Annotated in this window: 143 protein-coding genes and 19 pseudogenes; 82 read left to right on the top strand and 80 right to left on the bottom strand. The window is 70.0% G+C overall.

The window, feature by feature from the left end; all coding sequences use genetic code 11:
* Together ACWDZ4_RS13300 and ACWDZ4_RS13295 are read left to right on the top strand one after the other, a co-directional pair.
* A pseudogene (locus ACWDZ4_RS13300) lies at nt 1-291 on the top strand (DEAD/DEAH box helicase); the annotation flags it as partial.
* 73 nt (nt 292-364) lie between these two features.
* On the top strand, nt 365-673 hold the full coding sequence (locus ACWDZ4_RS13295; RefSeq protein ID WP_451508503.1) for an SCO5918 family protein: 309 nt from the start codon (nt 365-367) through the stop codon (nt 671-673).
* A gap of 103 nt (nt 674-776) precedes the next feature.
* Here ACWDZ4_RS13295 and ACWDZ4_RS13290 read toward each other — a convergent pair whose 3' ends face one another.
* Entirely contained in the window at nt 777-1,721 is a 945-nt protein-coding gene (locus ACWDZ4_RS13290; RefSeq protein ID WP_451508502.1) for a DUF3048 domain-containing protein, read from the bottom strand.
* Between the two features lie 200 nt (nt 1,722-1,921).
* Here ACWDZ4_RS13290 and ACWDZ4_RS13285 point away from each other — a divergent pair, with 200 nt between their 5' ends.
* Nucleotides 1,922-4,006, top strand: coding sequence for a SpoIIE family protein phosphatase (locus tag ACWDZ4_RS13285; RefSeq protein WP_451508501.1), 2,085 nt, complete (start codon nt 1,922-1,924; stop codon nt 4,004-4,006).
* A gap of 153 nt (nt 4,007-4,159) precedes the next feature.
* Here the strand turns inward: ACWDZ4_RS13285 and ACWDZ4_RS13280 are convergent, their stop codons facing one another.
* The 3 genes and pseudogenes from ACWDZ4_RS13280 to ACWDZ4_RS13270 all read right to left on the bottom strand — a co-directional run.
* On the bottom strand, nt 4,160-5,947 hold the full coding sequence (locus ACWDZ4_RS13280; RefSeq protein ID WP_451508500.1) for a ThuA domain-containing protein: 1,788 nt from the start codon (nt 5,945-5,947) through the stop codon (nt 4,160-4,162).
* 22 nt (nt 5,948-5,969) lie between these two features.
* A complete protein-coding gene (locus tag ACWDZ4_RS13275; RefSeq protein ID WP_451508499.1) occupies nt 5,970-8,852 on the bottom strand; it encodes a PQQ-dependent sugar dehydrogenase in 2,883 nt (960 codons plus the stop codon).
* A gap of 718 nt (nt 8,853-9,570) precedes the next feature.
* Nucleotides 9,571-10,611 (bottom strand): annotated as a pseudogene (locus tag ACWDZ4_RS13270) (sugar-binding domain-containing protein); the annotation flags it as partial.
* Between the two features lie 425 nt (nt 10,612-11,036).
* Here ACWDZ4_RS13270 and ACWDZ4_RS13265 point away from each other — a divergent pair.
* The 6 genes and pseudogenes from ACWDZ4_RS13265 to ACWDZ4_RS13240 all read left to right on the top strand — a co-directional run.
* Entirely contained in the window at nt 11,037-12,125 is a 1,089-nt protein-coding gene (locus tag ACWDZ4_RS13265) for an ABC transporter substrate-binding protein (RefSeq protein ID WP_451508498.1), read from the top strand.
* 96 nt (nt 12,126-12,221) lie between these two features.
* Nucleotides 12,222-13,862, top strand: coding sequence for a sugar ABC transporter ATP-binding protein (locus ACWDZ4_RS13260; protein WP_451508497.1), 1,641 nt, complete (start codon nt 12,222-12,224; stop codon nt 13,860-13,862).
* Nucleotides 13,859-14,833: an ABC transporter permease gene (locus ACWDZ4_RS13255; RefSeq protein ID WP_451508496.1), complete on the top strand. Its 975-nt coding sequence runs from the start codon at nt 13,859-13,861 to the stop codon at nt 14,831-14,833. Before ACWDZ4_RS13260 ends, ACWDZ4_RS13255 begins: the two co-directional genes overlap by 4 nt.
* The gene (locus ACWDZ4_RS13250; protein ID WP_451508495.1) at nt 14,830-15,894 is read left to right on the top strand and encodes an ABC transporter permease; all 1,065 of its coding nucleotides are present in this window, start codon (nt 14,830-14,832) and stop codon (nt 15,892-15,894) included. Before ACWDZ4_RS13255 ends, ACWDZ4_RS13250 begins: the two co-directional genes overlap by 4 nt.
* 80 nt (nt 15,895-15,974) lie before the next feature.
* A complete protein-coding gene (locus tag ACWDZ4_RS13245) occupies nt 15,975-16,997 on the top strand; it encodes a LacI family DNA-binding transcriptional regulator (RefSeq protein ID WP_451508494.1) in 1,023 nt (340 codons plus the stop codon).
* Between the two features lie 195 nt (nt 16,998-17,192).
* Nucleotides 17,193-17,324 (top strand): annotated as a pseudogene (locus ACWDZ4_RS13240) (galactose-1-epimerase); the annotation flags it as partial.
* 464 nt (nt 17,325-17,788) lie between these two features.
* Here the strand turns inward: ACWDZ4_RS13240 and ACWDZ4_RS13235 are convergent.
* Nucleotides 17,789-18,235, bottom strand: a complete 447-nt coding sequence (locus tag ACWDZ4_RS13235) for a subtilase-type protease inhibitor (RefSeq protein WP_451508493.1) — start codon at nt 18,233-18,235, stop codon at nt 17,789-17,791.
* 444 nt (nt 18,236-18,679) lie between these two features.
* Between ACWDZ4_RS13235 and ACWDZ4_RS13230 the strand changes: the two genes are divergently transcribed.
* A complete protein-coding gene (locus ACWDZ4_RS13230) occupies nt 18,680-20,230 on the top strand; it encodes an extracellular catalytic domain type 1 short-chain-length polyhydroxyalkanoate depolymerase (protein ID WP_451508492.1) in 1,551 nt (516 codons plus the stop codon).
* Between the two features lie 15 nt (nt 20,231-20,245).
* Here the strand turns inward: ACWDZ4_RS13230 and ACWDZ4_RS13225 are convergent, their stop codons facing one another.
* From ACWDZ4_RS13225 to ACWDZ4_RS13205, 5 genes are all read right to left on the bottom strand, one after another.
* Nucleotides 20,246-20,494 (bottom strand): hypothetical protein, encoded by a 249-nt coding sequence (locus ACWDZ4_RS13225; RefSeq protein WP_451508491.1) that lies wholly within the window; start codon nt 20,492-20,494, stop codon nt 20,246-20,248.
* A gap of 10 nt (nt 20,495-20,504) precedes the next feature.
* Nucleotides 20,505-21,188 (bottom strand): TNT domain-containing protein, encoded by a 684-nt coding sequence (locus ACWDZ4_RS13220; protein ID WP_451508490.1) that lies wholly within the window; start codon nt 21,186-21,188, stop codon nt 20,505-20,507.
* A gap of 107 nt (nt 21,189-21,295) precedes the next feature.
* Nucleotides 21,296-23,347, bottom strand: coding sequence for a CocE/NonD family hydrolase (locus ACWDZ4_RS13215; RefSeq protein WP_451508489.1), 2,052 nt, complete (start codon nt 23,345-23,347; stop codon nt 21,296-21,298).
* Between the two features lie 38 nt (nt 23,348-23,385).
* On the bottom strand, nt 23,386-24,696 hold the full coding sequence (locus ACWDZ4_RS13210) for an ATP-grasp domain-containing protein (protein WP_451508488.1): 1,311 nt from the start codon (nt 24,694-24,696) through the stop codon (nt 23,386-23,388).
* Between the two features lie 218 nt (nt 24,697-24,914).
* Nucleotides 24,915-25,931, bottom strand: a complete 1,017-nt coding sequence (locus ACWDZ4_RS13205; RefSeq protein WP_451508487.1) for a LacI family DNA-binding transcriptional regulator — start codon at nt 25,929-25,931, stop codon at nt 24,915-24,917.
* Nucleotides 25,932-26,216: 285 nt separating this feature from the next.
* Between ACWDZ4_RS13205 and ACWDZ4_RS13200 the strand changes: the two genes are divergently transcribed.
* The 4 genes from ACWDZ4_RS13200 to ACWDZ4_RS13185 all read left to right on the top strand — a co-directional run bounded on the left by ACWDZ4_RS13200 (nt 26,217) and on the right by ACWDZ4_RS13185 (nt 31,171).
* Nucleotides 26,217-27,527 carry an ABC transporter substrate-binding protein gene (locus ACWDZ4_RS13200; RefSeq protein WP_451508486.1) on the top strand — a complete coding sequence of 437 codons (1,311 nt, stop codon included), beginning with the start codon at nt 26,217-26,219 and terminating at the stop codon, nt 27,525-27,527.
* Nucleotides 27,528-27,626: 99 nt separating this feature from the next.
* Nucleotides 27,627-28,646 carry a carbohydrate ABC transporter permease gene (locus ACWDZ4_RS13195; RefSeq protein ID WP_451508485.1) on the top strand — a complete coding sequence of 340 codons (1,020 nt, stop codon included), beginning with the start codon at nt 27,627-27,629 and terminating at the stop codon, nt 28,644-28,646.
* Nucleotides 28,647-28,660: 14 nt separating this feature from the next.
* On the top strand, nt 28,661-29,587 hold the full coding sequence (locus ACWDZ4_RS13190) for a carbohydrate ABC transporter permease (RefSeq protein ID WP_451508484.1): 927 nt from the start codon (nt 28,661-28,663) through the stop codon (nt 29,585-29,587).
* A gap of 105 nt (nt 29,588-29,692) precedes the next feature.
* Nucleotides 29,693-31,171 (top strand): GH1 family beta-glucosidase, encoded by a 1,479-nt coding sequence (locus ACWDZ4_RS13185; RefSeq protein ID WP_451508483.1) that lies wholly within the window; start codon nt 29,693-29,695, stop codon nt 31,169-31,171.
* 82 nt (nt 31,172-31,253) lie between these two features.
* Here the strand turns inward: ACWDZ4_RS13185 and ACWDZ4_RS13180 are convergent, their stop codons facing one another.
* From ACWDZ4_RS13180 to ACWDZ4_RS13155, 6 genes are all read right to left on the bottom strand, one after another.
* Complete coding sequence (locus tag ACWDZ4_RS13180) at nt 31,254-32,237, bottom strand: aldo/keto reductase (RefSeq protein WP_451508482.1); 984 nt, start codon at nt 32,235-32,237, stop codon at nt 31,254-31,256.
* Between the two features lie 73 nt (nt 32,238-32,310).
* Nucleotides 32,311-33,300 carry a Gfo/Idh/MocA family protein gene (locus ACWDZ4_RS13175; RefSeq protein ID WP_451508481.1) on the bottom strand — a complete coding sequence of 330 codons (990 nt, stop codon included), beginning with the start codon at nt 33,298-33,300 and terminating at the stop codon, nt 32,311-32,313.
* 167 nt (nt 33,301-33,467) lie between these two features.
* A complete protein-coding gene (locus tag ACWDZ4_RS13170; protein ID WP_451508507.1) occupies nt 33,468-35,189 on the bottom strand; it encodes an ATP-binding SpoIIE family protein phosphatase in 1,722 nt (573 codons plus the stop codon).
* A gap of 174 nt (nt 35,190-35,363) precedes the next feature.
* The gene (locus tag ACWDZ4_RS13165) at nt 35,364-35,963 is read right to left on the bottom strand and encodes a class F sortase (RefSeq protein ID WP_451508480.1); all 600 of its coding nucleotides are present in this window, start codon (nt 35,961-35,963) and stop codon (nt 35,364-35,366) included.
* Between the two features lie 57 nt (nt 35,964-36,020).
* Nucleotides 36,021-36,701: a DUF4142 domain-containing protein gene (locus tag ACWDZ4_RS13160; protein WP_451508479.1), complete on the bottom strand. Its 681-nt coding sequence runs from the start codon at nt 36,699-36,701 to the stop codon at nt 36,021-36,023.
* 240 nt (nt 36,702-36,941) lie between these two features.
* Entirely contained in the window at nt 36,942-37,358 is a 417-nt protein-coding gene (locus ACWDZ4_RS13155; RefSeq protein ID WP_451508478.1) for a MerR family transcriptional regulator, read from the bottom strand.
* Nucleotides 37,359-37,423: 65 nt separating this feature from the next.
* On the opposite strand from ACWDZ4_RS13155, the gene ACWDZ4_RS13150 reads away from it, so the two are divergent.
* Both ACWDZ4_RS13150 and ACWDZ4_RS13145 read left to right on the top strand, forming a co-directional pair.
* The gene (locus ACWDZ4_RS13150; RefSeq protein ID WP_451508477.1) at nt 37,424-38,641 is read left to right on the top strand and encodes an MFS transporter; all 1,218 of its coding nucleotides are present in this window, start codon (nt 37,424-37,426) and stop codon (nt 38,639-38,641) included.
* Between the two features lie 503 nt (nt 38,642-39,144).
* Nucleotides 39,145-39,306 (top strand): hypothetical protein, encoded by a 162-nt coding sequence (locus ACWDZ4_RS13145; protein ID WP_344495121.1) that lies wholly within the window; start codon nt 39,145-39,147, stop codon nt 39,304-39,306.
* A 729-nt stretch (nt 39,307-40,035) separates the two neighbouring features.
* On the opposite strand, the gene ACWDZ4_RS13140 is transcribed toward ACWDZ4_RS13145, so the two are convergent.
* Nucleotides 40,036-40,209, bottom strand: coding sequence for a hypothetical protein (locus ACWDZ4_RS13140; protein ID WP_451508476.1), 174 nt, complete (start codon nt 40,207-40,209; stop codon nt 40,036-40,038).
* 166 nt (nt 40,210-40,375) lie between these two features.
* On the opposite strand from ACWDZ4_RS13140, the gene ACWDZ4_RS13135 reads away from it, so the two are divergent.
* The 3 genes from ACWDZ4_RS13135 to ACWDZ4_RS13125 all read left to right on the top strand — a co-directional run bounded on the left by ACWDZ4_RS13135 (nt 40,376) and on the right by ACWDZ4_RS13125 (nt 44,769).
* Nucleotides 40,376-42,226, top strand: coding sequence for a glycoside hydrolase family 15 protein (locus ACWDZ4_RS13135; protein WP_451508475.1), 1,851 nt, complete (start codon nt 40,376-40,378; stop codon nt 42,224-42,226).
* Nucleotides 42,227-42,389: 163 nt separating this feature from the next.
* On the top strand, nt 42,390-42,974 hold the full coding sequence (locus ACWDZ4_RS13130) for a hypothetical protein (protein WP_451508474.1): 585 nt from the start codon (nt 42,390-42,392) through the stop codon (nt 42,972-42,974).
* 547 nt (nt 42,975-43,521) lie between these two features.
* A complete protein-coding gene (locus ACWDZ4_RS13125) occupies nt 43,522-44,769 on the top strand; it encodes a Dyp-type peroxidase (RefSeq protein ID WP_451508473.1) in 1,248 nt (415 codons plus the stop codon).
* A 28-nt stretch (nt 44,770-44,797) separates the two neighbouring features.
* On the opposite strand, the gene ACWDZ4_RS13120 is transcribed toward ACWDZ4_RS13125, so the two are convergent.
* The 3 genes from ACWDZ4_RS13120 to ACWDZ4_RS13110 all read right to left on the bottom strand — a co-directional run bounded on the left by ACWDZ4_RS13120 (nt 44,798) and on the right by ACWDZ4_RS13110 (nt 48,715).
* Nucleotides 44,798-45,973 (bottom strand): type III polyketide synthase, encoded by a 1,176-nt coding sequence (locus ACWDZ4_RS13120; protein WP_451508472.1) that lies wholly within the window; start codon nt 45,971-45,973, stop codon nt 44,798-44,800.
* Nucleotides 45,974-46,338: 365 nt separating this feature from the next.
* On the bottom strand, nt 46,339-48,243 hold the full coding sequence (locus ACWDZ4_RS13115; protein ID WP_451508471.1) for an ABC transporter ATP-binding protein: 1,905 nt from the start codon (nt 48,241-48,243) through the stop codon (nt 46,339-46,341).
* 157 nt (nt 48,244-48,400) lie between these two features.
* On the bottom strand, nt 48,401-48,715 hold the full coding sequence (locus tag ACWDZ4_RS13110) for a hypothetical protein (protein WP_451508470.1): 315 nt from the start codon (nt 48,713-48,715) through the stop codon (nt 48,401-48,403).
* Nucleotides 48,716-49,435: 720 nt separating this feature from the next.
* Here ACWDZ4_RS13110 and ACWDZ4_RS13105 point away from each other — a divergent pair.
* The 3 genes from ACWDZ4_RS13105 (at nt 49,436) to ACWDZ4_RS13095 (ending at nt 51,513) form a co-directional block, all read left to right on the top strand.
* Nucleotides 49,436-49,987, top strand: a complete 552-nt coding sequence (locus tag ACWDZ4_RS13105) for a GNAT family N-acetyltransferase (protein ID WP_451508469.1) — start codon at nt 49,436-49,438, stop codon at nt 49,985-49,987.
* A 274-nt stretch (nt 49,988-50,261) separates the two neighbouring features.
* Nucleotides 50,262-50,513, top strand: coding sequence for a DUF397 domain-containing protein (locus ACWDZ4_RS13100; protein ID WP_451508468.1), 252 nt, complete (start codon nt 50,262-50,264; stop codon nt 50,511-50,513).
* 73 nt (nt 50,514-50,586) lie between these two features.
* A complete protein-coding gene (locus ACWDZ4_RS13095) occupies nt 50,587-51,513 on the top strand; it encodes a helix-turn-helix domain-containing protein (protein WP_451508467.1) in 927 nt (308 codons plus the stop codon).
* Between the two features lie 63 nt (nt 51,514-51,576).
* On the opposite strand, the gene ACWDZ4_RS13090 is transcribed toward ACWDZ4_RS13095, so the two are convergent.
* The 6 genes and pseudogenes from ACWDZ4_RS13090 to ACWDZ4_RS13065 all read right to left on the bottom strand — a co-directional run bounded on the left by ACWDZ4_RS13090 (nt 51,577) and on the right by ACWDZ4_RS13065 (nt 56,121).
* Nucleotides 51,577-52,392 (bottom strand): SAM-dependent methyltransferase, encoded by an 816-nt coding sequence (locus ACWDZ4_RS13090; protein WP_451508466.1) that lies wholly within the window; start codon nt 52,390-52,392, stop codon nt 51,577-51,579.
* 106 nt (nt 52,393-52,498) lie between these two features.
* A complete protein-coding gene (locus tag ACWDZ4_RS13085; protein WP_451508465.1) occupies nt 52,499-52,987 on the bottom strand; it encodes a sigma factor-like helix-turn-helix DNA-binding protein in 489 nt (162 codons plus the stop codon).
* Nucleotides 52,988-53,671: 684 nt separating this feature from the next.
* On the bottom strand, nt 53,672-54,106 hold the full coding sequence (locus ACWDZ4_RS13080) for a protein-tyrosine phosphatase family protein (protein WP_451508464.1): 435 nt from the start codon (nt 54,104-54,106) through the stop codon (nt 53,672-53,674).
* Between the two features lie 69 nt (nt 54,107-54,175).
* Nucleotides 54,176-54,358 (bottom strand): annotated as a pseudogene (locus ACWDZ4_RS13075) (cytosine deaminase); the annotation flags it as partial.
* Between the two features lie 454 nt (nt 54,359-54,812).
* Nucleotides 54,813-55,142 (bottom strand): cupin domain-containing protein, encoded by a 330-nt coding sequence (locus ACWDZ4_RS13070; protein WP_451508463.1) that lies wholly within the window; start codon nt 55,140-55,142, stop codon nt 54,813-54,815.
* A 46-nt stretch (nt 55,143-55,188) separates the two neighbouring features.
* Entirely contained in the window at nt 55,189-56,121 is a 933-nt protein-coding gene (locus tag ACWDZ4_RS13065) for a LysR family transcriptional regulator (protein ID WP_451508462.1), read from the bottom strand.
* Between the two features lie 84 nt (nt 56,122-56,205).
* Here ACWDZ4_RS13065 and ACWDZ4_RS13060 point away from each other — a divergent pair, with 84 nt between their 5' ends.
* The 4 genes from ACWDZ4_RS13060 (at nt 56,206) to ACWDZ4_RS13045 (ending at nt 62,727) form a co-directional block, all read left to right on the top strand.
* Nucleotides 56,206-57,150, top strand: a complete 945-nt coding sequence (locus ACWDZ4_RS13060) for an EamA family transporter (RefSeq protein WP_451508461.1) — start codon at nt 56,206-56,208, stop codon at nt 57,148-57,150.
* Nucleotides 57,151-57,532: 382 nt separating this feature from the next.
* A complete protein-coding gene (locus ACWDZ4_RS13055) occupies nt 57,533-58,090 on the top strand; it encodes a GNAT family N-acetyltransferase (protein ID WP_451508460.1) in 558 nt (185 codons plus the stop codon).
* Between the two features lie 346 nt (nt 58,091-58,436).
* Nucleotides 58,437-60,551 (top strand): cellulase family glycosylhydrolase, encoded by a 2,115-nt coding sequence (locus ACWDZ4_RS13050; protein WP_451508459.1) that lies wholly within the window; start codon nt 58,437-58,439, stop codon nt 60,549-60,551.
* Nucleotides 60,552-60,684: 133 nt separating this feature from the next.
* Entirely contained in the window at nt 60,685-62,727 is a 2,043-nt protein-coding gene (locus ACWDZ4_RS13045; protein WP_451508458.1) for a glycoside hydrolase family 9 protein, read from the top strand.
* A gap of 63 nt (nt 62,728-62,790) precedes the next feature.
* Here the strand turns inward: ACWDZ4_RS13045 and ACWDZ4_RS13040 are convergent, their stop codons facing one another.
* Together ACWDZ4_RS13040 and ACWDZ4_RS13035 are read right to left on the bottom strand one after the other, a co-directional pair.
* Nucleotides 62,791-63,411 carry an L-threonylcarbamoyladenylate synthase gene (locus ACWDZ4_RS13040; RefSeq protein ID WP_451508457.1) on the bottom strand — a complete coding sequence of 207 codons (621 nt, stop codon included), beginning with the start codon at nt 63,409-63,411 and terminating at the stop codon, nt 62,791-62,793.
* Nucleotides 63,412-63,562: 151 nt separating this feature from the next.
* A complete protein-coding gene (locus ACWDZ4_RS13035) occupies nt 63,563-64,021 on the bottom strand; it encodes a DUF6083 domain-containing protein (protein WP_451508456.1) in 459 nt (152 codons plus the stop codon).
* A gap of 646 nt (nt 64,022-64,667) precedes the next feature.
* On the opposite strand from ACWDZ4_RS13035, the gene nadE reads away from it, so the two are divergent.
* From nadE to ACWDZ4_RS13015, 4 genes and pseudogenes are all read left to right on the top strand, one after another.
* Nucleotides 64,668-65,498 (top strand): ammonia-dependent NAD(+) synthetase, encoded by an 831-nt coding sequence (gene nadE / locus ACWDZ4_RS13030; protein WP_451508455.1) that lies wholly within the window; start codon nt 64,668-64,670, stop codon nt 65,496-65,498.
* Nucleotides 65,499-65,576: 78 nt separating this feature from the next.
* Nucleotides 65,577-65,731: pseudogene (locus tag ACWDZ4_RS13025) on the top strand (IS5/IS1182 family transposase); the annotation flags it as partial.
* Nucleotides 65,732-65,881: 150 nt separating this feature from the next.
* Nucleotides 65,882-66,454, top strand: coding sequence for a GNAT family N-acetyltransferase (locus ACWDZ4_RS13020; protein WP_451508454.1), 573 nt, complete (start codon nt 65,882-65,884; stop codon nt 66,452-66,454).
* Between the two features lie 65 nt (nt 66,455-66,519).
* Complete coding sequence (locus ACWDZ4_RS13015) at nt 66,520-66,882, top strand: DUF4180 domain-containing protein (RefSeq protein WP_451508453.1); 363 nt, start codon at nt 66,520-66,522, stop codon at nt 66,880-66,882.
* Nucleotides 66,883-66,900: 18 nt separating this feature from the next.
* Here ACWDZ4_RS13015 and ACWDZ4_RS13010 read toward each other — a convergent pair.
* The 7 genes and pseudogenes from ACWDZ4_RS13010 to ACWDZ4_RS12980 form a co-directional block, all read right to left on the bottom strand.
* Nucleotides 66,901-67,200, bottom strand: a pseudogene (locus tag ACWDZ4_RS13010) (lipase); the annotation flags it as partial.
* 353 nt (nt 67,201-67,553) lie between these two features.
* Nucleotides 67,554-68,471: a S1 family peptidase gene (locus tag ACWDZ4_RS13005; RefSeq protein ID WP_451508452.1), complete on the bottom strand. Its 918-nt coding sequence runs from the start codon at nt 68,469-68,471 to the stop codon at nt 67,554-67,556.
* Nucleotides 68,472-69,145: 674 nt separating this feature from the next.
* A pseudogene (locus ACWDZ4_RS13000) lies at nt 69,146-69,888 on the bottom strand (mycothiol transferase).
* 53 nt (nt 69,889-69,941) lie between these two features.
* Nucleotides 69,942-70,400: a MaoC family dehydratase gene (locus tag ACWDZ4_RS12995; RefSeq protein ID WP_451508451.1), complete on the bottom strand. Its 459-nt coding sequence runs from the start codon at nt 70,398-70,400 to the stop codon at nt 69,942-69,944.
* 34 nt (nt 70,401-70,434) lie between these two features.
* Nucleotides 70,435-71,970: an acyl-CoA synthetase gene (locus tag ACWDZ4_RS12990; RefSeq protein ID WP_451508450.1), complete on the bottom strand. Its 1,536-nt coding sequence runs from the start codon at nt 71,968-71,970 to the stop codon at nt 70,435-70,437.
* 10 nt (nt 71,971-71,980) lie between these two features.
* Nucleotides 71,981-72,892, bottom strand: a complete 912-nt coding sequence (locus ACWDZ4_RS12985) for an amidohydrolase family protein (protein ID WP_451508449.1) — start codon at nt 72,890-72,892, stop codon at nt 71,981-71,983.
* A 1-nt stretch (nt 72,893) separates the two neighbouring features.
* Nucleotides 72,894-73,805 (bottom strand): SDR family oxidoreductase, encoded by a 912-nt coding sequence (locus tag ACWDZ4_RS12980; RefSeq protein ID WP_451508448.1) that lies wholly within the window; start codon nt 73,803-73,805, stop codon nt 72,894-72,896.
* A gap of 272 nt (nt 73,806-74,077) precedes the next feature.
* On the opposite strand from ACWDZ4_RS12980, the gene ACWDZ4_RS12975 reads away from it, so the two are divergent.
* Nucleotides 74,078-74,509: a MarR family winged helix-turn-helix transcriptional regulator gene (locus ACWDZ4_RS12975; protein ID WP_451508447.1), complete on the top strand. Its 432-nt coding sequence runs from the start codon at nt 74,078-74,080 to the stop codon at nt 74,507-74,509.
* Nucleotides 74,510-74,600: 91 nt separating this feature from the next.
* Here the strand turns inward: ACWDZ4_RS12975 and ACWDZ4_RS12970 are convergent, their stop codons facing one another.
* The gene (locus ACWDZ4_RS12970; protein WP_451508446.1) at nt 74,601-75,062 is read right to left on the bottom strand and encodes a DUF3237 domain-containing protein; all 462 of its coding nucleotides are present in this window, start codon (nt 75,060-75,062) and stop codon (nt 74,601-74,603) included.
* Between the two features lie 506 nt (nt 75,063-75,568).
* Here ACWDZ4_RS12970 and ACWDZ4_RS12965 point away from each other — a divergent pair.
* Both ACWDZ4_RS12965 and ACWDZ4_RS12960 read left to right on the top strand, forming a co-directional pair.
* Nucleotides 75,569-77,215, top strand: a complete 1,647-nt coding sequence (locus ACWDZ4_RS12965) for an ABC transporter substrate-binding protein (protein WP_451508445.1) — start codon at nt 75,569-75,571, stop codon at nt 77,213-77,215.
* 79 nt (nt 77,216-77,294) lie between these two features.
* Entirely contained in the window at nt 77,295-78,743 is a 1,449-nt protein-coding gene (locus tag ACWDZ4_RS12960; protein ID WP_451508444.1) for an amidase, read from the top strand.
* Nucleotides 78,744-79,013: 270 nt separating this feature from the next.
* Here ACWDZ4_RS12960 and ACWDZ4_RS12955 read toward each other — a convergent pair whose 3' ends face one another.
* From ACWDZ4_RS12955 to ACWDZ4_RS12935, 5 genes are read right to left on the bottom strand one after another with little or no spacing between them, the layout of a single operon-like run.
* The gene (locus ACWDZ4_RS12955; protein WP_451508443.1) at nt 79,014-79,802 is read right to left on the bottom strand and encodes an ABC transporter ATP-binding protein; all 789 of its coding nucleotides are present in this window, start codon (nt 79,800-79,802) and stop codon (nt 79,014-79,016) included.
* A complete protein-coding gene (locus tag ACWDZ4_RS12950; RefSeq protein ID WP_451508442.1) occupies nt 79,795-80,790 on the bottom strand; it encodes an ABC transporter ATP-binding protein in 996 nt (331 codons plus the stop codon). The genes ACWDZ4_RS12955 and ACWDZ4_RS12950 overlap by 8 nt, the downstream gene beginning before the upstream one ends.
* Nucleotides 80,787-81,656, bottom strand: a complete 870-nt coding sequence (locus tag ACWDZ4_RS12945; protein ID WP_451508441.1) for an ABC transporter permease — start codon at nt 81,654-81,656, stop codon at nt 80,787-80,789. The genes ACWDZ4_RS12950 and ACWDZ4_RS12945 overlap by 4 nt, the downstream gene beginning before the upstream one ends.
* On the bottom strand, nt 81,653-82,603 hold the full coding sequence (locus tag ACWDZ4_RS12940) for an ABC transporter permease (protein ID WP_451508440.1): 951 nt from the start codon (nt 82,601-82,603) through the stop codon (nt 81,653-81,655). Before ACWDZ4_RS12940 ends, ACWDZ4_RS12945 begins: the two co-directional genes overlap by 4 nt.
* Nucleotides 82,600-84,285 (bottom strand): CocE/NonD family hydrolase, encoded by a 1,686-nt coding sequence (locus ACWDZ4_RS12935; RefSeq protein ID WP_451508439.1) that lies wholly within the window; start codon nt 84,283-84,285, stop codon nt 82,600-82,602. The genes ACWDZ4_RS12940 and ACWDZ4_RS12935 overlap by 4 nt, the downstream gene beginning before the upstream one ends.
* 100 nt (nt 84,286-84,385) lie before the next feature.
* Between ACWDZ4_RS12935 and ACWDZ4_RS12930 the strand changes: the two genes are divergently transcribed.
* The gene (locus ACWDZ4_RS12930; RefSeq protein ID WP_451508438.1) at nt 84,386-84,952 is read left to right on the top strand and encodes a TetR/AcrR family transcriptional regulator; all 567 of its coding nucleotides are present in this window, start codon (nt 84,386-84,388) and stop codon (nt 84,950-84,952) included.
* Here ACWDZ4_RS12930 and ACWDZ4_RS12925 read toward each other — a convergent pair.
* On the bottom strand, nt 84,856-85,371 hold the full coding sequence (locus ACWDZ4_RS12925) for a phosphatase domain-containing protein (RefSeq protein WP_451508437.1): 516 nt from the start codon (nt 85,369-85,371) through the stop codon (nt 84,856-84,858). The two genes, ACWDZ4_RS12930 and ACWDZ4_RS12925, sit on opposite strands and share 97 nt — an antisense overlap.
* 305 nt (nt 85,372-85,676) lie before the next feature.
* Nucleotides 85,677-85,865: pseudogene (locus ACWDZ4_RS12920) on the bottom strand (antibiotic acetyltransferase); the annotation flags it as partial.
* A 180-nt stretch (nt 85,866-86,045) separates the two neighbouring features.
* Here ACWDZ4_RS12920 and ACWDZ4_RS12915 point away from each other — a divergent pair.
* The gene (locus ACWDZ4_RS12915; protein ID WP_451508436.1) at nt 86,046-87,497 is read left to right on the top strand and encodes a PP2C family protein-serine/threonine phosphatase; all 1,452 of its coding nucleotides are present in this window, start codon (nt 86,046-86,048) and stop codon (nt 87,495-87,497) included.
* A gap of 6 nt (nt 87,498-87,503) precedes the next feature.
* Entirely contained in the window at nt 87,504-87,878 is a 375-nt protein-coding gene (locus tag ACWDZ4_RS12910) for an STAS domain-containing protein (RefSeq protein ID WP_451508435.1), read from the top strand.
* 788 nt (nt 87,879-88,666) lie between these two features.
* On the opposite strand, the gene ACWDZ4_RS12905 is transcribed toward ACWDZ4_RS12910, so the two are convergent.
* The 3 genes from ACWDZ4_RS12905 to ACWDZ4_RS12895 all read right to left on the bottom strand — a co-directional run bounded on the left by ACWDZ4_RS12905 (nt 88,667) and on the right by ACWDZ4_RS12895 (nt 93,106).
* On the bottom strand, nt 88,667-89,434 hold the full coding sequence (locus tag ACWDZ4_RS12905) for an SDR family NAD(P)-dependent oxidoreductase (RefSeq protein WP_451508434.1): 768 nt from the start codon (nt 89,432-89,434) through the stop codon (nt 88,667-88,669).
* A gap of 111 nt (nt 89,435-89,545) precedes the next feature.
* Complete coding sequence (locus tag ACWDZ4_RS12900) at nt 89,546-91,234, bottom strand: hypothetical protein (protein WP_451508433.1); 1,689 nt, start codon at nt 91,232-91,234, stop codon at nt 89,546-89,548.
* An 18-nt stretch (nt 91,235-91,252) separates the two neighbouring features.
* Nucleotides 91,253-93,106 (bottom strand): flavin-containing monooxygenase, encoded by a 1,854-nt coding sequence (locus ACWDZ4_RS12895; protein ID WP_451508432.1) that lies wholly within the window; start codon nt 93,104-93,106, stop codon nt 91,253-91,255.
* Here ACWDZ4_RS12895 and ACWDZ4_RS12890 point away from each other — a divergent pair.
* On the top strand, nt 93,105-93,341 hold the full coding sequence (locus ACWDZ4_RS12890) for a hypothetical protein (RefSeq protein WP_451508431.1): 237 nt from the start codon (nt 93,105-93,107) through the stop codon (nt 93,339-93,341). The two genes, ACWDZ4_RS12895 and ACWDZ4_RS12890, sit on opposite strands and share 2 nt — an antisense overlap.
* Here ACWDZ4_RS12890 and ACWDZ4_RS12885 read toward each other — a convergent pair.
* Nucleotides 93,331-94,788 (bottom strand): MFS transporter, encoded by a 1,458-nt coding sequence (locus ACWDZ4_RS12885; protein WP_451508430.1) that lies wholly within the window; start codon nt 94,786-94,788, stop codon nt 93,331-93,333. The genes ACWDZ4_RS12890 and ACWDZ4_RS12885 overlap by 11 nt on opposite strands.
* A gap of 167 nt (nt 94,789-94,955) precedes the next feature.
* Here ACWDZ4_RS12885 and ACWDZ4_RS12880 point away from each other — a divergent pair, with 167 nt between their 5' ends.
* Nucleotides 94,956-95,411 (top strand): MarR family winged helix-turn-helix transcriptional regulator, encoded by a 456-nt coding sequence (locus tag ACWDZ4_RS12880; protein WP_451508429.1) that lies wholly within the window; start codon nt 94,956-94,958, stop codon nt 95,409-95,411.
* Between the two features lie 427 nt (nt 95,412-95,838).
* On the opposite strand, the gene ACWDZ4_RS12875 is transcribed toward ACWDZ4_RS12880, so the two are convergent.
* Together ACWDZ4_RS12875 and ACWDZ4_RS12870 are read right to left on the bottom strand one after the other, a co-directional pair.
* Nucleotides 95,839-96,519 (bottom strand): DUF2637 domain-containing protein, encoded by a 681-nt coding sequence (locus tag ACWDZ4_RS12875; RefSeq protein WP_451508428.1) that lies wholly within the window; start codon nt 96,517-96,519, stop codon nt 95,839-95,841.
* 853 nt (nt 96,520-97,372) lie between these two features.
* The gene (locus ACWDZ4_RS12870; RefSeq protein WP_451508427.1) at nt 97,373-98,488 is read right to left on the bottom strand and encodes an AI-2E family transporter; all 1,116 of its coding nucleotides are present in this window, start codon (nt 98,486-98,488) and stop codon (nt 97,373-97,375) included.
* A gap of 96 nt (nt 98,489-98,584) precedes the next feature.
* On the opposite strand from ACWDZ4_RS12870, the gene ACWDZ4_RS12865 reads away from it, so the two are divergent.
* The gene (locus ACWDZ4_RS12865; protein ID WP_451508426.1) at nt 98,585-98,851 is read left to right on the top strand and encodes a hypothetical protein; all 267 of its coding nucleotides are present in this window, start codon (nt 98,585-98,587) and stop codon (nt 98,849-98,851) included.
* Nucleotides 98,852-98,860: 9 nt separating this feature from the next.
* Here the strand turns inward: ACWDZ4_RS12865 and ACWDZ4_RS12860 are convergent, their stop codons facing one another.
* Together ACWDZ4_RS12860 and ACWDZ4_RS12855 are read right to left on the bottom strand one after the other, a co-directional pair.
* On the bottom strand, nt 98,861-101,647 hold the full coding sequence (locus ACWDZ4_RS12860; RefSeq protein WP_451508425.1) for an alpha/beta hydrolase family protein: 2,787 nt from the start codon (nt 101,645-101,647) through the stop codon (nt 98,861-98,863).
* 173 nt (nt 101,648-101,820) lie between these two features.
* The gene (locus ACWDZ4_RS12855) at nt 101,821-102,708 is read right to left on the bottom strand and encodes a glycoside hydrolase family 19 protein (protein WP_451508506.1); all 888 of its coding nucleotides are present in this window, start codon (nt 102,706-102,708) and stop codon (nt 101,821-101,823) included.
* 303 nt (nt 102,709-103,011) lie between these two features.
* Here ACWDZ4_RS12855 and ACWDZ4_RS12850 point away from each other — a divergent pair.
* Nucleotides 103,012-103,310, top strand: a pseudogene (locus ACWDZ4_RS12850) (AraC family transcriptional regulator); the annotation flags it as partial.
* A gap of 59 nt (nt 103,311-103,369) precedes the next feature.
* Here ACWDZ4_RS12850 and ACWDZ4_RS12845 read toward each other — a convergent pair.
* A complete protein-coding gene (locus ACWDZ4_RS12845; protein WP_451508424.1) occupies nt 103,370-103,984 on the bottom strand; it encodes a VanZ family protein in 615 nt (204 codons plus the stop codon).
* 173 nt (nt 103,985-104,157) lie between these two features.
* Here ACWDZ4_RS12845 and ACWDZ4_RS12840 point away from each other — a divergent pair, with 173 nt between their 5' ends.
* Together ACWDZ4_RS12840 and ACWDZ4_RS12835 are read left to right on the top strand one after the other, a co-directional pair.
* Entirely contained in the window at nt 104,158-105,480 is a 1,323-nt protein-coding gene (locus tag ACWDZ4_RS12840) for a sensor histidine kinase (RefSeq protein WP_451508423.1), read from the top strand.
* Nucleotides 105,477-106,130, top strand: coding sequence for a response regulator transcription factor (locus tag ACWDZ4_RS12835; protein ID WP_451508422.1), 654 nt, complete (start codon nt 105,477-105,479; stop codon nt 106,128-106,130). Before ACWDZ4_RS12840 ends, ACWDZ4_RS12835 begins: the two co-directional genes overlap by 4 nt.
* Nucleotides 106,131-106,581: 451 nt before the next feature.
* Here the strand turns inward: ACWDZ4_RS12835 and ACWDZ4_RS12830 are convergent.
* Nucleotides 106,582-106,876 (bottom strand): annotated as a pseudogene (locus tag ACWDZ4_RS12830) (sporulation protein); the annotation flags it as partial.
* A gap of 190 nt (nt 106,877-107,066) precedes the next feature.
* On the opposite strand from ACWDZ4_RS12830, the gene ACWDZ4_RS12825 reads away from it, so the two are divergent.
* The gene (locus ACWDZ4_RS12825) at nt 107,067-107,423 is read left to right on the top strand and encodes a group II intron reverse transcriptase/maturase (RefSeq protein WP_451508421.1); all 357 of its coding nucleotides are present in this window, start codon (nt 107,067-107,069) and stop codon (nt 107,421-107,423) included.
* Nucleotides 107,424-107,668: 245 nt separating this feature from the next.
* On the opposite strand, the pseudogene ACWDZ4_RS12820 reads toward ACWDZ4_RS12825, so the two are convergent.
* Nucleotides 107,669-108,217 (bottom strand): annotated as a pseudogene (locus tag ACWDZ4_RS12820) (IS701 family transposase); the annotation flags it as partial.
* Nucleotides 108,218-108,224: 7 nt separating this feature from the next.
* The gene (locus tag ACWDZ4_RS12815; RefSeq protein WP_451508420.1) at nt 108,225-108,419 is read right to left on the bottom strand and encodes a hypothetical protein; all 195 of its coding nucleotides are present in this window, start codon (nt 108,417-108,419) and stop codon (nt 108,225-108,227) included.
* A 337-nt stretch (nt 108,420-108,756) separates the two neighbouring features.
* Here ACWDZ4_RS12815 and ACWDZ4_RS12810 point away from each other — a divergent pair, with 337 nt between their 5' ends.
* Both ACWDZ4_RS12810 and ACWDZ4_RS12805 read left to right on the top strand, forming a co-directional pair.
* A complete protein-coding gene (locus tag ACWDZ4_RS12810; protein WP_451508419.1) occupies nt 108,757-109,011 on the top strand; it encodes a hypothetical protein in 255 nt (84 codons plus the stop codon).
* Nucleotides 109,008-109,382: a PIN domain-containing protein gene (locus ACWDZ4_RS12805; RefSeq protein WP_451508418.1), complete on the top strand. Its 375-nt coding sequence runs from the start codon at nt 109,008-109,010 to the stop codon at nt 109,380-109,382. Before ACWDZ4_RS12810 ends, ACWDZ4_RS12805 begins: the two co-directional genes overlap by 4 nt.
* A gap of 201 nt (nt 109,383-109,583) precedes the next feature.
* On the opposite strand, the gene ACWDZ4_RS12800 is transcribed toward ACWDZ4_RS12805, so the two are convergent.
* Nucleotides 109,584-110,162, bottom strand: coding sequence for a TetR/AcrR family transcriptional regulator (locus ACWDZ4_RS12800; protein WP_451508417.1), 579 nt, complete (start codon nt 110,160-110,162; stop codon nt 109,584-109,586).
* 240 nt (nt 110,163-110,402) lie between these two features.
* On the opposite strand from ACWDZ4_RS12800, the gene ACWDZ4_RS12795 reads away from it, so the two are divergent.
* The 6 genes from ACWDZ4_RS12795 to ACWDZ4_RS12770 all read left to right on the top strand — a co-directional run bounded on the left by ACWDZ4_RS12795 (nt 110,403) and on the right by ACWDZ4_RS12770 (nt 115,430).
* Entirely contained in the window at nt 110,403-111,218 is an 816-nt protein-coding gene (locus ACWDZ4_RS12795; protein WP_451508505.1) for an oxidoreductase, read from the top strand.
* Nucleotides 111,219-111,272: 54 nt separating this feature from the next.
* On the top strand, nt 111,273-112,193 hold the full coding sequence (locus ACWDZ4_RS12790; RefSeq protein WP_451508416.1) for an alpha/beta fold hydrolase: 921 nt from the start codon (nt 111,273-111,275) through the stop codon (nt 112,191-112,193).
* A 132-nt stretch (nt 112,194-112,325) separates the two neighbouring features.
* On the top strand, nt 112,326-112,727 hold the full coding sequence (locus ACWDZ4_RS12785) for a PaaI family thioesterase (RefSeq protein WP_451508415.1): 402 nt from the start codon (nt 112,326-112,328) through the stop codon (nt 112,725-112,727).
* 103 nt (nt 112,728-112,830) lie between these two features.
* A complete protein-coding gene (locus ACWDZ4_RS12780; RefSeq protein ID WP_451508414.1) occupies nt 112,831-113,529 on the top strand; it encodes an SDR family oxidoreductase in 699 nt (232 codons plus the stop codon).
* Between the two features lie 208 nt (nt 113,530-113,737).
* Entirely contained in the window at nt 113,738-114,520 is a 783-nt protein-coding gene (locus ACWDZ4_RS12775) for an MBL fold metallo-hydrolase (RefSeq protein ID WP_451508413.1), read from the top strand.
* 76 nt (nt 114,521-114,596) lie between these two features.
* Complete coding sequence (locus tag ACWDZ4_RS12770) at nt 114,597-115,430, top strand: enoyl-CoA hydratase/isomerase family protein (RefSeq protein WP_451508412.1); 834 nt, start codon at nt 114,597-114,599, stop codon at nt 115,428-115,430.
* 759 nt (nt 115,431-116,189) lie between these two features.
* Here ACWDZ4_RS12770 and ACWDZ4_RS12765 read toward each other — a convergent pair.
* The 3 genes from ACWDZ4_RS12765 to ACWDZ4_RS12755 form a co-directional block, all read right to left on the bottom strand.
* Entirely contained in the window at nt 116,190-116,840 is a 651-nt protein-coding gene (locus ACWDZ4_RS12765; RefSeq protein WP_451508411.1) for a CoA transferase subunit B, read from the bottom strand.
* Entirely contained in the window at nt 116,837-117,595 is a 759-nt protein-coding gene (locus tag ACWDZ4_RS12760; protein WP_451508410.1) for a CoA transferase subunit A, read from the bottom strand. The genes ACWDZ4_RS12765 and ACWDZ4_RS12760 overlap by 4 nt, the downstream gene beginning before the upstream one ends.
* A gap of 187 nt (nt 117,596-117,782) precedes the next feature.
* Nucleotides 117,783-118,376 (bottom strand): esterase/lipase family protein, encoded by a 594-nt coding sequence (locus tag ACWDZ4_RS12755; RefSeq protein ID WP_451508409.1) that lies wholly within the window; start codon nt 118,374-118,376, stop codon nt 117,783-117,785.
* Nucleotides 118,377-119,066: 690 nt separating this feature from the next.
* Here ACWDZ4_RS12755 and ACWDZ4_RS12750 point away from each other — a divergent pair.
* The 4 genes from ACWDZ4_RS12750 to ACWDZ4_RS12735 all read left to right on the top strand — a co-directional run bounded on the left by ACWDZ4_RS12750 (nt 119,067) and on the right by ACWDZ4_RS12735 (nt 125,382).
* Nucleotides 119,067-119,975, top strand: a complete 909-nt coding sequence (locus ACWDZ4_RS12750; protein WP_451508408.1) for a 3-hydroxyacyl-CoA dehydrogenase family protein — start codon at nt 119,067-119,069, stop codon at nt 119,973-119,975.
* A 147-nt stretch (nt 119,976-120,122) separates the two neighbouring features.
* Nucleotides 120,123-122,000 carry a helix-turn-helix domain-containing protein gene (locus ACWDZ4_RS12745; protein ID WP_451508407.1) on the top strand — a complete coding sequence of 626 codons (1,878 nt, stop codon included), beginning with the start codon at nt 120,123-120,125 and terminating at the stop codon, nt 121,998-122,000.
* Between the two features lie 136 nt (nt 122,001-122,136).
* Nucleotides 122,137-123,795 carry a tannase/feruloyl esterase family alpha/beta hydrolase gene (locus ACWDZ4_RS12740; RefSeq protein ID WP_451508406.1) on the top strand — a complete coding sequence of 553 codons (1,659 nt, stop codon included), beginning with the start codon at nt 122,137-122,139 and terminating at the stop codon, nt 123,793-123,795.
* Between the two features lie 207 nt (nt 123,796-124,002).
* Nucleotides 124,003-125,382 (top strand): MFS transporter, encoded by a 1,380-nt coding sequence (locus ACWDZ4_RS12735; RefSeq protein WP_451508405.1) that lies wholly within the window; start codon nt 124,003-124,005, stop codon nt 125,380-125,382.
* Between the two features lie 606 nt (nt 125,383-125,988).
* Here the strand turns inward: ACWDZ4_RS12735 and ACWDZ4_RS12730 are convergent.
* From ACWDZ4_RS12730 to ACWDZ4_RS12710, 5 genes are all read right to left on the bottom strand, one after another.
* A complete protein-coding gene (locus tag ACWDZ4_RS12730; RefSeq protein WP_451508404.1) occupies nt 125,989-126,714 on the bottom strand; it encodes an RraA family protein in 726 nt (241 codons plus the stop codon).
* Nucleotides 126,711-127,268, bottom strand: a complete 558-nt coding sequence (locus tag ACWDZ4_RS12725) for a prephenate dehydratase domain-containing protein (RefSeq protein ID WP_451508403.1) — start codon at nt 127,266-127,268, stop codon at nt 126,711-126,713. The genes ACWDZ4_RS12730 and ACWDZ4_RS12725 overlap by 4 nt, the downstream gene beginning before the upstream one ends.
* Nucleotides 127,269-127,341: 73 nt before the next feature.
* Nucleotides 127,342-127,674: a cupin domain-containing protein gene (locus ACWDZ4_RS12720; protein WP_451508402.1), complete on the bottom strand. Its 333-nt coding sequence runs from the start codon at nt 127,672-127,674 to the stop codon at nt 127,342-127,344.
* Nucleotides 127,675-127,916: 242 nt separating this feature from the next.
* Complete coding sequence (locus tag ACWDZ4_RS12715; protein WP_451508401.1) at nt 127,917-129,578, bottom strand: FAD-binding dehydrogenase; 1,662 nt, start codon at nt 129,576-129,578, stop codon at nt 127,917-127,919.
* A complete protein-coding gene (locus ACWDZ4_RS12710) occupies nt 129,575-130,480 on the bottom strand; it encodes an alpha/beta fold hydrolase (RefSeq protein ID WP_451508400.1) in 906 nt (301 codons plus the stop codon). The genes ACWDZ4_RS12715 and ACWDZ4_RS12710 overlap by 4 nt, the downstream gene beginning before the upstream one ends.
* Before the next feature lie 758 nt (nt 130,481-131,238).
* Between ACWDZ4_RS12710 and ACWDZ4_RS12705 the strand changes: the two genes are divergently transcribed.
* The 4 genes from ACWDZ4_RS12705 (at nt 131,239) to ACWDZ4_RS12690 (ending at nt 138,620) form a co-directional block, all read left to right on the top strand.
* Entirely contained in the window at nt 131,239-132,978 is a 1,740-nt protein-coding gene (locus tag ACWDZ4_RS12705; protein ID WP_451508399.1) for a PHA/PHB synthase family protein, read from the top strand.
* 105 nt (nt 132,979-133,083) lie between these two features.
* Nucleotides 133,084-134,187 carry a Leu/Phe/Val dehydrogenase gene (locus tag ACWDZ4_RS12700; RefSeq protein ID WP_451508398.1) on the top strand — a complete coding sequence of 368 codons (1,104 nt, stop codon included), beginning with the start codon at nt 133,084-133,086 and terminating at the stop codon, nt 134,185-134,187.
* 127 nt (nt 134,188-134,314) lie between these two features.
* The gene (locus ACWDZ4_RS12695; RefSeq protein ID WP_451508397.1) at nt 134,315-136,021 is read left to right on the top strand and encodes a long-chain-fatty-acid--CoA ligase; all 1,707 of its coding nucleotides are present in this window, start codon (nt 134,315-134,317) and stop codon (nt 136,019-136,021) included.
* A 1,225-nt stretch (nt 136,022-137,246) separates the two neighbouring features.
* The gene (locus tag ACWDZ4_RS12690) at nt 137,247-138,620 is read left to right on the top strand and encodes a transcriptional regulator (protein ID WP_451508396.1); all 1,374 of its coding nucleotides are present in this window, start codon (nt 137,247-137,249) and stop codon (nt 138,618-138,620) included.
* Between the two features lie 187 nt (nt 138,621-138,807).
* Here ACWDZ4_RS12690 and ACWDZ4_RS12685 read toward each other — a convergent pair whose 3' ends face one another.
* Nucleotides 138,808-140,550 carry an alpha-keto acid decarboxylase family protein gene (locus ACWDZ4_RS12685; RefSeq protein ID WP_451508395.1) on the bottom strand — a complete coding sequence of 581 codons (1,743 nt, stop codon included), beginning with the start codon at nt 140,548-140,550 and terminating at the stop codon, nt 138,808-138,810.
* Nucleotides 140,551-141,161: 611 nt separating this feature from the next.
* On the opposite strand from ACWDZ4_RS12685, the gene ACWDZ4_RS12680 reads away from it, so the two are divergent.
* Nucleotides 141,162-141,512, top strand: coding sequence for a transposase (locus ACWDZ4_RS12680; protein ID WP_451508394.1), 351 nt, complete (start codon nt 141,162-141,164; stop codon nt 141,510-141,512).
* 55 nt (nt 141,513-141,567) lie between these two features.
* Here ACWDZ4_RS12680 and ACWDZ4_RS12675 read toward each other — a convergent pair whose 3' ends face one another.
* Entirely contained in the window at nt 141,568-143,283 is a 1,716-nt protein-coding gene (locus ACWDZ4_RS12675; protein ID WP_451508504.1) for a long-chain-fatty-acid--CoA ligase, read from the bottom strand.
* 985 nt (nt 143,284-144,268) lie between these two features.
* On the opposite strand from ACWDZ4_RS12675, the gene ACWDZ4_RS12670 reads away from it, so the two are divergent.
* From ACWDZ4_RS12670 to ACWDZ4_RS12660, 3 genes are all read left to right on the top strand, one after another.
* Complete coding sequence (locus ACWDZ4_RS12670) at nt 144,269-144,922, top strand: hypothetical protein (protein WP_451508393.1); 654 nt, start codon at nt 144,269-144,271, stop codon at nt 144,920-144,922.
* Between the two features lie 449 nt (nt 144,923-145,371).
* Nucleotides 145,372-147,108 carry a flavin monoamine oxidase family protein gene (locus tag ACWDZ4_RS12665; RefSeq protein WP_451508392.1) on the top strand — a complete coding sequence of 579 codons (1,737 nt, stop codon included), beginning with the start codon at nt 145,372-145,374 and terminating at the stop codon, nt 147,106-147,108.
* Nucleotides 147,109-147,250: 142 nt separating this feature from the next.
* Complete coding sequence (locus ACWDZ4_RS12660; RefSeq protein WP_451508391.1) at nt 147,251-148,435, top strand: amidohydrolase family protein; 1,185 nt, start codon at nt 147,251-147,253, stop codon at nt 148,433-148,435.
* A 73-nt stretch (nt 148,436-148,508) separates the two neighbouring features.
* Here ACWDZ4_RS12660 and ACWDZ4_RS12655 read toward each other — a convergent pair whose 3' ends face one another.
* From ACWDZ4_RS12655 to ACWDZ4_RS12640, 4 genes and pseudogenes are all read right to left on the bottom strand, one after another.
* Complete coding sequence (locus tag ACWDZ4_RS12655) at nt 148,509-148,901, bottom strand: hypothetical protein (protein WP_451508390.1); 393 nt, start codon at nt 148,899-148,901, stop codon at nt 148,509-148,511.
* A gap of 676 nt (nt 148,902-149,577) precedes the next feature.
* Nucleotides 149,578-149,748, bottom strand: a complete 171-nt coding sequence (locus ACWDZ4_RS12650; RefSeq protein WP_451508389.1) for a hypothetical protein — start codon at nt 149,746-149,748, stop codon at nt 149,578-149,580.
* A 500-nt stretch (nt 149,749-150,248) separates the two neighbouring features.
* Nucleotides 150,249-150,365 (bottom strand): annotated as a pseudogene (locus tag ACWDZ4_RS12645) (integrase core domain-containing protein); the annotation flags it as partial.
* 498 nt (nt 150,366-150,863) lie between these two features.
* Nucleotides 150,864-151,259 (bottom strand): hypothetical protein, encoded by a 396-nt coding sequence (locus ACWDZ4_RS12640; protein ID WP_451508388.1) that lies wholly within the window; start codon nt 151,257-151,259, stop codon nt 150,864-150,866.
* 487 nt (nt 151,260-151,746) lie between these two features.
* Here ACWDZ4_RS12640 and ACWDZ4_RS12635 point away from each other — a divergent pair, with 487 nt between their 5' ends.
* Complete coding sequence (locus ACWDZ4_RS12635) at nt 151,747-152,841, top strand: carboxylate-amine ligase (RefSeq protein ID WP_451508387.1); 1,095 nt, start codon at nt 151,747-151,749, stop codon at nt 152,839-152,841.
* Between the two features lie 281 nt (nt 152,842-153,122).
* Here ACWDZ4_RS12635 and ACWDZ4_RS12630 read toward each other — a convergent pair.
* Both ACWDZ4_RS12630 and ACWDZ4_RS12625 read right to left on the bottom strand, forming a co-directional pair.
* Nucleotides 153,123-153,664 (bottom strand): annotated as a pseudogene (locus tag ACWDZ4_RS12630) (transposase); the annotation flags it as partial.
* 53 nt (nt 153,665-153,717) lie between these two features.
* Entirely contained in the window at nt 153,718-154,275 is a 558-nt protein-coding gene (locus tag ACWDZ4_RS12625) for an NADPH-dependent F420 reductase (RefSeq protein WP_451508386.1), read from the bottom strand.
* A 245-nt stretch (nt 154,276-154,520) separates the two neighbouring features.
* Here ACWDZ4_RS12625 and ACWDZ4_RS12620 point away from each other — a divergent pair, with 245 nt between their 5' ends.
* Both ACWDZ4_RS12620 and ACWDZ4_RS12615 read left to right on the top strand, forming a co-directional pair.
* Nucleotides 154,521-155,168, top strand: a complete 648-nt coding sequence (locus ACWDZ4_RS12620; RefSeq protein ID WP_451508385.1) for a TetR family transcriptional regulator — start codon at nt 154,521-154,523, stop codon at nt 155,166-155,168.
* A gap of 169 nt (nt 155,169-155,337) precedes the next feature.
* Nucleotides 155,338-155,493, top strand: a pseudogene (locus tag ACWDZ4_RS12615) (helix-turn-helix domain-containing protein); the annotation flags it as partial.
* 352 nt (nt 155,494-155,845) lie between these two features.
* Here ACWDZ4_RS12615 and ACWDZ4_RS12610 read toward each other — a convergent pair.
* From ACWDZ4_RS12610 to ACWDZ4_RS12600, 3 genes and pseudogenes are all read right to left on the bottom strand, one after another.
* Entirely contained in the window at nt 155,846-156,292 is a 447-nt protein-coding gene (locus ACWDZ4_RS12610) for a hypothetical protein (RefSeq protein WP_451508384.1), read from the bottom strand.
* A 664-nt stretch (nt 156,293-156,956) separates the two neighbouring features.
* Nucleotides 156,957-157,517 (bottom strand): annotated as a pseudogene (locus ACWDZ4_RS12605) (transposase); the annotation flags it as partial.
* Nucleotides 157,518-157,963: 446 nt separating this feature from the next.
* Complete coding sequence (locus ACWDZ4_RS12600) at nt 157,964-159,364, bottom strand: MFS transporter (protein WP_451508383.1); 1,401 nt, start codon at nt 159,362-159,364, stop codon at nt 157,964-157,966.
* Nucleotides 159,365-159,466: 102 nt separating this feature from the next.
* On the opposite strand from ACWDZ4_RS12600, the gene ACWDZ4_RS12595 reads away from it, so the two are divergent.
* From ACWDZ4_RS12595 to ACWDZ4_RS12585, 3 genes are all read left to right on the top strand, one after another.
* Complete coding sequence (locus ACWDZ4_RS12595) at nt 159,467-160,033, top strand: helix-turn-helix domain-containing protein (protein WP_451508382.1); 567 nt, start codon at nt 159,467-159,469, stop codon at nt 160,031-160,033.
* 1,543 nt (nt 160,034-161,576) lie between these two features.
* Nucleotides 161,577-161,993, top strand: a complete 417-nt coding sequence (locus tag ACWDZ4_RS12590; protein ID WP_451508381.1) for a DUF6003 family protein — start codon at nt 161,577-161,579, stop codon at nt 161,991-161,993.
* A 345-nt stretch (nt 161,994-162,338) separates the two neighbouring features.
* The gene (locus ACWDZ4_RS12585; RefSeq protein WP_451508380.1) at nt 162,339-163,325 is read left to right on the top strand and encodes a YihY/virulence factor BrkB family protein; all 987 of its coding nucleotides are present in this window, start codon (nt 162,339-162,341) and stop codon (nt 163,323-163,325) included.
* 231 nt (nt 163,326-163,556) lie between these two features.
* Here ACWDZ4_RS12585 and ACWDZ4_RS12580 read toward each other — a convergent pair whose 3' ends face one another.
* On the bottom strand, nt 163,557-165,359 hold the full coding sequence (locus tag ACWDZ4_RS12580) for a hypothetical protein (protein ID WP_451508379.1): 1,803 nt from the start codon (nt 165,357-165,359) through the stop codon (nt 163,557-163,559).
* A gap of 180 nt (nt 165,360-165,539) precedes the next feature.
* Between ACWDZ4_RS12580 and ACWDZ4_RS12575 the strand changes: the two are divergent.
* Nucleotides 165,540-165,829, top strand: a pseudogene (locus ACWDZ4_RS12575) (Scr1 family TA system antitoxin-like transcriptional regulator); the annotation flags it as partial.
* 323 nt (nt 165,830-166,152) lie between these two features.
* Nucleotides 166,153-166,389 (top strand): annotated as a pseudogene (locus tag ACWDZ4_RS12570) (restriction endonuclease); the annotation flags it as partial.
* A gap of 10 nt (nt 166,390-166,399) precedes the next feature.
* On the opposite strand, the gene ACWDZ4_RS12565 reads toward ACWDZ4_RS12570, so the two are convergent.
* Nucleotides 166,400-166,882, bottom strand: a complete 483-nt coding sequence (locus tag ACWDZ4_RS12565; protein WP_451508378.1) for a VanZ family protein — start codon at nt 166,880-166,882, stop codon at nt 166,400-166,402.
* Between the two features lie 720 nt (nt 166,883-167,602).
* Here ACWDZ4_RS12565 and ACWDZ4_RS12560 point away from each other — a divergent pair.
* On the top strand, nt 167,603-167,857 hold the full coding sequence (locus tag ACWDZ4_RS12560) for a hypothetical protein (protein WP_451508377.1): 255 nt from the start codon (nt 167,603-167,605) through the stop codon (nt 167,855-167,857).
* A gap of 17 nt (nt 167,858-167,874) precedes the next feature.
* Here the strand turns inward: ACWDZ4_RS12560 and ACWDZ4_RS12555 are convergent, their stop codons facing one another.
* Nucleotides 167,875-168,219 carry a hypothetical protein gene (locus tag ACWDZ4_RS12555; RefSeq protein WP_451508508.1) on the bottom strand — a complete coding sequence of 115 codons (345 nt, stop codon included), beginning with the start codon at nt 168,217-168,219 and terminating at the stop codon, nt 167,875-167,877.
* A gap of 172 nt (nt 168,220-168,391) precedes the next feature.
* Nucleotides 168,392-168,700: pseudogene (locus ACWDZ4_RS12550) on the bottom strand (DDE-type integrase/transposase/recombinase); the annotation flags it as partial.
* Between the two features lie 229 nt (nt 168,701-168,929).
* Between ACWDZ4_RS12550 and ACWDZ4_RS12545 the strand changes: the two are divergent.
* From ACWDZ4_RS12545 to ACWDZ4_RS12500, 10 genes are all read left to right on the top strand, one after another.
* Complete coding sequence (locus tag ACWDZ4_RS12545; protein WP_451508376.1) at nt 168,930-169,544, top strand: tryptophan 2,3-dioxygenase family protein; 615 nt, start codon at nt 168,930-168,932, stop codon at nt 169,542-169,544.
* Nucleotides 169,537-170,004 carry a cupin domain-containing protein gene (locus ACWDZ4_RS12540; protein WP_451508375.1) on the top strand — a complete coding sequence of 156 codons (468 nt, stop codon included), beginning with the start codon at nt 169,537-169,539 and terminating at the stop codon, nt 170,002-170,004. The genes ACWDZ4_RS12545 and ACWDZ4_RS12540 overlap by 8 nt, the downstream gene beginning before the upstream one ends.
* A 693-nt stretch (nt 170,005-170,697) precedes the next feature.
* Nucleotides 170,698-172,551, top strand: a complete 1,854-nt coding sequence (locus tag ACWDZ4_RS12535) for a glycoside hydrolase family 15 protein (protein WP_451508374.1) — start codon at nt 170,698-170,700, stop codon at nt 172,549-172,551.
* 54 nt (nt 172,552-172,605) lie between these two features.
* Nucleotides 172,606-174,324, top strand: a complete 1,719-nt coding sequence (locus ACWDZ4_RS12530; protein ID WP_451508373.1) for a pyranose oxidase — start codon at nt 172,606-172,608, stop codon at nt 174,322-174,324.
* A 36-nt stretch (nt 174,325-174,360) separates the two neighbouring features.
* Nucleotides 174,361-175,302 carry a myo-inosose-2 dehydratase gene (gene iolE, locus ACWDZ4_RS12525; RefSeq protein WP_451508372.1) on the top strand — a complete coding sequence of 314 codons (942 nt, stop codon included), beginning with the start codon at nt 174,361-174,363 and terminating at the stop codon, nt 175,300-175,302.
* A gap of 29 nt (nt 175,303-175,331) precedes the next feature.
* Nucleotides 175,332-176,588, top strand: a complete 1,257-nt coding sequence (locus tag ACWDZ4_RS12520) for an FG-GAP repeat domain-containing protein (protein WP_451508371.1) — start codon at nt 175,332-175,334, stop codon at nt 176,586-176,588.
* Between the two features lie 272 nt (nt 176,589-176,860).
* Complete coding sequence (locus ACWDZ4_RS12515) at nt 176,861-179,047, top strand: ABC transporter substrate-binding protein (protein WP_451508370.1); 2,187 nt, start codon at nt 176,861-176,863, stop codon at nt 179,045-179,047.
* Between the two features lie 21 nt (nt 179,048-179,068).
* On the top strand, nt 179,069-180,406 hold the full coding sequence (locus ACWDZ4_RS12510; RefSeq protein WP_451508369.1) for a hypothetical protein: 1,338 nt from the start codon (nt 179,069-179,071) through the stop codon (nt 180,404-180,406).
* Between the two features lie 178 nt (nt 180,407-180,584).
* Nucleotides 180,585-182,069, top strand: coding sequence for a molybdopterin-dependent oxidoreductase (locus ACWDZ4_RS12505; protein ID WP_451508368.1), 1,485 nt, complete (start codon nt 180,585-180,587; stop codon nt 182,067-182,069).
* A gap of 233 nt (nt 182,070-182,302) precedes the next feature.
* Nucleotides 182,303-182,527 (top strand): hypothetical protein, encoded by a 225-nt coding sequence (locus tag ACWDZ4_RS12500; RefSeq protein WP_451508367.1) that lies wholly within the window; start codon nt 182,303-182,305, stop codon nt 182,525-182,527.
* Between the two features lie 763 nt (nt 182,528-183,290).
* On the opposite strand, the pseudogene ACWDZ4_RS12495 reads toward ACWDZ4_RS12500, so the two are convergent.
* A pseudogene (locus ACWDZ4_RS12495) lies at nt 183,291-183,369 on the bottom strand (adenylosuccinate synthetase); the annotation flags it as partial.

Below are 183,369 nucleotides of genomic sequence, written 5' to 3'. Positions count from 1 at the left end.
CGCGAGATGACCCGCCTGATGCAGGCCGCGGGCATCACCCCGCACACCGCCCAGGTCCGCTCCGGCGACGCCGAGCTGACCCGGATCACCGGCGCCCGGACCCCTTCCGGTGTTCCCGTCACGATTGTCGCCCCCGTGGTGGAGCGCCCGAAGCGCGGCGAGTCGTCGTCCCGGGGCCGACGCGGCCGCCCCGCCCGGACCGCCCACCGCTCCGTCGGACCGGTGGGAGCGCCCCAGTCGCGTACCGGCGCAACGCCGCAGCGTCAGGCACCGCTTTCCCGCGCCGCATGAGTCTCGTCCCGTCGTTCGTCCCGTCCGTGAGGACGGCCGTCCTTCCGGCTCTTCCGAACCTTGCTGAGGCACTATGCGCTGCGTCATCGCCCGTTTCCCCTTCGACCTGTTCAAGAGCGACGTACAGGAGTCGATGAAGGGCATCAAGCCCGAACCCGTCACGGGCGAGTCCGTGATCATCGGCCGTCGTCACTACCCGGTCAAGCAGGTGGGGGAAGTGATCACCAGGCAGGACCGCCGTGACTTCAGCGCCAGTGAAGTGACCAGGGCGCTCACCCGCCTCGGCTTCACCTGCCGCGCCGTTCCCGCACTGGTCCCGCCCCGTGCCCTCACCCCGCTCGAGACCGCGACGGCACTGCTCGGAGCGCCGGAACGCGTGTGAGACCGGACAACGACGAGGGCCCCGACCGGGGAGAAACCGGTCGGGGCCCTCGCCCGTCCCCGTCGGACGCCTGGCCGCGCGGAGCGCCCGGCTACGGTACGGGTCACCGTGCCGCGTACACGATCCACGTCTGACCGGAGGCGAACGTCATCCGCTTGCCGTCCGGGGTCGTGAACGAGGTCCGGGATTCAGCGGTGTCCCGTCTCCATTCGGTGTCGTACGCCTTTCCGTCGCGCAGGACGACGGCTGAACCGGAGCCCACGGTCTCGGTGTACGGAGAGGTGTTCCCCCACCGGTCCTTGAAGACCGACGGACGCACGGTCACCTGCTGCACGACGACCGTGGCCGCGGCGAGCCGCTGCCCGTCGGCCGTCCGGGAAGGGGTGCCGTCCATCTCCACCAGCCACTTCTGCCGGTCCGCGGACCAGATGAAGGCAGAGCGCGCCGACGGATAGCGGACCGTGCGCTCGTCGGCGGGTTTCCCGCCGGGCGGCGGCGGGCCGAAGCGGAGCCCGATGTCCTCGGCGGCGTTCGTGCCGGAGGGGGCGTGCGGTATGTTCCCGGGCCTCAGGTAGAGATTGTGCGGCGCGGCCCGGTCGTCGCTGCGGAAGTACGCGCCCGGTGCCTCCGAGGGAGACAGCGCTTTCAGCGGCGCCGCCTCGATGAGCGGATTGAGCCTGCTCTGCGCGCCGGAGTAGGCGAGCGTCGGCCGGTCGAACTGCCGCAGCAGCTCCAGATCCGTCTCGCGCGCGCTGCGTACCGGCCCGATGACGGACGGCACGGCGGACGAATAGACGGCGAGGATGCGGCTGAGACCGGCCTCCACCTGTTCGACGTAGACGATGTCCGCCTTGTCCAGCCCGGTCGGCGGCCGGGCCGCCGCGACGTTGTCGATCTTCACCGCGAGGACGCGGGCGTCGGACGGGACCCGGCCGTCCGGTGGGGGAGAGGTGCCCGCCCCTCCGGAGCCGCCACACGCCGCCACGACGAGCAGCGCCAGTGTGGCGAGTGACGCTGCGACTGATCTCTTCCCTCTGGCTGCCCGCATGGCTGCCGCCCTTCGGAGTCGGACCGTAGGAGGCACACCGCCGCCCCTCGACCACAGCGGCGGCGGCTCCCACATCCATCATCACGCCGTCGCGGGGTTCCCGGTTCTCGGCAGGCCGTACGTGTCCGGGCCGAGGATGCGGGCTCAGCCTGGGTAGAGAGACGATGGGAGATACCGGCGGCGGGCGGAAGGAGCCCCGGATGCGTGCAACCGACTCCGTCTCTGCCAGCCCTGATCAGCCGGGGGGCGCGCGGCCAGCGTCGGGAGGACTGCTGGACCTGCTGAGCGTCGCTGCCGTGGTGCTGGACGCCGACGGGCGGATCGTGCTGTGGAGCCCCCAGGCGGAGGAGCTGTTCGGTTACCCCGCGGACGAGGCACTCGGCCGGTTCGCGGGCCGGCTGCTGGTCCAGGAACAGCACCTGGAGCTGGTGGGCCGGCTGTTCGCCCAGGTCATGGCAGGCAAAGGAGGGACGAGCTGGGCGGGGGTCTTCCCCATGCGCCACAGGGACGGCAGCACCCGGCTGGTGGAGTTCCGCAACATGCGGCTGGAGGACGACCGCAAGGACCTCTACGCCCTGGGCCTGGCCACCGACCAGGCGACTTTGCGCAAGGTGGAGCGGGACCTCGCGCTGTCCACCCGGCTGGTGGCCCAGTCCCCGATCGGACTGGCGGTGGTGGACACCGATCTGCGGTACGTCACCGTCAATCCGGCACTCGAACGCATCAACGGCCTGTCCGCCGCCGAGCACGTCGGCCGGAACGTGCACGAGGCGCTGCCGTTCCTGGACACCGAGTCCATCGAGTCCTCGATGCGCCAGGTCCTCGCCACCGGCGTCCCGATCCTCGACCAGGAGTCCGTCGGGCACACCCCGGCCGACCCGGACCACGAGAACACGTGGTCGGTGTCCTTCTACCGGCTGGAGGCGTCCAACGGGAAGGTGCTCGGGGTGGCCGCCTCCGTCGTCGACGTCACCGACCGGCGGCGCGCCACCATCGAGGCCGCGCAGGCCCGCCAGCGCCTCGCCGTCGTCGCCGACGCCTCCATCCGTATCGGCACCACCCTCGACCTCGACGAGACCGCCCGCGAACTCGCCGACGTGTCGGTGCCGCAGCTGGCCGACGTGGCGGCCGTGGACGTACTCGACAGTGTCCTCAACGGCCGCTCGGCCGCGACGGCACGGACCGGGCCCGCGGTGTTCCGTGCTCTCGCCGTGGCCAGCGCGTACCCCAGCGAGGCGGTGCGCGCGGCCGACCCGCCCGGTGAGGTGGCCAGGTACGAGGCCGACCGGCTGGTCACCCAGTGTGTGAACACCGGCCACCCCGTCCGCGTGTCCCACGTGGACCGCGACGACCTGCGGTGCATCGCCCGCAGCACCGAAGCCGCCGCGCTGCTGGACTCCGCGGGACTGCACTCCTACCTGGCCGTGCCGCTCATCGCGCGCGGCAAGGTCCTCGGCGCCCTCGACCTCAAGCGCACCCGCAACCCGGAACCGTTCAGCGCCGACGACGAGATCCTGGCCGGCGAGCTCGCCGCACGGGCGGCCGTGTGCATCGACAACGCCCGCTGGTACCGGCAGGCGCGCAACACCGCCCTCACCCTCCAGCGCAGCCTTCTTCCCCAGCGGCCACCGGACCAGCCCGGCCTGGAGGTCGCCAGCCGCTACCAGCCCGCCCAGGCGGCCGACGAGGTCGGCGGCGACTGGTTCGACGTCATCCCCCTGACGGACGACAAGAGCGCCCTCGTCGTCGGCGACGTCATGGGCAGCGGCGTCAGCGCGGCCGCCACGATGGGCCAGCTCCGCACCGCCACCCGCACCCTGGCCGAACTCGGCCTCGACCCCGCCCAGGTGCTGCACCACCTCGACCGCATCACCGACCGCATGGGGCAGACCATCACCACCTGCACCTACGCCGTCTACGATCCCCACCGGGCCGAGTGCCACATCTCCAACGCCGGACACCTGCCGCCCGTCCTGGTACGCCCCGGCCGGCCCCCCGAACTGCTCGACCTGCCCACCGGCGCCCCGCTCGGCGTCGGCGAAGTCACCTTTCACACCACCACGCTCGCCCTGCGCCCCGGCGACCGGCTGGTCCTCTACACCGACGGCCTGGTCGAGACGCGCGACCAGGCCATCGACGAACGGCTGGACGCCCTCCTCACCCACCTCACCGAACCTCCGCGGTCCCTGGAGGAGACCTGCGACCTGCTCCTGCACGCGCTGCGCCACCCCGGAGACCACGACGACGTGGCGCTGCTCATCGCCCGCGCGACGGAGCTGACGTGAGGCGCGCGCACCGGGGACTGTCACGCGTCACCGGAGGCCGGCGCCGGCGCCGGGCATGAGTGTCCGGGGCCGGCACCCGGCGGGTTCCGGTTCCCCGCAGGGACCGGAACCCGCCGGCCCGAGGCCGTCGCCCCAGGCGCTGTTGCCGACCCGTCAGGGAAGGGTCCACTTCTGGTTGGGGCCGGTGTGGCAGCTCCACAGGTGGACGCGGGTGCCGTCGTTCCAGGTGGCCCCCTCGGCGTCGAGACACTTGCCCGACTGCGGGTTGCGGACGGTTCTGTCCGGCTGCGGCGTCCACTGCTGGGCGCCGCTGCCGTTGCAGGTCCACAGCTGGATCTTCGTACCGTCGGCGGTTCCTCCGCCGCTGATGTCCAGGCACTTGCCCAGCGCGCGCAAGGTGCCGTCGCCGGGCACCGTCCACTTCTGGGCGCTGTTGCCGTTGCAGGTCCACAGCCGGATCTGGGTGCCGTCACCGGTCGCGCCGCCGGCGACGTCCAGGCACTTGCCGTTGACGCCCTTGACCTCACCCGCGAGGGGCCCCGGCTGTGTGCCGCCGGATGTCTTCACCCGGACGTTGCGGAAGGACACCTGGTCGCCGTCGCCGTGGTTCTGGATCCCGATGTGCCCCTGTTGCAGGCTGCGGACGGGGTCGGTGTTGGTGAAGTCGTTGATCTTGCGGCCGTTGAGGAAGATCTCCAGCCGTTCGCCGGTGACACGGAGCTCGTACGTGTTCCATTCGCCGGGCGGGTTGAGCGCGGCGTCGCGGGCGGCGATGTCGGCGGACTTGAAGCCGTACACCGCTCCCGTCGTCCGGTCGGCGCTGTCCGTGGCGTCGATCTGGATCTCGTACCCGTTGTTGACCGCCGACCAGGGGTCGTCGGATGCCGGGAACCCCAGGAGGATCCCGGAGTTGTCGTCGCCGTCCATCCGCCAGTCGAGCTTGAGGGAGTAGTCGCCGGTGTACTCCTTGGCGGAGTACCACAGCATCCCGAGCCCGCCCTGCGAGGTGAGCGTGGAGTCGGCCAGCGTGAAGGAACCGGGTCCGGCCTGCTTCCAGCCGGTCGTGCCCGACCCGTTGAACAACGACGTGTACCCCGTCTCCGGACGGCAGTCCGCCTCCGTCATGCCCGCCGCCCAGCGGATCCCGCCGAGCAGGTGCCTGCGGAACGCCGGTTCGGTGTACGACTCGTCGGTGTGACCGCCACCGGTGTAGAAGGCGCGGCCGCCCTCGTAGCCCTTGCACCAGGAGATCGGGTGGTCGCCGGACATGTTGCCGCCCGAGTAGCTGGACTCGTCGAGCGAGGCCAGCACGTGGGCGGTCGTCCGCGGGTTGGTGCGGTAGTTGTACCACTCGTCGAAGCGCTGCCAGGTGGTGCCGAGATGGGCGGTGGCGTCGTGCGCCCGGTCCTCCACCTTGACGGTCGCCGTCTGGTTGTGCGGGTGGGAGTGGAACAGGGCCCCGGCGAGACCGGCGTAGAACGGCCAGTCGTACTCCGTGTCGGCGGCCGCGTGGATGCCGGTGTAACCGCCGCCGCCCTTGATGTACTGCTCGAACGCCGTCTGCTGGGTGCCGTTGAGCACGTCGCCGGTGGTGGACAGGAAGACGACGGCCTTGTACTGCGCGAGGTTGCCGGTGGTGAAGGCCTGGGCGTCCTCCGTCGCGTCCACGGTGAAGTTGTTCGCGCCGCCCAGCTCGCGCAGCGCGGAGAGACCGGCGGCGATGGACGAGTGGCGGAAGCCCGCCGTCTTGGAGAACACGAGGACCTTGTACGCCGGATCGGCTGCGCTCGCGGCCGTGTTCACGGCCGCGGTCACGTCCCGGACAGCGGCGCGGGCGGGTTCGTCCGGCGCCTGGGCGCTCGCGGCCACAGCGGGTGCGGCGGTCGCGCAGAGCAGCGCTCCGGCGATCCAGCAGCCGGCCTTGGTGAGAGTGTTGCGCATATCGGTTGTGCCTCCTCTCCTGCTACGGCAGGGTCCATTTCTGGTTGGGGCCGGTGTGGCAGGTCCACAGGTGGGTGCGGGTGCCGTCGTTCCAGGTGCCGCCTTCGGCGTCGAGGCACTTGCCCGCCTGCGGGTTGCGCAGGGTGCTGTCGCTCTGGGGCGCCCACTGCTGGGCGCCGCTGCCGTTGCAGGTCCACAGCTGGATCTTCGTACCGTCGGCGGTTCCTCCGCCGCTGATGTCCAGGCACTTGCCCAGCGCCCGCAGCGTCCCGTCGCCGGGCACCGTCCACGTCTGGGCGCCGCTGCCGTTGCAGGTCCACACCTGGACCTGTGTGCCGTCGGCGGACGCCCCGTCCGCGACGTCCAGGCACTTGCTGTTCACGCCCTTCACCTCACCCGTCCGCGAGCCGCTGCCGCTGCCCGAGGTGGTGAAGCGGAAGTCGTCCACGTCGAAGAGCGAGCCGCTGCCGCCCTTGAAGACGAGGTGCAGTGTGGTCGTACCGGCGGGCCGGTTCGACAGCGCGGTGCTGACCTCCTGGTACGTCTCCCAGCCACCGGTCACGGGAACCGTCGCCGTGCCCAGGAGGGTCCCGGTGGGAGAGCCGGCCCGTACCTCGATCGTGCCGCCGCCGCCTGCGGAGGCGACCCGGGCGGTGAACCGGGTGGCGTCGTCGAGGGCGTACGGCTTGAAGGAGATCCAGTCGCCGTTCTCGATGTGCCCCACCGTCCTGCCGCCGTGGGCGGGCGTGTGGCTGACGACCTGGACGCCCGAGGAGGCGCCGTAGTGCTCGCCCTGGCGGTGGCTGGGCTGGCTGATGTGCTGGGCGTGGGTGGTCAGGGCGGGCTGGCCGTTCGCTCCCTTGTCGGTGTACTCCGCGTCCCAGACGCCGAAGATGTTCGCGTTCGGGTCGTGCTCGCCGTCCGCGATGGTCTGCACCGTGCCGGAGCAGCCGGTCGCGGAGGTCTGCGGGTGGCCGTGGCTGTCGTGCCCGACGATGAAGGTGATCTTCACCTTGGAGCAGTCGATGGTGCCGTCCTCCGGATCGGTGACGGTCACCCGGTACGGGACCGCCGCGCCCGGGTCGATGATCCGGCCGTCGACCGGCAGTTCCAGCTTGACGGTCGGCGCGGTGTTGCCGACGGTCACCTGCACCGAGGCGGTGGCGCTCTTGCCGGTGGTGTCGGAGACGGTGAGCGTGGCGGTGTACTGGCCGTTGGCCGTGTACGTGTGCGAGGGGTTCGCGGCGGTCGACGTTCCCCCGTCGCCGAACTTCCACGCGTAGCTCAGCGCGTCCCCGTCCGGGTCGGAGGTGCCGGCCGAGGAGAACGCCACGGCGAGCGGTGCCTTCCCCGAGGTGCGGTCGGCCTTGGCCTGGGCGATCGGGGAGCGGCCGTCGGTGAGGTGCTCGATGCGGTACAGCGCCGAGTTCGCGTCCCCGCTGAAGTAACCGGTGCCGTAGTCCAGGACGTACAGCGCGCCGTCGGGGCCGAAGGCCATGTCCATCACCTGGGTGCCGCTCCAGGGGAAGGCGTTGATGGACTGGACGGTTCCGTCGGTGCCCTGGGCGATCCGCTTGATCCACTTGCGGCCGAACTCCCCGGCGAAGAAGTTCCCGTCGTAGCTCTGCGGGAACTTGACGGCCGAGGTGGAGGAGGCGTCGTAGCGGTAGACCGGCCCGCCCATGGGGGACTCGGAGCCGCTGCCGAACTCGGGTACCGAGCCGCCGTCGTACGGTATCCAGGCGGGCTGGGCCGGGGGCAGGTCGGTGAGGCCGGTGTTGCGGGGGGAGTTGTTCTTCGGGGCGGCGCAGTCGAACTTCGCACCGGAGGCGCCGGTGGCGAAGTTGTAGTCGGTGTACGCGTCGTTCTTGCCGGTGCAGTACGGCCAGCCGAAGTTTCCGGCCTTGGTGATGCGGTTGAACTCGACCTGGCCGGCGGGGCCGCGGGTGGCGCTCGCCGTTCCCGCGTCGGGCCCGTAGTCGCCGAGGTAGACGGTCCCGGTGGCCTTGTCGACGCTCATCCGGAACGGGTTGCGAAAGCCCATGGCGTAGATCTCGGGACGGGTCCTCGCGGTGCCGGGCGCGAAGAGGTTGCCCGAGGGGGTGGAGTACGAGCCGTCCGCGTTCACCTTGATGCGCAGCACCTTGCCGCGCAGGTCGTTGGTGTTGCCCGAGGAGCGCTGGGCGTCGTACGCCGGGTTGCGGGACGCGCGTTCGTCGATGGGGGTGTACCCGTCGGACGCGAAGGGGTTCGAGTCGTCCCCGGTGGTGAGGTACAGGTTGCCCTGCGCGTCGAAGTCGATGTCACCGCCCACGTGGCAGCAGATTCCGCGCGAGGCCGGTACGTCGAGGATCTTCTTCTCGCTCGCGAGGTCCAGGGTCCCGTCGGCGGTCAGGGAGAAGCGGGAGAGCCGGTTCACGCCGTCGAAGGGGGCGAAGTCGGCGGCCGTGCCGTCACCCGGGGCGTCGCCGCCCGGGGTGCTGAGCTTCGGGGCGTAGTACAGGTAGATGAGGCGGTTGGAGGCGAATCCGGGGTCCACGCCGATGCCTTGGAGCCCTTCCTCGTCATGGCTGTAGACGTCCAGCTTTCCCGCGACCTTCGTCGTGCCCGCCGCGTCCGTGAGGCGCAGCGTGCCGTCGCGTGAGGTGTGCAGTACCGAGCGGTTGGGGAGGACCGCCATGGTCATCGGCTCGCCGGTCTCCGCGACGCCCTTGGCGAGAGTGACCTGCTGGAACTCCTCGGCTGCGGCTGGGTCTGCGGCTGGGGCCTCGGCTGCCGAGGTCTCCCGGTCCGCGTCACGGGGAGCGGCCGCGGCGGACCCGGCGGGTGCCAGGAAGCCCGCGGTGAGCAACGCGGTGAGCAGTAGCGCGGGGATCTGACGGGGTCTGAAGGGTCTTTTGCGCACAGAAGTCTCCCAACAGGGTGGGGGTTTCCGACGGACCGGGAAGTAAGTCCCGCCGGGGGAGCCAGGCGCGCGCCGTCGCGCCGGAAGGTCACCGGGCACGTATGCATGTCCGGTTCATTTCAAGGAAGTTAGCGGGCTTGGTCCCGCCGCGTAACCCCTTTCGCATCCGCATTCCCAACTTCTTCCGCGGTCAGGACAAAGCGACGGGACGCCCGTCCTTCCATCGTTGGAATTGTGGTTGCGCACCCGTTGTGATGCGTTTGAGGCTGTGGCTCGATGTCCGGCTGTGCGCCGTACCTCACTGGTGCGAGCAGTCCTGCGTCTCCCGGCGCGCAGTGGGACGATGACGCGCACCACGACAGGGCGGTCACGCGCGTACGGGGACTTCCGGTCCGAGCGGGCCCGCGCGCATCGTCCGGAAGCGCACCGTCGAGGGCCTGGTCATGGGTGACGCCTGAGTCCGGCGGCATGCGGCCCCGGCCCATGTCCAGGCCCCGACGGTCAAGCCGGATACGGGTCAGGGGAGGGGACCCAGGGCGCCTCCACGGCCCACGTGGTGTCCTCCGTGAAGGTGGCCGGGTTGTCCCGAGCGCGGCCCCGCCAGGGGTGGCCAGGCACACCTCCGGTCGATGTGGCGCAGGTGGCTTCCGGGAAAGCCGGTGCTGGACAGCCGTACTCCGCCCGTACCCGGCACCGCACACCAGGTGGCGCCGTTCTTGAGGACCGGACGCAGGATGCTGCCGGCCTTGGCCGCGGCGATCGACCGCATCCCCGTGCAGCTGCCGGCGGAGTCCACGACCGCGGAACCGCCGAGCAGTCCGGCGCGTACGTCGTACAGCGGCGGGTCGCCGGGACTCCACAGGCGCGGGTTCGGTACGGGGACCGGCAGTTCGGCGCCGGCCGCTCCCGTCGCCGTACCGACGCCACTGCCTCCGCTGGAGACCGTGACCCGGGCACTGCGGCCGGCTGAGACGGCGGCGTGGACCTTCGCCCGCAGGGTCCTGCTGCCCAGATGCGGCGTCATGTCCAGGCGGGTGGTGTGCGAGGCGGCGACCGGCTCCAGCCGGACGGTCTGCCGGATGCCGGAGGCGGGGGTGTGGAAGATGCCGCCGCCGGGGTGGGGCTCCACGTCGTTGACGCGCTGCTTGCCGACGGCCTGGCCGCCGGTCCGGCTCGGACCGTAGGCGGAGACCACGACGGTGTTCGTGCCGCCGTTGAACTGCGGGGTGATGTCGTACGCGAACGCGTCGTAACCGCCCGCGTGGGCGCCGGCCTGCGTGCCGTTGCCCCAGACGGTGGTCTGCCAGTCGGAGGCACCGAAGTTGAGCGCGACGCGGCGGCCGTTCCAGCCCGGCGGAACCGTGAACGCGTGCTTGTACCAGGGCTTGTCGTTCTCCGCGATCCTGCGCTGAATGCCGGAGAGCGCGGACTGCGCGACGAACGGGACCCGGATCCGGTCGGGGAAGGCGGAGGGCTGTCCGGCATCGCGGCCGGTCACCGCGGAGTTCCGGATGCCGTTGAGGTGGGCCCGGTCGGGGCGGGTGAGCCGGGGGCGCGGGTACTCGGGCAGCGGACTGTCCACGGGTACCCGGTCGGTCCAGGGCGTGGGCATGGGGGCGGGTTTCGAAGGCCGGGGCGCGGCGGCGGCGGGCGCCGTGACCACCCCCACCAGCGTGGTCACCACGACAGCTGGCGGTGCGCTCGCCAGGGTCGGGCGTCTCCACCACGGCCGGCGGCCGGGCAGGCGCGCACGGGGCATCGGTGCGTCTCTTCTGTGCGATGGGAGACGTGCGGGGAACAACTGCCCTGCACCGTGGGGAAGTTGAAGTCCGGCGGTATGGCAGCACGCCGCCCACCGACCGTCCAGGGGGTGCGCGGCGCCTGGTGCCGACCGGGCGGTGAGGGGTCGGCCGGCCCGGCGCCGCGCGGCGGCGCGACACATTTTGGAAACGCACCGACAACTCTCTTGCCGCCCGCGCCGAGCCGCCTATATAACGTTGTAAATCGAGCCGTCGACAGGCCGCGCAGGCCCTCACGACCGCAGTCTGCGCAGCTCGAAGCGGGGTCGTGAGGAATGCAAGGAATGCACCGGCATCAGTCGTGAACGCGGCCGATGCGTCGCCCAGCCATGCCCCGACCGCACGCCGACCGGAGTGCCGTCATCCCGCCAAGGAGCGCCCGCGCATGATCACCCAGCGCCGATCCCGCCGTCACCTCGCCGTCGCCTGCCTGCTCGCCGTCACCGCCATGCCGGCCGCCTCCGGCTGCTCCAAGTCGGAGACCCCGGCCACCGCGGGCGGTGGCAGCGGCCAGGGCGCCCAGGAGGCCAGGACCCCCGAGGGGTCCTCCGGCCCCGGCTGCTCACTGAAGACGTACGGCGGACCCGAGCTGGACCTGGAGAACGCGGTGGTCGGCTTCTCCCAGTCGGAGAAGGAAGCCAATCCGTTCCGTATCGCCGAGACCCAGTCCATCAAGGACGAGGCCGCCAAGGTCGGCGTCAGGAAACTGCTCACGACCAACGCGCAGTCGCAGCTCTCCAAGCAGATCAGCGACATCCAGGACATGCTGTCCCAGGGCGCCCAGTTCCTCATCGTCGCCCCGCTGAACTCCGACGGCCTGGAGCCCGCGCTCAAGGCGGCCGCGGCGAAGAAGGTCCCCGTCCTCACCATCGACCGCAAGGTCGACTCCACCCCGTGCAAGGACTACGTGGCCTTCCTCGGCTCCGACTTCGTGGAGCAGGGCAAGCGCGCCGCCGACGCGATGATCAAGGCGACCGGCGGCAAGGGCAAGGTCGCCATCCTGCTCGGCTCGTCGGGCAACAACGTCACCACCGACCGCACGAAGGGCTTCGTCGACCGGGTCGAGGCCGAGGCCCCCGGCCTGGAGATAGTGGCCCAGCAGACCGGTGAGTTCGCCCGCGACAAGGGCCAGCAGGTCATGGAGCAGCTCATCCAGTCCAAGCCCGACATCACCGCCGTCTACGCCGAGAACGACGAGATGGGCCTCGGCGCCGTCACCGCGCTGAAGGCGGCCGGCAAGAAGCCCGGCAAGGACGTCAAGATCGTCTCTGTCGACGGCACCCGCAACGCCGTCCAGGCCCTGGCCGACGGCGAGTACAACGCCGTCATCGAGTCGAACCCGCGCTTCGGCCCGCTGGCCTTCGACACCGCCGAGAAGTTCTACGCCGGCGAGGAGATCCCGGAGAACGTCATCATCACCGACCGCGCGTACGACGAGACCAACGCCAAGGCATCGCTCGGCGGAGCCTACTGAGCGCACTGACTCCTGCGGCCCGCCGCCGTGGCGCTCCCACCCGCCACGGCGGTCTCCGGGCCCGCCCCCCGGACCAGTCGGAAGGCCGTCAGACCCATGGCACCACCCGAAGCAGTACCCGTACCCCACCAGCCACCGGAGGCCGCCGCCCCGCCCGCCGCTGCCGCCGTCCTCGAAGCCCGCGCGGTGAGCAAGCGGTTCCCGGGCGTCGTCGCCCTCGACGACGTCACCTTCTCCCTGCGCGCGGGGGAGACCCACGCGCTGGTGGGTGAGAACGGCGCCGGAAAATCCACCCTCATCAAGGTGCTGACCGGCGTGTACCGGCCCGACGGGGGCGAGCTGCGGATGACCGGCCGGCCCGTGCGGTTCGCCCGGCCGTCCGAGGCCAGGCAGGCCGGCATCTCCACCATCCACCAGGAGGTGAACCTCGTCCCGCTGATGAGCGTGGCGCGCAACATCTTCCTGGGCCGTGAACCCAGGAACCGCGTCGGCCTCGTCGACTTCGCCCGGATGCACCGGGAGACGGCGGAGCTGCTCGACGGCTTCGGCGTACGCGTCGATCCCCGAAGGCCCCTGCACACCCTGGGCATCGGCACCCAGCAGATGGTCGCCCTGGCCCGCGCCGTCTCGGTCGACGCGCAGGTCGTCATCATGGACGAGCCCACCTCCTCACTCGAACCGCGTGAGGTGGAGACCCTCTTCCGGGTCATCGGGAACCTGCGGGGCCGGGGCGTCGCCGTCCTCTACGTCAGCCACCGCATGGACGAGCTCTACCGGATCTGCGACCGCGTCACCGTGCTCCGCGACGGCCGGCACATCCACACCGGCGACCTCGCGGACCTCGACCGGATGCAGCTCGTCTCCATGATGCTCGGCCGCGACCTGGCGGAGGCCGGCCGGACCGGCCTGACCGGCTTCGCCGCCGGGGGGCACGAGGCGTCCCGCACCCCCGTGCTCACCGCCACCGGCCTCTCCAGCCGCCACCGGCTCCACGACGTGTCCCTGTCGTTGTACGGCGGTGAAGTGCTCGGTCTCGGCGGCCTCCTCGGCTCCGGCCGCAGCGAGACGGCGAAGGCACTGGCCGGGGCGTCGCGCCTGGACTCGGGAGAGATCGCCGTCGGCGGCCGTACGCTGCGCCGCCTCACCTCGGCGGGCGCCGTCCGTGCGGGCATCAGCCTGCTGCCCGAGGACCGCAAGGCCGAAGGCATCGTCCCCGGTCTGTCCGTGCGCGAGAACATCGTGCTGGCCGCCATGCCCCGCCTCTCCCGCGCCGGCGTGGTCTCCCGCACCCGGCAGGACCGCGTCGTCGACATCTTCATGAAGCGGCTGCGGATCAAGGCGTCGAGCCCCGAACAGAAGGTCGGCGAACTCTCCGGCGGCAACCAGCAGAAGGTCCTGCTGGCCCGCTGGCTCTGCCTGGAACCCAAGGTCCTCCTGCTGGACGAGCCGACCCGCGGCATCGACGTCGGCGCCAAGGCCGAGGTCCGGAGCCTGATCGACGACCTCGCCCGCGAGGGCCTGGCCGTCCTGCTCGTCTCCTCCGACATCGAGGAACTCGTCGAGGGCGCCGACCGGATCGTCGTCCTGCGCGGCGGCACCGTCGCGGGCGAACTGGCGGGCGAGGACGTCGGCGAGAGCCGGCTCCTCGAAGTGCTCGCCGACCACTCACCGGTGCCCGGTGGGAAGGCCGCCCAGGCCCCGGACCCCGGCCCGGCCGCTCAGGAGGACCCGCGATGACCGCCCAGGCCGCCCTCTCCCCGCCCGCACGCCCCCTGGCGCGGCTGCGCGACCCCGCCTGGTACCAGGGGTACGGCGTGTACGTGGCCGTAGCCGTGCTGCTGCTCTTCAACGCGCTGTTCACCGAGCACTTCATGACCGCCGGCCACCTGCGCACCCAGCTCGTGCAGGTCGCCCCCGTCGTCATCGTGGCGCTGGGCATGGCCCTGGTCATCGGCACCGAGGGCATCGACCTGTCGGTCGGCTCGACCATGGCGCTCGCCGCCGCGTTCCTGCCGCTCTACCTCGGGTACGGGCTCGTCCCGGCGCTCGTCGTGTCCCTCCTCGCCGGCGCGGCCGTCGGAGCCGTCAACGGCACCCTGGTCTCGCTGGTCGGGCTGCAACCCATCGTCGCCACCCTCGCGCTGTTCGTCGGCGGCCGGGGGCTCGCCCTGGTGATGGCCGACGGACAGCTCAAGCAGATCGTCAACCCCGACCTGCTCGCCCTGGGAACCGGCGCCCTCCTCGGCGTGCCCCTGGTCGTCCTCATCGCCGGGGTGCTCGCCGCCGCCGTCGCCTTCCTGGTCCGGCGCACCACCTTCGGACGCCAGGTCGTCGCCATCGGAGGCAACCGCCCCGCCGCCGCGCTCGCCGGGCTGCCCGTCAGGCGCGTACTGATCGGCGTGTACGTGCTCTGCGGAGTACTGGCCGCACTGGCCGGCATCCTCGCCACGGCCCGGCTCACCGCGAGCGACCCCTCCTCGCTCGGCACCCTCATGGAACTCTCCGCCATCACCGCGGTCGTCGTGGGCGGCACCCCGCTCGGCGGCGGCTCCGTCCGGGTGCTGGGCACGGTCGCCGGGGCCCTGCTGATGCAGCTGCTGCGCGCCACCCTCGTCAAGCACGACCTGCCCGACTCCACCGCACAGATCGCCCAGGCGGCCATCATCATCGCCGCCGTCTACATCGCCCGGGAGCGTCGGTCCCGATGAACGAAACCACCCCCGCACCCGGCTCTCCGGTGCGCACGCCGGTGAAGGCGCCCGCCCCGGCCGGCGCCCCGGGCCCGGCGCGCGCCGCCGAACCGGCCGCCAGGCAGCGCGTCGCGCAGCTCGTGCAGCTCGTGCAGCGCCAGGGCGTTCTCGCGGTGCTGCTGACCGTCGTGCTCATCGCCTCGTTCGTCTACCCGACGTTCGCCACCCTGGACAACGCCCGCGGCATGACCGTGCAGGCGTCGTTCCTCGCCGTGGTCGCCCTCGGCATGACCCTGGTCATCATCACGGGCGGCATCGACCTGTCGGTCGGCTCCGTGTTCGCGCTCGGCGGCGTCCTCGCCGCCTGGGCGTCCCCGTGGGGCTTCTTCCCCGCGCTGCTGGTGCCCCTGGGGGTGTGCGGCGCGTTCGGCCTGCTCAACGGGTTGCTCGTCGCCCGCGCCGGGATGGCGCCCTTCATCGTCACCCTCGCCACCCTGCTGGCCGCGCGCGGCATCCTCCTCGCCTTCACCGACGAGGGAGCGACGACGTACCTGGTCCCGAAGGACTCCGCCTTCGCCGAGCTCGGGCAGGGCGGCGTCTGGGGCTTCGGCCATCCCGTCCTGATCGCCCTGGCGCTGTTCGGGGCCGGGGGACTGCTCCTGCAGCGCACCTCGTTCGGGCAGACGCTCTTCGCCGTCGGCGGCAGCGGCGACGCGGCCACCCTGATGGGGCTGCCGGTCGTCCGTACGAAAATCCTCGTCTACACGCTGAGCGGGCTGCTGGCCGGACTGGCCGGTGCGCTCAGCGCCGCCAGGCTGTCCTCCGGCGTCACCATCGTCGGCGTGGGCATGGAGCTGGACGCCATCTCCGCCGTCGTCATCGGGGGCACCCTCCTCGTCGGCGGCGCCGGATCGGTCAGCGGCACCCTCTGGGGTGTCCTGCTGCTGGCTGTCATCCAGAACCTGATCAACCAGATCGGCTCGCTGAACTCCTCGTACCAGTCGGTGGTCAGCGGAGGCTTCCTTATCGTTGTCGTCGTGGCGCAGCGCTACCTGGCACGCAGCCGCAGAACCACCTGAATCATCCGACCACCTGAACCACCTGAACCACCTGAAGCGCCGGAGCCGGTACGCCCGGCCAGGCCGAGTCAAGGAGAACCGTGGGCGTCAGCCTCAAGGACGTTGCGCAACGGGCGGGCGTGTCCATCAAGACCGTGTCGAACGTGGTCAACAACTACCAGCACGTCACCCCCAAAATGCGGGCCAAGGTGCAGCAGGCCATCGACGAACTCGGCTACCGTCCCAACCTCACCGCACGCCACCTGCGCAAGGGCCGCACCGGCATCATCGCCCTCGCCGTCCCCGAGTTCGGCAACCCGTACTTCGCGGAACTGGCCGGCGCGGTCGTCGACGCGGCCGCCCGGCACGACTACACCGTCCTCGTCGACCACACCGCCGGACTGCGGGAGAAGGAACTCCTGGTCAGCCAGGGCTTCCGGTCCCATGTGATCGACGGCCTGATCCTCAGCCCCATCCACCTGGAGACCGAGGACCTGATGGCGCGTGAGGAGACCGCGCCGCTGGTCCTGCTGGGCGAGCGCGAGTACGAAGCCCCGTACGACCACATCGCGATCGACAACGTGGCGGCGGCCAGGACCGCCGTACGGCACCTCCTCGACCAGGGGCACCGCCGCATCGCCTTCCTCGGCTCGCGCACCGGCCGCGAACGCCAGCCGGCCCACCTGCGGCTGCGCGGCTGGCGCGAGGAGCTCGCCGTCGCGGGTATCACGCCCGACGAGGCACTCGTGGTGGTCACCGACGGCTACGGCCGCGAGGACGGGGCCGCGGCCATGGCGGCCCTCCTCGACCGCGAGGAACGCCCCGACGCGGTTTTCGCGTACAACGACCTGATCGCCGTCGGGGCGATGCGCACGCTCACCGAGCGCGGGCTGAGCATCCCGGCCGACGTCGCCGTCGTCGGCTTCGACGACATCGAGGAGGGCCGGTACGGAACCACCACGCTCACCACGATCTCGCCGGACAAGGAGGCCATCGCCCGGCTCGCCGTCGACAGTCTCGTGGAACGGCTCTCGGGAAAACCGGTGCCCGCACCACGGCGGGCCCGCCCCGGCTACCGCCTCGTCGTCCGCGAATCGACCGCGCCCCGGCGGACCGGAACGTGAGGGGTGGCCGAGAAGCCCGCCCCGGCCGTCCACCCGCTCACTCGTCCGTTCGTTCGCCCGCTCGTCACAAGGATCTCCGATGCCCCGCCCCACCGCGCACCGCGCACCGTTCGGCACCGCCCCCGGGAACCCGGACACCACGGTCGGCATCCGGTCCCTCGACCCGGTCACAGGAGTACGGGCCGAGGTGCCCCTGCCCCGGAGACCCAGCACCTCCCCGCTGCGCCCCACCGTCCCGGCCACCCCACCACCGTGCTGCGTCCCGGCGAGACGGCGCACAGCCGCACCGAACTCCGCTTCCCCCACCTCGCCCCGCCGCGACCCTGACCCGGAGGGACCGAGGGGCCGAGGGGCCGAGGGGCCGAAGGGGCCCGGGCGACGCCGGACGGCGACAAGGCGACTGTGTTCGCAGTTCGTACAACGGCCCCGTGGAGACGGCGGTGGGGCGCCCCACCGCATCCGTCCATGACGGGCAGGGTGCCGACTCCGTGGTGGCGACGCCGACGCCCCGCGGCCTGACCTGCCCGGAGCCGGACCGCGCCGGTCAGTGGCGCACATCACGCCGGAACCCGGGAGCGGAGCGGAACACCCACCTGTGGTTGGCCGTTCAACCACATGTGGGTACGGAGGGGACAGTGTCCCCGGGCCTCACCTCCGGCCCGTGGGGAAGATCGTCCGGCTGAAGCCCCATGGAGCCACGCGCCGAGAGGCGACCGCCCTCCGCGCCCGCACCCTTGCCGCCCCGGCTGGTTTCCCCCGACCAGCCGGGGCTTTTCCGTGCGCGGGGTCGGTCAGAAGGCGAACAGCGCGTTCTCCGTCAGGCCGCCCTTCATCTCGCATGCGTTGCCGAAGGTGGCCGACCAGAAGACCGGCTTGCCCTGCCACACGCCCTGGGCGGTGATGACGACCGGGTCCCATTCACGCGTGCAGATCCGCTGCGGCGACGTGTCGACCAGCCCGGAGAACTCGCCGTGCACGGCGCGCAGTTCCTCACAGGCGGTCTCGGGGGACGGGTGGGTGCCGCCGGGGCGGGGGGCGCAGCTCAGCGTCACGGCTCGTCCGACGGTCGCCGTGGAGGCTTCCTCCCCCGAACCCATGGTGAGCACGAGGGCGGACGGTGCGTAGAGACCGGTCGCCTCGGCCGGCTGTGCGTGCGCCGTGCCCGTGGTGACGGCGCCGGTGAGCGTCAGGACGGCCGCCGCGCCGACGGCGCCGAGCGTGTTCCGGATGTGACGCATGGGTGTTTCTCCTCTGGTTTCGGTTCAGTTACGGGGTTGTTGCGCTGTGGAGTGTTGCTGATGCGCACGGTGAACGCACACCGATCGCCCCATTCCGGCCGTGGGTGACCGGAGGGCGGTGACCGAATGGTCGTTCGGGCAGCTCGGCGGCGGTGCGCATGTCATATGAGGAGGTGTCCATCATGTGGACAAGCGTCGGTGGTACAACGGAAAACGACCCTCTGAGCTGGGCTTATGCTCAGGTGGTTCATTCTTCGGTCAGGCCGCTTCGACTGAAAAGCATCGCTGCCGGGGCCACTTCGCGACGGACGGTGCGGCGGACGGCAACGTGTCCGGACCACATCGCGCACGACGGGTGAAGGTGGCGCCGCCCCCTCCCGCGCGGCGTACGGCCGGCCCTACATTCCCTCTCCGGACGGGGGCCTTTTGAAGGAGCGAGCCGCCATGGATGTACACCCCTCTCGTGCGAAGAAGAGACTCCCCGCCGTCGCGGTCCTGCTGGCGCTGCTGGCCACGCTGCTCGGCACCGGCTGGACGGCTTTCGCGCCCGCCGCCCGGGCCGCGTCGCTCACCGAGGTCACCGGCTTCGGGACGAACCCCGGCAACCTGCGCATGTTCCGGTACGTTCCGGACGGCCTGCCGACCGGACGCCCCCTCGTCGTGGCCCTGCACGGCTGCACCCAGTCGGCCGCCGCGTTCGACACGGAGACCGGCTGGACGACCTGGGCCGACCGCTGGGGCTTCGCGCTCCTGCTGCCCCAGCAGCAGTCCGGCAACAACCTCAACTCCTGCTTCAACTGGTTCGAGTCCGCGGACATCGGACGCGGCTCGGGCGAGGCGCTGTCGGTCAAGCAGATGACCGACCGGATGAAGTCGGACCTGGGCAGTGACCCCTCCCGCGTCCACGCCACCGGCCTGTCCGCGGGCGCGGCCATGACCAACGTCATGCTGGCCGCGTACCCCGACGTCTTCGCCTCCGGAGCCCCCGTGGCCGGCCTGCCGTACGCCTGCGCGACCTCCGTCGCGGCCGCCTACGGCTGCATGAGCCCCGGAACCGACCTCTCGCCCGCCGCCTGGGGCGACAAGGTCCGTGCCGCGTACCCCGGTTACGCGGGCCCCTGGCCGGCCGTCTCCGTCTGGCAGGGGACGCGCGACACGACGGTCGTACCCGCCAACATGACGGAGACCGTCGAGCAGTGGACCCATGTCCACGGCGCGGACACCACGCCCGACACCTCGGACACCGTGGCCGGCCACCCGCACGCCGTGTACCGCGACAGCGCGGGGCGGCCGGTCGTGGAGACCTACTCGATCACCGGCATGGGCCACGGCCAGCCCGTCGACCCCGGGACCGGCGCGGAGCAGTGCGGCGTCGCGGGCGCCTACATCCTCGACGTCAACCTGTGCGCCGCGTACCGCATCGGACAGTTCTGGGGCCTCGACGGCAGCGGAACCCCGCCGCCTCCCGGAGGCGGCACGAAAACGGCGGTGCTGCCGAGCCGGGCCGCCGACGACGGATACGTGAAGGCGTCGGCCACCGGCGCCGGACCGGCGGCCGGGACCCTGGAAGGCACCTACGGCGTGGCCGTGGGCCGGGGCGCGGACGGGCTGCACAACCGCGCGCTGCTCTCGTTCGACACCTCGTCCGTACCGGACGGGGCGTCCGTGAAGCGCGCCTTCCTGACCGTGGCGTACGGCAGCGGCGGCGGTGATCCCTGGGCGTCCGGAAACCGTATGGTCCTCGACGTCAGGTCCGGCTGCTTCGGCGCGGGCTGCGCGACGGCCGCCGACGACTGGAGCGCCGCCGCGTCGGCGTCCGAGGTGGCGGAAATCGGCCGGTTCACCTCCGGCACGCAGACCTCGGCCGACTTCACGACGGTCAACGACACGGGGACGACCCAGGTGCGCCTGCGCCTGGCGTCCGCGCCCGCCACCACGGCGTACGTGTTCCTGAAGTCCGGGGCGTCCGCCACGCTGACGGTGCAATGGGAGTGACCGGAACCGGGAGGGTTACGAGAATCGGGTGAGCAGGCGCAGCAGCTGCGCGCAGGCCTCGGCCTCGCTCCCGTGGAGGCTGACGGGCTCGTGGACACCACGCTCGTACGCACCGGTCTCCCACGCCCCGCCGCCGCCCTGGACCTTCCTCAGATACAGGAAGTCGGGGGGCGTGGGGACCGGTTCGTGGACGCCTTCGATGCGGAAGCAGTCGTCGGGCACTCCCGCCGCGCTCAGCGCGGCCCGCAGTTCGTGGCGATCCATGAGGACGAGGCTACGCGCCGGCCGGCTCGAGGTAGCCGTGCTCCAGCAGCCACTTCACGTTCAGCCGCTGTCCCTCGCCCGGATCCAGGAACACCTGGTCGAGCTTGATCTGCTGTCCGCCGCCCGGCTGCTCGAACCACGGCGCGATGCTGCCCTGCCACACCCAGAAGGGCTTGGCGACTTCGTAGACGCGGTAGTCGCACGGCACCGACGGTTCACGGGTGTTCAGGTTCTGCGGGGGCAGCGCGCGCTTGGCGTACGGGTCGCCGGCGGGCGCCAGGTAGGAGCCGTACTCCGAACCGAAACGGTCCAGGCGCTGGCCGTCGCGGAGTCTCGTCGGCTCCTTGTCCACCTCGCCGTTGACCTCCCCGAACCCGTCGTTGGGCGGATACTTCCAGCCACCCGAGTCGGCGGGACCCTGCCAGTACTCCTTCAGGAAGTCCTCCGACGACAGCTTCCCGGTCCGCTGGTAGCCCTTCAGCAGCGGACCCACCGGCTTCTCGTGCTTGCGCGGAAGCCACTCGGGCCCGAGCCGTGCGTCGCCCCGGAACGAGCCGGTGCACGGCTCGTTCCGGGGCGCGCCGGCGGCCGGCCGGTCCTCGTGCTGCTGCTGCGGCGCGGCGCTCGCGGCGGGTGCGAGCACCGTCGCGGCGGTGATGCCGAGCGCGGCGAGTACGGTGCGAATGCGGTTCACTCAGGGTCCCCTCGGATGTACGGTCCACCATGCGTCGCGGCGCAGCGTAGTGGATCCACTACTCTCCGCGCTGCGTGTCGCCGCAGATCGTCCCGAGGGGGGCCTGTTTACAGACAGTCCCGTGGCAGCGTCTCGTTCCAGGTGCGGGAGAAGACCCGCCGCTCCCCTTCGTACCCGTCGAGAGTCGCGTCGACGAAGAACTCCGTCTCGCTGCACCGCAGTGCGGTGCGGGTCTCCACGCGTACGTCCCAGTCGTCCCGCCGGAACCGCATGGTCCAGGCCGATTCCCCGCCGACGGAGGTGAAGTCGTCGGCCGTGGCGGTGTAGCGCTCGTACGCGCGACAACCGACGTCGAGCCCGATCCCGTCGATGCGCACGGTGCCCCGGTCCTTCACGATCTCCAGCGCGGAGTCGTACCCGATCAGGTCGCGCTTGACCTCCCAGCGCTGCTCGGGAGGCGACAGCCGGGTGGTGGTGAGGGGCGGGGCGCCCTCGGGCTCGCCGAAGGGGCGCTGCGGCAGTTCGTCCGGCTCGTCGGCCGGACGCACCGGCAGCGTCAGGGTGCTGGACCGCTCGTGGACGCTCAGCAGGACGGGCCTGGGCGGCGGCCAGGCCAGCGGCCAGTACGACGTGGACAGGGAGAGCCGGATGCGGTGGCCGGGCGGGAAGACCTGGGCCACGCCGTTGAGCTGGACGGTGGCGCGGTAGCGCCGGCCGGGCTCCAGCGGTTCGGGCTCGCCCGTGCCGTCGCGGTGGGTCAGGTTGAGCACGCCGTACGTGACGCGGGTGGCACGGCCGTCGGGTGCGACGTCGGAGAGACGGGCGGCGACGGTGGCCACCGGTTCGCTGACGGAGAGGTCGAGTTCGACGGTCGGGGAGCCGAGGATCTCGACCGGCTCGTCCAGCGGCTCCGTGTCGAAGACCAGCGAGCCGCCGTCCTCCTCGCGCTGGTCGTACGGCAGGTCCGGCGGGGCGTTGTACGAAGCCCACTTGCCCGCGAACTGCCCCACGGACAGCGGTGACTGCACGGTCATCGGGTCCTCGCCGCCGTCCTCGCCGCCGTCCTTCGCCGGTACCGCCTCCCCCGGCCTGACGATGCGGTGACGCAGCAGCGGATGGGTGACCGGCCCGATGTGCGGCGAGGGCCAGTCCGGCTCGCCGACCCACCGGCCGGGCCGCTCCTCGTACGACGTCGAGGGCGGCACGCTGTCCTGCATCCACGCCTGGAGCATGGGACCGTCCATGACGCCGTTGTCGACGCCCTTGAGCCAGTGGTCCCACCAGCGCACGACCTCTTGGAGGTAGCCGATGGCCGGGCCGGGCTCGCCCAGGTGCGGGAACTTGTGGGACCACGGTCCGATCAGACCCTTGCGCGGTACGTCCAGATTCCCCAGCAGCCGCGTCACCGCGTTGGAGTAGCCGTCGGCCCACCCGCTGGACGCGAGGACGGGGCAGCGTACGGCCGCGTAGTCCTCGCACACCGAGGCGTGCCGCCAGTAGTCGTCGCGGCGCTGGTGGCGCAGCCACTCCAGGACCCACGGGCGGGTGTGCTCCATCCGCTCGTGCCACATGTCACGCCAGCGGTCGCCGACCACCGCGGGGTCCGGCGGGCAGGTTGCGTACGCGAACATCGTCCCCGCCTCGGCGAGGTTGTCCGACAGCATCGCGCCGCCCATGTAGTGCATGTCGTCGGCGTACCGGTCGTCCGTGAAGGACGCGATGACGACGGCGCGCAGGCTCGGTGGCTGCCGGGCCGCGGTCTGGAGGGCGGCGAAAGCACCCCACGAGATGCCCATCATGCCGGTGGCGCCGTCGCACCAGGGCTGTTCGGCCAGCCAGGCGAGGACCTCCTCGGCGTCGGCCTGCTCCTGCTCCAGGTACTCGTCGGCCAGCACCCCCTCGGAGTCGCCGGTGCCCCGCAGGTCCACGCGCACGCAGGCGTAGCCGTGGCCCGCGATGTACGGGTGGTTGACCGAGTCGCGGACCGCGGTCAGGTCGCGTTTGCGGTAGGGGATGTACTCCAGTACCGCGGGCACCGGCTCCTCGTCCGAGGAGACCGGACGCCAGACGTGCGCCGACAGGCGGGTGCCGTCGGACAGGGGGACGAGGACGTGTTCTTCTTCCTTCGTCGCGTACGGCAGGTTGCTCACGAAACGCATACGGCGGGGCGCTCCTTTCCCTCGGGTCCCTCGGGTGCTCAGACGTTCTTCTGGTCGCGGCCGCCCGGTGCGGTCTCGTCGAAGGCCAGGCCCAGGGCCGCCACGCAGCGGTCGTACTTCTCCCGCAGTTCCTCTTCGCTGTTCCCACCCGTGAAGATGTGGGCCAGTTCGTAGCTGTAGCTGTCCTGGTGCGGAGTCTCCGACAGGCGCTGCCCCTCCTCGGGCACCACGTCGACCCGCACGCCCGGGATCTCGCTCTCGATCCGCTCGAGGTCCTCGGGGGTGGGCACCTGGCGGGCCGCGCCGTCGGCGAACCACCGGTAGTACCACTTGGCGGCCACCTTGTACGGGCCGGCCCGGTGCGGAAGGGACGGGTCCTTGCCCAGGGCGAGACTGAGCATGCAGTGGTGGTTCGGGGCGCCGTCGACGTACTCGAACAGCTCCGCGTGCGACTGCGAGTGCCGGGGGTTGATCTCCAGCAGGTTGATCGCGTCGGTCCGCGGGTCGTAGAAGAACTCGATGCTGAAGGTCGCCGAGTCCATGCCGATCTGCCGCATCACCCGCTCGGACACGTCGTGCAGCCGGCGCACCACCGGCTCGGGCAGGGCCGAGGGGTACTGGTGACGCAGGAAGCTGGAGGAGTCCGGGTAGTTGATGGAGTCAAGGACGCCGTAGACGGTGACCTCGCCGTCGTGGACGTACCCCTCCACCGCTACCTGGATCCCGGAGAGGGCCTCCTCGGCCAGGCAGACCTGGCCGCCGACACCGGCCATCTCCTCGGGCAGGTCGAGCCGGTCGAGGATGTACTCGAAGGGCCGGCCCACCCGGGCGACGCCCTTGCGGATCGCCTCGACCGCTTCGAGGAACTCCTCCTGGTCCTTGACGCCGAAGGCGAGTTCCGACGAGTACGACAGGGCGGGCTTGAGCCACATGGGGAAGCGCACGCCCTCGGGCGGACGCGGATCGTCCGTCTCCAGGTCCACCCGGCCGAAACGCGGATGCTCGTCGACGACCTTCTGCTGTTCCAGCCGGCTCCAGTACTTGTGCTCGCACTTGACGACGGACTCCAGGCTGGTGCTGCGCGTGCCGTAGCGCTCGGCGAGCATCGGCACGAGCGTACTCACGGGGAAGTCCCAGTAGCCGACGATCGCGTCGATGCTGCCGTCGAAGGCGTCGAGCACCTTCTGCGCCTTCTCGAACAGCTCCGCCACCGACACCTCGCCGTGCTGGAGCTCCTCGATGGTGAGCAGAGGGTGGAACTCGTACTGCTGTGCGTCGGGCACGGCACGCAGGGTCGGCAGATTGGCCTCGTCCAGGCCGATCACGAATATGTTCTTGCGTGCGCTCACTTGCTCTCCTTGGCCGGCTCGTTCCGCTTCGCGCCCGGTGCGCAGCGTTCCCTCACGGGGCGCTGGTGGCGCGAGCGTCCTGGTCGCCTTCCTCCTCAGATCCGTCTCACACCTCTGATCAACGGGTATGCCCGAGGGTGGGGGAGCGGGTGCGCAGCGTTACGTCTTTCGGTGCCGGCCGCCGCTCCGGGGAACGGCCCCGTCGCGGGCCGGCCTTCTCACGAGGAGTCGCGGACGATGAGTTCCGTGGGGAGCAGGATGTGCTGCCGAGGTGCTTCGGGGTCGGCGATCTCCTGGAGCAGGATGCGGGCGATCATCGTGCCGATCTCCTCTATGGGCTGGCGCACGCTCGTCAGGGGAGGGTCCGTGTGGCGGGCGAAGAACGAGTCGTCGAAGCCGATCACGGCCACGTCGTGCGGAACACGCCGTCCCTGCCTGCGCAGTTCCATCATCGCGCCGGCGGCCATGACGTCGGAGGCCACGAAGACGGCATCCAGGTCAGGCGCCACTTCAAGAAGTGAACGCATTGCCTGTTCGCCTCCGGCCTCGGTGAAGTCGGCCGAGGCGACCAGCCGTCGGCCGGCGTCACAGCCTGCTTCGTCCAGCGCGTCCCGCCATCCCTGCAGCCGGGTACGGCCCACGTCCATGTCCAGCGGCCCGGCGATCGTGGCGATCGTCTTCCGGCCGCGCCCCAGCAGGTGCCGGACCGCGGCCGTCGCACCGCCGAGGTTGTCGCAGTGCACGTGGCTGAGGGACTCGGTGGGGGAGCGCCGGCCGGCGAGGACGGTCGGCAGGCCCATGTCCTCCAGCAGGCCGGGCAGCGGATCCTGCTCGTGCACCGACACCAGCAGCACGCCGTCCACGCGCCGTTCGGCGACCGAGTCGGTCAGCCGGTCCCGCTCGCCCTTGTCCCGTACGAGCATGAGCTGGAGCTGGGTCCTGGTGTCGGCCAGGCCGGTACTGACGCCGCGGATGACGGCCGAGAAGTAGGGCTCCGACCCCAGGCGGCTCTCGGACTCCGGGATCACGAGCGCGATGGAGTTGGTCCTGCTGGTGACGAGGCCGCGGGCAACGGAGTTCGGAACGTAGTTGAGTTCGTCGATCGCGGCCAGGACGGCGGCCCGCGCCTCTTCGCTGACGAGCGTCGAACCGTTGATGACGCGTGAGACGGTCGTACGTCCCACGCCGGCTCTCGCGGCCACGGTTTTGATGGTCGGGCGTCGCCTTCCCCCCATGGCTTCCTCCTTGTGGAACGGCGTCCGAGCGCCGTTCACCAGCGCATTGTGCCAGACGGTAACCGAGCTTCGCGGGCCCGAGCGGATTGTCTGCGTCATCGGTGTGCAACGAAGTGGATTCAAGTTCTTGACAGACCCGACGCCCGCCGGTCAGTCTTCGTGCACCTTGGTGGGCACGTTCCCACCAACAAGTGGGATCGTACCCACTCCAACATCGAAGCCGCAGAGCGGACCGGCCGGGGGGCTTGAACTCCGGGGCGTCGGTGCCGCCACTGGGAGGGCTAAATGAGCAGGGCTCGCAGGCTGTTGCGTACAAAGGTTGTGTCGGCCGTTTCGACTGTGGCCGCACTCGGCATGGTCGTCGGATGCAGCGGCAGTGACAGCGGTGGCACCGGCGGCGGTGTCAAGGACGGCAAGGTCACCATCACCATGGGGCTGTTCGGCGTCATGGGGATCAAGGAGACCGATCTCCTCGATCGCTACATGAAGGAGAACCCCAACGTCACGGTCAAGGCCGAGGTCGCGGGTGACGAGCAGACGTACTACACCGCGCTGCAGACCCGCCTCGCCGCCGGCAGTGGCCTGAAGGACATCCAGGGCATAGAGATCGCCCGCGCCAAGGAACTCGTCGACACCCAGGCCGACAAGTTCACCGACATGTCCAAGGTCGAGGGCGTGGACCACTTCCTGCCGTGGAAGCTCAGCCAGGTCACCACGCCGGACAAGAAGGTCATCGGCCTGGGCACGGACATCGGCCCGATGGCGGTCTGCTACCGCAAGGACCTGTTCGAGCAGGCCGGCCTGCCGACCGACCGCGAGGAGGTCGCCAAGCTGTGGGAAGGCGACTGGGCCAAGTACGTCGATGTCGGCAAGCAGTTCAAGGCGGGCAACAAGAACAAGAAGGTGTCCTTCATGGACGCCTCCTCCGGCCTGTTCAACGCCAGCATCTACGGCAACAGCGAGCAGTTCTACAACAAGGACGGCGACCTGGTCTACCAGGACAGCCCCGTCGTCAAGGAAGCCTGGGACCTGGCCGTCGAGGCCGGTCAGGCGGGCCTGAGCGCCAAGCTGCCGCAGTTCCAGAAGGGCTGGGACCCCGGTCTGTCCAACAGCAGCTTCGCCTCCACCGTGTGCCCGGCGTGGATGCTCGCCCACATCAGCGAGAAGGCCGGCCCCGCGAACAAGGGCAAGTGGGACATCGCCAAGGCTCCGAAGGGCGCCAACTGGGGCGGCACCTTCCTCGGCGTCATGGAGAACAGCCCGGTGAAGGAGGAGGCCAAGAAGCTGGTCGCCTGGCTCACCGCGCCCGAGCAGCAGGCGTACATCTTCGAGAAGCTCGGCAACTTCCCCTCCTCCGAGGAGGCGCTGAGCAAGCCCGAAGTCACCGGTGCCAAGCACGAGTACTTCAGTGACGCGCCCACCGGCCAGATCTTCGGCGCCGCCGCGCAGGACATCCCCGACGAGCAGGTCCTCGGCCGTAAGGACGGCGCGATCAAGGACATCTTCTCGCAGGGCCTCCAGCTCGTCGACAAGGGCACCGAGCCCGGCAAGGCGTGGGACACCACCGACGAGCGCATCAAGAAGGCCGTCGGCTGACCTCCTGTCCTGATGTCCCCGGCGACCGCGGATGTGCCGCACCGGCCGTCCCGGCCGCCGGGGACCGCTTCTGCCCACCCTCAAGGAAGGAGGCCTCCGGTGGCCACCCCCACCTCCGCCCCCCACGCCGAAGGAGCCCGGCCGGCTCCGGCCGGTGGTACGAAGAAGAACAAGGCCAGCGGTGAAGGGGGTCGTCCTCGGCAGGGCCGGCGCAACCTCCTGCACCGCCTGGATCTGAAGGGCGCCCCGTACAGCTTCGTGGCGCCGTTCTTCCTCATCTTCGCGGCGTTCAGCCTCTACCCCCTGCTCTACACGTTCTGGATCTCGCTCCACAAGGTGGAGCTCGCCACCCTGGACGTCATGGAGTGGAAGGGGTTCGGCAACTACACCGAGCTGGTCCGGGACGACCAGTTCTGGAACGCCTTCGCCAACACCTTCACCATCGGCGTCATCTCCACGGTGCCGCAGCTCATGATGGCGCTGGGCCTGGCGCACCTGCTCAACTACAAGCTGCGCGGCTCGACCTTCTTCCGGGTCGCCGCACTCGCGCCGTACGCCACCTCGGTGGGCGCGGCGGCGCTCGTGTTCACCATGCTGTTCGAGCGCGACTTCGGCATGATCAACTGGTTCATCGAGCTGTTCGGCTTCGACGGCATCGACTGGGAGGACTCCAAGTGGCCCGCCCAGTTCGCCATCTCGACGATCGTCATCTGGCGCTGGACCGGCTACAACGCGCTGCTGTACCTGGCCGCCATGCAGGCCATCCCGCGCGACCGCTACGAGGCCGCGGCGATCGACGGCGCCTCGCGCTGGCAGCAGTTCCGCCAGGTCACCATCCCCGGCATCCGCTCCACCATCGTCTTCACGATCGTGCTGTCGACCATCGGAGCCACCCAGATCTTCGGTGAGCCGCTGATCTTCGGCCAGGGACCCAACGGCATCAGCGGCGGCACCGACAACCAGTACCAGACGATGGGCCTGCTGCTGTACGAGGCCGGCTGGAAGAACTACCAGATGGGGCGGGCCGCCACCGTCGCGTGGGCGATGTTCCTCATCGTCATCCTCATCTTCCTGCTGCAGCGTCTCTTCCAGCGCCTCACGTCGTCCCGCTCATCCTGACCAGGAGCCAGCCCATGACCACCGACAGCCTCCAGGCCCGGCCGGACGGGCTCGCCCCGCGTGCGACCACCACGGCACCCGGCGGCCGCAGCCGCCGCCGGATGCTGCGCACCGGGGCCGGGCGCCAGCACCACGCCGGTCCCCTGGCGTACATCCTGCTCGGGATCGCCGCGCTCACCTCGCTGTTCCCGCTGTACTTCACGATGGTGGCGGCCTCGACGGACAACACCCGTGTCGCGCAGACCCCGCCGCCGTTCCTCCCCGGCCCGAACCTCTTCTCCAACCTGGCCAAGGCGTGGGACGACGCCGCGATGGGCAAGGCGCTGGTCAACAGCCTGATCGTGGCCGGCTCCATCGCGACCGCCACGGTGCTGTTCGCCACCCTGGCCGGGTTCGCCTTCGCCAAACTGCGCTTCAAGGGCCGCAACCTCCTGCTGATGCTCGTCATCAGCACGATGATGGTCCCCCCGCAGCTCAGCGTGGTGCCGCTGTTCATGATGATGAGCGACCTGGGCTGGGGCCAGAAACTGCCCTCGGTCATCTTCCCCACCCTGATCAGCGCGGTCGGCGTGTTCTTCATGCGGCAGTACCTCATGGAGGCGCTGCCCGACGAACTGGTCGAGGCCGGCCGGGTGGACGGCGCCCACTCGCTGCGCATCTTCTGGAGCATCGTGCTGCCGGTCGCCCGCCCGGCGATGTCCGTCCTCTTCATGATCACGTTCGTGCACGCGTGGAACGACTTCTTCTGGCCGTTCGTCGCGCTCAACATGGAGAACCCGACGGTGCCCGTCGCGCTGACCCAGCTCAGCGCCGGATACGTCAAGGACCAGTCGGTCATCATGGCGGGCGCGCTCCTCGGCACACTGCCACTGCTGGCGATGTTCATCGTCTTCGGCCGCCAGATCGTCGGCGGCATCATGCAGGGCGCGGTCAAGGGCTGAGCAAGCGGCCCCCGCACCTCCCTCCTCCTCGTTCTCCTCCGTACGACGTCTCACGTCCGTACGACATCGCACGCACTCGAACATCCTCTTCCCGGAAGGACCCACGTGGCCACCGCGATCCGACACAACGAGCCCGCTCCCCAGGCCTCCGACACCCGCACCTTCCCCCCGGGATTCCTCTGGGGCACGGCGACCGCCGCCTACCAGATCGAAGGAGCGGCGACGGAGGACGGGCGCACCCCGTCCATCTGGGACACCTACTCCCGCACCCCGGGCAAGGTCCGCAACGGCGACACCGGGGACATCGCCACCGACCACTACCACCGGTGGCAGGAGGACGTCGCCATCATGGCCGACCTCGGTGTGGGCGCCTACCGCTTCTCCCTGGCCTGGCCCCGCATCCAGCCCACCGGCCGCGGCCCCGCCGTGCAGAAGGGGCTGGACTTCTACCGCAGGCTGACCGACGAACTGCTGGAGAAGGGCATCAAGCCCGTCGCCACCCTCTACCACTGGGACCTGCCGCAGGAACTGGAGAACATGGGCGGCTGGCCGGAGCGCGCCACCGCCGAACGCTTCGCCGAGTACGCCGCCCTGGCCGCCGACGCCCTGGGCGACCGGGTACGGACCTGGACGACCCTCAACGAGCCCTGGTGCAGCGCCTTCCTCGGCTACGCCTCCGGCGTCCACGCACCGGGCCGCACCGAACCCGTCGCCGCCCTGCGCGCCGCCCACCACCTCAACCTGGCCCACGGCAAGGCCGTGCAGGCACTGCGCGCCGCCCTGCCCGGCGACGCGCGGATCTCCACCACCCTCAACGTCCACCACGTGCGGCCGCTCACCGAGAGCGCGCAGGACGTGGACGCGGCCCGCCGTATCGACGCGCTGGCCAACCGGATCTTCACCGGCCCCGTGCTCGGCGGCGAGTACCCGGCCGACCTGCTGAGCGACACGGCCCACCTCACCGACTGGTCCTTCGTGCAGGACGGCGACACGGGCGAGATCCACCAGCCGCTCGACTTCCTGGGCGTCAACTACTACACGCCCACTCTGGTCTCCGCCGCCGACGGCACGGCCGGCCACGGCTCCGACGGCCACGGCAACAGCGCGCACAGTCCGTGGCCGGGCGCCGACAACGTGAACTTCCACCTGCCCCCGGGCTCCACCACGGCGATGGGCTGGGCCGTGGACCCCAGCGGCATGTACGACCTCCTGCTCCGGCTCAAGGAGGACTTCCCGGACCTGCCCCTCATGATCACGGAGAACGGCGCGGCGTTCGACGACTACGTCAACCCGCAGGGCGAGGTGATCGACCCCGACCGGGTCGCCTACCTGCACGGCCACCTCACCGCGGTGCACCGGGCGATCCAGGCGGGCGTGGACGTCCGCGGCTACTTCCTGTGGTCCCTGCTCGACAACTTCGAGTGGGGCTACGGATACAGCAAGCGCTTCGGCGCCGTCTACGTCGACTACCCGACCGGTCGGCGCACCCCGAAGGCGAGTGCCCGCTGGTACGCCGACGTGGCGCGCACCGGCACGCTGCCGGCGACGGACGCGCTGACGCTGCCGCGGCCACCGGCCGAGTAGCCTGCCCGTACCGACCACTTGACGACGGGGCCCGGCGCGCACAGCGCGCCGGGCCCCGTCGTGTCCGGTGGACGCGGGGCGCCTACCAGCGGTGGTGCACCTGCGCGCGGATGCGCTCGTCGTACAGCTTCCGTACGGAGCCGAGAGTGGCCTCCGGCAGCGCCGGCAGCGCCGCGGCCGCCGCGTTCGCGCGGGACTGCTCGGCCGAACGCGCGCCCGGGATCACACTGCTCACACCGGGCTGCTGGATGATCCACCGCAGGGCCGTCTGCGCGGGCGTCGCCCCGTGCGGGGCGAGAGCGGCGAATGCGGCGGCGGCCCCGACACCGGCCTTGAAGTCGACGCCGGAGAACGTCTCGCCCTGGTCGAACGCCTCACCGTGCCGGTTGTAGGTCCGGTGGTCGTCACCGGCGAAGACGGTCTCCTCGGTGTACTTCCCCGACAGCAGGCCCGAGGCGAGGGGCACCCTGGCGATGATGCCCACGCCGGCCTCGGCGGCGGCCGGAAGTACCTCTTCGAGCGGCTTGAGGCGGAACGGGTTGAGGATGATCTGCACGCTCGCCGTACCCGGGTGCGTGATCGCGGCGAGGGCCTCGGCGCACGTCTCGACGCTCACGCCGTAGGCGGCGACCCGCTGCTCGGCCACCAGGGTGTCCAGCGCGTCGAAGACCGCGCCGGAGGAGTGGACCGAGGACGGGGGACAGTGCAGCTGCACCAGGTCCAGGGTGTCCACGCCGAGGTTCTCGCGCGACCGGTCGGTCCAGGCGCGGAAGTTGTCCAGCACGTAGTTCTCGGGCAGCTGTTCGGCGCGGCGGCCCATCTTGGTGGCGACGAACACACCGGCGTCCGGCCGCTCCCGCAGGTAGCGCCCGATCAGCTGCTCGCTGCGCCCGTCCCCGTACACATCGGCCGTGTCGAAGAACGTCACTCCCTCCTCGACCGCCGCGTCCAGGACGCCGAGGGCGTCCTCTTCCCGTACGGCGCCCCAGTCGGCGCCGAGCTGCCACGTACCGAGCCCGACGACGGAGACGTTCCGGCCGGTCCTGCCCAAAAGTCGCTGTTCCATGGAGTGCATCCTAAATTCGGCCTGGTGGGGGGAGATTCGGGTGGCTCGCTCGCTGACTCACTCGCTCACTCGCTCACTCGCCGGGATAGCGCAGACCGACGAGTTCGCGGACCCTGTCCAGGGTGCCCATGACCTCGAGGGTGCCCCGCAGCGGGACCAGGTCCGACTGGGTCCGCTTCTCCCGCAGGCAGCGCATCACTTCCCGCGCCTGGTGGCCGTAACCGTTACCGCTCTGCGGCTCTGCGACGAGCGTCTGCGGGTCGTGTCCGTCGCGCCGCAGGACCAGGGACCGCGGGTTGTAGAAGTCGGCGGGTATCTCGATCCGTCCCCCGGTGCCGTGGATGACGGCGCTGCGCGCGCTCTCGGACGTCAGCGAGCAGGACAGGACGGCCATGGCCCCGCTCTCGTAGCCCAGGACCATCGCCGTGCTCTCGTCCACCCCGTGGTCGGTGAGGTCCGCCCAGGCCGCCACCTGGTCGGGCGGGCCCAGCAGGAGGTGGGCGAACGACACGGGGTACGTGCCGAGATCGAGGAGGGCGCCGCCGCCGGCGGCGGGGTCGCGCAGCCGGTGTCCGGGGACGTGCGGGACGCGCGCGCCGAAGTCCGCGTGCACGGAGCGGACTTCACCGATGAGGCCGTCGTCGACCATGCGGCGTACGCGCCGCACCAGGGGGTTGAGGGAGGTCCACATGGCTTCCATGAGGAAGAGGGAGCGACGCTCCGCCAGCGCGGCCATCGACGCGGCCTGCGCCCGGTTCAGGGCGAACGGCTTCTCGCACAGCACCGCCTTGCCGCCGTCGAGGCAGGCGGTGGTGGCCGCGAGGTGATGGGCGTGCGGTGTGGCGACGTAGACGACGTCGACCTCCGGATCCGCCGCGAGATCGTGCCAACTGCCGTACGAGCGGCGGATGGAGAACCGGTCGGCGAAGAGCCGGGCGGAGCGCTCGGAGCGGGAACTGACGGCGACCACCTCCGCCTCCGGGATCAGGGCCAGGTCTTCGGTGAAGGCGGCGGCCATGGGGCCGGTGGCCAGGATGCCCCAGCGGACCGGACGATCGGACATGTGCTGTCTCCTGTTGCGCGGGTGCGGCGAGGCCCGGGCGCTTGCGCTCCCCGGCCGAATGGGAACGTTCCCATCGGACGCCCGAAGACTCACCCACGGCTTCACCCGCTGTCAAGGACGGAGATCTCGCGCGGGCCCGGCGGCACGGAAACCGGTGCCGCCCGCGTTCACGGGGAGGTTTCCGACGGCGCAGGGATGTCGTACTCGGCCCAGACGATCTTTCCGGCGGGTGTGCGGACGGCGCCCCACCGCCGGCACAGCGTGTTGATGAGCTGCAGCCCCCGGCCGCCTTCGTCGCTGAGGCTCGCGTGCTGGATCTGCGGCAGGTCGGGCCCGGTGTCGGACACCTCCACGGTGAGCCGGTCGTGCCGCATCAGGCGCAGCTCGCCGGGCCCGCCGCCGTAGCGCAGCGCGTTGCCGACCAGCTCGCTGACGACGAGTTCCATGACGTCGCTGTGCTCGGACAGCCGCCACCGCTCGAGTTGCTCCCTGACCAGCCTGCGGGCGGTCGCGGCCGACTCCTCACCCTGTGCCAGGGTCCAGACCGACAGGTCCGCTTCGGGCCGGGGCGGACGGCTCGTGGCGACCACCAGCACCGCCTCGTCGAACCGGACTTCGTGCCCCGCCGTCCTCGTGACCAGACCGCACGATTCCAGCTCCGACGCGGCCAGGCCCGACACCGCCCGCCGCAACCCCTCCAGCTGCGCGTCCACGTCCTCGGTGCGCGTCTTGACCAGACCGTCCGTGTACAGCACGAGCCGGCTGCCGGCCGGCGCGGGCAGCCGTACGCAATCGTAGGGAATGACCCCGGTGCCCAACGGCGCGCCCACCGGTATGCCGACGTACGACGCCTCGCCGTCGGCGGTCACCAGGAGCGGTGGTGGATGTCCGGCACTGGCGAGGGTGTAGGAGGCGGTGGCGGGGTCGAAGACGGCGCACAGGCACGTCGCGACCTGGTCGTCCTCCAGGTCGCGGGCGGCCATGTCCACGCGGGCCAGGACCCGTTCGGGCGCGGTGTCCAGGGCCATGAGGGTCCGGGCGACCGTCCGCAGCCGTCCCATGGTGGCCGCCGCCGGCAGACCGTGCCCCATGACGTCCCCGACGACCAGAGCGCTGCGTCCGCCCGGCAGGGCCATGACGTCGTACCAGTCGCCGCCCACGCCGCTGACGTCGGCCGTCGGCGTGTAGCAGGCGGACACGCGCAGCCCGGGCGTCGTCGGCGTGGCCCGTGGCAGCAGGCTGCGCTGGAGGGCGACGACGTGCTCGCGCTCCCGGCCGTACAGGCGGGCGTTGTCGACGAACACGGCTGCGCGGTGGGCGAGTTGCATGGCGAGAGCCACATCCGCGCGGGTGAAGGGCGGCCGGGTGCCCAGCCGCATGAAGTCGGCGACGCCGAGGAGCACGCCCCGGGCGATGAGGGGCACCGCCATGTAGCTGTGCACGCCGGTCTCGCGCATCCTGGCGGCGCCGGACGCGGTGACCGCCACCCGCTCGTAGTCGTCCGGTCCCATCCGGGCGATCAGCACGGGTTCCCGCGCGACCAGGCAGTGCACCGACGCGACCGAGTGCGGGTGGTACGAGATCCCACCGACCGGGTCCGGCTCCAGACGCCGGGCCAGACCGTCGACCGCCGCGACGGCGAGGGCCCGGGTGACGGGCGCGTCGGGCCCGGACATGCGTTCGCCCTCCTGGCCGAGCAGCACGGACTCCAGCAGGTCCACCGCCGCGCCGTCGGCGAGCCGGGGAACGGTGAACTCGGCCAGTTCACGGGCCGTCCGGTCCAGGTCCAGAGTCGTGCCGATCCGGGTACTCGCCTCACTGAGCCACAGCAGCCGGCTGCGGGCCGGGAAGCGGTCGGTCAGGGAGCGCAGCGCGCGGTGCAGACGCAGTGCCGCCGAAGCCTTGACCTGCTCGGGGACGCCCTGGGGGAGGTGGCTTTCCGGCAACGCTGCACCTCCGGCAGGGAGAGGGCACTTCTGTCACTCTGTCACGTCCAGTGTCGCGCGAAACCGGCGGTCGCGCGTCCCGTTCGCGGCCTCGCGCCCCGCGGCCGCACGGGGGCGTCAACGGCGCTGCGGCGAGGTGGACGGGGAGGGCGAGGTGGGCGAGGTGGGTGGGGAGGCGGGCGTACCGTACAGGACCAGGTTGTCCTCGTACCGGCCGGTGGCGCGGTCGTAACGCCCGGCGCACGTGACCAGTGCCAGCCGGGGGGCGCCGCCGGAGTCGAACAGATCACCCGGCAGGGCTTCCTGCCGGTAGCTGCGGCGGGCCGTGATCCGGTAGGTGTGGGCGCGGCCGTCGGCGGCGGTCAGTACGACGCGGGCGCCCAGCTCCCACTCGTGCAGCGCCGCGAACACCCCCGGCCCGCTCTCGCGGGTGTCGAGGTGACCGGCGACCAGGACGGTTCCGCGGGAGGCGCCGGGAGCGGCGCCCAGCGCCCACCATCCGCCGGTGCCGGGCTCTTCGGGCAGGACCAGCGCTCCGTCGGCCGCCGCGGCGACCGGCACGAGCGCGGCCTCGAACCGCCCCGGGCCGTGAAGGCCCCGGGGCGGGGACGCCACCGCGCCGTCGCCCGCCGCCGCCGGACCCCGAACCGACGGCAGCGTGCCCGCGTCCCGGAGCTGCGACTGCGGGCCGCCGACCAGTACCCACCCGGCTGCCATCGCACCCAGACCGCACACGGACAGCGCGACGGCGGCGCAGCGGCGTCCCACCACGGCCTAGCGGCGCCCGGGGGAGCGGCGCCGGTCGCGTACGAGCCAGACGGCCCCGCCCGCGGCGAGCAGCCCACCGCCGGCCAGACTGGCGACGCCCGCCACGGCGAGCGAGTCGTTGCCGACGGCCAGGTGCCCGCCGCTGCCGGCCCGGACCATGCCGACGTCCTTGCCCGCGTGGCAGACGCCTCCGCGCACCATCTCCAGGTGCATCGCCACCACGGGCCGCGCACTGCGGGCAGCGGCCTTGACCTCGGCGTTCTGTCCCACGGACAGTTCCTTGTCGATGAGCGCCAGGGTTGCCGTGTGCGCGGCCTCCTGGACCTTCAGCCAGGCCGCGTCGTAGGCGGGCGTACCGGCCTTGGCCCGCACGGCGGCCAGTTGCTTCTCCTGCTCCGGGGCCGGGGACCCGGGCAACGTCACGTTCAGCTTGGCCGCCAGTGCCTTCACGTCCGCGTCCAGTTTGGTGTGGTCACTTATCAGCACCGCCCCGACCTTCTTCACACACCCGGTGGTGGCGTTCTTCCGGGCGTCCTGCCCTGCGGCGATCTCCGCAAGATTGCCCTGATGGGCCGCCTTCACGAACATGGAGTCGTCGGCGCTCACCGGTGCGGCGTACGCCGACGTCATCGACATGCCGGAGAGGACCATCGCGGCCGCGGCGACAGACACGAGTCGTCTGTGCATGGAAACTGCTCCCTTCTCTCCGGTGGGACAGCGAGCGATCCCGCCACCGCACCGGTTCCCGGAACGGGCGCGCGATACGGCGCCCAGCAGTCATCCCTCCCGTGGACACGCCGTAATACCCGCTTTGTTGCCGGATTTCACACGAACAGCCGACAGGGCGGTTCGCTGAACGGCCCCGGGAGCGCCGCAGGCGAAAACCGCACGTCCTCGTCCCGCTGGTCCAGACCCCTCCAGACCGCTTCAGACCGCGGCGTGCGCGATCTCCTGGCGTCCGGACGCGCGGGCGGCGTCCGGACGGTTGTTGTCGCGCACCGCCTCGAGGTAATCGGCCATGGCGTCCCTGTTGCGGGTCAGGCACTCGATGCGTTCGGTGAGGCGGTCGCGTTCGAGTTCCAGCGTGGCGAGCATCTCCGGTGTCGCGTCGGGGAAGTGGATGGTCCGGGGCTTGTCGAGGCACGGGAGGATCTGTTTGATGATCCGGGTCGGCAGTCCGGCGTCGAGCAGCCCTCTGATCTGCATGACCCGGTCCACGAAGCGTTCGTCGTACTCGCGGTAGCCGTTGGGGGAGCGGTCGGCGGCGATCAGCACCTGCTCCTCGTAGTAACGCAGCAACCGCCGGGGGGTGCCGGTGCGCTCCGACAGCTCTCCGATACGCATGTGATCCACCTCACGAATCGTCGCGTTGACCCTCACATCGATGTGAGGGTCGGAGCATACTCGGCATGCGGAACCACACGACAGAACTCACCCGCCCCGACACCGGAGCCACCCACCCGAAACTCCCGTTGCCGGCGCTGCTGGCACTGGCCACCGCCGTCTTCATCACCAGCCTGACCGAGACCCTGCCCGCAGGTCTGCTGCCCGCGATGAGCGCCGACCTGGGCGTCAGCGAGTCGGCCACGGGGCAGACGGTGACGATCTACGCCGTCGGCACCGCGCTCACGGCGATCCCTCTGACCGCCGCCACGGCGCGGTGGCGGCGCAAGCGGCTGCTGCTGACGGCGATGGCGGGATTCGCCGCCGCCAACACGGTCACCGCGGTCTCGACCGACTACTCCCTGACCATGGCGGCCCGGTTCGTCGCCGGGGTCGCCGCGGGCCTGGCCTGGGCGCTGCTGGCCGGGTACGCCCGCCGCATGGCGCCCGTACACCTGCAAGGCAGAGCGATCGCGATCGCCATGGCCGGCATTCCGGTCGCCCTGGCGCTGGGGGTGCCCGCGGGAACCTTCCTCGGCAAGGCACTCGGCTGGCAGGTGGCGTTCCTGGTCATGACCGCGCTCACGGTCGCCCTGCTCGCATGGATCACCGCTACGGTTCCTGACTATCCCGGGCAGCGGCAGGGCGGCCGGACCCCGATTCTGCGGACCCTGCGCATCCCCGGGGTGGCACCGGTCCTGTTCGTCACCCTGGTGTTCGTACTGGCCCACACCATCCTCTACACCTTCATCGCCACGTTTCTCGACCGGCTCGGCATGGGCGACTCGACCGACCTCGTGCTGCTGGTCTTCGGCGCCGCCTCCCTGGCGAGCATCTGGATCGTGGGCGCTCAGATCAACCGCCGGCTGCGGACCCTCACCATCGCCGGCATCGTCCTGTTCGCCGTGGCCGCCGCCCTCCTGGCGCTGCTCGCCGGCAGCCCCGCCATGGTCTACCTCGCCGTGACACTGTGGGGGCTCGGATGGGGAGGCGCCCCCACGCTGCTGCAGACCGCCGTGGGCGACGCGGGCAAAGACTCGGCCGACGCCGCGCAGGCCATGCTCGTCACGTTGTGGAACGCGGCCATGGCGGGCGGCGGAGTCGTCGGCGGCCTCCTCCTCGACCGCTTCGGCTCCGGCTCCTTCCCCTGGAGCATCCTTGTGCTCCTGGTGCCGGTACTGCTCGTGGTGGTGGCCGCCCGCACCCACGGTTTCCCCGCCAAGCGGGTGAGCGCCGCCTCGTGAGAGCCGACGCCGAACGCCCCGGTCCGGATGGTGACGGACCGGGGCGCACCCGTCGTGAGGGGCTACTGCCCAGGGGTGCCTTCGACGGTCGCGCTGCGGCGGTGGGCGACGCCCTTCCCCGGACACAGCGACGTGGTGGTGCTTTCGGTGAAGCACTCGTGCTGGGGGACTCGGGCGGGAATTCCCTGCGGGTGAGCAGCTCGGAAGGAGACAGATCCCACACGAAGGCCAGTGCGGGGACGGGGAAATCCTCTTCCCGGAACATGTCCGGGCCGTGTCCGGCGTGTGGCTTCGCCATGCGCCGGAGGGTGTCACGCCCCACTGACACCGCCCCGGCGGGTTGGGCGGACCGGAGCCGCACGACGGCCACGCCGTAAGCTGCTGGTCGCGACCCCCGGGCACGGGGGCGGTCTGCTCCGGCACTCCGCGGACCCCCTACACTCGTCCTCCGTTTCCTGCCGCCGCCAGAAACCGCACGTACCGACTTGAAGGGCCCTCATCACGTGAGTTCCGCAAACCATGCCGAGGCACCGATCTACGCAGGTCTCATAGAGGAGCGAGGCGACGTACCCGCCGAGGTGCGCCAGATCGCCGAGCAGACCCTGCGGGAGGTGGAGCAGGCTATGGACTTCAGCTCTGTACGTGCGACAGCGATGCGCTGGTAGGCCGATCCGGTACGGGCCGGAGGGCGCGCCACAGCGATGCCGTGGCGCCGCGCCCCGGGGCTGCCCGTCATACGTCGTTCCGTCGAGCGGGACCACACCCGGGAGCCACACACACCCAGGGACCACAGACCAGGGACCACAGACCAGGGACCACAGACCAGGGACCACACACGCCCAGGGGCCACGCCCGGGGCCTCGGCCCCGCGCACGGGCCGGGGTGGCACTTCAGCGGTCACCGAGCCGGGACAGGACATGCTCACGCGTCCACATCGCTCGTGGACGGCCCATTGACGGAGACAGGGCGGTGGAGACAGGCCGATCCGGACGCCGTCCGCTCTCCGACCGTGCTCGACGCCGTGCCGGTCGGCGAAGCTCTGCGCCGCCTCCGACGCCATGGCCGAGTTCTACGGCGGCGTCCCGGCCGTGCGGTGCGACTGGGCCGCGGGCCGGCCGGAAGGCGGCCCGGTCGAGTCGGGACGTCACCTCGCGGAAGACGCGCCCTGCGCGCCGGCCGAAGCGCTGCGCGGTTCCTGGGAGCGCCAGCCACGGCCGACGCGCCCCTGCTCCCGGCGGCTGACCGGGCTCTCCGCATCTGGTGAGCGCGCACGCGCTGCGATGCCCCTTGAGGCTCCGCTGCTGCGGCCCCTGAGCGCCACCCACGATCCCGGACCACAGCATCGACCACGGCGGTCGGCCGTCCGGCGCCGGTCCGGCTCCGACGGTCCGAGGTCAGCCCGAATCCCGTTCGTCCCCGTACACCGGCTCGTGCGCCTTCCCGGACGGCTCCTCGGGCTCGGGGACCCGGTCGGCGGAATCCCGGCTCCGGTCCTGCTCCCGGGCGTGCCGCTTCTCCTCCTCCAGCCGCTTGCGAACCTCTTCCGGCTTGTCTCCGAGCTGATTCATCACCGTCTCCTCCCGTCGGTGAGGCATGGTTTTGCGGCAAGCGTCACACAGCCCCACCACACCTGCACGCCGACGGCCGCCCCGCTCTCCCGGCCGCCGCAGATCCCGCGCCGGCCCCGGGCCCGCCGGCTGATCCTGTCCGCGCTCAGTGGGTACTGGACCGGGTATGAACGAGCGGTCGCGACTGCCCCGGGACGGGTACCTGCCGATCGAGGACCACGGTCTGATCGGCGACGGCCGCGGGTGTGCCCTGGTGGGCCGCGACGGCGCCGTCAGCTTCATGTGCGTCCCCCGCTTCGACGCTCCGCCACTGTTCTGCTCACTGCTCGACCGGCACGGCGGCGGTTCCTTCCTGCTCGCACCGCGGGGCCTGCGGGAAAGCAGCCAGTACTACGTCGAGGACACCGGGGTCCTGGTGACAGAGCTGCACGCGGACACCGGAGTCGTCGAGGTCACCGATGCGTTCCTCCTCGAAGCGGGTGCGCACCTGGAGGAACACGCCCCGGCCGGCAGGGGGGAACTGGTCCGCCGCGCGAAGGTCGTGCACGGCAGTGTCGACCTGACCGTGGCGGTGCGACCGTACGGCGGCGCCCGGTCCGAGCGCACCGCCGGGGGGTGCCGGCTGGTCTGCCCGCGTCAGTCCCTGGAACTGCACCTGAACGCCTCCCGGCCGTTGCCCGGCCCCCGGTGCACACTGCCTCTCGGCGAAGGGGAGGAACTCTGGGTGGGCCTGCGCTGGAACGGGCAGTGGGACCGGGCGGCCCCCGGCCCGAATCCGCCGGCCGACAACTGCATCACCAACACCGTGGAAGCGTGGCGACGCTGGTCGGCGCACATCGTGCACGACTCTCCCCGCGCCGGCCTGGTACGCCGCTCGGCCATCACCCTCAAGCTCCTGGACCACGTCGAGAACGGTGCCATTGTCGCCGCCCCCACCTCGTCGCTGCCCGAATGCATCGGAGGAGACCGGAACTGGGACTACCGCTACGCGTGGATACGTGATGCCGCGTACACGGTGTTCGCCCTGCGCCGTATCGGCCTCACCTCCGAGGCCGGCGGCTTCCTCCACTGGGCGCTCACCGCCGCCTGGCGCGAAGGACGGCTGCGCGTCCTGTACGCCGTGGACGGCCGGCCACCGCCGGTCGAAGTCGTCGACGAGGAACTGGAGGGGTACCGCCGTTCCTCGCCCGTGCGTTGGGGCAACGCCGCGGCGGAACAGGTTCAGCACGACGTCTGCGGAGAACTCCTGGACTGTGCCTTCCAGTGGGCGGCCACCGGCAGAACGCTGAGCGACGGTCTGTGGCACCGCCTGGCCGGCCTGGCCGAACAGGCCCGCACCGCCTGGAGGGAACCGGATCACGGCATCTGGGAGGTACGGACCCCGGGGCGCCCCTTCACGTATTCCGCGGCGATGTGCCAGGTGGCACTCGACCGCGCGGCGCGGCTCGTCACCCGTTCGGGCCTGCCGGGCGACGCCACCACGTGGGCCGCGGAGGCCCGGCACCTCACCGAAACGATCATCCGCGACGCGTGGGACGAGCGGATGAACTCCCTCACCGAGCACCTCGGCCGGGGAGGGGGACTGGACGCCTCACTCCTCGCCCTGCCGCTCAGACGCGTCCTGCCCGCCGACCATCCGCGCATGGTCGCCACCACACAGGCGATCTCCGAACGGCTCGCCGCGGGTGACGGTCTGCTGTACCGCTACCTCCCGCAGGACTCACCCGACGGACTCGACGAGCCGGAGGGCGCGTTCCTGCTGTGCAGTTTCTGGATGGTGGACAACCTCGCAGGCCAGGGCCGTGTCGACGAAGCCTCGGAACTGTTCGAGAAGTTGTGTTCCTACGCCAGCCCGCTGGGCCTGTTCGCCGAGCAGATCGACCCGGGCGACCTCTCCTTCCTCGGTAATTTCCCCCAAGGACTCAGTCACGTCGGGCTCATCTCGAGCGCCGTCGTCCTCGCCCGCGCCCAGCACGGCGTACGCCCGGAACTCTCCACCCACGCATGGTTCCAGTGAGAACGTCCGCCTCTGTTTGCTGAGCGGTGTGCGGGACGAGCACCGTGTGCGTCGACACGGTGTGGGGGGTGTTTGCCGGTGACGTAAATCCCGCGAGGTTCTGAAGAGCAACAAATGTGAGTAACATCCGCCTCCAACAGACGCGCAAGGAAAGCGAGTAGTCATGGCGGAAAACAATCCCACTCTGCAGACCCAGTACGCCAAGCAGGTCGACACCGACCTGGAGCGCAACACGAGAGAACAGGAACGCATCAGGTCCGAGGTCGCCACCCTGCAGGCGCAGCTCGAAGGTCTGCAGAAGGACCACGAACTGCTGGTGAGCATGCAGGCGGCCCTGGGCACTCCTCCCGGGAAAAAGGCCAAGACGGTCAAGACCGCAACAGTTCCCAGGGCACGCCGCGCAAAGGCAGGCTCCGACAATGACAAGCGCCCCAGGAAGGCGGCGGAACCGAAGAGCGGAGCAAAGACCGACAAGACCGCGCCCCCGCTGCGGGAACTCGTCGTCGCCGTCCTCGCCAAGCACCAGGAACCACGGTCGGCGGCCGAAGTCGCCCAGGAGCTGGCCCAGGAACATCCCGAACGCACGCTGAGCGTCACAGTGGTGCGCAACGCCCTTGAGGCATCGGTCGCCAAGAACCAGAGCGAACGGACCAAGCAGCAGAAGTCCGTCTACTACCGGGTCGTCAAGAACGAATCCGCGACGCAGCAGCCGATTGCCGTGCCGGATACGGGAGACGAAGGCGCGTAGCGACCCGCCGCCGCGACGTGAAGCGTCGCCGGGGACAGCGTACGACGGAGCGTGGGTCAACAGAACGGGCTGCCGCGCAGGCGGAGTTGTGTGCTCAGCGGCGAACGGGCCCTCCGTTCCGGCCCGACGCGGTACGGCGAGCAGAGTGGCCGGAGCCGGAGCCGGAGCCGGAGCCGGAGTCACTAGGTCATGGCCGGTCGGCGGGCCCATGACGGTCCGCCGGGTGCACTTTCGCTGAGCCGCGCCCGCGGCACGAGGCCGCCTCCCGCGCTCGTGGAGGCGGCCCCGCGCCGAGTGCGTCGCCCACGGCACGCTTCCGGCACGCGGAGTCCGGAACCCTCGCCCGCGGCCGGTAGTCCAAGCGGACGACAGCCCGGCACACTCCTGCATGAATCCGGCAGCCGCCGAAGTGTTGGCCCAACCCCTTGACCAGCGATGTTCCACAATCGCGCACGGATGCTGCTACCGGGGCGCCGAGCTCCCGTTCCGGGCCGCTCCACCCTGGGCAGCGAGTCAGTGGGGCGTGCGACGACAGGACGGCGGAACGATGGGACGTGACCAGGTCGATGCGCGGCAGGACGACGGGCGGCGAAGATTTCTGCGACGGGCCGCCACCGTCGCGGGTGCGGCGGCCACTGGCTTCGGAAGCCTCGAAGCGTACGCCGCCCAGCCGGCCGCGGACGGCGCCCAGGCCGCCGGGTCCTGCCGTGAGACTGTGGGCCGCTACCCGTTCCACGGCGCTCACCAGGCGGGGGTCACCACGGAGCAGCAGGCCTTCGCCGCGTTCATCTCCTTCGATGTCCTGGCCGAGGACCGCAGGGAACTCACGGAACTGTTCAAGACACTCACCGAACAGGCCCGCCTCCTCATCCGTGGTGTGAAGCCCAAGGACGTGGAAGTGGCCGCCGAGCCGCAGACCCAGGACGGTCTGACCATCACGCTCGGCGTCGGCGCGTCGCTCTTCGACGACCGTTTCGGACTCGCCGGCCGCCGGCCACGGCTCCTCACCCCGATGCCGGAGTTTCCCGACGACCGTCTTGACCCGACGGCCTGTCACGGGGATCTCTCGCTGCAGATCTGTGCCGAGCACCCGGACGCCGTCGTACACGTCATCCGGGAACTGGCGCGCCGGACCGACGGAAAGATGCGGCCCCGCTGGCGGGCCGACGGCTTCCACAATCCGGCGCGGCCCTCGGGTGCCTCACGCACCTTCGTCGGTTTCAAGGACGGGATCGTCAACCCGGACACGGCCTCGTCCAAGGAGATGGACCGGCTCGTGTGGGTGAAGCCGTCCTCCGGCGAGCCGGCCTGGACCGCGGGCGGCTGCTACCAGGTGCTCCGCCTCATCCGCTTCCGCGTGGAGCCCTGGGACAGAGTGCCGACAGCGACCCAGGAGAAGATCTTCGGCCGCCGCAAGGCGTCCGGCGCCCCCCTGGACGGCCGCCGTGAGAAGGACCTGCCGGACTACAGCAAGGATCCGCACGGCAGGAAGACCCCGCTGGACTCCCACATCCGGCTCGCCAATCCGCGTACAGCCGAGACCGCCGACTCCCTTATCCTACGCAGGAGTTACAACTACGACGGCGGATTCGACACGGACGGCAGCCTCGACCTCGGCCTGGTCTTCTGCTGCTACCAGCAGGATGTCGTCCGGCAGTTCGCCACGATGCAGAAGCGGTTGGCGGGCGAGCCGCTCGCCCGGTTCGTCTCACCGACCGGCGGCGGGTACTTCTTCGTGCTGCCCGGGGTGCGCAACGCCTCCGACTGGTTCGGCTCGGGCCTGCTGAGCACCTGACCCGCCCGTGTTCCGGTGACCGGACTTCCTACTTCACCGGCCGGGCAGTGGCCGGCGGACGGGTGGAGGCGGAGGCGGGGGCGCGCCGGAGCCCGGAGGGCAGTACGTCGCGTTCGGGGAGGACGGCCGTCTCGTCCACCGCGCCGCCGACGGGCGGGGTCCCCGTCCAGCGGCCCAGGGCGATCTCGGCGGTGATGCCGGGACCGAACCCGGCGATCAGACCCGTACCGGAACCGGCGACCCGGCCTTCCTCGAAGAGGCGGTCGAGGGCGTCGAAGACGACGGCGCTCGCGATGTTTCCACGTTCGGTGAGCGTCGCGCGGCTGAACCTGAAGGTCTCCGGCGGGAGGTCCAGGAAGTGGGAGAGGTCGTCCAGGATGCGCGGTCCACCGGCATGGACGATGTAGAAGTCCAGACCGGAGACGTCCCAGAGATGCTGGTCCGCGAGCGTACGCAGCGCGGGCGCGAGCATCTCCATCGTGCCCGGGACCCGCTTGTCCAGGAGGAAGTGGAAGCCGGTGTCGCGGACGCTGTAGGAAATCCAGTCCTCCGTGTCCGGGACCAGGTGCGAGCCGTTGCGCTCCAGCGCCACGCCCGTACCGCCCTCGCCGCGTACGACGGCTGCGGCGAGGGCGTCGCCGAACAGTCCGTTGGACAGCAGCGACCCCACTCCCAGGTCGGTCGGCTGGTAGCACAGCGAGCAGAACTCGCAGGCGACGATGAGCACGTTGGACTGCGGATAGGCGAGGCAGAAGTCGTGGGCCCGGTTGATCGCGGCACCGCCGGCCGCGCATCCGAGCTGGGCGATGGGCAGCTGGCGGGTGTGGGAGCGGAACCCGAGCGAGTTGATCATCCATGCCGTCATCGAGGGCATCATGAACCCGGTGCACGAGACGTAGATCAGCAGATCGATGTCCCGGGCCTTCAGCTCGGCATGGTCGAGCGCGCGTTCGACCACGTCGGGGACGCGCGACTTGGCCTCCGCAGTGTACAGCAGGTTGCGCTGCTCGAATCCCGGATGGTGCAGGGTGTCGGCGATCGGCTGGACGATGTGCCGGGTGAGTACGCCGGTGTTCTCGATCAGCCGCAGAGCCAGGCCCAGTTGCTCGTGGCCGGAGTGCAACCGCCGGGCGAGCTCCAGTGTTTCGTCGAGGGTGATGATGTGGTCAGGGACGGCGATGGCCGGCCTGCACAAGGTGGTCATGGCTGCTTCCCTCCGCGACTGCGGTCGATGGATATCGTCGGCGTCACCGGACGATCAGGAGGGTCCGGGGGCAGCGCCGGATCGAGCCGGTGTTCCAGGTGGTCTCGTCCCCGGACGCCATGTGACGCGGTGTGCCGTGCTCCAGGTTTTTCGCACGAGTCGGACAGGCGGTGCCACACGCCGGCGGCAGAACTCATGTGCGTACTCCAGCCCTGGTTTCACGGGAACCTGGTCATATGGACCCCGGGGCGGTCGCCGGAAAACACGCCATGCCGTCCTGTCCCTCGCCCAGCCCACACAACTGGCCCCGTTCGGGTCACGGCGGAACCGGCTCCTCTCGCGAGGGCCGGTCCCCGTCGTGCCGGTCAGTACGCGTCTCCCGTCGTCGACGACGTGATGGTGTCCGCCCCCGGCCGGTCGAACTGGGTGCGGTACAGCTCCTGGTACCGGCCTCCGGCGGCCAGCAGTTCCGCGTGGGTGCCGCGTTCGACGATCCGGCCCTCCTCGACGACCAGGATCAGGTCGGCGGCCCGTACGGTCGAGAGCCTGTGGGCGATCACCACGGCGGTACGGCCTTCGAACGCCTCGTCCAGAGCCTCCTGGACGGCCGCCTCGGAGGTGGAGTCGAGGTGGGCGGTCGCCTCGTCGAGGATGACGACCCGCTGACGGGCCAGCAGCAGCCGGGCGATGGTCAGCCGCTGCCGCTCGCCGCCGGAGAACCGGTAGCCGCGTTCGCCCACGACCGTGTCGAGGCCGTCGGGCAGCGAGGTCACCAGGGCGTCGAGGCGGGACCGGCGCAGGGCGTCCCAGATGTCGTCCTCGGTGGCGTCGGGTCGGGCGAGGAGCAGGTTGGCGCGTACGGACTCGTGGAAGAGGTGCCCGTCCTGGGTGACCATGCCGATGGTCTCGCGGATCGAGGCGGCGCTCAGGTCCCGTACGTCGACGCCGTTCAGCCGTACGGAACCGGAGTCGGCGTCGTACAGCCTCGGCAGGAGCTGCGCGATCGTGGACTTGCCCGCGCCGGAGGAGCCGACCAGGGCGATCATCCGGCCGGGCTCGGCGCGGAAGGAGACGCCGTGGAGAACCTCGGCGGCGTCACGGGAGTCGAGGGTCGCGACGTCTTCGAGGGACGCGAGGGAGACCTTGTCGGCGGAGGGGTAGGCGAAGGAGACCCCGTCGAACTCCACGGACACCGGCCCGTCCGGCACCCGGCGGGCGTCCGGCTTCTCGGCGATCAGCGGGTCGAGGCCGAGGATCTCGAAGACCCGCTCGAAACTCACCAGCGCGCTCATCACCTCGACCCGGGCGCCGGCCAGTGCGGTCAGCGGGGCGTAGAGGCGGGTCAGGAGCAGGGCGAGGGCGACGACGGCCCCCGGGTCGAGGCTGCCGCGCAGCGCGTAGTGGCCGCCGAGTCCGTAGACCAGGGCGAGCGCCAGGGCGGACACCAGGGTGAGGGCGGTGATGAACGTGGACTGGGTCATGGCGGTACGGATGCCGATGTCCCGCACTCTGCGGGCGCGTGCGGCGAATTCCGCGGACTCGTCGGCCGGGCGTCCGAAGAGCTTGACGAGGGTCGCGCCGGGGGCGGAGAAGCGTTCGGTCATCTGGGTGCCCATGGCGGCGTTGTGGTGGGCGGCCTCGCGCTGCAGCTTCGCCATCCGGGAGCCCATCCGGCGGGCGGGGACGACGAACACCGGCAGCAGGACGAGGGCGAGCAGGGTGATCTGCCAGGAGATGCCGAGCATCACGGTGAGGGTCAGCAGCAGGGTGACGAGGTTGGAGACGACGCCGGAGAGGGTGTTGCTGAAGGCCCGCTGCGCGCCGATGACGTCGTTGTTGAGCCGGCTGACGAGCGCGCCGGTCCGGGTGCGGGTGAAGAAGGCGACCGGCATGCGCTGGACGTGGTCGAAGACCGCCGTACGGAGATCGAGGATCAGCCCCTCGCCGAGGGTGGCCGACAGCCGGCGCGTCAGCAGACCGAGACCCGCCTCGACGACGGCGATGACGGCGATGAGGAGCGCGAGCCGGGTGACCGTGCCGGCCTCCCGGCCCTGGACGATCGCGTCGATGACGCGGCCGGCGAGGACGGGCGTGGCCACCGCGAGCAGGGCGGTGACCACACTGAGCAGCAGGAAGCGGTACAGCTGCCGGCGGTGCGGCCGGGCGAAGGAGGCGATGCGGCGCAGGGTGGCCCGGGAGAAGGGTTTCCGGTCCTGTGGGGCGTTGACCGCGCTGTGCAGCGATGTCCACGCGGTGACTTCCATGTCCATGAGGTGCCTCCGGTGCTGGTGGGCCGACGCGGTACCCGTCGGCCGGCGTGGCCCGGGGCGCACACGGAAAGCTAGATCCTGAAGCGGACTTGAGGTCAAGGAAAGCCGCGGGCACCGGCCCTCGCACACCGCCCGGGCCGATGCCCGGCCACAGGGCTCACCGCTGTCGCGCTGCGGCTGTCCGGTCCTCGCGCCGCTGGTGGACGAGGGAGGCCCGGCGGTGGGCGACCGGACGCCGCACCGGCGCGGTCCCGGCCCGCACCGCGCCGAGCTGCGCGACGATCTCGTCCGCCCCGGCGCCCACCTTGCGCAGAAGGGCGCTCTCACGGACCTGTCCGATGACGATCCGCGGCGTCGCCTCGGGAGGGAGCTGGGCCCCCCACGCCTGGCCGCCGAGGAGAAGGGCCGCTTCAGGAGGCAGGACGGCCATCCCCGCCTGGTGCCAGAGCAGGGCGGGCGGGCAGCCGGTCACCCCGCGAAGAGGGGGTCTCCTGCAGCCGTGGGCAGCACCTCCAGGCCGTACACACCGACTTGTGGCCGGGCACGGCGTTCTGCGCGGCCCCCGAACTCCGTGGTCATCAGCTCGGCCCCGGGGCAGATCCCGAACGTGGGTGTGCCGCCCTCGACGGCCGTACGCAGGAGAGCGCGGGTGACGGGCAGCCACGGGCACCGGTCGTCGTCCAGGGGACCGGGAGATCCGCCAGGACGAGGAGCCCGTCGCATCCGCGAAGGCCCTCGGGCAGGGGCTCGCCCGGACAGGGGCGCCCGGGGCGCAACCGCAGGCCAGCTTCGGCTGGCCACCCGCCCCACAGGCCGGGCGGGCATTCCGCCTCGTGCTCGACGACCAGGACCTGGGGCGACTCACCGCCCGGGTTCGAGTTCGAATGGATGTTCCGTGGTGCGTTCACAGGCGGCCTGCCTCGATGATGCGGGAGAGGGACGCCCGGGGGCGCTCCTCGCGGGTCCGGCAAAGACGTGCCCGGGAGCGTCCGTCGGGCCCGGGGCCGCGCCCGGTTCGGGCACGGTGTGGCGATGCCGTCGCAGCCCGGGCGGCGGACGAGGACCGTGACCATGAAGTCGTACGCCGTGCGCCGTTGATCGCGGACCGGGAGGAGGCCGGGGCGGCTGTCACCGTCGTGCGGGAAGTCTGCGCCGCCGAAAATCATTTGATCAACCGGCTTATGGTGCCCGCATGACGACTGCGCTCCGCCTGGAGAAGATCACTGCCGAAAACTTCGACGCCGCGATCGGTCTGAAGGTCCGTCCCGACCAGGAGCACTTGGTCGCTCCGGTCGTGAAGTCCCTCGCCGAGGCGTACGTGTACCCCGACACAGCCTGGCCCCGCCTCATCCTCGACGGTGACCGGCCCGTCGGCTTCCTCATGGCCTTCCTCGACATCGACTTCGCCGGTGACGGCAAGGGCACCGACATCCGCTCGGGCCTGTGGCGCCTCAACATCGCGGCCGGCGAGCAGGGCCGCGGCTACGGCCGCTTCGCGGTCGAGTCCGTGGCCGCCGAGATCCGCCGCCGCGGCGGTACCCGTCTCACCACCACCTGGCACCCGGGGGAGGACGGCCCCGAGCGCTTCTACCTCGGGCTCGGTATCCGGCCGACAGGGGAGATGAGCGGGGACCAGAGGGTGGGGGAACTGGAGTTGGGTCAGGTACGCAACCGCCCGGCAGCCCCCGGACCCGTCGGCCCGGCCGGGAGTGGGAAGCCGCGCCCGCACTCCTCTTTCGAGTGAACCGCCGGGTGTCTGCTGGGGGACCTCGATGGCGTTTCCAAGTTGATTTTGTGCGGTTTTCGCATACGGCGGCACGTTGTCTCCCCGGAGAACCGCCGATCGGGCGGCCCGTGAGCGGTCGGGGCTGAAGTTAGTATCCCCACCGTCCGCACGGCGCGTGCAATTGCACGAGAAATCCCACGGATCTCCTCGCGGGCGCGCCTGTTCCCGTGTTCGGGGCGGTCGCCGCAGTCGCGTTGCGGAGTTGTCCGAACGGTTCGGTGAGAGAGGTGTTATGCGACAGGTCAGCAACGGAGTTCCGGCCGGTTCTCTGGTGGACGTCACATGGGTGAAGAGCCGGCACAGCAACGCGGTGGGCAACTGCGTCGAGGTGGCGGCCCTTTCGTGCGGTGGGGTCGCAGTCCGTAACTCCCGGGATCCGCAGGGTCCGGCACTGGTGTACACGCGTGCCGAGATCGACGCGTTTCTCGCCGGCGTGAAAGAAGGGGAATTCGATCATTTCGCGCTGGAGGGGCGCGCGACATAGCGGATATCGGGCGTGGGCCGGGCTTCTGGCTGCGACACTCGTCTTCGACCCCTGTCGTTGAGCTGGAGCCGCTATGTCCGCCCTGCCGAACCGAGTCGTGTCCCTCGAGCGTTACCTGCAACGTCCCGGCCAGGCGCCCGTCCTGCTGAAGAGGCTCGTGGGCCGTCACCTGGCAGCTCTGCGCGAGGATGCGGGCCTCTCGCAGGGGCAGGCCGCCAAGCGCGCCGGCTTCAGCAACTCGAAGATCTGCCGGATCGAGCAGGGCAGCGGCAAGAAGCCGGCCGAGGAGAAGGACGTGACTCTTCTGCTCGGCCTCTACGGCGCCGGGCCGGACGAGGCGTGTCGGGTGCGGGAGTTGCTGCACCGGGCCGAGGAGTCCGTGTGGTGGCAGCGGTACAGCCACACCACGCTGCCCGAGTGGCTTGAGCAGTTCATCGGTCTGCAGGAGTCCGCGGAGACGATCCGTACCTACGAGGTGCAGCTCATCCCCGGACTGCTGCAGACCGAGAGCTTTGCCCGTACTGTGATCAGCCTCGGTCTTCCGATGGCCGGCCGGGCCGAGGTGGAGCAGCGTACGCAGCTGCGGATGCGCCGCCAGGAGATGCTGGCACGGCCGAATCCGCCTTCCCTGTGGGCGCTGATCGACGAATCCGCGCTCCACCGGACACTGGGCAGGCCCGACGTGATGCGGGAGCAGTTGCAGCACCTGCTGGACGTCTCCGGGCTGTCGGACGCGAACTCCGCCATCACGCTGCAGGTGGTCCCTCGGGACGCCCCCGAGGCGTTGTCGTCCAACACCCCGTTCACCCATCTCCGTTTCCCCGAACAGGACGTGCCCGACGTCGTGTACCTGGAACAGCTCAACGGCGCGGAGTTCCTGGAGCGCCCCGAGGCGACCGTGGAATACCGCGCCCTGCTGGACCGCCTCTCCGCGGCAGCCCTCACCCCCAGAGCCACTCGGGAGCTGCTGAAGAAGACCATCCAGGACCTCTCAGCCTGACGCAGCAGCCCGAAGCCCGAAGCCCGAAGCCCGAAGCCCGAAGTGCGGAGTACGGAGTACGGATCACTGGATCCGGGCGACACCGCCGAACTCGGTCCACTCCTCGGTCTCCTGGCGCGGAGCCATGTCCGAGTCGGGCCGCCACGTGGAGACTTCCACGAGCCCGGGGCGGACGATGTCCATGCCTTCGAGAAACGCGTGTACGTCGCTCTCCTCGCGGACGCGCCCCCACCTTCCCTGTGTGCTCTCCCGCATGAATTCGGTGACGAATTCACGTACCGCGGGGTCGGGACTGACCAGTTGGCACACCACCAGGAAGCTGCCCGGGACCAAGCGCGATGCCACGCGGCGGACGAGGCCGGCCGGATCGTCGTCGTCGGGAATGCAGTGCAGCACCGACACGAACAGGGCGGCCACCGGCTGACTCAGGTCGATGAGGCGCCGGGTGTCGGGGTGGTCGAAGATGCCGTCGGTGTCCCGCATGTCGGCGTGGATGACGGCGGTGGAGGTGTTCTCCTCCAGGAGGGCGCGGCCGTGTGCCAGCACGATCGGGTCGTTGTCGATGTAGACCACCCGGGAGGACGGATCGACGCGCTGGGCGACCTGGTGGACATTGTCACGGGTCGGCAGGCCGGATCCGTGGTCGATGAACTGACGTACGCCGTACTCCGCCGCCAGGGTTCTCACCACACGCTGCAGAAAGCGCCGGTTGTTCACGGCCAGGGCCTTTGTGCTGGGCACCTGCTCCAGCAGCTGCGCGCAGGCCTGCTGATCGGCGGGGTAACTGTCCTTGCCGCCGAGAAGGAAGTCGTACATGCGAGCCACGCTCGGTACGGTTACGTCGATTGATGCGGACAGCGGTCGATCCCCGTGGTTCATCCGGCCCCCCACCGCACTGTGGTGACAGCGCGTCGCTTCGGTGAAGCCCACATGGTAAGCAAGGCGGCGGCAGCGGAACCAGACCTCGATAGGGGGAAGCCGAGTCTCAGGACGTCGGCAGACCGCGCCGGGCCGCGTTGAGCCAACTGCTGACCGCCGGCTCCTGCACTCCCATGAGGGCGGCAGCCTGCCTCGGTGTCAGGGAGAGGCGGTGGCACAGGAGCACCGCATCGGCCTGGACGGCCGGTAACCGCCCGTGAAGGTCCTCATGGCCCGCCGCAGCCGGCGCGGCTTGCTCCACCGACAACGTGATCTGGTGGCCGAGCAGCCGCCAGGCCACGGCGGCCGGACAGGAACTGCTCAGCGCCGTGGGCCAGATCAGGGCCAGTCGCCCCAGCGTGGTCTCCACCGCCGCATGGCTCGCCCCGGCATCGGCGAGCCGGGCCTGGGCATAGCGCAGATACGCATCCCGGTGCAGCAGGCAGAACGCGGTGTAGTCCAGCGGCAGGCAGGCCGTCAGTGGCTCCGAGGGCTCCGAGGGGCGGGCCCGTACGCCGCCGCGACCGGGCCCGGAGTGGTGAGATGTCCCGGCCATGGTGGTGATCTCCTTCCCGGGGTGTCGGCGCAAGCAGGTCGCAGGTCGGGGGAGAAGGCGGACGATGCCGGGCGGTGTCTCCTGGCCCGGGTCCGTGGTCTCCGGCACGGGAAGGGAAGTGCTGGTCTCCAGCGTGACAGCCCGGAAAATCAGGGCCTGAGTTTCACTGAGGGTGATGGGGAAGTGTTGCCGTCGCGCCCTTCCGCCGGCACGAAACGGCCCGCAGTGGAAAATTGGTCACACCTGGGATTCCCTTTCCTCGATGGTCGGCTTCAGAGGGGCTCCGATGGCTTCGCAATTCCTTACGATGCTCCTCGGCCTCACGTATGCCGTGTGAATGAACCGTAGCGTCTGTGCCGCTGAGCCGCCATCAATTCTCTTTCCGCAACAAATAATTCATCGGCTCGACAAGTGAAATTGCAGAACAAGCGGAATCTGCCATTCATGCAATTTCGCACCCCGCTCCCGCATGCGGTACGGCAGGTCGAAACCAGTCGCGATCCGAAATATTGTGAACGCTCGATGTCGAACCCAGGCGGCGTCACCAGCCGGCCGGATGCAGGTGTGTCCGCAGGGAGGCCGGGAGCTCGGGCGGGGTGCGACGCCGGTCACGGGGTGCTCATGGTGATGGCGGTCGACCACGGGTACGGCGCCGGTCTCCGCCGACGGCGCACCGAAGGAGCGCTACGCGTCTTCGAAACGCGATACGAAGCGTCGCTGCCAGGGGGTTTCCACAGCGCGAGGGTGGTAGTGCCGGCGGACGAACTGTACGGCGCGGTCTGCCGGGACCCCGTCAAGAACGGCCATGCAGGCCAGAGCCGTTCCCGTCCGTCCGCGCCCACCACCGCAGGCGATCTCGACGCGTTCGCCCGCCGCCCGGCTCAGCGCCTCCTCGAACACGCTCCGGGCCTCCCGGCGGTCCTTGGGAAGCCGGAAATCGGGCCAGCGCAGCCATCGGGCGTCCCACTCGGTCGACGGGGGCCGCTTTCCGAGCAGGTGGACCGCGAAGGACGGGGCCGGTCCTGAAGGGAGGGGGTGACGCAGGCCCCGGCCGCGCACCAGGATGCCTGAGGGGAACCGTATGATCCCGGGATCTGTCGAGCTCCAGTGCTCAGCCATACGGCCCATGCTATCGACGGCCGGCCGAACCCGTCATCGTCACGCGTGCCCCACCTTCGAAGACGGGCCTCAGCCGACCGGCTCTCCGTCACGAGCCACGATGCGGCCGCCGTGCACCACCATGTCGCGCTGCGGCATGTCCACCACGACCTGCGGCAGGCACTCGCCGCGTACGAGAACGAAGTCGGCCGGGGAGCCGGGCTCGAAGTCCGCGTGGGCGAGGCCCATGACGTCCGCGCCGCCGTGCGCCGCCACGCGGTAACCGTCCGCGGCGACGGCCTCGGACAACTGCTCGCGCGCGTACACCTGGGTCAGCGGGTCCTGGTCGGGCAGCCCGCGCGTTCGTTGACGCGCGTCTTGATGACATCCGCGCCGCGCGCGAGGTTCACCTCGACGACCCGGCGCAGTGCCTCGGCCGAGCACACGCCGTCCCAGTTCCTCGGCGACCTCCCGCTCGACGAGGCGGGAGCCCTGCGGAGAGCGCCGGTCGACGATCCGCTGCCGGACCGCTTGGCGCGCCTGCGCACTGAGCGAGGCCGGCGTACGTGAGGGGCCGTCCGTGCCGCGGCCCGGGCCGGTCGTGCTGCTGTCCGCCACCTGTACCGTCCTTCGCTCGGGATGCCCCGGGCGGGAATACGTCTCTCGCACTGGCCTTCCCGCCCCGTCGTCCTGTTGCCGGCCTGTTTTTCCGTCCGGGGCACGGCGTTCACGAGAGCGGAGAGGAGCCCTTGAGTTCGATCTCGACGAAGGCCAGCCAGGCTCCGCCCGTGTTGACGACATCGTGTTCACCGCCTGCGGGGCGGGCGTACGACTGTCCCGCGCGCAGGTGCGACTCGCTCACCGATCCGTCCGGGGCGAACGCGCTGATGTGGCCGTCCACCACCGGCACGACGACGTAGTCGTACGCGTGCACATGGTGGCCGGTGCGCGTGCCGGGCTCGAAATCCCAGCGGGTGACACGCACCTGGTCGTCTTCGTGCTGCACGCTCGCACGGGCGGTCGTCGTCATCGGACCCTCTTCCTGCTTCTCTTCCACGTTCCATCCTCTGGCGTAACACCACGTCGGAAGCTCGGTCACCGCTTCAGGGCAGCCGAATATACGCATCCGTACCCGGCTGTACTGTGCGGCGGTCGGTGTGCGCGGTGAGGAGATCGGTCACCAGGGCGAGCGGAGGCCAGTCGAGGCGGCCGTGCCTGGCGACGGCGTACGACCGCAGCTCGACGTCCGGGGACGTCAGGGGGAGCAGCCGGACGCCGGGGAGAGTCTCATGGCCCATGGGCAGCAGCCCCACGCCCATGCCCGCGACGATCATGTCCTGCACCAGGTCGAGGCTGTCGGCCCGATGGGTCACCCGGGGACTGAACCCCGCCATGGAGGCGAGGGTGCGGACGACGTGTTCGTCGGCGGTGTTGCGGGAGTTGGTGATCCACTCTGCGGTGGCGAACCGGGCGAAGACGTCCAGCGTGGCGCCGGCCGGGACATCGATGCGGGCGGGAACACCCAGGCCCCACTTCGCCGTCCACAGCGGTGTCGTCCGGACGGCGGGGTCGACGGTGGCCGGGGCCAGGTTGTAGTCGTAGGTCAGCGCCAGGTCCGCCTCGTCCGTGGCCAGAAGGGCGAGGGCTTCGGCGGGCTCGTGTTCCCGGACCAGGACCCGCACCCGCGGGTGGCCGGCCGCGAGGTCGGTGATGACGGGCAGCAGAAACGTACGGATGGCGGTGCTGAATCCGGCGACTCGCAAGGTGCCGTTGGGCTCCGCCGCGGGGCCCAGGTCGAGACGCGCGGCTTCGACCGCGGCAAGGATCGTCACCGCGTGTTCGGCCAGTCGGCGGCCGGCGGGTGTCAGCCGGACCCGGCGTCCCTCGGGCTCGATGAGCACTGTGCCCGTCTCCCGGGACAGGGTGGCGATCTGCTGGGACACCGTCGAAGTCGTGGTTCCCAGCACATCCGCGACGGCGCGCATCGACCCCAGCCGCGACAGTTCCGCCAGCATCTCCAGTCGCCGTGTCTCCATCCCCTCATTGTTCAGGTTTCCCGAACGGAATGTCCATGATCGGCACGTGGACATCAACGATGCGCGGACCGTCTACTGACCCCCATGACCCCGCCGGAATCCACCCTCCGACTCACCGCCGGCCGTCTGCGCCCGCCCGGCGGAGCCGGCGGCGGGGCCGTGATGGCCATCGCGTCCATGTTCTGCGTCCAGCTGGGGCTGGCCCTCTCGGTGAACCTGTTCGATCAGCTGGGGCCCCTGGGCACCGCGTGGCTGCGTCTCGCGTGGGCAGGTGTCCTTCTGCTGGCCCTGGTCCGGCCCCGGCCCTCGGACTTCACCCGCGAGGACCTGCTGGCGTCCGTCGCGCTGGGCGCGGCAACGGCCGGACTGATGATCCTCTTCATGTGCGCGGTCGCCCGCATCCCCCTCGGAACCGCGAGTGCCCTGGAGTTCCTCGGACCACTCGCGGTAGCCGTGTACGCGGGCAGAGGCAGGCGCAGAGTGTGGGCCCTTCCTGCCGCGATCGGGGTCGTGCTGCTCACCGAGCCCTGGCGCGGCGCCATCGACCCGGCCGGGGTCGGATTCGCCCTCGCCGCCGCGGTCTGCTGGGCCGCCTACATCCTGCTGACCCGGCGCGTCGGGGACCGGGTCACCGGCCTGAGCGGGCTGGCCGTCTCCATGCCCGTTGCCGGCCTGGTCGCCACCCTCGCCGCCGGACCCTCCGAACTGGGCAATGTGACCTGGCCCCTGGTACTCACCGGCCTGGCGCTGGCCGTGCTCCACCCCGTCGTCCCCTTCAGTCTCGAATTCCTTGCCCTGCGCCGGCTCACCACCACTGCCTTCGGCACGTTGATGTGCCTGGAGCCCGCCGTCGCACTCGTCATCGGCGTGACAGCCCTCGGGCAGATCCCTGGCCCCGTCTCCGCGGCCGGTGTCATGTGTGTGGTGATCGCCGGGATCGGTGCCACCCGCACCGACACCCGCACGACGCCACCCACCAGCGATCGCGGCCGGGCAGCCGAACGCGTCGAAGCGGTACCGCCCGCCTGACCGGTCCACGCGGGCCACGCGGTCCACCTGGTTCATCTGGTCCACCCGGGAGGGCCCCGCCCCTTCGGGCAGTACCCCGGGGCGGCAACCGCCGTCAGCCACTTGACTTCCGCGCCCACCCCTTTCCAGGTGGTGAGGCCGGCAGGGCCGCCCCGGTGGGGTCCGCATCCCGCATGCGGCCCTCGGGGGAGCCCGCCGTCCGGGTGCGCACGGCGGAACTCGGGTGGTGCGAAGGGCCTGTCACCTCTCGGACCGGTCCGGCACCGGGAACCGAGGGGAGCACACCGAAAGCGGGTGGCCAAGTACCTGGAACCGGCCACCGGAACGCGCAGATGGCCGTGCGAGGATCCAGGGACCGTTCACGGCCCTGTGGAGGATGAGAATGTTCGCGATACCCCTGGGTGACGGAGCTGAGCTGCGGCCGCTGGAGCCCTGGCAGGCCGGGGAGTTCCTCGCCCACATGGACCGCGGCCGCGAGTACATCGGCCGGTACGTAGGACTCCCCGACATCACAGCCGACCTGGAGTCCGCACGGAACTGGCTCCAGGTGTACGCCGACAAGACCGCGGCCGACACCGGCCGGCTGTACGGCATCCGGCTCGACGGACTCCTCGTCGGTGGCGTCCTCTTCAGGGTCTTCGACACGCACACGGGCAACTGCGAGGCCGGCTGCTGGCTGGAACCGGCCGCGGCAGGACGGGGCCTGGTCACCCGGGCGGTACGCGTGATCATCGACTGGGCGGTCCTGGAACGCGGAATGCGCCGGGTGGAGTGGCTGGTGTCCTCCGAGAACACTGCGAGCATCAACGTGGCCAAGCGGCTCGGCATGAGCCTCGACGGGGTGCAGCGCCAGAACGACCCCTACCGGGGCGTACGGCAGGACACTGAGATCTGGTCGGTGCTCGCACCCGAGTGGCGTGCCGCGCACAGCACCCGTTGAGAGACTCCCGGACTCGGTCCTCTGTGGCGTACTGACCCGTTCGGGCGGCAGGAGGCCCTCGCCCTCGCCGCCCTTGCGGTGCAAGGGAGTTCCCGCCACTCCACGCGTATCCCCGCGAACGCGCAACTTCTCTTGCCAGCGCGGCGGGGCGCCCCTACAGTCCTGGCCGAACCCTTTGGGAGCGCTCCCATTGCATTATGGGAGCGCTCCCAATCCGGCACGTGCAACTCCTTTCTCCCCGCTACAGACGGAAGGGCGGCACACAGTGGGACAGTCGGGACAGTTACGAAGCGAACGAAGCGAACGAAGAGGAAGACGGCACCTCCGAAGGCTGGTTGCCGCGGTCATGACCGCGGGACTCATATCGGTGGGCGGCCTCACGGGCGGAGCGGCGGCCCAGGCGGCCGAGGCGGCCGAGGCAGTCCCGGTGGCCGAGGACGCGGCGAACGGCGCCGCCGCGGCCGGTGACGACTGGCTGCACACCGAGGGCAACAAGATCGTCGACAAGAACGGGGACGAGGTCTGGCTCACCGGCGCCAACTGGTTCGGCTTCAACGCCTCGGAACGGGTCTTCCACGGACTGTGGTCCGGCAACATCACCGGCATCACCGAGTCCATGGCCGACCGGGGCATCAACATGGTCCGGGTACCGATCTCGACGCAGCTCCTGCTGGAGTGGAAGAACGGCCAGGCGGCCGTCCCGTCCGGCGTGAACAACTTCGCGAACCCCGAGATCGCCGGCAAGACCTCGCTGGAGGTCTTCGACTACTGGCTGCGCCTGTGCGAGCAGTACGGCATCAAGGTGATGCTCGACGTGCACAGTGCCGATGCCGACAACTCGGGTCACAACTACCCGGTGTGGTGGAAGGGCGCCATCACGTCCGAGCAGTTCTACGCCGCATGGGAGTGGGTGACAGCCCGCTACAAGGCCGACGACACCCTCGTCGCCATGGACATCAAGAACGAGCCGCACGGCAAGGCCAACGAAGCCATCCGCGCCAAGTGGGACGGCTCGACCGACCAGGACAACTTCAAGTACGCCTGTGAGACCGCGGGCAAGCGGATCCTGGCGATCAACCCGAACGTCCTGGTGCTGTGCGAAGGCATCGAGGTGTACCCCAAGGCCGGTGTGAGCTGGACCTCGACCACCCCGACCGACTACTACTCCACCTGGTGGGGCGGCAACCTGCGCGGCGTACGCGACCACCCGGTCGACCTCGGCGCCAACAGCGACCAGCTCGTGTACTCCCCGCACGACTACGGCCCGCTCGTCCACGCGCAGCCCTGGTTCACCGGAAACTGGGACCGCACCACGCTGGAGCGGGACGTCTGGGACCCCAACTGGCTCTACCTGCACAAGGAGAACAAGTCGCCGCTCCTCATCGGCGAATGGGGCGGCTTCCTCGACGGCGGACCGAACGAGAAGTGGATGAAGGCGCTGCGCGATCTCATCGTGGAGAACCGTATCCACCAGACCTTCTGGTGCATCAACCCCAACTCCGGTGACACCGGCGGTCTCCTGCTGGGCGACTGGAAGTCGTGGGACGAGGAGAAGTACGCCCTGCTGAAGCCGGCCCTGTGGCAGCACGGCGGCAAGTTCGTCAGCCTCGACCACGAGGTCCCGCTCGGTGGCGCCGGGAGTACCACGGGCATCAGCCTGACCGATGTGTACGGGGACGGTGGCGGTGACCCGGACCCGACGGACACGACCGCGCCGACCGCGCCCACTGCCCTGAGCAGTACGGCGAAGACGGCGAGCAGTGTGTCGCTGTCGTGGAGCGCGTCGACGGACAACGTGCGCGTGGCGGGGTACGACGTGTACCGGGGCACGGCGAAGGTGAACACGACGCCGGTGGCCGGTACGTCGTTCACGGACACCGGCCTCTCGCCCTCGACCGCGTACAGCTACACCGTGCGGGCGCGGGACGCGGCGGGCAACGTGTCGGCGCCGTCGGCGGCGCTGAGCGTGACGACCGGGGCCGGAGACGGTGGTGGTGGCGGCCCGTCGGGCGCGCTGAAGGTCCGCTACAAGAACAACGACGGCTCGGCCACGGACAACTCCGTCCGCCCGGGTCTCCAGGTCGTCAACACCGGATCCGCCTCCCTCGACCTGAGCACGGTCTCGGCGCGCTACTACTTCACCCGCGACGGCGGGGCGCCGTCGGTCAGCGCGTTCTGCGACTACGCGGCGGTCGGGTGTGCGCAGGTGAAGCTGAAGGTCGTCCCGCTGACCACCCCGGTCGCGGGCGCGGACGCCTACCTGGAGGTGTCGTTCGCCGGGGGCTCCCTCGCGGCGGGCAAGGACACCGGTGACATCCAGGTGCGGATGAGCAAGTCGGACTGGTCGAACTTCGACGAGGCCGACGACTACAGCCGCTCGACGGCCACGGCGTACGCGGACGCCCCGGCGATCCCCGCCTACACGGGCACCCGCCACGCCTGGGGCACACCGCCCGCCTGACGGGCCGCGACCGTTCCACGACAAGCCCCTGTCCGCCCGGCTGCCACTCGACGGCGCCGGGCGGGCAGGCCCACCCGGCCCCCCACCGGCCCGCCCGACCAGGCCCGGCCGACGTACGGAAGGGAACACTCCGTTGCGCGCGCTCACCCTCCTGCTCCTGAAACCTGGAAGAGACCGAAGAACCGTACGGCGTCCGCGCCGTACCACCGCCCTCGCCCTCGCCGGTACGGTCGCCGCCGGCCTCCTCCTTCCCCTGACGCTGCCGACCACCGCATCCGCCGCACCCGCCTTCAACTACGGCGAGGCACTGCAGAAGTCGATCCTGTTCTACGAGGCCCAGCAGTCCGGCGAGATCCCCGGCACCAACCGCGTCAGCTGGCGCGGCGACTCCGGACTGGACGACGGCAAGGACGTCGGCCTCGACCTGGCCGGGGGCTGGTACGACGCCGGTGACCACGTCAAGTTCGGCCTGCCGATGGCATTCTCCGCCACCATGCTCGCCTGGGGCGGGGTGGAGGAGAAGGCGGCGTACACCTCCTCCGGACAACTGCCGCACCTGAAGAACAACCTCCGCTTCGTCAACGACTACTTCCTCAAGGCACACCCCTCTCCGAACGTCCTGTACGGGCAGGTGGGCAACGGAGCGGACGACCACAAGTGGTGGGGCCCGGCCGAGGTCATGCCGATGGCACGGCCCGCGTACAAGATCGACGCCTCCTGTCCGGGCTCCGACCTCGCCGGCCAGACCGCCGCGGCGCTGGCCTCCTCGTCGATGGTGTTCAAGGACAGCGATCCGGCCTACGCCGAGAAGCTGGTCACGCACGCCAAGCAGCTGTACGCCTTCGCCGACGCCTACCGCGGCAAGTACAGCGACTGCATCACCGACGCGAAGTCGTACTACAACTCCTGGAGCGGCTACCACGACGAGCTCGTGTGGGGCGCGATCTGGCTCCACAAGGCCACCGGCGACGCGTCCTACCTGGCCAAGGCCGAGTCGTACTACGGCAACCTCTCCACCGAGCCGCAGACCACCACCCGCTCCTACCGCTGGACCCTGTCCTGGGACGACAACTCCTACGGGGCGTACGTGCTGCTGGCGCAGCTCACCGGCAAGCAGAAGTACGTCGACGACGCCAACCGCTGGCTCGACTGGTGGACGGTCGGTGTCAACGGTCAGCGGGTGCGGTACTCGCCCGGAGGGCAGGCCGTCCTCGACAGTTGGGGCTCACTGCGGTACGCCGCCAACACCGCCTTCGCGGCACTCCAGTACTCCGACTGGCTGACCGGCGACAGCGAACGCAAGACCCGCTACCACGACTTCGCGGTGCGGCAGATCAACTACGCGCTCGGCGACAACCCGCGCAAGTCCAGCTACGTCGTCGGTTTCGGCGCCAACCCGCCGGCCAAGCCGCACCACCGCACCGCCCACGGATCGTGGACGGACCAGATCAACAGCCCGGTCGAGAGCAGGCACACGTTGTACGGCGCGTTGGTCGGGGGGCCGAGCGCGCCGGACGACAGGTACACCGACGACCGGTCGAACTACGTGAACAACGAGGTCGCCACCGACTACAACGCGGCCTTCACCGGGGCGCTGGCCCGGCTGCACGGAGAGTACGGCGGCAGCCCGCTCGCCGACTTCCCGAAGGCGGAGCGGCCGGACGGCCCGGAGATCTCCGTACAGGCGTCGGTGAACGCCGCCGGGTCGAATTTCACGGAGATCAAGGCGTATCTCGTCAACAAGTCGGCGTGGCCGGCGCGGGCGCTGACCGACGCCTCGCTGCGCTACTACTTCACCCTGGAACCGGGCGTCACGCCGGGCCAGATCAGCTACAGCACCCATTACAACCAGTGCGGCAAGATCTCCGGACCCACGCAGTACAAGGACAACGTCTACTACGTGACCGTGGACTGCTCGGCCGCGACGATCGCCCCGGCCGGGCAGTCGGCGTACCGCAAGGAGGTGCAGTTCCGGATCAGCTCGACGGGGGCGTGGAACACGGCGAACGACTGGTCGTACCCCTCCTCGGCGACGACACCGGGCACCACCCCGGTGGACGCGCCGAACATCGTGCTGATGGAGGGATCGGCGAAGCAGTGGGGGGCCACGCCTGACGGTGCGAGCCCGGCCGCCGCATCTACGCCCACCCGGCCCCTACGCCCTCTGCCCTCCTGACCGCCGTCCACCGGCCGGGGCGTCGTACCGGTGCCCCGGCGCATGGCGATGACGGCGGGGCGGCTACTCGAACCGTGAGGTGTCGCCCGCCCCTCGGCGGACGATCTCGGCTTCGCCGCTGGAGAAGTCGATGACCGTGGTCGGCTCGGTGCCGCAGTCACCCGAGTCGAGCACGGCGTCCACCGTGTGGTCGAGCCGTTCCTTGATCTCCCAGCCCTGTGTCAGCGGCTCGTCTTCGTCGGGCAGGAGCAGGGTGCTGGAGAGCAGTGGCTCGCCGAGTTCGGCGAGCAGGGCCTGGGCGACGACATGGTCAGGGATCCGGACCCCGACCGTCTTCTTCTTGGGATGCAGCAGCTGGCGCGGCACCTCCTTCGTCGCGGGGAGGATGAAGGTGTAACTGCCGGGCGTCGCCGCCTTGATCGCGCGGAAGACGTCGTTGTCGATGTGCACGAACTGGCCCAGCTGTGCGAAGTCCTGGCACACGAGGGTGAAGTGATGACGATCATCGAGGTTCCGGATCGACCGGATACGGCTGAGGCCGTCACGGTTGCCCAGCTGGCATCCCAGTGCGAAACAGGAGTCCGTCGGGTACGCGATGAGCTCGCCGGAGCGGACACCGTCGGCCACGTTGCTGATGGTGCGCCGCTGAGGGTTCTCGGGGTGCACGTCGAAATATTTCGCCATCCGCCGACCCTACGTGATCAGGGCACTCGCGTCAGGTGACCAGGACGCCGCCGGGCGGGAGCGGAGCCCGCGCCGGCTTCGACGACGGGACCGGGCCGCGCCCGTTCCGTCCACGGCGGCCGAGGACGCCGGCAACGCCGGGCCGGAACGGTCACCCGGCGTCGGGCAGGCTGTCGGGCGGGGTGCGCCTCGCGTCCAGGCGTGCCGCACGGAGCCGGTTCCCCTCCCGCAGCGCCGCCAGCCACGGCAGGACATCACCACGCCGGATCCCGGGGCAGACCAGGCGGTGCGCGATGCGGCACTCCGTTCCGGGCCGGGGTTCCTCGTCGCCGGTGTTCCACGCGAGGCCCTCGCCGTCGGTGCTGTTGCCGATGAGCCACCGTTGCCGGGGCGGTATGGCATGCGCGGGAAGGGCGGGGAGCGGTTCGAGGAGGATCCACCGGTTGTAGTGGGTGAGGTACCGGTCACCGGCCAGTCCGCAGTCCGGGCAGTCGGGTCCGGCCGGCGGACCGGCCGCGGTGGCGCCTTCGTCGTGTGCCTGTTCGGCGTCGATGTGCCGGGCGAGCGCCGCCCATTCCTCGTCGGTCTGTGGCAGGTCGATATCCCCCATGTCTGAAGGATCCGGGCGTGGGGGTGGGATGGGGCAGGGCGCCTGTCAGCCGTTCCTGGTGGGCCGGGTGGGGCGGGAGAGACAGCGGGCGGCACGAGGGGCGGGCGGCGCCCCGCTGGACTGGGGGAGCGACGGCCGAAAGTCGCCGCCGTGCAGGAGCCGGCGGGCCCACCGACGAGCGCGGTACGCCGTGGCGTGGTGCCAGCCTGGCCCGCCGGTGAGGGTCCGGTGGTGAGGGTCCGGCCGGTGGTGACGGCCCGGTGGTGAGGGGCGTGATCGTGGAGACGGCCGCCGGAATGGACGGGCGAGGGCTGGTGTGCGGTGACGCAGTGCGCTTTACGGGTGGGGCAGTCGTGACACAGCAGGCATCCTCCGCACCAGGGCCTGTGCGTCGGAACAGGACCGGGGCGGCGCAGGTCCGGCCGTGACCACTCGTGGTCTGTCGGACCACCCCGCCTGCTGCCGGCAGGATGCCCCCGTTCCCCCGGATCCGAACCCGCGGGCCGTCATGCCGTCGCCTGGCGCAAGGACGGCCCGGCCCCCGGTCTCGCGCCCCGGCGACCGTCGGACCGTCGGTCAAGACCCGCCGGACCCCCTGGGTAGGGTGGGCGCGGCAGCACATCGTGAACCGGAACAAGGAGCAGACGTGAGCGAGCCGGCGTCCATCGCCCTGCAGCAGGAGATCGCCCGGGAACTCCAGGTCGCCGAGACCTTCGAGGCCGAGCGGGAGATCGAACGGCGGGTGGCCTTCCTCGCCGAGCGGCTGACCTCCACCGGTCTGCGCTCCCTCGTGCTCGGCATCAGCGGCGGCGTCGACTCCACCACCGCCGGCCGGCTGTGCCAGCTCGCCGTCGAGCGGGCCCGGGCCGCCGGGCACGAGGCGCGGTTCTACGCGATGCGACTGCCCTACGGAGTGCAGACCGACGAGCACGACGCCCAGCTCGCGCTCTCCTTCATCCGGGCCGACCACGTGCTGACCGTGGACATCAAGCCCGCGAGCGACGCCGCGCTCGAAGCCTCGCTGGCCGCCGGCGTGAGCTTCCGCGACGCCCACCACCAGGACTTCGTGCACGGCAACATCAAGGCCCGGCAGCGCATGATCGCCCAGTACGCGGTGGCCGGCGCGCACGGCGGCCTGGTCGTCGGCACCGACCACGCCGCCGAGGCGGTCTCCGGCTTCTTCACCAAGTTCGGCGACGGCGCCGCCGACCTGGTCCCGCTGACCGGCCTGACCAAGCGCCGGGTGCGCGCCGTCGCGGACGCGCTGGGCGCACCCGCCGAGCTGGTGTGGAAGACCCCGACGGCCGACCTGGAGAACCTCGACCCGGGCAAGGCCGACGAGGACGCGCTCGGGGTCTCCTACGACGACATCGACGACTTCCTGGAGGGCAAGCCGGTGGACGAGCGGGTCTTCGAAACGATCGTCAGCCGCTACCGCCTCACCGACCACAAGCGCCGGCTGCCCATCGCCCCCTGAGGACGTGTCCGGCCGTCAGACCTGGCAGAGGGCGGGGTGATCCGACGAACGCGGAGCGGGTGCGGCCGGAGCCGTGCCCGGGTGCGGACCGGGTCCCCCTGCCGAGACCTTCCCGGGCGGTTCGCCAGCTGGAAGACCGGCTGCGAACGTCACCGGCGCCGGTCGGCCGACGGCGCCCGGGGCCGCATCCTGTCCTCCTGTACGCAGTGCAGGCCGACGCGGACCTGGCCGGCGAGGGCGGCAGATCAGACCCACGGTTCATGAGCCGAAGGGCCGGCCCGCCGGCTTCGGTTACGGCAGGCGTGCCCATGTCTTCCACGGCACTGTCACCACAGCCGCCATACTGGGCGGCGCCGCCGCGCATGCCGTGACATCGTGGTGCCATGACCATCGAGGTCCGCCCGGCTTCGGTCTTCGAAGATGTCCGTACGCTGCTCGGCCCGAAGTCACCCGGGGCCAACGTCTGCTGGTGCCTGAGCTACCGGATCCCGTCCAAGCTCAACAACGAGCTCCGCGGGCCGGCCCGCGGCGAGTACGTCGCCGAGCTGTGCCGTACGGAACCCCCTCCGGGGGTGCTCGCCCACGACAACGGCGAGCCGGTCGGCTGGGCCGCCGTGGCACCGCGCTCGGACACCTCGTTCGCGCGCAACCGTAAGATCCCGCACGTCGACGACCTGCCGGTCTGGTCGCTGTGGTGCATCCGCGTACGCCCCGGTTGTCGGAAGAGGGGGATCTCGCATGCCCTCATCGCCGGTGCGGTCGAGTTCGCCCGCGCCCACGGCGCACCGGCGATCGAGGCGTACCCCCTGGACAACGGTGACGCCAGGGTCGACATGACGATGGCGTACGCCGGGATCCGGAAGAACTTCGAGCGCGCCGGGTTCGTCCACGCCGCCGACACCACCTCGGTGCTGGCCGGCCATCCCCGGATCCTGATGCGGTTCGACCTGCGCTGACAGGGGGGCCTCTGTCCGGAGAATCACGTCGACCGCGTCCGTATCCGGAACTAACCTCGGCTTCCATGAGCACCCTGCAGACGATCCATGACGTGCCCGTCCTGATGTGTGCCCCCGAGGGCGAGGCGATCGGCGGCGAACGCGACGTCCTGGATCTCGTGGGCAACGCCGCCTACCAGGGCGTTCAGTGGGTCGTCATCCCCGCCGGGCGGCTCGGTGAGACGTTCTTCCAACTGCGCACCCGTGTCGCCGGCGAGATCATCCAGAAGTTCGTCAACTACCGCGTGGGCGTCGTCGTCCTCGGCGACATCTCCCGGCACCTGGCGTCCAGTTCGGCGTTGCGGGACTTCGTCCGGGAATGCAACCGCGGGCGGCAGACCTGGTTCCTCGCCGATGCGGAAGAACTGCATGAGCGACTGAAGGGCTAGTTCCTGTCCGGAGCCGGATCAGGAGTGGGTGTCCCGGACACGGCCGGTGATGAACGGGCCGCCGGTGCCGAAGGCCAGGGCGGCGAGGCGTTCGCCGACGCGGCGGTGCGCGGCGGCATCCGGGTGGAGCTGGTCGGGCAGCGGCAGCTCGGCGAAGTCCGCCTCGCCGTAGAGGTCGCGGCCGTCGAGACAGTGCAGATTCCGGTCGTCGGCCGCACGCTGCTTCACGATGCGGGCGAGCTCCTCCCGGATGACGTCGAGCGTCAGCTTTCCGGCGGTGTGCTCGGCGGGGTCCCCCGTAGCCCGGAACCGCAGCGGGCGCCGCGCAGGAGGTCCGTGGTGAGGGGTGTGGTGATCCACTGGTGCTCGGTGTGCATGGCCCCAGCCTGTTGGCCGAAGTAACTGGATTGTCCGGCTTCACCAGTGTGCCGCTGTGCCGCGCAGACGGCGGCCTCCGGCTGGTACGGGGCTCCGGTCAGGGTGCGGGCCGGTTCCGCAGCAGGGTGTCGGGGGCGGCCGGGGTGCTCCCGGGCGCAGTCGCGGCAGACGTTCGCGAAGGCGGTCAGGGTGTCCTTGCCGGCCTGCCCGGCCCGGTCGGCGGCGCCCGACGGCCTAGGCACGCAGAAGCCGGCGGACCGCCCGAAGGGGCCCGCCGGCTGTTGCCGCGTGGGTCAGAAGATGCTTACTCCGTAGGCGCTGAGCGCTTCGGTGACCGGCTGGAAGAACGTCGTGCCGCCGGAGGAGCAGTTGCCGCTGCCGCCGGAGGTCAGGCCGAGCGCGGTGCTGCCGGCGAACAGGGCGCCGCCGCTGTCGCCGGGTTCGGCGCAGACGTTGGTCTGGATGAGGCCGTAGACGACATCTCCACCGCCGTAGTTGACGGTCGCGTTGAGGCCGGTGACGGTGCCGCCGCGCAGGCCGGTGGTGCTGCCGCTGCGCTGGACGGCCTGGCCGACGGAGGCGTTGCCCGCGCCGGTGATGTCCCGGTACGAGCCGTTGTAGAGGTACACCCGGCCGTCCGCGGCGGAGGCGTTGGAGTGGCGGATGATGCCGTAGTCGTTGTTCGGGAAGCTGGAACCGGTGGTGGAACCGAGCACCGCGGTCCGGCCGGAGTTGGTGTACCAGGTACCGGTGCCGTTGGTGCAGTGGCCGGCGGTGAGGGCGTAATACGTGGTGCCGCTGCGGACGTTGAAGCCGAGCGAGCAACGGCCGCTGCCGCTGTAGATGGCCTGGCCGCCGGCGATGAGCTTGTTGAACGTGCCGGGCGTGCGCTTGATCTCCAGGGCGTCGGCCTGTGCGCCCGCCGCCTTCTTGATCTTGGCTATCTCGGCGGCCGAGACGGTGTTGTCCGCGGTGACGACGACCTTGCCCGACGCCTTGTCCGTGTACCAGGCGGTGCCCGGTACGTTCGCGCCGAGTACCGCGTCGTCCGTCTGGGCGAGCTGGGTGGCGGTGGCCCGTGTGTCGTCGCCCTGTTCGGCCGCGGCGATCGGGGTGGCAAGCGCGGAGACGGTCAGCAGAGTCGATGCGACGGCGATCAGCCGTGCACGTCTCGTGATGCCGCCGAGGGGGGAGAGGCGCTTGAAGTTCACTACATCCTCCGGTGGGGGATCCCGGGGCCCGCTGGGTGGGCGGGCCCATCAGAACGCCGATGCAGGATGACCATCCGTAGCGGTCATGAGCCTGTCAATCGGCGTGGTAGGAATCCTGCGGTGCGGCCGGGGCGTCAACAAGGGCGCCTTTCGGCCGCTCTGCGCGCGCCCGTCGGGGGTGTGCTCCCCGCGGCGGAGCGAAGCCCGCCGCGGCGGTTGTGGCCCACGAAATTCGTGGCGGCGGGGCCGGCGGAGCGGACGCGTCGTTGTGGGGCGGTGAAGTACCGCGATCGTTTGCTGATGGGACATCAGCTGTTCACCGGGTCGGTAGCGATGGAGTCCTGTTCGGCAGCCTCGTCCTCCAGCAGTCGGAGTATGGGACTCCCTTTCCGCTGCTCACGGCCGTCCAGGGGTGAATGGCCCGTCAGGGAGCGCGATCCTGCCGGCCCCTGGGCCCTGGCAGACCACGCCCCCGGCGCGGTACTGACGTCGTGGCTTTTGCACACACGTCCCATCGGTCCCGGCCGCCCCACAGGGCAGTCCTCACCCCGCGCCGTTTTCGGAGTGTGACCGCTGGACGCTCCAGTCGTGGACCGTCCTGCCGTCGCCACCCGCGCCCGGCATACCGCGCCGCGCGGCATTATGCGGCGATCACCACTGTTCGTACGCCGAGGTCACCTGTCCGGTTCTGGCCAGTCTCCAGCCCGTGCCGCAGCGGGGGAGGCCCGGCGGGCGGCGGGATCTGTGGCGGGGCGGGGCTCCTCGTCGTCGTGTGGGTGTTCGCGTCGAGTCCGGGCCTGCTGGAGCCGACTGCCTTCAATGACGTCCGGACTCAGGTGACCTGATCCGGAAGCCGGGATCCGTGGGGTGGGACAGACGTGCCAGCCGGCGCGTCGCGGGCAGTGCGCAGTGATCAGCCGTCGACCGGTGGGCCAATGAGCGCGGCGAGGGTCTGCCTCCTGAGCTGTGCGCTCCAGTCGGCTTCGATGGTTCTCCCACCATGCCGGGTCGCCGGGCGCCGTGTCGTCGTTCCCGTTCCGCAGTCGCGCGGTCCCGTCGACGGGTTCCCGGACGATGTCTGTGTGCCCGGCGTGCCGCTGAGTCTCGGCGATCATGTGGACGAGCATCCGGTGGAGCGTCAGCTCCAGCCGCTTCTTCCCGGGCACTCGGCCGATCGGGTCGAGGGGCAGCGACTCGGTCGTCGCGTCCGAGGGGCCCACACTTCCCGGTACAGCCCGACGATCTGCTCACGCGTCTCGTCGGCCGTCGCCGACATGCCCGAGTGCGGCTCGGCGTCGCCCGTGATCCAGAGCGCCGGCGCATCGAACGGCCGGCCGGAGGTCGCGCCGAAGTAGGCCGCTTCGGCGCTGGTGACGTGTTTGACCAGCACCAGCAGATGGGTGGCTGTCGGAGTCATGGGGTCAGTCGCCTCACGGTCTTCTCAGGGGGACCGCGAGGCGACGGCCGATGTCAGGCGTAGTGGCGGTAGACCGCCTGGGCCACACAGGCGGGCTTGTCGCTGCCGTCGACCTCGACGGTGAAGGTCAGTCGCATCTGCACTCCGTTGCCCTTGACCTCCTCGACGGCGTCGACCGTGCCGTGCAGGCGGACCTTGGCGCCGACCGGCACGGGGCTGGGGAAGCGCACCTTCTCCAAGCCGTAGTTGACGCTCATGGAGATGCCGGTGATCTCCAGCAGTTCGTTGAAGAGCGGGATGATCAGGGACAGGGTGAGGTAGCCGTGGGCGATGGGGCCGCCGAAGGGCCCGTCCTTGGCCTTGTCGGGGTCGGTGTGGATCCACTGGTGGTCACCGGTGGCGTCGGCGAAGGTGTTCACCCGGCTCTGGGTGATCTCCAGCCAGCCCGTGCGGCCGAGGTCGGTTCCGGCCAGAGCCTTGAGCTCGTCGGGGCCGTTGGTGGTGGTGGGCATGGGGCAAGGCCCTTTCTGGGGGAGTTCGCGGGGGTCAGGGGTGGTCGGCGGAGGCCGGTGCGTACACCGCGCGCAGGGCGGGCTTGATGATCTTCCCGGACGCGGTGCGGGGCAGCGTGTCCGCGAAGACGACGGACTTGGGGATCTTGTACTTGGCCAGCCTGCCGCGCAGGAACGCGAGGATGTCGTGCTCCTCGGCACGGGCTCCCGGCTTGAGGACGACGACGACACGGCCGACCTCGCCCCACCTGGCGTCGGGGACGCCGAGGACAGCGCACTCCTCGACGCCGGGGTGGCCCAGGATCACGTCCTCGACCTCGGCCGGGTAGACGTTCTCCCCACCGGAGATGAACATGTCCTTCACCCGGCCGGCGATGTAGGCGTAGCCGTCGCCGTCCAGCCGGGCGAGGTCACCGGTGCGCAGCCAGCCGCCGGTGAAGGCGTCCGCGGTCTCCTCGGGCCGGCCCCAGTAACCCGTCATGACGTTGGGGCCGGAGACGAGGATCTCGCCTCTCTCTCCCGGTGCGGCGTCCCGGCCGTCGGGCAGGACCACGCGGGTGTCGGTGAAGAAGTGCGGCACGCCCGCGGATCCGGCCTTGGCCGAGGTCTGCTCCTGGTCCAGGTAGAGGACGCCGGGGGACGCCTCGGTCATGCCGTACCCCTGGCTGAAGGCCAGGCCGCGGGCCAGATAGGCGGTGATGGTGCGCTCGGGGACCGGCGCACCGCCGCAGTTGAGGGTGCGCAGGCTGGACAGGTCGGTGGTGGCCCAGCGAGGCCGGGCGGCCATGGCGTCGTACATCGTGGGGACGCCGAACATGCACGTCACATGCCGGTTCTCGATGAGCTCCAGGACGCGGTCGGGGTCGAACGCGCTCAGCAGCACCACGCGGCCGCCCTTGAGGAGGGTGGGCAGACAGGTCATGTTGAGCCCCGCGGTGTGGAACAGCGGGGCGGTCACCAGAGTCACCTCGTCCCCGGCGAGGTCGGTGTCGACGAGGACGTTGACGCTGTTCCAGGCGATGTTGGCGTGGGAGAGGACGGCGCCCTTGGGGCGGCCGGTGGTTCCCGAGGTGTACATGATCATGCAGGGGTCGTCGGGGGCGACGGCCTCGTCCAGCGGCTCGGCGGCGTGGTCGGCGAGCAGGTCCTCGTAGCCGAGGGCGTCGGAGTGGGGGCCGTCGAGTGCGATGCGGTGGCGCACCGGGGTGCCGGCGGCGGCCGCGGCGGCGGCCTCGGCCTGCTCGGGGGCGTGGACGAGGGCGGCGCTGCCCGAATCGGAGAGGTGGTAGGCCAGTTCCGGTGCGGTCAGCCGGGTGTTGAGCGGGACGAAGACCGCGCCGAGCACACCGGCGGCGAACAGCGTTTCGAGGAAGGCCGGATGGTTGGGGCCCAGATACGCGACCCGGTCGCCGCGCCCCGTTCCCAGGGCGCGCAGGGCGTGGGCCAGGCGCAGTGCCCGCTGGTGGAGTTCCCGGTAGGTCCACGCGCGGTCCTCGTGAACGACGGCGGTCCGGTCCGGGGTCTTGCGGGCCCGGCGCGCCGGCCAGGAGCCGATCCCTTGGTTCAACACGGCGGCTCCCTCAGTCCTTGAGCAGGCCGAGGAGGCGGGCGGCGTTGTCCTTGAGGATCTTCGGCCGGACCTCGGGCTTGATGTCGAGCTTGTCGAAGTCGGCGAGCCACCGGTCGGGGGTGATGACGGGGTAGTCGGAGCCGAAGAGGACCTTGTCCTTGAGCAGGGTGTTGGCGTACCGCACCAGTTGCGGCGGGAAGTACTTCGGCGACCAGCCGGACAGGTCGATGTAGACGTGCGGTTTGTGGGTGGCCACCGCCAGCGCCTCGTCCTGCCAGGGGAACGACGGGTGGGCCAGGATGATCCGCAACTGCGGGAAGTCCACGGCGACGTCGTCGACCAGCATGGGGTTGGAGTACTTCAGCCGGATACCGCCCCCGCCGGGGACGCCGGCGCCGATGCCGGTCTGGCCGGTGTGGAACAGCGCGGGTACGCCCAGTTCCTCGATGGCCTCGTACAACGGGTAGGCGAGCCGGTCGTCGGGGGAGAATGCCTGGATGCTGGGGTGGAACTTGAAGCCGCGCACCCCGTACTCCGCCACCAGACGGCGGGCTTCGCGCACTCCGGCCCGGCCCTTGTGGGGGTCGACGCTGGCGAAGGGGATGAGCACGTCGGAGTGGACGGCGCAGCTTTCGGCGATCTCCTCGTTGGCGATGCGCGGGTGCCCGGTGGCGTGCTCGGCGTCCACGGTGAACACCACTGCGGCCATGCGGCGTTCACGGTAGTGGGCGGCCATCTCCTCGATGGTCGGCTGCCGGTGCCCATGGGCCTTGAAGTACTCCTCGGAGGCACCGAACAGCTCGGGGCTCAGCGCTCCGTGGCCGTCCTTGGAGATCTCCGCGTGGGTGTGCACGTCGATGGCGGTCAGCTCGTCGATGTCGACGGCGAGGTGGTGAGCGAGGTCGGGGGCGAGGCCGCTCATCTCAGGCCTCCGGTGCCTGGGGCGCCGGGATGCCGTAGGTCTCGGGCTCGGAGCCGACGCCGTCGTGCCACTTCCCGGCGATCGCGTCGGCGCTCCAGCCGCCGTCGCTGAAGGCGACCGTCTTCTCCTTGGGGTGCGCCCACAGGGCCAGCCGGTCGCCACCGATGCCGATGGCCTGCCCGGTGACGCCCTTGGAGGAGTCCGAGGCCAGGAAGGTGATCAGCCCGGTGACGTCTTCGACCGTGCCCAGGCCCTCTTCCTTGCGCAGCCAGTCCGGCAGCGGGGCGCCGGTGCGCTCGGATTCCTCGATGACCGGAGCGAAGGCCGGAATGGTCTTGGTCATCTCGGTGGCCGCGACGGGAACGACGGCGTTGACGGTGATGTCGGCCCTGGCCAGCTCCAGGGCCCAGGTCCGCGCCATCGCGACGATGCCGGCCTTGGCGGCGGCGTAGTTGGTCTGGCCGAAGTTGCCCCGCTGCCCGGCCGGCGAGGAGATCAGGACGAGACGGCCGCCGGTTCCCTGCTCCCGCATCCGGACCGCGGCCGCCCGGGCGCACGTGAAGGTGCCGCGCAGGTGGACCCTGACGACGGCGTCGAAGTCGTCGTCGGTCATCTTCCACAGCACCCGGTCGCGCAGGATGCCCGCGTTGGTGACGAGCACGTCCAGACGGCCGAATTCCCGCACGGCCGTCTCCACCAGCTGTTCGGCCGCCTCGCTGTCGCCGACCGCTGCCACGACGCCTGCGGCCCTGCCCCCCGCGGAGGTGATGGCGGCGACCGCGGCGTCGACCACGTCGCGGTCGACGTCGTTGACGACGACAGCGGCTCCGGCCGTGGCGAGGGCCTGGGCGTACCCCAGGCCGAGGCCGCGACCGCTTCCGGTGACGACGGCGACTTTCCCGTGCAGATCCATTTCATGCACCTCTCTGACGGTCTGTGGACGGGGCGCTCCGACGGAAACCGGGCGCCGGGCGGGTCGGGGAGAGGACCACGTGCTCGGAAGCGGTCCCGCAATGCCCGTTCTCCTCCGGGGGCATCGCGGCGGGCCGCCCAGTGATCGACAGGAATCCTGTCGGTTCGGAGTGTGGTCGATACTCAGGATTCCTGTCAATGGCCTAGGGTGGGCGCACCGAAAATCCGGTCGGCAACTCGTGGGGGCGTGACGTGGAGGCAGCTGTGGAGTCCGTGGCGACGAGAGGAGCGGGAAGTCCCTCGCTGCTCTATCTGGTCAAGCGGACCGAACTGGTTGTCCGCGCGCGGCTCGAAGAGCTGCTCAAGCCTGCCGGCATCACGGCGCTGCAGTACACGGCCCTCACCGTGCTGGAACGTCACGACGGACGGTCCGCCGCGCAGCTCGCCCGGGACTCCTTCGTCACGGCCCAGTCCATGGCCGACATGGTCCGCGCGCTGGAGAGCCGCGGTCTGATCCGCCGCGAGCCCAACCCTCGTAACCGGCGCGAGAAAGTCGTCCTGCTCACCGACGCGGGCCGTCGGCTCCTGGCCGAGTACGCGGGACCGGCGCGGCGGCTCGAGGAGCGCATGGTCCAAGGTCTCGGTCCTGAGGAGATCGTCCGGTTCCGCGAGACCTTGAACCACGCGTGGCGGGCGCTGTCCTGACGCGGGCGCGTGACTGCCGCCGAAGCCGCCGGTGAGCGGGCCGGGTACCGCGCCGGCCACCGGCGGTAGGACCGGTAGGGCCGGTGCAGTCCTACCGGACCGCGTACATGCGGATGGCGACGACGTCCTCGCCCTCGGGGCGGGCGAGCCCCACGAAGACCGTCTCGGCGAGCCACCGGTGGGCGGGCGCATCCGTGCGGAAGACCGGAGAGGTCCGGTAGTAGTGGCCGGTCTCCGAGACCTGGAGGTCGCCGTCGTACTGGTCCGGGCTGTCGGACTTCGGCCTGTAGTACCCGCGGTTGACGATGTCGATCACCGCCCCGTCGTCGGCCCGGATCAGGTAGCGCGCGTCGAGCTCGCAGACCTCGCCCCGGGTGCTGCTCCAGTCGCCCCCGCCCGCCAGCACCTGTCCGCGCAGCAGCGGACCTTCCACGCTGCCTCCGGTGATGGGCGTGAACTCGGTGGTCTCCCCGTCCCCGTGGCCGATGTGGAGCGTCTCGGTGACGTGGGCTCGGATCTCGAACGCGAAGACGAGAGCGGGAGTGAAGGGCATGGTGGGACTCCGTTCCATGGGTGTGGTGCGACGTGCTCGCCGACGGTGGGTGAAGGCGCGCCCCGGAAGCGGGCGTGCGTGACGAAGGGCGGCCGCTCGACGCGGCGGCTCTGTCATGAGCGGGGCGGTTGTCGCGGCCCGGACGGCGCGCGGTGGTTCCGGCGGCGCCATGGCCGCCGCGAAGCGGCAGGGCGGGGGCCTGCGACAGGGTCGCAGGGGGAGTGCGCGCGGTGCGGCGGTACGGACGGAGAAGGTACCTGCCTCTGCGTCGATGCACCACCCCGGGCGCCACGCCGGGCGCCGCCCCGGTCCGCGGTGCGCGCTGCCCTGCCGGAATTCCCCGAGAAGGCAGGCAGGGGGCTTGACTCGTTCACCCATCAGGTGGAAGCGTGACATGCAACAACGTTATATGACGTTCGTTTATGAAGACTTGCCGCCACTCACATGCCTCGACGGCGAGCGCTCCTCCTCCCTCCCCTCTTCTTCCTCGGCAAGGAGCATCAGCCATGGCTGCGAAAAGACCGGTGCTGACGGTGTTCATGAGCGTGGGTCTGCTGGCCACGGCGTCCTGCACGTCCGCGTCCGGCGGAGGCAACGGCACACCCCGGAAAATCCGGCTCACCACCACGACCCCACCCGGTAGCGGCGCCGTCGACCGCCTCACCTGGGCGCTGCCCTACGGAGAGCCGACGACCCTGGACCCGGCGAAGGTCGGTGACTACTCGCCCCAGACGGTCGAAGCGAACCTCTGCGACACGCTGATGCGGATGAACGCGGACTTCTCCCTGAGCCCCGGCCTGGCCCGGAAGACGACATGGACCGACGACCGCACCCTGGTACTCGATCTCCGGGCCGGCGTGACGTTCTGGGACGGCTCCCGCATGACACCCGAGGACGTGGTCCACAGCCTGGAACGGCAGACCGACCCGAAGACGCAGGCGCTGTACGGGAACTACCTTTCCGCGGTGACGTCGATCAAGGTCACGGGCCCGCACCAGGTGACACTGCGCACCAAGACGTACGACCAGTCCCTGCTCAAGGCGCTGTCGACGTCGTTCGGCGCGGTCAACCAGAAGGCGTACACCCGGAAGGCCGGCGCCGCCTACGGCACCGCCAAGGGCGGAGTCATGTGCACCGGACCGTTCAAAATCGCCTCCTGGAAGTCCGGCGACAGCATCACCCTCGAACGCAACGACGCCTATTGGGACCCCCGGCTCAAGCCGAAGGCCGGCCAGATCGTCTTCAAATTCATCACCAACAGCAACACGCTCACCAGCGCGCTTCTCTCCGGCGAGGTGGACGGCACCTACGAACTGCCGCCCAGCAGCGCCACGGCGCTCGCCAAGGCGGAGAACGGCGCGACCTACCTCGGCCCGTCCACCCAGAGCGTCCTGCTGATCCCCGGCAGCGCGAAGTCCCCCGCCGCCGACCGCAGGCTCCTGGACGCGCTGTCACACGCCCTGGACCGGAACGCGCTGATCAAGAACGTGTTCGGCGGCGACGCCACGCCCCTGAAGTCACTGGTCCCGCCGCTCACGTGGCGCGGCGATCCGGCCGCCGCCCAGCTCGACGCCGCATACGAAGCACTGCCGGCCGTGCCGAAGCCCGATCCGGAGCGGGCCAGGAAACTGATGGACCAAGCGGGCCCCGTGTCACGGCCCCTGGTGGCAGCCATCCCGGCGGGCGACCAGAAAGGCCTGCAGACCCTGACGTTCCTCCAGGCCGTCGCCAGGAAACTGGGTGTCGACATCCGGATCAAGCAGCTGCAGCCCACCGAGATGTCCTCCCTCTTCTACGACCCCTCGATCCGGCAGGGCATCGACCTGATCCTCACCTTCGGTTACGTCGGCATGCCGGACCCGGCGTCCTACGTGTCGGAAATGGTCACCCCGCGCGGGCTCTTCAACTGGACCGGCTACGACGACGCCGACGTGACCCGGCTGCTCGGGCGGGCACGTACGTCCTCGGACCCCGCGGTGTCGGCCAAGGCCTACACCGAGGCCCAGGCCCTCTTCACCCCCACCGTCCCGGCGATCTACCTCGCCACCACTCACGAACGCATGTTCATGAACAAGCGCATCAGCGGCGCGCCCACCTCCTTCGCCTACATGGGCATGCCGTGGGCCGCCCGCATCGGCGGAACCGAGAAGTGACCCGCGCCCCCTCAGATCCCAGCAGACCAGCAGACCAGCAGACCAGCAGACCAGCAGACCAGGAGACCAGGAGACCAGGATGACCGACACCCCGGACGAGAAGCCGCTGTGGGACCGCTCGGCCGCTGAGCTGGCAGCCGGAATCCGCGACAGGGACTTCTCCGCGACCGAGGTCGCGCAGGCGTTCCTGCGGCGGATCGACGAAACCAACCCGTCCGTCAACGCGCTCGTGGACGTCCGCCCCGAGGAGGCACTCGCCCAGGCCGCGGTCGCGGACAAGGCGGTCACCACCGGCGGGGCACTGGGACCGCTGCACGGTGTGCCGGTCTCCATCAAGATCAACACTTCGCAGCGCGGATACGCCAGCTCGCACGGACTCCCGGCATGGGCCGACGCCGTCGCCGCGGACGACGCGGCGTGCGTGGCGGCGCTGCGCGAGGCGGGCGCCAACCTCATGGGCCGCAGCAACAGCCCGGCGTTCGCCGTACGGTGGTTCACCGGCAACGACCTGCACGGCAGGACGCTCAACCCGTGGAGCAGCGCCCACACCCCGGGCGGGTCCTCCGGCGGCGCCGCCGCCGCGATCGCGTCCGGGATGGTGCCGATCGCCCAGGGCAACGACATCGGCGGTTCCATCAGGTTCCCGGCCTACTGCTGCGGCGCGGTCGGCCTGCGGCCCACGGTGGGCCTCGTCTCCGCCTCGGAACCCGGCGGGGGAGGGGAGTTCGACGCCCCGCTCTCCTTCCAGACCATGGCGGTGCACGGGCCGCTGGGCTGGACCGTCGACGACGTCCGGCTGGCTCTGCACGCCATGGTGACACCGGACCTGCGCGATCCGGTCGGCCTGCCGGTGCGGCCGCCGCTCGGTGAGCCCCGCCCGGTGAAGGTCGCGGTCGTCCGCGACGTCGGTCTGGCCAAGCCCCACGCCGCCGTTGACGCGGCCCTCGACAGTGCCGCGGCATGGCTCGGCGAAGCGGGCTACGAGGTGGAGGAGGCCGAGCTGCCGCTGCTGGGCGAAGCGGCGCGGCTGTGGTCGCTGCTGCTCTACGAGGAGCTGCGCACGATGATGCCGGAGATCGAGCGGTTCGGTGACGACGCGGTGAGGCTCTCGCTCGCGTCCTCGTTCGCCGCCGCCGCCGAGACCTGGGGCGAACGGCCCACCTTGGACGCGTACATCAAGGGCTACGCGCGGCGCGGCACCCTCATCACCCGGCTCCAGCAGTACCTCGGCGACGAGCGGATCCTGCTGACGCCCGTGTCGGCGGAGCCGCCGTTCGAACAGGACGCGGACCTCGCCGGCGACGCCCGCGTCCGGGAACTGCTCGCCGCGCAATGGCCCATGCAGGCCGTTCCGGTGCTCGGCTTCCCGGCGATGTCGGTACCGACGGGCATCAGGGACGGTCTCCCGTCCGGCGTACAGCTCGTCGGAGGGCGTTTCCGCGAGAACCTGCTGCTCCACGCGGCCACGGCGATCGAGGCCCGTGCGCCGCGTACCCGGCCCTCGCCCGACCGGTCCCACGCCGGCTGAGCCGGACGCCGGCTCCGGCGTGAACACCGCCCCTTCGGCAGCCGTCCGGGCTGCCGAGGGGGCGGAGCTGTTTCCGGTCCCCCTCGGCCGGCCGCAGAGCGCCGGCGCCGACACGCAGGAGCGACACGGGCAACGGGCCCCGCTGCGCGAGCCGTCCGAGCCGTCCGAGCCGTCCGAGCCGTCCGAGCCGTCCGAGCCGTTCGGTTCCTTCATGCCGAAGACGCTTGCCCGGCCCCCCCGGGCCCGGACAAGCGTCTTCGGTCGACCTGGTCAGGCGGCAGCCTTCTGGGTCCTCCTGCGCGGTGTCCACCCCGGCTTGGGGACGGACTCGATGAGGCGCCGCGTGTACGCGTCCTGCGGGTGGTCGAGGACGTCCGCGACCGGGCCGTACTCGACGACCTTCCCGGCCCGCATCACCAGGACTTCCCCACTGATGTGCCGGACGGCGCCGAGGTCGTGCGTGATGAACAGCAGCGCTGTCCCCGTGCTCGCCCGGATACGCGCGAGCAGGCCCAGGATCTGTGCCTGGATCGACACGTCCAGCGCCGCGATCGCCTCGTCGAGAATCAGCACCCGCGGTTCGGCGGCCAGCGCACGGGCGATGGCGACGCGCTGACGCTGCCCGCCCGACAGGGCCTTCGGCAGGGACCTCGCCTGCCGGTCGTCCAGTCCCACCATGGCGAACAGTTCCGAGACACGGCCCCGGAGCGCTTCTCCGCGCAGCGGCCGGTGCAGCACGACCGCCTCCGCGACGGCGTCGCACACCCGCTGGCGCCGGTCGAGCGAGGAGTAGGGGTCCTGGAACACCATCTGGATCTGCCGGCCGCGGGTACGCCGCTCCTTCGGGCGCACCCGCCCGGACCGGCGCTCGCTTCCCGCGACGACGATCTGTCCTCCACCGGGTGTTTCGAGTCCGGCGATCATGCGCGCGGTCGTCGTCTTGCCGGATCCCGACTCGCCGACGACCGCCAGCGACCCGTGTTCAGGAAGGGAGAACGTGACGTCGTCGACGGCGACGAAGTCACCGAAGACCTTGCGCAGGTTCCTCACCTCAAGCATGTTTGCCGGTCTCCTCGGACGAGTGGGAGCGGGGGAAGTGGCAGGCCGCTGTGGAACCGCCGGCGGAACGCGGCTGCGGCCGGTCGCCGCGGCACAGATCCCGCACGTCGGGACAGCGGTCGCTGAAGGCGCATCCCGCGGGCGCCTCGAAGCCGGAAAGCGGTCTGCCCGCGATGGCCCGCAACTCGGCACGGATGTCGCCGACCGCCGGACGGGACGCGAGCAGGGCCCGTGTGTACGGGTGGGCGGCACGGTGGCGCAGCGAGGCGGCCGGAAGCTCCTCGACGGTCGAACCCGCGTACATCACCACGACCCGGTCGCAGACGGCGGCGGCCAGTTCCAGGTCGTGGGTGATGAACAGCATGGCGAGACCGCGGGCTTCACGGGCCTCGCCGATGATGGCCATCACCTCCTCCTGCGTGGTCACGTCGAGCGCGGTGGTCGGCTCGTCGGCGAGCAGCAGCCGCGGTTCGGCGGCCAGCGCGGCGGCGATCATGACACGTTGCAGCAGGCCGCCGGAGAGCTCGTGGGGCCGCTGTCGCATGCGCCGTTCGGCGTCACCGATCCCGACTTCCCGCAGGATTCCCGTGACCTTGGCGACGGCCTCGGCCGCGGGGACACCACGTGCGGTCGTCAGTCCCTCCACCAGGAAGTCACCGACGCTGCGCGCCGGGTTGATGTGGGCACGGGGATCCTGGAAGACCATGGCGACATCGGCGGCACGGAACGCACGCAGCCGTTCCCGGGACATCTTCCGCACGGATTCGCCCGCGAACAGCACGTCACCGTGCATCCGGGCCCCCTTCGGCAACAGGCGCAGAACGGAACGGGCCGTCAGCGACTTCCCCGATCCGGACTCGCCCACCAGGGCGACGGCCAGTCCTTCGGCAACGGTCACATCCGCACGGTGGACGACGGTCTTCAGGCCGCCGTCGAGGGGCAGGTCGAGCCTCAGCCCGTCCATCCGGAGCAGTGGTGGTGAGGTCATGAGTCTTCTCCGAGCAGGCGTCGGGACAGCCCCGTCCCCAGCAGGTTGAACGCGACCACCACCACCAGGACGACGAGGCCGGCGTACAGCGACTGCTGGGGCCGGCCGGCGAGGATCGAAGGGGCCCCGTTGGACACCATCAGTCCCCATTCGGGGTCCGGCGGCTGGCTGCCGAGCCCGAGGAACGAGATCGCGGCCACGTCGAGAAGGGCGTATCCGAAGCCGATGGTGGCCTGGACGAGGACGAGGGGCAGCAGGTTCGGCAGCAGGTGACGGAGCCAGATGCGGTGTGTGGGAGCCCCGAGGAGCTGGAGCGCCGAAACGTACGGCAGATTGCGTTCCTTGAGCGCGGCCGACCGCACGACCCGCGTGATCAGTGGCAGGTAGGCGATCGACAGGGCCACCACCGGAGCGGCGAGGCCCGCCCCGAAGACGGCGGCGGCGAGAACCGCCATGATCAGGCCCGGGAAACCGAAAATGACGTCCAGGGCGCCGGAGACGAACCGGTCCGGCCACCCCCCGGCCCAGGCGGCGGTCAGTGCGAGCAGGGTGCCGAGGGTGGTGGAGACCAGAATCACCACGGCCGGCGCCGCCAGGCTGGAGCGGGTACCGCAGACGATCCTGGACAGGATGTCGCGTCCGGTGTCGTCGGTGCCCAGGAGGTGGGCCCCCGAAGGCCCGGCGTTGACGTCGAACGGGTCGACGGCGTTCGGATCGTGCGGGGCGACCAGCGGTCCCAGCACGGCCAGCAGGACGAACAGGGCGACCACGCACCCGGCGCCGAGCGTCACGTAGTCGCGCGGGCGTCCGGTCCGGCCCCCGGCACGGGGTGTACGGGCGGTACGGCCGGGCAGGGCGGTGCTCATCGGGTCCCCTTCCGCGCGGCCCGGGGATCGAGCGCGGCGCTGACCAGATCGACGACGGTGTTGATGACGACGAACACGACCACGAAGATCAGCGACACGGCCTGGACCACGGCCATGTCCTGCTTGGACGCCGCCTCGATCATGAGGGCTCCCAGCCCGCCGGTGCCGAACGCCTGCTCGGCGACGGCGGCGGTGGCGATGAGGCCCGCGACACCGACGCCGGACACCGCGAAGACGGGGCCGGAGGCGTTGTGCAGCACGTGCCGTCTGATCACGGCCGGTTCGGGTACGCCGCGGCTGCGGGCGGTCTCCACGTGCTCCGCGCGCATCTCCGCGCGCACGGCGGTACGGGTGACCTGCGCGACGTAACCGGTCCAGGTCACCGCCAGCGCGAGGGCCGGCAGCGTCAGGTGCGTCAGGGTGCCGGTGAAGCCCTCGCCGGAGCCGTACACCGGGAACCACGGCAGCCGGACGGCGAACACCCAGATGAGCAGGACCGACATGATGAACGTGGGTACCGCCATCGCGCCCGCGGTGAGCGTCGTGGCCAGCGTTTCGGTCCGGCCGCCGCGCAGGGCGGCGAGCGTGCCGATGAACGTACCGGCGAGGAGGACCAGGACGGAGGCGTAGGCGACCAGTGCGACGGTGTCGCCGGCGCGCGCGCCGACCAGGTTGGCGACGGTGTCGCGGTAGGCGAGGGATCTCCCGAAGTCCCCCTGGAGGCAGCCGCTCAGCCAGTGCCAGTAGCCCTCGACGAAGGGATCGTCCAGGTGGTACTCGCGGTGGATCCGGTCCAGTACGGCCGGGTCGGGGTTCCGGCTGCCGCCGACGAGCAGCGTGGCGGGGTCGCCGGGGGTCAGGAACAGGGCACCGTAGATCGCCAGACTGGAGACGAGGACGGTCACCACGAGGGTGGCCAGCCTGGTGGCGACGTACCGCAGGGTCACCGCGGACCACCGCCCGTACCGCTTTCGGGCAGGACGGTGAGGCGCAGGCGCGAGGGACGGGCGGATCCGGTCCGGAGCTTCTGGAGGCTCGCCTTGGGCGCGACCGTCAGCCACGGGTTCTCCCGCGAACCGGAGTTGGGCAGGTGGTTCGGGAAGTCGCTGCCGGCGACCGTCAGCGCGAGACGGTGGCCCGGGCGCACCCGGTAACCGGTGTGGCCCAGCGCGATCTCCCACTCGCCCGGCGCGTCCGCCTGGACACAGCCGCGCACGATCAGCCGCGCCGTGCCGTCCGGGGCCAGGTCGAGGAGCCTGGCGAACACGTCGAAGGTGGGCGCCGTGCTTTCGACGTGCAGCACCGCGTGTACGGGACCGGCCAGGTCGAGCGGGGCCTCGGAGGCAGGCGCCGTGAAGAGCAGGACGTCGTCCCGGTCCGCCGTGCGGCGCTCGTCCGGGTGGTCGCGCAACAGCATGAAGGTGTCCGCCGTGGCGGACGGCACGAGGTTGTCCGGGTCGTACCGCCACTCCACGGACTCCGCCTCCGGCGCGGGAGCGGCGGCGAGCCGGCCGCCGGGCACCGGGCCGGTCGCGGACCCCGGGTCCCCCAGGTACAGGTCGGTCTCCACCGCCCGCGGCGGGGGCCAGGCCGCCGACGTGCGCCAGTCGGCGTGCCCGAGCTTCCAGCGCACCCGCGGGAGCGACTCGGGCCGCGCGGTGCCCTTCAGGAAGACGTCGAAGAACTCCAGTGCCGGACCGGTGTACGCGTCGAGCATGCCGTCCAGAGCGGCCTCGCTGACCAGGTGGTCGGCCTGGGGGGAGACCGGGGCGTTCTCCAGGAAGTAGTTCTCGTGGTCGGTCGTGTCGGCGATCAGGTACTGCACCGCCGCCCAGCCGGGACGTTCGGCCAGTTCGGTGTAGTCGCGCATGTGGGCGATGCCGAGGTTGTCGAACCAGCCCACACAGTGCAGGACGGGGACCGGACGCGCGTCATAGGGGTGCGGTCCGTTGTACGGGGGCAGCGGGATGGAGCCGACGACCAGGTCGAAGCCCGCCGAGCGCTTCCCGATGACCTCGAAGGCCTCCTCGTACGCGGCGATCAGCGGACGCTTGGTGAGGTCCGCCTCGAACGCGTAGCTGTCGTTGTCGATCCAGACGTGCGCCTGGTAGTCGGCGCCCTCCAGCCACAGGGGCTGGCGGCCGGAGCCGGTGTCGTAACTGGCCACACCCGGACCGTTGTTGGTGCAGGTCACCCGGGGGACGATCGCACGGAGGGCGGGGTGCTGGCCGACGACCGCCGACCACTGGGTGAAGCCGTAGTACGAGTCGCCGAACATGCCCACGACCCCGTCGGACCACGGCTGGCGCGTGACCCACTCGATGGTGTCGTACCCGTCGTCCACCTCGCCGGTCCAGCCCAGCGTCTCGCCCTGCGAGCGGAACTTGCCGCGGACGTCCTGGACCACCATGACGTAACCGCGCTCCGTGAACCGCTCCGCGACCTTCTCGAAGAAGACGTACCGGCTGTTCTTGTCGTACGGCAGGCGGACGAGCACGGTCGGGGCGGGTTCGGGGCCGGCGCCGTAGACATCGGTGGCCAGCAGCACTCCGTCCCGCACGCGCACCATGTGCTGCTGCGCCTGCGGGGGGACGGGCTGCGGAGTGACGCGCTCAACGGCAAGGCTCATGGGCTCTCCACGCAGAGGAAACATTGAGAAAACAACGTGATATAACAGCGTTGCATTTGAATGTCCGCAGCGTCAACCCCCACTGAGCTAGGTTGCCTTCATGCCGATCGACGTCGACGAAGTCCAGCGCCGCGAGGAAATCGCCCAGGCCACCCTTGCCGTCGCCGCCCGCGACGGGGCGCGCGCGGTCACCATCCGCGCCGTGGCCAAGGAACTGGGCGGCTCCACGGCGATGGTCACCAACTACGTGCCCACGCGGATAGCGCTGATCACCAACGCGGTCCGTGCCGCCGAGTCCCGCTGGCGCGCCGACCTGGAAGGCCGTGTGGGTGACCTGGAGGGCAAGGAACGCCTGCGCGCCATGGTGGAGTGGAACCTCAGCACCGATCCCGACGACCTGCTGCTGCGCACCCTCTGGGTCGAGATGCTCTCGTCGGTGCACACCGACCCGAACGGGGCCGACCGGCGCGAGGCGCGTGAATCACGGCAGGAGTTCCTCGACGCGGCCATCGCGTCGGGAGTGCCGGATGCGGAGCTGGCCGTCGACGTCCTCTTCCTGCTGACCCGCGGCTACTTCGTCTCCACGGTGGAGGATCCGGCCTTCTGGACGGCCGAGCGGGCCGGCCGGGTCGCCCGGGCCGTGGTCGACGCGCTCGTCGAGGACTGACGGACGCCGGCGCGCTCATCACCCCCGGGAACTGCCGTAGCCGACCTGTCACGTGGGCGGCCCCAGGCGGCGCCACAGGGCGACCACACGGTCGCGGCCGTCCAGCGGCACCCGCACCGCGTACCGGTGACGCACGCGCCGGTCGGAAACCCGGCCTTCACCTCGTCGTCGCGGCGCCCGTCGCCCGCCCCGCGCATCCACGGCTCGTCGTAGGGCGCCTCGTGCCGCCGGAGCCGGCTCTCCGTCTGCGTGCGGTACCCCTCGCCGCGTCCGGACGGGGGTGCGATGACGTCGTCGGCGCGCCGGAAGGAACGCGGAGCCGGCCACACCGACACGTTGAGCAGGCCGGCCTCGCACCGCGTGGAGTCGTACGTGCCCCGGTCACCCGTCAGCGCGAGCGCTCCGTCGATGCCGCACATCACCGCCGCCGGCAGCGCCGGGTCGGGTACTACGGCTCGACGGGGGCTGGTCGTTCAGCCACGCGTCGGCGAGCCGCCATCCGCCCCTGGTGACCTGCGTGCCTGTCGGCCGGAATCCGGATGATCTCCTCGCCGACGGGCCGCTCCCGCTCGCCGTCCCGGCGTATGGGCTCCTCGGCCCCGCGATCAGCCGGCAGGAGTACGAACACACCTGTCCCCCCCCACCGATGTCCAGCACCCGAAGCGCCCCGGACTCCTCCGCCACGCGGAGGTACGCATCGAGATCGCTGCGGCTGCTCTCTTCCCGGAGCGGCGGCCTCGAGGGTGTTGACGCTGCCGGACATGATGGTTCGGACGTGTTCGCTGACGTGCTGGAGCGGTCAGTCCCACCGGGCCACGGCCGGGAGGCGGGCGATGTCCCCGTCGCTGTGACGACGGCGTATGAGCCCGGCGGGGTTACCGCCGGCGATGCCGTCGTCAGGAACGTCGTCGACCGCGGTGTCGCCCCGGGCGGACGGGTGTACGGCCCAGGGCAGCGGCTTGCGCACCACACCCCCGGCTGACGGGAAGGGGCCTCCGGGAAGCCTGAGGTGTCCGTGGCCTTGGGTAGGGTGCTTGGGGCGGCGGTTGTCCGGCAGTCGCTTTTTCTGACGGGGGAAGGCGAAACGAGGTATATGTCCGACCAAGCCAGTGCGCCTGTCGTCATGCCGTTCGGGGTCTCTCCTGCCGTGTCGGTCGAGGCGGCGCGGATGGCGGCGGTGCGCCGCTACGACATCCTCGACACTCCGCCCGACGGTGCGTTCGACCGGGTCGCGGCGGTGGCCGCCCGCCTGTTCGACGTGCCGGTCGCGACGGTGACGATCGTGGACGAGGACCGGATCTGGTTCAAGGCCACTCATGGCCTGGAAGGGGTCACTGAGATCGGCCGGGATCCGGGCCTGTGCGCCTCGGCGATCCTCACCGACGACACGCTGGTGATCCCTGACGCCCTCGCCGACCCGGTGGCCTGCTCCAACCCGCTGGTGGCAGGTCCTCTGGGAGTGCGGTTCTACGCCGCCGCCCCCATCATCACCGCCGACGGGCACCGGCTGGGTACGGTCAACATCCTCGACACCAGACCGCGCCTGATCACCGCAGCCGATACCGCGACCCTGGCCGACCTGGCCGCGATGGTCGTGGACGCGCTGGAACTGCGCCTGTCGGCGCTGCACCGGCTGCGCGAGGAGCAGGAGCGGCGCATCGAGCAGGAGGAGGCGCGGAAGCAGGCCGAACGGGACAAGGAGGCGATCACCTCCTTCGCCTCCGCCCTGCAGCGGACCCTGCTGCCGCCGGCGCTGCCCGCGGTGCCCGGTCTGGAGTTGGCCTGTCACTACCAGACCGCCTCCCCGCGCGATGTCGGCGGCGACTTCTACGACGTCTTCCCTCTGGGCGGCGACCGCTGGGCGTTCTTCCTCGGCGATGTGTGCGGCAAGGGAGCCGAAGCCGCAGCGGTGACCTCGCTGACCCGCTACACCCTGCGCGAAGCCGCCCAGCACCACAGTGATCCCATCGATGTGCTCGATGCCCTCAACAGCGCCCTGCTGCTGGACCCGTCGGTCGGCAGCCGGTACTGCACCTGTGTCTTCGGCACCCTCACCCCGGCCCCGGAGGGCGGGTTCACCGTGGTGGTGGCCACCGGCGGCCACCCCCCGCTGTTCCACCTGGAGCACGACGGCGACGTCGTCGTGCGGGTGGAGGGCGTACGGCCCACGGGCGGCATGCTGGTCGGCGCCCTGGACCAGGCCCGCTTCGCCTCCCACACCCTGTATCTGGCCCCCGGCCACGGCCTGCTGCTCTACACCGACGGCCTCACCGAGGCCCGCCTGGCGGACGGCGCGATGCTGGGCGAGGACGGGGTGGCCGCCTTCCTCGCCACCCGCGACACCTCGGCGGCCTCCGCCCTCGTAGAGGAGACTGTGGCTCTGATCGCGAACATGCCCCAGGGCGCCGGTGACGACGTCGCCCTGCTTGCCCTGTCCGTCCCCCATCGGGCGGCCGCCGAGCAGCCCACGGCCGCCGTGACCACCCACACCCTCGCCACCCCGGCGTCCCCCGAGGACGCCACCCCCACCGGCCAGGAGCGCTGACCCCTCGTGACCGACGCCCTCACGCTCACCGTCCAGCGCACCGAAGGCCCCCTCGTTCTGGTCGCCACCGCCGGTGAGATCGACGTGGACAGTGCCCCCGCCCTGCGCACCGGAGCGCTTCGGCTCATCGCCCAGGGCCACCCGTACCTGATCCTGGACCTGGACCTGGTGACCTTCTGCGACTCCTCCGGCTTCAACGCCCTCATCGGCATCATGCGCTGCGCGAAGGACGCCGGCGGCTCCCTCACCCTGGCCGCCACCCCCGGCCGGCTGGCCCGGATGCTGGACCTCACCGGCCTCAGCACGCTCATGCCTTCCTACCCCAGCGCCGCCGACGCCCTCGGCGCGCACGCGGCGACCGGGAAATCCGTCACACCGTGAATCAGCGGCCCGCCCGCTGCCGTGTCCGGGAGCGGCGGCGCCGGGTGCCGTAGCGGCGCCGCCGGCGAAAACACGCCCAGGCGCGCCGCGGTTTCGCCTGAACGTGCGAAGGGGCCCTGGTGCCGTACGGCACCAGGGCCCCGGGGGGATCAACACCATCTGCCGGCTACTGCTGTGCCGGGCTCTTGTTTCCGCATCTTCGCCCGGGGGGAGGGGCGGGGTGCGGGGATCGCGGATGCGTGACCGGGGACCACCTTCCTTTCCGGGTCCTTCGGTACCCGGGCGGACTCTTCCTCGCCCGGGCGATCCTGATGGCGTCTGCCTCCTTGTTTCCCGTGATCAATCTGTCGTACTGCTGGAACTGCGGGACTGCTCGCGACTCCTGGAGTCGCCGGCCCGGCAGTCAGCGACAGGACCCCTGTTGTGCGTCCGGCCCTTCCGCTCCACTGCCGTGCCACAATCCGCCCCTGTGGGCCGTCCGGCCCGGCGGTCAACCTGAGGACCCCGCGTACATCCGGCCCCGAGATTCCACTGCCGTGCCACAACTCGCTTGAACCTGCATGCGCGGCAGTTCGTCCCTGCCGCGCCTCACTCGCTGTCTTGGCTACGAGTGGAACCCTACCCCATCAAACGGCAATGTCTACTACCGTCACGACAGATTTCCTTCCGGCCCTGAAGGGGGGATTCTGTCGCGCCCACGGAGCGGAAAGTGCGCCGCACATGCACTTCTTGGTGTACGGGTGCTGCCGGAACGGGCACGCCACAGGGCTTGAGGCAAGAGGGCCTCGTCAGACGGCGGCCCAGCCGTCGTCGACCGGGAGGACGGCGCCGTTGACGAACGCGGCGGCGTCCGAAGCCAGGAAGACGATGGCGGCGGCCTGTTCCTCCGCGCTGCCCAGCCGGCCGATGTTCGCGCCGATCAACCGGCTTATCAGGGAGGGTCCGTGCGCCTCGGGAGCCGCGTCGACGTGGATGCTGGTCCTGGTGGGGCCAGGAGCGATGGCGTTGGCCCGGATGCCCTGCTTCCGGTACATGACGGCCAGATTCTTGACGAGGCCGACCACTCCGTGCTTGGAAGCGGTGTAGGCGGCGCCGGCCGCACCGCCGCGCAGGCCGGCCTCGGAGGCCGTGAAGACGATCGAGCCGCGCCCGGCGGCGAGCATGTGCGGCAGGGCGGCCCGGGTCAGCAGGAAAGGCGCGGTCAGGTTGGTCCGTATGACGCGCTCCCACTCCGCGTCGTCGGTCTCGCCCAGGGCGGACATACGGTCCATGATCCCGGCGTTGTTCACCAGGACGTCCAGCCCGCCGAAGGCCGTGACGGCCCGCTCGACGACGGTGTCCACCACGTGCCGGTCGCTCAGGTCACCGGCGACGGCGAGGGCGGTGCCCCCGGCTTCCTCGATCTCGCGGACGGCCTCTTCGGCACCGCTCCGGTTCAGGTCCGCGACCAGAACCCGGGCGCGCTCCTGCGCGAACCTCAGGGCCGCGGCCCGGCCGATGCCGGACGCGGCCCCGGTGACAACGACACTGCGTCCTGCCACACCGTTGTTCGTCATGGGTTTTCCTTTCAGTGGAGCACGAGCGCCGGTGGCGTGGTCGCGGGCAGCGGCATGTGCTGCTCCCGTACACGCTCCGGCAGGGTGAAGTGCGGTTCGGTCCCCGGGATTTCACCCGGCGCCGCCGTCGTCCGGCGGCCGGGCGCCGGGGCGCTGTCCCGTACCGTGCGCCCCGGTCCCCGGGGACCGGGGCGACAGGCGCAGTACGGTCCCCTCCCCGTTGGCCGAGAGGAGCAGGGAGCCGTCGGGAGCCGCGGTGAGACCGGCGAACGGACGCGGCACGCCGGGCATGCCGTGGGCGAACAGCGCGGGCCTGGCGCGGAGGACGGTGCCCGGGGGCAGACCGACCGGCAGGTCCTCGGCGTCGATCCGGTGTTCCCCCGTGGTGAGCGAAACGGCCCGCAGCCTCCGCGAGCCGGTCTCCACGGTGAACACCTCGTCACCCAGCACCGTCAGCCCCTGCGGGGCGTCGAGCCCGTCCGCGACGGTGACGGTGTGCCCGTCGTCGATCCTGAGTACCGTCCCGAGCCGCTCGTCACTCACGTAGCAGCGCCCCTCGGCGTCGAAGGCCACGTCCACGGGGTGGCCGAGTCCCTCGGCGAGCACGGTGACGGTGTCGTTCTCGTCCAGGGCCAGCACCCGGCCGGCGCCCGCCTCGACGACGGCCAGTCCGCCCTCCGGCCGCGCGCAGATGCCCATGGGCTGCCGCAGACCGCTCACCCGGACGCGCGTGGTTCCGCGCGCGGGATCGTACGTACTGACCTCGCCGTACTGCGAGGTGAGGTGCAGCAGTCCGCCCCCGGCGCTGATGCCGTGGGCGAACGGCCGCAGGACGTGCGTGGTCACACCGCCCGGACTGCCCGTCGTACCGCCTTCCGGACCGGCCACCCGGTAGTGGTCGGCGGCGTACACGGTGCCCGCCAGGTCGACGGTCACCCCGAAGGGGCCGTCGAGTCCGCAGGGCACGATCTCCCGCGTCCGGCCGTCGGGGTGCAGCTCGGTGATGCCGCCGCTGGCGAAGCTGGAGACGAACATCCTGTTCTCCGCGTCGAACGCCGCGTTGTCGAGCCCCGCGAGACCACTGGTGACGACGGACCGGGAGCCCGTCCCGTGCAGGTCGATACGGGTCACGGTGCCGGCCCGGCCCCGGGACAGCACCAGCATGACGCCGGCCCGGTCGAAGCGGACCGCGACCGGTTCGTGCACGTCCTGCGCGACCAGTTCGGGCTCTCCTCCGTCGGGGGGTATGCGCCAGACCTGGTCGGTCACCATGTGCGGGTAGTACAGGTGGCCGTCGGGGCCGAGCTGCATCGCGTTGCCCAGCGCCAGCCCGTCGGTGAGCACCCGGGGGGAATCGCCGCTGCCGGGGAACAGCTCCAGCAGCCGGCCGTTCGTCCTCATCTCGTTGACGAAGAGCCGGTCGCCGACGCAGGTGATGCCGTTGGGTACTTCGACCTGGTCGCACACGAGGGTGTACGCGCCCTGCGGACTGCGGCGCCACACCCGCCCCGGGACCAGGTCGGTGATGTACATCGAGCCGTCCGCCGCGAAGGCCAGGTCGTCCGGCGACTGGACCGGGCCGTCCGTCGCCACCACCGTCTCGACGTCCCCGGTGGCGGTGTCCACGGCGCTGATCCGGCCGGCCAGGAACTGTGCGGCGTACAGCCTTCCGTCGGGCCCGAACGCGACACCGTTCGAACCCCACAGCGGATTGGGCGCGTTGAGCCTCTTCACCTCCCAACGGGTGCGTGAGACCGGCCCGGACGCGACCGGCCCGTACCGGCTGGGGCGCTCCGTCATCGTCTCCGCCCCCTTCCCTCAGGCCCGGCCTTGCTCGGCGCCGACGAGGACCTCGCTCATGCCGCCGTTCGCGCGCCAGTCGCGGAGCAGGGCGTGGAAGGCGACCGGTCCGTCCCCGTACGACTCGCTGCGCTTCCTGGGCATGCCTTCGTTGTTGTAGTAACCGGGGGTGCACTCCGCCTGGAACGCGTACAGGTCGGCGGCCTTCTCACGGATCGTCGCGACCCACGCGGCCTCGGCCTCGGCGGTCGGTTCCACCCGGCGGGCCCGGCGCCTGCGCGCTTCGGCGACGACCTCGGCGACGTGGACCGCCTGTTCGTCGAGGACGTGGACGAAGTTGACGGAACTGGCGTTCTGCAGCGGTCCGAGCTGGAAGAGGTTGGGGAAGCCGTGGCTGTAGAAGCCGTGGAGCGTCCGGGGGCCGTCCTTCCACGCCTCGGCCAGAGCGACACCCCCCGCGCCGTACACCGGCAGGCGTCCGGAGGTGATCCCCGAGACACCGACCTCGAATCCGGTTCCGAAGATGATGCAGTCGACTTCGTACGCGGTGGAGCCGGCCACGACGGCGTTCTCGGTGATGCTCTCCACGCCGTGGCTGTCGGCCGTGTCGACCAGGGTGACATGGGGCCGGTTGAAGGTCTCCAGATAGCCGTCGCTGAACGTGGGCCGCTTGCACATGTAGCGGTACCACGGCTTGAGCTTCTCGGCCGTCCCCGGATCCGTGACGACGGCGTCGACCCGCGCCCGGATCTCGTCCATCTTCCGGAAGTCGGCGATCTCGTACGCGCGTTCCCGTTCCTCCGGCGGCAGGGCCAGGTAACCGTCGCTCGGGATGAGCTTCTGCTGCAGGCGGGCCGTGCTGGTCCAGCCGTCGTCGATCAGGTCCTCGTCCGCCTGGCCGCCGGTGACGAGGGTGAGGAAGTTGTCCCTGCGCCGCTGCTGCCAGCCGGGGGAGAGGGAGGCGGCCCAGCCGGGATCCGTGGGGCGATTGCCGCGCACGTCCACCGAGGAAGGAGTGCGCTGGAACACGTACAGCTCTTCGGCGTCCGCCCCGAGGTGGGGGACGCACTGGACGGCCGTCGCGCCCGTGCCGATCAGGGCGACGCGCTTGTCGGCGAGCCGGTGCAGGTTGCCGCCCGCGTCGCCGCCGGTGTAGGCGTAGTCCCAGCGGCTGGTGTGGAACGTGTGCCCCCCGAAGGTCTCTATCCCCGGTATGCCCGGGAGCTTCGCCTCGCTCAGCGTGCCACTGGCCGTCACCACGTACCGCGCCCGTATCCGGTCGCCCCGGTCGGTGCTCACGTGCCACTCGCACGCGTCCTCGTCCCAGCGCAGCTCGGTCACCCGAGTCCGGAAGAGGGCGTCACGGTAAAGGCCGAAGGCCCGTCCGACCGCCTCCGCGTGCCGGCGGATCTCCTCACCCGGCGCGTACTTCCACTTCGGGACGTAGCCGACCTCTTCCAGCAGCGGCAGGTAGATGTACGACTCGATGTCGCAGTGGATGCCGGGGTACCGGTTCCAGTACCACGTGCCTCCGAAATCTCCGCCCTTCTCGATCATCCGGATCGATTCCACACCCGCCTGCCGCAGTCGGGCACCCGCGAGCAGGCCGCCGAACCCGCCCCCGACGACCACCACTTCGACCCGGTCGTGGAGCGGCTCGCGGGAGGGCGCGGCTTCGGCGTACGGGTCCTCGTCGTAGTACCCGAACCTGCCGGTGACGCGCTGGTACTGCCTGCGGCCCTCCGGCCGGATCCTGCGGTCCCGCTCGGCCCGGTAACGGGCCCGGAGGGCGGCGGGGTCGAATCCGAGTTCCTGAGCGCCGGTGGGGGTGGGGGAGGGGGTGGAAACGGGCGAGCTGCGGGGGTCGGACATGGCGTCCCTCTTTCTCTCCGTGGCCGTGCTGCCGCGCGGCCGCCTCGCGTCCGCGCGGCAGCACACGAATTTCCTGGGCGATTTCGGGGTGCGGGCCGAGAACGGCGTCGGTCCCGGCTGTCCGGCCGCGGCGAGCGGCACGGGTACGTTCTTCGACGCGGCCCTGCGCGGGAGGCGTTCGGGGCCGGGTTCGCCGCCGTGCTCCTCCGACGTGTTCCGACCCGTCAGGCCCTGACCGCGGACCGTCCGGCCCCGGTGGGCGAGCCGGCTTCCCCGGCACCGGCCGGGACGCGGCGCGCGGCCGGGATGAGGGCCGCGATCGCCGCGGCGACCAGGGCGACCCCGCAGCCGATCATCAGGCCGGTGCGGAAGCCCTCCTCGGAGGTGAAGCTGTAGCCGCCCGCCGTCGTGGTCATCCGGGCGAGGACCGCACCGAGCACGGCGGCGCCGATCGAGGTGCCGAGCGAGCGCATGAGCGTGTTGAAGCCGTTGGCCGCGGCGGTCTCGGAGAGCGGCACCGAACCCATGATCAGGGCGGGCATCGAGCCGTAGGCGAGGCCCACACCGCTGTTGATCACCATGCCGACCAGCATCAGCCCCCAGGCCGAGCCCATCAGCGCCAGCGACAGGCCGTAGCCGGCGGCCATGACGAGGACACCGCAGACCAGCGTGAACTTCGGGCCCCGGGCGTCGGTGAGCTTCCCGCCGAGCGGGGAGACGAACATCATCATGATGCCGCCGGGCGCCATCCACAGGCCCGCCGCGAGCATCGACTGGCCCAGGCCGTGGCCGGTGGCCTCGGGGAACTGCAGCAGCTGCGGCACGACCAGCATGCTCGCGTACATGCCGAAGCCGACGAAGACCGAGGCGATGTTGGTCAGCAGCACCCGGGGGCGGGCCGTGGTCCGCAGGTCGACCAGCGGCTCCCTGGTGCGCAGCTCCCACAGGCCCCAGGCCGGCAGCACCACGACGGTGGCGGCGAGCAGGCCCAGCGTGGTGCCCGAGGCCCAGCCCCAGTCGGCGCCCTTGGAGACCGCGAGCAGCAGACAGACCAGGCCGGTGCCGAGGCCGAGCGCACCGAGCGCGTCGAAGCGCTGGCCCTTGGCGCCGGCCGGGACGTCCGGGATCAGGAACCAGATCAGTACCGCGACCACCGCGGCCAGGGCCGCGGAGCCCCAGAACAGCACCCGCCAGTTCGTGTACTGGGCGACCGCCGCGGCGATCGGCAGGCCGAGGCCGCCGCCGATGCCCATGGAGGCACTGACCAGTGCGATGGAGGAGCTGAGTTTCTCCGCCGGGACCACGTCACGCAGCAGGGCGATGCCCAGCGGCACCATGCCCATGCCCATGCCCTGCAGACCCCGTCCGGCGATCATGGGGACGACGGAGGACGAGAGCGCGCACACCACCGAGCCCGCGATCAGCGGCACGGCGCACACGAGGAGCATCCGGCGCTTGCCGATCAGGTCCCCCAGGCGTCCGGAGACCGGTACGCAGACGGCCGACACGAGCAGGGTGGCGGTGATCACCCAGGCGGCGTTCGAGGGCGTGGTGCCGAGGATCTTCGGCAGCTCCGCTATGAGCGGAGTGACCAGCGTCTGCATGATCGCTGCCGTGATGCCGGCGAACGCCAGCGTGGCCACCACGCCACCTGGACGGGATGCGGGCCGGGGGACGTCCATGCGCGGAGCTCCTCGAGTGTGTTCGCAGCAAGGATGTGCATCGTACACACCGCATGCATCAAGCATATTATGTGGATGATGCATGTATGTGAGAGAATTGAGGCAAGGAACCGCCTCGAGGCGCGACGCGCCGGCGGCACGGCAGGAAGCGGGAGGCGGCGGGACGCATGGTCAGACCGACGCACGAGGTCGAGTACGAGCAGATGCTGCTCAGTCGCCACACGTTCTTGAACCAGAGGGGCGGACGCCGCAAGGACGGCGTACTGGAGCGCAGCGCCTACATCCTCCTCAGCCGCATCCGCATGCAGGGACCCATGTCGATCGGTGAGCTGAGCGACGCCTTCGGACTCGATGCCTCCACCCTCAACCGGCAGACCGCCGCGGCGATGCGCGCCGGACTGGTGGAACGCATTCCCGACCCCGACGGGGGCATGGCCCGCAAATTCCGCATCACCGACAAGGGTGCGGAGATGCTCGACGAGGAACGCGAGGGCATCGTCCGAGCCCTGGACCAGATCCTGGTGGGCTGGCCGGACGAGGACATCGCGGCCTTCGCCTCCTACCTGAGGCGCTTCAACACCGACATCGAGCGCATCGGCGGACGCCCCTGGCCCCGCTCGTGAGCCCGGGCGGGGCAACGGCCCGCCGGGAGCCGGTGCGTCCTGCCGCACAGACGCGGGAGCCTGGTCGTACGGCCAGGCGGCGGGCGTACTCGACCAACGACTCGCAGAGGACCAAGGTGTTGCTCCCCCGTCTGGACGAGCGGCACCGCCGTTCAGCCCGACATCCCGACCGGGCATGACACCCTGCTGGACCGGTTTCGGCGGGCCCGGCCCAGCGAGGTCGTCCAGGCTGTTCCCACGGTCTACGGGTGGAGCCCGGACCGTGGGAACCGAGCACTTACGGCACGGCCGTCGGGAATCGAGCGGCTGCCTTCGTCGCCGACGACGGGCGCACCCCCACACGCCGGGCCGGCCGCACGAGTTCAAGTTCAGTAACCATGCGGGACACCGTCTTGCGGGGATCTGCCCCTTCGGGACGGGTGGCTTCTCATCGCCCCGCAGCACCTGGTCGGCGCGGGGTCTGCCGGGTGCGGTGGCGTGGTTTGGTCTGGCGGGGCGGGCGGGTGAGGGTGATCTGCCGGACGAGCTGCTGGAAACAGGCCAGGGCGGCGAGCGAGGGGAGCGCCGCGGTTGCCGCGTCGACCAGGGTCCGGGGCGCCTGGGCTACGCACAGGAGCATGGACACGGTGGAGAACAGCAGCACCACAGTCCAGGAGTGGGCGGCGCGGCGCTGGTGGAGGGCGGCGCGCAGGATCGACAGGGAGGCGACCATCCACGGCCCGTACACCAGCAGGGGCCACCACCCGGCCGTGATGCCGGAGGTGCGGTATGCGGCGAGGTGGTGCAGGGGGTCGTAGGCGGCCATGCCGCTGAAAACACACACCATGGACGCCACGGCAGCGGTGAGCGCGGCGAGGAAGAAGCTGGTGGTCCGCAGCGCTCCGGTCGTACGCTTCTTCCGCGAGGGGGCGCGGCGGCGCGAGGGCGAGGGGCGCAGGGGCGGAAGTTCGGCGGTGATCTCGGTCAGGCCGGCGAGAGGGGTGTCGGCCCCTTCGGTGGCCGTCAGGTCGGTGTCGTCCGCGGGCGGGGGGCCGGCGTTCCTTTCGGTTTCGATGGCCTCGTGCAGGAGGTGGGCGAGCTCCTCTGCCGGATCCCAGTGCGCGTCCAACTGGTCGGCCAGGGTCGGGGGGTGGGCCCAGGTTCCCGCCGGCGGATGGCTGTCGGTCGGGTGGGACCAGTCGCCGGGGGAGCCCGGGGGAGAGGGAGGCTCTGCGCGACTGTGACGGCCGCGCGACTCAGCCATGAAGAGGCCGCCGGGTGGGCTGGCCGGCCATCGGGGTGACCACCGATTTCCCCGGCCGGACAGCGCGTGTGGGGCTCTTCGCGTCGGCCAGGAGGCGCCCCGAGGAGACCGGTGAAATTGCATTCGTCATGATCCGTCCAACGGAACATGCATTAGGCGGGATGCGGGGCAAATGGGTGGCTGCCTTGTCGCATATGGAGTAATTCGGCCTAATGATTTATCGGTTCTGCAAGTGCTGAGCTATACGGGCCGCGCCCCGAACCGGGGCGTACGCAGATCACGTACAACGGTGTCAGCCTGCGGGGAACGTCTTCCTTCCCTGGTGACCAGGGAAGGAAGACGCGGACGGTCATGCCGTCGGCGCCGGCAACGGCCTGCTCCGCGAGCGTGTTGATGAGGCGCCGGCCATCGTGGCCTGCGGACTGAGGCTGAAAGGCCCGGAGGCGGACGTGAACGCGTTCGAGGCGAGTGCGGTGACGACGAGCGGTGCTCCGCCGAAGTGCCCGGTCTGCGCGGGCGGCGCCCCCCGCGGTCGGCAGGCCGGCGTACGAGCGTGAACACGACTGCCGCCGGCTCCTGTACCGGCTCTGCGGCGCCCGCGCCGGGTCTTTGCCGGCCGATCGGGGCAAGCGCAGTCTGCGACCGCCCGGGGAAGCCCGGGGATGAACGGCGCGGTTACGGCAATCCCGCTCGGTCGCGCCGTGGCCGGGGCGAGGAGCTACGACGGGACGGCCGCGCCGGTGGGGGACTCGCCGGCCTCCGGCTCCTGCGGAGGGTCGCTGAGCTGCTCGCGCAGATAGTTCCAGACCACCGCGATCAGCGCGGCCACCGGTACGGCGAGCAGGCTGCCCACGACGCCGGCCAGACTGGCGCCCAACGTCACGGCGAGCAGGACCACCGCCGCATGCAGGCCGAGCCCGCGGCTTTGGATCATGGGCTGGAACACGTTGCCCTCGAGCTGCTGCACCACGACGATGATCGCCAGCACGATCAGTGCGTCTGTCAGGCCGTTCGACACCAACGCGATGAGCACCGCGACCAAGCCGGCGAACAGGGCGCCCACGATCGGCACGAACGCGGACACGAAGGTCAGCACCGCCAGCGGGAGCACCAGCGGTACCTCCAGAATCCACAGGCCGAGACCGATGAGGACGGCGTCGAGCAGGCCGACGAATGCCTGGGAACGCACGAACGCGCCCAGGGTGTCCCAACCGCGCGCGGCCACGACCGGGACGTCGGTGGCGAGCCGGCCGGGGAGCTGACGGGTGAGCCACGGGAGGAACCGCGGGCCGTCCTTGAGGAAGAAGAACATCAGGAAGAGCGCCAGGACGGCAGTGACCACGCCGTTGAACACGGTGCTCACTCCCGTGACGACAGTGGTGACCATGCTGCCGATGCTGTCCTGGATGCGGGCGATCGCGGTGTCGAAGGCACGCGTGATCTGGTCGTCGCCGATGTTCAACGGCGGCCCGGCGGCCCACTCGCGGAGCTTCTGGATGCCTTCGACCACGCCGTCGGCCAGCTCGCCGGACTGGGACGCCACCGGCACCGCGATCAGCGCCACGATGCCCGTGGCGACCAGGAGGAACAGTACGGTCACAGCCGACGCGGCCAGGGCGGGGCGCCACCCGTGCCGGCGCAGGAAACGAGCCAGGGGCCAGGTCAGCGTGGTGAGGAGCAGGCCCACTATGAGCGGCCAGACCACCGACCACATCCGGCCCATGATCCACAGAGCCACCGCAGTCATCACAAGGACCAGCAGCAACTCAACGGAGACGCGTGCCGATGTTCGGAGCGCGGTGGCGGTTTTTTGGGAACTCAACGTGGCAGACATGGGGTCACCCTATTGATGTTCCGGGCGCACCTCGGTACCGGTGCCGGTCATGAGCAGTCCGGCGGATCTCGCCGGTCGGCCGGCGGACGCCAGGAGTTGGCGGCCCCCGACGCGACGGCGGCAGTGGCAGCACCGGGCGACGAGCCGTACCTCGTCGGCAAAGCCCGGCAGTGGCCGTGCCCGGCGCGTCGGGCAGACGGCATCACACTGTGCCTGAGCGAACCGGCGGCGAACGCGCTGGTGTACGACGGCGTACCGCCGGGGCGCGGACTGCCGCTGGTGGTGGCCGCGTTGGCCGGCACCCGGGGTGCCGGCCGACGCGGCCCGGGCAAGGCGGTGTGGTGCGGGTTCACCCTGCCGTGAGACGCGGGGCTACGGGGCGTCGAGCACCGTGCCGGTCAGGACCGGGCCGTGCGGCTCGCCCTCGTCGTCGGTGTGCTGGAGGCCGACGTACTCGGTCTGCTCGGCCACCTGGTCGCGGATCGTGGGTACGGTCACCTCCGCCCCGGTCTGTCCGGCGGGCACCGATGCCCACACGTAGGCGTAGTCCAGCCGGGACAGCGGGACCTCGCCGTCGGGTACCTCACCGGTCAGGTCCAGGAGCCACTGCGGGTCGACGTCCTTGGTGGACAGCTCGGGGCGGCCCGGGACGGGCACGATCCGGAGCGTCTTCGTCATCTCCACGTCGGCGGGCGCGGAGAGGGAGACCCGCCAGGTCAGCGGCTGCCCCTCGGTCACCTTGCCGACGACCGGCTCCACGGTGATCTCGGGCATCGGGTCGTCGTTCTCGGTGGTGACCCCGCCCGTGTGCGAGCCGACGACCGAGCCCCGGACCGCCTTGACGAGCACGTCGTGGGACACGTCCCAGGAGTACCGCTTGTCGCCCTTCACTTTCACCCGCACGTCGATGGTGCTGCGGCCGGGCCGGACCGTCACCAGGCGGTCTTCCGCCGTGCCGGTGACGGGGTCCAGGACGTACAGCCGTACCGTGCCGCTGCCCTTGCCGGACACCCGCACGGGCACGTGGTGCGTACGGACGCCGGAGTCGCCCTCCTTGACCTTCAGGCGGCCGATGTCGACGCGGGTCAGCGCGGCTTCGCGCACCGCGGGGGTGCCGGGGTTCCACGCCCAGGCGTCCATCAGCCACGCCTGTCCGGAGCCGGTGCGCGGGGTCAGCTCCAGGGAGGCGACCCGGCGCAGGTCGAGACCGGCGCGGGTGGCCGAGGCGAGGGGTACGCGCACCTCGCGCGCCCAGTAGGAGGAGGTGCGGTCGCTGCCCGGCAGCCCGTCGACCCGGACACGACCGAGGTTCGCCCGCTTGCCGGCGGCGTCGGTGACGGACACGTCCAACTGGGTCCCGGTGGTGTTCGGAGGTACGAAGACGCGCAGCGCGAGGCTCTTGGCCCCCTTGACGGAGAGCGGCTTCTCGGGGCGCACCTTCACCGCCGAGCCCGGCGCGGACCAGCGCAGCGCCACGGCGCGGCGGCCGGTCTCGCGTTCCGGCTGCCAGTACGCGAAGTGCGGCGAGGAACCGCCCGCCTCGGTGTCCAGGCAGGAGACGTGCGGGTCGGGGTCGATCGCGGAGCACAGCCGCCCGCCGGTCACCTTCACGGGCCCGTCCGGCAGGAACCCGGCGCCGCGGTTCGCGCCGACCGCGTGGGTCAGCACCCGCGCGGGGTCGGCGGAGGGGGCCCGGCGGCCCGAGCCGTCGAGCAGCTCGCGCACCCGGTCGTCCCCGGCGACGAACAGCCGGGCGGCGGCGGCGATGTAGGTGGCGCCGGCCCGGTGCTGCTGGTCGGCGGTCAGCCGGGTGGCGGCCTTGGGCGAGCACACCGGATCCGGCTGCTCGGGGTCGTGCCAGAAATCGTCGTCGGCGGGCGCCTGGGCCCGGCCCGGAGTCCACTCGCTGTTGAAGTAGTTGTGGTTGGCGCCGACCATGTAGACCGAGCTGTGCAGGGCCCTGCCCCGGCTGACGCCGCGAGTGCCGTCGGCGTACACCTGTCCCTGCAGGTCGGAGACGTCGCCGTCGCAGCCCGGCAGGATCGTCAGCGAGGGCACGTCCGGCACCGGGTTCTGGCCGAAGACCGTCGGCCCGATGAGTACGGTACCGCGGACATGCCAGCGCACCGTGCCGCGGTAGCCGTCCTGGCCGGCCGGGGGCGGGTAGAGGCTGTCCATGGCGGCGCGGTTGACGCCCTCGCCGCCGCGCGAGTGGCCGACGAGCAGGGCGCGCGACAAGTCGGCCTTCGGGGCCTTGCGCACGGCCGCCGGGGCCGTGGCCGGCTTGGCGGCCCAGTCGGCCCAGCGGGCCAGGTGCGTCCGCACCAGCGACGAACGGGCCTGCGCGCCGCCGTCCTCCGCGTTCCAGTCCTGGCCGTTGACGCCGTTGGCGGAGATCGACACGGTCACATAGCCCTGGGAGGCCAGCAGTTTCTGGTCGCGCAGATAGCCCCGGTGGCTCGGGATCGGCTCGGCGCCCCCGGCGCAGGGCCAGTCGATGGTCACCTCGTCGCCGCCCGGTACGTAGCAGGTGGCGTGCCGGCCGTGCAGGAACAGCGCGACCGGCCGCTTGCCGGGGGCGTCCTTCGGCGCGACGACGACGCCGCGCATCTCGACCGGTGCGGGGAATCCGGGCAGGCGGACCGGGTCGAGCGCGTACTCGCCGGTGGTCGTGCGGTACGTGCCGGGTCTGCCGGGGTCGACGGAGCCCGCCGGGAGTCCGGCCGGTGACTTCGGGGCGGGTGGCTTCGCGGAACGCCGGTCGCGGGCGTCGGAGGCGGCATCGGCCCCCTGGTCCAGACGACGGCCGGCCGCCAGCACCTGAAGGCCGGTCAGCTCCGCTGTGCGCGCGTCATCGAGGGGCAGCCGGAAGGTCCGGCCGTCGTTGTCCGGCTCGGGAGCGCCGACCAGTCTGCCGTCGGCGTGGAACTCCACGCGCGCGTCGCCCGCCGGTACCGGACGCGGTGAGCGCCACTCCAGCGCGCTGTCCCCGTCACCATGGGTGATCCGCCAGCCGGGCGGCAGGTCACGGTCGTTGTCGTCCGCCGCAGTGGCGGTCCGGACGTCGGGTGGCTGCCGGGCTTGCGCCACCGCGGGCGACACCCCCGCCACCGTGAGCACCGCTATCGCGGTGGCCCATATCCTTCGGGCACGTGTCAACGGTCCCCTCCTCGACTCCGTGGTCCAGGAACCCGGTTCGCCCGGGTGCCTCTCGGTCCCGGAAGACGGGGACAAGATCTCGCGGGTTGCCTGTGGGCCGTGTGAGATGGCGCGGCCGCGGACCGGGGGACGGTGTCTCCCCGGTCCGCGGCCCGTTCAGTGGCGGCCCGGTTTCAGCAGGAGAGGTTCGAGCCGGTGGGCACGCCCAGGATCTGGGCGAACTGCTGGTACTTGCCGACCCGGCTCTGGACCTGTGCCGGGTTCTTGCCGTCGCACTCCAGCGAGCCGTTGATGGAGCGGATCGTGTGACCGAAGCCGGCCTGGTTCACCATGGCGTTGTGACCGGTCATCGTGCCCGGGCCGTTCTGGGTGTTCCAGTACCAAAGGCCCGTCTTCCAGGCCACGGCCGCCTCGTTCTGCACACGCCAGGGGTTGTTCAGCAGGTCGATGCCGAGCGCGTCGCCCGCCGCCTTGTAGTTGAAGTTCCAGCTGAGCTGGATCGGTCCGCGGCCGTAGTACGCCGCCTGGCCGGCCGGGCAGCCGTACGGTTGGCTCCAGTCGCAGTAGTGCGGGTAGTTGGCCGTGTTCTGCTCGACGACGTGGACCAGACCGCCGGTCTCATGGCTGACGTTCGCGAGGAACGCCGCTGCCTCCTGCTTCTTCACCGTGTCGCTGCCCGTGGTGGCGAAGCCGGGGTAGGCGCTGAGGGCGGTGGTGAGGCCGCTGTAGGTGTAGAACGCGTTCCGGTTCGGGAACATCTGGTGGAACTGCGACTCGCTGACCACGAAGCCGGACGGCGACGGGTTGCCGCCCCCGCCGCCGCAGTTGTACGGGTCCCAGTACCAGGTGCTGACGGTCGGGTCGTAGCCCGGGTTGTCGTGCTCGGCCACGTAGTACGCGCCGTTGTACCTGACAACGTTGCCAGTCGTGTATCTGGCGCCCTGCTGCCAGTGGGGCGCGGTGTCGCAGGGGGAGGCCGCGGACGCGGGGGGCGTCAGTACCACGGCGAGGCCGGTGGTGACGAGGATCGCCGTCAGCAGGGCCAGGAGGCGGGTTCTCAACACTCGATCACTCCTCTGAGCACAACGGCCCGGCCCGGAGCGGTAGTTGTGCTCCGGGCTCGGCCGCGGTGGGGGGCTGTGCACCCACTCAAGCGCGCTTGATGTGATCGTGTCAAGGTATAGACCAATGCGCCTTCGAGGTGAGCGGAGCCGGCAGCCCGGTCCCGCCCGAGCGGTTCTCCCGGATCGGCGCGACCGGTTCGCCCTGGCGGAGGGCAAGGCTGCTCCCGTCGGCTGCGGGAACGGCGACACCGGAGGGCTCGGCCGCATGTCCGGATGTGACAGCCGGCCGTCATCGCGGTCATGGGCGGTGGCGGCGAGGAGGGGGGCACGCCCCTTTCGCACCGTGTCGCCATCGCGGTCTTCCCCGATGCCGGTCTCCTCGACGTCACCGGCCGGGCCGAGGTCTTCGCGCTGGCCGACGGGAGGCCCCGGGCCGCGCCGGCTACCGGGTCCGCCTCGCCGGCCCGGCCGCAGGCGAGGTGCGGACGTCGGCCGGTGTGCGACTGCCGGCCGATCCGGCCTTCGACGAGGCCGGCGGGCACGTGGCACTCTGCCGGTGCCCGGGGGCCGACACGACCGACGACGGCCCCCGGGCCCGGACCGGAGAACGTGCCCGCATTCCCGTCCTCCCTGCACGTCACCCCGGCCTTCCCGTACGTCAGCCCGTGACCGGGGCAGGGGAGCGGCGCGACGGATCCGCCGCGCTGAGGGCGACGGCCGAACCGGGCAGGGCGGCGCCGCGCAGCGCACCGCCCAGCGCCTCCGTGCGGAGCGCGGCCCGCAACAGAGCCCAGCCGATCAGGCCGCCGAGCGTATTGGCGATCACGTCGTTGATGTCGACCGACCGGCCGTTGTTGAACAGGATGTACGAGAGTATCTGCGCACTCTCGATCGCCGCGCTGGCCAGTGCGGTCAGCCCGGTGACGCGCCCCGCCGAGGCGGCCCGCGACGATATGAGGGGGAGCAGCAGGCCCAGCGGGATCAGCATGATGACGTTGGGCAGGGCACTGACGTCCATGGTGAGCAGGGGGAGCCAGTTCAGCTGGTTGTACCAGGGCATCAGGTTCGCGCCTTCGCCCCAGGCGATGTTGAGCGGGAAGACCGTGATGGACAGCACCGCCACCGCGTACAGCACGACGGTGAAGCGGAGCGCCGCGTGCCGCCCGGTGTGCCCTGCCGTCCCGCGCCGCGCACGGATGGCGAGGACGGCGGTGTACGCGGCGAGCAGCGGCCCGAGCACGAGGGGGGCGCCGATCTGGAATGACACGTTCATGGGTGGGTCCTCGCAGGCTGAGCGTCGGGGGCCGTCGGGCGACGACGGGTTGACGATGACGACTCTGCCGTCGGCTACCCGCCTGCCGTATCTGCTGAAAGGCCGGTCCGCCCTCGTGCGGCTATGACTTTCGGCCGAGGCCGACCCGCCCGGTCTGCGGATATCTTCGGGGCATGCGGTGCTCGTCCCTCTCCTCCAGTCGTGCGGCGGCCCTCGCCAAGGCGGGGGGCGTCATTGCGGCCTGCGCCGTGGTGGCGGCGGTGCTGCTGGACCTGCGGATGGGCACGTTCCGGCAGCCGGTCACCGGCACCCCGCTGCTGATCTCGGCCGCCGTGGCCGCGGCCGCTCTGGTGCTGCTTCCGCGGCTGTCGGCGGCCGGCGTCGCCCGGGCGGCCTGCGGGGCGGGGGCCGTCTCGCTGGGGTGCTCGTCGGCGCTCCGCCTCCGTTCGGACGGGGCGGGTGACCTCGGCCCGGCGGCCTCGTCCGCATACGGGGCTTTTGAGCCCGTGGCCCTGCTCGTCGTCCTGCTGCTCTCCGCGCGCCGGGGTACACCCGTGGGGGCTGCGCTCGGGGTGCCCCTGCTCACCGCCGCCGTGGTGCTGCGGCCGCTGGCGATCCGGGTGCAGGAGGGCAGTACGACCGTCGCGCTCTTCCTCGCCCTGCTCGCCGGCGCCGCGCTCGCCGCAGGGCTCACCGCCCGGCTGGTGGTGGCCGCCCGGGAGCAGCGGGACGAGCGGATCCGGCTCGACCAGCGGGTGGACTTCGCCCGCGACCTGCACGACTTCGTCGCCCACCATGTGACGGGCATCGTCGTCCAGGCCCAGGGCGCCCGGGCCGTCGCGGCGAAGAACCCCGAGCTGGTGGAGCCCGCCCTGGAACTCATAGAGCGGACCGGCGCCGAGGCGCTGGAGTCCATGCGGCGGATGGTGGGCGCCCTGAGAGAGGAAGCCGGAGGCGGGGCGGGAGCCGGCGCGGGGGTTCCGTTGCCGGTGGACAGCGGGCTCGACGGGGTCCGGTCCCTGGTCGACGGCTTCGCGTACCCGGAGGTGCGTATCCGGCTCGTCGAGCGGGGGCCGCTCGACGGCATACCGGCGGAGGTGGCGAGCAGCATCCACCGGGTGGTGATGGAGGCCCTGACCAATGTGGCCAGGCACTCCCACGGCTGCGGCACGGTCGAGGTGCTGCTGACCGCCGCGCCCGGGGGAGCGGTCGACGTCGAGATCCGCGACGACGGAGACGGCCGACGCGCCCCGGGCAGCGGGAGCGGCAGGAGCGGGAATGGCTACGGCTACGGACTGCGAGGGCTGCGCGAGCGGGTCGCCCTGGCCGGCGGAACCTTCCGGGCCGGTCCTGGGGGCGGTGACGGAGGCGGGGGCGGCGACGGGGGTGGCTGGACGGTGGCGGCCTCGTTCCCCGGCGCTTCGGCCGCGTTCCACGGCGGTGCGGGTGACGGCCGTGCCACAGGGCTCCGCGCCGAGAGAGGCGGGACGGGATGACGACGATCCGGGTGCTGATCGCGGACGACCAGGCCATCGTCCGTACGGGCATGGCCATGATCCTCGCGGCCGAGGACGGCATCGAGGTCGTCGCGCAGGCCCAGGACGGCCTGGAAGCGGTCGAGCAGGTGGCCCGGCACCGTCCGGACGTCGTGCTGATGGACATCCGAATGCCCCGACTCGACGGCCTGGAGGCGCTGCGGCTGCTCACCCGCCCCGGGGTGGTTCATGTGCCGAGGGTGGTAATGGTGACGACCTTCGACGATGACGAGTACGTGCACCGCGCGCTGCGGGGCGGCGCCTGCGGCTTTCTGCTGAAGGACGCCGGGCCCCGGCTGTTGGCGGAGGCCGTACGGTCGGCGGCCCTGGGCGAGGCGCTGATCAGCCCGTCCGTCACAGTGCGGCTGCTCCAGCGGTTCACGGAACCGGCCCGGCAGCGGGCCCGGCCACCTGGCGGGGCGCTGTCCCGGCGGGAGGAGGACGTCGTCGGCCTGGTGGCCCGGGGACACACCAACGCGGAGATCGCCGCCGGGCTCCACATCAGCGCCGGTACGGTCAAGGCGCACCTCAGCAACATCCAGAGCAAGCTCGACGCCCGCAACCGGGTGGAGATCGCGGCGTGGGCGTGGGAGTCGGGCCTGGTGCGTTGAGCTGCTCACCGCCCGCCGGTCGGCTCAAGAGCCCTCGGACGGCGAAGCCAGAACGACCTCGGACTGGTGGGCTCGCACGGTGAGGTGTCGCGTACCGCTCAGCTGCTGCTCGGCCTCGCTGTGAGCGACGAGGACAGGCCCACCGATGGTGATCTGCCCCAGGGCCGGCCTTCGAACCGATCCTGCCCAGAGCAGGAACGACGCCGGACTGACTGCCGCTTCGTAGGAAGTGGCGGTCTTCTCCTGCCTGGTCGCGATGCCGCGGAATGCCTCGAGTCGGTTGAAGCGGCGTTCGACGGTGTTGCGGCGGCGGTGGGTGTCGCGGTCGAAGCCCGGCGGCCGGCCGCCTCGCCGGCCACGGTCGCGGCGGTGTTTTCGCTGGCCGTCCTTCTCGGGGACGGTGTGTGCGATCCCGCGTTTGCGCAGGCAGGTGCGGAATCCGCGAGAGCTGTAGCAGGTCCTCGGACGCCTTCAGGGACTGTGAGGCGGCTCTGGGGCCGTTCTCGCGGGCGTGAGCGCGGGCCTCGACGAGCCGGGTGAACGCCAGCACGCACGGCACAGCCTGCCCCTCGGCCCGTTCGAAGGCACCCTGAGCCATGTCCACGGCCTCGGATGCGAAGCCCCGCATCCATCTCACCGACGTCGAAGGCCGTCCAGCCGGCGAGCCGGGACAGTCCGGCGGTGACGGAGAAGAGTTCGCGGCCGATCTCATCCGAGAAGCTGCCCTGCCGCAGCGGGCCGGCCCGGTGGTCGCACGGCGAGCTCAAGTTGGGACTCTCCGAGCCCAAGACCGTGATCACCCACGCCACCAGCAGGGCGGCGCATCCTCGGCTACGAGATCAGAGTCCAGCACCCCGACACGGAGATCACCCGGAACCGTCGGGCGGTCAACGCAGCGATCGGCCTGTTCGTGCCCAAGCCGGTGCTCAGGCAGAAATGCGCGCTCTGCCTGAGCAAGGGACAGTCCGCGCACCGCGTGCACTGCTTCATGACGAGGACTCCACGATCGTCGCGAAGTACCAGGCCCAGTACCGGGGGTCGGTCCTGTACTGCCTTCTGGCCCAGGACGTGTTCCGCCTGGGCAGGCTCCGGTGGGTCATGGAGACCTCCTCGCTGAAGACGCTGGCCGGGAAGCACCGGTCGACGGTCACGAAGATGGTTCGGAAGTACATGAGCACCGTCGAGACATCCGAGGGACCGCGAACCTGTCTGACCGTCACCGTTCCACACGACCGGGGAAGGAAGCCGCTGGTCGCCCGCTTCGGCGGGATTCCGCTCAGTGGATGCACCTGATGGCAATGCGACGGCGCAAGACCCTGGTGATCTGCCGCCGCTGCCACGGGGACATCCACGCCGGACGAGGCGCCGCACCACCACGGAAGTGATCACTGGAGAGCCGGATGCCGGGCAACCGGCCCGTCCGGTTCGGGAAGGGGCCGTCGGAAAAGGACCCACACCATGGGCACCTCGTCGGCGGCCTGCTTCACTCTGCGGGAGCCCGGGGGAGAGACCCCCCGGGCGACCCGACCACTGCTTGTTCGGCGGTGCCAGGCCATCCGGTGCAGGGCGTGGCCCGGGTCCCGGACGGGCGGGGTGAGGACGCACGTCCTCAGGAGCCGGACGAGTTCGGGGCAGGTCAACGGGATGGGACGGGCCGGGCCGAAGGGGCCGGCGGGGGCCGTGGCTGCGGCGGTCAAAGCCAGGGCAGCGGACGCGATCAGGGAGAACAGCGACCACCGCATCCAGGAGTTCCAGCAGGTCACCTGCCCTTCGTCGAGGCCGGTGAAGGACTTTCCAAGCTGGAATGTCTCCTCGGTCCGCCACCGGTGGCAGATCCCCTCGACGAGCTGGGCCAGGGTGATGTCACCGGGGGCCCAGCAGCGGTAGGAAGGAGAGCTCGCCGGTGTAGTGGTGATGACGGGCGACCAGCACACTGACACCGGCCCCGTCCTCCTCATCTCCGTCCGGGGCGTCGTCGGCGCGGACGTCGGCCCAGGCCCAGCGGTGGATGCGCGGGTGCCTTTGGCGCCGTGTCCGGTGCGCATGCGCATCCACCGCTGGGACAGCACCCTGTCGATCATCCGTCGACAGGTCTCAGTCGTCCCCGCCGCCCTGCTGTGAGCGGGAATCCCGGCTCGCGCTGCGGGCCAGATCGCTGCCGAGCAGCGTCACCTTGGCCACACCACGTGCCCAGCGAGGGGCATCGCCCCGGGCCGCCCAGAAGACGCAGCCGCAGCCGCAGCCGCCGATGACGAGCAGAACGACGACCGACAGTATGAACACGAGCATGCTCCACCCCTGATTCGTGTGATGGTCCGCGCCATCCTCTCAGGCGGGCCTCACCTCCAGCAGTCTCGCGCGTGGGTCCGCCCACCGGTTCGACGGGGCGGCGAACACGTCGCGCCGGTTCAGGGCACGGTGCAACTGCTCCAGCCCGCACACCACGTACGCGTCCCGGTCGACCGCGCCCCTGCGGCAGCTCGGCGCCTGTGAACACCGCCCGCTTCCACAGTGCACTGGTTCCAGCCACACAACAGGGCCGTGACTGAATACGCACGCCCAGACCGGGGAAGCGCTTCCGACGACAGCGCTTCCCCCTGGTTCTACCGGCGGTAGAATCGAGGGCATGAGCAAGCCGACGAGTATCAAGACCAGCGAGGAAGTGCGCAACCGGCTGCGTATCCTCGCCGACGAGCGCGGCACCACCATCACCGAGCTGCTGGAAGAGCTCGCCACCCGCGAACTCACGGAAGCCGAGCGCGAGCAGCGTGCTGCCGAGGCTGCCCGTGAACTCGGCATCGAGTACACCGAGCAGGTCCGACAGGTCGGCCAGGACGCCTGGGCGAAGATCCGCGCCCATCAGGGCAGCGCCGCCGCGTGAACCTGACGGCTGTCCTGGACCACACCGCCCTGGCCGCCCTGTACCGCGCGGACCCCTTCTTCACCGGCCTCTACATCGAAGCCTCGCGCGGCACCGGCCGTGTCGTCATCCCGGCACTGTCCATTCTGGCCGCTGAGCGGCAGGTCACGGGCGCGGGCAAGCACGCGGCCTCCCTGCGGTTCGCGGAGAACGTCGCGTTCACTACAGCGCACGCGGTGGACGCGATGAGTTGGAGGAACGTGGACTGGCCGGTGGCTCACGCGGCCGCGATCGCCTGGCACGCGGTGAAGGCGGGAGAGCCCCTCACGCTCCTGTCGCTGGAACCGGAACTGTACGCGGGCACCGGCGTCACTGCGCTGAACCCCACCTGACCCAAGACCCGGGCGAAGGCGGCGCTGTTTCCCATGGAAACGGCCCCGCCTTCCGTAGTTCAACGCCTGGCGTGCGGGTACGTCCGGCGCGCGATGACCAGGTCACGCCAGCGGCCGCGGGTGTGTTGTTCACTGTCGAGCCATAGGGCTCCGCAAGCATCGACAGTCTGTTCGAGGACGGGGGCTTCTCCGAGGTGTGGCTCAGTCCTGGGGTCCTGCGCCGTGCAGCAGTGTGTCGATGACGAGTGTGGCCAGGGCGTCCGGGTCCTGTGCGGCGGGATCCTGTTCCGCACCGGGCCTGTTGAGGGCTTCGCTGAGGAGGGCGTAGTACACCTGCCGCGTCCACTCCAGGTCTGCTGTCGGGGCGAGGAGTCCCTCGTGCTGCGCCCGGGCCAGGATGTCGAGGGTGCGGGTGTTGATGTCGGCCCAGAGAGCGGCCGCGGCATCGCTGTGGGGTGTGGCGTGGCTGAGGGTGAACCGCCAGGAGGTCTTGACCCGCAGAACGTTCGCGGTCGCCCGGTGCAGCGCGACGAGCGCGGGACCGGAGTGGGGCCGGGCCTCGTCGATGGCGTCGATGAGTTGCTGCTTGGCGGAGACGGCGAGCGCCTCCAGGAGTGCCTGCCGGTTGGCGAACCGGCGGTGCACGGTGATCCGGGTCAGTCCCGCCGCTGCGGCGATCTGTTCCATGGAGGCGCCGGCATCGTCGGTGAGGACCCGCTCGGCCGCCTCCAGGATCGCGCGCACACTGCGCTCGGCGTCTGCACGCAGTGCTCGCCCCATGCCTGTCTCCGGTTCCGTCGTTCCCGCCTTGACTCTCCGTAGAGGATACGACAACGCTACGGGTAGCTTATTAATTGATGCACTCATGTTGCCTTTCTTTGAGAATCTGATACGTTTGTGAAACAGATCGGGGCTCGTCGGTCGACGAGAACGGGCAGGAGCAAGGCCGTCACCTCGGGTCCGGCGCCTGGTCCCCCGCCCCGGCACGACCCACGCAATCTCATGAGTCAGGAGCCCATGATGACGACAACACGGCCGGTAGCCCTTGTGACGGGCGCGTCCTCCGGCATCGGGAAAGCAGCCTCCCTCGCCCTGGTCGAAGCGGGATTCGAGGTGATCGGAACGAGCCGCGACACCGCGCGCGTCACTCCGTTCGGGGGTGTGACCTTCCTCGACCTCGACGTCGCCAGTGACCAGTCGGCGGCCACCGTGGTCGGGCGGGTGACTGACCGGTTCGGGCGGATCGACGTCCTGGTCAACAACGCCGGGATCGGCTCGGCGGGCGCCGCCGAGGAGAGCTCCGTGGCCCAGGCGCAGGATGTCTTCGACATCAACGTCTTCGGCGTCATCCGCATGACGAACGCCGTCCTGCCGCACATGCGTGCCCAGGGCAGCGGGCGCGTCATCAACATCTCGTCCATCGTCGGGTTCATGCCACAGCCCTACATGGCGGTGTACGCCGCCTCCAAGCACGCCGTGGAGGGCTACTCGGAGTCCGTCGACCACGAAGTGCGCGAGTACGGCGTGCGGGTGCTGCTCGTCGAACCCGCCTGGACCAGTACCGCGTTCGACGCGAACAGCGCGCGGCCCGACCTGCCGCTGGAGGTCTATGCCAAGCAGCGACGTGTCTTCGAGGAGTACATGGCCAAGGCGGTCAAGGACGGTGACGCCCCCGCTGTCGTCGCCAAGGAGATCGTCGCGGCGGCGACCGATCCCAAGCCGAAGCTGCGCTACGCCGCCGGCGCTCGGACCGGCCGTGTCCACACCATGCGCCGCATGGTCCCCTCCGGCCTGTTCGACCAGCAACTGCGCAAGCTCAACGGGCTGCCCGCCTGACACCCGCGCGCCTATCCCCCGATCGGGCACAGCAGTGAGAGGGCGACATTCGTCATGAGCACGTATCTGGCAGACGCGGCCGGGAACCTCACCGTGGAAGGTCCCTCCGCGACGTTCACCTACCGGCGCATCGGCGTACGGAGCGGCACCCCGCTGGTGCTGCTGAACCGGGTCAGGGGGACCATCGACTGGTGGGACCCGGAGTTCCTGGACCACTTGGCCGCCGACCGCGATGTGATCGTGTTCGACAACGTCGGCACCGGTTACACCACCGGCACTCCGCGTGACTCCGTCGAGGGATTCGCCGACGGCGCCATCGAGTTCATCGAGGCCCTCGGCCTGCCGCAGGTCGACCTGCTCGGCTGGACGCTGGGCGGCACCGTGGCCCAGCACGTGACCTCGCAGCGGCCCGACCTGGTCCGCAAGCTGGTCGTGGCGGCCGCCAGTCCGGGAGGACAGGTGCCGGGCGCGCCCGCTCCGAGCGAGAAGGTGCGGGCCATCATGGCCGAACCCGAGGTCACCGGGGACGACATGGTGTACCTGTTCTTCCCCGAGACGGACACCGGCCGCGCCGCCGGGTACGCGCACCTTGCCAGGGTTTCCACACGGCTGGCCGCCGGTGGGCCCGGTGTGTCCGAGGCGGCGGGGCAGGGCCAGATCGCCGCGATCGGAAAGAACGCGTCGGTTCCCTTCGAACAGGTACGAGCCGGCCTGGAAGCCATCAGGCAGCCCGTCCTCTACGCCACCGGCATCCAGGACGCGATGATCCCCGCACTCGCCTCCTGCACCGCTGTCCAGCACCTCACCAGCGCCACCCTCGTCGCCTACAGCGACGCCGGCCATGCCTTCCTCTTCCAGCACGCCAAGGACTTCGCCACCCAGGTGACCAACTTCCTTGCCGTCGACACAAGCACGGGACGCACCGTGCCGGACGCCGGTGAACCTCGCCCTTTGACCACCCCTGCCGTCTCATGAGGTCAGAATCCATGCCCGGCACCGCGCCTGCGCCTGGCACGGTCCCCGTCCGACGGCCCAGGCCCTCCAGCAGTTGAGCGGCCTGGAGGTGTTGCAGGGGATCGGCAAGGCGAAGCTGCCCGTCCCCCGGCCGTGGAGACGCTGGCGAGCGACCCCGTCCAGGTCGAACCGGACCGCGTCGTGTTCGAGATGACGCTTGCGGAGTGGCACTGCAAACCGCTCGGCACCGTCCATGGCGGCGTGGTGGCGACTGTCGCGGACACCGTGCTCCATCCACAGTCGACTCCCGCGGGTATCGGCTACACCACGCAGGGCACCACCATCGGCTTCCTGCGTCCGGCCACTGTCGACACCGGCCGCATCCGCTGCGAAGGCACCGCCCTCAACGTCGGCCGGCGCACTGCCTGTGCCGCCGCCCCCCTCACCGACCGCCTGCTCACCCACGCCACCACCTGCCAGATCTTCCCCCTCGGCGACCAGCAGCCCAAGGCGAACGGGCGCCACCCCGCCCGGACAACCGACCCGGCCATCTGACCTGTGGCTGCCCAGCCAGGGGCTTCGAACATCGGCCGTCGCCGCTTCGGTCGGCATGCCTGCCCCCATTCACCACCTTGTCCCATGCGTCAGGAGTGCTTCCATGGACCTCTCCACCAGCACCGTCCTCGTCACCGGAGCCAATCGGGGCCTGGGCCGGGCTCTCGCCGCCGAGTTGCTCAGCCGCGGCGCCAGCGTCTACGCAGCCGCCCGCAACCCCGAACAGATCGACCTGCCGGACGCCAAGCCGATCGCGCTCGACATCACCGACCCCGCCTCCGTAGCAGCCGCCGCCCAGGCCACCGGCGACGTGACGGTCCTGATCAACAACGCCGGCATCTCCACCGGCACCAACCTGCTCACCGGCGACCTGGACAACATCGGCCGGGAGATGGACACCCACTTCCACGGCACCCTCTCCGTGGTCCGGGCCTTCGCACCGCAGATCGCGGCGAACGGCGGCGGTGCGATCCTGAACATCCTGTCCGCCATGTCCTGGTACAGCTTCCCGGACTCCGGCGCCTACTGCGCCGCCAAGGCCGCGCAGTGGTCGCTCACCAACACCCTGCGCGTCCAGCTCGCCGACGAGGGCATCCGCGTGGCCGGCCTGCACGTCGGCTACATGGACACCGACATGGCCCGCGCGGCCACCGCACCCAAGCTCGCCCCCACCGAGGTCGCCCGCCTCGCCGCCGACGGCCTCGCCGACGGCGCCTACGAGATCCTCGCGGACGACACCAGCCGCCAGGTCCAGTCCGGGCTGGCCGCAGGCGTCGCCGGGCTCTACCCGCAGCTGCCCTGAACCCGCTGCCCTGAACCCGCTGCCCTGAACCCGCCGCCCGGCACCCGCCGCCGCGACGCGGCCAACGGCCGGGCGCGTCCCGGCGAGTTCGAACGTCCCCGGGCTCCACACAGGTAGTGCCCAGCCCGGCCCATCATCACGCAAACAGCACTAATCGGACGAGGGGGAGCCTCCCGCTCACCGTCCGCTATCCGTCAGGAGTTACACCATGCGCGGCACCATCACCGTCATCGACAAGGGCCGGGTCCGCATCCACAGCTACACCGCCCCCGAGGACGGCCTGGACGTCACCACCCAGCTGATCGAGACGCCGTCGCGGATCATCGCCGTCGACGCCCAGTTCGCCCTGGCGTACGCCGACGAGGCCGCCGCCTACGCCAAAGGGCTCGGCAAGCCGCTCGACCGCCTGATCGTCAGCCACGCGCACCCGGACCACTACCAGGGCGCGGCCCGCTTCGGCGTCACCGTGCACGCCCTGCCGGAGACCACCGCGGAGATCGTCGCCATCGGTGACAAGACCGACCTGCCGACCGGCACCCCGATCCCGGTCGCCGACATGACCCCGACCGTGGAGATCACCCCGGGCACCGAAGTCATCGACGGCATCCCCTTCGTATTCGAGAAGGTCACCGGCGGCGAGATCCACACCACCCTCGTGATCAAGCTGCCCGAGCAAGGCGTCCTGGTCGCCCAGGACGTCGCCTACCACCACACCCACCTGTGGTTCCTCGACAAGGACTTCGACGGCTGGCAGGCCAACGTCGACCACTATGCCGCCCAGAGTGACTACGACACGATCCTGCCCGGCCACGGCGAACCGACCGGCCCGGCCGTCTGGGCCGAACTCACCGGCTACATCAACGCCGGCCGCGCACTGCTCGGCGACGACGGCGACGCCTACAAGAGGGCCATCACCGGGCGTTACCCCACCTACAAGGGCGCGGCCCTCATCGACGTCGCCAACGCCTACATGTTCGGCCCCAAGCGCTGACCCGCCGCCGCCCGGTGACGGCCATGGAAGCAGATCTTCGCCCGCCCGCACCCCCATCTCAGCACGGGAGCACATCATGACGCAGCACAGCATGTTCGGCATCGAGACCGTGACCCCCAAGATCCGCAAGGTCACCTTCTCGAATCCGCCCGTGAACCTCGTCGGCGTGGAAACCGTCACGCAACTGCTCGATGTCGTCGACGAGCTGAGCCAGGACGAGCAGGTTCAGGTCGTCATCTTCAGCAGCAGTACGCCCGGATACTTCTTCAACCACGCCGATCTCGGACAGGTGAGCGAACTCCTGGCGCTGACCGGTGCCGATTCGACTCCGACGTGGATCGACCTCGTCACGCGCCTGACGAACGCCCCGTTCGTCAGTATTGCCTCCATCCGCGGGCGGACGAGGGGTGGAGGGGACGAGATCACCCTGGCCTTCGACCTGCGCTATGCCAGTCTTGAGGAAGCGATCTTCAGCCAGCCCGAGGTCGCGACCGGTCTGGTCCCGGGTGGCGGCGCCGGTGACCGTCTCCCCAGGCTGCTCGGACGGGATCGCGCACTCGAAGCGATCCTGACCAGCCAGGATTACGACGCAGAACGGGCCGAGCACTACGGGTGGGTGACCCGAGCCGTCGCCGACGCCGAACTCGACGACTTCGTGAACGGCGTGGCAGCCCGTATCGCATCGTTCGACAAGCCGGCCGTCATGGGCGCCAAGGCCCAGATCAACCGGGCCACCCTGCCACCGGAGGCGGACCTGCGAGCATCCTGGGCGCAATTCGCACAAGCGGTCGCGTGGCCGGGATTCCAGGCCCGCATGCCACAGTTCGGCGCGCTCATCGCCGAGACCGGTCTCGACGAGGTCGAGCGAAACCTGGGCCACTACCTCGGGGCTGCACATCAGCAGGCGTAGTCACCACCTGCGCACGACGGTTCCGCCGCCCGGCCTCCCGCCGAACGCCGACACCGCCGGCAGAGCCGCGGGCCCGGGCCGGGCGGGTGACAACCCATCACCTGTCCGTGTCCGTCCGGTGGTGCCCGACCCGGCCGTCTGGCGTCACCACGACCCACCTCGCCCCACCAGCTGACACCACACGCGTCATCACGCTTCCCGAGTCCCCGCCAGGAGGAGAACCGTGCAAGGCACCCTCACGGTCATCGACTCGGGAGGCGTCAGTGGGGCAAGTTGAAAAACACCTACTCCAGGGAATGCTCACCAACGTCCCAGAGCTGCGAGATGAATTCACCGTTGCCTTGGTGGTCGGACACGCTCTCACTCACCGTGAACTGACGGCATTGTGAAGATCAACCGTGCCCGAGGTCAGCTCGTCGTCCACCGCCCAGCGCCGTGACTACTGCGTCTACCTCGACGAGTGGCCGCACAGTTGTCCGTAGCCTGCTCGAGGAACGCCACCGCAGCCGGCCCACCACAGCGAGTCCCTGTTCCATCGTCCGCAGAGTGTCCGCCGACGATGAGGGCTGCCCGAGGGCCGGCGCGGGGGCCTCCGAGTCCGTACGTCCACGCGCCCGGAGCAGCGCCGACCAGGGCGGGTGCCTCCACCTGCACCGGACCACTCGGCAACGTCTTCACGGCGAAGGCTGACGGGAGGAAGCCTCCCACGGCGCCAGGAGGCCCGCGCGTGATCGGCCGGTCAACCGCGCCTGCCTGTCTTCAGCAGGCAGCGGAGACGTGGTCGAGGAGTACGGGTGCGGCTGTGCTGTTGATGATGTCTTCGATGGTGGTACCTGGGGCGGTTTCTACTAGGGCCAGGCCGTTTTCCGTCACGTCGAGGACGCCGAGGTCGGTGATGATGCGGTGGACGCACCGTCTGCCGGTGAGGGGCAGCGCGCACGTTTCGAGGATTTTCGGGCTGCCGCCCTTGGCGGTGTGGTCCATGAGCACGATGACGTGGCGCGCCCCGTGCACCAGGTCCATGGCACCGCCCATGCCTTTGACCGTCTTTCCGGGGATCATCCAGTTGGCGAGGTCGCCATGCGCGGAGACCTGCATGGCGCCCAGGACGGCGGTGTCGATGTGGCCGCCGCGGATCATGCCGAAGGACAGGGCCGAGTCGAAGAAGGCGGCCCCGGGCAGGACGGTGACGGTCTCCTTGCCGGCGTTGATCAGGTCGGGGTCGACCTCGTCTTCGTGCGGGTAGGGGCCGGTGCCCAGGATGCCGTTCTCCGAGTGCAGGACGACGTGCACCCCGGGCGGAAGGTGACCGGGGATCAGGGTGGGCAGGCCGATGCCGAGGTTGACGTAGGAGCCGTCGGTGAGTCCGGCGGCGGCTCGGGCGGCCATCTGCTCGCGGGTCCAGGTCATCGGGAATGCACCGTCCTTTTCTCGATCGGCTTGTCGGCCGCCTGAGCAGGGGTGAGGTGTACGACGCGTTGGACGAAAATGCCCGGCACGTGGATGTGGTCGGCGACCAGTTCGCCGGGTTCGACCAGTTCCTCGACCTCGGCGATCGTGATCTGGCCGGCCATGGCCGCGAGCGGGTTGAAGTTGGCGGCGGCCCGGCGGAAGACGAGGTTGCCGTGGTGGTCGCCGCGCCAGGCCCGGACGAGGGCGTAGTCGGTGGTGATGGCGTGCTCCAGGACGTGCGTGCGCCCGGCGAAGACCCGGGTTTCCTTGGGCGGAGAGGCGATGGCGGTTGTTCCGTCGGGCGCGTAGCGCCAGGGCAGTCCGCCGGCGGCGACCTGTGTGCCCACTCCCGCCGGGGTGTAGAAGGCCGGAATACCCGCGCCGCCGGACCGCAGTCGCTCGGCGAGCGTTCCCTGGGGCACCAGTTCCACCTCCAGTTCCCCGCTCAGATACTGGCGGGCGAACTCCTTGTTCTCACCGACGTAGGAGCCGGTGACGCGGGATATGCGGCCTGAGCCCAACAGGATCCCCAGGCCGCGCCCGTCCACGCCGCAGTTGTTGGAGACCACTTCGAGGTCATCGGCGCCCTGCTCATGGAGCGCCCGGATGAGTGTGTCGGGTACGCCGCTGAGGCCGAACCCGCCGACGGCCAGAGTCGCTCCGGCAGGGATGTCGGCCACTGCTCGCGTGGCCGAAGCCATCGTCTTGTTCATGGAAGAGAAGAGGCCCTTCGTGTGCGGTGCGCCGCGGACCGGCTGCAGAAACGTTCGCTGCACTGGTCCACCGGGGAGGGCGCGTAAGCCAGGGTCGCGTGAAGTCGCGGCGGGGCCGGCCGTGCCGGGCGCCGCCGAGTGCGGCGCCCGGCACGGCCGGTGGACGTTCTCGTCCCAACCGGTGGGGTCAGGCGTTTTCGTGTGCGGTGATGAAGGAACGCATCTTCGCCAGCGCCGTGGCGTTGGAGACGATCATCAAGTGGTTGGGTGCCATCGGCCCGCTCATGAGGTAGTTCTCGTCCGCGCCAGCCAGCATCGCGGTGTCGACGGGTATGGCGTTGTAGTCCGCGGTCGACCTGATCGTGAGGTAGCCGATCCTGTCGTTGAAGGGGACCTCGGAGGGGCTGTTCAGTGCCTTGAGGAAGGGGGTGTTCGGGGAGGCGAACTGCTGGCAGGACACGTACCACTGGCAGCCGTTGTTGGTGGTGCCGTGCTGGGGTCCGGCGAAGCCGATGTACTGGGAGACCTTGTCGGCGCCGTCCAGGTTCTTGATGTAGTACCGGGCGGCCAGGGTGGAGGCGGACCACGTGGCGAGGACGACCTTGTCGGCTCCGGTCTGGCTGCGGACCTGGTCGACCTTGGCCGAGAGCTGCTGGGCGGCCTTGGCCAGGTCCTGCGTCATCGAGCTGCTGTCGGTCCAGGTGAACAGCCTGCCCGCGGGCCAGCCGTTGGCCTGGAGGTCGGACTTCATGGTGTTCATGCTGGACGGTGTGCCGGTCATGCCCGGGATCATGATCACGGGGTCGTGTCCGGCAGCGGCGGGGGCCGACTGGGGCGCTGCGCTGGATGCCTGGGAAGCCAGGCCCAGCAGGCTTGTGGCCAGCAGGGCCGCGATGGAGGCGCTGAGCAGCCGCCGCGCACGGGCTGGTCGCCGATTGCCTGTGCGCGTCGATGGGGTCCCGCTGGGCCTCGTGGATGCAAACAGCATGGAGATGCTCCTTACCCGTCGTGCAGTCACCGAGCGCTGATGTTGCGGCTCGCACTCAGCAGGACGCCGACAGGGGGTTGTGGGGTGGTGTGACACAGAGCACGCTAGAACCTCCTGCCGCAGCAGTCAGATGGCCACAGCGCACGTCTTTCGCCCCCCCGCAGTGTCCGCTCCAGCCATTACGTCTCGGCCGCACTGGCCGGGATGCGCGCGCCCGCCGGCGCCTGGGTCGCGCGGGCGCGCCGAGTATGCGCTCTGCACACGTCTAGCGCTCCGCGTATGTGCGCCGCTCCTCTCGTAGCGCCTGACGGGGGCGGCATACCGTCATAGCGACTCGGCGGGGCTGCCATCGACCGAGCCGTGTGGACCACGTTCTGCAGCTTCAGCCTCCGCCTGCTGTGCGCCTCGCCATGCATCTCCAGCTCTCAGAGCCGCGAGGGCGCACGTCACCGCATACATCCGCCCAGCTCTTGGAGGACAGAAATGACCCGGTTCGGAATCATCGGCGGCGGGCTCATGGGGCACGGGATCGCTGTTGCTCTGGCTCAGGCAGGGCACCGTGTCATCGTGTACGACGCGGACCGCGCGATCCTGGCATCACTCGACGAGCGCATCGTGCGGGCCCTCGAACGCTGCGACATGCCGACGGGCGATGTCGGGCTGGTCACCGCACGTGTCACAGCAGCGAGAACTCTGTCGGACCTGGTGCTACGCGTGGATGTGGTGATCGAAGCCGTCCCCGAGCGTCTCGACGTCAAGCATCAGGTCCTGGAGGCGCTGGAAGCGAAGATTCCGGCCGTGATGCCGGTGTGGTCCAACACCTCGGTGCTCTCGCTCACCGAGGTGGCCGAAGACATGCGGCACCCGCAGCGGCTGGTGGGAGTGCACTGGTGGAATCCGCCCTATGTCATTCCGCTGGTCGAGGTCGCCCCGGGCGCGGAGACGGACCACCGGTTCGTGCAGGAGGCGTGCGACATGCTGAACGGGATGGGCAAGACGACGGTGCGCCTGCACCGCGATGTCCCGGGATTCATCGGCAACCGGCTCCAGTTCGCGCTGGTACGGGAGGCACTGCATCTGTTGGAGCAGGACGTCTGCGACCCGGTGACGATCGACACGGTCATGCGGACGAGCCTGGGTCTGCGCTGGTCGGCCGTGGGCCCCATGGAGAACGCGGATTTCATCGGACTGGACTTGACCAGGAACATCCTCGACAGCCTGGCGCCCCACTTGTCAGCTGCGGTCACGTTCCCCGCGCTCGACACATTCCTTGACGCCGGACATCGAGGCCGCGTCTCCGGAGGCGGGCTGCTGACCTGGCCGGCCGGACGGGGCGAAGAAGTGGCACAGCGCCTGGATAGCGGCATCCGCCGCAATCTCGTCGAACCGTAAGGGCCCATGCCAGCCCCAGGGGTTCCGGAGAGGCCGGCGAGCACGGCAATGAGGAAAAGCGGCTCGATCAATTGCCGCTGCGGTGCCTCGGCCGCGACGCGGCGCCATACTTGCCGGGCGCCAGGAGCACGGCTCGACGGAGGACCGATGGCACACACGTACGGCATGTCGTTCCTGAAATTGCTGCTCAACGACACCGACATCGACGCCTTCGACGAGGTGTCGGCACTGGCCCGCGCCGCAGGGGAGACGGCCGACCGGCTCGCCATGCTGGAGGAGGAGCGAGCGATCGCGCTGCGTCTGCGGGAAAGGCTTCTGCGCCACCGCCGTAACGAGGCGGAGCTCCAGCTGCTCAACGACACCGCGAACGACCTGGCCTCCCTGCGGGATCTGGACTCCATCCTCCAGGCGATCGCCGACCGGGCCCGGCGGCTGCTGGACTGCGACCTCGCCTACATCAGCCTCAGCGACCGCTGCCGCGGCGACAGCTACATCAAAGCGGCAGCCGGCAACATCTCCGGCCTGCTGCGTGAACTGCGGCTGCCCGTCGGGAGCGGCGTCGGAGGGATCGTCGCGCGGACCGGTGAACCCTACGCCGTCGCCGCCTACCTCACCGACGAATCCTTCGCCCACACTGCCGAGATCGACAAAACCGTCGCCGCCGAGCGGATCGAGTCCCTGTTGGGTGTGCCGGTCAAACTCAATCAAGAGGTGATCGGGGTCCTGCTGGCCGCACACCGCAGTCAGCACGAATTCAGCAGCCGTGACATCGGTGTTCTGATGATGCTCGGCTCGCATGCGGCCGTGGCGATCGAGAACAGCCGCCTGCTGAGTGCCGCTCAGGAGGCGGTATCGGAGCTGCGGGTCGCCAACGACACGATCAGTTCCCACATGGCGGACCTGGAACGCACTGCAGAGGTCCATGAACGCCTTACCCGCCTGGTCATCCAGGGCAACGGCGTCGACGAAGTCGTACAGGCGACCGCGACCGCGGTCTCCGGCACGGTGGTCGTTCTCGACGAGGAGGGCAACATCGTGGCCCGGTCCTGCAGTCAGGACGCGGTGCCGGCCGACGAACTCGGCCGGCTCAGCGCGAACGCCTGGCAGGCCGGACACACCGTGATCCGCACGACGCGGTGCGCCGTTCCCCTGATCACCGAGTCCGAGCCCCTGGGCACGATCATCCTGAGCGCCACCGCACCGATCAATGCCACCGACCGGCGCATCCTGGAGCGCGCCGCACTGGTGGCCTCCCTCGTACTCGTCACCCGCAGACGCATGGCGGAGGCCGAAGCCCGCATACGCGGCGAACTGCTGGGCGACCTGCTCGCCGCGCACAACAAGGACTACGACCTCCTGCGGCACCGGGCCGCCCTGCTTGGCGTCGATCTCACCACCTGCCGCATCGTCGTGGTGGCCCGGGTCGATGACGAACCACGCGAGCGGGTCTACGCCGCCGCCGCGGCCATCGCCCGGCGCTCCCACGGCCTGGCGACCTTCCAGCGCGACACGGTCGTCCTGCTGCTGCCAGGAGATGACCCCCAGGCCGTGGCGTGTCACGCCGTCGATGAACTCTCGCGGGCCTCACGCCACCCCGTCACCGCCGGCACCGCGCGAGCCTCGGACATCACCAGCATCGCCGCTGCCTTCCGCGAGGCGGACAACTGCCTGCACGCCCTGGTCGCCCTTGGCAGGACCGGCGAGATCGCCGACACCCGCGGACTCGGATTTGTCGGAGCCCTCTTCAGCGGTGAGCCGGCCACTGCCTCCTTCATCGAATCTGTCATCGGCCCGGTCATCGACTACGACCGCACGCACCACTCCGACCTGGTACACACACTCGACACGTACTGCCGCACGGGCCAGCACGCCCGCAACACGGCACACCTGCTGCACCTGCACGTGAACACCGTCTCCCAACGCCTGGGCCGGATGAGCCAGCTCCTCGGAGCCACCTGGCGCGACCCGGAACGGCTCCTGGAGATTCAGGTCGCCCTGCGGCTGCTGAAAGTCAGCAAGCCCTAGCTAGCACAGCAGCACAGCCTCCGCGCCCAGCACACCTCGCAGACAGCCCACGTGTGCGCCCAGCCCGTACCGTCCCCGGCGGCACGCTTCGTAACCTGTGCGCCTCGCGACACGAGGCACAAGCGACGGAGACGCCATGAAGAAAACCATCGCCGCGACAGGACTCGTCAGCGCTCTGGTCAGCGGCACGCTCCTGTTCCCGGCACACGCCGCCCAGAGACCGGCCGACTGCAGCGACCTGCGCGGCCTGCAGATACCCGCCTCAGTGATCGGGCTGCCCACCACGGGCGGCGAGGTGAGCGCAGCGAACACCATCGCGCCGACCGGCAGCGGAACCTCGGCGACCGGCGCGTACTGCCGCGTCGACGCCGTCATCCACCCCCGGGACCCTCAGGCTCCCGACATCACCCTGCGCGTCGCCCTGCCTCAGCAGTGGAACGAAAAGACGATGATGTTCGGCGGTGGAGGCTACGACGGCACCATCCCCGATGTCACGGGCAACGTCCCCTTCGGCCCGACCGACCGGCCGCGCCCGCTCAGCCGCGGCTACACCATCTACGCCAGCGACTCCGGCCATCAGGCGGCGCCGGACTTCAAACCGGCCACCTCTCTGGATGGCTCCTTCGGCGTCAACGACGAAGCCGTGTACAACTTCGCCGGCGACGCACTGAAGAAGACCCGTGACGCCGCGCGTTTCATCATCCGCACGCACTACGGCGCCGCCCCCGCCCACAGCTACTTCGCCGGCGGCTCCAGCGGTGGACGCGAAGCACTCGCCGTCGCCCAGCGATGGCCCGCCGACTTCGACGGCGTCATCGCCACCTACCCCGCCTGGAACGCCGCCGGCCTCAACCTGTTCTTCGGCTACGAAGCCCAGATCCTCTCCCGCCCCGGGGCCTTCCTCAACCCGGCCGAACAGGACCTGCTGTACCGCGGCGTCATCAGCGCCTGTGACGGTGACGACGGCCTGCGCGACGGCGTCATCTCCAACGAATCAGGCTGCCGCTTCCAGCCCCGCACCCTGCGCTGCCCGGGTGGCAAGGACGCCGCGGACACCTGCCTGTCGGACCACCAGATCCACGCCGCTGAAGCGCTCTCCTCTCCACTGCGGTGGAAATACCGCCTGGCCAGCGGCGAAACCGGCTACCCGGGCTTCCCCTTCCTCTCCGGCGCCGACATGACCACCCCACTGCTCGGCATGGGTGTCCGCGCCCCCGGCCACCCGATGCCGAAGGACAGCGGCTACGGCGTCCAGTTCTGGGACCAGTGGGTGAGGTACTTCGTCACCCGCAACCCGGCACACGACTCACTGGCCGTGGACCCCCGCCGCCCCGGCGCCTGGCAGCAACGCATCAGCCGCCTCTCCGCCCTGCAGGACGTCAACGACCCCGACCTGCGCCGCTTCGCCCAGGCAGGTGGAAAGCTCCTTGTCCTGCACGGCACCGCCGACGAACTCGTCAGCCACCGCTCCACCATCGAATACTTCCAGCGCGTCCAAAAGCTCATGGGCCCACACGCCACCCGCGGCTTCGCCCGGCTCTATCTCATTCCCGGCGCCAACCACGTCAACGTGGGCGCATCCTTCGCGGCAAGCTACGACTCACTGAGCGCACTGGAAAGCTGGGCAGAAGACAGCAAGGCGCCCTCACGGCCTGTCGTCACCGACACCAGCCCCGCCGGCAACGCCCGTACCCGGCCTCTGTGCGCCTACCCCTCCTGGCCGAAATACCGCGGCCACGGCAATCCCGCCTCCGCACACAGCTTCACCTGTCACAGCGCGCTGCCACGCACCTGATACGGCCTCAGGCGGCCCCTGCCCCCCCGGGGCCGTTCAGCAACACAGGGAGCGCACAGGGGCCACGCACGGTCCGGTATGGCTGCGGTGAGGACATCCCCCGCAGGATCAGTGTCCGCCCCGCACATAACGGATTGCGGGCCGGGGATCCCACTCTGGTGCAGGACCGCACCAACTCAGCCACCGTCACGGAAGTGGTACTCGCACATGTCGCCGCCCCCAGCACAACCCCAGGCCCCCAGCAGCCTGAAGAAGATCGTGGCCGCCAGCCTCATCGGCACCACCATCGAGTGGTACGACTTCTTCCTCTACGGCGCCGCCGCCGCACTGGTGTTCAACAAACTGTTCTTCCCCGACTCCGACCCCCTGGTCGGCACGCTCCTGTCCTTCCTGACCTACGCGGTCGGCTTCGCGGCCCGCCCCATCGGCGCCCTCGTCTTCGGACACTACGGCGACCGGCTGGGACGCAAGAAGCTACTCGTCTACAGCCTGCTGATGATGGGCGGCGCGACCTTCCTGATCGGCCTGCTCCCCACCCATGCCACCATCGGCTCGGCCGCTCCCGTCCTGCTCACCGTGTTGCGCCTGGTCCAGGGTTTCGCCCTGGGTGGCGAGTGGGGCGGCGCGGTGCTGCTGGTGGCGGAGCACGGAGACGCCAAACGGCGCGGCTTCTGGGCCTCGTGGCCGCAAACCGGAGCGCCGGCGGGGCAGTTGCTGGCCACAGGCGTCCTCGCCACGCTGACGGCAACACTGTCGGAAGCAGCGTTCGACTCCTGGGGCTGGCGGGTGCCGTTCCTGCTCTCCGGCGCGTTGGTGCTCGTCGGTCTGTGGATCCGGCTCTCCGTCGATGAATCGCCCGTGTTCAAAGCCGCCCTCGCAGCAGCCGAACGCCGCAAGACCGAACAAGCCGCCAGCGAGAAGCCGCCCGTACTCGCCGTCCTGCGCGACCACTGGCGCGACGTCCTCATCGCCATGGGCACCCGCATGGCGGAGAACATCTCCTACTACGTCGTCACCGCATTCATCCTCGTCTACGCGACCGAGCACGCCGACACGAGCAAACAGGCCGCACTCAACGCCGTCCTGACCGCATCCGCCGTCCACTTCGTGACCATCCCCCTGTGGGGCGCCCTCTCCGACAAGATCGGACGCCGTCCCGTCTACCTCGTCGGCGCCCTCGGCATGGGGATCTGGATCTACCCCTTCTTCGCCCTGGTCGACCGGCAGTCCTTCGGGGCAATAGTCACAGCCGTCACCGTGGCCCTGCTCTTCCACGGCGCGATGTACGCCCCACAGGCGGCGTTCTTCTCCGAAATGTTCGCCACCCGCATGCGCTACTCCGGAGCATCGATCGGAGCCCAGTTCTCCTCCGTGGCCGCCGGCGCCCCGGCCCCGCTCATCGCCACCGCCCTGCTCGCCGAATACGACAGCGCCACACCCATCGTCCTCTACGTAATGGCAGCCGCCCTGCTCACCGTCGTCGCCCTCGGCTGCGCCACCGAGACCCGTCACCGAGATCTTTCGGATGCAGAAGCCCATGAAGCCGATCCAGCATCGGCCGGTGACCAGCCGGTTCGTACGGCCTGAAATATCCGCTGATCGGATCGTCCCTCGGCGGAGCCGACCTCATCGGCCAACGGCAGGCGCCCGAAGGATTTCGCACAAGCGCACACCCGCGTGCTCCAGGGCCCCGATTGGTCATCGATGGCCTCCGCAAGGTCTCTGCCGGGGGAATCCGATATTCGCAAGCGGCCCGGGAGGGCACGCATGAAACTTCACAGACCACAGTCTCCATGCCGTCCCGCCCCAACGGGGCACCCACCCGGCCCCGGCACCGACCTCCGCGGTGCCCAGCCTCCAGCGTCGCACGTGTCACGCCGCATGTCGGGCCGCTCCAGCCGCACTCCGGGCGAGACCGCTGTCGCATAGGTGGACTGTAGGCGACACCCGGTAGACACATGCGGATGAGTCACCCCCGCTGACGCGAGGAAAGTGCCAGTACGGGAGGCCGAGAGCACCCGCTGAGAGTCACCCCCGCTCGCGCGAGGCCAGAGGCTTGCCGACCTGCAGTTGTCGAGCGCGCATGCCGGGATGCCGGAAAGTGACTTGCTCCCGCCGGCGCGGAAGTCAAGGAGTCGATCCAGGCAGCCCTCAGATGAGTCTCCTGGCGTCACGGGTCAGTACAGCTAGGGCTCAGATGTGACCCGTCTCGTCGATCAGCTCGGGCAGGCGCCGTCCAGCGCGCAGGGCGGCCAGGGCTTTCCGCTCACGGCGGTCGACTTCCGTGGCGCGTGAGAGCACTTCTTCGACCAGTCGTGCCGGAACAGCCACCGTGCCGTCTCCGTCGGAGAAGATCCAGTCTCCGGTGCGGACGACGACATCCCTGATGAGACAGCTCTCTCCGACCGCGTGCACGCGAAAGGCACCTTGGGTGTCGACGGGTGTGAAGTTCGTCGCGACGACGGGGACGCCCGAACTCTCGACCACCGCGCGATCCCGGATGGCTCCGCCCAGGACCAGCCCGGCGAAGCCGAGCTGCCCGCCGAGGTAGCTCAAGGAAAGACCGCCGGCCAGGGCGGCATGAGTGATCAGGTCACCAGCGCCGGCGACATACACCTGCCCGGGTGCTTCGGTGACGCCGGGTAACAGGAAGTCGCGCACCTCCGCCCAGGTGCTGGGTGAGGGCGCGGTGATGCGCTCGCCCTTGCGAACGGTCACCCAGCTCACGGTCAGGGCGGTGCCCACGACCATGCCGAGGCCGCCGGCGAGCCGCCGCAGCCGGGTATCCAGTACGCGGTTCGGCTCTCCCAGGCCGTCGAGGACGTCGGAGATCGCGCAGGTGGACAGTCCACCGTCCGCCACGCGTCGCCGTACGTCGTGGGTCGCCGTGCTGTCCACCGGGTGAGGTGCGCCGCTCACGTCGGCCCCCGGCGCTGCCCGCGGCCCTGCCGGGGAACGTGTACGGAGAAGCCCATGGCCACAGGGCCGAAGTCGCGCAGGACCGCCAGCTGGTTGGCCCGGGCCGCCACATCCGTCGTGATGCACGCGTCCGTCTCGCTACGCGCGCACGTCAGCGCCGCCTGTGAGTTGCTCGCGGACGGGACGATCGTGATGTCCACGCCGTCGAGGAGGTTGACCGGTGCCGGATGGCTCGCCACGGTGCGCACCGCACTCGTTGCGCTTCGGGCGGCCAGGACCATCGGGTGGGTGGGCAGCACGAAGCACTCGCTCAGGGTCATGTCGCTCATGTTCCGGAAGACGATCTCGTGCAACCGGGGGTAGACGATGCACCCCACCAAAGCGCTTTCCCGAGGGTCGGCGAGCATGGCGTCCACAGCCTTCTCGAGACTGTCATGGAGCACCACCTCGCCCCCGCCACCTCGGCGGTGCAGAAGCCAGTGGTGCGCGGCGGACTCGCAGTTGGTGCCTGCCGGGCCGAGAGTGTGAACGCTCGTCACGGTCGGTGTGTTCACGGCGCATTCCTCCTTCAATGAAGGGAACGGGGGGCGGGAGAGGCCCATGGTGGGGCCGGGGTGAGGACGGCGGTTAAAATCTGTAGTCCTCTCGGACGGGATGGAAGACGTCGATTCCCCGCGCGGCCGTCAATGCCCTTGCGGTGTGCGGCACTTGGCTGGGGATGACCACGGTGTCGCCGGCCTGGAGGACCACGATCTCGTCGGCCACGCGGACTTCGAAGGTTCCTTCGATACAGTGCACGATCTGCTCGGCCTCGTGGGTGTGCTCCGGGACCTGGGCGTTCGCCTGGAACGCCCAGATCATCTCGGTCAGTCTTTCGCCGTGTACGAGCTGGACGCTCACACCTGGGAACAGGTGCGTCACCAGGTTCTGCCCTGCCGTGTAGGTATGGGCAACCGACATGACCACTCCTCCTCGCGTGACTGGGACTTCGGATTCGGCCCGGGCGAGAACTGGTCCGGGCCGGGCCGTCAGGGGCGTCGCGCACCCGCCGTCGTGCCGGGTGGCCCACCCCCGAGGTGGTGTTTCCGCCTGTGTGTGCGTGCGTCCGGAGAAGTGCGTTGAACGCCTCGGTATCACCTTCGCGACCGCCCCTCCGTGGCCCGGCCGTGCGGTCGGGCCTGCACTCGGGCAGGTCGCCGGGTTCACCCCAGGTCGCGGGCGAGCGCCCGGCCCGCGACCCGGCCGGAGAAGACACAGCCGCCGAGGAAGGTGCCTTCCAGCGCGTTGTATCCGTGCAGTCCTCCTCCGCCGAAGCCGGCCGCTTCGCCTGCGGCGTACAGGCCATCCAGAGTTGTCCCGTCCGGTCGGACCACCCTCCCATCGAGGGTGGTCTGCACCCCTCCCAGGGTCTTGCGGGTGAGCAGGCGCAGGCGCACGGCGACCAGCGGGCCGTGTTCGGGGTCGAGCAAGCGGTGCGGAGCGGCGATCCGCAGGGCTTTCTCCGGCAGGTACGCCCGCGCGTTGCGCAGGGCCATCAGTTGCGCGTCCTTGCTGTAGCCGTTGATGACCTGCCGGTCGCGGGCTGCCACTTCCTGCGCCACGCGCGCGTAGTCGAGAGGCGCTTCGGGCGTGAGGGCGTTCATACCCTCCACCAGTTCGCGCAGGGTCCGGCGTATCACGATGTCCTCGCCGTGGTCGAGGAACGCGCGCACTGGCGCCATGGTGCTTTTCTTCAGCCGCTGGAGCAGGAGCACACAGTTCTTGCCGGTGAGGTCGGGGTTCTGGTCGGAGCCCGACAAAGCGAACTCCTTGTCCACGATCGTCTGGGTCATGATGAACCACGAGTGGTCGTGACCTGTCGACCTGAGGTGCCGCAATGTCGCCAAGGACGCGTGGCTGGGGAACAGGGGAGGGGGCAGCCGCCGCCCGGTGGCGTCCAGCCACAGAGGTGACGGGCCGGGCAGGAGTCGTACCCCGTGGCCGGGCCATACGGGGGCCCAGTTCTTCATACCCTCGTTGTAGAACCACATGCGGTCGAGGTTGACCACTGAACCGCCTGCGCGTTCGGTGATGTGCAGCATGCGTCCGTCGACGTGCGCCGGAACTCCGGTGAGCATCGACACCGGAGCCGGACCGATACGGTCGGCCGGCCAATGGGCCCGTACAAGACCATGGTTGGCGCCCATGCCGCCGGAGGCGATAAGCACCGCCTGGGCACGCAGCTCGAACACCCCCACCTCCTTCCGGGAGGAGGGCACACCACGGGGCGTCTGCGAGGGCTCGAGCAACGCGCCGCGCACGCCGACCGCCGTTCCGCCCTCGACGACAAGCTCGTCGACCCGGTGCCGGTGCTTGAAGGTCACCAGCCCGCGTCGTGCGGCGGCAAGCACGGGCTTGCGGAAGGTCCGCACGACCTCCGGTCCGCTTCCCCAGGTGTAGTGGAGCCGGGGGACCGAGTTGCCGTGGCCGGTCGCGGTTCCCACACCCCTCTCGATCCAGCCGACCAGGGGCAACAGCCGCAGTCCGAGCCGGTGCAGGTAGTCACGTTTGTCCCCGGCGGCGAACTCCACATACGCCTCGGCCCACTGGCGCGCCCACCGGTCTTCGTCGACGCGGTCGTGTCCGGCCGAGGCCAGCCAGTCGGCCAGTGCCAGCTCGTGGGAGTCCTTGATGCCCAGCCGCCGCTGCTCGGGGCTGTCGACCAGGAACAGGCTGCCTTCCGCCCAGAACGCCTGCCCGCCGAGGTTGGCCTCGTTCTCCTGATCGACGATCAGCACGCGATGTCCGGCGCGGGTCAGCTCATAGGTGGCAACCAGGCCGGCCAGGCCGGCTCCCACCACGATCACGTCGGCTCCGGCGCTCACCGTGGCTGCCCTCCGTCCATCGACACCGTGCCGCGGCCCGGGTCGGCGAGGAACGGGCGGAGGGCTTTCAGCAGTGCGCCGGCGGCTTCCAGCGGCATCAAGTGCCCGCTGCACGGGACCAGCTTCAACTGCCCGTGGGACAGACGGCGTCGGGCGGCGATCGCCTGCCAGAACGGCACCATGGTGTCGTGGATGCCCCAGGCCACCAGTGTGGGCATGGACAACTGCGGCAACTGCTTGGTGAGCAGCTTTTTCTGACCCAACGGCCCCACGGCGAGACGCTGCGAGCGCAGCGTAGTGGGCAGAGCCTCGCGCGAGGAGACGGCTCGGGCCTGACTGGACCACCAAGGGGATGGGATGCGCCAGGGACGGCAGGCCCCTGCGAGGGCCGCCCCCGCCACGAGTATCCGAGGGCCGTGGGGGAGAGAGGGGAACAGCCGCTTCGTCAGGTCGCCCAGGGGAGTGACGGCCAGCAGCACCATCGCCGGATTGATCGCGCGCCCCATCCCGGCAGAGCTGACCAGCACCAGAGACGACACCTGCGCCGGCCGCTGCAGGGCCATGTGAACGGCTACGGCACCGCCGAAGGAGTGCCCTATGACCGCGGGGCGCTCCGCACCGACCGCTCGGGCGAATTCCCATGTGAACCAGGCCATTGCCGCGGGACCGGCATCGGTGATCGGTCGGCTGTAGCCGTATCCCGGCAGATCCACCGCGATGGTCCGATGGCTGTCGGCAAGTCCTCGTAGGATTCCGTCCCACTGTTCGGAGACGCCGCCTTCACCGTGTATCAGAAGCACGGGGTCGCCGCGCCCTGCTTCGAGATAGCGCGTCGATGTGCCTCCCACGTCGATCCAGCGTTCCCTCACTACACCCCCTTGTACGGTGGTGTTTTCGTTCATCACGTCTCCCGTCTGATGCCATGTGGGTGAAACCGCAGCAAGTCTCCGTATGGTCTGCTGTCGGGCCGCCGGAGAGAACAATGGCCATCTGCTCGGCGTCGGGCCTGAGTGGGCGATCTGCCGCTGGGCCGACCGAATGCGCGAGGGCGGCAGGACATCTCGGTGCCCTTTTCCGGCGGCCGGGTAATCCGGTCAACGGCACTGTAATGCGAACCTGCTGACGCCGGGCAGGCGTACGGAATGAATCCGGGAGTGGCCCTGTTCCGTGGGGTGCGCGCCTACTCGTGTTCGGTATTCACACGCGCACGCGCACGCGCCGAGCGGACACCGCGGTGCCCGGCGTGGTGCTGCGCAGAGCGATCCGCCAGGCCGGCCTTCCCCGGCGGACCGGATCGTCGGGCTCTCGCGGATCCCCGGCGAGAACGTGAGCGGGCGGCACCTTTCCGGTCCTGACCTCTTGCGCCACCTCGCACGGGACACTCATCTGCTGGGCGCACTGGTGGTGCGGGCGCGATCCGGATCTGCCCCGCGCCGTGCCGTGCATCGATTGCCCCGCTTCGGCGGCGAGCTCTTCCACGGGCCACAGATGCGCCTGCCGACAGATCCGACACGCCCCTACATTGCTTTCTCAGGCAATGGGAAAAGACCGGATCTCCGGCCCGCCGCCTGCAACGCCACCTCCTCCCCGAGGGGCGAATCCGGAACGGATCACGACAGCGAGTGCCGGCGCGACTGCGACCGGACAAGGAGATACTTCGATGAGTCCGTGCGGCAGTGAACCCTATGCCTACGACGACAACGACGAGGGCCCCGTCTCCGGGAAACGGCGCGTGAAGATATTCAGGCGCGCTCGTCCAAGGCGGCTGCGCAGCCGCCTTTCGGAGACCGACTGGAGCCCGGAAGCCGACGACCGGCGTTTCAGCGATCCGGCCTGGAGGTCCGACCGGGACTACCGGCGTCTTCTGCAGTACTACCTGACGTGGCGACAACTGGTCCTGGCCGCTGCCGAAGCACCCTACCTGCCGACGCGGCGCCGGCAGCAGGTGCAGTTCCTCGCCCAGAACATCACCGAAGCCGTGGCCCCGGACAATTTCCTGCCGGGCAATCCCGCCGCGCTACGCCGTGCCGCGGCCACCCGGGGCGTGAGCCTGGTCCGCGGGTCGGGCAACTTCCTGCACGATGTGGCACGCCGCCGGGGGCGCCCGGCCAAGATGAGGCCCGGGGCCTATCGACTGGGCGAGGATCTGGCTGCCACTCCTGGCCGGGTCGTGTACCGAAACGATCTGATCGAGCTGATCCAGTACGAACCCCAGACCTCCGAGGTGTATCAGGTACCGCTCCTGTTCATCCCGGCCTGGGTGAACAAGTTCTACATATACGACCTCGCCCCCGGCCGTTCTCTCGTCGAGTGGGCGGTCCGTCAGGGCTTCACCGCCTTCGCCATCAGCCTGCGCGACCCGGCACCCGATCAAGCAGGCCTCGGCCTGGACGAGTATCTGTCACAGGTTCCGCTGCGCGCCCTGGAGATCGTGCGGGAGATCACCGGAGCGCCGCAGGCCCATCTCGTAGGGGTGTGCGCCGGAGGGATGTTCGCGGCATCCGCTGCCGCCTGGCTGGCGGCAAGCGGTGAGACAGGGGTGGCGTCGCTGACCCTGCTGATGTCCGCTCTGGACTACGCAGGCCCTGAGGGCCAAGAGCACTCATCGGACTCGGAGCTCCGACTACTGATCCGGCTGCTTACGAACAGGCGGGGGCTCGTCGACGGCAAAAGGATCAGTCTTCTCTTCGACTTGCTACGGCCGAGGGAGAACGTCTGGCAACCGCTCATCTCGGGCTGGTTACTGGGGGAACGACCACAGCCGTTCGACATTTGGGCCTGGAGCGAGGATGGAATAGACGTGCCTCCTACCCTCTTCGAGCAGACCCTGCGCATCACGGCGGAAAACAGTCTGGCCCACGGTCGTGTACGGATCGGGAACAGGACCATTGACCTGTCCTCCGTCACCCAGGACGCGTTCGTGGTAGCCGCTTCCCGCGACCACATCATTCCCTGGGAAACGGTGTACAGAAGTGCTCGCCTGCTCGGGGGTGATGTGACCTTCCGTCTGGTGTCCTCAGGACATGTGGGAGGCATCATCAGCCCACCCCGGCCCAAGGCCGACCATCAAGCCGGTTCGGACACACTTCCCCCGCGGCCCCGGGACTGGCTGGCCCACGCCCTCCCCCAGCACGAGTCCTGGTGGACGGCATGGTCACAGTGGCTGGGCCCACGTTCGGGCCCGCGACTTCCCGGCCGCGCGCCAGGCAGCGAGCGGTACCCGGCCGGCACCTTCGCGCCCGGGAACTACGTCCTGCCCGCCGCCCGCAACAAGGCGGGCGCCTCGCTCCGCACGGCACCTTCCGACCAGGGCGCCGCTGGCATCCGCTCCGGCCTGCTGCGCCGTTATCACCCAGTACCCGGCAAAGGAGGCGCCCGCCGGCAGAGGAACCCGTACTGAAACAGCATGCTCCAGCGGACGTCGTCCGCGACAAGCCCCACCCGCACCCATGCCGACACCGCGTGGCACAGCGCAGGACAATCGACTTCCCGGAGGAGAACACCGATGCGTACCTTCGACCTCAAGGCGCTCCTCGGCGTGCCCAACACGTACTCCGCACGTGAGCACGAGCAAGTCGTGCTGTTCCAGGACCCTTGCTCGGACTTACGAGCCATGGTGGCCATCCACTCCACCACCCTCGGTCCAGCTCTGGGCGGCACGCGCTTCTACCCGTACGCCAACGACGAGCAGGCTCTCACGGATGTCCTGAGGCTCTCGCGCGGAATGTCGTACAAGAACGCCATGGCCAGTCTCCCCTTCGGGGGTGGTAAGGCCGTCATTATGGGAGATCCCGGGCATATCAAGTCCGAGGAGTTGCTGATGGCTTACGGCAAGTTCGTGTCCACCTTGGAGGGTCGGTATGTGACCGCGTGCGATGTCGGCACCGAGACGGCGGATATGGACGTGATCGCACGCACGTGCCGGTGGACCGCGACCCGTTCGTCAGTGAACGGAGGTGGAGGCGACCCGTCGATCTGCACAGCCCTCAGCGTGCTCCAAGGAATGCGGGCGGCTGCCCTCCACCGCTGGGGCACACCCTCCCTGCAAGAGCGGACGGTCGGAATCGCGGGAGTGGGCAAGGTGGGCCGGCTCTTGGTGGAACGCCTCTTCCAAGAGGGCGCCCACGTGATCGTCACCGATGTCCAGGCGGAAGCAATTCGTCGCGTGACGGACAAGTTCCCGCGCATCACCATCGTGGAGGACTCCGAAACCCTGATCCAGTACAAGGGCATGGACATCTACGCCCCGTGCGCACTGGGCGGCGCGCTCAACGAAGCCGTCGTTCCGCTGCTGACCGCCGAAATCGTATGCGGTGCAGCCAACAACCAGCTGGCTCATCCCGGCATCGAACAGTTGCTGGCCGACCGGGGCATCCTGTATCTCCCCGACTACGTCGTCAACGCCGGCGGAGTGATCCAGGCCGCCGGTGAACTGCGCTGGGCCACACCGGGTCAGATCGTGGCCAAGGTGGAGAAGATCTTCGACACCACGCTGACGATCCTCAAGCGGGCCGAGGCGGAGAACATCCTGCCGGGGGCCGCCGCCGACCGTATCGCCGAACAGCTCATCGCCACCGCAGGGGGCCCGCAGGCGAAGGCGGGACTGTAGCACCCGCGGTGACCCAGGCCGGACGCCGCGGCACCCCTACGCAGGGGAGGGCCTTGATCCAGATGGGTTGTTGCGGGCTCTACAGCCCCGGAGCTTCCCCAGGGCAAACTCACCGAGGAGAAATGCCATGTACAGCACCATGTCTGACGACCCGTTGACCGTCGCCCGCATCCTGCGGTACGGCTCCACGGTCCAGGGCGCCTCCACCGTGGCCACCTGGAACGGCGAGCGATTCGAGAGCAGGACTTACGCGCAGGTGGGGGAACGTGCCGACCGCCTGGCGCATGCGCTCCGCGACCGGTTGCACGTGCGCTCCGGCAGCCGGCCACAGAGCGAGCAGAGTGTCGTCGGCACCTTCATGTGGAACAACGCTCGCCATCTGGAACTGTTCCTCGCGGTTCCCGCGATGGGGGCCGTCCTGCACACCCTCAATGTGCGGATGGCTCCTCAACAGCTGTCCTACATCATCGAGCACGCCGGAGACGAGGTCATCGTGGTGGACGCGGGCCTGGCCGCGACCCTGGCCCCCCTCCTGCCCCGACTGTCCGGGAGGGTGCGCCACATCGTCGTCGCCGGACCGGGCGGGCGCGAGGCGCTGGCCGGTTTCACCGGTGAGGTGCACGACTACGAGGAGCTGATCGCCGACCAGCCCACCGACTACCCCTGGGAGGAACATCTCGACGAACGCACCGCCGCGGCCATGTGCTACACCTCCGGCACGACCGGGAACCCCAAGGGGGTGGTCTACAGCCACCGGTCGATCTACCTGCACTGTCTTCAGGTGGCGGCCCCCAGCCAGTACGACCTCACCGCGCGCGAAGTGCTCTTCCCCGTCACCCCGATGTTCCACGTGAACGCCTGGAGCATCCCTCACGCCGCGTTCTTCACCGGCGCCGGTCTTCTGCTGGCCGACCGGTTCTCCAAGGCCGCACCGCTCGCCCGCATGATCCAGCAGGGACGGCCGACCTTCGCTGCCGCCGTGCCCACCGTCTGGGCCGGTCTTCTGGAGGAACTGGACGCGCACTCCTACGACACCGCCAGCCTGCGCCGAGGGCTGGTAGGCGGAACCGCGTGTCCGCCCGCCCTGATCTCCGCCTACCAGGACCGGCACTCCATCGAACTCCTGCACGCCTGGGGCATGACCGAAGCCTCCTCACTGGTCAGCACGGCGTTGCCGCCCGCGGGCGCGGAAGGCCGGACGGAATGGGCCTACCGCACCAGCCAGGGACAGTTCCCCGCATCAGTGCGGTTCCGCCTCGTCGATGAGAACGGGACCGTCGTGCCGAACGACGGCACGGCCACTGGTGAACTGCAGGTGCGCGGCCCCTGCGTGACCAACGCCTACCACGGCGGTACCGGCGCACCTCCGGTACAAGCGGTGCAGAACTTCACCCCGGACGGCTGGTTCAAGACTGGTGACATAGGCCGGATTTCGCCCGACGGGTATCTCACGCTCACCGACCGGGCCAAGGATCTCATCAAGTCCGGAGGGGAATTCATCTCCACCATAGAGTTGGAAGCCAACCTGATGGAACACCCCGCGGTGACCGAGGCCGCCGTCGTGGCAGTGCCCGATGACCGCTGGGGCGAGCGCCCCCTGGCCGTGGTGTCACTGCGCCAAGGCAGCGGCGCCGGACCGGAGGAACTCCGCGACTTCCTGGCTCAGTACGTCGAAACCTGGACGATTCCGGAACGCTGGACGGTCATGTCGACGATCCCGAGGAACGCGGTGGGCAAGCACGACAAGCGCACCATCCAAGGGCAGTACGCAAGCGGCCGGCTCGAGGTCGTCCGACTCGGAAAGGGCTCCGGCAGTACACACACCGTCGGGTGAGCCAGGACAGCGAAGGACATCGGTCCGGCGATGGGTGACGAACACCGGACCCGGGTACGGCCCCTCCCCGGGGCGCGCGCCCGCTCGTGCCTCGGTGTTCGTACGGACAGGGTCGAGCGGACACTGCGGAGTCCGCGCCGGGTGTGCCCCGCCCCACCCCGCGGGGCGGGGCACACCGGGCCACCGCCCGCAAACGTCATGCCGGATGCACACACCTGGGAACCGGCCGGGGGCGGGGGCTGTCCGCCCAGGACCGCCACCGCGGCGGGCTTCTCGTACCACCGCATGGCTTGCCCGCCGCATGCCTTGCCGTGCCGGCCCCTCCCGTCCCGGGACGGCACGCCGAGACGGACGAGTGGTGCCCGCACGGTCTCGCGGCGTCTTCCGAAACCCATGACGAAGGGAGCCAGGGCCCGGAAATACGCCATGCGCCGGATGCCGAACGGGACGGTGTGCCTGCCCGCACCATGTGCGCGTGGGGTGCCAAGTCGAGGGAACGGCCGCGTCGGCTGCCCTGTGTCCCCACTGTCATCCAGTGTGCAGAATCGTCACTTCGTAGAAGCGCACGCCCCCGCACGCCCCTCTCGGTGCCGTGCGGGGGCGTGCGGGGGCGTGCGCCTCGACTGCACATCCACAGGGACTACGTCCCTGGCACGTGCGCCGAAGGGCGTTGGCATCCTCCTGTGCGCCCCCGGCGCGGGGTTGCCCTCGAACTGGAGGCAGGCGTCCACTTGTTCTGGCAGAACATTCGATTGCCAGTGTGTTTGTCGCCGTCGACCGACCGACAGCTGAGAGAACCAGAGGACAAGGACGCGGCGGTATAGCGCTGCGCCTCCACGGCTCTCCCGTCGGACCCTCTACGGTCTCAGGCGCCATCAGGCGAGCAGGGCTTTCCCGGTGGCCGCGGATCCAGTGCGCCCAAACCTGAAAGGACAGGTCATGTCTCTGGCACGGCGTGATCGTCAGGGCTCCGGAAGGCGGCCTCCTCGGTGCACGGCAGATCTCCCTCCCGGCTGCTCGCGAAGAGCTTCCCCTTGTCACGGGGGGAACCGAAACCGGATGGCTTTCCGGTTTCCGCGGAGCGTGGGAGTGTTCCGAACCTCCTCGTACTCGCCCGCCCACTGTTCCGGCTCCACCCGTATGCGTCCGGAACGGCCGGGAGACCCCTGATACCGGCAGCAGGGCCAGGTTTCCCGCCACACTGACTGCGAAGGAGACGTGCAGTATGGCTATGCCACCCCATGCCGACCGCCGAGCCAACGAACGGCTGCGGGCCGTGATGGAAGAGGCGGGGTGTTCCAGTACGGGGCTCGCCCGCCGAGTCAACACCTGTGGTGCTGAGCACGGACTCGATCTGCGCTACGACAAGACGTCGGTGGCGCGGTGGCTTCGGGGCCAGCAGCCGCGGGGTCGCGCCCCCGCCATCATCGCCGAGGCCCTGGAGCGCAAGCTGGGTCGTACGGTGACCGTCGAGGAGCTGGGCATGAGTGCGGGGTCGGGCCTTGACTCCGCCGCGGGGCTGCGGTTCGAGCCGACTGTCGTGGGCGCCCTCCAACAGTCGCGCGTGCTGTGGCGCAGTGACACCAAACGCAGCGGCCCCACGGCCAGGGAGCGGCTGGCCGCCTCCGAACTCGTCCAAGCCAGCCGTGACTGGCTGATCGCCGAGCCCGATCCCAGTGTCGCGGTCGAGGGTCCTGCGGCGGTCGGCCTGGCTGACGTCACGGCGGTGCGCGCGACCATTGCCTCCCAGGCCGACCTCGATCACCGCTTCGGCAGTGGCCACATACGTCCCCTCGCCGTGCGTTACCTGGACAGCGTCGTCTCAGAGCTGCTCGCGGGCCCGTACCACGAGCGCACCGGACGCCTTCTGATGGGCGCCGCCGCACAGCTGACGGAACTCACCGCATACATGAGCGTCGACACCGGCCGGCTCGGGCTCGCCCAGCGCTACTACATACAGGCACTGCGCCTGGCACAGGCGGCGGACGACCGCGATTTCGGGGGCTACGTGCTGGCGTCGGGGATGGGCCGCGTCGCCCTGCTGCTCGGCAATCCGAGTGAGACGGTGAAGCTGGCAAGAGTAGCGGGGGAGGGAACGCGGCGACGGACCACTCCGGCCTCGCACGTGGTCCATCACGCTGCCGAGGCCCGCGGTCACGCACTTCTGGGAAACGCGCGTGCCTGTGAGAAGGCAGCAGGCCAGGCGCTTGAGGCGCTGGAAGAGGGAGCCCCCGACGAGCGCGGGGGCCCGCACTGGGCCGCCCATGCCGACCGGTCCTACCTGGCAGAGGAACTGGCGCACTGCTACCAGGAGCTGGGTCAAGTCGAAACGGCCGTCCGCTGGGCGCGGGAAGCGCTGCAGGGAACCTCGCCGGCGCGGCCGCGGCGCCGCGCTCTCAGGCTGCTGCTCCTGGCGTCAGTGGAACTGCAGTTGGGGGAGACGGAGCGAAGCTGCGATACCGCGGCGCGGGCCGTGGAGGTGCTGAGCGGACTGCGCTCCGCCCAGTGCACCAGCCGACTCGAAGACTTCTGCGGCAGGCTGGAAGCACTGGGGCTTCCTGAGGCGGCGCGCGACCTGCGCTCATCCGTCCCGGATTGACCATGGTGGTCCTCGGAGGGTGCACGGCCGGGCTGGACTTGCTCGCCGGCACCGCCCCGAGGGACACCGGTCAAGCGTGGCCCGACGACCCGCCGCCGCTGTACCGCCCGCAGCCTCGCACCACTGTGCGGGCAGGGGGCGGATGCGTGCACGGCCGGCCCGCTCGGCCGTGGACTGCCCGCCGTCGTCAGGCTACCCACCGGGCCTTGTCCGGCCTGTTGAGAGCCATGCGTTTGAGCGCCGGAGGCACGTCGAATCGACTGGTGAACGCTTCGATCAGGACGAGGCGGTGAGTGGTGGCCGTGGCGCGGACGAGCGCACGGTCCAACGCGGCCTGCGAACGGACCCTCATGACGAGCGGGTGGGAAACGCCCAGGGCGGACGGCATCCTGGTCCAGCGCCAATGAGCGATGTCGTTGTACTCGGCGCGCAGGCCGTGAGTGATCCGTTCGATCGTGTAGCCATGGTTGTTCACGAGGATCACGATCGGCCTGAGGCGGTGGCGGTCGATGGTGCCCAGTTCCTGCACGGTCAGCTGTGCGGCTCCGTCACCGATGATCAGAACCCCTCGCCGGGAGGGATCGGCCAATTGTGCCCCCAGGAGCGCGGGCAGACTGTAGCCGATGGAGGCCCACATGGGTTGTGCGATGAACCGGGCACCGCGGGGGAAGCGCTGGTCAGCGATACCGAGGAGGGAGGTACCGTCGTCGGCGACGACGGTGTGGCCGGGGCGGACGGCGCTTCCCACTGCTTCCCACAGGTAGGACTGGGTGAGGGGCCGCATGGAACGGCACAGCCGCCGCCTGTGAGCGAGCGCGTTCTGAGAGGCGGTGGCCGCGGAGCGCGCCGAACGGGCTGGTTGGCGCGGTCCGGTGCGGGTGGCGGGGTCCTGAGCTGCCGCGGACCCCCTGACCAGGTCTGCCAGTACGGCCAGTGCGGCAGCCAGCGGTACGTTCGGGAAGGTGACGCCGTCCACCCTCGCGGTGGTGGGCCCGAGGTCAATGCCCGCGTCGGGGTCGAAGCGATGCGTGAACTTGCCGGTGGACATGTCGGCGAGCAGCACCCCGGCGCGGATCAGCAGATCGGCCTTGTCGACGGCCGTGCGCACCCTTTTCGCGCTCATGGCTCCCGCGTACAGGCCGAGAAAGCCGGCGGAGCTCTCGTCGACGACCGTCTTGCCGGCAGCCAGGACGGCGTGGGGCAGGGCTCCCGCTTGCAGCAAGTCGGCCAGTTCGGCTCGGGCTTTGAAACGGTCGACGAGGAAGTCCGCCAGGACCACGACCGTGTCTGCGGCGGCGAGCCGGGTTCCGGCCGCACGGCGGAAGGCTTCGAGGCTGTCGTGGTCGACGGCCCATCCACGGGGAAGGGCAGGCGGCCGATATGACGGGGCGGCGGCCAGCGCGACGTCGCGAGGTACCCGGAGGTAGCCGGGGCGGCTCTCGCGCAGGCAGGTGGTCAGGATCCGGTCGATCTCGCTGACGGCGTTGCCGGGCTGCAGGACGGCATCGGCACAGACCACCTGCCGGTGCGCGCGGGCGAACCGGTCGAAGTCAGCGTCTCCCATACTGTGGTGCACCACCAAGCCGGCGTGCTCGCTGGCCTGTGTCGGCCCGACGACGATGTGCAGGAGCGGGACACGCTCGGCGTAGCTGCCGGCTATCCCGTTGATCGCGCTCAGTTCTCCCACACCGAATGTGGTGAGGACTGCTCCGAACCCCCGGGTGCGGCCGTACCCGTCGGCCGCGTAGGCGGCGCCGAGTTCGCTCGCGGTCCCGATCCACTTCACCTCGGGGTGGGCGAGCACATGGTCGAGAACGGGGAGATTGTAGTCGCCGGCTACACCGAAGAGGTGATCCACCCCCAGGCTGTTCAAGCGGTCCAGCAGGTAGTCGATGACCGTCTTACCGGGTGGGGACGAGCGCGGTTTCATGCGTACCTTCCTTTTGGCAGCCGGCCGCGTCGAGCGCCGGGACATGGGGCGGTAGAGGGCCTTGACGGGCTTGGAACCGGAGCGGTCCCGCGATACGGCCGACGGATGAGCCGGTGGCTGTCGGCACCGTGTGAGACGCGGCATTCACGGGGTGGTGCCACCGTAAACGCCCGTCGGCTCTCGTCGGCAGGCGTACGGGGCGGCATCGGAGGTGTGAAAAGGCACTCGCCTCGTGCACCTGCCCGCGAGGGGTGCAACCAGGTGCGCACATGTCGGGGAGAGCCCCGAAAGACTCCGGTGGAGGGCGTCTCAGCTGGCGCTGGTCACCCGGAGTCCATGGTGCGCGAGGGCCTGGGGAGACGTTCCGTCGGGAGTGACGCGCGGAGGCCCTGATTCTGTCGCATGGCGTGGATGCGCGGCGTTCCTCCGGGCCGTCCGCGGTGTTCCGCTGCCCCGCGTCCACCCTCGTGCCCAGAGATGGGAGATGCTACGTGCCGCCGGTGCGGTGCCGACGCCCCCGGGGACGACCGCTCACGGCACTGCCGCCGGGACACCGTCGACACCACATGAGGCGGTACCGCGCGGTTGTGCGGTGCCGGCCGAAGGCCATCATGTCGGACATGGAAGAGGCATTGTCACGACGCTTGGTGACCGACCGGTTGTGGGAACTGGTCACCCCGTTGGTTCCCCCGTTCACGCCGTGCAGACAGGGTGGCGGAACCGGGCCGCTGGACAGCCGTGCCGTTTTCACCGCAGTGGTGTTCGTGCTGACCAGCCGGTGCGCCTGGCGCCGTCTGCCGTCTTCGTTCGCCGTCTCCCCGGCGACTGCGCACCGTCGCTTCGCCGCGTGGTCGGAGACGGGGCTGTGGGGACGGATCGGGCAGGCGGTATCGGCGCACGAGGGACTCGGCGACGACCGCGAGTGGGCCATGGCGATCGTGGAAGCCGCGATGTCCCGCTGAGGTGCGCCACTGTTGAGAGGCCACCGCGATGGGCGGTGCGGACAGGGTCCCCACCTCACCTGCCGGCGTCTTCGGGCCGTGCGGCGGGTGGGCTCCCCGGACGCCTGCCCAGCTGCACCACCTCGAGCCGGCCCTGCCGGTACTGGTCCTGCACGAGGCGCTTGTCGAGCTTGCCCACCGCGGTCTTCGGTACGGCCCCCACGATCGTCCAGCGTTCGGGCATCATCCACGCGTCGATATGCCGGGTCAGGAAATCACGCAGTTCCTCCAGGCCGGCGCCTCCACCCCGGCGCAGCGACACGGCGGCCAGGGGCCGCTCGCCCCAGCGTTCGTCGGGCACCGCCACCACCACCGCTTCGGATACGGCGGGGTGCTCCATGAGCGTGTTCTCCAGGTGCACGCTGGAGATGAGCTCACCACCGGACTTGATGACGTCCTTGACCCGGTCGGTAAGTGAGAGGAATCCGTCCGCGGACACCTTGCCGACATCACCGGTCCTCAGCCAGCCGTCGGGGGTGAAGCTTTCCGCCGGCCGCAGCAGAGGAGCGTCCACGCCTCCGTGGTAGGCGACGGTGCCATCGGGACCGCGCAGCTGCAGCTCACCCAGCGACACACCATCGTGGGGCACGGCGGCGCCGTCCGAATCGACGAGCCGGTACTGGACCGATGTCGGAAACCGCCCCTGACTGACGCGGTAGGCCCACTCCGCGCCGGCGTCCACCCCGCCAGGAGGCAAGGCCGCGGTCACCGCCCCCAAAGTCTCGGTCATTCCCCACCCGTGCAGGAACTCGATCGAGTGCCGGTCCCGGTAGGCGGCCATCAGGGCGGGCGGGCAGGCGTATCCGCCCACGAACACCCGGCGCAGACTTCCGATGTCGCATTTATGCGCGTCCAGTTCCTCCAGAAGGGAAGCCCAGACCGTCGGCACGGCGGCGCTGAACGTCGGCCGGACCAGCTCTATCATGCGAGCGAGCGAAGAAGCCTGGGAGTACCGCTCGGCCAGCAGCAGATCAGCGCCGGTGAAGAACGCGGCATGGGGAACGCTCCAGCCGTTCACGTGAAACATCGGCGCGACGGGAAAGAGAATTTCCCGCTGGCTGATGTCGTAGTGGCTCGGCGCCACCACCTGCAAGCAGTGCAGGTACATCGACCGGTGGCTGTAGACCACCCCTTTCGGGGCACCGGTGGTACCGGACGTGCAACAGACCGCCGCGGCCGTGTGTTCGTCGAGCTGCTCCTGCCAGGGGTAGTCGAGCGGAAGGCCCGAGATCAGTCCCTCGTAATCGTGTACCTCACCGGTGAACTCGGCCAGCGCCTCGTGGTCACCGGGCCCGGCGACGACGATATGCCGTACGACACCACGGGACAGGTGGCGAAGCACGGGAGCCAAAGCCTCACTCAGGCCGGCATCCACGATGATGACCTCATCACCGGCGTCCTCGGTGGTGTAGGCCAACTGCTGTGCCCCCATGCGGGGATTGAGCGTGTGCAGGACCGAGCCCATGGCGGGCACCGCGAGAAACAGTTCCAGGTGGCGGGTGTTGTTCCACATGAAGGTGCCGATGACACTCTGCCGGCTCGCCGGCCCGGTGCTGACCCGCACCCCGAGCCGGTCCCTGAACGCGTGGGCGAGACGGGCGGCGCGCTCACCGACCTCCGCGTAGCTCCTGCGGTCGAACCCCTCTCCGCTCCACACGGACGCCGTGGAGGTTCCGTGGACCGTGGAGCCGTACCGCAGGACACGGGCGATGGTGAGCGGGGTGCCCGGCATGGTGCTGCGCATAGCGATCCTCCAGTTCGGATGTCGTGCCGAATGGCTCGGCTCGTCAGTGACCGAAGCCGCCTCCAGAAGGTATGTCCGTTCCGGGTGCCTGTCCCCTCGCGGGCCGACTCGCGTGGCTCGCGATCACCTGGGAGAAGGCGCTGCCCACAGGTGCAGGGGGCGAACAGGGGCCTGCTGGTCCGCATCCCTCGACAGGTCCCCGCCCACGGCGGCTCAGCAGCAGGTATGCGCGTACAGCACGTGAACTCCCCCGCCCCGTCGTGATCAGTGTGCGACACCCGACATGAGACAGACATGTGCGAGAGGCACTGGTTGTGTGGGTGCGTTCACGGCCCGCCCCGCCCCCTGTTGTGCGTCCCTCGCCCCCTGCGCAAGCGAGGGCCTTCCGATGGGCCACGGATGCGCCTGCCGACAGGCCGTACGCGCCTCTGCGGTGTCTTCTCCGATGACGAACACAGCAGTCGCAGGGCTCACTTCACATGCGCTCCAGGCAGCTGCCGGAGATCGCGTGAGCCCGACCGCATCGTCGAAGGCGCGGTCTCAGCCCCTCAACATCAATATCCTTTTCTGACGTGGGCAGCCGGGGTGGGCAGCATCCGGTGACAAAAAGGCTCAATGCGGTTCTCCGCATTGAGGCTGGTGGGAAAAGAACTGCTGCGTGATGTGGCTGTACGCGCGGGGGGCAGAGTCGCCTCCCTTGGACCGGCCGCTTTGGGCCGCGTGAAAAACCTGCCCCTTTCAGGATCAAGCAGCACTGGAAATCCATATCCGGCCAGGTCACGTGGCAGTGGCCGCACATCTCCGCCGACGGGGGACGACAGTGACGCACGCGCCTCAGCAGATCATCGAACGCACGTCCCTATAGTGTGTTCCGTGGGTACTTCCCGCAGTTCCCGTGCGACCGAAGGGGAGTCGGAGAGGCATCACGGTGACGGCCCTCGACTCGCCCTCAAAGAGCGAAAGGGGTCTTTCCTTGCCTGCCACCGAGTTCATCGACAAGGTCGGCATCAACATACCCGACCATCTCAGCGCCAACGAGTTCCTCTCCCTCGCCCGCGAGGGCATGATCGGGGACAAGCACCTTCGAAATTTCGCACTCGCGGAGTTCCAGTCACAGGAAGCCGAATTGGCGGCCTACGGACTGCTGCTCTCCCGGTATCCCCACGAAGTGCCGGGGGGCTTCTTCTCCTTCCTGACGCATGAGCTGATGGAGGCGCGCCACCGGATGGTGCGTGGGCTTGCCCCCGCCCTCGGCATGTCGCCCGACGACATGCGACGGGCGCCCCGGCTCGAGCCGGTACGACAGTTCACCGAGTTGCTCGCTTGGATCGGGCTGCACGCGGGGGCGGCGGAGGCGGCTCTGTTCGCGCGTACCGACTTCACACTCTGGTGCAACAGCTGCGCGGTTCTCGCCGATGTGCTGAGCGAAGCGGAGCAGGTGCCTGAAGAGGCCGTGGACTACATGAACGCCTACCGGGAGAACCCGCCAGAAGTGGCCGACGGGGTACTCGAAGTAATCGAGTATGCCCGGACTCACCATGAACCCGATGAATGGATCACTCGGAGCGCGGTACGGGTGGACCCCTCGCATCGCGCCTGGTGGCGGGCGGTCGCTACGGTCGGCTGAGATACCCGCAGGTCATGCGTCAGCGCGCCGTCGTCCCAGCAGAGCGGATCTGACGTCCGGTTCGAGGCGATCCCGTGCGGACAGGCGTCCTGTGGCGCGTCTTCAGCGCCGGGTCGACACCTGCTCGGGTGGTCCCGGATCGCTTGTGCCGACAAGAACTCGTATCGCTGTCGACCTCGTCCCGCTTCAGCGGACGCGCCCGGCGAGGCGGCTGCCCCTGTGCCGGCGGACCGGGGCCGAACCGGCAGAAGCCCGGCTCCAGCGCTCGTCAGCCCCCGAAGTTCCGCGAAACTCGCTACCTCGAACGTCAGGCGGACGCGTGCGGAAGCGACCACCTCGAGCGTGAACGGCCCGCCGAGGCCGGCAGGCAACCGGGGCGGAGTGCGAGGCGCGTCGTAGAGCACCCGTCCACGAGCCCGGCAACCCCGCCACACACCATGGAGTCAGCGATGAGCAAAGGTGTGGCCCCACCCGCCACAGACCTCCAAGTCGACTATCCCTTCGATTACGCCGCCCATGTTGCCGGCGGCCGCCGTATGGGCCGCCTGCCCGAGCACATCGAAGGAGCGCGCATAGCCGTCATCGGAGCTGGCGGCAGCGGCCTGGCCGCCGCCTACGAACTGCTGCGGGCCGGTTGCCGGCCCGTGGTGTACGAGGCCGAGCGGAGCGCGGACGGGCCGGGCGGACGGCGACTGGGCGGCCGTATGTACAGCCGACGCCTGGACGAGGCCGACAGCGCCATCGTGGAACTGGGCTGCCTGCGCTTCCCCGACTCCGCCCGGCTGCTCCACCAATACGCGCACACGTTCGGAGTTCGGTTCGAGCCGTTCCGTGACAATTACGCCACCGGAATCACCCCCCGGACCACACTGGACATCGATGGCCGGCAGTACCCCGCTCGCGCCATCGAGGACCTCTACGACCTGCACGACGACTTCCGCGACGCACACACACGCTGGCGCAAGGCACTGACCCGCATTGGTTTCTTCCAGCTCCAGCGGGACGCTGCCGCCCAGGATCTGGCCGAACTGCGCCGACGCTGGCACCAGATACTCGTTCGCTTCGAACCGTGGTCGTTCTACCGGTTCCTGCGTGACCCCGAAGGAGCGGGCCTGTCGCACCATCAGGCGCGACTGCTCGGCACGGCGGGACTGGGACCCACCGTCTGGGACTCCTTCTTCGATCTCAGCATGGCCGAGATCCTGCGCATGCTGCTCTGCACCGAGGGAAGCACCATGCTCTACGCTTCCGACGGCATCAGCACGCTCGCCGAAGGGTTCTGGACCCACGGCACTACGGATCCCCAGGGGCGAGCGCGCAGTCTGGAAGCGGTGAACGAAGGTGCCCTGCGCCCCGCGGTGACCGCGCTGGACGTAGAGCCGGACGCCACTCGGGGCGTGGTGGTGCACAGCGAGGACGGGCGTAGCGAACGGTTCGCCGCTGCCATCTTCACCCCACAGCTACGACTGCTGGAAACGAGTGTCAGGGTCCAGACCACCGCCGGCACGTCCGCGTTCGGACCCCGCATCTGGCGCGCCATCCGCCGACTCCACTACTGGCAGTCCGCCAAGACCGCACTCGTCACGCACCATCCGTTCTGGGAGAAGACATCCATGGACGGAGTCACCCTGACCGATCGGCTGCCACGCGCCGCATACACCATCGACTACGGGCCCGCCAAAGGGCCAGGCGGCCGCCGCGCCGTGTGCGATCTGAGCTTCACCTGGGCCCAGGATGCGATGAAGATCGCTCCCTCCGACCTGGAAGAGCGAGTCGCCCTCCTCGTACGCGACCTCGCGGACATCCATCCGGAGATCGCCGATGAACTGCACACTCAGGCCCGGACGGGCCAGGCGGTCACCGTATCCTGGGAGAACGAGGAGCACTTCAGGGGTCTGAGCCGGTGGTCGTGGCCGGGTGACTACCACTATCAGCGAGACCTGTTCGCGCACTTCATGAAGGACTTCGGGGGCACGCCGGCCGTACCGGGCGAGCCGCCGAGCGCCTTGTTCCTGGCCGGTGACGACACATCGTGGTCCCCTGGGTGGCTCAACTACGCTCTCGCCTCGGGTCTCAACGCGGCCTGGGGCGTCCTGCGACACCTCGGCGCCCACCCCGAACCCGGTAACCCCGGCCCTGGTGACGTGTGGAACGACCCCCGCTACTTCCCGCCCACAGTGCCGTGACGGTCGCACGCTGCACGGGCCCTCGCACCACGGCGTCATCTGCCCACTCCACACGTCCTCACGCAGAACACGCCCCTCCCAGACAGCAGAGGTGTCCATGCACCCCCCTTCCGGCCGAGACCTTCTGCTCCGACCCGACCGCGTGTGGGACGCAGTCGGCGACGGGCCGGTCGACGGCGTATCCGTTCTCGTACGCGGCGGCCGCATTGCCGCAGTCGGGCCGGGCCTGCGCCCTGATCCGGACGCGGACATCGTGTACATGCCCGGATGCACGCTTCTACCGGGGTTCATCGACTGCCACGTCCACCTCCTCGACGAAAACGCGGAGACCGGGCCATCCGCGTACCAGACACTCACTGCCGTGCCCGTCCTGCGCACCCTCCTGCGCAACGGTTTCACCACCGTCCGGGACCTGGGAAGCGCCCACCTCCCCCTCAACGTGTCGCTGCGCAAGGCGGTGGAGGGCGGTCTGATAGAGGGACCACGCATCGTCGCGGCTCCGAACATCCTGTCCCCCCGCGGCGGTCACGGGGACAAAGAACCCGACATCGCCCAGCGGTACGGCGCGCAGATCGGTACCCTCGCCGATGGCGTCGAGGAACTGCGCCGCGCGGTACGCGAGCAGTCCCGGGCAGGGGCGGACTGGATCAAGTTCGCCGGCGGCGGAGGCTTCTCTTCGGCAGTGGACAGTCCGACGGCTACGCTCTACTCACGCGTGGAAATGCATACGATCGTCGCAACGGCGGACGATCTGGGGTTACCGTGTGCGGCGCACGTGTTCAGCGATCGGGCTGTGCTGCGAGCTGTCGCCGCGGGGGTGCGCAGTGTGGAACACGGCAGCCTGGCCACCGAGGAGACGTACGCGGTGCTGGAGCAGGCGGGCACGTTCCTGGTTCCCACGCAGTACGCCCAAACGTACTTCCTCGACCGGCTTGACGATGACGACTTCTGGGGCAGCGGTGCGGCTGCCACCCGCCACAGCTACCGGGAACACGCGGAACGGCTGCGCGAAGGCCTCGAAAGACCTGCCCGCACGGGTGTCAGAACCGCCTTCGGCACCGACGCCGGTATGTTCCCCCACGAAGAGAACTGGCGTGAGTTCCCGACCCTGCTCGCCCATGGATACACACCGCTACGAGCCTTGCGGGCCGCAACCAGCACCGCGGCCCAACTGCTGCAGCGCTCCGACCTGGGCACGATCACTCCGGACGCGACCGCTGACCTGGTCGCAGTCGAGGGCGACCCCTTTCAGGACATCACCGCCACCGGCCGCCCCCGCTATGTCATGCAGGGAGGCCGTCTGATCACGGGGCAGGCGAGCGGATGACGCATGAGAGGCCGGTGCGGCCGGCCATCAGCAGGGCTGCTCGGGTTCTCCCGCCCGCGAACGCCGGCTGGCTTCATTCCGGTTCATTCCGGCGCCGTCCACCCGTACCCACCGCCGTCTCCACGATCACACGGTGGCTCAGCAGAGGACGGGTACTCACGCTTGCCACTTCCGCCGTCACGACGAGTCGCTGCTGGGCGTCGGCTCTGTCGCGCAGGGAGAGGGACATCGCCACGGTGTGGAGTTCGCCGTCGCAGATGGCGGTGAAACCGGCACCCCGTAGGCCGGATCCTCCTCGAACAAGAAGCCCTCCGAAGCCAGTACCCAGCATGCCGACGCATCGGTAGGTGAGCACGACCTTGACGACAGGCGGTTCTCCCCGCCAGGTCACTGTCGTCACGTAAATACCCAGGGGGAGTGCGGACTTCGTGTCGGCTGGACCAAGAATGGTGACGGTCGAGATCATCACTATGAAGAGCATCGCCGCCGTGCGGAGAGCGCGGATAGGAAACCCCCTCGCATGGTCTGCAGGTCTTCCGTAGTCGCGGGGTGCTCGAACCGGGGAAGGAGGGCTATGGAGTCGGCGCGAGGCGGGTGCGCGGTGTGTGCTGCGGTGTTGCCGGGGAAGGGAACGCGACGGACGAAGACGCAGGTGGGCGGATGACGGAGGGCCGGCAGGCTGGTGCAGTGAGGCGGCAGTCGGCGGACGAAGGAGGGGGCGTCCCGGAGGAGTCGGCGGAGGGTGGTGTCGCGGGGGGTGTGGGCACCACGGTTGGGAAGGTCGGGCAGGGCAGTGGCGCGGTAGCGGCGGTGGGCAGCGGCTGGGGTGTGGCTGTGGTGGAGTGGAGGGTCGTGGTGGGCGGGACAGGATGAGCGGTGGCGGCGGAAGCGGAGTGGGCGGCGGGGGACGTGACGGGCGCCGTAGGGAGGTCGGGCTCGCGTATGTGCGGGGAAGGGAGACCGGTCGGCGGCTTGACAAGGACTTCGAGGGTCGTCGGCCCCGGGACTGGAGCGGACCCCGGCGCAGATGGGGAAACGACGCAGCCGGTGATGAGGAACAAGCCTGCCCATAACAGGGGGTGCACCGTCTTCGTCTGGTGGGGGATGCGCATGCGGGACTCCTCGGGGCGCGGGAGGGCGAGTCAAAAACCTGAAAGAGTCTGAATGAGAACGGTCAAGGAATTGAAGAAGGCCTGCATCGCTCGCCAGATGGTGAGGACGGTGCGAGCGAATTCAACCGGCGCGGTGGCGATGATGAACAGTGTGATGACGAGGACGAGATAGAAGAGGAGGCTGCGGGGTCGGCTCAGCACGATGACTCTTCCTTCCGTACGGGTCCGCAGGTATCCCGCTACCTTGGCGGGGCCCCTGATGCGGGCGGTTGCCGGGTGAAGGCCAGTGAGACGACACCGTGCGCGTCGCCGACCGGGAACGGATAGTCAGGGGGCGCACGGCAGAGAGGGCGTGTCGTCACTTCGGACTCACTGTCGGCCTCAAGCCAGGCGTTAGTGGTCGCCGCGAAATCACTCGATACGCACGCCCACCTGGCGGTGGAATTCTGCGGGCTTCGCCTCGGACGGCCTGTGGTGGCAGCGGAGGGGGAGCCAGGCGTGGTTTTGGCCTGCGGAAGCGAATCTAGAGGGGGGCAGGGCCTGCCGGTAGGCGCGTTCGCGGGGTGTGGCGCCGAACTGCTGCCAGGGGGGCACTCGGCGCACGGCAGGAGTGCGCATCCGACTGTCGTTTCGCAGGGAGTGCTTGCGGCGCGGGGTGGGGTGTGATGGTGAAGCTGATCCCCGGGAGTAGACACCGGGTTTCATGCGACGAGTGACAGCGTAGGTGACGTGATCAGCTGCTGTTCGAACTCGGCTGGCGTGAGGTAGCCGAGTGCGGAGTGCCGACGGTGCCGGTTGTAGTACGACAGCCAGCGGAACGGCGCTGTCACGTCGGTTGACCGGATGGAATGATCCAATGGGTGCTGAAGCGAGGCATTGCTATCCGAATCGGGAGCCATGAGCTCTCTCGACAGGCCGCGGGGCTTGCTTCAGGCGGCACAGGCACGAGGTCTTCCTGTTGTCCGGGTGTTCAACCCTTGCCACAGACGATCCGTGTCTGTGCCTCGTCAGCCACAGCCTGCACATTCAGGTGCAACTGCCGGACTTCCCTCCTTCCTGGACAACTGCTTCCGGTTCTCTGGTCGTGGCCTGAGCCGACCGTGTGGATCACCTCTCCAAAGCCATGAGCGTCCAGCTCTGCCGAAGACCGAGGGCCATGCGGCCAGCTGGGGTTGTGAACGGCTAAGGCTTGTCCCGTACCACCTGACCGCAGTTGAGATTTCTTCGGCATGCCTGCCTCCACGACCTGCTTCTCGAAGCTGAGGTTCTGCAGGTAGTGGCGGCTGCGGTCGGGCAGAGGGCGGATGCGGATCAGCTCAGGGCTCGAACGAGTCCTTCGTGCTGGGCCTCCGAGAGCGTTTGACACCACTGCATGCCAAGAGCTCGGTCCCGGTGGCGTCGAAGTGCAGAGTGAAGAACCAGAGCCGGTCCGGTGCGTCGATGGTCCCGGTACGCAGTTGCTCGCCGCTGTGCCGTGCGAGGATCTCAACGGTCTCGTCGAGGCCGATGATCTCTTGCAGGCCGCGCTTCAACGACCGTTTCAACCTCGTTGCGGCGATGCCGGCGACCATCCACTGGGGCGCCTCCCTGTCCCAGACCTTTACCTCGGCGCCGGCGGCGATGGCCTCGCGTGCTGGCTTGCACGCGCTCGTCTGGTCGGTGAGCATCGTGGCGATGTCGGGGTGCCATGGGTGCTCGTCTTCGGTGGCCATGCGGTGACTGTAGAGACTGAACGTGGGCGTTGCTACAGGATGCGGCGTGGCCGGCGCTGGGCGGGGGGACAGAGGATCGCGATGTTGTGCCGGGCATCATGGGCTTTCTCCCGTCCCTCCTCTGTCGGAAGTTGCGGGGAAGGCGGCGGCCGAAAGTTGGGCGCGGTTCCCTGTTTGGGGCGAAAGTCATTCGGACAGATGTCCATTCAGGCCTGATATTAATGGGAAACTCTTGGATTTCCGCTGCACGACGCCTCGACCTGCGGTGATGCTGCGCGTCTGCCTGAATCGATTGAGTTTCCCATCAACAGATCACGAATCCCTCGTACCGACGGTACGGCTCATGCCTAAAGGCGTGAGTGAGGGGGCCGAGCCGGACGGGGTGGGCGTGGTGACTGAGGTAGGCGAAGAGGGGACAGGGGTCGCGCCGGTGTCGCGCGGAACGTCCGATCGAAGCGACCCCCTGGAAGACGGATCAACACTGGGCGTGGAGGAGGAGTTCCTGCTCGTCGACCAGGTGAGCCGCTGCCCGGCCGGCAGGGGCGGCCCGGTGGTCAGGGCGGGCAGGGAGAGGCTGGGGGCTGACCACGTTGAGGCGGAGATCTCGCTGACAATGGTGGAGACGGTCAGCGCGGTCTGCATGGACGGCCGTGAACTGACGCATGAGGTGACGCGACTGCGGCAGGGTGCGGCCCGAGAGGCGGCCCGCCGGGGATGCCTCCTCCTCGCGACGGGCACCGCGCCGCTCGGCGAGGCGGGGCCGCCGCCGATCCTCGACAAACCGCGCTATCACGCGATCGAGCGGCAGTTCGGGTCCCTTACAAGGGAACAGGCGGTCTGCTCCTGCCACGTACACGTCGGAGTGACACAGAGGGAGGAGGCCGTACGGGTGGTCAACCACCTGCGGCCGTGGCTGCCGGCCCTGCTGGCGGTCAGCGCCAACTCGCCGTTCTGGCACGGCAGCGACACCGGGTACGCGTCTTGGCGGTCCATGGTGTGGGGGCGGTGGCCCACCGCCGGGCCCCCTCCATACCTGGAGTCGGCGGCGCACTACGAGGCGTTGGTGTCCTCGCTGGTGGCGAGCGGGGCGGCGCTCGATCCGGCGATGCTCTACTGGTACGTGCGGCCCTCGCGGCATGTACCCACCGTTGAGGTACGGGTGGCCGACGTGATGCCCACCGTCGCGGACACGGTCGCGTTCGCCCTGCTGGTACGGGCGCTCGTGCGGAAGGCCCTGGCGGATGTGCGGCGCGGGCGGGAGGCTCCCCGGACCTGCCAGGCGCTGCTGGCCGCCGGATGCTGGCAGGCCGCCCGTGGAGGACTGCGGGGAGAGCTGCTCGACCTGGCACCGAGCGCCGTCGGAAGTGTTCTGCCGGCGGCACGGAGACTGGCCGAACTGCGGGAAGTGACCGCGCCCTGGCACACCGACGCGCGGGAGCGCACTTTCGTCCGCGACTGGCTCGACAACGCCTCGGTCCAGGGCACCGGGGCCGACCGGCAGCGTGCCGTACGTGCCCGGTCCAGCGGTCTGGAGGCAGTCGTCGACTTCTTCGCGGTGTCCGTGGAGGGCCCGGGACACTGAGGGGCCGGACGGCCTCCTGCCGCCGCCCGGGCAGGGCAGTGGAGGACACGGTGCGGTGAAGCACGCGGCCCCACATCCGCGTCCCCTTCGCCGACCACCTCCGCAACGCGGTCAGCCAGGCCGGGCACATCGCCGACCAGATCCACGCCTCACCACCCGCCTGACGTCCAGCCGTCTGCGTCCCGGTAGCCAGTGGTCTTCAGCGACGTAGCGCTGCATCATGCCGTTGCCGTGGGTGACGCGGCCCAGCGGGAGAGTACGGCCCGGCTTTCCGTGCCCAGGCGGCCCAGGCGTTCGCTGGACTCGATGCTTTTGCGGGCGATGCGGACGCCGATGCGTTTGCCTTGTAGCCGTTTCCGCAGGTCGGGGATGTCGTAGGCTTTGTCGGCGTGCCGGCGCTTGGGTTTGAAGTGCCGGTCGCGCTGGGCGTCGTGTCTCGTTTGGTGACCGGTGACCATCGGCAGTCCGTTCGCGTCCGGCAGGACGTGCGTCTTGGAACCCGGCTTGCGCCGGTCCACGGGGCCCGGACCGGTGAGTTCGCCCCCTTTTGGCCCGGACGTGGGAGGAATCCAGGACGGCTCGGGAGAGGTCGAGCAGGCCGGCGTCGTCCAGGCGGTGCAGGATCTCCTCGTGCAGCCGGCCCCCACACACCGGCCCTCGACCAGATCAGGAAGCGTCGGTGGGCCGTCGACTTCGATATCTCGAAACAGGGTGGCAACGCCCGCCAGGTGCGCCCGCTGACCAGCACATAAATGATGGCCGCGAACAGCGTCTCATCAGGCGTGTCCTGCGTCCCGCCACCCTGCGGCCGCACCTTCGACGGGCACAACTGACATGTGCGGTTTCGGACCGCTTCGGTGTGTGGGCGCGGGGCCATTAGAAGGTGCGTGCGGCCACCTTCACCCGCTCCGTCGTCTTCAGCGCGGCGCGCAGTGCGTCGGCCGGCAGTGGTGCTGCGGGGGCCTGCAGCATGTTCTCTGCGGGGGTGTTGGGGTCAGCGAGGTAGATCCGGGTGTAGGCACCGGACTCGGGCTCGAAGCGCCAGCTTTCGTTGAGGGTTCCGGTGTCGAGGGCGTCGAAGCCGAGTTGGCCGATCAGCTGCGCTGCGTGCGCCTTCGCGGCGGGATCGTTGCCGGCGATGGGCAGGGCGGTGCGGTCCGAGGCCCCGGCGGGCCGGGCCAGCTGGGGGATGTGGTGGGCGAGGATGTTGTTGAAGGCTTTCACCAGCAGTGCGCCGGGCAGCCACCGCTGGGCGAGTTCGGTCGTGGTCATCTCTTCGGAGTCGAGTTCGACGATCCGGCCGTCGCGGTAGGGGTAGTAGTTGCCGGTGTCCACCACGACCCGCTCCCGCAGCAGCGAGGCGGGCAGGTGGGAGTACGCGGTGAGCGGGATGCTGAGAAGCGTTGTCTGTCCGGCGTCGGCGGCCTGTTCCACGGTGCCGGCGGTAGCCCGTGGTCCGAGTGATTCCCAGAGTCGCCATCGCTGTTCCGCCTTCTGCTGGGTGTGGCCGCCCGGATTCGGTCCGGGCGGGTTGGTGGTGGGAGTACGGCTGCTCGCTGCTGTGTGGATCAGGCTGGCGGCGGTGCGGTCGAAACTCCTGGTGTGGGATGGAGTCAATGTTTGCAACGGTATCCCAAGGTGGTACTGAGTTCCACTTAGGGTCTGTGTACACTTTTGGTATGGCTGACCCAGGAATGACTTCATCCACCCCCGGCACCGCACCGTCAGGGCGTTCCTCGCTGCGCGAGCGGACGCGTGCCGCGATGCGCGCCGAGGTCAGCGATGTCGCCTTCCGGTTCTTCGCCGAGCGAGGATTCGAGAACACGACCGTGGAACAGATCGCCGCCGCGGCCGGCCTGTCGCGCACCACGTTCTTCCGGTACTTCGGCAGCAAGGAGGAACTCGTGCTCGGCAGGGTGAGCGAGTTCGGCCGTCAGGTCGCCGACGCCCTCGCGGCCCGCCCTGCCAAGGAAGAGCCCTGGGAAGCGTTGCGCCGCGCTTTCGACGTGATCGCCGAGCCCCGAGCCGGGGAGCCCGGCCCCCCGATGGACATGATCCGGCTGCTCAGCGATGCCTGCGCGTTGATGACGCGGCACTGGGAGAAGACGCAGGGCTGGCAGAGCATGCTGGCACCGGAGATCTCCCGCCGGCTCGGCGGACCGGATCCCGCTGTCGACATGCGGGCCAACGCGCTCGCGGCGGCCGCGATCTCCTGCCTGGACGCGGCCACCGACGCTTGGACCGCAGGCGGCGGGACCGCCCCCCTGTCGGACCTCGTGGACCAGGCGATGGGCCTTCTGCGCGAATCGGGCGACGCCTCCGGATAACCCGCCGCACGACGGGACGCTCACGGAAAGCCGGGGCCGGTCGGCGAGTGCAAGTTTTCCCTTGCCAACGAAAGCGGGCGGACCCGTCCGCACCGCCACTCGTTACCGAGCTTGAAGGCGGGTTGCCATAGGGGCTGACGGTTGGTGATCGTTGCGGTGTGCCGGAAGTATGAGGTATCCGCAGGGTGGGGTCTGACCGCGGAGAGGCAAGTGTTCCGTGGGCGGGTCCGGATGCCAAGCGGCCGGTATGTTCGCCGACGGGCGGGGCGGCACGGACGTCGCCAAGGAGTTACGGGTCAGCGTCCGGTCGGTTCAGCGGTGGCGGCTTATCGGGCAGCACTGACCGGACTGGTGCGGCCTGATCGGCCTTCAGGTGCCCTCTTGGATTCCGGCCTTGGGGAACATCGGTACAGGTGTTGGCCGGAACGAGGACGACCGTCGGCTTCCTCCACGGTCGGAGCTGAATCAGCTCGGCCAGTGACTACCTCACTCGAGGGGACACGATCGGAGGGCCACCGACTTCCCTCGCCACGCCCTGGACGCCCCGCCCGGGTTGCCCGGACTTCCGGCTACTGCGGCAGGTGAGGTGACGCGCCAGACGGCACGGTCACGTCGCCTCTCCGCCCTGCGTGGTCAGGGCGTGCGGTGCTCGCCGAGCGGGCTCCCGAGCGAACCGTTCAGGCGTACCCGTAGTGGTTCCCCGTATAGGTGTGGCCGGACCGTTTCAGCACCTCTCGGCCGCAGTTCGCGCAGTCCACCGGTCGGCCACCATCGCTCCCGGTGATAGTGAGACATCCGCCGCTGCGGCCGATCAGCACGTCGCGGAGCTCACTCAGCTGATGCTGCTCCCGCTCGATCGCGGTCTTTACGAAGTCCAGGAAGGTGATGTGTCGATTGCAGTGCGAGCAGTAAAGATCGGCGACGTGGAACGGCCCTTCGAGTGCGTCCCAAGAGATATCGAGGTAGGCGGCCAGCTCCGTCGTCTCTGCCTCGTCCATCGGCCGGAGGTGCGGCGTCGATGCATGGGCGATTCTGGGCAGCACGTCTGCTGCCACCCGGTATGTCGTGGTCTTCTCAGGCCTATGGTCGAGAAGGTGTTGCACTTGCTCGTAGCTGAGTTTCATTGGCAAGCCTTCCGTTGGCGTAACCGCGGGGAAAGAGGAAGAGGGGAGCAGCGTCTAGGGTTGCCGCATTTTTTCACCTTTTACACCTTTTGTGGTGTACCCGGCCCCGCAGTCCCGCTGTGCCGTCAACAGATGCGCAATGAGCGCGGATCGAGTCGTTTCCCCCGGGCCGGACACCGGCAGCGGATGCACGTCCCGAACAGGCACCCGCGTTCACGCCTCTCGACCGCCTACACCACTCGGCGGGACACCATCCCCGGCGGCAGCCGTGGCCCGGTCAACGGCAACCCTGTTCCGCGCGCCTGAATATCCGAATGTGGCGGTACTGGCGAAGAAGACCAAGAAGGCCGGCTACATCGAGCACTGCAAGGCGACCCGTGTCGACGAGGACGGCGAGGTCACCTCGGAGCTGACCGGGCAGGGCAGTACGTGGATGGAGCTGGACGCCGCTCTGCACCGCGCGACCGGCGTCGGCGCCGCCGCCGTCACCACCTGGCTCACCACCCGCCGCCGTCACCACCTGGCTCACCACCCGCCGGTGAGCCACACCCGCCTGGAACGCGTCCACGCCCAGGTCGGCATCGTCCCCCTGGCCCTCCAGCAGACCCAGGACGGCCTCACCGCCGCCGACGTCGACCAGGAGGAGCTCGCCGCGATCCTGCGCGAGTCGGTTGTCGCGCAGAAGTGCCCACAGGGCGCTGGCCCCACGGCGGGCGAGGGCGATGACGGCCTGGAGGTGTTTGCCGCCCTGGCCACGTTTCTTCAGGTGGAAGTCCCGGTTCGGCCCCTCGCGGATGATGCTGGTCTGCGCGGACATGTAGAACACCCGCCGCAGGCGGCGGCTGCAACGCTTGGGGCGATGCAGATTGCCGGTCCGACGGCCGGAGTCACGCGGGACGGGCACCAGCCCGGCCGCCGAGGTCAGATGGCCGGCATCGGCATAGGTGGCCAGGTCGCCCGCGGCGACGATGAATTCGGCGCCGCGTATCGGGCCCATGCCGGGCAGCGACTCGATGATCTCGGCCTGCGGATGACTGCGGAAAATCTCGCGGATCTGCTTGTCGATCCGCTTGAGGCGGTCGTCCAGCGCGAGGATCTGAGCTGCCAGATCAGCCACGATCTGCTCGACGGCGTTCTCGCCGGGCAGCGCGATCTGCTGGGCCTGGGCGGCTCCCAGCGCGGTCGCTGCGGCGGTGTCGGCGCCGCGCACGCTGCGATGGGCCAGGGACGCCTGGCGGCCGGCGCCGGACCAACTCGGTGGTGGTCGGCGAGCGCAGTGCTTCGCGTACCGCAGCGGGCGCGGTGATGATCAATGACTTGATCCGGCTGATGGTCTGGGTGCGGGCCTTGACGGCGCTGGCGCGTACCACGCGCAGCCCGCGGATTGCCTCGACCGAGCCGTCGCGGTGCTTCGGGGTGCCCTTGGTGCGGCCGGAGAGTGCTGCGGTGGCGGTGGCGTAGGCGTCGACGGAGTCAGATTTTCCTGCCGCGCGGCGAGCTCGACGATCGGGCGCTTGGCCCAGGTTCGTACCATGTTGATCACACTGGCGGTGACCTTCCCGGTCGCCATGGCCGTCTTCATCGCGGCAGCCCGTCCGCCCGGCCGGCGCCTCCTTCCGTGCCGCGCCGCCAAGCCTGTGGGAGCTCTGCCGGCGCTGGTCGTCACCAGGTCTACGCCTTGGCTGTGGTCGTCGGCTGGGAGGTGTGCGCCGCGGCGAACAGGAACAGTCCGCAAGCCCCCACGAGCAGCCATCCCGTGTGGGACGCACGAGCGAGACCGGTGGGGCCGACGCCCGTGACGAGGGCTCCGGCGACGGCGACGCCCACCGCCGAGCCGATCTGGCGAGCGGTCGAGGTGATCGCTCCGGCTACGCCGGCCCGGGACGGAGGCAGTCCGCCGACTGCGGTGTTGGTGAGAGGTGCGTTGGCGAATCCGAATCCGATCCCGATGAGCAGGTAGGCGAGCAGGAGCAGCAGCACGTTCGTGTCCTGGCCGAGGTTTACCAAGCTCAGGCCGCCGGCGGTGATGAACCCACCCGCGAGCAGGAGCGGACGTCGCGGTCCCAGGCGTCCCACCAGGATGCCGGACCAGGGCGCGCACAGGATGGCCCCGAGCGCCATGGGCAGGGTCGCCGTGCCTGCGGCGAGCGGGCTCCAGCCGCGTCCGTGCTGGAGGTAGAACGTGGTGAGCAGCAGGCTCACGTTGAGTGCGACGAACACCGCCATCGCTCCCAAGACCGCCGTGACGAAGGGTGGCCGCCGGAAAAGCCCGAGGTCCATCAAGGGTTCCCGCCGGCGGAGTTCGACCCGGACGAACGCGGAGGCGGCGACCGCGATCAGGGCGTAACCGATCAGCGCCGTGGGTGAGGCCCAGCCGATGTGGGGCCCTTCGATGAGGACACCGACGGAGAGGAACAGGGCCGCGGTGAGAAGCACCTGGCCGGGCAGGTCGAGCCGCCGGGCGCGCGCCGCTCGGGACTCCGGTACGAACACGGCGACCAGGACAAGGGCGGCGACGACGACCGGTGCGTTGATCCAGAACACCGACCGCCAACCGAACGCGGCGATGAGCGCCCCGCCGATGACCGGCCCTGCCGCCATGCTGAGCCCGAAGACCGACGCCCAGATGCCGATCGCCCGGGCCCGCTCCCGTGGGTCGGGCATCGTGTTCACGACGATGGCCAGGGCCACGGGGCTCAGCATCGAGGCCCCGATCCCTTGGACGGCCCGCGCCGCGACGAGCAGGCCGGGCGACGGAGCCAGCGCACAGGCCAGTGAGGCGATGCCGAAAAGAACCAGTCCGCACTGGAAGACCCGGCGCCGTCCGAAGCGGTCCGCGAGCGCGCCGGACACGATGAGGAGGCTGGCCAGGACCACGGTATAGGCGTCGACGATCCATTCGAGACCGCGGGTGCCCACGCCCAGACCGCGCCCGATCTCGGGCAGACCCACGTTGACGATGGTGGTGTCCACACCCACCAGGAACATGCTCAGGGCGCAGACGGTGAGTACCGTCCAGCGCCGGCGCGTACTGAGCGCGAGTGGTGGGGCGGCCAGGGATGTGGCGGTCACGGGAGTTCCCCTTCGGTTGTGCCGGGATGATCTGCCTGCTCATGCTCCGTTCTGCGGGGAGTCGAGGCCCAGAGACTTTGCGAAGACTGCAAAATGGCTCCTATGGATGTGGAACTCTCGGAAATCCTCGACGGCATCGGGCCGCGGTTGCGTGAACTGCGCCGCGACCGCGGGCTCACCCTGGAGGTGCTCGCGGACGGCACCGGGATCTCGGTGAGCACGCTGTCGCGTCTGGAATCCGGCCGACGGCGCCCGACCCTCGACCTGCTCATCCCGCTCGCGCGGATCCACCGCGTCGCACTGGACCAGCTCGTGGCGGCCCCAGCCACCGGTGACCCGCGTGTTCACCTCAAGCCCCGCAGCCAGGGACGCGGGAGTGTCCTCGTACCGCTGACGCAGTATCCCGGCCGAGTCCAGGTTTTCAAGCAGGTACTCGCACACCGCGAACCGAAGCTCGTCACCCACCGCGGCTACGAATGGCTGTATGTGCTCGCCGGCGAACTCCGCCTCATCCTCGGGGAGCGGGAGGCCACTCTCCGACCGGGCGAGGTGGCCGAGTTCGACACCACAGAACCCCACTGGTTCGGCCCCGCAGGCACGGACGCCGTGGAGATCCTGCACATGTTCGGCCCGCACGGCGACCAAGCCGTCGTCCGCACCGGTCCGTAGGCGGTCACCGGTGGAGCCGGCCGCTTCGATCTGGTTGCGGGCGCGGGTGTGGTTCGGCGTGGAGGTTCATGTCGGGGCGGCCCGAACCGGGTCCTGGCTGCCACCGCTTCCGCCCGGCCGGGCCCGGACGAGACCCAGGCGGTTGGCCGATGACCCATGGCGGTAACGGGCTTCCTGCGGCCGCCGCCGGCCGGGGAGCTGCACAGGATCGGCCGACGGCAGGCAGCGACCCTGCGCTCGTGCGGGGCGTCTGCGGTCGAGCAACCGCGGCACCGAAGGATTGCGCACGCCCGGCCGACGGAGCGAGTGCGCATCGAGCCTGGATTCCGGTGTTTCCGCAGGAAGCGGTACGCACGAAGGCGTGGAGCCTGCACTCGCCGGGCATGGCCTCTTTGGTTCGCCTTCACGTCCTCACCGCCGAACCGTAGCCCGCCCGCCCGCCCGTCTGCCGGCCTTCGGCCCGGGGGTTGTCAGTGGTGTCCGTGAGGGTGGGGTGGTGCCCGGGCGTGCCCATCCCCTCGAAGCCGATGCTGCCGCCGGGCACGGCCAACCCCGCCCGGCGGGCCCGGCATCCGCCTGGCCCGCCGGCCGGAGGGGCTCGCCCGGTGAAGCGGTGGGCAAGTCCGGTCGGGGCGGGGTGTCGAGCTCTACGCGGGCTCTTACAGTTCCCCTACGACGCCTCACACCCGGCACGCTTGCATTTCCACAGTTCAGGCTGCTTGTCCGGCCCGTTTCCGGACCCTGAGAACCCTCTTTGCACCACTCTTTGTCAGTTATGCCTCGCCGCTGCGGGCCACGGTGATTTCGACTGCTGCGGGACCAGGTGTGCTCTCCATGTCGCCTCTCGGGGCGAAGCCGCCGACGAGGGCGGCAGCCGCACAAGCGGCCATGGCCACCCACGATGCCGTGCCGACACCGCATCGAGTTCGCCGCTCCATTCCGCTCCGTCCACCGTCCGTTGTCCGCGCGCTGCCTGCCCGCGCTCTGGAGATCAGGACGGGGTCGGTTGTGTCCTGGTTCCGGGGCTGGGCCCGGATTCGTCATCGGCCCCGAACAACCATGGGCACCTCACCGTGTGAACGCCAGGAGCGGATCCCTCCGCCCAATGAACGGGACGGCATCGCCCAAAGCCTGTGCGCGGCGGTGCCAGGTGGCGCACCGGTGCCCCAACGGTTGGCCGACGACGCGGGAGAGCCGACGCGGGCCGCTTGCAGGAGACTGTTGGTGTCGGCGAAGGTCCTACGGTTGCGCTGAGCAGCCGTGACCTCGTCATGACAGTGACCGGCTTGCAAGGGCGCAGCTCACGAACGTGGTCCGCTGGGTGTCCACGATGACGCTATGGTTCCCTGGGCGAGGGCTGCAGCCGGCATCTGCAGCCGGCCGACGTTACTTGCATGATCCCACCAGAACAGTGTGGCACCGCAGTTGGGGCGGCGGAGGGACCGTCGAGTGCCGAGCTCTGGATATCTGGGCAAGTTCGAACAAACGCGTAAGTGAATGCCATAACGATCAGCGTTGCTCACCCCTGGAAGGAACACCTTCGGTGTCCAGTACGGCTTTCTTGGTCATCAGCCTGCCCAGCGATCTTGCTGCTCCTGGCGTGGACGCCCGGCGCCTGCCAGGGCTGGCCATGTGGGACACGCCGGCGGTCCACGGGTGGCTGCAGGCCCACGACGGTGCCGAACCCCCGACGCTTCGCGTCGTTTCTTCCGCCGACGCCGATCTGATCGAAGAAGGCGTTGAGCGGCTTGAAGTACCGGTGACCGCTGAGGAATCCGCTGAGATCACCAAGGTTACTTCCGTGCCGCCGGTAGCCGAGGCGCAATCGGAGCTGCTGGCTTTGCGCCACTCGTTGCAGGAGCAGCCTGCCATCGTCGAGCGTGCCCGTGCCGCAGGACTGAGCGACTCCAGGATCGAGTCCCTTGCCGGGGCGCCGGTGGCCGAGTCCTCCGGCGCATAAGGGAATGGTGTCCCGCCTCGACTGCCCTGCCCGTTCCGCCGCGGACGTCACCAGCGGCGGTGGGCTGCTCAGCCGCAGTGTGTGCCGCAGGTGTCCGGCACGGCCCGCAGCTCTCACCCGGTGCGAGCTCTTGCACCCGGCAGGACCGCACGCACGGGTGAGGGGGCCGGCTGCCCGGCGGGACGCCGGCCAGGTTCTGCGGCACGAATCCATGCGGGTACGCCGGTACCTACGCAGATCGCGAGCCGGTGAGAGGATGTGCCGCCCAGGGTGGCGTACGGACGGCTCGTCGGGGAAGTCTGCCCAAAAGCCGGGACGCATACGGGCACGAGGGGAAGGCACCGCGTGGTGAACAGCTCGCCGACACCTGCGCTGGAGCCGGGCGGTGCCGGCTGCACGCCGCTGCCCGGCTCCGGGGCAGCGCATCCCGCACACGCCATGCACACCGGCCAGGCAACCACGCACCCGGCGCCGCCCGCGACGTACGCGCGCAACCTGCCCGGCTGGCACCACATCGTCACCGCCCTCCGCCGGACCCCTGCCTCGGTCTGGAACGACAACGTGACCGACTGCGCCGCCGCACTCACCTATTACGCGGTGCTCGCGCTCTTCCCGACACTCCTTGTCACGGTCTCACTGCTGGGAATCGTCGGCGCCTCGGCCACCGACCACCTCATCAGCAACGTGATCGCTGTCGTGCCGGCCGAGTCACGCCCCGTCATGCAAAGCACGCTGGAGAGCATGGCCGACCAGCACACAGCTGCCTGGCTACTGGCTGTCTTCGGCACGGTCGGCGCGTTGTGGTCCGCCTCCAGCTATCTGGGGGTCTTCCGCAGAGCCCTGCACGCCATGCACGGCGTCGAGGACCTCCGCCCGGCCTGGAGGACCGCACCACGGCTCGCGCTCACCGCACTCGTACTACTGGCGCTGCTGGTCTCCAGCGCCTTGGTACTCATCCTGACCGGCGAAGCGGCCCGCACCCTCGGCCGGTTCGTGGGCATGGACAGCACGGCAGGCACCGCATGGAACGCCCTGAAGTGGCCCCTCCTGCTGTGCCTGGTCGCCATCCTGGTCCTGGTGCTGTTCCGCTCGGGCCCGGCCGAGACACGCGGGGTGCGGCAGAGGATTCTGGGAGACGCTCTGGCCGTGGCCCTGTGGCTCGCCGCCTCCGCGAGCTTCGCCCTCTACGCCTCACACATCGGCACCTACAACCGCCTGTACGGATCACTCGCCGGGATCATCGTCTTCCTGGTGTGGCTGTGGCTGTCCAACCTGGCCCTCCTCACCGGCGCCCAGTTCAACGCCGAACTGGCCAAACTTCGCCGCCGGTGACAACCCGCACCTCCCCGCGCCACTCGTGATCACGAACCACTGTGCGGCCAGAGCAGCTCGGTTATCGGTTGGGTGGGTACACGTGACTGGGTACGCCCCCACCGCGCCAGTGACGGACCAGGCGCAACAGGCCTTGACTCCGAAGCACGAACCCCTGTGTCCGCACCGCGGGGGCCACCTCGCAGCGCATCCCCGTATCCGTGGACAGTGCGGCGTTGTCATCATGACTGTTCAAGCTGGGAGGTCGTTCCGTGCCCATTCCTGCACCCTGGGCCAGGGCAGACGCAGTTGATCTTTAGCGGCGCGGATGCGGTTGTGCAGTTCGCTGCTGTGCTCGCGCCGGAATTCGAGCTGTTCGGTGTCGAAGCCGGGATCGGTGCCATCGCTGCCGGTGGCGCAGCGTACCAGGGCTGTGTAAAGGGCCCAGGGGTAACTGCCGGTGTCGCCGTAGGTGAAGGGCGGTCCGCTGCGCGGGGTGAAGGGGACGGGTTCGACGCGTGTGTGGCCGTCGGGGACAGGAGTGAGGGCGAAGGCGCCGACGGCTCCGTCCGCGTGGTCGGCGGCGATGACGGTGTCCTTGGTCCAGCCGGTGGGAAGGGCGGTGGGCCATTCGGCCAGGAAGAGCGGGGGTTTACCGGCCTGGTCGGGCTTGAGGGTGAGCACATAGCGGCCGGCGTGGTCGGTATAGATGCCGGTCAGCTGGTCTTCGCCCCACATGGCCAGCAGGCGGTGGATACGGCGGGTACCCCAGGCCCGTCCGCCGTCCATGAAGTTCTCTGCGCCTTTGATGCGGGTGAGCTGGTCCATCAAGAGGTCTCCGACAGGACCCTGATGAGGCCAGTGGTAGGCGTAGATCCGCTCGGGAACTGCGCTCGGCTGCCGCGCGGCGACGGTGTAGGCAAGGGCCTGGACAGCGTGTTCGACGGCGTCGCCGTGGACGGCCGTGGTGGGCAGATCGCCTTCGAGGCGGTGAAGCTCGTGGAGTTCCTGGACGGCGTCCCGAAACGGTGCCTCGACCGTAGCTCCCAAAATCCGCTCCAGTGGAAGCGGGATCTGCGGGGCGGCCGGGCGGGCGGCCAGCTTCCAGCCCTCTCCGCTGTCGGTCAGGGCTTTGTGCTGGTCCTGGACGCCGCGAAGGGTGCCTGCGGTGTCGGACGCCAGTGCGGCGAAGGCGGCGGGGTAGGTGTCCGGCATCTTCCATGCCACGGCGGCTTCCAGAAGATGCCTGGCCGCGGGCCAGGCGCTGGACGTGTCCGGGACCGTGATGGGGCCCTGAGGGGCGCGCGCCCGGCGGACGTTCTCCGCAGTGCAGGTGCCCTGCACCCACAAGGGCACCGGGTGGCCGGTCACACGGGCGATGGCCGGCGCCAGGACGACACCGCCATGTTCGATGTCGGCGGCGGGCCCGGCTGCGGGCATCGGGTCGGGCGCGGAGCCGAAGAGGCGCGATCGGGGCCGCCGTCCCGGGGAGGGCTCGCGGACAGTGATGCGAAATACATCGAATTCGCAGGAGCGGTACTGCGCTTCCCCGACGCCCGGGTAGGGCAGATGCACGGCGGAGAAAGTGCATACCAAAGCGTCCGCCCAGAACACCGGCTGGACAAGTGGCAGGGCGGCGCGGGCGAGGTCCCGTTCGGCGACTCCGCACTCCTCGAGGCTGTCGCTGACCACCGGGTGGACGTACACGATGTGCCCATAACGGGTATCCCACACAATCGCGTGGATGTGGCGGGCCCGGTCCCAGGCATCCCGGTACTCGACCAGGCCGTGGAACAACTCCGGCACCGGATCGGAGACCTCCGGCACATGGAAGATCCACAGGGCTTTCTCCTGCGCGGGACGGTCGGTGGTGCGGCACCACACATCGATCGTGGTCTCGGACCACAGCGGGCACTGGTCGACGTCGGCCGAGTCGGGATCCGGCAGTTGCCCGGCCGCGTAGAGAGCACGAGCGCGGCCTTCGCTGATTCCGGCACGCCCGGCGAACTGCGCCAGCGTGTGCGGATTCGGGAGGCGTGCCCAAAGCGAAGTCATAAGAGCAAACTATCCGTGCCGATCACAACCGCTGGGGTGAACGCGCGAGTTCCGCTTGGCATGGCATCGCCCGGTGGCTGGCCAGCCGCACCGGGACAGCCGCCGGGCTCATCCGCGCGGCCGCGCACAAGCTGGGCGGACACCGCGGCGGCTTATGGGCAGCCCTCCGTTGGATCGGTTCCCGGCGCGATGAAGGGGCAGCTGCGCCACCTCCTGGCCGTAATGCCGCTGGCGTCGGTCCTCTTGGGGGGCATCCCGTTCACCGTGCAGCGCACCGTGTGGCCGCTGGAGGCGTTCTGCCTCCACGACGACGTCCAGGCCGTGGTGGAGACGCTGACGGCAGAGATCAACGTGACGCAGCCGCGGGAACTGGCCGACTACGTGAAGGCGTTCGCCGGCCCGCGGAGATGGCCGTGTACGGGGACAGCGCCCGTGCGCTCGTCCGAGCCGCGATCGACACCCTGGAGTGAGCCTCCGCAATTTTCCGCAACCTTGGTGAGCACGGCTCCCAACGCTGCGTAGCGTCGAAGCCACCGACGGACCACCAGCCGGAGAGGCGGGCCGCATACGCGCGCACACCGGCACCACCGCCCCCGGGCCGGGGGGCCTGCGGCCTCCAGTCGTCCGTCTGCGGCGTTCCCTCCCCGGACCTGGTGGGCCCGCGCGGACCGGGGCTTCGCCCGGTTCCTCGCACGCCAAAACGAGAATCAGGCCGACAAGGGCATCAGCAACGAATGCCCCGGTGGCGACCGTCAGCCACTCACGCAACCAAGCCCCGGCAGTGAGGTCCGCCCTGCACACCAGCGCGCACACCGTTCTGTACGACCCTGGCGGACTGATCGAGGCGGTGCTCCCGCTGGACCGCGAACCGTACGAGTGCCTCGTCGCGGCCGGTCTCGCGTGGACCGGCCCGGACGCGCTGACAACCCGCGACTACGAGCAGATCGGCCCCCAGCTGACCGGCCACGCCCGCGCCATCGCCTCCGATGTGCGGCGCCGCGCTTACCAGCTGCCCAAGGACAGCGGGCCCTGGATCGTTCTCACACGATCGGTTGTGCCGGATCCGTGGCAGGCACCGGGCGCTTGGTGAATCGGTGCCACCAGTGGCGGCGCCGGGGATGCACGGCACGGCCCAACCGGAGGCCGATCAGCAGGTAACCCAGAAGAGCACCTGTGGTGTTGAGCAGAACGTCATCGATGTCGAAGGTACGCCCGATGATCAAGGCTCCTTGGACGAGTTCCACGAGGAGCATCACGAGAGCGGTGACCACCGCTACCCGGACCAGCCCTCGCGTTCGGGGCACCAGCACCGGCAGCAGCACACCGAACGGCACACCCATCACGATATTGCCGCCGAGCTGCTTGACCGTGTCAAGGGACGCGGGCTGGGCGAGATAGGCACGGATGGAGTCACCGGGGCGCAGATTACTGTGCGTCAACGGCACGGATGCCGCCGAGGGTTCCAGCGTCAGCCGGGCCAGCACCACCGCGAATCCCACCATCGCCACGAAGGCCAGCAGCATGGCCAGTACTCGGCCGAGCACAGACAGGGGAGGTTTTCCGGGACCCTCGTCCCCGGGTTCCTTAGCGGTCTTGTCACGCAGGACTGTCCGCGCCATTACGAGCTCCTAGCCACATTGGTTTGCTTGGACGCGATACCCGCGTGGTGAAGCGGCAGGCGCTGCACGGGGTCCGTTCCGGTCCGAAGATATCGGCGTGCCCGGGGGCAGTTGGATGAGCATGCGGCGCAGTAGCGCGTCGTCAGGCTCCTTAGCGACCGCGGCGGGCACTGGTCACCGACGTACCGGTTGAGTGTGTCATGCTCTTGCCCTTTTCCCACCTCAGGAGTGAAGCTTCCCCGTGATCGTGATCGTGATCGTGGTCACCTGGAGACTGGGATCTGAGGTTCCAGAGGAAGTAGTGCCAGGTGGGACGCAAGTACACGAATCGGTACTCGGACGAGTGCAAGCGGGACGCGATCGGGCTCGTGCGGTCGTCGGACCGGACGGCGACCGAGGCCGCCCTGGGGCTCGGGGTCGGTTCGGAGTCGCTGCGGGGCTGGGGGGAAGAAGGCCCGGGCCGCCCAGGACACCGGATCGGGACCTGGAGCCGCGCGGGCGGGGCAGGCGGTCGACGACCGGGACGAGGAGCTGAGGCGGCTGCGGAAGCTGGCCGCCGTGCGGGCGAAGACGATCGAGATCCTGAAAAAAAGCGACCGCCTTCTTCGCGAAGGAGAGCGACCGGTGAGCGCGATATGCCGGTTCATCCACGCGGAGAAGGCGAACTGCACGATCGTGCTGCTGTGCAAGGTGATGAAGACCGTCCGCTCCACGTACTCCGCACGGGTCCCCGCGCCCGTGGCGGCGCCGGGAGGAGGCCGGCCCTCCTGCGCGGCGAGCGTCGTGTCGACGAAGGCCCGTACGGGCGCGGCCACCTCAGACGCCGTGACGTCCTTCGTCGGCCCCGGAGTCCTGGCCCAGACACCAGCCGCAAAGTAGCGGGGGTGATCACGTACTCACCGTGGCGGCGGCCTGCTCGTCGTGCTCGCGCAGCATGCGCATGACGGTGGCGGTGAGGGGTGCTGACCCTTCTTCGCGCCCGTGGTGATGACGAGGCGCTTGGCGATGTCGCGCGGGCTCATCCCCTGGTCGCGCAGGTGGAGGGCCATGGACAGCATGTCGCCGTCGGTAACGCCCGCGCCGCCGATGGTCCTGCCGCGCTTCGATCCTGTGCGACTCGTTGCGAGGACCAGGCCGTCGCAGCCGACCGGCAAGCCGGCCGTGAGCGCCAGGAGCAGGGCCAGACGCCCGAGCAGAAGCCCGGCGGCTGGCTCTCGCGTCTCCGTTCCTGACCAGGGCAAGCCGCCGCCCGGCGGCGCGGGTGAGCCCAAGGCGATCCTGGGCAAGCCCGTGTGGTCGGTGGCGGCTGGGAGGCATGGACGGCGGAGGACGAGCAGCTGCCGCGCGGCCGTGTGTACGGCCACGACCACCCCGCCCGGCCCCCGGTGGATTCAAGTGGCCGGTGTGCATGACGGCACCGGCAAGGCCGCCGCGGCACCGTTCCGCGGCGGCCAGGGCGTCGGTGACGAGGCCGGTGCGCATGTGCTCGGCGATCGCCCAGCCGACCAGGCGCCGGGAGGCAAGGTCGATGACCGTGGCCGGGTACAGGAACTTCCCGCCGGCCGGCGGGGGACAAGTGAGATCGCCGATGAACTTCGTGTTCACCGCTGCGGCGATGAAGTCGCGGCCGATGAGGTCGGCCGCCTCCGCGGCGGCCGGGTCCGCGACGGTGGTGCGGTGCTCCCTGCGCAGCCGCAGTCCGGCCCGGCCGATCGTGCGCATGATGCGGGTGATCTTCTTGCGTCCTTAGCACGTGGTGCGCTCCGCGAATGAGGACAAGAGGGCCGGTCGGGTGATGCCCAGGCGTCTCGAGCCGAGACGTGACACACGCTCGTTGTCAGCGGTCATCATCGGGATGGGCGTCGGCGTCACCGCCGCAGCCCAGCAACACAGCGGGTGCTGGCCGCGCCCCGCTGAACCGGCCGACATCACGAACCGAGGCGGAGTCCCCATGGAGACGCCCTACGCCTGTTATCTGCAACTCCCCGATCTCCTGGGCCTTCAGCAACCCCGATCCCCTGATGACCAGTCGGCACAGTGGGCGGACGAGCACTTTTTCATCACCGTGCACCAGTCCGCCGAGTTGCTGGTGAGCCAGGCGTTGGTGGACCTGAGAAGGGCGTCACCACACGCACGCACCGGTCACGGCCCCACCGCCGTCACCGCCCTGCGCCGTGTCACGGCGGTGATCTGCCTACTCGAAGATCACCTCGCACTTCTGGACCACCTGACCCCTGAAAGCTTCGCCTCGTTCCGGCCGCTGCTGGACAGTGCGAGCGGGGCACAGTCACGTCAGTTCATCGAACTGTTCCAGCAGATCACCGCACCGGACTGGCTCCTCACCTCCACCACGGACCCCGGCATGACGCCCGGGGTCAACGAGGCGGGCGAGCGAGAGCCGGCAGACGAGCTGGGGGCGCTTCGCGCCGCGGTGACCCGGTGGCGGACCAGGCACCTGCTGCTCGTCGAGCGGATGATCGGTGACCAGGCCGGCACGGCTGGAACCTCGGGCCTCGCATATCTACGAGCGCAGATCGATCTGCCGCCCCGGACGACCCATGACTGACGAGTTCGATGCGCCGGTGGGCGGTGACGCGTCGAGGACTTCCGAGTTGGTCGCACGCCTGGGACTCGAGCCGCACGCCGAGGGCGGCTGGTTTCGCCGTACCTGGAGGACCGGGCCGCAAGCGGTACCGGACGGGTACGCAGGGACGCGTCCGTTCGCGACCGGCATCTACTTCCTTCTTCACCCGGGTGAGGTCTCACGCTGGCACCGGGTGCGTTCCGAGGAGCTGTGGCTGTGGCACCGGGGCGGGCCGCTGACGATTCGGCTCGGCGGGAGCGGGGACGCGCCCGGGGCGACGGCCACTTCGGTTCTGGGGCCGGGTGTCGAGTACGGGGAGCAGCCTCAGGTCCTGGTGCCGGCCGGCGTCTGGCAGACCGCGGAGCCACAAGGCGACGAGCCGGTCCTGGTGTCGTGCGTCGTCGCTCCGGGCTTCGACTTCGAGGATTTCGAAATGCTGTGAACCGGCGTGCTGCGGCCACGACGCGGGCTACCACGGTTTCGGGACCGGTCCGCGCGGCGGCCGGGCAGCTTCCCACCGGCCTGGTCCCGGACGTCGAGCTGTATCGAGAGCCGGTACCACTTGTGCCGTCTGCAGCGCAGCCTCGGCTACCGCGGTCCCGTCGGCTACGGGACCGCACTCGCAGCCCGACCACCCCATCGATGGTGCCCGTCGAAGCGGAACGGGCCCCCTTGGCCGGTGCAGCACTTCAAAAGGCAACCTTCCGGGCAAGCCGTGCCGATGGCATATCCCGAATGGTGCGTGTCGATGACTTATGCGAAGTTGGAAGTGCCGCTCAGCCGGACACGAAAGACTGCTGCCGCATCTCAAGACCCCGCTGCGAGGGTTGAGGACGCAACAGCCCGTGCTCCGCAGAACGGTCCGCTGACGCCTGCGCGCCGCCTCGGAGACTCCAAGGCTCAACCGCACCTGTTCGGCGGAGACTCGGCGCGCACTGTCGTGCGCGTGCCGGGCGACATCCATCCGTGTGACGCGCCGACCCGGTGTCCGGGGTGCCTGAAAAGTGCCCACGGGGCCGGAAGCCCGCCTGGGCGCGGTGTGTCTGCTCCGGTGGTGGTGCACGTCGGTCCAGGCCGTTCGCCAGACGCGGTCCGGGCGCAGCGGTGTGCCCGCACCGGGTGAGGGAGTGACGCAATGGCTGGTGCCATCGAGGACTATGCCTTCATCGGTGATCTGCACTCCGGGGCGTTGGTGGGCCGTGACGGATCGATCGACTGGCTCTGTCTGCCCCGGTTCGACTCGCCGGCGTGCTTCGCCGCTCTGTTGCACGACGACAGTGCCGGCCGGTGGCTGCTGGCGCCGGCGGGCGCCGGGCCCGCGACGCGCCGCCGCTACCGGGAGGACACCCTGATCCTGGAGAGCGAGTGGCACACCGCTGAGGGCAGCGTCCGCGTCGTGGACTGCATGCCCTTGCGCGGAGAGGCGGCGGACATCGTGCGCATCGTGGAGGGCCTGAGCGGGCGCGTCACGATGCGGATGGATCTGCGGCTGCGCCCCGATTACGGGCGGATCATCCCCTGGGTGACCCACACCGGCGGCGGCCTGCGAGCCGTGGCCGGCCCCGATGCCTTCTGGCTGCACACCCCGGTGAAGGTGTACGGCGAGAACATGTCGACGCGGGCGGAGTTCACCGTCGAAGCCGGCCAGCAGGTCCCGTTCGTACTCACCCACAAGCCCTCGCACCTGGCCAGCCGCCCCAAGCCCGTCGATGCCGGGCCGGCTGTGGCGGACACCGAGCGGTTCTGGCGAAGCTGGATGAGCCGCTGCACCTACCAGGGGAAATGGAGCGACCCGGTACGGCGCTCCCTGCTCACCCTCAAGGGCCTGACCTACCAGCCCACCGGGGGAATCCTCGCAGCTGCCACCACCGCGCTGCCCGAGCAGATCGGCGGTCCACGGAACTGGGACTACCGATTCTGCTGGCTGCGCGATGCCACCTTCACCCTGCAGGCGCTGATCGGCACCGGTTACCTGGAAGAGGCGTCGGCCTGGCGCGAGTGGCTGCTGCGGGCGGTCGCCGGTAACCCCGCCGACCTGCAGATCATGTACGGGCTGGACGGGACCTGGCGGCTGCCCGAGTACGAACTGGACTGGCTGAACGGATACGAGAACTCGCGCCCCGTCCTGGTCGGCAACGCAGCCGCCGGGCAGTTCCAGCTGGATGTGTGGGGCGAGGTCCTGGAATGTTTCTACGTGGCCCGCGAGGCGGGGCTGCCCGCCAACGACGCCGCGTGGAACGTCCAGACGGCTCTGCTGGACTTCCTGGAGGGCAACTGGCGTGAGCCGGACGCCAGCCTGTGGGAAGTCCGCGGCGACTCACGTCACTTCGTGCACTCCAAGGTGATGGCGTGGGCCGGGCTGGACCGGGCCGTGCGTTCGGTGCTGCACCACGGCCGCTGGGGTCCGCTGGACCGCTGGGAGGACCTGCGCGACCGCCTGCACGCCGAAATCTGCGCCAAGGGCTACGACGCCGAACGCAACACGTTCACTCAGTTCTACGGATCGAAGGGCGTGGACGCGGCCCTGCTTCTGCTGCCCCGCGTCGGTTTCCTGCCCTGGGACGACCCGCGCGTGCGCGGCACCGTCGACACCGTGCGGCGTGAGCTGAGCGAGGACGGCTTCCTGCTGCGCTACCGGCCCGAAGCCGACGGCGGTGTGGACGGCCTGCCGGGCTCCGAGGCGACCTTCCTGGTCTGCACCTTCTGGCTGGCCGACGCCCTGCACGGCACGGGCCGTGGCCGTGAGGCGCTGGAGCTGTTCGAGAGGCTGCTGGACCTGCGCAACGACGTGGGCCTGCTCAGCGAGGAGTACGACCCCGTCACCGGCCGTCACCTCGGCAACACCCCACAGGCGTTCAGCATGGTCGGCCTCGTCAACACCGCGCTGTGGCTGAGCGGCTCCAGCGACATCACCTCCGTCGACGGCCAGTCCGCCCGCTCGGGCGTACGCGTCAACACCGACGGCCAAGGCAGCAGGCTGGGCAGTTGAGCCTCTTCCGCCGGACCGCGACTTCCCTGCTCACCTGACCGTGAAAGGACTCCCATGACCGACAACGACGTGCTCACCACCGAGTACGACGCCCTGATCATCGGCAGCGGCCCAGTCGGCTGCACCTTCGCCCGCAAACTGGTCGACGCAGGCCAGCATGTTCTGATGATCGACGCCGGCGCCCAGCTGTCCCCGCGCTACGGCGAACACCTCAAGAACAGCTACCTGTACCAGAAGAACATCGACCTGTTCGTCTCCGTCATCAAGGGCCACCTGCTGCCCCTGTCGACCGCGACCAACAAGGAGCCGGCCCTCACCCTGGACCCCTCGGCGTTCTCCTACGATCCGGACAAGTACGCCGGCTTCTCGATGCGCAACCAGAACCCGGAGCAGAAGAAGCACATCAACCTCCCCGCCGCCGCGGCGACGTACGCGGTGGGCGGCATGGCAACGCACTGGACATGCGCGGTGCCCCGCTTCCACGCCCAGGTCGAACGGCGCAACGGCGACGAGGAATACCCCATCGACGACAAGAAGATGGACGAACTGTACGACGAGGCCGAGACCCTGCTCGACCGGCGCACCTCGGTTTTCGCCTCCTCTGCCCGGCACCTGCTGGTCAAGCGGCTGCTGCAGCGGTCGGGGCAGGAGTTCGACGACGTCACCGAACTGCCGCTCGCGGTGCGCGAACGCGTCGACGCCGAGCGGACGTCCGCCGTCGAGTGGGCTGCGTCCGACACCGTCCTCGGTGACCTCGCGGAACCGCAGCACCGGCCGCCGACCGGCTCGTTCACGCTGCTGGCCGAGCACCAGTGCCTGCGGCTGGAGATCACCGGTGCGGGCCGGCGACAGAAGGTCGAGTACGCCGTCGTGCGCAACCTGCGCGATCTGCGCCAGGACATCCGCCTGCGCGCCCGCAACTACATCGTGGCCTGCGGCGCCGTGCCGACACCGCAGCTGCTGTTCAACTCCGGCGTCACCCTGCCCGCACTCGGCCGTTACCTGACCGAGCAGCCCATGTCCTTCTGCCAGGTGGTGCTCCAGCAGGATCACATGGACGGCATCGAGGCCACCCTGCGCGAGACCTGCGGCACCGACCAGGACGAGAACAAGCGGGCCGCGGCCGCTGCCGACCGCGTCGCCGACTACCGCACCGCCCAGCTCAAACGGCTCCACGGCGGCGACAAGACCGCCGACCCCGTGCCCTTCCCGCCCGCCGAGCGCGACCCGAACCTGGCGCTGCTGGTGACCGAACAGCGGCCCTGGCACTGCCAGGTCCACCGCGACGCCTTCACCTACGGCGCGGTGCCGCCCAACGTCGACCCCCGCCTCATCGTGGACCTGCGCTGGTTCGGCATCTCCCGGCCGCGTCCGGAGAACAAGCTCACCTTCTCCCGGAAGATCCGCGACACCTTCGACCTGCCGCAGCCCACCTTCCACTTCCGCCTCGACGAGGCCGAACGGAAGGCGACCGACCGCATGAACGAGCACATGCTGCGCACCGCCACCGCGCTCGGCGGGTTCATGCCCGGCTCCGAACCGGTCTTCCTCACCCCCGGTCTGCCGCTGCACATCGCCGGTACCACCCGCATGGGAGTCAGCGAGCTGGACAGCGTCGTCGACGAGTACTCCAAGGTGTGGAACATCGACAACCTCTACCTCGGCGGCAACGGCCTGCACCCCTTCGGCAACGCCTCCAACCCCACCCTCACCAGCGTCGCCATGGCCGTGCACGCGGCCAAGACCATCATCAGCGGCCACCCCGGCCACTGACCACACCCTCCTCCACCAGAAACGCAGGACCGCCACATGAGGGAACACACCACCCCCCGCCCGGACGGCATCCACCTGGGCATCACGCCCACCTGCTGGACCAACGACGACTTCCCGCTGATCGGACACGACATCCCGATGGAGCAGTGCCTCAGCGAGATCGCACTCGCGGGCTTCGACGGATGCAGCATCGGCCACAACTTCACCACCGACGTCGACGCGCTGATCGCAGCCATGCACCTGCGCGACCTCAGCGTGAGCGAACCCTGGGTGAGCACGTTCTTCACCGTGCCCGACGGCGCCGAACGCACCGCCCGCGACCTGCTGAAGGTGCTGGAGTTCCTGAAGGAGTTCAACGCCGGGGACCCGCCGGTGAAGACCACCACCATCGGCGTCGCCGAGTTCGGCCACTCCGTCCACCTCCAGTCGCTGAGCCTGCGCAGCAACAAGCCGGAGTTCACCGACGAACAGTGGGACGACCTGTGCCGCGGGCTGAACGAGATCGGGAAGATCACCGCCAGCCAGGGCTTCACCCTGGCCTACCACCCGCACATGGGCACCGGCGTGCAGAGCGAACAGGACGTCGACCGGCTCATGGCACACACCGATCCCAAGCGGGTCAGCCTGCTGCTGGACACCGGTCACCTCACCTGGGCCGGCGCCGACGTCACCGCAGTCATCGAACGCCACCGCGACCGCATCGCCCACGTGCACCTGAAGAACGTCCGCGGCAGCGTGCGCGCCGACCGCACCCTGGCGGCCGGCAGCTTCCGCGAGTACATCGAGTCGGGCATCTTCACCGTCCCCGGCGACACCGACGGCGAAATCGACTTCGACACGCTCCTCAAGACACTGCGCCCGGGCGACTCCTACCACGGCTGGCTGGTCGTGGAGGCCGAGCAGGACCCCCTGGGCGGACACCCGCCGCTCTACCACGCCCAGACCGCTCACGCCTACCTCGCCCAGGCCCTGGGCTGACCCGCCCCACCACCGACGGAAGGCACCCCATGGCCGCAGACACCCCCCTGAACATCCGCGCCCCCCGCTTCACCCGCGAGGTCGTGGCCGACCAGCTCAACGACGGTTACTGGGTGGAGGCACCCGACATCGACGGCGACACCCGGCCCGACCTGTTCGGCTACGGCCTGTCCCTCGGCGAGATCTACTGGTACCGCAACCCCGGCTGGCAGCGGCAGTTGGTGGCCGACGGCTTCCATATGCCCATCGGTGCCCACTGCGCCGACATCTCCGGCAACGGCCACCCCGACATCGTCGTCTGCTACGAGCTGTATGGCGCCGGAGGCCGCATCGACGACCCGGACCTCGAAGGCGGCAAGATCGACTGGATCGAGAACACCGGCAAATCAGACGCCGACGTGCGCTGGGAGCGTCACTACGTCGGCCGCGAGACGGGCATGCATCGCCTGCGGGTCGGCCACTTCACCCAGACCCGCAAACCCGAGATCATGGGTGTGCCCTGTGTGGGACCCAAGCACGTTCACGGCCTCATTCCGGTCGTGTTGTTCAGCCCCAACAACGACGTGCGCAAGCCGTGGGAAAAGCGCGTCGTGGACGACAGCCACTTCCGCATGATCCACGGCGCGGAGAAGCGGCAGAACCCTCTGCCCGGCTGCGAACACCTGGACTCGATCCTCCTTGCTTCGGAGGAGGGTGTGAACTGGCTGCACTACGACGAGCGTGAGGGCCGGTTCACCACCACCCACATTGGCTCCGGTGAACACTCCCAGTACGAGCAGACCGGCTTCAAAGGCAGCGGCGACGTGGGTGCCGGCCGTATCGGTGACGACCCGCACGCCTATGTGGCGGCCACCGAGCCGTTCCACGGCAACACTGTCGCCGTGTACGTGAAGGAGGAACCGGGCGCCCCGGTCCACGAGGCGTCCTGGCGCCGCGTCGTCCTCGACGTGTTCGGCGACCCCAACGAACTCGGCGAAGGACCCGGTCACCAGATCGTCTGCGCGGACTTCGACAACGACGGCGACGACGAGTTCCTCGTCGCCCTGCGCGGGCCGTGGCCCTGGCAGGGCGTCTTCTACTACAAGGCGCTCGACATCCAGGCCGGCATCTTCGCCAAATGGCGGGTGTCCTCCGACTCCACCGCGCGCATCGCGGTAGGGGACTTCAACGGAGACGGCCGACTCGACTTCGCCACCATCGCCTACAAGGTCGACAAGTACTTCGTCGCCCAGGAGGCAAAACTGTCCCTCTTCCGCAACCAGACGGACATGACCGGTCCCGCCTGAAACCACGCGACCGCACCGGACAGCCCCCGACAGGTACGGGCTGTCCGGTGCGGGCCGACCGTGCGTCATCACGCCACCGCAGAAGGGAGCCCCGCGCGGTGACAGACGAGGACCACGCCGGTGAACCCGATGAGGGCCCGGGCCGCGTCCCGAAGACGGCACCCGGGTGCGACCGGTCATCCACCGGCACCACTGCAGCCGGGTTGCGCCCGTGGTGGGGCCCACCCGCAAAGCGCCGTATCCTCGCTCTCCTCCTTCTGGCGGTCACCGTGGTGGCGGCGACCGTCCTGCCCCACCTGCTGCGCCCGTCCCCGGAACCGGTGTACGTGGCGCTGGTGACCAGCCACACCGGCCCCGGCGCCCCACGCGGCAAGGAGATCACCCGCGGGGTCCGCTTCCATCTCGACCGGGTCAACCGCACCGGAGGCGTGCACGGCCACCCGGTGCGTCTGCTCCTGTACGACGACCGGGCCGACCCGCGGGCGGCGCGGCGCGCGGCCGAGCGCATCGTCCGCGACGAACGGGTCGCGCTGGTCATCGGCAACACCACCAGTCCGACAGCCATGTCGGCGGCGCCCGTCTACGCCGCCGCACACGTCCCCTTCATCACGCCGACGGCCACGGCCGACGGCATCACCGCCGACCCCTGGTGCTTCCGCGCCACCTACACCAACTCCTACCAGGGCGGCTTCATCGCCGCGTACGCCCATGAGGTGCTCCGCGCGCGCAGCGCCACCGTGCTGTATGCCGCCACCGCCTACGGCCGCTCGCTCGCGGAAGGCTTCGGCCAGGCGTTCGCGGCCGGCGGGCGTGTCCACCGGTCCGTACCCCTCGACGGTGTCGTCGGCCCCCGTTTCGCCGGGCGACTGGAGCAGGCGCTGAAGGCGGTGCGCCAGGACGAGGGCAAGGGGCCGGTGATCCTGGCGATGCCCGAGGATCCTGCGCTCAGCACCCTGGCGTACCTGCGCTCGCGTGGCGTGACCAATGCCGTCATCGGCGGTGACGACCTGTCCAACGACCGCTTCGCCTCCGCGCTGGCCGGCTCGTCCCAGGAACGAGCGGAGCCCGGCTCGATGACCGGCCGCTTCTACACGGCCTCCCCGCAACTGGCCGACAGCCTCACCGGTGAGGGACTGAAGTGGGCAGCCGCCTACCGCGACCACTACGGCGCTCCTCCCTCCTGGAAGGCCATGTCCGGGCAGGCGGCCGCCGACCTCGCCGTGCACGCCCTGCGCGCCGCCAAGGCACCCCACGGCCACGTCACGCCCCGGCAGCGTACGGACGTCCGTGACGCCCTGGCCGCGCTGAACACCCCGGAGCGCAGCATCCCGGGCTTGACCGGGCGGATCTACTTCGACGCCACCCGGTCCCTGCACCGGCCGGTCAGTCTCGGCGTCGTGCAGGACGGCAGGGTCGTCTCGGCTCCCGTTCAGCTGACCGAGTACAGGCCCGTGGAGGGGCTGGACGTCAATGAGGAACTGGCTGCGGGCCACGCCGTGCGCTACCGGGACAAGGTGCTCGCCCGCCAGCAGGTCGTCCACACCGGCATCAACGTCAACCGGATCAGCGCCCTCGACACCCATGAGGGCACCTTCAAGGCGGACTTCTTCCTCTGGCTGCGCTACACCGGCAGCGACGACGCCGCGGCCGTCGATTTCGCCAACCTCGCCGACGACAAGTTCACGCTTCCCGCCCCTGTGCGCCAGTCCGTGAAAGACGGCGTCACCTACCGCCTCTACCAGATCGTCACCACCTTCAGCGCGCAACTCGACTTCCACCGCTTTCCATTCGACCGGCAGCACCTCGAGATCGTCGTCCAGAACCGGACGCAGCCCTCGTCCCGTGTCGTCTACGTGGTCGACCGCCCGCTCGTCACGCAGGACCGCGCAGAGGCGCTGCGCAGTGGCCGGGACGTGGAGGATTCCATCGACGGCCTGCCGAACTGGGCCGTGCACGATCTCGCCCTGTACACGGCGGCCGTCGGCTCCACCGCCCGCCTCGGCGACCCCGACCTCGCCCGTGGGCAGACCGGTGTCCACTTCGCCCAGTACGTCGCCGAGGTCACCGTGTCCCGCAACGTCGGCCCGTTCCTGGTGAAGAACCTACTGCCGCTGCTGCTCAGCGTCGCCGTCACCTACGCCACGCTCTTCTTCCCCCGCGACCCCCGCTACACCAGCACCCGCGTCTCCCTGGAGGTGACCGCCATGCTCAGCGCGGCCGTCCTGCTCACCAACGTGACCGGGTCCCTGCCGGACATCGGCTACTCGGTGGCCCTGGAATGGGCCTACTACGCCTTCATGTTCCTGGTGGGCACCTGCGTGTTCATCTCCCTGGCCGGAGCGTGGCTCCACGAACACGGGAACATCCGGGCGTGGAACCGGCTCGCACATGTCTCCCGCATCTACTACCCGCTGTTCTGCCTGGCCGTACTCCTCTCCTACGTCCTCCACTTCGGCTGAACCACTCACCGGGACCGCGCCGTGACAACCACCAAACCCGACTGCCCCACCCAGCGGCACCTGCACCAGGCCGCGCGGACCGTCGACCTCCTCGCCCTCGCCACAGCCCTACTGTTCGCCGTCGCTCTGTTCGTGGCCCTGCGCCACCCTGACGGGCTGGGCCTGGACCATCCCAGTGTGCGTCTCGGCCTCGTCACAGCACTCGGCCTGCTGCTGGTCCTGCTGGGCGGCCTGGCCGTCATCCGCCGGCTGCCCACCCACCGGTTGTGGCTGGCCAGCGCCTGGACCAGTGCCGTCCTGCTGACCGGCACCGCGGCCGTCTGGCACATCCAGGTCGCCGACACCTCGCACACCCTGACCCGGGGCACCATGGCCACCAGCCCCCACTCGGTCCAGGCGTACCTGGCCCGCCACATGCCCGCGGGCGCTCCGATGCTCACGGTTCCCACCGGAGTGTTCATCCAGGCACTGCGCTTCACCGGCGCCTACGACGTCGAGGTGAGCGGGTACCTCTGGCAGCGCTACGCCGACTCGCTCCCCGCCGACCTGGAGCGCGGCGTGGTACTGCCGGAGGCAGACGAGTCCTACCAACCGGAGAAGGTGTACGACTTCCGCCGCGACGGCGAGCAGATCGTCGGCTGGTACTTCCACGTGACTCTGCGCCAGACCTTCGACTACCACACCTACCCCCTTGATGAGCAGGACGTATGGCTGCGCCTGTGGCACCCCGACTTCCGGCAGCGCGCAGTGCTCGTGCCCGACCTCGCGGCCTACCCGCCATGGCGCCCTCAGGCCGCCTACGGCCTCGACTCCGGCTTCGTTCCCGGCAACTGGGACGTCAAGGCGACAGCCTTCAGCTACGACACCCCGCCCTACTCGGCCAACTTCGGTCAGGGCAGGCAGTACCGGAAGGAAGCCTTTCCCGAGCTGTACTTCAACATGCACATGGCCCGGGAGTTCGTCTCACCACTGTTCGGCAGGATCATCCCGCTGGTCTTCATCGCGATCCTCGTGTTCGCCTCTCTCTTCGTCACCACGAAAAACACACGGCGCTACCCTCTGGCCGGGTTCGACGGGCTGACTGTCGTCGAACTCGCGGCCGCGCTGCTGCTGGTCCTGACGGTCGACCACAACACGACGCGCCAGGAAACCGGTTCGCACGGCATCGCGTACATCGACTACCTCTACTTCTGCCTCTACTTCATGATCATCACCGTGGTGTGGAACTCCCTCCTGCTGTCGCGCGGCCCACGCCTCGCACTGGTCGAATGGCGGGACAACCTGGCACCCAAGCTCCTGTACTGGCCGACGCTCGCTTTCCTCACGTTCACCCTCACTGCTCTCGTGTTCCTGCTGTGAGACATCAGGTGCAGACGTCACGGGAACGGGCGCCTGCGGTCGCGGGACAGTGGCTGCCGTGCAACGGTGGATCTCCCGGCCGCAGGGCACAGGCGCCGAGCCCCGCGCGGAGAACCGCGCTGGTCGCACTCACCCGGACACCCGCTGGACACCCGCTGGACACAAGGACGAACCGGTCATGAACCACGCGCTGGACTTTCCCGCCTGGCTTCGGGCGACGCACTTTTTGAACTTCCTGTTCCTCACGCTCCTCATCCGCAGTGGACTGCAGATCCTCAGCGCCTCACCGCGGTTGTACCTCAACGACGACTGCCGTCCCGGCAGCGAGGTGCTGAAGTTCAGCCGCCGCAAGCTGCCCGAGGGCAGACTGTGGACCGCCGCCGACCTGGAGGAGACCTGGTCCCCCGTCATCGCCCTGCCGGGCCGGCCGCACGGTCTGGGTCTGGGCCGGCACTGGCACTTCGTGGCGGTACTGGGCTGGATCCTCACCGGAGCCGTCTACCTGGTCCTGCTCTTCGCCTCCGACGAATGGCGCCGCCTGGTGCCCACCAGTTGGGAGGTCTTCCCCGACGCGGTGCGCGCGCTGGGCGGTTACCTCACCGGTGACCCGCCGGCCGAGGGAGGCTCGTACAACGCGCTGCAGCAGCTGAGCTACTTCGCGATCGTCTTCATCGTCGCCCCGCTGCAGATCGCCACCGGCGCGGCGATGTCACCGGCGATCGACGCCCGGTTCCCGCGCTACGTGTGGGCGCTGGGCGGACGGCAACGGGCCCGGTTCCTGCACTTCGTCCTGATGGCCGTCTTCACCGTGTTCCTCGTGGTGCACGTCGTGATCGTCGCGGCGCACGGGCTGGGCCGGGAAATGGCCAAGATCGTGCTCGGCTCCGCCACGGCCGATCACACCCTGGCTTTGATCCTGGCGGGTGTCGGCGTGCTGGCCGTCATCGCGGTCAACGTCCTGGCCACCGTCGTCTCGACGCGCCGGCCGCAGGAAACGCGCCGTGCCCTCGGGGCACTGATCGCTCCCATGGAACACGGCATGACCCGCGCCATGCCGCCTTCGCCGCACGAACGCACCACACCGGTCTCCGCCTACCACTGGATCAACGGCCGCCCGCCCGTCGACGGGGACTACCGGCGCTGGCACGCGGGCGACTTCACCGACTGGCGGCTGCGCGTCGAGGGCCTGGTCACCGAAGCTCACGCGTTCAGCCTGGAGGAACTGCGGGCGATGCCCGCCGTGCAGCGGCGCAGCCTGCACCACTGCATCCAGGGCTGGTCCTCGATCGCGGACTGGCGGGGCGTGCCGGTCGCGGAGCTGCTGCAGCGGTGCCGACCGCTGCCGGAAGCCCGCTTCGCGGTCTTCTGGGGCATGGACGACAAGGCCCAGACCGAGTCATGGGGCGAGGGCCTGTTCTACGAGGCGGTGCGGCTGGACCTCCTGGCGGACTCCGGCGCGTTCATGGCGTACGAGATGAACGGGGCACCGCTCCCCGTGGAGTACGGCGCCCCACTGCGACTGCGTCTGGAGAACCAGCTCGGGTTCAAGATGGTGAAGTGGCTGGCCCGCATCGACATCGTCGCCGACGTGGCGGACGTGGGCGGCGGGAACGGCGGCTGGCGCGAGGACAACCAGCAGTTCGAGAACATCGTCGCCATCTGAGCACCGGTCCGGCCGTCCCGGCCGCCGGAACGGCCCCCGCTCAGCTTGTCCTCCCACCTCGGTGTGCGGTGAGGCTGCTTCGAAGCGGTGCCGCCGTGACATTGCCCGAGCCGGCGACGTGGTCCGGACATGATCACGTAGAGCTGCGACGACGACACTTCCGAGGACGACGTCCCCTGCTACGCCTGGTCCGCGTGCCGGCGGCCGAACATGCGCGACGCGGTGAGAACGGCTTGCCGGTGGTCGTGGACCGGTTGCGCCAGTATCTGGCCGAGCAACTGCCCGACCAGCTGGAATGGGAGATCGTCCCCGACCGGGAACGGACCGTCGAGCACGCCGCGTCCAGCGCCCTGCGCGACGCCCACGACGACCTGATCACCCCGTTCGAGCGGGCACTGATGCCGCTGCGCCAAGACGGGGCCGACGCGCTCGGTCCGCGGGCGAAGAGGAACGCGTAGAAGTACACCGTCAGATCCGCCGTCTGCGGCGCGACCACCGCCAGATCCGAGCGCACCGGGGCGATCTGACGGCCCGCCAAGGGCGCGGGCATCATCACCGCACGCCTCCCGGTGACGATAAGCAGGCGAGTGCTCCGGCCTGCGCAGAACATGCGAGGGGGGATGAAGAGGCCGTAGAAGGCGAGGAGGTCACCGGACGGGCCAGGTGTGCAGGCAAGGCGAAGAATCGCAGTCTCAGAGAAACGTCCTCATTGCGGGCAGTGCTTGGGCAGGAGAATGTGGTCAGCCACGAGAGCGTTGTGCACGTCGCCTGCCAGAGCCTGAACGGGGGCTGCAGCGAGGGCTCCAGCGGCGCCTGCGGTTCGTTGGGCGGGCCCCGTCCGGGCCGGGCACCTTCGACCACGCCGCGGCGGAGTACCTGGGGATCGCCATCCGCACCACCCCGGAGCGAACGCGTCCGTGGGGGCCGGGTGACCGTGGCGCTGATTCTCGACGCGCTACGCGGCTTTCCCGGCGTACGGACGCCCTGCGCCGACATGCGTGGAAAACCGCAGTCGAGGAGCTGCCCACCGGCAGTCCGGCGGGCGCACGGGCCGGGCTGGTCGGTTCCGGGGCCATCGCCCGGCGGGGCGCCGAGCTGGTGCGTGTCTTCGGGGCGGAGGTGCGGGTCTTCGGGTCACCACGCTTGACCACGGGGCGCGCCGCCGGCTGGCCCGGGTCGCGCGTGGGGCCCCTGGCCGAACTGCTGAGCGGCTGCGACGTGGGTCAGACCGTTGACCCGCGTCGCGTACCGCGCGATCGGGGCGTCGAACCAGCCGCAGCGGCGGTCGCGGCCGGTGGTG

Source organism: Streptomyces sp. NPDC003016 (assembly GCF_053591455.1).
Note: the sequence above shows the minus strand (reverse complement) of the source record. Positions and strands in the feature narration are given on the sequence as shown.

Excerpts from the sequence above, each read along its gene's own strand:
- ACWDZ4_RS13295 (WP_451508503.1), top strand. The coding sequence starts at position 365 with ATGCGCTGCGTCATCGCCCGTTTCCCCTTCGACCTGTTCAAGAGCGAC.
- ACWDZ4_RS13290 (WP_451508502.1), bottom strand. The coding sequence starts at position 1,721 with ATGCGGGCAGCCAGAGGGAAGAGATCAGTCGCAGCGTCACTCGCCACA.
- ACWDZ4_RS13285 (WP_451508501.1), top strand. The coding sequence starts at position 1,922 with ATGCGTGCAACCGACTCCGTCTCTGCCAGCCCTGATCAGCCGGGGGGC.
- ACWDZ4_RS13280 (WP_451508500.1), bottom strand. The coding sequence starts at position 5,947 with ATGCGCAACACTCTCACCAAGGCCGGCTGCTGGATCGCCGGAGCGCTG.
- ACWDZ4_RS13265 (WP_451508498.1), top strand. The coding sequence starts at position 11,037 with ATGATCACCCAGCGCCGATCCCGCCGTCACCTCGCCGTCGCCTGCCTG.
- ACWDZ4_RS13260 (WP_451508497.1), top strand. The coding sequence starts at position 12,222 with ATGGCACCACCCGAAGCAGTACCCGTACCCCACCAGCCACCGGAGGCC.
- ACWDZ4_RS13255 (WP_451508496.1), top strand. The coding sequence starts at position 13,859 with ATGACCGCCCAGGCCGCCCTCTCCCCGCCCGCACGCCCCCTGGCGCGG.
- ACWDZ4_RS13250 (WP_451508495.1), top strand. The coding sequence starts at position 14,830 with ATGAACGAAACCACCCCCGCACCCGGCTCTCCGGTGCGCACGCCGGTG.
- ACWDZ4_RS13235 (WP_451508493.1), bottom strand. The coding sequence starts at position 18,235 with ATGCGTCACATCCGGAACACGCTCGGCGCCGTCGGCGCGGCGGCCGTC.
- ACWDZ4_RS13230 (WP_451508492.1), top strand. The coding sequence starts at position 18,680 with ATGGATGTACACCCCTCTCGTGCGAAGAAGAGACTCCCCGCCGTCGCG.
- ACWDZ4_RS13225 (WP_451508491.1), bottom strand. The coding sequence starts at position 20,494 with ATGGATCGCCACGAACTGCGGGCCGCGCTGAGCGCGGCGGGAGTGCCC.
- ACWDZ4_RS13215 (WP_451508489.1), bottom strand. The coding sequence starts at position 23,347 with ATGCGTTTCGTGAGCAACCTGCCGTACGCGACGAAGGAAGAAGAACAC.
- ACWDZ4_RS13205 (WP_451508487.1), bottom strand. The coding sequence starts at position 25,931 with ATGGGGGGAAGGCGACGCCCGACCATCAAAACCGTGGCCGCGAGAGCC.
- ACWDZ4_RS13200 (WP_451508486.1), top strand. The coding sequence starts at position 26,217 with ATGAGCAGGGCTCGCAGGCTGTTGCGTACAAAGGTTGTGTCGGCCGTT.
- ACWDZ4_RS13190 (WP_451508484.1), top strand. The coding sequence starts at position 28,661 with ATGACCACCGACAGCCTCCAGGCCCGGCCGGACGGGCTCGCCCCGCGT.
- ACWDZ4_RS13180 (WP_451508482.1), bottom strand. The coding sequence starts at position 32,237 with ATGGAACAGCGACTTTTGGGCAGGACCGGCCGGAACGTCTCCGTCGTC.
- ACWDZ4_RS13175 (WP_451508481.1), bottom strand. The coding sequence starts at position 33,300 with ATGTCCGATCGTCCGGTCCGCTGGGGCATCCTGGCCACCGGCCCCATG.
- ACWDZ4_RS13165 (WP_451508480.1), bottom strand. The coding sequence starts at position 35,963 with ATGGCAGCCGGGTGGGTACTGGTCGGCGGCCCGCAGTCGCAGCTCCGG.
- ACWDZ4_RS13160 (WP_451508479.1), bottom strand. The coding sequence starts at position 36,701 with ATGCACAGACGACTCGTGTCTGTCGCCGCGGCCGCGATGGTCCTCTCC.
- ACWDZ4_RS13155 (WP_451508478.1), bottom strand. The coding sequence starts at position 37,358 with ATGCGTATCGGAGAGCTGTCGGAGCGCACCGGCACCCCCCGGCGGTTG.
- ACWDZ4_RS13150 (WP_451508477.1), top strand. The coding sequence starts at position 37,424 with ATGCGGAACCACACGACAGAACTCACCCGCCCCGACACCGGAGCCACC.
- ACWDZ4_RS13140 (WP_451508476.1), bottom strand. The coding sequence starts at position 40,209 with ATGAATCAGCTCGGAGACAAGCCGGAAGAGGTTCGCAAGCGGCTGGAG.
- ACWDZ4_RS13135 (WP_451508475.1), top strand. The coding sequence starts at position 40,376 with ATGAACGAGCGGTCGCGACTGCCCCGGGACGGGTACCTGCCGATCGAG.
- ACWDZ4_RS13130 (WP_451508474.1), top strand. The coding sequence starts at position 42,390 with ATGGCGGAAAACAATCCCACTCTGCAGACCCAGTACGCCAAGCAGGTC.
- ACWDZ4_RS13125 (WP_451508473.1), top strand. The coding sequence starts at position 43,522 with ATGGGACGTGACCAGGTCGATGCGCGGCAGGACGACGGGCGGCGAAGA.
- ACWDZ4_RS13120 (WP_451508472.1), bottom strand. The coding sequence starts at position 45,973 with ATGACCACCTTGTGCAGGCCGGCCATCGCCGTCCCTGACCACATCATC.
- ACWDZ4_RS13115 (WP_451508471.1), bottom strand. The coding sequence starts at position 48,243 with ATGGACATGGAAGTCACCGCGTGGACATCGCTGCACAGCGCGGTCAAC.
- ACWDZ4_RS13105 (WP_451508469.1), top strand. The coding sequence starts at position 49,436 with ATGACGACTGCGCTCCGCCTGGAGAAGATCACTGCCGAAAACTTCGAC.
- ACWDZ4_RS13100 (WP_451508468.1), top strand. The coding sequence starts at position 50,262 with ATGCGACAGGTCAGCAACGGAGTTCCGGCCGGTTCTCTGGTGGACGTC.
- ACWDZ4_RS13095 (WP_451508467.1), top strand. The coding sequence starts at position 50,587 with ATGTCCGCCCTGCCGAACCGAGTCGTGTCCCTCGAGCGTTACCTGCAA.
- ACWDZ4_RS13090 (WP_451508466.1), bottom strand. The coding sequence starts at position 52,392 with ATGAACCACGGGGATCGACCGCTGTCCGCATCAATCGACGTAACCGTA.
- ACWDZ4_RS13085 (WP_451508465.1), bottom strand. The coding sequence starts at position 52,987 with ATGGCCGGGACATCTCACCACTCCGGGCCCGGTCGCGGCGGCGTACGG.
- ACWDZ4_RS13080 (WP_451508464.1), bottom strand. The coding sequence starts at position 54,106 with ATGGCTGAGCACTGGAGCTCGACAGATCCCGGGATCATACGGTTCCCC.
- ACWDZ4_RS13065 (WP_451508462.1), bottom strand. The coding sequence starts at position 56,121 with ATGGAGACACGGCGACTGGAGATGCTGGCGGAACTGTCGCGGCTGGGG.
- ACWDZ4_RS13060 (WP_451508461.1), top strand. The coding sequence starts at position 56,206 with ATGACCCCGCCGGAATCCACCCTCCGACTCACCGCCGGCCGTCTGCGC.
- ACWDZ4_RS13055 (WP_451508460.1), top strand. The coding sequence starts at position 57,533 with ATGTTCGCGATACCCCTGGGTGACGGAGCTGAGCTGCGGCCGCTGGAG.
- ACWDZ4_RS13050 (WP_451508459.1), top strand. The coding sequence starts at position 58,437 with ATGACCGCGGGACTCATATCGGTGGGCGGCCTCACGGGCGGAGCGGCG.
- ACWDZ4_RS13040 (WP_451508457.1), bottom strand. The coding sequence starts at position 63,411 with ATGGCGAAATATTTCGACGTGCACCCCGAGAACCCTCAGCGGCGCACC.
- ACWDZ4_RS13035 (WP_451508456.1), bottom strand. The coding sequence starts at position 64,021 with ATGGGGGATATCGACCTGCCACAGACCGACGAGGAATGGGCGGCGCTC.
- ACWDZ4_RS13020 (WP_451508454.1), top strand. The coding sequence starts at position 65,882 with ATGACCATCGAGGTCCGCCCGGCTTCGGTCTTCGAAGATGTCCGTACG.
- ACWDZ4_RS13015 (WP_451508453.1), top strand. The coding sequence starts at position 66,520 with ATGAGCACCCTGCAGACGATCCATGACGTGCCCGTCCTGATGTGTGCC.
- ACWDZ4_RS12995 (WP_451508451.1), bottom strand. The coding sequence starts at position 70,400 with ATGCCCACCACCACCAACGGCCCCGACGAGCTCAAGGCTCTGGCCGGA.
- ACWDZ4_RS12985 (WP_451508449.1), bottom strand. The coding sequence starts at position 72,892 with ATGAGCGGCCTCGCCCCCGACCTCGCTCACCACCTCGCCGTCGACATC.
- ACWDZ4_RS12980 (WP_451508448.1), bottom strand. The coding sequence starts at position 73,805 with ATGGATCTGCACGGGAAAGTCGCCGTCGTCACCGGAAGCGGTCGCGGC.
- ACWDZ4_RS12970 (WP_451508446.1), bottom strand. The coding sequence starts at position 75,062 with ATGCCCTTCACTCCCGCTCTCGTCTTCGCGTTCGAGATCCGAGCCCAC.
- ACWDZ4_RS12965 (WP_451508445.1), top strand. The coding sequence starts at position 75,569 with ATGGCTGCGAAAAGACCGGTGCTGACGGTGTTCATGAGCGTGGGTCTG.
- ACWDZ4_RS12960 (WP_451508444.1), top strand. The coding sequence starts at position 77,295 with ATGACCGACACCCCGGACGAGAAGCCGCTGTGGGACCGCTCGGCCGCT.
- ACWDZ4_RS12955 (WP_451508443.1), bottom strand. The coding sequence starts at position 79,802 with ATGCTTGAGGTGAGGAACCTGCGCAAGGTCTTCGGTGACTTCGTCGCC.
- ACWDZ4_RS12950 (WP_451508442.1), bottom strand. The coding sequence starts at position 80,790 with ATGACCTCACCACCACTGCTCCGGATGGACGGGCTGAGGCTCGACCTG.
- ACWDZ4_RS12945 (WP_451508441.1), bottom strand. The coding sequence starts at position 81,656 with ATGAGCACCGCCCTGCCCGGCCGTACCGCCCGTACACCCCGTGCCGGG.
- ACWDZ4_RS12935 (WP_451508439.1), bottom strand. The coding sequence starts at position 84,285 with ATGAGCCTTGCCGTTGAGCGCGTCACTCCGCAGCCCGTCCCCCCGCAG.
- ACWDZ4_RS12930 (WP_451508438.1), top strand. The coding sequence starts at position 84,386 with ATGCCGATCGACGTCGACGAAGTCCAGCGCCGCGAGGAAATCGCCCAG.
- ACWDZ4_RS12925 (WP_451508437.1), bottom strand. The coding sequence starts at position 85,371 with ATGTGCGGCATCGACGGAGCGCTCGCGCTGACGGGTGACCGGGGCACG.
- ACWDZ4_RS12915 (WP_451508436.1), top strand. The coding sequence starts at position 86,046 with ATGTCCGACCAAGCCAGTGCGCCTGTCGTCATGCCGTTCGGGGTCTCT.
- ACWDZ4_RS12905 (WP_451508434.1), bottom strand. The coding sequence starts at position 89,434 with ATGACGAACAACGGTGTGGCAGGACGCAGTGTCGTTGTCACCGGGGCC.
- ACWDZ4_RS12900 (WP_451508433.1), bottom strand. The coding sequence starts at position 91,234 with ATGACGGAGCGCCCCAGCCGGTACGGGCCGGTCGCGTCCGGGCCGGTC.
- ACWDZ4_RS12890 (WP_451508431.1), top strand. The coding sequence starts at position 93,105 with ATGGCGTCCCTCTTTCTCTCCGTGGCCGTGCTGCCGCGCGGCCGCCTC.
- ACWDZ4_RS12895 (WP_451508432.1), bottom strand. The coding sequence starts at position 93,106 with ATGTCCGACCCCCGCAGCTCGCCCGTTTCCACCCCCTCCCCCACCCCC.
- ACWDZ4_RS12885 (WP_451508430.1), bottom strand. The coding sequence starts at position 94,788 with ATGGACGTCCCCCGGCCCGCATCCCGTCCAGGTGGCGTGGTGGCCACG.
- ACWDZ4_RS12880 (WP_451508429.1), top strand. The coding sequence starts at position 94,956 with ATGGTCAGACCGACGCACGAGGTCGAGTACGAGCAGATGCTGCTCAGT.
- ACWDZ4_RS12870 (WP_451508427.1), bottom strand. The coding sequence starts at position 98,488 with ATGTCTGCCACGTTGAGTTCCCAAAAAACCGCCACCGCGCTCCGAACA.
- ACWDZ4_RS12845 (WP_451508424.1), bottom strand. The coding sequence starts at position 103,984 with ATGAACGTGTCATTCCAGATCGGCGCCCCCCTCGTGCTCGGGCCGCTG.
- ACWDZ4_RS12840 (WP_451508423.1), top strand. The coding sequence starts at position 104,158 with ATGCGGTGCTCGTCCCTCTCCTCCAGTCGTGCGGCGGCCCTCGCCAAG.
- ACWDZ4_RS12835 (WP_451508422.1), top strand. The coding sequence starts at position 105,477 with ATGACGACGATCCGGGTGCTGATCGCGGACGACCAGGCCATCGTCCGT.
- ACWDZ4_RS12825 (WP_451508421.1), top strand. The coding sequence starts at position 107,067 with ATGCGCGCTCTGCCTGAGCAAGGGACAGTCCGCGCACCGCGTGCACTG.
- ACWDZ4_RS12815 (WP_451508420.1), bottom strand. The coding sequence starts at position 108,419 with ATGCTCGTGTTCATACTGTCGGTCGTCGTTCTGCTCGTCATCGGCGGC.
- ACWDZ4_RS12810 (WP_451508419.1), top strand. The coding sequence starts at position 108,757 with ATGAGCAAGCCGACGAGTATCAAGACCAGCGAGGAAGTGCGCAACCGG.
- ACWDZ4_RS12800 (WP_451508417.1), bottom strand. The coding sequence starts at position 110,162 with ATGGGGCGAGCACTGCGTGCAGACGCCGAGCGCAGTGTGCGCGCGATC.
- ACWDZ4_RS12795 (WP_451508505.1), top strand. The coding sequence starts at position 110,403 with ATGACGACAACACGGCCGGTAGCCCTTGTGACGGGCGCGTCCTCCGGC.
- ACWDZ4_RS12790 (WP_451508416.1), top strand. The coding sequence starts at position 111,273 with ATGAGCACGTATCTGGCAGACGCGGCCGGGAACCTCACCGTGGAAGGT.
- ACWDZ4_RS12780 (WP_451508414.1), top strand. The coding sequence starts at position 112,831 with ATGGACCTCTCCACCAGCACCGTCCTCGTCACCGGAGCCAATCGGGGC.
- ACWDZ4_RS12775 (WP_451508413.1), top strand. The coding sequence starts at position 113,738 with ATGCGCGGCACCATCACCGTCATCGACAAGGGCCGGGTCCGCATCCAC.
- ACWDZ4_RS12770 (WP_451508412.1), top strand. The coding sequence starts at position 114,597 with ATGACGCAGCACAGCATGTTCGGCATCGAGACCGTGACCCCCAAGATC.
- ACWDZ4_RS12765 (WP_451508411.1), bottom strand. The coding sequence starts at position 116,840 with ATGACCTGGACCCGCGAGCAGATGGCCGCCCGAGCCGCCGCCGGACTC.
- ACWDZ4_RS12760 (WP_451508410.1), bottom strand. The coding sequence starts at position 117,595 with ATGAACAAGACGATGGCTTCGGCCACGCGAGCAGTGGCCGACATCCCT.
- ACWDZ4_RS12755 (WP_451508409.1), bottom strand. The coding sequence starts at position 118,376 with ATGACCGGCACACCGTCCAGCATGAACACCATGAAGTCCGACCTCCAG.
- ACWDZ4_RS12750 (WP_451508408.1), top strand. The coding sequence starts at position 119,067 with ATGACCCGGTTCGGAATCATCGGCGGCGGGCTCATGGGGCACGGGATC.
- ACWDZ4_RS12745 (WP_451508407.1), top strand. The coding sequence starts at position 120,123 with ATGGCACACACGTACGGCATGTCGTTCCTGAAATTGCTGCTCAACGAC.
- ACWDZ4_RS12740 (WP_451508406.1), top strand. The coding sequence starts at position 122,137 with ATGAAGAAAACCATCGCCGCGACAGGACTCGTCAGCGCTCTGGTCAGC.
- ACWDZ4_RS12735 (WP_451508405.1), top strand. The coding sequence starts at position 124,003 with ATGTCGCCGCCCCCAGCACAACCCCAGGCCCCCAGCAGCCTGAAGAAG.
- ACWDZ4_RS12720 (WP_451508402.1), bottom strand. The coding sequence starts at position 127,674 with ATGTCGGTTGCCCATACCTACACGGCAGGGCAGAACCTGGTGACGCAC.
- ACWDZ4_RS12710 (WP_451508400.1), bottom strand. The coding sequence starts at position 130,480 with ATGAACGAAAACACCACCGTACAAGGGGGTGTAGTGAGGGAACGCTGG.
- ACWDZ4_RS12705 (WP_451508399.1), top strand. The coding sequence starts at position 131,239 with ATGAGTCCGTGCGGCAGTGAACCCTATGCCTACGACGACAACGACGAG.
- ACWDZ4_RS12700 (WP_451508398.1), top strand. The coding sequence starts at position 133,084 with ATGCGTACCTTCGACCTCAAGGCGCTCCTCGGCGTGCCCAACACGTAC.
- ACWDZ4_RS12695 (WP_451508397.1), top strand. The coding sequence starts at position 134,315 with ATGTACAGCACCATGTCTGACGACCCGTTGACCGTCGCCCGCATCCTG.
- ACWDZ4_RS12690 (WP_451508396.1), top strand. The coding sequence starts at position 137,247 with ATGGCTATGCCACCCCATGCCGACCGCCGAGCCAACGAACGGCTGCGG.
- ACWDZ4_RS12685 (WP_451508395.1), bottom strand. The coding sequence starts at position 140,550 with ATGAAACCGCGCTCGTCCCCACCCGGTAAGACGGTCATCGACTACCTG.
- ACWDZ4_RS12680 (WP_451508394.1), top strand. The coding sequence starts at position 141,162 with ATGTCGGACATGGAAGAGGCATTGTCACGACGCTTGGTGACCGACCGG.
- ACWDZ4_RS12675 (WP_451508504.1), bottom strand. The coding sequence starts at position 143,283 with ATGCCGGGCACCCCGCTCACCATCGCCCGTGTCCTGCGGTACGGCTCC.
- ACWDZ4_RS12665 (WP_451508392.1), top strand. The coding sequence starts at position 145,372 with ATGAGCAAAGGTGTGGCCCCACCCGCCACAGACCTCCAAGTCGACTAT.
- ACWDZ4_RS12655 (WP_451508390.1), bottom strand. The coding sequence starts at position 148,901 with ATGATCTCGACCGTCACCATTCTTGGTCCAGCCGACACGAAGTCCGCA.
- ACWDZ4_RS12640 (WP_451508388.1), bottom strand. The coding sequence starts at position 151,259 with ATGGCCACCGAAGACGAGCACCCATGGCACCCCGACATCGCCACGATG.
- ACWDZ4_RS12620 (WP_451508385.1), top strand. The coding sequence starts at position 154,521 with ATGGCTGACCCAGGAATGACTTCATCCACCCCCGGCACCGCACCGTCA.
- ACWDZ4_RS12610 (WP_451508384.1), bottom strand. The coding sequence starts at position 156,292 with ATGAAACTCAGCTACGAGCAAGTGCAACACCTTCTCGACCATAGGCCT.
- ACWDZ4_RS12595 (WP_451508382.1), top strand. The coding sequence starts at position 159,467 with ATGGATGTGGAACTCTCGGAAATCCTCGACGGCATCGGGCCGCGGTTG.
- ACWDZ4_RS12580 (WP_451508379.1), bottom strand. The coding sequence starts at position 165,359 with ATGACTTCGCTTTGGGCACGCCTCCCGAATCCGCACACGCTGGCGCAG.
- ACWDZ4_RS12565 (WP_451508378.1), bottom strand. The coding sequence starts at position 166,882 with ATGCTGCTGGCCTTCGTGGCGATGGTGGGATTCGCGGTGGTGCTGGCC.
- ACWDZ4_RS12545 (WP_451508376.1), top strand. The coding sequence starts at position 168,930 with ATGGAGACGCCCTACGCCTGTTATCTGCAACTCCCCGATCTCCTGGGC.
- ACWDZ4_RS12540 (WP_451508375.1), top strand. The coding sequence starts at position 169,537 with ATGACTGACGAGTTCGATGCGCCGGTGGGCGGTGACGCGTCGAGGACT.
- ACWDZ4_RS12535 (WP_451508374.1), top strand. The coding sequence starts at position 170,698 with ATGGCTGGTGCCATCGAGGACTATGCCTTCATCGGTGATCTGCACTCC.
- ACWDZ4_RS12530 (WP_451508373.1), top strand. The coding sequence starts at position 172,606 with ATGACCGACAACGACGTGCTCACCACCGAGTACGACGCCCTGATCATC.
- iolE (WP_451508372.1), top strand. The coding sequence starts at position 174,361 with ATGAGGGAACACACCACCCCCCGCCCGGACGGCATCCACCTGGGCATC.
- ACWDZ4_RS12520 (WP_451508371.1), top strand. The coding sequence starts at position 175,332 with ATGGCCGCAGACACCCCCCTGAACATCCGCGCCCCCCGCTTCACCCGC.
- ACWDZ4_RS12505 (WP_451508368.1), top strand. The coding sequence starts at position 180,585 with ATGAACCACGCGCTGGACTTTCCCGCCTGGCTTCGGGCGACGCACTTT.